The 224519-nt window shown below is 60.9% G+C and carries 224 protein-coding genes, 1 tRNA gene and 7 pseudogenes (2 of these 232 only partly in view); 133 read left to right on the forward strand and 99 right to left on the reverse strand.

Features of this window, described 5'->3' with window-relative positions; translation table 11 throughout:
- A protein-coding gene (locus G8E03_RS09170) for an argininosuccinate synthase (RefSeq protein ID WP_166190903.1) crosses the window boundary here: on the forward strand, window positions 1–114 show its 3' portion. Its footprint begins 1104 nt before the window's first position; 114 of the gene's 1218 nt are visible here — the last part of the coding sequence; the start codon falls outside the window, past its left edge; the stop codon is at window positions 112–114.
- A gap of 17 nt (window positions 115–131) precedes the next feature.
- On the opposite strand, the gene G8E03_RS09175 is transcribed toward G8E03_RS09170, so the two are convergent.
- Together G8E03_RS09175 and G8E03_RS09180 are read right to left on the reverse strand one after the other, a co-directional pair.
- The gene (locus G8E03_RS09175) at window positions 132–1889 is read right to left on the reverse strand and encodes a methyl-accepting chemotaxis protein (RefSeq protein ID WP_166190905.1); all 1758 of its coding nucleotides are present in this window, start codon (window positions 1887–1889) and stop codon (window positions 132–134) included.
- Entirely contained in the window at window positions 1886–2161 is a 276-nt protein-coding gene (locus tag G8E03_RS09180; protein ID WP_166190907.1) for a hypothetical protein, read from the reverse strand. The genes G8E03_RS09175 and G8E03_RS09180 overlap by 4 nt, the downstream gene beginning before the upstream one ends.
- Before the next feature lie 151 nt (window positions 2162–2312).
- On the opposite strand from G8E03_RS09180, the gene msrA reads away from it, so the two are divergent.
- Window positions 2313–2906: a peptide-methionine (S)-S-oxide reductase MsrA gene (gene msrA, locus G8E03_RS09185; protein WP_166190909.1), complete on the forward strand. Its 594-nt coding sequence runs from the start codon at window positions 2313–2315 to the stop codon at window positions 2904–2906.
- Here the strand turns inward: msrA and G8E03_RS09190 are convergent.
- Both G8E03_RS09190 and chrA read right to left on the reverse strand, forming a co-directional pair.
- On the reverse strand, window positions 2899–3465 hold the full coding sequence (locus tag G8E03_RS09190) for a tRNA-specific adenosine deaminase (protein WP_166190911.1): 567 nt from the start codon (window positions 3463–3465) through the stop codon (window positions 2899–2901). The two genes, msrA and G8E03_RS09190, sit on opposite strands and share 8 nt — an antisense overlap.
- 55 nt (window positions 3466–3520) lie before the next feature.
- Complete coding sequence (chrA, locus tag G8E03_RS09195; RefSeq protein WP_166190913.1) at window positions 3521–4738, reverse strand: chromate efflux transporter; 1218 nt, start codon at window positions 4736–4738, stop codon at window positions 3521–3523.
- Window positions 4739–4954: 216 nt separating this feature from the next.
- On the opposite strand from chrA, the gene G8E03_RS09200 reads away from it, so the two are divergent.
- The gene (locus G8E03_RS09200) at window positions 4955–5578 is read left to right on the forward strand and encodes a VOC family protein (RefSeq protein WP_205793047.1); all 624 of its coding nucleotides are present in this window, start codon (window positions 4955–4957) and stop codon (window positions 5576–5578) included.
- Here G8E03_RS09200 and G8E03_RS09205 read toward each other — a convergent pair.
- Window positions 5575–5859, reverse strand: a complete 285-nt coding sequence (locus G8E03_RS09205; RefSeq protein WP_166190917.1) for a YggT family protein — start codon at window positions 5857–5859, stop codon at window positions 5575–5577. The two genes, G8E03_RS09200 and G8E03_RS09205, sit on opposite strands and share 4 nt — an antisense overlap.
- Window positions 5860–5990: 131 nt before the next feature.
- On the opposite strand from G8E03_RS09205, the gene G8E03_RS09210 reads away from it, so the two are divergent.
- The 11 genes from G8E03_RS09210 (at window position 5991) to G8E03_RS09260 (ending at window position 15691) form a co-directional block, all read left to right on the forward strand.
- The gene (locus tag G8E03_RS09210) at window positions 5991–6521 is read left to right on the forward strand and encodes an acyl-CoA thioesterase (protein ID WP_166190919.1); all 531 of its coding nucleotides are present in this window, start codon (window positions 5991–5993) and stop codon (window positions 6519–6521) included.
- Between the two features lie 66 nt (window positions 6522–6587).
- Window positions 6588–7928 (forward strand): MFS transporter, encoded by a 1341-nt coding sequence (locus G8E03_RS09215; protein WP_166190921.1) that lies wholly within the window; start codon window positions 6588–6590, stop codon window positions 7926–7928.
- The gene (gene mepA, locus G8E03_RS09220; RefSeq protein ID WP_166190923.1) at window positions 7921–8781 is read left to right on the forward strand and encodes a penicillin-insensitive murein endopeptidase; all 861 of its coding nucleotides are present in this window, start codon (window positions 7921–7923) and stop codon (window positions 8779–8781) included. Before G8E03_RS09215 ends, mepA begins: the two co-directional genes overlap by 8 nt.
- Entirely contained in the window at window positions 8781–9689 is a 909-nt protein-coding gene (locus G8E03_RS09225; RefSeq protein WP_166190925.1) for an esterase-like activity of phytase family protein, read from the forward strand. The genes mepA and G8E03_RS09225 overlap by 1 nt, the downstream gene beginning before the upstream one ends.
- Before the next feature lie 59 nt (window positions 9690–9748).
- Window positions 9749–10570: a 2,3,4,5-tetrahydropyridine-2,6-dicarboxylate N-succinyltransferase gene (gene dapD, locus G8E03_RS09230; protein WP_166190927.1), complete on the forward strand. Its 822-nt coding sequence runs from the start codon at window positions 9749–9751 to the stop codon at window positions 10568–10570.
- Between the two features lie 33 nt (window positions 10571–10603).
- Window positions 10604–10927, forward strand: coding sequence for a hypothetical protein (locus tag G8E03_RS09235; RefSeq protein WP_166190929.1), 324 nt, complete (start codon window positions 10604–10606; stop codon window positions 10925–10927).
- A gap of 73 nt (window positions 10928–11000) precedes the next feature.
- Window positions 11001–12047: an aldo/keto reductase gene (locus G8E03_RS09240; protein ID WP_166190931.1), complete on the forward strand. Its 1047-nt coding sequence runs from the start codon at window positions 11001–11003 to the stop codon at window positions 12045–12047.
- A gap of 93 nt (window positions 12048–12140) precedes the next feature.
- A complete protein-coding gene (locus tag G8E03_RS09245; protein ID WP_166190933.1) occupies window positions 12141–12800 on the forward strand; it encodes an HAD hydrolase-like protein in 660 nt (219 codons plus the stop codon).
- The gene (locus G8E03_RS09250) at window positions 12797–13255 is read left to right on the forward strand and encodes a hypothetical protein (RefSeq protein ID WP_166190935.1); all 459 of its coding nucleotides are present in this window, start codon (window positions 12797–12799) and stop codon (window positions 13253–13255) included. Before G8E03_RS09245 ends, G8E03_RS09250 begins: the two co-directional genes overlap by 4 nt.
- Window positions 13252–14400, forward strand: a complete 1149-nt coding sequence (gene dapE / locus G8E03_RS09255) for a succinyl-diaminopimelate desuccinylase (protein WP_166190937.1) — start codon at window positions 13252–13254, stop codon at window positions 14398–14400. Before G8E03_RS09250 ends, dapE begins: the two co-directional genes overlap by 4 nt.
- Before the next feature lie 97 nt (window positions 14401–14497).
- Complete coding sequence (locus G8E03_RS09260; protein ID WP_166190939.1) at window positions 14498–15691, forward strand: pyridoxal-phosphate-dependent aminotransferase family protein; 1194 nt, start codon at window positions 14498–14500, stop codon at window positions 15689–15691.
- 2 nt (window positions 15692–15693) lie between these two features.
- On the opposite strand, the gene G8E03_RS09265 is transcribed toward G8E03_RS09260, so the two are convergent.
- Window positions 15694–17493: a 5'-nucleotidase C-terminal domain-containing protein gene (locus G8E03_RS09265; RefSeq protein ID WP_166190941.1), complete on the reverse strand. Its 1800-nt coding sequence runs from the start codon at window positions 17491–17493 to the stop codon at window positions 15694–15696.
- Between the two features lie 128 nt (window positions 17494–17621).
- Between G8E03_RS09265 and G8E03_RS09270 the strand changes: the two genes are divergently transcribed.
- Window positions 17622–18401 carry an alpha/beta fold hydrolase gene (locus G8E03_RS09270; protein ID WP_166190942.1) on the forward strand — a complete coding sequence of 260 codons (780 nt, stop codon included), beginning with the start codon at window positions 17622–17624 and terminating at the stop codon, window positions 18399–18401.
- Between the two features lie 153 nt (window positions 18402–18554).
- Window positions 18555–19043: a GreA/GreB family elongation factor gene (locus G8E03_RS09275; RefSeq protein WP_166190944.1), complete on the forward strand. Its 489-nt coding sequence runs from the start codon at window positions 18555–18557 to the stop codon at window positions 19041–19043.
- A gap of 135 nt (window positions 19044–19178) precedes the next feature.
- Here G8E03_RS09275 and G8E03_RS09280 read toward each other — a convergent pair whose 3' ends face one another.
- From G8E03_RS09280 to G8E03_RS09320, 9 genes are all read right to left on the reverse strand, one after another.
- Entirely contained in the window at window positions 19179–21386 is a 2208-nt protein-coding gene (locus G8E03_RS09280; RefSeq protein WP_166190946.1) for a 3-hydroxyacyl-CoA dehydrogenase NAD-binding domain-containing protein, read from the reverse strand.
- Between the two features lie 41 nt (window positions 21387–21427).
- Window positions 21428–21871, reverse strand: coding sequence for a DUF6841 family protein (locus tag G8E03_RS09285; protein WP_166190948.1), 444 nt, complete (start codon window positions 21869–21871; stop codon window positions 21428–21430).
- A gap of 3 nt (window positions 21872–21874) precedes the next feature.
- Complete coding sequence (locus G8E03_RS09290) at window positions 21875–23086, reverse strand: acetyl-CoA C-acetyltransferase (protein ID WP_166190950.1); 1212 nt, start codon at window positions 23084–23086, stop codon at window positions 21875–21877.
- A 17-nt stretch (window positions 23087–23103) separates the two neighbouring features.
- On the reverse strand, window positions 23104–23445 hold the full coding sequence (locus tag G8E03_RS09295; protein WP_166190952.1) for a hypothetical protein: 342 nt from the start codon (window positions 23443–23445) through the stop codon (window positions 23104–23106).
- A gap of 31 nt (window positions 23446–23476) precedes the next feature.
- Window positions 23477–24115 carry a glutathione S-transferase family protein gene (locus tag G8E03_RS09300; protein ID WP_166190954.1) on the reverse strand — a complete coding sequence of 213 codons (639 nt, stop codon included), beginning with the start codon at window positions 24113–24115 and terminating at the stop codon, window positions 23477–23479.
- Window positions 24116–24451: 336 nt separating this feature from the next.
- On the reverse strand, window positions 24452–26224 hold the full coding sequence (locus G8E03_RS09305) for an acyl-CoA dehydrogenase C-terminal domain-containing protein (RefSeq protein ID WP_166190956.1): 1773 nt from the start codon (window positions 26222–26224) through the stop codon (window positions 24452–24454).
- A 58-nt stretch (window positions 26225–26282) separates the two neighbouring features.
- Complete coding sequence (locus G8E03_RS09310; protein ID WP_166190958.1) at window positions 26283–26681, reverse strand: MerR family transcriptional regulator; 399 nt, start codon at window positions 26679–26681, stop codon at window positions 26283–26285.
- A gap of 161 nt (window positions 26682–26842) precedes the next feature.
- Window positions 26843–27256, reverse strand: a complete 414-nt coding sequence (locus tag G8E03_RS09315; RefSeq protein ID WP_166190960.1) for a DUF7282 domain-containing protein — start codon at window positions 27254–27256, stop codon at window positions 26843–26845.
- Window positions 27257–27331: 75 nt separating this feature from the next.
- Window positions 27332–27478: a hypothetical protein gene (locus G8E03_RS09320; protein ID WP_166190962.1), complete on the reverse strand. Its 147-nt coding sequence runs from the start codon at window positions 27476–27478 to the stop codon at window positions 27332–27334.
- 90 nt (window positions 27479–27568) lie between these two features.
- Between G8E03_RS09320 and G8E03_RS09325 the strand changes: the two genes are divergently transcribed.
- A complete protein-coding gene (locus G8E03_RS09325) occupies window positions 27569–28483 on the forward strand; it encodes a LysR substrate-binding domain-containing protein (RefSeq protein WP_166190964.1) in 915 nt (304 codons plus the stop codon).
- Window positions 28480–29319: a glutamate racemase gene (locus tag G8E03_RS09330; protein WP_166190966.1), complete on the forward strand. Its 840-nt coding sequence runs from the start codon at window positions 28480–28482 to the stop codon at window positions 29317–29319. Before G8E03_RS09325 ends, G8E03_RS09330 begins: the two co-directional genes overlap by 4 nt.
- A 13-nt stretch (window positions 29320–29332) precedes the next feature.
- Here G8E03_RS09330 and G8E03_RS09335 read toward each other — a convergent pair whose 3' ends face one another.
- A complete protein-coding gene (locus G8E03_RS09335; protein WP_166190968.1) occupies window positions 29333–29707 on the reverse strand; it encodes a MerR family transcriptional regulator in 375 nt (124 codons plus the stop codon).
- A gap of 195 nt (window positions 29708–29902) precedes the next feature.
- Here G8E03_RS09335 and G8E03_RS09340 point away from each other — a divergent pair, with 195 nt between their 5' ends.
- The 3 genes from G8E03_RS09340 to G8E03_RS09350 all read left to right on the forward strand — a co-directional run bounded on the left by G8E03_RS09340 (window position 29903) and on the right by G8E03_RS09350 (window position 31847).
- Window positions 29903–30352 carry a PaaI family thioesterase gene (locus tag G8E03_RS09340; protein WP_166190970.1) on the forward strand — a complete coding sequence of 150 codons (450 nt, stop codon included), beginning with the start codon at window positions 29903–29905 and terminating at the stop codon, window positions 30350–30352.
- Complete coding sequence (locus G8E03_RS09345) at window positions 30349–30855, forward strand: PaaI family thioesterase (protein WP_166190972.1); 507 nt, start codon at window positions 30349–30351, stop codon at window positions 30853–30855. The genes G8E03_RS09340 and G8E03_RS09345 overlap by 4 nt, the downstream gene beginning before the upstream one ends.
- Before the next feature lie 86 nt (window positions 30856–30941).
- Window positions 30942–31847, forward strand: coding sequence for a DMT family transporter (locus G8E03_RS09350; protein WP_166190973.1), 906 nt, complete (start codon window positions 30942–30944; stop codon window positions 31845–31847).
- Here the strand turns inward: G8E03_RS09350 and G8E03_RS09355 are convergent.
- The 3 genes from G8E03_RS09355 to G8E03_RS09365 are packed head-to-tail and all read right to left on the reverse strand — an operon-like array spanning window position 31814 to window position 35444.
- Entirely contained in the window at window positions 31814–33121 is a 1308-nt protein-coding gene (locus G8E03_RS09355) for an MATE family efflux transporter (protein WP_166194056.1), read from the reverse strand. The genes G8E03_RS09350 and G8E03_RS09355 overlap by 34 nt on opposite strands.
- A gap of 11 nt (window positions 33122–33132) precedes the next feature.
- Entirely contained in the window at window positions 33133–34041 is a 909-nt protein-coding gene (locus G8E03_RS09360) for a DMT family transporter (protein WP_430693077.1), read from the reverse strand.
- A complete protein-coding gene (locus G8E03_RS09365; protein WP_166190975.1) occupies window positions 34038–35444 on the reverse strand; it encodes an aminotransferase-like domain-containing protein in 1407 nt (468 codons plus the stop codon). Before G8E03_RS09365 ends, G8E03_RS09360 begins: the two co-directional genes overlap by 4 nt.
- A 100-nt stretch (window positions 35445–35544) precedes the next feature.
- Here G8E03_RS09365 and G8E03_RS09370 point away from each other — a divergent pair, with 100 nt between their 5' ends.
- From G8E03_RS09370 to serA, 3 genes are all read left to right on the forward strand, one after another.
- Entirely contained in the window at window positions 35545–35733 is a 189-nt protein-coding gene (locus G8E03_RS09370; protein ID WP_240910316.1) for a DUF1127 domain-containing protein, read from the forward strand.
- 205 nt (window positions 35734–35938) lie between these two features.
- Window positions 35939–37102 carry a phosphoserine transaminase gene (locus tag G8E03_RS09375; protein ID WP_166190979.1) on the forward strand — a complete coding sequence of 388 codons (1164 nt, stop codon included), beginning with the start codon at window positions 35939–35941 and terminating at the stop codon, window positions 37100–37102.
- Window positions 37103–37181: 79 nt separating this feature from the next.
- Window positions 37182–38774: a phosphoglycerate dehydrogenase gene (serA, locus tag G8E03_RS09380; RefSeq protein WP_166190981.1), complete on the forward strand. Its 1593-nt coding sequence runs from the start codon at window positions 37182–37184 to the stop codon at window positions 38772–38774.
- A 366-nt stretch (window positions 38775–39140) separates the two neighbouring features.
- Here serA and G8E03_RS09385 read toward each other — a convergent pair whose 3' ends face one another.
- The gene (locus G8E03_RS09385; protein ID WP_166190983.1) at window positions 39141–39572 is read right to left on the reverse strand and encodes an FKBP-type peptidyl-prolyl cis-trans isomerase; all 432 of its coding nucleotides are present in this window, start codon (window positions 39570–39572) and stop codon (window positions 39141–39143) included.
- A 193-nt stretch (window positions 39573–39765) separates the two neighbouring features.
- Complete coding sequence (locus tag G8E03_RS09390) at window positions 39766–41241, reverse strand: DNA recombination protein RmuC (RefSeq protein ID WP_205793049.1); 1476 nt, start codon at window positions 41239–41241, stop codon at window positions 39766–39768.
- Between the two features lie 115 nt (window positions 41242–41356).
- Here G8E03_RS09390 and G8E03_RS09395 point away from each other — a divergent pair, with 115 nt between their 5' ends.
- Window positions 41357–42649 carry an adenylosuccinate synthase gene (locus tag G8E03_RS09395; RefSeq protein ID WP_166190985.1) on the forward strand — a complete coding sequence of 431 codons (1293 nt, stop codon included), beginning with the start codon at window positions 41357–41359 and terminating at the stop codon, window positions 42647–42649.
- Window positions 42650–42730: 81 nt separating this feature from the next.
- On the opposite strand, the gene G8E03_RS09400 is transcribed toward G8E03_RS09395, so the two are convergent.
- On the reverse strand, window positions 42731–43390 hold the full coding sequence (locus tag G8E03_RS09400; RefSeq protein WP_166190987.1) for a J domain-containing protein: 660 nt from the start codon (window positions 43388–43390) through the stop codon (window positions 42731–42733).
- A 105-nt stretch (window positions 43391–43495) separates the two neighbouring features.
- Here G8E03_RS09400 and G8E03_RS09405 point away from each other — a divergent pair, with 105 nt between their 5' ends.
- The gene (locus tag G8E03_RS09405) at window positions 43496–43750 is read left to right on the forward strand and encodes a BolA family protein (RefSeq protein ID WP_347340514.1); all 255 of its coding nucleotides are present in this window, start codon (window positions 43496–43498) and stop codon (window positions 43748–43750) included.
- 48 nt (window positions 43751–43798) lie between these two features.
- Here the strand turns inward: G8E03_RS09405 and argE are convergent, their stop codons facing one another.
- Window positions 43799–44956, reverse strand: a complete 1158-nt coding sequence (gene argE, locus G8E03_RS09410) for an acetylornithine deacetylase (protein ID WP_166190991.1) — start codon at window positions 44954–44956, stop codon at window positions 43799–43801.
- A gap of 169 nt (window positions 44957–45125) precedes the next feature.
- Here argE and G8E03_RS09415 point away from each other — a divergent pair, with 169 nt between their 5' ends.
- The 6 genes from G8E03_RS09415 to G8E03_RS09440 all read left to right on the forward strand — a co-directional run bounded on the left by G8E03_RS09415 (window position 45126) and on the right by G8E03_RS09440 (window position 51260).
- Window positions 45126–46127, forward strand: coding sequence for an ABC transporter ATP-binding protein (locus G8E03_RS09415; RefSeq protein ID WP_166190993.1), 1002 nt, complete (start codon window positions 45126–45128; stop codon window positions 46125–46127).
- Window positions 46120–47175 carry an ABC transporter ATP-binding protein gene (locus tag G8E03_RS09420; RefSeq protein WP_283811439.1) on the forward strand — a complete coding sequence of 352 codons (1056 nt, stop codon included), beginning with the start codon at window positions 46120–46122 and terminating at the stop codon, window positions 47173–47175. The genes G8E03_RS09415 and G8E03_RS09420 overlap by 8 nt, the downstream gene beginning before the upstream one ends.
- Window positions 47172–48878, forward strand: coding sequence for a peptide ABC transporter substrate-binding protein (locus tag G8E03_RS09425; protein ID WP_166190995.1), 1707 nt, complete (start codon window positions 47172–47174; stop codon window positions 48876–48878). Before G8E03_RS09420 ends, G8E03_RS09425 begins: the two co-directional genes overlap by 4 nt.
- Before the next feature lie 72 nt (window positions 48879–48950).
- Window positions 48951–49961, forward strand: coding sequence for an ABC transporter permease (locus G8E03_RS09430; RefSeq protein WP_166190997.1), 1011 nt, complete (start codon window positions 48951–48953; stop codon window positions 49959–49961).
- Complete coding sequence (locus G8E03_RS09435) at window positions 49954–50886, forward strand: ABC transporter permease (protein WP_240910317.1); 933 nt, start codon at window positions 49954–49956, stop codon at window positions 50884–50886. Before G8E03_RS09430 ends, G8E03_RS09435 begins: the two co-directional genes overlap by 8 nt.
- 44 nt (window positions 50887–50930) lie before the next feature.
- Window positions 50931–51260 carry a hypothetical protein gene (locus G8E03_RS09440; RefSeq protein WP_166191001.1) on the forward strand — a complete coding sequence of 110 codons (330 nt, stop codon included), beginning with the start codon at window positions 50931–50933 and terminating at the stop codon, window positions 51258–51260.
- On the opposite strand, the gene G8E03_RS09445 is transcribed toward G8E03_RS09440, so the two are convergent.
- The 5 genes from G8E03_RS09445 to nadA all read right to left on the reverse strand — a co-directional run bounded on the left by G8E03_RS09445 (window position 51257) and on the right by nadA (window position 57936).
- The gene (locus tag G8E03_RS09445) at window positions 51257–53377 is read right to left on the reverse strand and encodes a TRAP transporter permease (protein WP_166191003.1); all 2121 of its coding nucleotides are present in this window, start codon (window positions 53375–53377) and stop codon (window positions 51257–51259) included. The two genes, G8E03_RS09440 and G8E03_RS09445, sit on opposite strands and share 4 nt — an antisense overlap.
- A gap of 86 nt (window positions 53378–53463) precedes the next feature.
- Entirely contained in the window at window positions 53464–54480 is a 1017-nt protein-coding gene (locus G8E03_RS09450; protein WP_166191005.1) for a TAXI family TRAP transporter solute-binding subunit, read from the reverse strand.
- 123 nt (window positions 54481–54603) lie between these two features.
- A complete protein-coding gene (locus G8E03_RS09455; protein ID WP_166191007.1) occupies window positions 54604–56181 on the reverse strand; it encodes an L-aspartate oxidase in 1578 nt (525 codons plus the stop codon).
- Between the two features lie 22 nt (window positions 56182–56203).
- Window positions 56204–56872: a CAP domain-containing protein gene (locus tag G8E03_RS09460; protein WP_166191009.1), complete on the reverse strand. Its 669-nt coding sequence runs from the start codon at window positions 56870–56872 to the stop codon at window positions 56204–56206.
- An 8-nt stretch (window positions 56873–56880) separates the two neighbouring features.
- Window positions 56881–57936, reverse strand: coding sequence for a quinolinate synthase NadA (nadA, locus tag G8E03_RS09465; protein WP_166191011.1), 1056 nt, complete (start codon window positions 57934–57936; stop codon window positions 56881–56883).
- 258 nt (window positions 57937–58194) lie between these two features.
- Between nadA and G8E03_RS09470 the strand changes: the two genes are divergently transcribed.
- Entirely contained in the window at window positions 58195–59007 is an 813-nt protein-coding gene (locus G8E03_RS09470; protein WP_166191013.1) for a dihydroneopterin aldolase, read from the forward strand.
- 38 nt (window positions 59008–59045) lie between these two features.
- Here G8E03_RS09470 and G8E03_RS09475 read toward each other — a convergent pair whose 3' ends face one another.
- From G8E03_RS09475 to G8E03_RS09500, 6 genes are all read right to left on the reverse strand, one after another.
- The gene (locus tag G8E03_RS09475; protein WP_166191015.1) at window positions 59046–60140 is read right to left on the reverse strand and encodes an ABC transporter ATP-binding protein; all 1095 of its coding nucleotides are present in this window, start codon (window positions 60138–60140) and stop codon (window positions 59046–59048) included.
- A 181-nt stretch (window positions 60141–60321) separates the two neighbouring features.
- Window positions 60322–61101, reverse strand: coding sequence for an SDR family oxidoreductase (locus tag G8E03_RS09480; RefSeq protein ID WP_166191017.1), 780 nt, complete (start codon window positions 61099–61101; stop codon window positions 60322–60324).
- A 21-nt stretch (window positions 61102–61122) separates the two neighbouring features.
- Window positions 61123–62451: a phosphoglucosamine mutase gene (glmM, locus tag G8E03_RS09485; protein WP_166191019.1), complete on the reverse strand. Its 1329-nt coding sequence runs from the start codon at window positions 62449–62451 to the stop codon at window positions 61123–61125.
- Complete coding sequence (gene folP / locus G8E03_RS09490; protein ID WP_166191021.1) at window positions 62448–63503, reverse strand: dihydropteroate synthase; 1056 nt, start codon at window positions 63501–63503, stop codon at window positions 62448–62450. The genes glmM and folP overlap by 4 nt, the downstream gene beginning before the upstream one ends.
- The gene (locus G8E03_RS09495; protein WP_205793051.1) at window positions 63500–64198 is read right to left on the reverse strand and encodes an HAD-IA family hydrolase; all 699 of its coding nucleotides are present in this window, start codon (window positions 64196–64198) and stop codon (window positions 63500–63502) included. Before G8E03_RS09495 ends, folP begins: the two co-directional genes overlap by 4 nt.
- Complete coding sequence (locus G8E03_RS09500) at window positions 64171–64728, reverse strand: thioredoxin family protein (RefSeq protein ID WP_166191025.1); 558 nt, start codon at window positions 64726–64728, stop codon at window positions 64171–64173. Before G8E03_RS09500 ends, G8E03_RS09495 begins: the two co-directional genes overlap by 28 nt.
- Before the next feature lie 214 nt (window positions 64729–64942).
- On the opposite strand from G8E03_RS09500, the gene tatA reads away from it, so the two are divergent.
- Genes tatA through G8E03_RS09520 form a run of 4 tightly spaced genes read left to right on the forward strand, consistent with a single transcriptional unit; the run spans window position 64943 to window position 67439 of the window.
- Window positions 64943–65200: a twin-arginine translocase TatA/TatE family subunit gene (tatA, locus tag G8E03_RS09505; RefSeq protein WP_166191027.1), complete on the forward strand. Its 258-nt coding sequence runs from the start codon at window positions 64943–64945 to the stop codon at window positions 65198–65200.
- A 26-nt stretch (window positions 65201–65226) separates the two neighbouring features.
- Window positions 65227–65766 carry a Sec-independent protein translocase protein TatB gene (gene tatB, locus G8E03_RS09510; RefSeq protein WP_166191029.1) on the forward strand — a complete coding sequence of 180 codons (540 nt, stop codon included), beginning with the start codon at window positions 65227–65229 and terminating at the stop codon, window positions 65764–65766.
- 3 nt (window positions 65767–65769) lie between these two features.
- Window positions 65770–66612 carry a twin-arginine translocase subunit TatC gene (gene tatC, locus G8E03_RS09515; protein ID WP_166191031.1) on the forward strand — a complete coding sequence of 281 codons (843 nt, stop codon included), beginning with the start codon at window positions 65770–65772 and terminating at the stop codon, window positions 66610–66612.
- An 11-nt stretch (window positions 66613–66623) separates the two neighbouring features.
- The gene (locus tag G8E03_RS09520; protein ID WP_430693244.1) at window positions 66624–67439 is read left to right on the forward strand and encodes an ATP-binding protein; all 816 of its coding nucleotides are present in this window, start codon (window positions 66624–66626) and stop codon (window positions 67437–67439) included.
- A gap of 80 nt (window positions 67440–67519) precedes the next feature.
- Here the strand turns inward: G8E03_RS09520 and G8E03_RS09525 are convergent, their stop codons facing one another.
- From G8E03_RS09525 to serS, 6 genes are all read right to left on the reverse strand, one after another.
- Window positions 67520–68713, reverse strand: coding sequence for a M23 family metallopeptidase (locus tag G8E03_RS09525; protein WP_205793053.1), 1194 nt, complete (start codon window positions 68711–68713; stop codon window positions 67520–67522).
- 72 nt (window positions 68714–68785) lie between these two features.
- Window positions 68786–69457: a protein-L-isoaspartate(D-aspartate) O-methyltransferase gene (locus G8E03_RS09530; protein ID WP_205793055.1), complete on the reverse strand. Its 672-nt coding sequence runs from the start codon at window positions 69455–69457 to the stop codon at window positions 68786–68788.
- Complete coding sequence (gene surE, locus G8E03_RS09535) at window positions 69454–70242, reverse strand: 5'/3'-nucleotidase SurE (protein ID WP_166191037.1); 789 nt, start codon at window positions 70240–70242, stop codon at window positions 69454–69456. The genes G8E03_RS09530 and surE overlap by 4 nt, the downstream gene beginning before the upstream one ends.
- 57 nt (window positions 70243–70299) lie before the next feature.
- The gene (locus G8E03_RS09540; protein ID WP_166191039.1) at window positions 70300–70998 is read right to left on the reverse strand and encodes a tryptophan-rich sensory protein; all 699 of its coding nucleotides are present in this window, start codon (window positions 70996–70998) and stop codon (window positions 70300–70302) included.
- 57 nt (window positions 70999–71055) lie between these two features.
- Window positions 71056–71526 carry a DUF1203 domain-containing protein gene (locus G8E03_RS09545; protein WP_166191041.1) on the reverse strand — a complete coding sequence of 157 codons (471 nt, stop codon included), beginning with the start codon at window positions 71524–71526 and terminating at the stop codon, window positions 71056–71058.
- 64 nt (window positions 71527–71590) lie between these two features.
- The gene (gene serS / locus G8E03_RS09550; protein ID WP_166191043.1) at window positions 71591–72880 is read right to left on the reverse strand and encodes a serine--tRNA ligase; all 1290 of its coding nucleotides are present in this window, start codon (window positions 72878–72880) and stop codon (window positions 71591–71593) included.
- Between the two features lie 219 nt (window positions 72881–73099).
- Here serS and G8E03_RS09555 point away from each other — a divergent pair.
- Window positions 73100–74181, forward strand: a protein-coding gene (locus tag G8E03_RS09555) for an IS3 family transposase (RefSeq protein ID WP_166191045.1) whose coding sequence is annotated in 2 segments (ribosomal slippage) — window positions 73100–73355 and window positions 73355–74181 — 1083 coding nt in all. Because the reading frame shifts where the segments join, the coding sequence is not laid out codon by codon here.
- Here the strand turns inward: G8E03_RS09555 and G8E03_RS17700 are convergent.
- Complete coding sequence (locus tag G8E03_RS17700) at window positions 74109–74423, reverse strand: pentapeptide repeat-containing protein (RefSeq protein ID WP_166194071.1); 315 nt, start codon at window positions 74421–74423, stop codon at window positions 74109–74111. The two genes, G8E03_RS09555 and G8E03_RS17700, sit on opposite strands and share 73 nt — an antisense overlap.
- Before the next feature lie 231 nt (window positions 74424–74654).
- On the opposite strand from G8E03_RS17700, the pseudogene G8E03_RS09565 reads away from it, so the two are divergent.
- The 8 genes and pseudogenes from G8E03_RS09565 to rarD form a co-directional block, all read left to right on the forward strand.
- A pseudogene (locus tag G8E03_RS09565) lies at window positions 74655–75620 on the forward strand (IS481 family transposase); the annotation flags it as partial.
- Window positions 75621–76244: 624 nt separating this feature from the next.
- Window positions 76245–76568, forward strand: coding sequence for a preprotein translocase subunit YajC (gene yajC, locus G8E03_RS09570; RefSeq protein ID WP_166191047.1), 324 nt, complete (start codon window positions 76245–76247; stop codon window positions 76566–76568).
- A gap of 5 nt (window positions 76569–76573) precedes the next feature.
- The gene (gene secD, locus G8E03_RS09575; protein WP_166191049.1) at window positions 76574–78205 is read left to right on the forward strand and encodes a protein translocase subunit SecD; all 1632 of its coding nucleotides are present in this window, start codon (window positions 76574–76576) and stop codon (window positions 78203–78205) included.
- Window positions 78206–78213: 8 nt separating this feature from the next.
- On the forward strand, window positions 78214–79212 hold the full coding sequence (gene secF / locus G8E03_RS09580) for a protein translocase subunit SecF (protein WP_166191051.1): 999 nt from the start codon (window positions 78214–78216) through the stop codon (window positions 79210–79212).
- 147 nt (window positions 79213–79359) lie between these two features.
- Window positions 79360–79716, forward strand: a complete 357-nt coding sequence (locus tag G8E03_RS09585; protein ID WP_166191053.1) for an Mth938-like domain-containing protein — start codon at window positions 79360–79362, stop codon at window positions 79714–79716.
- A gap of 196 nt (window positions 79717–79912) precedes the next feature.
- A complete protein-coding gene (locus tag G8E03_RS09590) occupies window positions 79913–80512 on the forward strand; it encodes a superoxide dismutase (RefSeq protein WP_166191055.1) in 600 nt (199 codons plus the stop codon).
- Window positions 80509–81399 carry a metallophosphoesterase gene (locus tag G8E03_RS09595; RefSeq protein ID WP_166191057.1) on the forward strand — a complete coding sequence of 297 codons (891 nt, stop codon included), beginning with the start codon at window positions 80509–80511 and terminating at the stop codon, window positions 81397–81399. The genes G8E03_RS09590 and G8E03_RS09595 overlap by 4 nt, the downstream gene beginning before the upstream one ends.
- 89 nt (window positions 81400–81488) lie before the next feature.
- Window positions 81489–82370, forward strand: a complete 882-nt coding sequence (rarD, locus tag G8E03_RS09600; RefSeq protein WP_166191059.1) for an EamA family transporter RarD — start codon at window positions 81489–81491, stop codon at window positions 82368–82370.
- Here rarD and G8E03_RS09605 read toward each other — a convergent pair.
- Window positions 82334–82894: an LOG family protein gene (locus G8E03_RS09605; RefSeq protein WP_166191061.1), complete on the reverse strand. Its 561-nt coding sequence runs from the start codon at window positions 82892–82894 to the stop codon at window positions 82334–82336. The two genes, rarD and G8E03_RS09605, sit on opposite strands and share 37 nt — an antisense overlap.
- A gap of 137 nt (window positions 82895–83031) precedes the next feature.
- Between G8E03_RS09605 and G8E03_RS09610 the strand changes: the two genes are divergently transcribed.
- From G8E03_RS09610 to G8E03_RS09625, 4 genes are all read left to right on the forward strand, one after another.
- The gene (locus G8E03_RS09610; RefSeq protein ID WP_166191063.1) at window positions 83032–84540 is read left to right on the forward strand and encodes an Ig-like domain-containing protein; all 1509 of its coding nucleotides are present in this window, start codon (window positions 83032–83034) and stop codon (window positions 84538–84540) included.
- Window positions 84541–84593: 53 nt separating this feature from the next.
- Window positions 84594–85151: a sigma-70 family RNA polymerase sigma factor gene (locus G8E03_RS09615; protein ID WP_166191065.1), complete on the forward strand. Its 558-nt coding sequence runs from the start codon at window positions 84594–84596 to the stop codon at window positions 85149–85151.
- Complete coding sequence (locus tag G8E03_RS09620) at window positions 85148–85858, forward strand: anti-sigma factor (RefSeq protein ID WP_166191067.1); 711 nt, start codon at window positions 85148–85150, stop codon at window positions 85856–85858. The genes G8E03_RS09615 and G8E03_RS09620 overlap by 4 nt, the downstream gene beginning before the upstream one ends.
- Window positions 85859–86280: 422 nt before the next feature.
- Window positions 86281–88125, forward strand: coding sequence for an ABCB family ABC transporter ATP-binding protein/permease (locus G8E03_RS09625; protein WP_240910318.1), 1845 nt, complete (start codon window positions 86281–86283; stop codon window positions 88123–88125).
- Between the two features lie 60 nt (window positions 88126–88185).
- On the opposite strand, the gene tyrS is transcribed toward G8E03_RS09625, so the two are convergent.
- A complete protein-coding gene (tyrS, locus tag G8E03_RS09630; RefSeq protein ID WP_166191069.1) occupies window positions 88186–89415 on the reverse strand; it encodes a tyrosine--tRNA ligase in 1230 nt (409 codons plus the stop codon).
- Window positions 89416–89489: 74 nt separating this feature from the next.
- On the opposite strand from tyrS, the gene G8E03_RS09635 reads away from it, so the two are divergent.
- The gene (locus G8E03_RS09635) at window positions 89490–90629 is read left to right on the forward strand and encodes an anhydro-N-acetylmuramic acid kinase (protein WP_166191071.1); all 1140 of its coding nucleotides are present in this window, start codon (window positions 89490–89492) and stop codon (window positions 90627–90629) included.
- Here the strand turns inward: G8E03_RS09635 and G8E03_RS09640 are convergent.
- Both G8E03_RS09640 and G8E03_RS09645 read right to left on the reverse strand, forming a co-directional pair.
- Window positions 90579–91769 (reverse strand): FAD-dependent monooxygenase, encoded by a 1191-nt coding sequence (locus tag G8E03_RS09640; RefSeq protein WP_166191073.1) that lies wholly within the window; start codon window positions 91767–91769, stop codon window positions 90579–90581. The two genes, G8E03_RS09635 and G8E03_RS09640, sit on opposite strands and share 51 nt — an antisense overlap.
- Window positions 91770–91776: 7 nt before the next feature.
- Complete coding sequence (locus tag G8E03_RS09645; RefSeq protein ID WP_166191075.1) at window positions 91777–92424, reverse strand: pyrimidine 5'-nucleotidase; 648 nt, start codon at window positions 92422–92424, stop codon at window positions 91777–91779.
- Between the two features lie 52 nt (window positions 92425–92476).
- Here G8E03_RS09645 and G8E03_RS09650 point away from each other — a divergent pair, with 52 nt between their 5' ends.
- The 4 genes from G8E03_RS09650 (at window position 92477) to lipA (ending at window position 95795) form a co-directional block, all read left to right on the forward strand.
- Window positions 92477–93304 (forward strand): class I SAM-dependent methyltransferase, encoded by an 828-nt coding sequence (locus G8E03_RS09650; protein WP_166191077.1) that lies wholly within the window; start codon window positions 92477–92479, stop codon window positions 93302–93304.
- Window positions 93305–93382: 78 nt separating this feature from the next.
- Window positions 93383–94021, forward strand: a complete 639-nt coding sequence (locus G8E03_RS09655) for a GntR family transcriptional regulator (RefSeq protein ID WP_166191079.1) — start codon at window positions 93383–93385, stop codon at window positions 94019–94021.
- On the forward strand, window positions 94018–94743 hold the full coding sequence (locus tag G8E03_RS09660) for a fumarylacetoacetate hydrolase family protein (protein ID WP_166191081.1): 726 nt from the start codon (window positions 94018–94020) through the stop codon (window positions 94741–94743). The genes G8E03_RS09655 and G8E03_RS09660 overlap by 4 nt, the downstream gene beginning before the upstream one ends.
- 95 nt (window positions 94744–94838) lie before the next feature.
- Window positions 94839–95795 (forward strand): lipoyl synthase, encoded by a 957-nt coding sequence (gene lipA, locus G8E03_RS09665; RefSeq protein ID WP_166191083.1) that lies wholly within the window; start codon window positions 94839–94841, stop codon window positions 95793–95795.
- Here lipA and G8E03_RS09670 read toward each other — a convergent pair.
- Window positions 95792–96319: a CBS domain-containing protein gene (locus G8E03_RS09670; RefSeq protein ID WP_166191085.1), complete on the reverse strand. Its 528-nt coding sequence runs from the start codon at window positions 96317–96319 to the stop codon at window positions 95792–95794. The genes lipA and G8E03_RS09670 overlap by 4 nt on opposite strands.
- Before the next feature lie 58 nt (window positions 96320–96377).
- Window positions 96378–96914 (reverse strand): hypoxanthine phosphoribosyltransferase, encoded by a 537-nt coding sequence (gene hpt, locus G8E03_RS09675; protein WP_166191087.1) that lies wholly within the window; start codon window positions 96912–96914, stop codon window positions 96378–96380.
- 92 nt (window positions 96915–97006) lie between these two features.
- Here hpt and G8E03_RS09680 point away from each other — a divergent pair, with 92 nt between their 5' ends.
- Window positions 97007–97459, forward strand: a complete 453-nt coding sequence (locus G8E03_RS09680; protein WP_166191089.1) for a type II toxin-antitoxin system RatA family toxin — start codon at window positions 97007–97009, stop codon at window positions 97457–97459.
- 114 nt (window positions 97460–97573) lie between these two features.
- Here the strand turns inward: G8E03_RS09680 and G8E03_RS09685 are convergent, their stop codons facing one another.
- A complete protein-coding gene (locus tag G8E03_RS09685; protein ID WP_166191091.1) occupies window positions 97574–100861 on the reverse strand; it encodes a transglutaminase family protein in 3288 nt (1095 codons plus the stop codon).
- A gap of 125 nt (window positions 100862–100986) precedes the next feature.
- On the opposite strand from G8E03_RS09685, the gene G8E03_RS09690 reads away from it, so the two are divergent.
- The 4 genes from G8E03_RS09690 (at window position 100987) to ctaA (ending at window position 105483) form a co-directional block, all read left to right on the forward strand.
- Window positions 100987–102390, forward strand: a complete 1404-nt coding sequence (locus G8E03_RS09690; RefSeq protein ID WP_166191093.1) for a circularly permuted type 2 ATP-grasp protein — start codon at window positions 100987–100989, stop codon at window positions 102388–102390.
- Between the two features lie 13 nt (window positions 102391–102403).
- Window positions 102404–103384: an alpha-E domain-containing protein gene (locus G8E03_RS09695; RefSeq protein WP_166191095.1), complete on the forward strand. Its 981-nt coding sequence runs from the start codon at window positions 102404–102406 to the stop codon at window positions 103382–103384.
- Between the two features lie 63 nt (window positions 103385–103447).
- Window positions 103448–104179 (forward strand): proteasome-type protease, encoded by a 732-nt coding sequence (locus tag G8E03_RS09700; RefSeq protein ID WP_166191097.1) that lies wholly within the window; start codon window positions 103448–103450, stop codon window positions 104177–104179.
- 170 nt (window positions 104180–104349) lie between these two features.
- Window positions 104350–105483, forward strand: a complete 1134-nt coding sequence (gene ctaA / locus G8E03_RS09705; protein WP_166191099.1) for a heme A synthase — start codon at window positions 104350–104352, stop codon at window positions 105481–105483.
- On the opposite strand, the gene G8E03_RS09710 is transcribed toward ctaA, so the two are convergent.
- A complete protein-coding gene (locus tag G8E03_RS09710) occupies window positions 105480–106292 on the reverse strand; it encodes an enoyl-CoA hydratase (protein WP_166191101.1) in 813 nt (270 codons plus the stop codon). The two genes, ctaA and G8E03_RS09710, sit on opposite strands and share 4 nt — an antisense overlap.
- A gap of 51 nt (window positions 106293–106343) precedes the next feature.
- Between G8E03_RS09710 and G8E03_RS09715 the strand changes: the two genes are divergently transcribed.
- The 8 genes from G8E03_RS09715 (at window position 106344) to G8E03_RS09750 (ending at window position 111816) form a co-directional block, all read left to right on the forward strand.
- Complete coding sequence (locus G8E03_RS09715) at window positions 106344–106763, forward strand: PaaI family thioesterase (protein WP_166191103.1); 420 nt, start codon at window positions 106344–106346, stop codon at window positions 106761–106763.
- A 349-nt stretch (window positions 106764–107112) separates the two neighbouring features.
- Window positions 107113–107577 carry a 50S ribosomal protein L13 gene (gene rplM, locus G8E03_RS09720; RefSeq protein WP_166191105.1) on the forward strand — a complete coding sequence of 155 codons (465 nt, stop codon included), beginning with the start codon at window positions 107113–107115 and terminating at the stop codon, window positions 107575–107577.
- 2 nt (window positions 107578–107579) lie between these two features.
- The gene (gene rpsI, locus G8E03_RS09725; RefSeq protein ID WP_166191107.1) at window positions 107580–108101 is read left to right on the forward strand and encodes a 30S ribosomal protein S9; all 522 of its coding nucleotides are present in this window, start codon (window positions 107580–107582) and stop codon (window positions 108099–108101) included.
- 132 nt (window positions 108102–108233) lie between these two features.
- Complete coding sequence (locus tag G8E03_RS09730) at window positions 108234–109100, forward strand: lysophospholipid acyltransferase family protein (protein WP_240910319.1); 867 nt, start codon at window positions 108234–108236, stop codon at window positions 109098–109100.
- A gap of 54 nt (window positions 109101–109154) precedes the next feature.
- A complete protein-coding gene (gene argC / locus G8E03_RS09735) occupies window positions 109155–110180 on the forward strand; it encodes an N-acetyl-gamma-glutamyl-phosphate reductase (protein ID WP_166191111.1) in 1026 nt (341 codons plus the stop codon).
- Window positions 110177–110602, forward strand: coding sequence for a cytochrome c maturation protein CcmE (locus tag G8E03_RS09740; protein WP_240910320.1), 426 nt, complete (start codon window positions 110177–110179; stop codon window positions 110600–110602). Before argC ends, G8E03_RS09740 begins: the two co-directional genes overlap by 4 nt.
- Before the next feature lie 72 nt (window positions 110603–110674).
- Complete coding sequence (locus G8E03_RS09745) at window positions 110675–111289, forward strand: holin-associated N-acetylmuramidase (RefSeq protein ID WP_166191113.1); 615 nt, start codon at window positions 110675–110677, stop codon at window positions 111287–111289.
- Complete coding sequence (locus G8E03_RS09750; protein ID WP_166191115.1) at window positions 111280–111816, forward strand: holin family protein; 537 nt, start codon at window positions 111280–111282, stop codon at window positions 111814–111816. The genes G8E03_RS09745 and G8E03_RS09750 overlap by 10 nt, the downstream gene beginning before the upstream one ends.
- 1 nt (window position 111817) lies before the next feature.
- On the opposite strand, the gene G8E03_RS09755 is transcribed toward G8E03_RS09750, so the two are convergent.
- Window positions 111818–113728 carry a glycosyltransferase gene (locus G8E03_RS09755; protein WP_166191117.1) on the reverse strand — a complete coding sequence of 637 codons (1911 nt, stop codon included), beginning with the start codon at window positions 113726–113728 and terminating at the stop codon, window positions 111818–111820.
- A gap of 65 nt (window positions 113729–113793) precedes the next feature.
- Window positions 113794–114948 (reverse strand): glutamine-hydrolyzing carbamoyl-phosphate synthase small subunit, encoded by a 1155-nt coding sequence (gene carA, locus G8E03_RS09760; protein ID WP_166191119.1) that lies wholly within the window; start codon window positions 114946–114948, stop codon window positions 113794–113796.
- Between the two features lie 195 nt (window positions 114949–115143).
- On the opposite strand from carA, the gene G8E03_RS09765 reads away from it, so the two are divergent.
- Window positions 115144–115599, forward strand: coding sequence for a GatB/YqeY domain-containing protein (locus tag G8E03_RS09765; protein WP_166191121.1), 456 nt, complete (start codon window positions 115144–115146; stop codon window positions 115597–115599).
- Here G8E03_RS09765 and G8E03_RS09770 read toward each other — a convergent pair.
- The 3 genes from G8E03_RS09770 to ctaD form a co-directional block, all read right to left on the reverse strand.
- Entirely contained in the window at window positions 115580–116773 is a 1194-nt protein-coding gene (locus tag G8E03_RS09770; RefSeq protein WP_166191123.1) for an MFS transporter, read from the reverse strand. The two genes, G8E03_RS09765 and G8E03_RS09770, sit on opposite strands and share 20 nt — an antisense overlap.
- Window positions 116766–117236, reverse strand: coding sequence for a DUF2244 domain-containing protein (locus tag G8E03_RS09775; RefSeq protein WP_166191125.1), 471 nt, complete (start codon window positions 117234–117236; stop codon window positions 116766–116768). Before G8E03_RS09775 ends, G8E03_RS09770 begins: the two co-directional genes overlap by 8 nt.
- Before the next feature lie 118 nt (window positions 117237–117354).
- Window positions 117355–119061 (reverse strand): cytochrome c oxidase subunit I, encoded by a 1707-nt coding sequence (gene ctaD / locus G8E03_RS09780; RefSeq protein WP_166191127.1) that lies wholly within the window; start codon window positions 119059–119061, stop codon window positions 117355–117357.
- A gap of 513 nt (window positions 119062–119574) precedes the next feature.
- Between ctaD and G8E03_RS09785 the strand changes: the two genes are divergently transcribed.
- A complete protein-coding gene (locus tag G8E03_RS09785) occupies window positions 119575–119835 on the forward strand; it encodes a hypothetical protein (RefSeq protein ID WP_166191129.1) in 261 nt (86 codons plus the stop codon).
- 83 nt (window positions 119836–119918) lie between these two features.
- Here the strand turns inward: G8E03_RS09785 and lipB are convergent, their stop codons facing one another.
- Window positions 119919–120587: a lipoyl(octanoyl) transferase LipB gene (gene lipB, locus G8E03_RS09790; protein ID WP_166191131.1), complete on the reverse strand. Its 669-nt coding sequence runs from the start codon at window positions 120585–120587 to the stop codon at window positions 119919–119921.
- Between the two features lie 181 nt (window positions 120588–120768).
- Between lipB and G8E03_RS09795 the strand changes: the two genes are divergently transcribed.
- Window positions 120769–120855, forward strand: a tRNA-Leu gene (locus G8E03_RS09795).
- Between the two features lie 223 nt (window positions 120856–121078).
- Window positions 121079–121393, forward strand: coding sequence for a hypothetical protein (locus G8E03_RS09800; RefSeq protein WP_166191133.1), 315 nt, complete (start codon window positions 121079–121081; stop codon window positions 121391–121393).
- 168 nt (window positions 121394–121561) lie between these two features.
- Here G8E03_RS09800 and G8E03_RS09805 read toward each other — a convergent pair.
- The 6 genes and pseudogenes from G8E03_RS09805 to G8E03_RS09830 all read right to left on the reverse strand — a co-directional run bounded on the left by G8E03_RS09805 (window position 121562) and on the right by G8E03_RS09830 (window position 127143).
- Window positions 121562–122902, reverse strand: a pseudogene (locus tag G8E03_RS09805) (IS3 family transposase).
- Window positions 122903–122946: 44 nt separating this feature from the next.
- Entirely contained in the window at window positions 122947–123927 is a 981-nt protein-coding gene (locus tag G8E03_RS09810) for a type IV secretory system conjugative DNA transfer family protein (protein WP_166191135.1), read from the reverse strand.
- A complete protein-coding gene (locus G8E03_RS09815) occupies window positions 123924–124229 on the reverse strand; it encodes a hypothetical protein (protein WP_166191137.1) in 306 nt (101 codons plus the stop codon). Before G8E03_RS09815 ends, G8E03_RS09810 begins: the two co-directional genes overlap by 4 nt.
- A 120-nt stretch (window positions 124230–124349) precedes the next feature.
- The gene (locus G8E03_RS09820) at window positions 124350–125270 is read right to left on the reverse strand and encodes a hypothetical protein (RefSeq protein ID WP_166191139.1); all 921 of its coding nucleotides are present in this window, start codon (window positions 125268–125270) and stop codon (window positions 124350–124352) included.
- A gap of 11 nt (window positions 125271–125281) precedes the next feature.
- Window positions 125282–126562, reverse strand: coding sequence for a hypothetical protein (locus G8E03_RS09825; RefSeq protein WP_166191141.1), 1281 nt, complete (start codon window positions 126560–126562; stop codon window positions 125282–125284).
- Between the two features lie 170 nt (window positions 126563–126732).
- Window positions 126733–127143, reverse strand: coding sequence for a hypothetical protein (locus G8E03_RS09830; RefSeq protein ID WP_166191143.1), 411 nt, complete (start codon window positions 127141–127143; stop codon window positions 126733–126735).
- Between the two features lie 238 nt (window positions 127144–127381).
- On the opposite strand from G8E03_RS09830, the gene G8E03_RS09835 reads away from it, so the two are divergent.
- Window positions 127382–128596, forward strand: a complete 1215-nt coding sequence (locus G8E03_RS09835) for an ankyrin repeat domain-containing protein (RefSeq protein ID WP_166191145.1) — start codon at window positions 127382–127384, stop codon at window positions 128594–128596.
- 156 nt (window positions 128597–128752) lie between these two features.
- On the forward strand, window positions 128753–130201 hold the full coding sequence (locus G8E03_RS09840) for a hypothetical protein (protein WP_166191147.1): 1449 nt from the start codon (window positions 128753–128755) through the stop codon (window positions 130199–130201).
- A gap of 565 nt (window positions 130202–130766) precedes the next feature.
- Here G8E03_RS09840 and G8E03_RS09845 read toward each other — a convergent pair.
- Complete coding sequence (locus tag G8E03_RS09845; RefSeq protein ID WP_166191149.1) at window positions 130767–131630, reverse strand: hypothetical protein; 864 nt, start codon at window positions 131628–131630, stop codon at window positions 130767–130769.
- Between the two features lie 2 nt (window positions 131631–131632).
- Entirely contained in the window at window positions 131633–132880 is a 1248-nt protein-coding gene (locus G8E03_RS09850) for a toll/interleukin-1 receptor domain-containing protein (RefSeq protein WP_166191151.1), read from the reverse strand.
- A 92-nt stretch (window positions 132881–132972) separates the two neighbouring features.
- On the opposite strand from G8E03_RS09850, the gene G8E03_RS09855 reads away from it, so the two are divergent.
- The 4 genes from G8E03_RS09855 to G8E03_RS09870 are packed head-to-tail and all read left to right on the forward strand — an operon-like array spanning window position 132973 to window position 135908.
- Window positions 132973–133449 carry a TIR domain-containing protein gene (locus G8E03_RS09855; RefSeq protein WP_166191153.1) on the forward strand — a complete coding sequence of 159 codons (477 nt, stop codon included), beginning with the start codon at window positions 132973–132975 and terminating at the stop codon, window positions 133447–133449.
- Entirely contained in the window at window positions 133379–134083 is a 705-nt protein-coding gene (locus tag G8E03_RS09860) for an Nmad2 family putative nucleotide modification protein (protein WP_240910321.1), read from the forward strand. Before G8E03_RS09855 ends, G8E03_RS09860 begins: the two co-directional genes overlap by 71 nt.
- Entirely contained in the window at window positions 134080–135234 is a 1155-nt protein-coding gene (locus G8E03_RS09865; RefSeq protein ID WP_166191155.1) for a nucleoside triphosphate pyrophosphohydrolase family protein, read from the forward strand. Before G8E03_RS09860 ends, G8E03_RS09865 begins: the two co-directional genes overlap by 4 nt.
- A complete protein-coding gene (locus G8E03_RS09870; protein ID WP_166191157.1) occupies window positions 135231–135908 on the forward strand; it encodes a uracil-DNA glycosylase in 678 nt (225 codons plus the stop codon). The genes G8E03_RS09865 and G8E03_RS09870 overlap by 4 nt, the downstream gene beginning before the upstream one ends.
- Window positions 135909–135923: 15 nt before the next feature.
- Here the strand turns inward: G8E03_RS09870 and G8E03_RS09875 are convergent, their stop codons facing one another.
- On the reverse strand, window positions 135924–137420 hold the full coding sequence (locus G8E03_RS09875; protein ID WP_166191159.1) for an LA2681 family HEPN domain-containing protein: 1497 nt from the start codon (window positions 137418–137420) through the stop codon (window positions 135924–135926).
- A 653-nt stretch (window positions 137421–138073) separates the two neighbouring features.
- On the opposite strand from G8E03_RS09875, the gene G8E03_RS09880 reads away from it, so the two are divergent.
- Complete coding sequence (locus G8E03_RS09880) at window positions 138074–138580, forward strand: antirestriction protein ArdA (protein ID WP_166191161.1); 507 nt, start codon at window positions 138074–138076, stop codon at window positions 138578–138580.
- Window positions 138581–138632: 52 nt separating this feature from the next.
- On the opposite strand, the gene G8E03_RS09885 is transcribed toward G8E03_RS09880, so the two are convergent.
- Window positions 138633–138812, reverse strand: a complete 180-nt coding sequence (locus G8E03_RS09885) for a hypothetical protein (protein WP_166191163.1) — start codon at window positions 138810–138812, stop codon at window positions 138633–138635.
- Between the two features lie 245 nt (window positions 138813–139057).
- Here G8E03_RS09885 and G8E03_RS09890 point away from each other — a divergent pair, with 245 nt between their 5' ends.
- From G8E03_RS09890 to G8E03_RS09900, 3 genes are all read left to right on the forward strand, one after another.
- Entirely contained in the window at window positions 139058–139225 is a 168-nt protein-coding gene (locus G8E03_RS09890; protein WP_166191165.1) for a hypothetical protein, read from the forward strand.
- A 297-nt stretch (window positions 139226–139522) separates the two neighbouring features.
- Entirely contained in the window at window positions 139523–139987 is a 465-nt protein-coding gene (locus G8E03_RS09895) for a mobile mystery protein A (RefSeq protein ID WP_166194083.1), read from the forward strand.
- On the forward strand, window positions 139984–140586 hold the full coding sequence (locus G8E03_RS09900) for a mobile mystery protein B (protein ID WP_166191167.1): 603 nt from the start codon (window positions 139984–139986) through the stop codon (window positions 140584–140586). Before G8E03_RS09895 ends, G8E03_RS09900 begins: the two co-directional genes overlap by 4 nt.
- A 49-nt stretch (window positions 140587–140635) precedes the next feature.
- Here the strand turns inward: G8E03_RS09900 and G8E03_RS09905 are convergent, their stop codons facing one another.
- Entirely contained in the window at window positions 140636–141922 is a 1287-nt protein-coding gene (locus G8E03_RS09905) for a relaxase/mobilization nuclease domain-containing protein (protein ID WP_166191169.1), read from the reverse strand.
- Window positions 141919–142362 (reverse strand): hypothetical protein, encoded by a 444-nt coding sequence (locus G8E03_RS09910; protein ID WP_240910322.1) that lies wholly within the window; start codon window positions 142360–142362, stop codon window positions 141919–141921. The genes G8E03_RS09905 and G8E03_RS09910 overlap by 4 nt, the downstream gene beginning before the upstream one ends.
- A gap of 397 nt (window positions 142363–142759) precedes the next feature.
- Between G8E03_RS09910 and rnd the strand changes: the two genes are divergently transcribed.
- A complete protein-coding gene (gene rnd / locus G8E03_RS09915) occupies window positions 142760–143932 on the forward strand; it encodes a ribonuclease D (RefSeq protein ID WP_166191171.1) in 1173 nt (390 codons plus the stop codon).
- 39 nt (window positions 143933–143971) lie between these two features.
- Here rnd and G8E03_RS09920 read toward each other — a convergent pair whose 3' ends face one another.
- The gene (locus G8E03_RS09920; RefSeq protein ID WP_166191173.1) at window positions 143972–144397 is read right to left on the reverse strand and encodes a hypothetical protein; all 426 of its coding nucleotides are present in this window, start codon (window positions 144395–144397) and stop codon (window positions 143972–143974) included.
- A 158-nt stretch (window positions 144398–144555) separates the two neighbouring features.
- Between G8E03_RS09920 and G8E03_RS09925 the strand changes: the two genes are divergently transcribed.
- The 6 genes from G8E03_RS09925 (at window position 144556) to G8E03_RS09950 (ending at window position 148165) form a co-directional block, all read left to right on the forward strand.
- Window positions 144556–144966: a SufE family protein gene (locus G8E03_RS09925; protein WP_166191175.1), complete on the forward strand. Its 411-nt coding sequence runs from the start codon at window positions 144556–144558 to the stop codon at window positions 144964–144966.
- A 12-nt stretch (window positions 144967–144978) separates the two neighbouring features.
- Complete coding sequence (bmt, locus tag G8E03_RS09930; RefSeq protein WP_166191177.1) at window positions 144979–145995, forward strand: betaine--homocysteine S-methyltransferase; 1017 nt, start codon at window positions 144979–144981, stop codon at window positions 145993–145995.
- Window positions 145996–146140: 145 nt separating this feature from the next.
- The gene (locus G8E03_RS09935; RefSeq protein WP_166191179.1) at window positions 146141–146842 is read left to right on the forward strand and encodes a corrinoid protein; all 702 of its coding nucleotides are present in this window, start codon (window positions 146141–146143) and stop codon (window positions 146840–146842) included.
- Between the two features lie 102 nt (window positions 146843–146944).
- Complete coding sequence (locus G8E03_RS09940; RefSeq protein ID WP_166191181.1) at window positions 146945–147163, forward strand: hypothetical protein; 219 nt, start codon at window positions 146945–146947, stop codon at window positions 147161–147163.
- Window positions 147144–147479 carry a YbjQ family protein gene (locus tag G8E03_RS09945; RefSeq protein WP_166191183.1) on the forward strand — a complete coding sequence of 112 codons (336 nt, stop codon included), beginning with the start codon at window positions 147144–147146 and terminating at the stop codon, window positions 147477–147479. Before G8E03_RS09940 ends, G8E03_RS09945 begins: the two co-directional genes overlap by 20 nt.
- A 65-nt stretch (window positions 147480–147544) precedes the next feature.
- Window positions 147545–148165: a DUF1638 domain-containing protein gene (locus tag G8E03_RS09950; protein WP_240910459.1), complete on the forward strand. Its 621-nt coding sequence runs from the start codon at window positions 147545–147547 to the stop codon at window positions 148163–148165.
- Here G8E03_RS09950 and msrP read toward each other — a convergent pair.
- Window positions 148162–149121: a protein-methionine-sulfoxide reductase catalytic subunit MsrP gene (gene msrP / locus G8E03_RS09955; protein ID WP_166191187.1), complete on the reverse strand. Its 960-nt coding sequence runs from the start codon at window positions 149119–149121 to the stop codon at window positions 148162–148164. The genes G8E03_RS09950 and msrP overlap by 4 nt on opposite strands.
- A 106-nt stretch (window positions 149122–149227) precedes the next feature.
- On the opposite strand from msrP, the gene G8E03_RS09960 reads away from it, so the two are divergent.
- The 9 genes from G8E03_RS09960 (at window position 149228) to guaB (ending at window position 159396) form a co-directional block, all read left to right on the forward strand.
- Window positions 149228–151000 carry a sensor histidine kinase gene (locus tag G8E03_RS09960; RefSeq protein ID WP_166191189.1) on the forward strand — a complete coding sequence of 591 codons (1773 nt, stop codon included), beginning with the start codon at window positions 149228–149230 and terminating at the stop codon, window positions 150998–151000.
- Window positions 150997–152355 carry a sigma-54-dependent transcriptional regulator gene (locus tag G8E03_RS09965; RefSeq protein ID WP_240910323.1) on the forward strand — a complete coding sequence of 453 codons (1359 nt, stop codon included), beginning with the start codon at window positions 150997–150999 and terminating at the stop codon, window positions 152353–152355. Before G8E03_RS09960 ends, G8E03_RS09965 begins: the two co-directional genes overlap by 4 nt.
- A gap of 104 nt (window positions 152356–152459) precedes the next feature.
- Window positions 152460–153278 (forward strand): sulfite exporter TauE/SafE family protein, encoded by an 819-nt coding sequence (locus G8E03_RS09970; protein WP_166191191.1) that lies wholly within the window; start codon window positions 152460–152462, stop codon window positions 153276–153278.
- Window positions 153279–153309: 31 nt separating this feature from the next.
- The gene (locus G8E03_RS09975; RefSeq protein ID WP_166191193.1) at window positions 153310–153789 is read left to right on the forward strand and encodes a MaoC family dehydratase; all 480 of its coding nucleotides are present in this window, start codon (window positions 153310–153312) and stop codon (window positions 153787–153789) included.
- A 122-nt stretch (window positions 153790–153911) separates the two neighbouring features.
- The gene (locus G8E03_RS09980) at window positions 153912–155144 is read left to right on the forward strand and encodes an acyl-CoA dehydrogenase family protein (RefSeq protein WP_166191195.1); all 1233 of its coding nucleotides are present in this window, start codon (window positions 153912–153914) and stop codon (window positions 155142–155144) included.
- A 3-nt stretch (window positions 155145–155147) separates the two neighbouring features.
- Window positions 155148–155807: a histidine phosphatase family protein gene (locus G8E03_RS09985; RefSeq protein WP_166191197.1), complete on the forward strand. Its 660-nt coding sequence runs from the start codon at window positions 155148–155150 to the stop codon at window positions 155805–155807.
- Window positions 155788–156813, forward strand: coding sequence for a phosphotransferase family protein (locus G8E03_RS09990; RefSeq protein WP_166191199.1), 1026 nt, complete (start codon window positions 155788–155790; stop codon window positions 156811–156813). The genes G8E03_RS09985 and G8E03_RS09990 overlap by 20 nt, the downstream gene beginning before the upstream one ends.
- Window positions 156810–157751 carry an NAD(P)H-dependent flavin oxidoreductase gene (locus G8E03_RS09995; RefSeq protein WP_166191201.1) on the forward strand — a complete coding sequence of 314 codons (942 nt, stop codon included), beginning with the start codon at window positions 156810–156812 and terminating at the stop codon, window positions 157749–157751. The genes G8E03_RS09990 and G8E03_RS09995 overlap by 4 nt, the downstream gene beginning before the upstream one ends.
- A gap of 193 nt (window positions 157752–157944) precedes the next feature.
- The gene (gene guaB / locus G8E03_RS10000) at window positions 157945–159396 is read left to right on the forward strand and encodes an IMP dehydrogenase (RefSeq protein ID WP_166191203.1); all 1452 of its coding nucleotides are present in this window, start codon (window positions 157945–157947) and stop codon (window positions 159394–159396) included.
- Here guaB and G8E03_RS10005 read toward each other — a convergent pair whose 3' ends face one another.
- Window positions 159397–160254, reverse strand: coding sequence for a lytic transglycosylase domain-containing protein (locus G8E03_RS10005; protein WP_240910324.1), 858 nt, complete (start codon window positions 160252–160254; stop codon window positions 159397–159399).
- Between the two features lie 130 nt (window positions 160255–160384).
- On the opposite strand from G8E03_RS10005, the gene G8E03_RS10010 reads away from it, so the two are divergent.
- The 3 genes from G8E03_RS10010 to G8E03_RS10020 all read left to right on the forward strand — a co-directional run bounded on the left by G8E03_RS10010 (window position 160385) and on the right by G8E03_RS10020 (window position 164300).
- Window positions 160385–160810, forward strand: coding sequence for an MAPEG family protein (locus tag G8E03_RS10010; protein ID WP_166191207.1), 426 nt, complete (start codon window positions 160385–160387; stop codon window positions 160808–160810).
- Window positions 160785–161963 (forward strand): RsmB/NOP family class I SAM-dependent RNA methyltransferase, encoded by a 1179-nt coding sequence (locus tag G8E03_RS10015; RefSeq protein ID WP_240910325.1) that lies wholly within the window; start codon window positions 160785–160787, stop codon window positions 161961–161963. Before G8E03_RS10010 ends, G8E03_RS10015 begins: the two co-directional genes overlap by 26 nt.
- A 78-nt stretch (window positions 161964–162041) precedes the next feature.
- Entirely contained in the window at window positions 162042–164300 is a 2259-nt protein-coding gene (locus tag G8E03_RS10020; RefSeq protein ID WP_166191209.1) for an ATP-binding response regulator, read from the forward strand.
- On the opposite strand, the gene G8E03_RS10025 is transcribed toward G8E03_RS10020, so the two are convergent.
- Window positions 164246–164866, reverse strand: a complete 621-nt coding sequence (locus G8E03_RS10025) for a sulfotransferase family protein (protein ID WP_166191211.1) — start codon at window positions 164864–164866, stop codon at window positions 164246–164248. The genes G8E03_RS10020 and G8E03_RS10025 overlap by 55 nt on opposite strands.
- Before the next feature lie 196 nt (window positions 164867–165062).
- Here G8E03_RS10025 and recA point away from each other — a divergent pair, with 196 nt between their 5' ends.
- The 3 genes from recA (at window position 165063) to G8E03_RS10040 (ending at window position 169215) form a co-directional block, all read left to right on the forward strand.
- Window positions 165063–166133: a recombinase RecA gene (gene recA, locus G8E03_RS10030; protein ID WP_166191213.1), complete on the forward strand. Its 1071-nt coding sequence runs from the start codon at window positions 165063–165065 to the stop codon at window positions 166131–166133.
- Window positions 166134–166279: 146 nt separating this feature from the next.
- Window positions 166280–168934, forward strand: coding sequence for an alanine--tRNA ligase (alaS, locus tag G8E03_RS10035; RefSeq protein WP_166191215.1), 2655 nt, complete (start codon window positions 166280–166282; stop codon window positions 168932–168934).
- Window positions 168931–169215, forward strand: coding sequence for a DUF1330 domain-containing protein (locus tag G8E03_RS10040; RefSeq protein WP_166191217.1), 285 nt, complete (start codon window positions 168931–168933; stop codon window positions 169213–169215). Before alaS ends, G8E03_RS10040 begins: the two co-directional genes overlap by 4 nt.
- Window positions 169216–169275: 60 nt before the next feature.
- Here G8E03_RS10040 and G8E03_RS10045 read toward each other — a convergent pair whose 3' ends face one another.
- Entirely contained in the window at window positions 169276–169731 is a 456-nt protein-coding gene (locus G8E03_RS10045) for an Lrp/AsnC family transcriptional regulator (RefSeq protein WP_205793059.1), read from the reverse strand.
- A 119-nt stretch (window positions 169732–169850) separates the two neighbouring features.
- On the opposite strand from G8E03_RS10045, the gene G8E03_RS10050 reads away from it, so the two are divergent.
- Window positions 169851–170057, forward strand: a complete 207-nt coding sequence (locus tag G8E03_RS10050; RefSeq protein ID WP_166191219.1) for a DUF6356 family protein — start codon at window positions 169851–169853, stop codon at window positions 170055–170057.
- Between the two features lie 5 nt (window positions 170058–170062).
- On the opposite strand, the gene G8E03_RS10055 is transcribed toward G8E03_RS10050, so the two are convergent.
- Both G8E03_RS10055 and G8E03_RS10060 read right to left on the reverse strand, forming a co-directional pair.
- Entirely contained in the window at window positions 170063–170596 is a 534-nt protein-coding gene (locus G8E03_RS10055) for a DUF2799 domain-containing protein (RefSeq protein ID WP_166191221.1), read from the reverse strand.
- 77 nt (window positions 170597–170673) lie between these two features.
- A complete protein-coding gene (locus G8E03_RS10060; protein WP_166191223.1) occupies window positions 170674–171885 on the reverse strand; it encodes an NADP-dependent isocitrate dehydrogenase in 1212 nt (403 codons plus the stop codon).
- Between the two features lie 151 nt (window positions 171886–172036).
- Here G8E03_RS10060 and G8E03_RS10065 point away from each other — a divergent pair, with 151 nt between their 5' ends.
- Window positions 172037–172768 carry an RNA methyltransferase gene (locus G8E03_RS10065; protein WP_166191225.1) on the forward strand — a complete coding sequence of 244 codons (732 nt, stop codon included), beginning with the start codon at window positions 172037–172039 and terminating at the stop codon, window positions 172766–172768.
- Window positions 172769–172776: 8 nt separating this feature from the next.
- Here G8E03_RS10065 and G8E03_RS17585 read toward each other — a convergent pair.
- A pseudogene (locus G8E03_RS17585) lies at window positions 172777–174107 on the reverse strand (mechanosensitive ion channel family protein).
- A gap of 332 nt (window positions 174108–174439) precedes the next feature.
- Here G8E03_RS17585 and G8E03_RS10075 point away from each other — a divergent pair.
- The 3 genes from G8E03_RS10075 (at window position 174440) to G8E03_RS10085 (ending at window position 177633) form a co-directional block, all read left to right on the forward strand.
- A complete protein-coding gene (locus G8E03_RS10075) occupies window positions 174440–175024 on the forward strand; it encodes a DUF924 family protein (RefSeq protein ID WP_166191228.1) in 585 nt (194 codons plus the stop codon).
- A 69-nt stretch (window positions 175025–175093) separates the two neighbouring features.
- Window positions 175094–176485, forward strand: coding sequence for a dihydrolipoyl dehydrogenase (gene lpdA / locus G8E03_RS10080; protein WP_166191230.1), 1392 nt, complete (start codon window positions 175094–175096; stop codon window positions 176483–176485).
- Between the two features lie 518 nt (window positions 176486–177003).
- Window positions 177004–177633, forward strand: coding sequence for a hypothetical protein (locus G8E03_RS10085; protein WP_205793061.1), 630 nt, complete (start codon window positions 177004–177006; stop codon window positions 177631–177633).
- Between the two features lie 106 nt (window positions 177634–177739).
- Here the strand turns inward: G8E03_RS10085 and G8E03_RS17460 are convergent, their stop codons facing one another.
- A complete protein-coding gene (locus G8E03_RS17460; protein ID WP_240910326.1) occupies window positions 177740–178561 on the reverse strand; it encodes a methyl-accepting chemotaxis protein in 822 nt (273 codons plus the stop codon).
- 54 nt (window positions 178562–178615) lie between these two features.
- Between G8E03_RS17460 and G8E03_RS10095 the strand changes: the two genes are divergently transcribed.
- The 9 genes from G8E03_RS10095 to G8E03_RS10135 all read left to right on the forward strand — a co-directional run bounded on the left by G8E03_RS10095 (window position 178616) and on the right by G8E03_RS10135 (window position 187481).
- Window positions 178616–180592 carry a heme lyase CcmF/NrfE family subunit gene (locus G8E03_RS10095; RefSeq protein ID WP_166191236.1) on the forward strand — a complete coding sequence of 659 codons (1977 nt, stop codon included), beginning with the start codon at window positions 178616–178618 and terminating at the stop codon, window positions 180590–180592.
- Complete coding sequence (locus G8E03_RS10100; protein WP_166191238.1) at window positions 180589–181035, forward strand: cytochrome c-type biogenesis protein; 447 nt, start codon at window positions 180589–180591, stop codon at window positions 181033–181035. Before G8E03_RS10095 ends, G8E03_RS10100 begins: the two co-directional genes overlap by 4 nt.
- Before the next feature lie 98 nt (window positions 181036–181133).
- Window positions 181134–181907, forward strand: coding sequence for an enoyl-CoA hydratase-related protein (locus tag G8E03_RS10105; RefSeq protein WP_166191240.1), 774 nt, complete (start codon window positions 181134–181136; stop codon window positions 181905–181907).
- Window positions 181904–182383, forward strand: a complete 480-nt coding sequence (locus G8E03_RS10110) for a GNAT family N-acetyltransferase (RefSeq protein ID WP_166191242.1) — start codon at window positions 181904–181906, stop codon at window positions 182381–182383. The genes G8E03_RS10105 and G8E03_RS10110 overlap by 4 nt, the downstream gene beginning before the upstream one ends.
- A 64-nt stretch (window positions 182384–182447) precedes the next feature.
- On the forward strand, window positions 182448–182759 hold the full coding sequence (locus G8E03_RS10115; RefSeq protein WP_166191244.1) for a hypothetical protein: 312 nt from the start codon (window positions 182448–182450) through the stop codon (window positions 182757–182759).
- 51 nt (window positions 182760–182810) lie between these two features.
- Window positions 182811–185537 (forward strand): bifunctional [glutamate--ammonia ligase]-adenylyl-L-tyrosine phosphorylase/[glutamate--ammonia-ligase] adenylyltransferase, encoded by a 2727-nt coding sequence (gene glnE / locus G8E03_RS10120; RefSeq protein WP_166191246.1) that lies wholly within the window; start codon window positions 182811–182813, stop codon window positions 185535–185537.
- A complete protein-coding gene (locus G8E03_RS10125) occupies window positions 185534–186442 on the forward strand; it encodes a histone deacetylase family protein (RefSeq protein ID WP_166191248.1) in 909 nt (302 codons plus the stop codon). Before glnE ends, G8E03_RS10125 begins: the two co-directional genes overlap by 4 nt.
- A 51-nt stretch (window positions 186443–186493) precedes the next feature.
- On the forward strand, window positions 186494–187204 hold the full coding sequence (locus G8E03_RS10130; protein WP_166191250.1) for an HpcH/HpaI aldolase family protein: 711 nt from the start codon (window positions 186494–186496) through the stop codon (window positions 187202–187204).
- 4 nt (window positions 187205–187208) lie between these two features.
- Window positions 187209–187481 carry a hypothetical protein gene (locus tag G8E03_RS10135; RefSeq protein WP_166191252.1) on the forward strand — a complete coding sequence of 91 codons (273 nt, stop codon included), beginning with the start codon at window positions 187209–187211 and terminating at the stop codon, window positions 187479–187481.
- Between the two features lie 89 nt (window positions 187482–187570).
- Here G8E03_RS10135 and bioB read toward each other — a convergent pair whose 3' ends face one another.
- The 7 genes from bioB to G8E03_RS10170 form a co-directional block, all read right to left on the reverse strand.
- Window positions 187571–188557, reverse strand: coding sequence for a biotin synthase BioB (gene bioB, locus G8E03_RS10140; protein ID WP_166191254.1), 987 nt, complete (start codon window positions 188555–188557; stop codon window positions 187571–187573).
- The gene (locus G8E03_RS10145; protein WP_166191256.1) at window positions 188554–189111 is read right to left on the reverse strand and encodes a biotin transporter BioY; all 558 of its coding nucleotides are present in this window, start codon (window positions 189109–189111) and stop codon (window positions 188554–188556) included. Before G8E03_RS10145 ends, bioB begins: the two co-directional genes overlap by 4 nt.
- Before the next feature lie 83 nt (window positions 189112–189194).
- Window positions 189195–189863, reverse strand: a complete 669-nt coding sequence (locus G8E03_RS10150) for a GntR family transcriptional regulator (protein WP_166191258.1) — start codon at window positions 189861–189863, stop codon at window positions 189195–189197.
- 573 nt (window positions 189864–190436) lie between these two features.
- A complete protein-coding gene (locus G8E03_RS10155; RefSeq protein WP_107975435.1) occupies window positions 190437–190646 on the reverse strand; it encodes a KTSC domain-containing protein in 210 nt (69 codons plus the stop codon).
- Window positions 190646–192463: an ATP-binding protein gene (locus G8E03_RS10160; RefSeq protein ID WP_166191260.1), complete on the reverse strand. Its 1818-nt coding sequence runs from the start codon at window positions 192461–192463 to the stop codon at window positions 190646–190648. Before G8E03_RS10160 ends, G8E03_RS10155 begins: the two co-directional genes overlap by 1 nt.
- The gene (locus G8E03_RS10165) at window positions 192460–193704 is read right to left on the reverse strand and encodes an SIR2 family NAD-dependent protein deacylase (protein WP_240910327.1); all 1245 of its coding nucleotides are present in this window, start codon (window positions 193702–193704) and stop codon (window positions 192460–192462) included. Before G8E03_RS10165 ends, G8E03_RS10160 begins: the two co-directional genes overlap by 4 nt.
- Window positions 193705–194029: 325 nt before the next feature.
- Entirely contained in the window at window positions 194030–194965 is a 936-nt protein-coding gene (locus G8E03_RS10170) for a BrxR family transcriptional regulator (protein ID WP_166191262.1), read from the reverse strand.
- Between G8E03_RS10170 and G8E03_RS10175 the strand changes: the two genes are divergently transcribed.
- The 5 genes from G8E03_RS10175 to G8E03_RS10195 all read left to right on the forward strand — a co-directional run bounded on the left by G8E03_RS10175 (window position 194939) and on the right by G8E03_RS10195 (window position 201502).
- Entirely contained in the window at window positions 194939–196030 is a 1092-nt protein-coding gene (locus G8E03_RS10175) for an exonuclease SbcCD subunit D (RefSeq protein WP_240910460.1), read from the forward strand. The two genes, G8E03_RS10170 and G8E03_RS10175, sit on opposite strands and share 27 nt — an antisense overlap.
- The gene (locus G8E03_RS10180) at window positions 196027–199107 is read left to right on the forward strand and encodes an AAA family ATPase (protein WP_166191266.1); all 3081 of its coding nucleotides are present in this window, start codon (window positions 196027–196029) and stop codon (window positions 199105–199107) included. Before G8E03_RS10175 ends, G8E03_RS10180 begins: the two co-directional genes overlap by 4 nt.
- A gap of 394 nt (window positions 199108–199501) precedes the next feature.
- A complete protein-coding gene (locus G8E03_RS10185) occupies window positions 199502–199750 on the forward strand; it encodes a hypothetical protein (protein ID WP_107975429.1) in 249 nt (82 codons plus the stop codon).
- A gap of 110 nt (window positions 199751–199860) precedes the next feature.
- Window positions 199861–200802 carry a toll/interleukin-1 receptor domain-containing protein gene (locus G8E03_RS10190; protein ID WP_166191268.1) on the forward strand — a complete coding sequence of 314 codons (942 nt, stop codon included), beginning with the start codon at window positions 199861–199863 and terminating at the stop codon, window positions 200800–200802.
- A gap of 178 nt (window positions 200803–200980) precedes the next feature.
- Entirely contained in the window at window positions 200981–201502 is a 522-nt protein-coding gene (locus G8E03_RS10195; protein ID WP_166191270.1) for a hypothetical protein, read from the forward strand.
- Window positions 201503–201602: 100 nt separating this feature from the next.
- On the opposite strand, the gene G8E03_RS10200 is transcribed toward G8E03_RS10195, so the two are convergent.
- The 4 genes from G8E03_RS10200 to G8E03_RS10215 form a co-directional block, all read right to left on the reverse strand.
- Window positions 201603–202622, reverse strand: a complete 1020-nt coding sequence (locus G8E03_RS10200) for a nucleotidyl transferase AbiEii/AbiGii toxin family protein (RefSeq protein WP_166191272.1) — start codon at window positions 202620–202622, stop codon at window positions 201603–201605.
- Window positions 202615–203208, reverse strand: a complete 594-nt coding sequence (locus tag G8E03_RS10205; RefSeq protein ID WP_166191274.1) for a DUF6088 family protein — start codon at window positions 203206–203208, stop codon at window positions 202615–202617. The genes G8E03_RS10200 and G8E03_RS10205 overlap by 8 nt, the downstream gene beginning before the upstream one ends.
- A gap of 135 nt (window positions 203209–203343) precedes the next feature.
- Window positions 203344–203607, reverse strand: coding sequence for a pyocin activator PrtN family protein (locus tag G8E03_RS10210; protein ID WP_020043354.1), 264 nt, complete (start codon window positions 203605–203607; stop codon window positions 203344–203346).
- 235 nt (window positions 203608–203842) lie between these two features.
- Window positions 203843–205237: a hypothetical protein gene (locus tag G8E03_RS10215; protein WP_166191276.1), complete on the reverse strand. Its 1395-nt coding sequence runs from the start codon at window positions 205235–205237 to the stop codon at window positions 203843–203845.
- 275 nt (window positions 205238–205512) lie between these two features.
- Here G8E03_RS10215 and G8E03_RS10220 point away from each other — a divergent pair, with 275 nt between their 5' ends.
- The 4 genes and pseudogenes from G8E03_RS10220 to G8E03_RS10235 all read left to right on the forward strand — a co-directional run.
- Entirely contained in the window at window positions 205513–206475 is a 963-nt protein-coding gene (locus G8E03_RS10220) for an ArdC family protein (protein WP_166191278.1), read from the forward strand.
- A complete protein-coding gene (locus G8E03_RS10225) occupies window positions 206472–206867 on the forward strand; it encodes a DUF2958 domain-containing protein (protein WP_166191280.1) in 396 nt (131 codons plus the stop codon). Before G8E03_RS10220 ends, G8E03_RS10225 begins: the two co-directional genes overlap by 4 nt.
- Before the next feature lie 114 nt (window positions 206868–206981).
- Complete coding sequence (locus G8E03_RS10230; protein ID WP_166191282.1) at window positions 206982–207470, forward strand: JAB domain-containing protein; 489 nt, start codon at window positions 206982–206984, stop codon at window positions 207468–207470.
- Between the two features lie 116 nt (window positions 207471–207586).
- Window positions 207587–208306, forward strand: a pseudogene (locus G8E03_RS10235) (ParB/RepB/Spo0J family partition protein); the annotation flags it as partial.
- Between the two features lie 68 nt (window positions 208307–208374).
- On the opposite strand, the pseudogene G8E03_RS10240 reads toward G8E03_RS10235, so the two are convergent.
- Window positions 208375–209715, reverse strand: a pseudogene (locus G8E03_RS10240) (IS3 family transposase).
- 86 nt (window positions 209716–209801) lie between these two features.
- Between G8E03_RS10240 and G8E03_RS10245 the strand changes: the two are divergent.
- Window positions 209802–210899: pseudogene (locus tag G8E03_RS10245) on the forward strand (type IV secretory system conjugative DNA transfer family protein); the annotation flags it as partial.
- Window positions 210900–210901: 2 nt separating this feature from the next.
- Complete coding sequence (locus G8E03_RS10250; protein ID WP_166191284.1) at window positions 210902–211333, forward strand: CopG family transcriptional regulator; 432 nt, start codon at window positions 210902–210904, stop codon at window positions 211331–211333.
- 199 nt (window positions 211334–211532) lie between these two features.
- Here the strand turns inward: G8E03_RS10250 and G8E03_RS10255 are convergent, their stop codons facing one another.
- The 4 genes from G8E03_RS10255 to G8E03_RS10270 all read right to left on the reverse strand — a co-directional run bounded on the left by G8E03_RS10255 (window position 211533) and on the right by G8E03_RS10270 (window position 216515).
- Window positions 211533–212327 (reverse strand): HNH endonuclease signature motif containing protein, encoded by a 795-nt coding sequence (locus G8E03_RS10255; protein WP_166191286.1) that lies wholly within the window; start codon window positions 212325–212327, stop codon window positions 211533–211535.
- A gap of 161 nt (window positions 212328–212488) precedes the next feature.
- Window positions 212489–212833, reverse strand: coding sequence for a hypothetical protein (locus tag G8E03_RS10260; protein WP_166194105.1), 345 nt, complete (start codon window positions 212831–212833; stop codon window positions 212489–212491).
- 586 nt (window positions 212834–213419) lie between these two features.
- Window positions 213420–214661, reverse strand: a complete 1242-nt coding sequence (locus tag G8E03_RS10265) for a competence protein CoiA family protein (protein ID WP_166191288.1) — start codon at window positions 214659–214661, stop codon at window positions 213420–213422.
- Between the two features lie 90 nt (window positions 214662–214751).
- Entirely contained in the window at window positions 214752–216515 is a 1764-nt protein-coding gene (locus G8E03_RS10270) for a UvrD-helicase domain-containing protein (protein WP_166191290.1), read from the reverse strand.
- 134 nt (window positions 216516–216649) lie between these two features.
- Between G8E03_RS10270 and G8E03_RS10275 the strand changes: the two are divergent.
- Together G8E03_RS10275 and dusA are read left to right on the forward strand one after the other, a co-directional pair.
- Window positions 216650–217990, forward strand: a pseudogene (locus tag G8E03_RS10275) (IS3 family transposase).
- Window positions 217991–218274: 284 nt separating this feature from the next.
- Complete coding sequence (dusA, locus tag G8E03_RS10280) at window positions 218275–219255, forward strand: tRNA dihydrouridine(20/20a) synthase DusA (protein ID WP_240910328.1); 981 nt, start codon at window positions 218275–218277, stop codon at window positions 219253–219255.
- Between the two features lie 25 nt (window positions 219256–219280).
- Here dusA and purQ read toward each other — a convergent pair whose 3' ends face one another.
- From purQ to purC, 4 genes are read right to left on the reverse strand one after another with little or no spacing between them, the layout of a single operon-like run.
- Window positions 219281–219946, reverse strand: a complete 666-nt coding sequence (gene purQ, locus G8E03_RS10285; RefSeq protein WP_166191294.1) for a phosphoribosylformylglycinamidine synthase subunit PurQ — start codon at window positions 219944–219946, stop codon at window positions 219281–219283.
- Window positions 219947–220004: 58 nt separating this feature from the next.
- Window positions 220005–220244, reverse strand: a complete 240-nt coding sequence (gene purS, locus G8E03_RS10290; protein WP_166191296.1) for a phosphoribosylformylglycinamidine synthase subunit PurS — start codon at window positions 220242–220244, stop codon at window positions 220005–220007.
- Window positions 220241–220438, reverse strand: a complete 198-nt coding sequence (locus G8E03_RS10295; RefSeq protein ID WP_166191298.1) for a hypothetical protein — start codon at window positions 220436–220438, stop codon at window positions 220241–220243. The genes purS and G8E03_RS10295 overlap by 4 nt, the downstream gene beginning before the upstream one ends.
- Complete coding sequence (gene purC / locus G8E03_RS10300) at window positions 220438–221199, reverse strand: phosphoribosylaminoimidazolesuccinocarboxamide synthase (protein ID WP_166191300.1); 762 nt, start codon at window positions 221197–221199, stop codon at window positions 220438–220440. Before purC ends, G8E03_RS10295 begins: the two co-directional genes overlap by 1 nt.
- Window positions 221200–221357: 158 nt before the next feature.
- Between purC and G8E03_RS10305 the strand changes: the two genes are divergently transcribed.
- A complete protein-coding gene (locus G8E03_RS10305) occupies window positions 221358–221672 on the forward strand; it encodes a DUF1476 domain-containing protein (protein WP_166191302.1) in 315 nt (104 codons plus the stop codon).
- A 51-nt stretch (window positions 221673–221723) separates the two neighbouring features.
- Here the strand turns inward: G8E03_RS10305 and G8E03_RS10310 are convergent, their stop codons facing one another.
- Both G8E03_RS10310 and purB read right to left on the reverse strand, forming a co-directional pair.
- Window positions 221724–222020: a hypothetical protein gene (locus G8E03_RS10310; RefSeq protein ID WP_166191304.1), complete on the reverse strand. Its 297-nt coding sequence runs from the start codon at window positions 222018–222020 to the stop codon at window positions 221724–221726.
- Window positions 222021–222203: 183 nt separating this feature from the next.
- Window positions 222204–223511, reverse strand: a complete 1308-nt coding sequence (gene purB / locus G8E03_RS10315) for an adenylosuccinate lyase (protein ID WP_166191324.1) — start codon at window positions 223509–223511, stop codon at window positions 222204–222206.
- Window positions 223512–223593: 82 nt separating this feature from the next.
- Here purB and G8E03_RS10320 point away from each other — a divergent pair, with 82 nt between their 5' ends.
- The gene (locus G8E03_RS10320; RefSeq protein ID WP_166194108.1) at window positions 223594–224007 is read left to right on the forward strand and encodes a DUF6314 family protein; all 414 of its coding nucleotides are present in this window, start codon (window positions 223594–223596) and stop codon (window positions 224005–224007) included.
- Between the two features lie 63 nt (window positions 224008–224070).
- On the opposite strand, the gene eno is transcribed toward G8E03_RS10320, so the two are convergent.
- Window positions 224071–224519, reverse strand: the 3' portion of a protein-coding gene (gene eno / locus G8E03_RS10325) for a phosphopyruvate hydratase (protein WP_166191326.1). Its footprint extends 829 nt past the window's final position; 449 of the gene's 1278 nt are visible here — the last part of the coding sequence; its start codon lies off the right edge, out of view; it ends in the stop codon at window positions 224071–224073.

Genomic DNA, 224519 nt, shown 5'->3' on the forward strand with positions numbered 1-224519 from the left:
CAGCACGTCACGTTTGAGGAAGATGCCGGTGCCTATGATCAGAAGGACGCCGCCGGTTTCATCAAGATCAACGCGCTTCGGCTGAAATTGCTGGCGGCCCGCGATCGCAAGTGAGCGTCAGGGCGTATTGCTCAAAGCTCGGACCAATCCTCCTCATAGGCCAGCGCAGTGTTGCCTGTGCTAAGGGGCGGGGTTGTGTCCGCCGCCGGTTCGGGAATTTCCTCCTCAACCATCCGCTCGATGCTGAAACTGCGCAGGTTGCGTTCCACCAGCCCGATCTGGTCTGCGAGCTCTCCCATGGATCGGGTTGTTCGCTCCGCAATATTGGCGGTTGACTGAACGCTGCTCTCCATGGCGGTGATCGCGGCGTCAATTTCGCGCAAGCCTATGGTCTGTTCTTCAGCCGTGCGGGTGACCTGGGCGACCTGAGTTGCGACATTGCGTGTCTGCTCGGTGATCTCGGACAGCATCCCGCCGGCGCGTTCGACCATCTCGACCCCGCTTTGCATGTTGCCGTTCGAATCCTCGATAAGGGCGGAGATATCGTTGGCAGCGTCCGCACTGCGTTTGGCCAAGCGTCGCACCTCGGTCGCGACAACGGCGAATCCGCGACCCGCTTCGCCAGCGCGGGCTGCCTCCACCGCTGCGTTGAGCGCCAGAAGGTTCGTCTGGAAGGATATCGCTTCGATCACTCCGAGAATTTCACGCATTTCACCGGAGCCGCGTGCGATTTTGCCGACAGATGCGACGGCGGCGGCGGTCACATCGGCACCCTCGCTCGCATGTTTCGACAGATGCGTTGCCATGGCGCCGACATCGCGCAGCAGAGTTTGCCCGATTTCCAGAGATTCCGTGAATTGCTGTGTCGTAGCGGCGGTTTCCTCAATGGCGGCGGCCTGTTGAGAGGCGCGCTCGGATACGGTATCGGTATCGCATAGAACCTTGGTTACCGTCTCCCGCGTCATGCGTACCGCGCGGTCAGTCTCGCTCAGCACGGCCTCCAGCGCGCTGGTGGCTCCATTCGCGGCAATACCGATATCCGCAAACCGGCCCAACCCGGCCGTATCCATCCGATGCTGCAACCGTCCGTCGGCCAAGGCACGGAATTGCTGCTCCACCTGATCGACACTGAACTCGACGGAGGTGAACAGGTGGTTGAGCTTCGCCGCGATGCGGGAGAAGACCTCGTCTTCGAAATCTTCGGACAGGCGTGCGGAAAAATCGCCTGCCGCGCCCTGAGAAATCAGATCTGCGAACGCCTTGTCGAACTGTTCTATCGTTCTTCGACGCTCACTGCTGGCACGGTCGGTAATCTCCGTCAGCTGCACTTGGGTTTCACGGGCGACCTCCGCGTCACGCTCCGCCTGCACTCGTGCGATATTGCGAAGGTCGGTCAGACGCTTGCGCCATTCGTGGGCCAGAACGAGCGCGATGCATTCCATCACGACAAACAGACCGTGTAGAAAAACCCGCCCGTAACTGCTGCCATCGGGATATACCAGTGCAGGCAGGTAGTAGTTCAGAAACAAATGATGCAACGCCACCGCGGCTCCGGTGGCGATGATCGCCGGGCGGCTGTCGAGCGTTCCGACAATGGCCAGTATGACAAAGAAATACATATGCAGATCGCCCTGCATCGTGTTTCCTTGAAGCAGGGCGAGCAAAATCATCGCTTGCCCGACCAGACCCAGCGCAACCGAGCTGGGCGCGCCGTATTCGCGACGTATGGCCAGTATCATCGCCGGAATTGACAGAGCGGCGGACAACCCCATGCCCAGCAGCATCGGCTTGTCCATGATGAACGCGATCAGACCGATGAGAGGAATGTGGAGGATGGAGAAGGCGCCAGTTATCTGTATGACGCCGACCCGGTTTGCAAAATTTTTCATGCGTACGCTCCACATAGGACGGCCAGAGTTTCGAGATTGAGCAGAACGAACGCGCCCTGGTCGTGCAGGCTTTGCGCGGAGCCGGTAACGATATGCGTGCCCAGCGGCCCCTGCAGGCCCGCCCAGTGCGCGCCCGCCCGTTCAGCGACGGATTGCACGTCCTCACGCGACCAGATCAGCATGGCACCCACGTGACTGTCTGAGGGGACCAGGCTGAACAGTAGCAGGCCGATCAGCGCCATTCCCTGCATGACGATGGCAAACAATGGCATATGATGACCTTTCTCAATTTCAGCTTTGATGCACGCAAAGGTTTAAGACTTTGTTGCCACGCTCACGTTGTCATCACGACTGCGTAGGATCGCTTGCCCAGATGCGGGAGCGGCATCAGTTCACAGCAACACCCCGCATTAGGAGCTGAATATGATCCGACTTTCTCTCGCCGCAGCCGCTCTATTGACTCTCACCGGCCCCGCCATGGCCCAGGACCGGCAGGAGGCCGTGTTCGCCGGTGGTTGTTTCTGGTGTGTGGAGAGCGATTTCGACAAGCTGGACGGCGTGTTGGAGACGACATCAGGTTTTGCGGGCGGCACGGTGGAAAACCCCAGCTACCGTGAGGTCACGGCAGGTGGAACGGGCCACCGGGAGGTCGTCCAAATCGTCTACGATGCGGATATCGTGGATTACGCGACCTTGACCGAATACCTGCTGCGCACGGTGGACGTGCTCGACGACGGGGGGCAGTTCTGTGACCGTGGATACGGCTACACCACTGGTATCTATGCGCAAAATGAGGATCAGCTTGCCATCGCCCGACAGGTTTCCGCCACCTTGTCTGAGGAACTGGGCCAGCAGATCGTAACGGAAATCGTGGATGGCGGAACGTTCTATCCGGCTGAGGATTATCATCAGGATTATTACGAAAAGAACCCTCTGCGCTATCGATTCTACCGCGCACGCTGCGGCCGCGATGCGCGGGTCGAGCAGCTCTGGGGGGAGCATGCCGCGTTCAATTGAGCGGAATTGAATTGCCCGATTTCGTTTTCTGATAGGCGTCCGACAAATCGGCATAGGCGGCTGAAATCCTGTCCGCCTGTGCCGTCAGTTTTGGTGAGCTGTTGAGCATTGGCCTGATTGCGCTGGCCTTGAAAAAAGCATTGTCCCGGCGGTACTCACCTGCATCCAGCCCGTATAATTCCTTCATGATCTTAAGGTCGTGCGGAATGCCGAAGCCGTCCCGGCTGTCCTCGTGACTGAAGAAATAGGCGTAATTGTCGAAGCCCGCCCAGGTGATTGCGGACATGCACATGGTGCAGGGTTCGTGGGTGGACAGAAAGATCAGGTCGTCTGTCGGGGGCGTATCGGGCAGCTCATAGAACTGTTTGAGGGTGTGAACCTCCCCATGCCAGAGCGGGTTTTCCGTCTCGGCATTGGTTCCGGCCAGAACCAGCGACAGGTCGGACTTGCGCAGGATCGCGGCGCCGAACACCTTGTCCCCGCGCGCGACGCCCTTACGCGTTAACGGCAATATATCGTGTTGGATCACGTCGAGCAGGCGGGCGGGCAGGTCAGTCATCAATCTCTCCTGTTTCGGGCAGGATGTCGGATCATCGCTGGTAAGGAAAGCCTGCTCAGATCACCCCCGCCAGATGCAACAGCAATCCGACCAGTGCCCCTGTTCCAATCAGCATGGGCACGGATGGTTTCAACCTCCAGGCGATTCCCGCGAATATGACCAGCAGTGCCAGCTTGATCCAGTCGGGTCCGTGCGCGGGATCGGGCCATAGCGCCGCCCGCCCCAGATAGAGCGCGAGGTTCGCCACCACTCCGACCACGGCGGCGGAAACACCGGCCAGCGCCTGCCGGATCCAGCGCCGCCGCTGGATGCTCTCGACATGCGGTGCCGCGGCGAGGATCAGCATGAAGCTGGGCGCAAATGTATAAAAACAGGCCAGACAGGCGGTTACTACACCCGAGGTTCCGGCGGAATGACCGGCGAAATACCCGGCATAGACGTTGACCAGTATCAGCGGGCCGGGTGTCGCCTCCGCAATGGCCAGCCCGTTGAGCATCTGTTCCGGGGTCAGCCAGCCATGTACCTCCACCGCTTGCTCCGCCACATAGGGCAGCAGGGCGTAGGCGCCGCCGAAACTGACAAACGCGGCGGAGAGGAACAGCTCCGCCACACCGTCGAAGGGCGTCGTACCCAGCGTGAAGCGTACGATGCCATAGACCATCGCCACGCCGAGGATCGAGACCGCGATCAACCGCCCGGTGGCTGCCCGGGCGGGTGCGGTCGGGGGAATATCCGGTTGCGGAACAGGCGGCAGGACGAATCCGATGAGCGCCGCCAGCAGTACCACCAAGGGAAAGCTCAGCCCGAAACCCGACAGCGCTACGAAGGCCGCGATCGCCAGTGCCCAAGACCTCGCACCCTGCAGGGACCGGCCCGACAGTGCCACCATAGCCCGTGCGACGATGACCAAAACCGCCGGTTGGATGCCGTAGAAGATCGCGGCGATCGGGCCGCTGTCAGCTTGCGTCGCCGCGATCCATGCCAGCACGATCATCAAGGCCGTACCGGGCAGGATAAAGGCCAGACCGGCCGCGATCCCCCCCCACAGGCCATGCACCCGCCAGCCCAGCCACGTGGCGAGCTGCTGCGCCTCCGGCCCCGGCAGCAACATCGCGACGTTCAGGCCGCGCTGAAAGGCAGGTGCCGCCACCCAGCCGCGCCGCGTCACCAGTTCCTCATGCATCAGGGCGATCTGCCCCGCAGGCCCGCCGAAGGACAGCAGCCCGATGCGCAGATAGACAGGCAAGGCGTGTGACAGCGGGACGTGGGTCATGCGAACCTCTCAGGCTTCGCGCCGCCACGTGCAGCGGGCCTTCTGAATGACGCTAGGGGCAGTCGGTATCCGATCATGTCTTACGCTCCCATTGCGTAGGGCCGCGCGACGCCCCGGCCTGAAATCCAGCTGGCAGAGGATGAAAGATCGCCATGTCCCGCGTGAGGATGATATGCAAATGTCATCGCCATATGAAGCCATGATGACACGAGGCGAATGATGCAGATCGACCACCTTGTTTTCGCCGCCGACGATCTGGAAACGGGGCGTGCGTGGATGGAACGGACGCTCGGCGTTGCGCCGGGCGGGGCGGGCGTGCATCCGCTTATGGGCACGCACAACGCGCTGTGGTCTCTGGGTGGGTGCTATCTCGAAGTGATCGCGGTGGATCCGACGGCTGAGGTGACGCGCCCGCGCTGGTTCGGGTTGGACGATCCGCAGGTGCGCGCCTCCTTGCGGCAAGGTCCGCGTTTGCTGACCTGGGTCGCACGGGTGGACGATCTGACGCATGCGCTTGGCGCGACGGCGCTGCCGCTGGGTGAGGGCGTGCGTGTCACCCGCACCGGCCTGCACTGGGATCTGAGCGTTCGCCCCGACGGCGCGTTGGTCGAGCAGGGGCGCGCCCCGACCCTTATCGAATGGCCCGCAGATGTCACCACCCCGGAACGAAGCCTGCCGGACAGCGGGATCACACTTGAACGCCTGACAATCGCGGGTGCATCGCTGGACGTGCAGACGCTGGTTCGCGAGATCGAGGCCGTTCAGTGCGTAGCGTCGCCATCCAGCTCACTAAGTGCGACCTTCACCACGCCACGCGGGCCGATCAGCCTGACGTCCTAGATCGTGTAGAGGTTGTTGGTGATGATGATCCGCAGCGCGTAGAGGATAAAGAACACCACCAGCGGCGCGAAATCCAGCCCGCCCATTGCCGGCAGGAAACCCCGGATACGGCTGTAAACCGGTTCGAGCAGCCGGTTCAGGCCCGACCAAAGTTGATAGACGAAGGGCTGCTGCAAGTTCACCACATTGAAGGAGATCAGCCAGCTCATGATCACATGCGCGAGCACGATCCAGAACGCGATCTGAACGGCGTAGAGCAGGATCATCAGAAGGGAGGTCATCGGCAAGGCCTTTCGTGGGGGTGCGGCTTTGAACTATACTGCGCACGAGCATCTGGATCGGGTTCGACAAGAGGTAGTCGCCACGGCGATTTCCTGCAAGAGTGCCTGCCGCAGTTGTCGAAGGAGGACCCATGTATCCGTTCGCAAGACTAGCATGGCACATGCTGTTGTCGAACCGCCAGCAGGACCTGTCCGCAGGTGGCCTGCACGAATCCCGTCATATCTGCTGGCCCTGGGACGTCGATGTGTTCGGAGAGATGAACAACGGGCGTATTCTGACGATCTTCGATCTGGGGCGTATCCCGTGGGGGTTTCGCTGCGGCCTGGCCCGCGCCCTGCGCCGCCGTGGCTGGGGGCTGACCACCGCCGGGGCGAACGTGCAGTACCGCAAGCGCATCCTGCCGTTTCGCCGCTATACCATGCTGTCGCGCGCGCTGGGCTATGACGAACGGTTCATTTATCTGCATCAGAGCATCTGGCGAAAGGACGAATGTCATGTCCATGTGGTGTACCGGATCGCCACCACCGGGGCGCGGCGTATGGTTCCGATAGCCGAAGTGCTGGAGGAAATGCGCGAACCCGACTGGAATCCGCCTCTGCCCGAATGGGTCGAACGCTGGATCGAGGAAGAAGCCGAACGCCCCTGGCCGCCGGAAATCTGATTGCACGCTTGCCATGGCCGGACCGGCACTGTCCTATCGCATCGAGATATGGCGGAGGGGTCATCAATGGCGCAAGTCAGCAAACGCGGTGTGCGGGCCTGGATGCTCGCCGATTGGGCAGGTCAGCCGTTTCATACATTGTGCATCACCTTCGTCTTCGCGCCGTATTTTGTGGAGTTCGGGCTGGGTGGCGGCGATCAGGCGCAGGCGACCTGGGGCTACATGACCGGCACCGCCGCGCTGATCGTCGCGGTGTTGGCCCCGATCCTGGGCGCGATGGCCGATGTGTCCGGCCCGCGCAAGCCGTGGATCGCCGGGCTGTCTGCCCTGCACGTTCTGGCCGTCGCCGCGCTGTGGCTGGGCGTTCCAGGGATGGACGAGCCGATGATCGTGCTGCTGGCCTTCGCGCTGGCGCTGATCACGACCGAACTGGCGTTCATATTCCTCAACGCGATGCTGCCCGATCTGGGATCGGAGAGTGAGATCGGGCGGATTTCCGGCTCCGCCTGGGCGATGGGCTATCTGGGGGGGCTGGTCTCGCTGATTCTGGTGCTGGGGTTGATGGCGGGCGATCCCGAGACCGGACTGACGATGCTGGGCATCGCGCCGATCCTTGGCCTGGACCCCGCGATGGGGGAGGGCAGCCGCGCCGCCGGTCCCTTTTCCGCGATCTGGTACACGGTCTTCATCATTCCGCTGTTTCTGTTCACGCCCGATGTGAAGCGCAAGCCGGTGGCTGTCTCCGCCCGACGGGGATTGCAGGAACTGGCCCGCATGATCGGGCAATTACCCAAGCGCCCCTCGCTGATGACGTTCCTGCTGTCGTCGATGCTCTATCGCGATGCGCTGGCGGCGCTCTATGCCTTTGCCGGTATCTACGCGGCGGGCGTGCTGGGCATCGGGATCATCGAATTGGGCGCATTCGGGATTCTGGCCACCGTGACCGGGGCGCTGGGCGCGTGGGTCGGCGGGCGGTTCGACAGCAGGCTGGGGCCAAAACCGGTCGTGGTGTTCTGTACCGCGTCGCTGGCGCTGTTTTCGCTGACCCTGACGCTGACCACGGCGACCAGCTTCGCGGGCGTCGACCTTGGGCCGGACAGCGGGGTGCCGACGCTCGTTTTCTTCGGTCTGGGTGCGCTCATCGGGGCTGCGGGGGGCGCATTACAGGCGTCCTCCCGGTCCCTGATGGTGCGGCAGGCATCCGATCCGGCGGTGATGACGCAGAGCTTCGGTCTCTACGGTCTGGCGGGCAAGGCGACGGCGTTCCTCGGCCTGTTCCTGATCGGCTTCGTCACCGACGTGACGTCCTCGCAACGGTTGGGTGTCACGCCGGTGGTGGGCTTGTTCGTTCTGGGCCTCGTGTTGCTAATCTGGGTGCGTCCCAAAGGAGATATGTCTCGTGCTTAAACCTGTCCTGATTGCCATTGCCGCCCTGTTGGCGGTTCCCGCTTCGGCCCAGACCGAGGCCCGCCAACTGTTCGGCACAGCCGAGCAAGGCACGCCCGGTTCGCCCGAACCCTACGGCTCCTACGCGCGGGGCTGCGTTGCGGGGGCCGTGCAATTGCCCGAAACCGGCCCGACGTGGCAGGCGATGCGCCTGAGCCGCAATCGCAACTGGGGCCACCCTGACATGATCAGCTTCATCTGGCGGTTGAGCCAGCGTGCAGTGAATGAGGCCGGGTGGAACGGAATTTATGTCGGTGACATCAGCCAGCCGCGCGGCGGCCCGATGCTCAGCGGTCATGCTTCGCACCAGATGGGGCTGGACGCCGATATCTGGATGCTGCCCCCGTCCCGATTGGACCTGACCCGGCAGCAGCGTGAGGACCTCAGCTCGATCTCCGTCCGGACCGAGGATCAGCGCAGCGTCAACGCCAATTGGACACCCGGCCATCAGGCGGTTCTGCGTGCCGCGGCAACGGACCCGGCGGTGGCCCGCATCTTCGTGGCCGCCGCCGTCAAGCAGGAGATGTGCCGCACCGCCGGCCCGGACCGCGACTGGCTGCGCAAGATCCGTCCGTGGTGGGGGCACAACTACCACTTCCACGTGCGGCTCAACTGCCCGGCAGGGGCGAACTGGTGTGAAAATCAGGCTCCGATCCCGGCAGGTGACGGCTGTGACGAAACGCTGGCCTGGTGGACATCGGAGGAGGCGCTGAACCCACCGCCCGCAGATCTCGCTGCGCCACCCCCGGCACCGCGCCGACAGTTGACCATGGCCGACCTGCCGCAACAATGCAGCATGGTGATCGCGAATTGATGCGTATCGCCGTCCCCACCTTTGCGCTGTTCGCGGTTCTGGCCGGTGGCTGTGGCAGCGGCGTCGCAGGCTCGGTCACGGAGCCGGCCCGCCGCAGCGCCCAGATCGAATGGAACGGGCAGGGGGCCGATTTCGGCGGCTTGTCGGGATTGCTGATGGCACCGGACGGCATGTCGCTGATCGCCGTCAGCGACAAGGGCCTGCTGATCGAGGCCGATCTGATCCGCCATGCCGACGGCCGCCTGACCGGAGTGCATGAAAAGGCGCGGCACCGTCTGACCGCGCCCGATGCTACGGTGCTGTTCGACAAGGACGCGGATGCCGAATCCCTTGCCATGCTGGGCGATGACCTGCTGATCTCGCTCGAACGACGCAATGCGATCTGGCGGTATGATGCCATCGGCGCCGTGCCGATGGATGTCGCGGTGCCCGAGGGGATCGCGACGCTGCAAACCAATTCGGGGATCGAGGCGCTGACCACCACCCCGCAGGGCGCGATCCTGGCCATACCGGAACGGTCAGGCGCGCTGGAACGGCCCTTTCCCATCTACCGATTGCGTGATGGCGTCTGGGATACCAATCTGAGCATTCCGCGAGAGCCGCCTTTCCTGCCGACGGATGCGGATGTCGGGCCTGACGGGCGGCTCTACGTGTTGGAGCGGCACTTCACCGGGTTCAGCTTTCGCGTGCAGGTGCGCAGTTTCGCGATGGATCCCGCATTAATGGACGGGCAATTGAGCGACATGCGATACGACGTGCCGCCGGTCAGCGATCTGGACAATGCCGAGGGACTGGACGTCTGGCGCGATGCGCAGGGGCAGCTGCGCCTGACGATGATTTCGGACGACAATTTCATGTTCCTGCAACGCACCCTGATCACGGAATACGTGCTGGTCCCCGGCGACTGATTGCGCGATCCGGCCACCTCGCCTATAGGGCAGGGGACAACCAAGCAAAAGGGACCGCCATGACCGCTCAGCTCGAATCCGCCATCGACGCCGCATGGGAAAACCGCGCCGACATCTCCACCACCACAACGGGTGAGGTGCGTGAGGCGGTGGAGGAGACTCTGGCCGCCCTCGACACCGGCGCATTACGTGTGGCGGAGCCGCGCGACGGGAACTGGCATGTGAACCAATGGGCGAAAAAGGCGGTCCTGCTGTCCTTCCGCCTCAACGACATGGAAACCATTCCTGGCGGCAATGGCGGTGCGACATGGTGGGACAAGGTTCCGTCCAAGTTTCAGGGCTGGGGCGACAACCAGTGGCGCGATGCAGGCTTTCGCGCGGTTCCCGGCTCCATCGTGCGCCGCTCCGCCTATATCGCGAAGGGCGTGGTGCTGATGCCCTCTTTCGTGAACCTCGGGGCCTATGTGGATGAGGGCGCGATGGTCGATGGCTGGGCCACGGTCGGATCGTGCGCACAGATCGGCAAGAACGTGCACCTGTCCGGCGGTGTCGGCATCGGCGGCGTGTTGGAGCCGATGCAGGCGAATCCCACGATCATCGAGGACAACTGCTTTATCGGTGCCCGCTCCGAGGTGGTCGAGGGCTGCATCGTGCGCGAAGGGTCTGTTCTGGGCATGGGCGTCTATATCGGCCAGTCCACCAAGATCGTGGACCGGGAGAGCGGCGAAGTGTTCTACGGTGAGGTTCCGCCCTATTCCGTTGTCGTCGCGGGCTCCATGCCATCGAGCAACGGTGTGCATCTGTACTGCGCCGTGATCGTCAAGCGGGTGGACGAGAAGACCCGGTCCAAAACCTCCGTCAACGAGTTGTTGCGCGACTGAGGCGCCTCCGGCGGGATATTTGGAGACAGAAGAATGGCTAAGAAAGAAAGCCGCCAGCAGGTCTATACCTTGCTGGTGGAAATCGGACGCTCGCCCGAGGACGACTTGCCCAAGAAGGCAACGGGCGGCGCGATGATGCTGTATTCGTCCGGCGTGGATGAGGCCGAGGCCGTGCGTGAGGCGGTCGCTCTGCTGAAACAGGCGGGCCTGTCGCCGCTGGACGTGACCGGCTATGGCACACCTGAGGAGCGGGAGGCCGAGGGCCATGAGATCGACGCGGAGGAACGCGCGTTGATGGACCGGGCCCTGGCGGAGAACGCGGTCGTCATCGCGCAGATGACACCCTATTACGACTGATCGTCTTGCCCACCGGCTTTGACCGCGCCGAGGGTGGCGCTATGTGCCGCCCGGACAGAACAAGGACATTCCCATGAAACGCAATCGCCTCGGCACGTCGGATCTCGACGTCAGTGAAATTTGTCTCGGCTCCATGACATGGGGCAGCCAGAACGACGAGGCACAGGGCCACGCCCAGATCGACCGCGCATTGGAGCGGGGCGTCAACTTCATCGACACGGCGGAGATGTATCCCACGACGCCGGTCAAGGCGGAAACCTGCGGCCAGACCGAGCGTATCATCGGATCATGGCTGAAGAAGACCGAACGCCGTGACGAGGTGATCGTCGCCACGAAAATCGTGGGCGCTGGATTTGCTCATCTGCGTGACGGCGCGCCGATCACCCCTGCATCGCTGACCGATGCCATCGAGGGTTCGCGGAGCCGGTTGAACGTGGACACGATCGACCTCTATCAGACACATTGGCCGAACCGGGGGCATTTCCATTTCCGCAAGCAATGGGCCTATGACCCCTCGGATCAGGACCGACAGGACGTGGACGACGATCTGCGCCGGATGCTGGAGGCGTTGAGCGAACAGGTGGAGCAGGGTCGTATCCGCTGGATCGGCGTGTCCAACGACACCACGTGGGGCATCGCGAGAATGTTGCAGATCGCGCGCGAAGAGGGCTTTCCGCGTGTCGTGAGCGTACAGAACGAATATTCCCTGATGTACCGCCACCATGATCTGGACATGGCGGAACTGTCGCATCACGAACAGGTGGGTCTGCTGGCATATTCGCCTGTTGCCTGCGGTTTGCTGAGCGGGAAATATTCCGGCGATGTCATTCCGAAGGGATCCCGGCGCGATGTCTCGGCCGAGGGGTTGGGCGGGCGCATGAACGACCACACGCTCGACGCGGCGGATGATTACGTGGCCCTTGCCAGATCGCACGATCTGGACCCGGTGCAGATGGCGCTGGCGTTCTGCATCTCTCGTCCGTTCATGGCCTCGACGATCATCGGCGCGACGTCGCTGGCACAACTGGATATCGCGCTGGACGCGGTCAATCTGACATTGAGCGATGCGGTGCTGGACGGGATCGCCGCGTTGCATCGAAAGTGGCCTGTTCCCTACTGAGGCCCTTGCCGATCCCCCGTATTTGCCTGCGACCGAGGCTTGCCCGCGCGCGGCGTGGGGCATAGGTCTGGGGCAGGTTTACGGGAGTACGACATGCAGGCCATCTTTCTCGACCTTGACGGCACATTGGCCGATCCCTCCGACGGGTGGTTCCCTGCGCTGGGGCTGGCGCTGAAATCACAAGGCGTCGATGCGCCGTCGCGGGCGGAACTGGGTTGGACCATCGGCCTGCCGATCTTCGAGGTTCTCGAAGTGTTGTTGGGACCGGGGGCGGATATCGGGGACGCGGTGACGGATTTCTACGCCGCCTACATGGTGGGCGGGGTCAGTGACGTTTTGTTGCAGGACGACGTGGGGGAGATGATTGACCTATTCCGGGATCTGGAGGTGGCGATCTACATCACCTCCGTCCTGCCCACGCCGGTGGCGGAACGGCAGGCGGAGGCGCTCGGCCTCGACGTCCACGTGGATCGCATCTTCGGCTCCGAAATCAGCGGTGAGAATTCCGACAAGACCTCGCTCTACGCCTTTGCGTTGAACGAAACCGGGCATGACCCGGCGCGCTGCATCGTGCTGGGCGACCGTCGGCACGATATCGACGGGGCGCGCAACAACGACATTCCCACCATCGGCGCGCTGTGGGGATTCGCGGAACCGGAGGAATTGCACATGGCTGAGGCGGACGGACTGGCCGGATCGCCCGAGGATGTGGTGGAAATCGCGGCGGACCTGATGGGATTGGAACTGGAATGATACGCAAGACACTCTGCGCGGCATTGCTCGCGTTGGCCCCCGTGACCGTCGCCCATGCGCAGGATGGCATCGACCAGCGCATCGTTGGGGAGTTCACGCCCAGCCGCGACATGACCAGTGCAGCACTGGGGGCGACGGCGGCGTTCTGGGCCGCACTCGACCGGGGCGATCTGGCCATTGCCTACGGACTGGCCACACCCGCGCTGCGCCGGGCCGTGACGTTGGAACAATTTGCCGCTGCCGTCGGTCCCACCGCCGATTTCGGCGCGCCACGCCGGGTGCTGCGTCTGACCTGGTATCATGAGCAGCCGGATTATCCCGGCACTGTCCTGGCTGTCGATTGGCAGGTCAGCGAGGGTGAAACGCTGCTCGGTGGCGGGTATCTGATCTGGCAATTGCAGGCGGACGGCACGTTTGGCCTGCTGCGCCTCGACACGACGGATTTGCGCGAATGAGCGTCGATCCCGTCGCCCTGACGCAACAACTGATCCGCTGCCCCTCCGTCACGCCCGAGGAAGGCGGCGCCATCGAGGTTATGGACCAAGTGTTGAGCGAGGCAGGCTTTGCCACGCAGCGTTGCGATCGCAACGGCATCGCCAACCTCTTCGCTCGCTGGGGCGAGGGGCGCAACGGGCGGACCTTCGGTTTCAACGGTCACACGGATGTGGTGCCGGTGGGCAATCCGGACGACTGGACCTATCCGCCGTTTTCCGCCTGGATCGAGGATGGCATCCTGTACGGGCGCGGTGCCTGCGACATGAAATCGGGAGTCGCGGCCTTTGCCGCCGCTGCCATCGACTTCGTGCGCGACACTCCGCCCGATGGTTCCATCGTCCTAGCCATCACCGGGGATGAGGAGGGCGACGGCGTGGATGGCACGGCTGCCATCCTCGACTGGATGCAGGACAACGGTGAGGCGATGGATCACTGTCTGGTGGGGGAGCCGACCTGCCCCGAACAGATGGGCGAGATGATGAAGATCGGGCGGCGCGGCTCGATGTCCGCATGGATCACCGCGCGCGGCCGTCAGGGGCATTCGGCCTATCCGCACCGGGCGCTGAATCCGCTGCAGCCTCTGGTCAGATATCTCGACCGTCTGGCGAGCCGTGAGTTGGACACCGGGACCGATCATTTCGACCCCTCGACGCTGGCCATCGTGACGGTGGATACCGGCAATCCGGCAAATAACGTGATCCCGGCGCAGGCGACGGCCTGCGTGAACATCCGCTTCAACGATGCCCATCACAGCCGCGATCTGAGCGCGTGGTTGCAGGAGGAGGCGCAGCGGATTGAGGCGGATACCGGCATTACCCTCGACCTGCGGATCAAGGTGTCGGGTGAGAGTTTCGTGACACCACCCGGCGAATTATCCGACCTGATCGGCCAAGCGGTCACGGCGCAGACGGGCCTCAACCCGGTGCTGTCCACCAGCGGCGGCACCTCGGACGCGCGCTTCGTCAGGAGCCATTGCCCTGTCGTCGAATTCGGTCTGGTGGGACAATCCATGCACCAAGTGGATGAACACGTGCGTGTCGAACAGATCGACCAGCTCAAGACGATTTATGGCCGCATCCTGCGCGGTTATTTTGACCGCGGGTGACCGCGTGTGATTGTACCTGATACGAAAAAGGCGCGGTGGCGGACTGGACAGGACCGCCGCGCGGCAGTCTGATCTGCCTATCTATCAGGAGCCCGCCATGACCCTTGCTTTCGGACAACAGATGCTCGCCATTCCCGGCCCCAGCCCGGCACCGGAGCGTGTTTTGCGGGCGATGCATCGCGGCTCTCCCAACATCTACGATGGTGAACTGATCGACATGGTGCCCGGCATTGCCGAGGATCTCAAAACCGTGGCATGCACCCGGCACGATGTGGCCATGTACATCGCGAACGGCCATGGCGGATGGGAGGCCGCGCTCACCAATGTGCTGAGCCGGGGCGATCACGTTCTGGTTCTGGCAACGGGCCGGTTCGCGCAAGGCTGGCGCGGCATGGCTCACAGGCTGGGCGTGACCTCTGACATGATCGATTTCGGAACTGACGTGCCGATCGACCCTGCGCGGGTGGCCGAAGCGTTGCGAGCCGACAATGGCCGTATCAAGGCCGTTCTGTGCGTGCAGACCGACACCGCTACCTCGATCCGCAACGATATCGAGGCGCTGGGTGCCGCGATCCGCCAGACGGGCCACGATGCGCTGTTCATGGTCGATTGCATCGCCAGTATGGGCTGTGAGCCGTTCGAGATGGATAATTGGAACGTGGATGTCGCAATCACAGGCTCGCAAAAGGGGTTGATGACCCCGGCTGGCATGGCCTTCGTGTTCTTTGGACCGCGCGCCGCCCAAGCTTGGCAGAGCGCGGATTGTCGTACCGGCTATTGGGACTGGTCCCTCCGCGCCACGCCGGAGGTGTTCTATAACAGGTTTTGCGGCACCGCCCCGACCCATCACCTGTACGGCCTGCGTGAGGCATTGACCATGCTGGTGCATGAGGAAGGCGTCAGGGCCGCGTGGGCACGGCACCGGGTTCTGGCGCGCGCCGTCTGGGCGGCAGGGGACAAGTGGGCCGAGAGCGGCGTCGTTCGCCCCAACGTTCGTGATGAGGCGAACCGCGCGGTGTCCGTCACGACGTTCCTGATGGAGGGGCATGATGCCGCCCCACTGCGCGATTGGTGTGAGAAGAAGGCTGGCGTTACGCTGGGCATCGGATTGGGTCTCGACATGACGCAGACGCGCGGTGCCGGGATGTTTCGCATCGGCCATATGGGCCACTTGAACGCGCATTCCCTGCTGGGAACCCTCGCCTGTATCGAGGCGGGGATGAAGGCGCTCGACATTCCTCACGGCGATGGCATCACCGCCGCCCTGAATGTGATCGCGCAGGCGGCCTGACGTCAGTCTTCAAGCGGATTCAGGGTGACATCCCAGTCATGCCAGCCATCGGCCGTGATACCCGCACTGACCAGTTGGTGCGGCCGAACGTCCTGCGAAGAGCGACTCGCACCGGTGCGATATGTCGCGCGGACCGTATTGGATGGGCTCAACTGCCACGACGGTGGCGGCACCTCTATTCCGTCGGGACTGGCGCTGATCCAGCGGGTTACCAGATCGCTCATCGTGCCGATCCCATCGTGCAGAATGCGCAAATCGCTCAAGCCGGGGAAGTTTCCGCCGCCGGACACCCGGTAACTGCTAGTGATGACAGCGAAGCGTTGCGCAGGATCCAGCGGTGCGCCATCGTGATGGATATCGACGATGCGGCGCGCGGTCGGGTCGATCAGCGCACCGGAGACGCAGAAACGCGGCGGTTGCGTCGGGTCTATCCGGTATGTCAGCCCCAGCGCCGCATCGAAATTATAGCCCGGCATTTCAGGATTTATCAGCGGTTGCGTCGGCTGGTCGGAATGCAGATGCCCCAGATGCAGGCTCGCCATTTCCAGCCAGTCGATCATCTGCGCCCCTGTCGCCTCGACGGCGATGATCCGGTTGGCGAACGGACACAGGTCGGAAATCGCGCTGTGATACAGGGTTCCCGCAGGCAGAGAGGTATAGGCCTCGGGCCCGGAACGCCCCCCCGTGCGGTAGGGGGAGGATACCGCCAGCAGAGGCAATTCCGTGTCGAGCGCGCGTCGTCCGGCATCCAGATAGGCCGCCTGTACCACGCGAACCGCCCGACTATCCGCCATTGCGGCAAAGACCGTGCACAACGGATATGGCGTGCTGCTGATCGGCTCGGCCAGCCGCGCCCGCGTGCGCGCAACATGCGGGGCCGCGATCGCGGCGATGGCAGGATCACGCTGAGGAGCCGCCCTGCGAAAGCTGGCACGATGGGCGCAGACCGACCAGCACTTGCCATCGTGGGCCAGGCTGAGATCCAGCACCCCGATCCGCTGCCCCGAGGATCCGGCCATGATCGCCGGAGTCCCGTTCAACGTGCCGGCTATCGGATCTATACCATCCACAGAGGGAAAGTCGGGTCCAGGAAAAACTCGATGCTGATGGCCGCACAAAACCACGTCCACACCATCCAGATTGGCGATGGGCAGGGCGGCCTGCTCATCCAGATCGGCGTGATCTATCGGCACGATTCCGCTATGCGCCAGCACAACCACGATATCCGCCCCGGCGGCACGCAGTTCGGGCAGGACGCCGCGTACAGCATCCACGCTGTCGCTGACCCGGGCGCGGGTGCGCAGATGGTGCCCGTTCCAGCGCATGACACGCGGAGGGACAACGCCGGTGATGCCGACGCGCAGGATCGTATCGTTGAAAGGCACCTCCAGAATACGGTATGGGTCGAACAGCGGCTGACCCATCGGGCACAGTAGGTTCGCGCATATCATTGGAATGCGCCCGTCCTTCAACACATGTTCCAGTGCATCCAGTCCGAAATCCAGATCGTGATTCCCGAGTGTTTGCGCGTCGTAGCCCAGCATGTCGAATGCCTGCTGCATGGGATGGGCGGCGTCGGGTTCTAGATCATCCGTCAGTGCGGAGCCTTGAAATGCGTCCCCGATATCGAACAGCAGACTGTGTTTTACCTCGGCCCGGGCCACGGCGATGGCCGGGGCGAGCGCTGCCAGACCGGCATTGTCCACCCCATCCGCCAGCAACCGCGACCCGTCGATCGCCATGTGCAGATCGGTCGTGCAGATTAATCGCAAGCTGCCTTGCGCCGCAAAATTCGTAGTCATGACATCTCTTTTTCAAGCATACTCAATACATGTTTTGGAACTGATTTGGACCTCCGTCCTGCCTAGTGGTGTGGCTGGATCATCGGAAGTAACTTCGTATAAGTGAGCATTTCTCAAAAGGATCAAAAATGGCCTCCATAGAACTAAATCGAATTGTACATCCCGCGCGCGCGAACAGTGGCCAACCACCTCTCGTGATCGCGCACGGTCTGTTCGGTTCTGCCCGTAATTGGGGTGTCATTTCGAAACGTCTTTCAGATCTGCGCGACGTGGTAGCCGTCGATTTGCGCAACCATGGCGGTAGCCCGCATACGTCACCACACAACTATGACGAAATAGCGGCGGATCTGGCGGCAGTGATAGACGATCTCGGGGGGCAGGCGGACCTGCTGGGGCATTCGATGGGGGGAAAGGCCGCGATGATGCTGGCCCTCACCCAACCTGCGAAGGTGCGAAAGCTGATCGTGGCGGATATCGCGCCCGTCGCGTATGCGCATGACCATACCAACCACATAGAAATCATGCGCAATCTGGACCTGACCGGCATTACCCGGCGCTCGGAAGCGGATGCACGCCTGGCCGCTGTCCTGTCCGATCCCGCTTTGCGGGCGTTCTTTCTGCAAAGCCTCGACCTGTCTGACGGACCATCATGGAAGCTCGCCCTGGATATCCTCGAACGGGACATGGACAAGATTATCGGTTGGCCGGACGTGAGCGGGCAGTTCGCCGGCCCAGCACTGTTCGTGGCGGGTGGGGCCTCAGATTACCTGACTGAAGTCCACCACGCCAAGATCACCTCGCATTTCAGTGACGCAACGTTCCATACGATTCCGGGGGCCGGGCACTGGTTGCACGCCGAACAACCGCGTGCCTTCGTTGATGTCATCTCTCAGTTCCTTGCAGACTGATAAGGGGCAGGGGCAGTTCCTGCGTCGGATGCGCTGAGCGAGCAGGACACGGTCGCGCCAAGTGGCGCTGACAACGTCAGGTCCATATCTGGATCCGCTATGCTGACTGGTCGAAACGGGGTGCCGCGCTATCGTTGCGTGCAGGAGGATAGCATGAGCCGAGCATTCGTGAAGGAGGACGACGGGTCGCGGCCCGAGATCTTGCCAGAGCACCCAATCAGCGCCGCACCCAATCTGGTGACGGCGCGCGGTCTGCGCTTGATAGATGCGCGGATCGCGGAATTGCGGGCGCAGATTGCTGCCGGACCGGATGAGGTGCATCTGGCCCGCCATCGCAGGGATCTGCGATACTGGGATGCCCGCCATGCCACGGCGCGCCTGACACACCCGGATACGACGCTGGACACGGTCCAGTTCGCAAGCCGCGTGACCTATGCGACTGAGGACGGCACCGAACATACGATCAAGCTGACGGGTGAGGATGAAGCGAATCCGACCGATGGCTGCGTCGCCTATACCGCCCCCGTCGCGCGCGCCCTGATGGGGCTGAGCGTTGGCGATACCGCTGTCGTGGCGCTGCGAGGAGAGCCGAACGAGATCGAGGTGATTGCCATCGATCTCACGCCGGATGAGGGGTGTTAGAACTCCTACGCCTATCCGACGGCGCGGCATGTTTAAGGACGCGGTTCCCGCGAATCTGATCTCTGCATGACCACATGAAAAGGGGACGGAACCACATGGTTCCGACCCCTTCTGTTTTCCTTAAATATGAACGACTTATGCGGCGGCCTTCGCCTCAGGTCCGAAGCGGCCGTAGAAGGTTTCACCGTTCTGGGACATTTCGCGCAGCAGGGCGGGCGTCTCGAACCGGTCTCCGAACTTCTCGGTCAGATCGTCGCAGATTTCGACGGCTTTTTCCGCGCCCAGAATGTCCAGCCAAGAGAACGGACCACCCGACCACGGCATGAAGCCCCAGCCCAGGATCGCACCGACATCGCCTTCACGGATGTCCATTAGCACGCCTTCCTCCAACGCGCGAACGGCCTCCAGAACCTGGCTCATCGCCAAGCGGTGCTGAACGGTAATCAGATCGGGTTGCTCATCGTTCGGGGCCCACGTGTCGCGCAGGCCGGACCAGAGCATCCCGCGCTTGCCCTTCTCATCATAGTCGTAGAAGCCCGCGTTGGACTTGCGGCCCAGACGATCCCCCTCGTACAGCTTGGTGATGACGTCGTCAGCACCCGATGCGGGATAGGCGTTGCCCATCGCGGCCTTGGTCGCCTTCATGATCTTGTAGCCCAGATCAATCGAGGTCTCGTCGGTCAGTTGCAGCGGGCCCAGCGGCATGCCGAGCTGCTTGGCCGCGTTCTCGACCAGCGCAGGCTCGACACCCTCCGCTACCATGCGCGCACCCTCGTTCACGTAAGGGATAATGCAGCGGTTGGCGTAGAAGAAGCGGGCGTCGTTGACCACGATCGGCGTCTTGCGGATCTGGCGTGCGAAGTCGAGCGACTTGGCCACGGCCCGGTCGCCGGTCTGCTCACCCTTGATGATCTCGACCAGCAACATCTTGTCCACGGGGGAGAAGAAGTGGATGCCGATGAACTGTTCGGGCCGAACAGACGCCTTGGCCAGTTCGGTAATCGGCAGGGTGGAGGTGTTGGTCGCGAAGATGCAATCCTCACCGACAATCGCCTCGACTTCCTTGGTGATCTCGGCCTTGACGCCGACATCCTCGAACACGGCCTCGACGATCAGGTCGGCCCCGGCGAGGGCTTGCAGATCGGTGGTCGCGGTGATCTGTCCCAGCACGGTGTCCTTCTTCTCCTGCGTGACCTTCTTGCGGCTCATGCCCTTGTCCAGCAGTTTTTCGGAGTAGGCCTTGCCCTTGTCCGCGTTCTCCTGTTTCTGGTCGATCAGCACGACCTCGATCCCCGCCATGGCGGAGACATAGGCGATGCCCGCACCCATCATGCCTGCGCCCAGAATGCCGACCTTCTTGACCGTCTGATCATCGACAGCTTCGGGACGGACGGCGCCCTTCTCCAGCGCTTCCTTGTTGAGGAACAGCGAGCGGATCATCGCGGCGGAGGACGGGTTCATCAGCACCTTGGTGAACCAGCGCGCCTCGATCTTCAGCGCGGTGTCAAACGGCACCATGGTCATCTCGTAGGCGGCGGACAGCAATGCCTTGGCCGCGGGGAACGCGCCCTGCGTCTTGCCGTGAACCATCGCGTTCGCGCCCACGAAGGTCTGGAATCCGGCGGGGTGATAGGCGGCACCGCCGGGCATCTTGTAGCCCTTGGCGTCCCACGGTTTGACGATATCCGCGTCGGTCGCGGACTTCACCCACTCCTTCGCACGCGACAGCAGCTCATCCGCCGGCACGACCTCATCGATCACGCCCGCGCTCTTGGATTTCGCGGGGGCCAGCATTTTGCCCTCCAGCAGCAGGGGAGAGGCCGCCATCACGCCCATCATGTGGATCAGGCGCGTGGTTCCGCCCGCACCGGGGAAAATGCCGATGAGGATTTCGGGCAGCCCGATCTTGGCCTTGGGATTGTCCGCCACGAACCGGCGGTGGCAGGCCAGACCGATTTCCAGCCCGATGCCGGCAGCAGTACCGGGTGAGGCCCAGGCGACGGGCTTACCGCCCTTGTTGGTCTTGGCGTCCATGCTGTTGCGCTCGATCTTGCGCAGCAGCTTGTGCATTTCCATCGTGCCCTCGAACAGGCCGCGCGCGGGTTCGTCGCCTGCATCCTCACGCATCTTGGCCAGAATGTTCAGATCCATGCCGCCTGCGAAGTCCTTCTTGGCGGAAGTGATAACGATGCCCTTGACCGCATCGTCACCGATCGCCTTGTCCATCGCATCGTTGAGGTCCGACAGACCTTCGAGGGTCATGACGTTCATGGATTTGCCGGGCAGATCCCAGCTGAGTGTCGCGATCCCGTCTGCATCGACGTCGTAGTTGAATATGGTCATTTACTGTCTCCCGTTGGAGGAAAAAGAGGGGTAGGGGGGCATCAGAAGACGCCCCCGATCAGCAATTCCGGGGCCGAGCTTTCAAGGAAGACCGGGCGGCGAACGATCTCGTTATGCGATATGTGCAGCGCGATCTTGTATCCGCCCGCGCGGCGCCGCAGGCCGTAGGTGCAATCGTGCAGGATCAGTTCCTCGTCCTCGGCCGTGGCATAGCGCCATGTCACCTCGGCCAGGACGATCCCCGGATCGAATCCACGGATGTTCTGGATGGTCAGCGAGACCTTGGCCAGGCCCAGTTTCGCATAGCTGTCGTACACGTTGCGCCCGTAGGGCAGCATTTCCTGCGGGCCATCAATGAGCAGGGTCTGGTGCGGGCGCATCAACACGACAGAGGTGTCGTACAGCACGGCCCATTCCTCGTGCCGCTCAGCCTCGAAGGCTGCGCAGAACGTGTTCAGAACCTCGGTGACGCCCGCATTCTCCATAGCTCAGACCCGCTCGATGATCGTGGCCGCACCCATGCCCGATGCGACGCACAACGTGGCCAGCGCGGTGCCCTTGCCGCTACGCTCCAGCTCATCCAGCGCGGTGCCGATGATCATCGCGCCGGTCGCGCCCAGCGGATGGCCCATGGCGATGGACCCGCCGTTGACGTTGACCTTGTCGTGATCGACGTCGAATGCCTGCATGAAGCGCAGAACGACGGCGGCGAACGCCTCGTTCACCTCGAACAGGTCGATGTCCGAGATGCTCATGCCGGTATCGGCGAGGATCTTCTCCGTCACCGGAACCGGGCCGGTCAGCATGATGGTCGGGTCCGTGCCGATCTTGGCGGTGGCGCGAATGCGCGCGCGCGGCTTCAGCCCATGCTTTTCCCCGAATTCCTTCGTTCCGATCAGCAGACCGGCGGCGCCGTCAACGATGCCCGAGGAGTTGCCCGCATGGTGCACGTGATTGATCTTCTCCAGATGCGGGTACTTGAGCAGGGCCACGGCGTCGAAGCCGGGCATCGTCTCACCCATATCCTTGAACGCCGGTTTCAGCCCGCCCAGCGACTGCATGTCGGTGCCGGGGCGCATGTATTCGTCACGGTCCAGGATCGGCAGGCCGTTCTGGTCGCGCACGGTCATGATGGACTTTTCGAACCGGTTTTCATCCCAGGCCATCGCGGCGCGGCGCTGGCTTTCCATGGCGTAGGCGTCCACGTCGTCGCGGCTGAAACCGTATTCCGTCGCCATGATATCGGCGGAAATGCCCTGCGGCACGAAATATGTCTTCATCGCCACCGACGGATCGACGGCGATCGCTGCCCCGTCCGAGCCCATGGGAACGCGGCCCATCATCTCGACCCCGCCAGCGATATAGGCATGACCCGCGCCACCGCGAACCTGATTGCCGGCCAGATTGACGGCCTCCATGCCCGATGCACAGAACCGGTTGATCGACAAGCCGGGGGCGCGCTCGTTGAAATCAGAGTAGAGGACCGCCGTACGCGCCAGGCAACCACCCTGTTCGCCGACCTGGGTGACATTGCCCCAGATCACATCCTCGATCTCATCCGTTGCCAGATCGTTGCGCCGCTTCAACTCGTTGAGCACTTCGGCTGACAACCGTGCGGAGGTTACCTCATGCAGTGAGCCGTCCTTGCGGCCCTTGCCCCGAGGGGTGCGAACGCTGTCATAGATATAGGCTTCGGTCATAATGATCCGCCCTTTCCTTAACTGATCCAGAAATACCAGAGGCGTGCGGCAGCAAATGTGCCGAACACCGCGATGGCCAGTTGCCATCTATAGAAAACTTTAAGGGCCCCGGTGCGTGGGGCCAGTTTGTAGGCCAGCAACAGCGTGATCGCCGCGATGACCGGCCAGATGATGCCGTGCTGAACCAGCAACAACAAAGTGATGGAGGTGAACGCGATGCCAGCGATGACCTGCGCCGCCGCATGGCTCAAAGGGTTCTCCGGCTCCATGTCGTTCGTGTCGGGTCGGGCCTCCCGCGCGGGCTGGATCACCAGCGACAGCGCGGGCAGGCTCAGTGCGAGCAGCCACCACACGATCATGGCTGTCCTCCGTCTATGTCGCTGCGAACGCTCACGCCTTCCTCGGCATCAGGTCGTAGGGTGCTTTCCAACCGTCCAGCGCCGCGATCCTGTCGAGCCAGGCGGAGATGTTCGGCCAGTCCTCCCGATCGAAGCCGAACGGCTCGGGGTAATAGAGGTAGGAGCAGCACGAAAAATCGGCGATGGTCGGCTTGTCCCCGACCAGCCAGTCCTCGGTTGCCAGATGCTGCTCCAGCACCTGATAGGCCCCGCTCACCCGTCCGCGCAGATATGCGATGACATCGTCGGAGCGTTTCTCCTCGGGCAGGTAGTTGAGCATGAAGCGCAGCACACCGACCTGCGATGACATCTTGTGATTGTCCCACAGGATCCAGCGCAGAACCTCGCGCCGCTCAATGGCGGAGCCTGCGGCGAACTTGCCCGTGATCGTGGACAGGTAGTCCAGGATGACGCCCGATTGCGTCAGCACCACCTCACCCGTGCGGGCGGCGTGGCGCAGCACCGGGGCCTCACCCATCTCGTTGATCTCACGGAATTCGACGGAGCGTGTCTCACCGTTGAAGAAATCCAGAAAGACCGGCGACCAGCTGCAGCCAGACAGCTCCAGCATCAGGGCCGCCTTGTAGGAATGTCCACTTTCGCCAAAACAATGCAGTTCATATTCGGCCATTCGATTTCCTTTTCACGCCCGGTTGCGGGCTAGCGAGGGGTCAGGGAGGGTTCGGCATATCCCGCGCTCTTCACGACGCGGGGTCAACCCCTGCCCGGTAAGAGGTAAGGTGTCACAGGCTGCGAATATCCGATGGGATATCAGGTTCTGAAACATCATCCTGTCGTTTCCCCCTCCCGGTCTTTGCACGGGCGCTGGTGTCCGTCACCTTCCCGAAACCTGCGATATTAACCATCTAAGCAAAAATACGTTATATATCAATGCGCTGCCCATTGTTGCGTTAACCGGTTCCCCGCAGGGAACCGGTCGTTTGATCGCCACAAGATAGTCGAACAGTTAGAAATTCGCCACCGACAGGCCCATGACGTTTTCACCACCTGCCTGCACCTTTTTCAGCAGGAATGCGGTCTCGGGCAGTTTGCGGGTCATGTAATAGCGCCCCGTCACCAGCTTGCTCTCATAGAACTCGGTGTCCGCCGCGCCGGCGTCGAGCGCCTCGAACGAGGCCTTGGCCATCCGCGCCCACATCAGGCCCAGGCAGACATGGCCGAACAGGTGCATGAAATCATGGGCGCCCGACAATGCGTCGTCCGGATTGCCCATGTTCTGCATGAAGTACATGCCTCCCGCCTGAAGGTCCTTCGACGCCGCCTTGAGCGGTGTGATGAACTCCGCCATGCGCTCATCCTCACCGTTCTCCTTGATGAAATCCTTCACCAGATCGAAAAACGCCATGACGTGCTTGCCATTGTCCGTCGCCAGCTTGCGGCCCACCAGATCCAGCGCCTGAATGCCGTTGGTGCCCTCATAGATCAGGGCGATGCGGCAATCGCGCACGAACTGTTCAGCCCCCCATTCGGTGGTGAAGCCCGATCCGCCATAGACCTGCTGCGCCGAAATCGTCGCGTCCAGACCCTTGTCCGTCAGGAACCCTTTGACCACCGGGATCAGCAGAGAAACCAGCCCCTCGGCATCCGCATCGTCGTTCCGGCGCGAACGGTCGATCATCGTCGCGGCCCACAGCATGAACGCGCGGCCCCCTTCGACGAAGGATTTCTGATCCATCAACATGCGGCGCACATCGGGGAAGTGGATGATGCTGTCGGCGGCCTTCTCCGGCTCCTTCACGCCGGTCACGGCGCGGCCCTGAATGCGGTCCTTGGCGAAGGCCAGCGCGTTTTGATAGGCGACTGACGCCTGCGCCAGACCCTGCATACCGACGCCCAGACGCGCCTCGTTCATCATGGTGAACATGGCGCGCAGGCCCTTGTGCTTTTCACCGATCAGATAGCCGGTGGCACCGTCGTAGTTCATCACGCAGGTCGCGTTGCCGTGGATGCCCATCTTCGATTCCAGACCGCCGCACGACACCTCGTTGCGATCGCCGAGCGTGCCATCCTCGTTCACGTGGAACTTGGGCACGATGAACAGGCTGATCCCCTTTACCCCCTCGGGGCCGCCGGGAATCTTCGCCAGAACGAGGTGGATGATGTTTTCGGCCATCCCATGTTCCCCGGCGGAGATCCAGATCTTCTGGCCGGAAATCTTGTATGTGCCGTCGTCCTGCGGTTCCGCCTTGGTGCGGATCAGGCCCAGATCGGTGCCGCATTGCGGCTCCGTCAGGTTCATGGTGCCGCCCCATTTGAAGCTGACCAGATTGGGCAGATACTTCGTCTTCTGCTCATCCGAACCATGCGCGTGGATCGCGGCATATGCGCCATGCGTCAGACCGGGATACATCATCAGCGCCATATTGGCGGAGGAGTGCATCTCTCCCACCGCGACGGACAATGTGTAGGGCATGCCCTGACCGCCATATTCGGGGTCGCAGTCGAAGCCGGTCCACCCACCGTCGCGCAGCACATTCACCGCATCCTCGAACCCGGTCGGCACACGCACGGAGCCGTTCTCCAGCTTGCAACCCTCGTGATCGCCAACGGGGTTGAGGGGGGCCAGCACGTCACGCGCAATCTTGCCCGCTTCCTCCAGCACCGCGCCGGTGAAGTCGCGGTCCATCTCGTTGAAACCGGGGATATCCAGCTCGGACACCTTCAACAGGTCGTGCAGCACGAATTCCATATCTTTGGTGGTCGGCTCGTAAAAGGGCATGTTTCTCTCCGTCGTTTTGGGCTGGCGGCGTTTGCACCGCACATTATGGGCAGCAGGATCAGGCGGCGACGCCGACCCCGCGGGATTTCAGGATGTCACGGGCGAGGGCCATCTGATCCTCCAGATCGAGGATGGCAGCGTCCAGTTCGTCACGCTGCGCCCGCATCGCTTCCAGCCGCTCCAGCGCGACGGAATAGGTCCGCGCGATCTGGGTGCGTTGCTGGTCGCCGATGTCGTACAGGTCGAGAAGCTGGCGGATCTCCTCAAGACTGAAGCCGAAGCGCTTGCCGCGCAGGATCAGCACCAGACGCGCGCGGTCCGAGCGGGTGAACAGGCGGCGCGACCCCTCGCGGCGCGGAAACAGAAGCTCCTTGGACTCGTAAAAACGCAGGGTGCGTGGCGTTACGTCGAACTCCTCACACATCTGTCCGATGGTGCTGTAGGTCTCTTCCGTCATGGCGATGTCCCCCTAATGCTCAGCCAAATCTGGCGTAGGGCGGACGGGTCTTCAACCACGAAGTTGACGTGCGCGTAAGGTGCAACGCAACGTCACGAAAAAGGGCGGCGACCGCATGATCACCGCCCCTTGCATGTTTGCGCCGGATAGCGCCGTGCAGATTATTCGGCCGTTACGACGGTCATGACCAGATCGCCCTCAACGCGGACAGGTCCATCCTCGGACGCGCCCAGCGTGTATTCGAAGATGCCCGTCTCCATGCCGCCATCCTCTGCGTGCAGCATCAGCATCAGCATCTCGCCCGAGGCGACCGGCTCCGTCAGGATCGCGCTGACATCGGTGTTCATACCCTCCTTCAGGGGGGCGTGGCCGACGACGGGGCCGGGCTTCATTTCAGCATCGGTGCGGTGCACGACCAGCCAGCCATTGGCGCCGGCGGTGATGGCATCTGCGGTGACGGTGCCGCCGGATACATCCTGATCCATGGCCTCGACGCCCAGTTCGGAATGTGCGGCCGCGAATGCGGACGTGGCGAAGGTCATGGCCGCGGCGGCGATCATCGTGAGTTTGGTCATTATACTCTCTCCTGTTGTCACCCATTGAGCGGGCTTCGAGGGGAGTTACGCAGCGCCACGATGATTTGTTTCAGATTACCGCAGACAGGCATTCCCCGGCGTCGGCAGGTCGTCGCGCATCCGCTGGTCCATGCGGGCGATGTCCGGATGATCGAAGGGGGCGCAGCGTTCGGTTTTGGGGCGCGAAAGCCGGGTGAAGAAACGCGCAATGGTCATGTTCATATCAGTTTTCCTTTCTATAGCACTCAAGATAGCTCCGCCTGACTGCGGTTTGGAGTGGAGAACGCCGCCGAACCATATTAGAAAAGCTATATGGCGCAGCTTCGTGACATCCCACTTAACGCCCTGCGCGCGGTCGAAACGGTCGCGCGACTGGGCACGCTGCGCGCTGCCGCGACGGCGCTGGGTGTGACGCAGGGCGCCGTAAGCCAGCATTTGCGCCGGGCGGAGGATCGTTTGGGCGCGCAGCTTTTCACGCGCGGCCCGCAGGGGCTGATCCTGACGGAGCTGGGTGAGGCCGTCGTCACCGATCTGAGCCGTGGATTTGCCTTGCTGGAACAGGCCGTCATCACCGCCTCGCGCAGGGATGAAAGCGCATTGACGGTATCCGTGGCCCCGGTCTTCGCCTCGAAATGGCTGGTCTGGCGGATGAACGATTTCGCGCAGGCGCATCCTGACCTGACATTGCGGATCGAGGCGAGCATGTCCCTCATCTCCCCTCGCATGGGGGGTGCGGATGTGGCCATCCGTGTGGGGCCGGGCGGTTGGCGGGACGTCTACGCGCGAAAGCTGGCGGACATGCTGGTGTTCCCGGTGTGCAGTCCCGCACTGGCCGAACGTGTGGCATCAGCGGAAGATCTGCGGGCCCTGCCGGTTCTGCATGATCTGCACGCTGCGGACCTTTGGCCAGACTGGTGGCGCGAACACGCGGGCGGAGGCGCGCCGCCCGCCCGCACCGGACCGGCCTATTCGGATGCCGCATTGTGTCTGGACGCCGCGATTGCGGGGCAGGGCGTGCTGATGGCGTGGCCGACTCTGGCGGGGGACGCGCTGGCGCGGGGCCAGCTGGTTCGCCCGGTCGAGGGGATCCTGTCCAGCGCCAACGCATACTGGCTGATTACGCAGGGACCGCGCATGACGCCCGACATTCGCGCCTTCTTCGACTGGGTGCAGGCGGAACTGGGGCGCAGCTATGCGGCCCTGGATCTGGAATTGGGGGCGGTATGATCGGCGTGTTCGACAGTGGCCACGGCGGGCTGACCACGCTGGCCGCATTGCAGCGCGATCTGTCAGAACAGACGTTCCTCTATCTGGGGGACCATGCCAATGCGCCCTACGGGTCGCGCACGCCGGGTGAGATCACGGCCCTGACCCGCGCCGCATTGCAAAGCCTGTTCGACCGGGGGTGCACTCTGGTCATCATCGCCTGCAATACTGCGGCAGCGGCCGCGCTCCGCGATTTGCAGCAGGGATGGCTGGCACGGGAATATCCTCGGCACCGGGCGCTCGGCGTTTTTGTGCCGGTGATCGAGGCCCTGTCCGGGCGCGGCTGGGCAGATGACAACCCCCCTGACGACGGCGCGGACCAGCGGATCGCGATCTTCGCGACGCAGGCCACCGTGGCCAGCGGGGCCTTTCCGCGCGAAATGGCCTATCGCGCTCGGAATGTCGATATCAGGCAGGTGGCGTGTCCCGGTCTGGTAGAGGCATTGGAGGCGGGGCAGACCGGACAGGCGCGCGCGCTGGCCCGCGATTTCGCGGGCAGGCTGGACGGGTTCGTTCCCGACAAGGTCTTTCTGGGCTGTACGCATTATCCGCTGGTCGCGGATGCCTTCGCTGCGGGGTTGGCACCGGGCACGCCGATCCTGTCGCAACCCGATTGCGTCGCGGCCAGTCTGCGAGATTACCTGACACGCCACCCGCGCCACGGCGATCTGCCGGGCGATACCTCGCGCGAAACGGCTTATCCAACGATAACCTATCTTACGACGGGGGATCCGGCGCAGGTCAGATCCGCCGCACGTGCGCTGACGGGGCACGATTTCGATTTTCGCAGCTTGTAGGGGCTTGTCCGCGTCAGGTGTCCAGGGCGCTTTCCACAACGTCGCGCAGGCGCGTCAGCTCATCTATCGCCTCCTCCAGCTCCCGCTTTCGCGATTCCAGTTCGTCGATCTGACGTGTGCTGATTTCGACCCATTCACGATATTGCGTGGTCTGGTTGTCCTCAATCTCGTACAGGGCGAGCCATTGCCGGATTTCCTCCAGACTGAAACCGAAGCGTCGCCCGCGCAGAATCAAGGTCAGGCGCGCACGTTCGCGCCCACCATACAGCCGCTTGCGACCGTCCCTCTGCGGTGAGAGCAATTCGATATATTCGTAATAGCGCAACGTCCTGGGGGTGATGTCGAACTCTTCGCACATCTGCTGAAGGGTCTGCTTTACTTCCGTCATCCCCTGAACCTCCTGTAAATGTGACCGGTCTGTCTGCCGCCTTCCCTCTAATTTCGGACATACGGCAGGAAAATCAAGGCTTACAAACATTCCGCGATTTCCCGGCCGATCCGCGACGGCTCTTTCAAACCGGTGGAGCGCGACATACTGTCGCCGCGAGCCCGCCTGGGGCAGAATATCGAGGAGCCGCTTGAGATGGACAATGTGGAGCTGCTGGAACTGGCGCGCAAGATGGCGCACGTCATTCCGCATTCGCGTGAACTGGGAATGCATATCGAGGATGTCGGCCCCGGCACGGCGGTGATAAGTGTGCCCTACGATACCAGGCTGATCGGTGATCCGGCGACCGGCGTCTTGCATGGCGGCGTCATTACCGCATTGCTGGACGGGTGCTGCGGCACAGCCGTCATGACCCACCCCAAGGCCCCTGGCGGTACGGCGACGATCGACCTGCGCATCGACTACATGCGCGGGGCGAAACCCGGAAAGACCGTGACCGCCCGTGCTGAATGCTATCGTATCACCCAGTCCGTCGCATTCGTGCGGGCCGTGGCGGATGATGGCGATCCTGCCGATCCCGTGGCGCAGGCCAACGGAGCCTTCACGGTGGAGCCAAACGGAACCAAGATCGGAAAGACACCATGAGCCGGGATCGCAACCAACCCGTACAGGAGGTCAAAGCCCGCCGCGACGCCGCGCTGTCGCGCCTGACGCAGGCGGTGCCTTACATGCAGTTCATGGGCATCAGCTTCGACCGGCGGGGAAACGAGCTGACGGCGGTGATGAAATATTCCGACCACCTGATCGGCAACCCGCTGCTGCAGGCGCTGCATGGCGGGGCGATCGGCGGGTTTCTGGAATCGTCGGCTCTGGTCGAACTGATGTGGTCGCAGGTCTGGGATCAAATGGAGGCAGGCGGCCCGCAGGCCGAGGCGATCGAGGCGGGCGACTTCCCCGAATGGCCGAAGGTCCTGGACATCACTGTCGAGTACCTGCGCAGCGGCTTGCCGCGCGACGCCTATGCCCGCGCGACGGTCTCACGCTCCGGACGGCGCTATGCTTCGGTGCGGGTGGAGGCCTGGCAGGACGACAAGGCCCGCCCCTTTGCCGAGGCGATGGTGCATTTCGTGATGCCCAGAGCCAGATAAGTGCCTCCGGCGGGGATATTTCGGGAAAGTGAACGCGGTGCGGTGAGCCGTCTTCTGCCGGTCATCCGGCATTACGGTGGGAGCGCATGAAAACCCGTCCCGATTACATCTCATACGGTGCCGTGGGCACGCTGGGCATCGTGTGGGGGTCCGCCTTTGCACTGACCGACGTGGCCTTGCGCGGTTTCGGCGCGGTGGAGGTCGTGACGGCCCGCGCGGGACTGGCCGCGATGGTACTGGTGTGCGTGGCTTATCTTTCGGGGCAGGGATTGCCGCGCAGGTGGCGCCACTGGGCATGGTGCGGCGTGTTTGGCATCACGTCGCTGGCGCTGCCGTTCACATTGTTGACCTGGGCGCAACTGAGCATCGATTCTGCGGTGGCGGCCGTGATGATCTCCTCCTCGCCGCTATTTGTTTTGATGTTGGCGAAGGTAATCCTCGGCACCCCGGTCGGACCGCGCAAATGGCTGGGGTTCAGCGTCGGGTTCGCGGGCCTGGCCGTGCTGATTGGACCGGGCATATTTCAGGCCGTGGGCGCGCCGCTGCTGCCCCAGATTGCCTGTCTCGGCACCGCGTTCTGCTATGGATTGTCTGCGGTGCTGGTGCGCAAGATGCCTGAACTGCCCCCGGTTCAGGCGACGGCGGCCAGCCAGCTTTGCGCGGCGGCGGTGCTTGTGCCCTTCGGCGCGGTCGGGTTGAGCGGGGCGCTGACACCCGGCGTGCCTTTGTTCGCGCTGGTTGTTCTGGGCGTGGTGCAGACAGGACTGGCGCAACTGCTGCGATACTGGACGGTCAAACGATCGGGCGCCGTGTTCGCGTCCACGTCCAGCTATCTGATCCCGATCTGGGCTGGATTCGTCGGCATCACTCTGTTGGGAGAGCCGCTGACCTTGCAACTGGTGATCGGCTTCGTTCTGATCGCGGGCGGCCTGATCGTGGCGGGGAACCGGCCCGACATTCATCGGGTGGAGGCAGCCTCCAGCGCGGGATAGCGCCAGCCCAGTGTCAGCCCCCGCAGCACGAAGAACAGCATGAGTGCCGCCCACAGGCCGTGATTGCCAAAGAGCGGCACCAGCGTCCACAATGCTACGAAATATCCGGCGGCGGACAGCAGCATCATGTTGCGCATGTCGCGTGTCCGTGTCGCACCGATGAAAATACCGTCCAGCATGAAGCATGGCAGCCCGACCACAGGGGCCAGCACCATCCATGGCAGATAGACGCGGGCGACGTCCTGCACGTTCTGCGCGGTCGTCATCTGCTCAATGACTGCACCGCCCGCGAACAGGAACATCGCGGACATCAGGCAGACGGCGCCGACGCCCCACAGGCTGGTCAGACGGGCGGCCTGTCGCAGGGCCGCGCGGTTTCGCGCGCCGAACGCGGCACCGACCATGGCCTCCGCCGCGAAGGCGAAACCGTCCAGCGCGTAAGCCGTCAGGTTCAGGAATTGCAGCAGGATCTGGTTCGCGGCCAACGTCACGTCGCTCAACCCAGCCGCCCGGAACGTGACCGACATGAAGCATAGTTGCAGCAGGACCGACCGGATCATGATGTCGGTGTTCACCGCGATCATGGGCTTGAGCATTGCCATATCACCGACCCGCGCAGGGTCGCGCCAGTGCGGTGCGCGAAACACGTCGCGGCACAGGAACAGGCCCACCGCCGCGCCTGCAAGTTCCGCGATCACGGTGGCCAGCGCAACGCCAGCAACCCCCATGTCCATTCCCAGCACGAAGGTCAGGGACAGTACAATGTTCAGGCCGTTCATTGTCATTTGCAGGATCAGAACGCCGCGTGTCCGCTCCACCGCGATCAGCCAGCCGGTCAGAGCATAGACGGCAATGGCAAAGGGCGCGCCCCAGATGCGGATGGCGATGTAGGTCTGGCCGAGGGTTTCGACCTCGTCACTGCCCTTTGCGATCCAGAAGGCAAGGCGGGTGATCGGAACCTGCAGCACGATCAGGGCGAGGCCCGCGACACCGGCGATCAGCAAGGCGCGGCTGAGATGGGCGTCACGTTCCGCCATGTCACCACGCCCGGCGGCCTGCGCGACCATGCCGGTGGTGCCCATGCGCAAAAAACCGAAAATCCAATAGATCGCGCTGAGGATGATCGCACCGATGGCGACCCCTCCGATCGGGGCGGCGGCACCCAGCTGGCCGACGGCATAGGTATCGACCAGCCCCATCAGCGGGATCGTTGCGTTCGACAGAACGATGGGCAGCGCGATCGCCAATACACGGCGATTGGTGACAGGCTTCATCGGCGCAATGTTCACGGGCGCAATCTTTGCGCGGGGCTGCGGCTGACCACCAGACCGGCGATGATCAGGATCAGGGCAAACAGGAACGCGCTGGGCAGGCTTTCACCCAGAAACACGGTGCCCAGAATCACGGCCCAGACCGGAACCTGATAGTTAACCAGACTCAGGAACGAGGGGCCCGCGCTGCGCGTGACGCTGACCAGGATGACCGTCGCCAGCGCCGTGGGCAACAGCCCCAGATAGAGCAACCCGGCCACGGCCTTGACCGGGGGCAGGGCAGGAACGCCCTCGATCAGCAGGGCCGCGGGCACGATCAATATCGCGGCCACCGTCAGGCCCGCGGCGGAATAGGCGATCAGGCCGACCGGCGGGCACAGCCGGGTGTTGATCGAGCCGATGGCATAGCACGCCGACGCGCCGACGCAGGCCAGTCGCGCCAGCCCCGCGCCTTGCCCTTGCGGCAGGCCGATCAGCACGACGACGCCCGCAAAGCCGATGGCGAAGCCCGCAACCTTGCGCAAGCTCATCCTCTCACCCGGGACCATCAGATGCGCCAGCGGCAGCACCATCAATGGCACGATCGCCATGGTGATCCCCGCAAAGCTGGAGGTCACGGATTCCTGAGCCCAGCTGAGCAGGGCGAAGGGAATCGCGTTGGTGAACAGGGCCATCCCCAGGATGTGCCCCCAGATGCGCGGCCCATTCGGCGCAGACCAGCGCGGCAGACCGCCCGCGCGCAGGGCCAATCCCACCAGAATGATTGCCGCCAGACCAATGCGCCCTGCCGCCGTCGTGATCGGGCCGAAGCCGGTCAGCGCCAGTTCCACCCCCAGAAACGAAGCGCCCCAGATCAGGCCGAGCAGACCCAGCATTGCCCAGTCGCGCGGGGTGGCATTCGCGGTCACGGCAACCGTGCTCACGCCATCAACTCCACCGGCGGATGGGCCAGGATGCGGCTGATCCGGCTGAGGCAATCCGCGAAGGTCTCATCGCTCAACCCCATACCCAGGGCGATGCGGATCTTGTTGGGCACGTCCGCGCCGGGTAAAACGTAAGCGCCGGCTGTGGCGATGCGCACGCCTGCCTCGGCACAGGCGCGATCAAAGGCGGCGAGGTGCCATCCCTCGGGCAGGGGCAACCAAGCGAAGTTCGCGCCGATCGCCGTGTGCACGCCCCATGGCGCAAGGTAGGAGCGCAGCAGTGTGGCGCGTTCCTCCAGATGCTTGCGCGCGTTGATGCGAATCTCGTCCGCCGTGCCGCTCTCGATCAATTCGGCCACGGTCTGTCCGATCAGGGAGGACACGCGGTAGTTCATCGCCTGTATGATGCCTTGTCCGATGGCCCCGCGACCGGGGGGCGTGACAAGACAGCCGAACCGCAATCCCGCCGCGACGCATTTCGACAGCGAGGTGGCATACCATGTCCTCTCCGGCGCGAGGGCCGGGAAGGACGGGGGGCGGCTTTCCATCAGCCAGCCATAGACATCGTCCTCTATGATCTGCACGTCGTGGGCGCGGGCCAGTTCGGCAATCTGGATGCGCCGGTTTTCTGGCATCGTGACCAGAGTGGGATTGTGCAGGTTCGGTGTGACCAGCATGGCCTGAGGGCGGGCGGTGCGGCAGGCCTCGGTCAGGGCGTCGATTTGCAGGCCGTGTTCGTCCGACTGTATGGGGTACAATGTGACGCCAGCCAGCTTCGCCGCCTGTTGAAAGCCGGGATAGATCAGGTCGGATACCAGAATAACGGGATGCGGGCCGGAGGTGACAGCCATCATCGCGACAAGCACGGCCTGTTGTGCCCCATAGGTGGGTACAATCGCATCCTTGTCCGCGACGACGCCCCCCTCGGCCAGCCAGCCCGCCAGCGCCTTGCGCGTGGACAGGTCGTTCGTGGCGCGGGTGTAATCGTCCAGCACGACGGAGCCGCGTTGCATCACGCGTTTGATCGCCTCGTTTATGAGGTGTTCCTGTCCCACCATGGGTGAGCGGGAGTTGCGCAGGTCTATCTGACCTTCCAAGGTCTGATTTGTTAATGGATGCAAGGGGATGAATGTTCCGGTCTCCCGGCGGTCCCGCACGAAGGTGCCCTGACCGACGGTGGCGCGCAGGGCGCCTGCCTCCGTTGCTTCACGGTAGGCGCGGGCGACGGTGCCGGGTGTCACGCCGATCTCCCACGCCAGTTCGCGCACCGGGGGCAGCTTCGCGCCCGATGCCAAAGCGCCGCTTCGAATAGCGTCCTCGATCGCGACGGAGAGGGTGCGATATTTCGGGGCCACGCTGTTGGCAAGGTCGGGAACCCAGCTCGTATCGAATCTTGTACCCATGACAAAACTCCGGTGGAAAAGCGTCGGTGGTGTTTGTACCTGTATCGCGTGGCTTTAACAGACACAAACCGCATATTGTATTGGTACAAGGAAGACGATGATGTCCTATCTCACACTTACGTCCCTCTATGGCGGATCCCGTCGTGGTTTCGCGTCGGTTGTGGCGACATGGGCAGGTCGTGCGCGCACCCGCCGCCATTTGAAACGCCTGGATAGTCACCTGCTGCGCGATATCGGGTTGAGCGACCTGGCCGCCCAGCGTGAGGTGCAGCGTCCCTTCTGGGATTGAGCGCATCCTCGCACGTGTTGGCCAACCCTCTTCCCGACGGATGGCTATGACTGGCCCTCGATCTGATCGGGGGCCTTTTTTTGTCCTGCCCATTTGAGAGATTGACGCGGGATGCATTGCACCATATCCGGTTCGTGGGTGCACAGCCGGACTAAGGGCGAGCGGCGGTGTACTCAGGAATTTCGCCCTGACGACGGAGCCGTCCATGAGCTTCCCTACCCAGCCGCAGGTCAAGCCTGCGCGTCCTGAATTCTCCTCCGGTCCCTGTCCCAAGCGCCCCGGCTGGTCTGCCGCCGCGGTTGAGGAACGTGCCTTCCTTGGCCGTTCGCACCGGGCCGCCGGCCCCAAGGCGCAGATCAAGGCCGTCATCGACAAGACCGCCGAGTTGCTGAACGTCCCCTCCGATTACGTGGTCGGCATTGTGCCAGCCTCAGACACCGGCGCCTATGAAATGGCGATGTGGTCCATGCTGGGCGAACGCCCGGTGGATATGCTTGTCTGGGAAAGCTTCGGCAAGGGTTGGGCGACCGATGCCACCAAACAGCTCAAGCTGGACGATTGCCGCGTGATCGAGGCCGCCTATGGCGAACTGCCCGACCTGAATGATGTGCGCAAGGACGCCGATATCTGCTTCACGCAGAACGGCACGACCTCGGGCGCGCGCATTCCGAATTTTGACTGGATCGCCAGTGACCGCAAGGGGCTGACCTTCGTCGATGCGACCTCCGCCGTGTTCGCGCAGCCGGTCGACTGGTCCAAGGTCGATGTGCTGACATTCTCCTGGCAGAAGGTTCTGGGCGGGGAGGGGGCGCACGGCGTTCTGGTCCTGTCGCCGCGCGCTATTGCCCGGCTGGAAAGCTATTCCCCGGACCGTCCGTTGCCCAAGATCTTTCGCCTGACCAAGGGCGGTAAGCTGATCGACGGCATCTTCACCGGTGCGACGATCAACACGCCGTCCATGTGGGCCGTGGCCGATGCCGAGGACGCGCTGGACTGGGTCGCCGGGCTGGGCGCCACAGCGACGATGGAGCGGGCGCAGGACAACTATGCAGCGCTGCAATACTGGGTGGACGACACGCCCTGGATCGAAAACCTAGTGGCGAACCCGCTGAACCGCTCCAACACGTCCGTCTGCCTCAAGATCACCGATCCGGCGGTCGCGGCGCTGGATGAGGACGGGCAGAGGGCCTTCGTCAAGAAGATGGTCAAGTTGCTGGAGACCGAAGAGGTCGCCTATGACATCAACGGCTATCGCGACGCGCCTGCGGGTCTGCGCATCTGGTGCGGCGCGACGGTGGACGCGACCGATATACGTCGGTTGACGCCATGGCTCGACTGGGCGTTCCAGTCCGTCAAAGCCTCCATGTGATTTCGCGCCCCGGCCACGTGCCGGGGGCATTTTCTTTGCGCCGCCTATAGGGCAGGCGACCGTTACAGGACCGTTCAAAATGGCAAAAGTACTCATCTCCGACGCGCTTTCGGAAGCAGCCGTGCAGATTTTCCGCGACAATGGGGTGGAGGTGGATTTCCAGCCCAAGCTGGGCAAGGATCCGGCGAAACTGGCTGAGATCATTGGCGATTACGATGGCCTCGCCATCCGCTCCGCCACAAAGGCGACCGCCGATCTGATCGCCAAAGCCACCAACCTCAAGGCTATTGGCCGCGCCGGGATCGGAGTGGACAATGTCGATATCGCCGCTGCCTCCGCCAAGGGGATTGTGGTAATGAACACGCCGTTCGGCAACTCGATCACCACGGCTGAGCACGCCATCGCGATGATGTTCGCCGTCGCCCGCCAGATCCCCGAGGCCGATGCCTCCACCCGCGCCGGCAAGTGGGAGAAGTCCCGCTTCATGGGCACCGAAATCACGCGCAAGACGCTGGGTCTGATTGGCTGCGGCAATATCGGGTCCATCGTGGCCGACCGCGCGCTGGGTCTGCGGATGAAGGTTGTGGCCTTCGATCCGTTCCTGTCCACCACCCGGGCGGAGAAGCTGGGCGTGACCAAGGTCGAAACCATCGAGGAGCTGCTGCCCCTCGCGGATTTCGTGACGTTGCACCTGCCCAAGACCGAAAAAACCGCCGGTCTGTTGAACGAGGATCGCATCCGGCTGATGAAGAAGGGCGCCTATCTGATCAACTGCGCCCGTGGTGGTCTGGTGGATGAGGCGGCTGTCGCGCAGGCGCTGCACGACGGTCATCTTGCCGGCGCCGCCTTCGACGTCTTTGCTGAAGAGCCTGCCACGGACAACCCGCTGTTCACCGCGCCCAACGTCGTGTGCACGCCGCATCTGGGTGCCGCGACCAGCGAGGCGCAGGAGAATGTGGCGCTGCAGGTGGCCGAGCAGATGTCGGACTATCTGATGAAGGGCGCGATCTCCAACGCGATCAACGCGCCGTCTGTGACCGCCGAGGAAGCGCCGATCCTCAAGCCGTGGATCGACCTCGCTGAAATCCTCGGCGGTTTTGCCGGTCAGGTTACCGAATCCCCGATCAAGGAAATCGAGATCGAGTTTGTCGGCAAGGTCGGTGAGCTGAACCTCAAGCCGCTGACCTCGGCGCTGACCGCCGCGCTGATGAAACCGCTGGTCGGTGAGGGGGGCGTCAACATGGTGTCCGCCCCTATCGTCGCACGCGAGCGTGGTGTGAAAATCGCGGAGACGCGCAAGGACGAGCAGGGCGCATACGGCTCCTACATGCGGTTGATCGTCACGACGGAGAAACAGACCCGCTCGGTCGCCGGTACGGTCTTCTCGGACGGCAAGCCGCGATTCATTCAGATCAAGGGGATCGGGCTGGAGGCGGAGCCGCTCGATTTCATGCTCTACACCACCAATGCCGATACGCCGGGCTATATCGGTGCGCTGGGTACGAAGCTGGGCGATCTGGGCGTGAACATCGCGACATTCGCCCTTGGCCGGTCGGTGAAGGATGGAGAAGCGATCGCATTGGTGGGCGTGGATCAGGAACTGTCCGAGGCGACGCTGACGGAAATCCGCGCCTTGCCGCAGGTCAAGCAGGCCAAAGCCCTGAAGTTCTGATTTGTCGGGATGGCCCTGCGCAGGTGGGGCCATTCAGATCATGATAGTGAGCCTCACCCCCCGTGGAGCGGCTAGACTGATAGTGGCCGCTTTGACAGGGGCGATGTGATCGAGGCCCCCGAAACTGCAAAACCCACTAAGCGAAAGACCCCTGAGAAACCTCAGGGGTCTTAGCGTTTTGTCGGTCCGGACCGGTCGTCCGAACTGCCGTTTTCATCTGCATTGTCACGTGTTGTGACTGCAAAAATTATTAGCGCCGCAGCCGCTATAGCGACCACCGCGAACAAGATACTGTCCATGAACTCGGTCCTGATTTTTTTGGCCTTGGTGCCTTAACGTTACAGGATCGAATTTGGTTCCGATTTTTTAGCGAGCGACCGAAACAAGTTTGAACTCGAATGTCAGGTCCTTGCCAGCCAGGGGGTGATTGGCGTCCAGGGTGACGGTCTCTTCCTCTATCTTGGTCACGACCAGAGGGATCGTGGCACCCTGAGGGGTCTGCGCCTGAAGCTGCAATCCAACCTCCAGCGGGATCTCGTCGGGGATGGTTTCGCGGGGAACCTGTTGTACCTGGTTCGGATCGGCCTGGCCGTATGCCTCATCCGCGGGAATGGTGACGGTCGCCTCTGCGCCCTCATCCATGCCGGTGACGGCGGCGTCCAGACCCTTGATGATCTGGCCGGAGCCGAGGGTGAAGCTCAACGGATCACGCCCCTCGGAGCTGTCAAATTTCGTGCCATCCGTCAAAGTGCCGGTATAGTGAATCGCGACGGTGTCGCCTGCCTGTGCTGTGGTCATATCGGACCTCCTGCTTGTTTGCCGCCCCACCTCGACACGGCGGGGGGCCAGTTGCATCGGTGGTACCTAATGGATGTGAGATGGATGTAAACCGTCCGAAGGGCAGGTTTGATCCCGAAATTCCGGTATTGGGCCGGACTGTCGTGCGACATACGATTTGAGATGCAGTATCGTGGGCCGGGTATTCAGGGATCTAATCGTCCAGATCCGAAAATTTGCGTGCGTCCAATTGCCGTATATCTGACTCAACCAACGGTATCTCGGGAACGCTGTCGCCCTGCGGAGCGATCGACATGCCTTCGAACTGTTTGGCCGTGACCAGCACACGGCTTTCGACCGCGCCGACGATCGTGTTGTAATCGCGCACGGAGTTGGAGATCGAGCGCCCCAGCTTGTCGAGATGTTTGCCCAATGTGGACAGCCTCTTGTAAAGTTCCTGCGCCAGATCGGTTGCGCGTTGCGCGTTCTCGCTCATCCGCTCCTGCTGCCAGCCATAGGCAACGGATTTCAGCAGAGCGATCAGGGTTGTCGGCGTGGCGACGATGACCTTGTTGCGGATCGCATCCTCGAACAGGGTGGGATCCTCGCTCAACGCGGCGGAATAGAATGCTTCACCCGGGATGAACATGACGACGAAATCGGGCGATCCGGCGATGACGTCGAAATAGCTTTTCTTTGCGAGGCCCTGCATCTGCACGCGAAGCTGGCGCGCATGATGGGCGAGGCTGGCGGCTTTCTCAGGCCCGTCATCCATTCCGGCGGCGGTCAGGAATGCGTCGAGCGGGGTTTTCGCGTCGATGACGATCCGCTTGCCTCCGGGCAGATTGACCGTGGCATCGGGGCGCTGACGCTGGCCGTCCACCTCGACCGATTGTTCCATGTGGAAATCCACGTGGTCGATCATTCCGGCCATCTCGACAACCTGACGCAGTTGGAATTCGCCCCAGTTTCCGCGAGTCTTCGGCTCTCGCAATGCGGTGACCAGGCGGTTGGTTTCCTTGGTCAGGCGGCGCTGTTCCTCATGCAGTTTGCCGACCTGTTCGGTGACGGTGCGATAGGCACCTTCGCGGGCCTTTTCGATCTGGCGGGTCTGCTCCTCGAACTTGGTCAGGTTTTCGCGGATCGGGGCGAGCAAGGTCTCGATCCCCTTTTGTCGTGCGCCCAGATCGGCATCGGCGGCCTGTTTGTGTTTCTCGAACCGCTCCGTCACTGAGGTCAGGAATCGTTCGGCGTTGCCGTCCAGAGCCTTGCGCGCCAGTTCGTCGAAGCGTTTTTCCAGCGCCTCTTGTGCACCGCGCAATTCCTCCATCCGCGCGGCGTGGTTGGCGCGTTCGGCCTTTAGCTCGGAGCTCAGACCGGCGATCTGCTGTTCGGCCTCCCGCAGGAGATCGTTCGTCTCATCCAGGCGGTCCTTGTAGTGATCTGCGTGGCCGGCCCGTTCCTGCAACCGGGCACATTCGACATCCAGCGTGGAGCGGGCACGGGCGGCCTCCTCGGCCATGGTCTTGTGCGTTTCCGCCTCGGACCGTAGGGCCGCGACATCGCGCTTCAAGGCCCGTACGCTGGTCAGGTTGCACAGCAGCCAACCCAGAACCGCCGCCGCGATGGCGACGACATACCATTGTTGCAGCCAGGGATATTGTGCGAGAATCTGGTTGATCTGGTCCATGGGTCCTCCTGAATGGGACCGTACAGGGAACATCGGCCGATCGCACCTGCTATTTGCGGTTCCCCCCCGGCGCATCCGACGCTATACCGCCACCGTAACAGCCAAGGAGAATGATATGGCCAATGTCGTCGTCGTAGGCGCCCAATGGGGCGATGAGGGCAAGGGCAAGATCGTCGATTGGCTCAGCGAGCGGGCCGATGTGATCGTGCGCTTTCAGGGCGGGCACAATGCCGGTCACACGCTGGTGATCGACGGCACTGTCTATAAACTGTCGCTGCTGCCCTCCGGCATTCTGCGCGATGGCAAGCTGGGTGTGATCGGAAACGGCGTGGTGCTGGACCCGTGGTCGCTGATGGCCGAGATCGACAAGATCGCGGGGCAGGGCGTCACCGTCGGGCCGCACAATCTGATGATTGCGGAAAATACGCCCCTGATCCTGCCGGTCCATCAGGACCTCGACAAGATGCGTGAGGACGCGGCGGGCAAGGCCAAGATCGGCACCACCGGGCGCGGCATCGGCCCCGCCTATGAGGATAAGGTGGGCCGCCGCTCGATCCGCGTCGCAGATCTCGCGGATGAAAAGACGCTCGACGACCGTCTGGACCGGCTGCTGGCGCATCACGATGCGCTGCGCATCGGGTTGGGAGCGGAGGCGATCGACCGTGCGGAACTGAAGGCTCGCCTGCTGGAAATCGCGCCCAGCATCCTGCAATTTGCCGCCCCCGTCTGGAAGATTCTGGCTGAGAAGCGCAAGGCCGGCAACCGCATCCTGTTCGAGGGGGCGCAGGGCGCGCTGCTCGACGTTGATTTCGGCACCTATCCCTATGTCACCTCATCAAACACCCTGGCGGGCATGGCCGCGACCGGATCGGGCATGGGGCCGGGCGCGGTCGGTTTCGTGCTGGGCATCGTCAAGGCCTACACCACTCGCGTGGGTGAGGGGCCGTTCCCGTGCGAACTGAACGACGAGGTCGGCACCCATCTGGCGACCGTGGGTCGTGAGAAGGGCACCGTCACCGGACGCGACCGCCGCTGCGGCTGGTTCGACGCGGTTCTGGTGCGCCAGACCTGTACGACCAGCGGCGTGAAGGGGATCGCGCTGACGAAACTCGACGTGCTCGACGGATTGGAGGAGTTGAAGATCTGCACCGGCTACAGGCTGGACGGCGAGGTGCTCGACCATCTGCCCACCGCCGCGGCGCAGCAGGCGCGGGTGGAACCGATCTATGAGACGATGCCGGGCTGGAAAGGCTCGACCGGCGGTGCGCGGTCCTGGGCGGACTTGCCTGCCGAGGCGATCAAATATGTGCGCCGCATCGAGGAGCTGATCGGCTGCCCCGTGGCCCTGCTGTCCACCTCACCCGAGCGGGAGGACACCATTCTGGTCACGGATCCGTTCGCGGATTAAGATGGAATTTGGATATTTGAAGACAGAAGAAAGGGGCGTCCATGTGGCGCCCCTTTTTACGTGATGCAGGTTTGCGAAAGGTTATTCGGGGAAGGATCGCGAAACCTTGATCTGGTCCCAGGCCCAGACGACCTCCTGCAACTTATCCTCGTCGTCGCGCTTTCCGCCGTTCATGTCAGGGTGAAGATCCTTGACCATACTCTTGTAAACCTTGCGCAATTCGGATTTGGTCAACGTGTCCTCCGCGCCGAGGATGTCGAGGGCCTTACGCTCCGTCGGGGGCAGCTTGCGCTTGCGGGGGCGGTTGGGGGCGCTGGCGGGATTCATCGTGGCGTTTTCGCCCAGCACCTGCATGGGATCGTCGAAGCCGAAGCGGGCCCAGGCGCGCCCCTCGGTGTGGGAGGCGGTTTTTGCCTTCTCGGCCCCGGTCTTGAACGACCATGTGGGCCGTTCACCTACGCGGTCCTTTTCGAGCTGCTCGTCGAATTCCTCCTCGGTATGATACTCGAAGAAGTTCCATTTCTGATTGTACTCGCGGATATGCTCCTTGCAGAACCAGAAGAATTCTTCGAGCCTTTCGCGGGATTTAGGTGCGCGATACAGGCCCTTTTCCTGACAGCCGGGGCTGTCGCAGGGTTTCGTGGACGTGTTGACGGCGCCCGATTGACCACGCGATTTCGCGCGCCGTCGCTTGTCTGCGCCGACGGAAATGTCAAAATCGAACGGGTTGTTACGGGCCATGCCAAATCTCTCCTGCCGGGACTACTTCCGAGTCGGGAGACGAGAGTTTAGACTTATCCCAGCGGAGGTGAAGAGCCGCAGAGCCCAAGGAGATCAGTTTTGCGTGTGGCAGATCGTATCAGTTTGAAATTGCAGGAAACCTTTGATCCCACCCGGTTGGAGGTCGTGGACGAATCCCATCTTCACGCCGGTCATGCCGGTGCGCCTGATGGCGGGCAGAGCCATTTTCACGTGGTCATGCGCGCCGCTGCGCTCGACGGCTTGAGCAGAGTTGCCGCCCATCGGCGGGTAAATGCCGCGTTGAAGGAGGAACTGGCCGGGCCGATCCATGCGCTGTCCCTCGACGTGGCGGCGCGCTAACTGAGCGGCTGCGCTGCGGTGGATAGAGGCGGCAGCGCGCCCGAAAGGTTAATCCTGCAATTCCGCGATCAGGCGAGCGATGAAACGCTCCCCCTCCGCCAATTGTTCGAGGCTCAGGAACTCATCGGGTTGGTGCGCCTGCTTGATGGAACCGGGGCCGCAGATGACGGTGGAGACGCCGCGCTCCTGAAATTGACCGCCCTCGGTGCCGTAGGAGACCTTCTCGGTGGAATTGTCGCCGGTCAGACGGCGGACCAGCGCCTCCGCCGCGCCGTCGGTTTCGGGCAACAGGCCGGGAACGCGGCCGCGACGCTCGATCTGGATGGATGCTTCGGGGCGGATCTGCTGAATCTCTGCTTCCAGTTCCGCCGCCTTGGCGCGGAAGCGGTCCTCCCATTCATCGACGCTCTCATGCGGAGCGACGCGGATGTCGATCACGAAGGTGCAGTCCTTCGCGGTGATGTTGTGCGCGGTGCCGCCATGGATGATCCCGGCGTGCAGTGTCGTCCACGGCGGCTCGAATCCGGTGTCCGAGGGGGCGGCAGCGCGGTTGGCCTGCATTGTGTCGTGCATCCAGGTGATCAGGCGGGCGGCGGTCATCACGGCGGACACGCCGGTATGGACCAGCGAGGAATGCACCTCGAACCCGTGGACATGCACATTCAACCCGATGGAGCCCTTATGCCCATCCACCAGTTTCATCATCGAGGGTTCGCCCACGATGCAGGCCCGCGCGGCGGGCAGTTCGGCGGTGATCCGGTCAATCATCGGCGGCGCGCCGAGGCAGCCGACCTCCTCATCATAGCTCAGAGCCAACATGATCGGGTGGGTCAGGTTCGCATTCAGCATGTCCGGCACAGCGGCAAGCGCGGTGGCCACAAAACCCTTCATGTCACAGGTGCCGCGCCCGTAAAGCTTTCCGTTGCGCTCCTTCAGGGTGAAGGGATCCGTGGTCCAGTCCTGCCCTTCGACCGGAACGACATCCGTATGGCCAGACAGGATCACGCCGCCCGCGACCGGGGGGCCGATCAGGGCGTGCAGGCTGGCCTTGGTTCCGGTGTCGTCATAGGTGCGATGCGTCTCAACCCCGTGCTGCGTCAGGTAATCGGCCACGAAATCGATCAGCGGCAGGTTGCTGTCACTGCTGATCGTCGGGATCGCGACCAGACGTTCCAGCATCTGCCGTGCGGTGTAATGATCTGCCATCCCTGACCTTTCGGTTGTGTTCCGGTCGGAGATTGATCCGCTGCCGAACCGGCGTCAAGCAGGCGTATCGCCCCTTGCGCCAAAATGGGAATCGTCGTCTAGTTTGATCGACAGGCGATCAAAATCATGCCGTGAGAGTGTGAACAGAACGATCGCAGATGGGGATTACATGCGCGACACCATCGCACCGCTACTGGATGTAGCGCAGCTGAAGACCGTATTTCACACACGATCCGGCGCGGTTCACGCGGTGAATTCGGTCTCGTTCTCGGTCGCGCCGGGTGAACTGGTGGGCGTTGTCGGCGAAAGCGGCTCGGGCAAGTCCGTCACGATGATGAGCCTGATGAACCTGCTGCCCCGCTCGGCTGAGATTGTCGGCGGGGAGGTCCTTTTCCAGGGGCGCGACGTGCGCGCGATGAACCGGGCGGAACTGCTGCGATTGCGCGGGCGTGATGTGGGGTTTGTGTTTCAGGATCCCATGACCTCTCTCAACCCGGTGTTCACCGTTGGTCGCCAGATCACGGAACGTTTGCGCAAGCATATGAACATGAGCAGGGCCGAGGCCAGGGTTCGTGCGGCGGAGTTGTTGAGCCTGGTCGGCATTTCCGATGCCGCCCGGCGGTTGCAGGATTATCCCCACCAGTTTTCCGGCGGTATGCGTCAGCGGGTGGTCATCGCCATTGCTCTGGCGTGTGACCCCAAGTTGTTGATTGCGGATGAACCGACCACGGCGCTGGACGTGACCATTCAGGCGCAGATCATCGCCTTGGTGCGCGATCTGCGACAGAAGCTCGATATGGGGATTGTCTGGATCACCCATGATCTGGGTGTGGTCGCTGGTATCGCGGACCGCGTGATCGTGATGTATGCTGGTCAGATCGTCGAGCAGGGGCCGGTGCGTGAATTGTTTGCCCGCCCGCAGCATCCCTATACCCGCGCTTTGCTGGAAACCTTGCCAAGTGTGACGGGTGCCCGGTCCGAACGATTGCGAACCATCGAGGGGCAGCCGCCCTCGCTAGGGGGGGCGCCGGATCGCTGCCCCTTCGCGCCGCGCTGCGCACATACGTTCGGGCGGTGCCTGACGGAAAACCCCCAGCGGATTGAGGTCGGCGGCGGCCATGATGTCGCTTGCTGGTGGGATCCGCAAACCGGGGAGATGCGCCATGTCTGAGATGGCGCCGATCAAGCCGCTGGTCGAAGTTCGCGACCTGACCATGCATTTCGACATCCACGCCGGTATTCTGCGCCGCAAGGTCGGCGCCGTGAAGGCGGTGGACGGGCTGAGCTTCGATATCATGCAGGGGGAGACTCTGGGCCTGGTCGGGGAAAGCGGCTGCGGCAAGTCCACGACCGGTCGCGCGATCCTGCGGCTTTACGATCCGACGGCGGGATCGGTGCGGATCGGCGGGGTGGACGTGGCATCGCTGGGCAGTGCGGAGCTGCGCCGTGCCCGGCCGCAGATGCAGATGATCTTTCAGGATCCGCAGGCCAGCCTGAACCCGCGCATGACTGTCGGCTCGATCATCGCGGAACCGTTGCGCGAACATAGCGATATGGACCGCGACGCACGTGACGTCCGGGTGCGGGAGTTGATGGACGCGGTCGGCCTGAACCGGGCGTTCGCCAGCCGCTATCCTCACGAGTTCTCGGGCGGTCAGCGGCAGCGGATCGGCATTGCGCGCGCCCTGGCGCTGAACCCCAGGTTCATTGTCTGTGATGAGCCGATCGCGGCGCTGGATGTCTCCATACAGGCGCAGGTGGTCAATCTGCTGGAGGATTTGCAGCGCGATCTGGGCCTGACCTATTTGTTCATCAGCCACGATCTGAGCATGGTTCGTCACCTCGCGAACCGGGTGGCGGTGATGTATCTGGGCAAGATCGTGGAGCTTGCCCCGCGCGATGCGCTGTATTCCGATCCGCGCCATCCCTACACCGAGGCATTACTGAGCGCGGTTCCCGTCGCGGATCCCGTGGTGGAGGCTACGCGCCAACAGATCATTCTGGAGGGCGACGTGCCCAGCCCGGCGAACCCGCCGAAGGGCTGCAACTTCTGCACGCGCTGCCCCAAGGTAATGCCGGTCTGCCATGAGGTGTCGCCAGCATTTGTCGAGCATATGCCGGGGCGGTTTGTCGCATGTCATCTGATGGATGAAGAGCAAGACGCAAGTATATTGCGCGAAAACAAAAATGATAATGTCCAACAAGGAGAGACCCAATGAAAAAGATCGGTTTCCTGATGGCCGCGACCGCGTTGGTCGCCGCCGGTTCCGCCCACGCCGAGTCCCATGAGGGCCGTGCCACGGACGGTCACCTCAACATCATCTACTGGCAGGCGCCCTCTCTGCTGAACCCCTATCTGTCTGGCGGCACGAAGGAGTTGGAGGCCTCCAGCCTCGTGATCGAACCGCTGGCCCGGTATGACGAGACGGGCACAATGGTGCCGTTTCTGGTGGATGAAATTCCCACAGTGGACAATGGCGGCGTGTCCGAGGATCTGACCACGATCACCTGGACGCTGAGCGAGGGCATCAAGTGGTCCGATGGCACGCCATTGACGGCTGCGGACGCGGTGTTCACCTGGCAGTATTGCACCGATCCGGAATCCGGCTGCGCGCAGCTTTCCAATTACAACGATGTGGAAAGCGTCGAGGCGGTGGACGACCGAACGATCAAGATCACCTTCAGCGTGCCCAAGCCGTTCCCCTACGGCCCGTTCGTCGGCGCGCAATCGCCCGTTATCCAAGCGGCGCAATTCGCAGATTGCTTGGGCGCGGCGGCACCGACATGTACGGATGCGAACTTCGCCCCCATCGGCACCGGGCCGTTTGTCGTTACCGATTTCAAGGCGAACGACGTCGCAAGCTTCGTCGCGAATGAGAATTACCGCGACCCGATGAAGCCTGCCTTCGCGACACTGAACCTCAAGGGCGGTGGCGATGCGGCATCGGCGGCGCGGTCCGTTCTGGAAACGGGTGAGTTCGATTACGCCTGGAACCTTCAGGTGGAGCCGGAAATCCTGAACCAGATGGCAGCAGCAGGGCAGGGCACAGTCGTGTCGGCCTTCGGCACTTCGGTGGAGCGGATGCACGTCAATCAGACCGATCCCGACCCTGAACTGGGGGATGAGCGGGCCACGGTGGCGCATCCGCACCCGTTCCTGACAGACCCGAATGTCAGCCGGGCGCTGTCACTGGCCATTGACCGGGAAATTCTGGTCGAGGCGGGCTATGGCTCCTCCGGTCAGCCGACCTGTAACGTGCTGCCCGCGCCGGCGATCTATGCATCCACCAACAACGACTGGTGCCTGAACTACGACCCCGATGAGGCAAACCGCCTGCTGGATGAGGCCGGTTGGGTCATGGGCGATGACGGCGTGCGGACCAAGGACGGCGAGCGTCTGAGCATACTCTACCAGACCTCCACCAACTCCGTCCGCCAAGGCACGCAGGCGCTGGTCAAGCAGATGTGGGAGGAGATCGGGGTCGAGACGGAGCTGCGCAATATCGACGGCTCGGTATTCTTCGGCGGCGATCCTTCCTCACCCGATACGTTCCAGAAGTTCTTTGCCGATATCGAGATGTATACCAACAATTTCGATGGCACCGATCCGGAGCGGTACATGGGCAACTGGGCCTGCGCCGAAATCCCCTCACCCGAAACGCAGTGGCAGGGCTCGAACATGCAGCGCTTCTGTTCCGAGGAATATGACGCGCTGGTCGTCGAGTTCGGCCAGACCGCCGCATTGGAGGATCGCGCGGCACTGGCGATCAAGATGAACGACATGCTGATGAACAGCGGCTCGATCATTCCGCTGGTGCACCGTGGCGGCGTCTCGGCCCATTCCAACTCCTTGGAGGGCGTCCTGATGAACGAGTGGGACAGCGAGTTGTGGAACATCGCGGACTGGACCCGCGCCGAATAAGCGCGAAGCAGGAGCGGCGATGCATCGCCGCTCCACCCCCCTGTTTTTCAAGGCTATCACCCCGAGGCGTCGATGTTCGCATTTACAATCCGCAGACTGCTGTTCGCGATCCCGACGCTTCTGGCCATCAGTTTTATTATCTTCGCGATCCTGGACCTGGCCCCCAGCGATCCGACCGGAAACCTGCCTCTGACCATCTCACCCGAGGTGCGGGCGCAGATCCGGTCCTCACTGGGTTTGGACGAGCCGTTTCCGATCCGCTATCTGCTGTGGCTCAAACAGTTTTTCATCAACGAACCGCTCAATCTGATCGAGGGGTGGACCGGCTGGACCCTAGGCGATGGGGAGCGGATGCGCGTCACCTCATGGGCGACGCGATCCCCGGTGGTCGATCTGATCATCGAGCGGATGCCGCAAACCCTATGGGTCGTCGGCATGAGCCAGGTGATCGCCATCGTGATCGCGGTGCCGATCGGCGTCATCTCCGCATACAAGCAATATTCGTGGTTCGACCAGATAGGCACCTTTGTCAGCATGGTCGGATTCTCGATCCCGACCTTCTTTACCGGGCTGGTGTTCATCGTTCTGTTTTCCGTGCATCTGCAATGGTTTCCGTCGATCTATGACACCAACCACGTGATCGACAGTTGGGACAGTTTCGTGTTTCAGATCAAGCAGATGATCATGCCGACTATGGTTCTGGCACTGGCGACGGCGGCGCAGTTGAGCCGGTATATGCGGGCCTCCATGCTCGACAATCTGCAACAGGATTACGTGCGCACCGCCCGTGCGAAGGGTCTGACGGAGCGGGTGGTGGTCATGATCCATGTTCTGCGCAACTCGATGATCCCGGTGGTTACGGTGATTGCACTGAACATTCCCACGATCTTTGGCGGGGCGATCATAACGGAGCAGATCTTCCGCGTGAACGGCATCGGGCAGCTGTTGATCATCGGTATTCAGGGGGCCGATATTCCGCTGGTGCAGACGCTGACCTTCATCTTTGCGGTGCTGATCGTGCTGTTCAACCTTATCGCCGATGTCCTCTACGGCATTCTGGACCCGAGGATTCGCTATGAGTGATCAGGACCGTATCTTCGCCCAAACTGTGGTCGATGAGGTGGAGGAGCGTCCCCGCACCCTGTTGCGCGACGTGTGGAGCCAGTTTACCGCCCACCGCGGCGCGATGGCGGGGCTGGCAGTGTTTCTGGTGATCGTGCTGGGCGTCAGCTTCGGCCCGTTCATTCATACGATTGATCCGACCTACAGCGATTTTCGGGCTCGCAATCAGGGGATGAGCCTGGCGCATCCGATGGGAACCGACAATCTTGGCCGGGACATGTTCGCGCAGGTGCTGCAAGGCGGGCGGGTCTCGCTGCTCGTCGGAGTCACGGCGATGGCCATTGCGATGTTCTTCGGCACATTGGTGGGCGTGCTTGCCGGGTATTTCCGCAGGCTCGACGGGATATTGATGCGTGTGACAGATTTGTTTCTGGCTTTACCTATCCTGCCGTTATTGCTTGTTATTATCATGCTGTTCCGCGATACGCTGCGCAAAGCCTTCGGGCCGGAGGCGGGGATCTTCCTGCTGATCGTTTTCATTATCGGGATCACGTCGTGGATGCAGACCGCTCGGATCGTGCGCGGCGATGTGTTGGCGCTGAAGGAACGGGAGTTCGTGCTGGCCGCGCGTTCCATCGGCACGCCTGCGCACCGGATCATCCTGCGGCATGTTCTGCCGAATGTTCTGAGCCCGATCATGGTGTCCGCGACGCTGGGCATCGCGACGGCAATCATCACGGAAAGCGCGCTCAGCTTTCTCGGCCTCGGTTTTCCCAGCGATTTTCCGACCTGGGGGCGTCTGTTGTTCGACGGCGCGAACTTCATGACGCTGACGCCCAGCCGGGTGATCTGGCCCGGACTGATGCTGTCGCTGACGGTGTTGTCGGTGAACTATGTCGGAGACGGACTTCGCGACGCGCTCGATCCGCATATCCGGGGGCGCTGATCCTCACGCTGCTGGCTGGCATGGCTGCGGCGCAGGAGATTGGCGTGTCCGTGGTGAATGCCGAACTGCATCGCGGGCCGCAGGGGGCGTGGGATATTCACGGCATCGTCTACAATATCGGCGATGTGCCGATCACCCTGCTGGGTGCCGACGGGCCGGATGGTGAGGACGGATATATCTTCGCCACGCATGACGATATCACCGAGGAGCTTTTCGAGATCGCGCTGCAACCTGGCAATGCGCTGGACCTGATGCACGGGGGCCTGTTCCTGCGGTTCGAGGATCTCGACTCCCCCCCGGTGGGGGAGGTGGCGATCTCGTTCTATTTCGACGGCTTCGTGATGCCGGTGGATGTGCGGGTCATGCGCCCCTAGGCCGCCTTCGCCTTGGCAAAGAAGGGCAGGCCCCGCGCGTTCAACACGATCAATGCGACGACGGCGGCGGCGCCGGCGACGTTCAGAACCACGCCGGTGGGCCATAGGCAGACCAGTCCGGCCACGCCCGCCAGCACCCGCATTCCCAACCCCATGCGCCGTTCCATACAGCCCTGAAGCGCACCGGCCAGCGCGTAGGTGCCCGCCACGCCGAAGCAGAACACGTAGAGCGCATCCACCCAGTTGCCCGAAAGGAACGGCGTATAGGCGAACAGAACCGGCACGATGTAGAGGCCCTTGGCCAGCTTCCAACTCGCTACGCCGGTCGCCATCGGCGGCGATTTGGCGATCGTGGCGGCGGTGAACGCGGCCAGGGCCACGGGCGGCGTGACATTGCTGTCCTGGCTGAGCCAGAAGATGATCATATGCGCTGACAGCAGGGCGGCCAATGCGGCCTCGGCCGGGACGACCAGATCGCGCAGGGGGGCGGCAACCTCCAACGGTAGGGCGCCGACGATCTCACGCGCTTCGGTCACGGGCATCGGCGCGCCGAGCAGGGGCATGATTTCAGGGGCGGAGAGCATGAACAAGGCTTGCGCGCCCATCGGCAACTCGCCGTTTGCGATCAGATCGACCACCACCCGGTCCGAGATCATGCCCGCCAGCGCCGGGGCGGACAGGGTCGCCAACACGATATAGGCCGCCGTCACCGGCAACCCCATGCCCAGCACCAGACTGGCCAGCGCGACCAGCACGATGGCCAGCAACAGGTTGCCCTGCGACCAGTCCGCGATCATCAGGCTGAACGTATTGCCCACGCCCGCCGTGGTGATGACGTTGACCACCAGTCCCACGGCGCACAGCAGAACGGCCGTCATGACCATGGAGCGTGCGCCCATGACCAGCGCCTCGAACACCGCCTTTGGCCCCATCGGATTCCGGGTCAGCCAGCTGGACGCGATCACAGCGCCGATGCCGATCACGGCGGCATAGGTGGGGGTGAAGCCGGAGACAAGCAGGAAGATCAGCACGCCGATGGGGATGATGAACGAGGCACCGCCGCTTTTCACCGCGCTCCACAATGTTGTGCCCTCGGACGGCATGGGGGCCAGATCGTGGCGCTTCGCCTCGATCCGTACGAAGAACGCCACGGTCAGGAAATACAACAGCGCGGGCAGGGCCGCGACGGCGACGATCGTCTCGTACGGAATCTGGGTGAAGCTGGCCATCACGAAGGCCCCCGCGCCCATGATCGGCGGCATCAACTGGCCCCCGGTCGAGGAGGCGGCCTCCACCCCGCCGGCGAATTTGGCGGGAAAGCCTGCGCGCTTCATCAGCGGAATGGTGATAACGCCGGTGGAGGCGGTGTTGGCAATGGCGGAGCCTGAGATGGTGCCGGTCAGGCCCGACGCAATCACGGCGACGAGGCCCGGCCCCCCGACCAGCTTGCCCGCGATGGCGCGGGCCAGGTCGATGACAAACTCGCCCGCGCCCGAGCGGATCAGGAAGCTGCCGAAAATGATGAACAGGAACACATAGGTCGAAGAGATCCGCGCGATGGTCCCGAAGATCGCGTCATCCCCATATATCGAGCGGAACAGCACGGTTTCCCAGCTGAGCCCGCGGAATGAGAAGACGCCCCCCACGATGCTGCCCCACCAGCCGACATAGGTCAGGCTGAGCACGATCAGGATCGGAATCACCAGACCTGAGACGCGGCGCGTCAGTTCCGTGGCAGCCACGATGGTTGCGATGGCTGCGATCCAGTCCATCGGTGCGAAATTGACGCCTCGCGCATAGATCGCATCCTCGGCCAGTGCCATCCACGTGGCCCCGGCAACGGCGATCAGGCCCAGCGTGATGTCGCTGGCGATGGCCGCGCGGCTTTTCTTGAGGCTGTCGCGGGGGATCACCGGATAGAGCAGTGCCGCCAAAAACGCGAAACCCGCGAAGTGGAAGACGTTGCGCTCGAACTCCGAAATCACCGGGAACAGCGCCAGATAAAGGTGCCCCACGGACAGGATCAGGCAAACGGCAACGGCGAGCATGTTGAGCGGGCCGGTCAGTTCCCGTGTCGGGCTGACGGTCACGACTTCGCCGGGGATGCTGTCTGTCATGGATGGGTCCTGTCTGAGGAGGTCTGTGATGGCAGCCACCCCGAATGGTCTCGGGGTGGCCAGCCGTTCAAGTCATGTGCGCGGGATCAGCCCTGCGGACGCAGGCGGTCGGGAATGGTGACGCCGACCTCCTCGTAATACCGGATTGCACCGGGGTGCAGCGGCAGGGGCAGACCCGCAATGGCCTTCTCGATGGACATCACCGAGGTTGCGGGATGGATCGCCTGCAGGAAGGCGAGGTTCTCGTAGATCGTCTTGGTAATCAGGTAGACGTTCTCCTCAGGCAGGGAGGCCTGCGTGGCGAGGAAGTTCGGCTGCGCGATGGTGGTGACAGTCTCCGCCTGACCGGGATATGTGCCGGCCTCGATTACATATTCGGTCCACAACTCACGCTCATCGTCGGCCTGGGCCATCTGTTCGGGCGTGAAGTTCAGCAAGGTCACACCATCACCGGCGGAGGCGAACAGCTGACTGATCGCGCCAACCGGCACGCCCGCGGGGGTGGAGATGCCCACGACCTGACCGTTCTGCAATGCCTCGGCCGACGGGCCGTAGCCGCCCTCGACCAGATCGTAATTCTCATAGATATCGACGCCCAGACCGCCCAGGATGGCGGCGTTCGAGCCGATGGTGCCGGAGTTGCGCGCGCCGAGTGCGACGGACGAGCCGGTCGCATTTACGAGATCGGAAATCGTTCCGGTCTCCGCAATATCGCTGTCCACGACGAAATGTTCGACGTTCTGCCACAGCATGGACACGGCACGCATGTTCGATTGCGGGCCGACTTCCTCCAGCGGGCCGGTGCCGGTCGCCGCGTAGTAACCGTAGAGGCCCTGCATGATCGCGAACTGCGCCTCGTCCTCACGCAGCAGGCGGACGTTCTCACCCGACCCGGCGGAGGAAATGGCCGACATGCCGATGCCCTGACCCGGCTGAAGCTTGACCTTGACCAGCGTCGAGAGGGCGACACCGACCGGATAATAGGTGCCGCCGGTGGAGGCGGTGGCAAGGATGTAGTCCGCTTCCTCCGCCTGAGCGGTGCCGAAGGCGAAGGTTGCAGCGGTCGTCGCCGCGAGGAACAGTTTCATGCTGTGACGCATCATATGTCGTCTCCCTGAGATTTGCTTGGAGCCTTTTGCGGGCCCGTACACCTACACTGCAAGGAACTGGCGTCATTGCAAGGTAGAGTTCGTCCCCACGCGCCGAACAGGCAGGGTAAAACAACCTCAGGCGGCGGCGCGGATCGCCAGGGCCTGCGCCAGAGTGATCAAGGTGCGGTGCGCCTGTGCCGGATCGGTGTCGGGGAAATCGTCGCGGAAATGACCGCCCCGGCTTTCGGTGCGGCGCAGGGCTGCGGCGGCAATCAGGGTGGCGGCAGTGGTCATGTTCAGAAACGCGCGGGAGCCGGGGGCATGCGTTTCCTCCAACTCGGCAATGGTCCGCAGGGCGGTACGCATCCCCTCGGCCGTGCGAACGACGCCCAGATGGCGATCCATGACATCGCGCAGGGTGGCCACGGCCTCATGCGGGTCCTGACGTGGACCGGGGCCGTGCAGCGGAGGCTCCAACGGTATGGCCTGCGTAGCGTCCTGATCGGCGGTCATGGGCAAGGGGGCGATATCCTCCGCGATACGCGCGGCGAAGACGACGGCCTCCAGCAGGGAGTTCGAGGCAAGACGGTTCGCGCCGTGCAGCCCGGTCGCAGTAACCTCGCCACAGGCCCACAGGCCGGGCAGGGAGGATCGCCCGCGTGCATCGGTCAGGATGCCGCCCATGTGATAGTGCTGCGCGGGCCGCACCGGGATCGGTTGCGTGGCCGGGTCGATGCCCGCTTCGACGCAATACTGCGCGACGGTGGGAAACTCCTCGTAGATCGCCGCGCCCACGGCCTGACGTGTATCGAGGAATACAGGTCGGTCGGTGCTGGTGCGGGCATGAATGGCACGGGCAACGATATCGCGCGGCGCAAGCTCCCCCGCCGCGTCTATGTCGAACATGAAACGGTGGCCATTCTCGTCGATCAGGGTTGCACCGTGGCCGCGCAAAGCCTCCGTCGCGAGGGGGCAGGGATCACGGTCCACGGCGATGCCGGTGGGGTGGAACTGCACGAACTCGGTGTCGGCGATGGTCGCCCCGGCCCGCGCCGCCATGCCCAGCCCCTGACCGCGCACCCGGCCGGGATTGGTCGATACGGCGTAGAGCCCGCCGATGCCGCCTGTAGCCAGCACGACCTCCTGCGCGGAAATGTAGATCGGCGCGGCCATCGGATCCGCGATCTGGCGTGCGAAGGCGCCAACCACCTGACCGTCGCGTGTGGCGAGGTCATCGACCACCACCCCCTCCAGCAACGTGATGGACGGCGTATCGCGCGCGGTGCGGATCAGCGCATCCATGATCGCACGGCCCGCCTGATCGCCCGAGACGCGCACCACGCGGTTGGTGGAATGCGCCGCCTCCTTGGATTGCAGCAGGCGCCCCTCACTGTCACGGTCGAACGGAGCGCCGTAGTCGAGCAGGTCGAAAATGCGCGCTGCCCCCTCGGACGTGACGCCGAGGGCGATATCTTCATCCACCAGACCGGCACCGGCCAGCACGGTGTCGCGGGCATGTGCCTCCGCCGTATCGCCCAGACCGACCGCCGCCGCGATGCCGCCCTGCGCCCAGGCGGAGGACGCGCCGACACCGACGGGTTCGGGCGACAGCACCGTGCAAGGACGCGGGCTGAGCTTGAGCGCGGTGAACAGCCCCGCAAGGCCCGCGCCGATGATCAGCGTTCCCGCCGCTTCGAGGACGTTCTGGGTCATGGGCGAGGCTCCACCGTCGGGGCTATTTGATCAGGACCTGCGTGGCGAGGATGCGCCCGCAAAGTGTGTCCGCATCGGTTATCGCGAACCCGGCGCCGTGCCGGGTAAAGGCCGGGTCGAGCATGTTGCGCCGGTGCGGCGGGCTGGCCATCCATCCCGCGACGATTGCCTGCGCCGCACTGTCATAGGTGCGATAGTCCAGAAGTTCCGCACGCCGCCCCACGACGGAGCCGAGCTTGTCCGTGACACCCGAGCCGAAATTATAGGTAAACTCACAGTTCTCAGCATCCACAACGCGGTATTCGCGCCCAGGCTCGTAATCCACCACGAAGGTCTGGCCGAGATTCTCCGCGATCCGGCTGAGCGATACGCCGGTGACTGAAAGGCGATCCGTCAGCGTTTCCCGCCCCTCAACGGGTGAGACATGATCGAAGAAGTCGTATTGCGCCATGTCCCGCGAATGCGCCGCTGCCGCCGCGTTCAGCCCCGGAATCGGCGCGATGGGCGACAAGCCCTCGGCGCAGCGCTCCACATTGACGTGATGCGCCAGCGCCAGACTGAAAAGCGCGGTATCGTGGCTGCCATCGCGCGGCAGATCGGCCTGCGCCCCATCTGGCAAGGGTTGCGCAGGACAGGCCAGCACCGCACCGGGCAGGGCCAGAGCGGCCAGAAGGGTCAGTGTTTTCAACATCGCGCGGCTCAGGAATTCGTGACTTCGATCATGCGCTCGACCGCGCGACGGGCGGGTTCCAGCAGGGCCTCGTCCACGGTGACTTCCTCCGTGCCGGAATGCAGCGACCACAGGATGTTCTCAAGGCTGATCCGCTTCATGTGCGGGCAGATGTTGCAGGGACGTACGAAATCGACCTCGGGCGTTTCGGCGGCGACGTTGTCGGACATGGAGCATTCGGTGACCATCACCACCTTGGGCGGCTTGTTGGTCTTGACCCACTGGATCATGCCGGCGGTGGAGCCTGTGAAGTCCGCCTCCGCCACCACGTCGGGGGGGCATTCGGGATGCGCGATGATCGCAACGCCGGGATAGGAGTCGCGGTAGGCGCGCAGCTCCTCCGCCGTGAATTGTTCGTGAACGATGCACGCGCCCTCCCAATACACCACACGCTTGGAGGACAGGGCCGCGATGTTCTGTGCCAGATAGCCATCGGGTGTCATGATAACGGTATCGCCGGGCTGCGCCTCGACAATGGCCAGCGCGTTGGACGAGGTGCAGCAGATGTCGGACGCGGCCTTCACGGCGGCGGTGGTGTTGACGTAGCTGACGACCTGCGCACCGGGATAATCGGCGCGCATCTTCTCGATATCCGCTGCCGTAATGGATGAGGCCAGCGAACAGCCCGCGCGGCTGTCGGGGATCAGCACGGTTTTCTGCGGGTTCAGGATCTTGGACGTTTCGGCCATGAAGTGCACACCGCACTGGATGATCGTCTGCTGGCGAACCTTCGTCGCCTCGATCGCCAGTTGCAGGCTGTCGCCGGCCACGTCCGCGACCCCGTGGAAGATCTCGGGAGTCATGTAGTTGTGGGCTAGAACGACGGCGTCCGTCTCCTTCTTCAGCGCGTTAATCGCCCGCACATAGGGGGCGAAGCGCATCCAGTCGGGGGCGGGGATCACGTCCTTGACCACCTGATATTGCGCATCGGTGTCGCGCACCGCCGCCTCGGACGGTTCCAGATCGTAATGCGCGGCAAGCTCGGCGCGGGCCGCATCGGCCTTGGTCTGTGCGTTGAGGAACATGGCTGTCTCCCGCTTCTCCATTATACTCATATTGAGTATATAGGGTGTATCAAAAAACGCGCAACAGATGCGCGGTCGGTTCAGAACCTGTCGTCGTGTCACCATATTGTCAAGAAGAACCAGATTGCGCCGCCCCGGTGTCGTTTCCGAACGACAAACCACCCCGAACCGACCTGCATCGCGTCGCGGCAGCGTTAGAGGTTGTGGCAACCCGCCCGACACGGTAGCGGGGGCGCACACATGATGGAGAGCCGTCAGATGACCGATGAGACCGCAATCGCCTTCGAATTGCCGCATGTCCGGGCTGCCGCGACGGCGGGCGATCAACCGCATGACCGTATTTCCGTGCGGGACTACGTGCGTGACGTCGAGATCGGCGCCTTCCTGTCCGAGCGTGGCGTCACCCAGCGCATCCGGTTCAACGTGGTGCTGGAGGTCGCAGCCCATGTCGCGGCGCAGGATGACGACGTGGACAAGGTCATCAGCTATGACACCATCGTTCAGGCCATCGAGCATCAGCTGGGGGCCGAACGTATCAACCTGCTGGAAACCCTGGCGGAGCGGGTGGCGGAGCGGTGCCTGACCGACCGGCGGGCGATCCGCGTCTTTGTCCGGATCGAGAAGCTCGACCGCATTCCCGGTGCCTTGGGCGTGGAAATCGTTCGGATGCGCAAGGGGGTGGCGGCTGTGCCGATACGGGCCCGTGCGCCGCTGCCCGACGATGCACCGATCCCCGCCGTATCGTGCGCCGACGATCGCGCCGCGCTGGATGCGGTGTCCGGTCCCACGGTCCTGTGCGTACCGCCAATGGGTGCGGTGGCGACCGATCCCGCAGGCGAAGCCGCGCGCCGGATCGCCCTTCTGGCCTATGATCAGGGCGCGTGGGCCTTTGCCGCCGATGATTCGCGGTGCACTGTCGTTGCCACGCGAACGGAACTCGACTGGGCCTTGCGCAAGGGGCTGATCTGTATCTGGGCCCCCTCCAAGATCGTGCTGGACACGATGCCCGCGCCCGCAGACCTGCGGCGGGAGACGCTGGCCGCCTGGTTCGAGGCGCTGCTGAACCGTTAAATCCCCGATTTCCCTGCGCCGATTTCATTGTCCGAAGGTCAGGCGGACGTGTTCCATGGATCGTCCACCCGGCTTTGCGTAAGACAGGGAAACACATGTGCATGGTCCCGGCGCAGCGACATGACCAGCGGGGTGCCCACGGGGGGCATGAAGACACCGGGCACCACCGCCTTGAGCAGCGATCCGTCATGGTCCATAGCCAACTCCACTAGGCTCTGATTGCCCATGAACCGGGCGCGGACCACCATGCCGCGCGCCGGAACGCCATGCTCCACCGTCGGACGGACCGGGCTGTTGGGCCGGTCAAAGTCGAGGCGGCAATGCTGCGGGCGGAACACGATTTCGACATCGGCGCCGTCAACCAGCGCGGGGGTCAGGAACGGACCGAAGGGCGTGTCGGTCTGACCTTTGCCGACCACACCGTGAACCACGTTCACATCCGAGAAGAAGGCCGCCGCCTGCCGGTCCACCGGTTTGGTATAGATGGTGTAGGGCGCGCCGAGCTGTACGATCCGCCCCTTGCGCATCAGGGCGATCTTGTCCGCCATGCGCATCGCCTCATCCGGTTCGTGCGTGACCAGCAGCACGGCGGCGCCTTCCTCACGCAGGATCTCAAGCGTCCGGTCGCGGATGCCGTCGCGCAGGCGATTGTCGAGGCCCGAGAACGGCTCATCCATCAGCATGATCGCCGGGCGCGGGGCCAGTGCGCGGGCCAGGGCGACGCGCTGCTGTTCCCCCCCCGACAATTGATGCGGATACTTGTCGCCATATCCCGCCAGCCCGACACGATCGAGCAGTTCGTGCACCCGATCCAGCTTGCCCTGCCGCGATCCGCTCAACCCGAAGGCCACGTTGTGCGTCACGTCCAAATGCGGAAACAGCGCGAAGTCCTGAAACATTAATCCGACGGAGCGTTTTTCAGGTGGAATGCAGAAAGACGCATCTGCGACCAGTTCGCCGTCGATATGAACGGTGCCGTGGGTCGGCCCCTCCACTCCGGCGGCCATGCGCAGGGTCGTGGATTTTCCGCATCCCGACGGGCCCAACAGGCACGTGACCTCCCCCGGTATCAGGCTGAGCGTAAGGTCGCTGACCACCCGCGTGCCATCGTAATCGCGGCTGAGGTCGGTCATTTCCAGTCTCGGCTGCGCGGTGGGCACGGGGTATCCTAGCAAATTCGTCAGGTTCCCACCGCAGATAGCAATGCGTTCAGGTCACGGCAACCCTGCGATAGGATACAGCCCCTGCCGCCCGCCCGCGTAGCGCAGGGGAATATCCCTGCCGGTGGTTGCCGGCAGGGCCTATGCGCCCGCGTCAGATCGTAGCGTTCGTGCCGCCGCCATCATGCAGAATGTTCTGCCCGACGATGAAACCCGCATGGACCGAACACAGGAACGCGCAGGCTGCACCGAATTCCTGCGGCGTGCCATAGCGACGGGCCGGGATGGTGGCCTGACGTTGCTTCTGTGCTTCCTCCATCGTGATGCCCTGCGCCTTGACCACACCGCCGTCCAGCGACTGCGCGCGGTCGGTGGCGTGGATGCCGGGCAGCAGATTGTTGATGGTCACGCCATATTCCGCTACTTGGCGAGAGGTCCCCGCGACGTAGCCGGTCAGACCGGCCCGGGCGGAGTTTGACAGGCCGAGCGCGGGGATCGGTGCCTTGACGCTTTGCGAGGTGATGTTGACCACACGGCCCCAGCCTCGGTCGATCATGTGGGGCAGGGTGTGCTTCATCAGCATGATTGGGGTCAGCATGTTGGCGTGCAGAGCCTTCTCGAAATCGTCGATCTCCCAGTCGGACCACAGGCCGGGGGGCGGGCCACCGGCATTGTTGACCAGAATGTCGGGATCAGGTAGCACGGAGAGCACTTCGGCGCGGCCCTCCTCGGTCGTGATATCGCAGGCGACGGTCTGCACGTTGACGCCATGCGCCGTGCGGATCGCGTCGGCTGTTTCCTCCAGCGTGCTGGCAGTCCGCGCGTTCAAGACCAGATCGACACCTGCGGCGGCGAGGGCCTCTGCGCAGCCACGGCCCAAGCCCTTGGAGCTGGCGCAGACGATGGCCTTCTTACCCTTGAGTCCCAAGTCCATGATGTATCCTCCTGTTTTCGTTCACTTCGTGTTCTTGACGGCGGCGGCGATATCCATGACCACCTCGCGCAGCAATTCGGGGTTCTCATGCTCACCCATGACGCGGATCAGCGGTTCCGTGCCCGACGCGCGGATCACCAGACGGCCCTTGTCGCCAAAGCGGCTCTCACCCTCCGCCATGGCGGAGGTGACGGCCTCGGCCTGCAACGGTTCTGTTCCGGGGGTGAACTTCACGTTCTCCAACAGTTGCGGCACCTTGTCGAAGACGTGCAGCAGCTTGCTGGCAGCCTGCCCGCTTTCCACCAGAGCGGCGAGGATTTGCAGCCCCGCCAGCAGACCATCGCCCGTGGTCACGTGGTCGAGCAGGACGATATGCCCCGATTGCTCCCCGCCCAGCCGGTGGCCCGAGGAGCGCATTTCCTGTACCACATAGCGGTCGCCCACCTTGGTGCGGGTCAGGCCGATGCCGCTCTTGGCCAGATAGCGCTCCAGCCCAAGGTTGGACATGACGGTGCTGACCAGCGAATCGCCGCGCGACAGGCGGCGTTTCGCGATCAGGGCCATGATCTGGTCGCCGTCCGCCACCTCACCCGTTTCGTCCAGCACGATGATGCGATCCGCATCGCCGTCCAGACACAGGCCTATATCCGCGCGGTATTCCACGACCGCCTTTGACGCACGGCGCGTGTCGGTCGAGCCGCAATCGAGGTTGATGTTATAGCCGTCGGGCTGCACGCCCAGCGGAATGACCTCCGCCCCCAGTTCCCACAGCACCTGCGGTGCCACGCGGTAGGCCGCGCCATTGGCACAGTCAAGAACGATGCGCAGGCCGTTCAGGCGCAGATCGCGCGGGATCGTGGTCTTGATGAATTCGGCGTAGCGCCCGACGCCGTCATCCACCCGTTTGGACCGCCCGATATCACGCGGAGGAACCAGCGGCGGCAGGTCGCGGACCAGCGCCTCGATCTCCAACTCCGCCTCATCGGACAGTTTGAACCCGTCAGGGCCGAAGAACTTGATGCCGTTATCTTCAAAAGCGTTGTGACTGGCGGAGATCATCACCCCCAGATCGGCGCGCATGGAGCGGGTCAGCATCCCCACAGCAGGCGTCGGCAGCGGTCCCAGCATCAGCGTGGACATGCCCACCGCCGCGAACCCGGCGGTCATCGCAGTTTCCAGCATGTAGCCGGAGCGGCGTGTGTCCTTGCCGATCACCACGTTGTGCGCATGATCGCCGTTGCGGAAATAGGTGCCGGCGGCCATGCCCAGCCGCATCGCCATCTCGGCCGTCATGTTGCCCTGATTGGCGCGGCCGCGTACACCGTCGGTGCCGAAGAGTTTTCTGGTCATCGCGGATGCCTTTCCGATATTGTAGTGTCGTCCCGATCTGCGGGCAGGTTGAGGGCGGACCAGACGCGCAGCGCCTGAACTGCGCCCTTCGTATCGTGAACGCGCAGGATCTGCGCGCCCTGACGTGCCGCCTCAATCATGACGGCATGGCTGCCGGGATCGCGCCGGGCCGCGATCTGCTCCCCTGTCAGGGTGCCGATGAACCGTTTGCGCGAGGCACCGAACAGGATGGCGCAACCCAGCCCGTGAAACAGGCTCAAGCCCCGGATCAGGGTCAGGTTATGGTCGTGCGTCTTGCCAAAGCCGATGCCGGGATCGACCAGCATCAGCTCGCGGTTGAGGCCGTGCGCCTCCAGCTCGCGGATGCGCCTGTCCAGCCAGTCGTAGACGTCCAGCAGCACGTCGTCGTAGTGCGGGGCCTGCTGCATGGTCTGCGGGTCACCCTGTGCGTGCATCAGGCAGACCGGCACGCCCAGTTCGCGGGCCGCATCGGGGGCCGCGGGATCGTGGGTCAGGGCGGAGACGTCGTTGAACAGGTTCGCGCCCCGTGTTCTGGGGTCGCGGGCCATGGTTTCGCGGGCAATCGCCCCCTTGCGCGTGTCGATGGAGATCGGCAAGTCGATGCCGTCGGCGCGGATCGCATCCAGCGCGGGCAGGACGCGGGCGCGTTCCTCCTCCAGCGTCACAGGCGTGGCACCGGGGCGGGTGCTCTCACCGCCGATGTCCAGAATGTCGGCACAGTGATCGCGCATCTGCCGCGCGTGGATCAGGGCGGCATCCCCCTGATTTCGCCCCCCGTCCGAGAAGCTGTCGGGCGTAACGTTGAGTATTCCCATAATGCGCGGCTGGTTCAGGGCCATCGCGCCGATGGGCGCACGCGGACGCGTCAGGCGGTCGATCAGGTCGTCGGGCAGGGTGGAGGCCGCCGCGAAGCGGGACGGGCCGCCGCGTGTCAGCACCTCGACTTCGCGGAACCACAGCCCCCCTCCGGCCAGCGGCAATGCGTCGGCGGGCATCGGCCCGGACTGAACCAGAGGACGCGCCCGGATCATGTTTGCACCTGTAGGTCGGACTTTGCGTGCAGATCAGACAGCACGGCAGGCAGATCGGCCCAGTCGGAAAAGGTTGCATCCGTCGCGAAGGCGGGCTGTTGTCCGTCAGGCGCGAACAGGACGAACCGCGCCCCCGCATTGGCTGCCGTTTGCGCATCCACGTCCCGATCCCCGACCATCACCACCGGTCCATCGGCCGAAAGCTGCGCTGCCGCATGATGCAACATCGCGGGATCGGGTTTGAGCACGTCCAGCGTTCCGCCCCCGGTCAGACCCTGAATGGGCGGCATCAGGTGCAAACCTTGCAGGATTTGACGGGCCTGTGCCTCGGGCTTTTGCGTGCAGACGGCCATCTGGCAGCCCTGTTCGGCCAGTTTGTGCAGGGTTTCGCTGACACCGGGATAGGCCCCGGTGCCGCGCAGGGGATCGGCCCCGTAGATCGCGATCATGCGGGCCAGATGCGGGCGCAGGTCGCCGCCGGGTACGCCGCCTGTCGCCTCCAGCACACGCTTGACCTGCTGGCGCATTCCGTGGCCGACGAACGACTTGTATCGTGCGGGCTCAACCGGGGCGCGGCCAAGCTCGCCCAACATCACATTCGCCGCAGCCGTCAGGGACGGCACGCTGTCGATCAGGGTTTCGTCCAGGTCGAAGATCAGGCGAAAGTTCACGCGGCCCGCCACTTGATCGAACATCCGACGGAGGGGTGCTGAACCTCGGGGCCGTGGCCGGTCAGGGCGACGTGGTGCATCGCCTCGATCAACTCGGGGCGGGTGTCTGCGTCGGCCGGATCGCGCCCGGCGCTGTCGAGCCTGCCGCGATAGCGCAGTTTCAGCATCGCATCGAAGCCGAAGATGTCCGGCGTGCACACCGCGCCATAGTCGCGTGCCACGCTCTGCTCGGCGTCATGCAGATAGGGAAAGGGAAAACTGTACCGGGCAGCGAACGCGCCCATGTTCTCGAAACTGTCCTGCGGGTAGGCCTGCGCATCGTTGGAGCAGATCGCCGCGACGCCGTAGCCCAGTTCGTGCAGTTGCGCGCCGGTGGTGGCCAGACGTTCCGCCATCGCAACGACATAGGGGCAGTGATTGCTGATGAAGAACAGGGCCAGCCCGCGCACACCGCGCAGATCGCCCAGCGACCACAGCGTTCCGTTCGTGTCGGGCAGGGCGAATTCCGCCGCAGTCCAGCCCGGTTCGTGTTCATTGCCGCGTGCGGTGGTCATCTGGTGCGCTCCCGTTTTGTTTCAGGCCATATAGAAGTCCCACAGGCGCAGGGCAATTGTCACGGTGTTTCCCGGCCCGCCTGTTTGTGCGGGAAATGGATGCGTCAGGCGAAATGGGGGTTTGAACGCTACCCTGAAACCACATACATATCGTTGTAGGATAGTGGCCGGGACTGACCCCGCGCCGGGACAATATTTTGCAGGAGGGGCAATCATGCTCAACAATATCGGCCCCATGGGCCTCATCCTTATCGCTGTTGTCGTGTTGGTCCTGTTCGGACGCGGCAAGATCTCGCAACTGATGGGCGATGTCGGCAAGGGCATCACCTCGTTCAAGAGGGGCATGGCCGATGGTCAGGCCGAGCAGGACGAGGAGGGCAAGATCGAGAGCGCCCGCGATGTGACCCCCCCTGCGGCGAAAGCCCCCGTGCACGATCCGGCCCGCGACTCCGTAAAAGAGGACCGCGCCTGATCCGGCCGGATATGTGAGCCTCCAGCATGTTTGATATCGGTTTTTACGAAATGATGCTGGTGGGTGTCGTCGCACTCATCGTCGTCGGCCCCAAGGATTTGCCCCGTATGTTCCGCACTGTGGGCGAATATGTCGGCAAGGCGCGCGGCATGGCGCGGCAGTTCCAGTCCGCGATGAACGACGCGGCGCGCCAGACGGAATTGCAGGAGGTGAAAAAGGCGATGGACGGGGTCCGCTCCGCCACCGACCCGCTGAACGCGGCCAGCAAATCCGCACGCAATTATGCCAAGTCGATGATGGCGGATATCGACCCTTCGGCAAAGCCGCGCGATCCCGATCAGGCCCGGCGCGATGCCGCCGCCGCAGCCAATGCCGCATCCGAGGCGGGCTTTCCGCATTTCGAGGATGTGGACGATCATTCCATGATGCCCCCGCGTCCCTCCGCCCCCGAGGCGGAAGCGCCTGAGATGGATACGCCCGAAACGGAAGCGCCCGAAACGGCAACCTCCGAAACGCAAGCCGGGCCAATGACTCCGCCAGCGACCCCAGCGCGAAAAGAGACCTGACAGATGGCCCAGACTGAACCCGAAGATCAGGCGGCCATGCCGCTGATCGAGCATCTGGCCGAATTGCGCACCCGTATCATCCGCTCCGTCCTGGCGCTGCTGGTGGGGGTGGTGCTGTGCTTCTTCATCGCGGAACCGACGCTGAACTTCATCGCCGAACCGATTTCGGATGTGCTGCGCGCACGGGGCGAGGATCCTCGGTTGATCTTCACCGCGCCGCAGGAAAAGCTGTTCGTTCTGTTTCGCATCTCGATCCTACTGGGACTGGCCGTCAGCTTTCCGGTGATCGCCTATCAGATGTGGCGGTTCGTGGCGCCCGGGCTCTACACCAATGAGAAGGGCGCGTTCCTGCCCTTCGTCATCGCCTCGCCCCTGATGTTCCTGTTGGGCGCGTCCTTTGCCCATTACGTGGTGACACCGCTAGCGATGGACTTCTTTATCGGGTTTTCGGACGTGGTGCCGGCGCTGGCCAATCTGGTGGGCGGTCAGGACGCGGATCCGGTGGTCGCGCAGAACGAGGAGTTGAAGACGGTTTTCCTCGGCTCCGTTCGCGAAACGCTTGATATCTCACTGAAATTCATCTTCGCCTTCGGCATCTGTTTCCAGTTACCGATCCTGTTGACCTTGATGGGCAAGGCCGGCCTGGTCAGTGCCGATGGATTGAAGGCGATGCGCAAATATGCCGTGGTCGGCATTCTGGTGGTGGCGGCATTGGTCACGCCGCCCGACGTCATCACGCAGGTGATCCTGTTCACCGTGGTCTACGCGCTTTACGAAATCTCGATCTGGCTGGTCTGGTGGGTGGAGCGCAAGCGGGCCGAGGAAGAAGAGGAAGAGTCGCTTTGACCTCTGACGCGATGGAGCGGATCGCCCAGGCGTTGGAGCGGATCAGCCCGCCACCCGCCGCCGCGCCTGACTGGGCGGGCAACGCCTATATCTGGCAAACGGCGCCGGATCGCTTGCAGGTGGTGGAGCAGGTATCGCGCGTGCCGCTGGACCTGCTGGTCGGCATCGGACGCGCCCGCGATACATTGGTCACGAACACGCGACAATTTGCCGTCGGTCTGCCCGCGAACAACGTCCTGCTATGGGGCGCGCGGGGCATGGGCAAGTCCAGTCTGGTAAAGGCAGCCCATGCCGAGGCCGGGCAGGGCACCATTCTGATCGAGATCCTGCGTGAAGATCTGCCCAGTATCGGCCGCTTGCTGCGCCTGCTGCGCGGCACCGACCGCCGTTTCCTGCTGTTTTGCGACGACCTGTCGTTCAACCACGACGATGCACATTACAAATCGCTCAAGGCTGTGCTGGACGGCGGGATCGAGGGCCGGCCCGAAAACGTGATCTTCTACGCCACGTCGAATCGCCGCCACCTGATGCCCCGCGACATGATCGAGAACGAGCGCGGCTCCGCCATCAATCCGGCCGAGGCGGTGGAGGAGAAGGTCAGCCTGTCGGACCGCTTCGGCCTGTGGCTGGGGTTCCATTCCTGCTCTCAGGACGAATATCTGCGGATGATTCGGGGGTATTGCGATCGCTACGGTATCGCAATCGACGATGAAACCTTGCACGCCGAGGCGATCGAATGGCAGCAAACGCGCGGCGCGCGCTCCGGCCGGGTGGCATGGCAATACGTGACCGATCTGGCCGGGCGGCAGGGCGTGGCGCTGGATTGAAACCTTGCCTCCGGCGGGGATATTTCGAGAAAGTGAAAGCAGTCCCGTTGGTCAAGTATCCACGCCGGAGGCAGCTTTCCTTAGAGATATTCCGCCGGGTTCGTATGCTGCATACCGCGACGCACCTGGAACTGGACGGACGGATCTGCCCGCTCCGCCACTGTGCCGAGTTGCTGTCCCTGGGAAATACTGTCGCCCCGTGCGACGTTCACGCCGGTGATGCGACCGTAGACTGTCACCAGATTGTTGGGATGGCGCACCATCACGATGGTGTCCAGATCGCCCACGGAGCGGGAGACGAGGACGACCTCACCATCTGCGGCGGCACGAACCGGCGCTCCAACCGGGGCGGAGAAGTCTATCCCCTCGTTCCGGTCGGCGCCGTTTGGCGAATAGGGGCGCAGAATCGGGCCATCGACAGGCGGCACGAAGATGCCGCTGCCGGAGCGGAACTGGCCCAAATTGGGGCTTTCGGGTGTTTCGACAGCGAGGGTGGTGTCCTCGGGCAAGGGTTGTGCGGCGGATGGCGGCGGGGTCAGCACGGCGGCGACGCCGGGCAGCACGGCCTGCGCATCGGGCTGCACGACGGTGACGGGCGCTTGTGGCAGGCTGGGCGCAACAGGTTGGGTCGTGGTGACGGAACCGAATGGAATCTCAATCCGCTGTCCGGTGCTGAGCGCGAAATCCGCGCCGAGGCCATTCCAGTCGGCCAATGAAGTAACCGGAACGTCGTAGAGCCGCGCGATGGAAAACAGCGTTTCCCCCGGTGCGACGGTATGGGCGAGTGGCGCGGCGGTGTCGGTCTGGGTCGTGGTCGCGGGCGCGCCGATGGCGCCGGTCTGGACCGAGGGCAGGGTCGAGCGGTCAATTGCGGCGGCGGCGATGTCCGGGCTCCACCCGCCTGTGGCGACAGCGGCCCCCGGTGCGTAGCGATCCGCGCGTGGCGGCAGCACCATTTCTTCACCCGCGTTCGGGGTGTAGGCGACAGGCAGGCCATTGTAATTGGCCAGTTCGGCGGGTGAGAGGCCGACCCGCGTGGCCATGTCGATCAGGCTGTCATCCTGCCCGGCCACGATCACCTGATAGCTGCCACGATCCGACACGCCACGGGCGTCCGCAACAGGCGCGGCCACGATGGGTGCGGTTGGGATCGGAGCGGCGGCGACGATGGCGGGTTGATCCGGGGTGGAGCCGCGGAACACGACGGGCGCGGGGGCTTCGTTCTGGGCGGTGCAAGCGCTCAACAGGATCGACCCGCCGAACGCGAGGGACATGGAAATGGACCGGGATGACATGGCGGTACTCTCTTTTGCTCGAAACGGGCCTCGGACGTCTGGTTTTAGGGTCTATCCGTCCGCGATATCTTCGGCCACGCCTTCCAGCAGCGGCACGAAACGAACGTCGCCCAGTTCACTATACTCCAGACCGTCAGCGGTTTTAACGACTTTTATCAGGTGCTGCACGGTATCGCTTTGCCCGACGGGCAGGATCATGATGCCGCCCTCGCGCAGTTGATCGACGAGGATTGCGGGCGGGTCCTCGGCCGCGGCGGTGACGATGATGCGGTCGAAAGGGGCCTGTTCGGGCAGGCCGGAGGTGCCGTCCCCGGTAATGACGGTCACGTTGTCAGCGCCCATTTCGGCCAGCGCCGCGCGGGCCTGTCGCGCCAGCGGGCGATGTCGTTCCACGGTATAGACCCGCCGCGCGAGGTGGCTGAGCACGCCTGCCTGATATCCCGATCCCGCCCCGATTTCGAGCACCTTGCAACGCCGATCCACTTGCAACGCCTGCGTCATCAGGGCCACGACCGAAGGCTGGCTGATCGTTTGCCCGCATGAGATCGGCAGGGGAATATTTTCGTAGGCACGCGCGCGGAATATCCCGTCGAGAAACAGCCCCCGGGGCGTTGCCTCCATCGCGTCGAGCACGGCGCGATCGCGCACCCCCTCCTGTTGCAGAGCGAAGATCAGCGCCCACCGGGCCTCGTCCTGAGGGGAAGGGGCGACGGGTGGTCTCACGACAGGATGTCCTCCAGCCCCGATACCAGATCGCGCGCGGTCAGATCGGCCCGCAGTGGGGTCACGGTAATGTGACCTTCGGATGATTCACGCGCATCGGTGCCGGGGGCGCAGGTGTGATTGCCCAGCCCGTGCTGAATCCACAGATACCGCCGCCCGTTCGGTGCGTCTTGTGGTGAGATGCCGAAGGGGGAGCCGCCGCGTTCCCCCTGTATGGTGGCCTTCACGCCCTTGACCTGATCGGCGGTCACCGGCGGGAAATTGATGTTGTAGAACACGCCGTATCGGCCGCCCTGTTCCCATGTCGCCTTGTTGAGCAATTGTCGCACGACGCGTGCGCCATGTGCGGTTGCGGCCTCGAACCCGTCCGCCATTTCCCGGCTGCCGGGGCCGTAATATTGCGACATGGCGATGGCGCGGACCTTGTGCAGAGCCGCCTCCATCGCGCCGCCGATCGTGCCGGAATATAGCGTATCCTCCGCGACATTGTGGCCCCGGTTCACACCGGACAGCACCAGATCGGGGGGGCAGTCCTTCATCACGTCGAAAAGCCCTGCCATGATGCAATCGGCAGGAGAGCCCGCAACGGCGAAGCGGCGGGGGCCGTGTTGCTCGATCCGCATCGGGGTGACGTAGCTGATGCAATGGCCAACGCCGGATTGCTCCATCGCGGGGGCGATGACCCAGACTTCCCCGTCGGGGCCGGCGATTTCGGCGGCGATAGCCTCGGCTGCTTTCAGACCCGGGGCCATGATGCCGTCGTCATTGGTGATCAGGATGCGCATTCGGTCCTCCGCTTTGCGCAACTGTGTAGGGATCGGTTGCTGTCCGGTCCAGTCGGGTCAGGCCATTTTCCGCCGGTACGTGGCGAGAAGGACACCCCCCAGCACCACGATGCCCATTCCGGCAAGGATCGCCACGTCAGGATGCGGCGATGCCGCCTGCGCCACCACGCCGATCAGCGCCCAGATCACCGCCGCGCCGTAGCCGGGAACAAAGCCGAGGTTCCACTGGATCGCCGCGGCAAACAGGACGGCTGCGGGCAGCAGCACCCGGGCCCAACCTACATCGCCGAAGATAAGACCGTAGCCGGCGGTGAGCAGGCCGAGGCTGACGAAGCTGGCGGCAGTCAGCCATCCAGCATAGAGGCCCAGCGGCAGGTCCATGCGCCACGGCTCATGCGCCTTCAGACCGAAAAACAGCGCCAACAGCGCACCGAACAGCATGATGAGGATCAGCAGCGTCGCCCAGACCGGGCTGTAGCCCGCGACCGGCAGCCAGATCACCCCGATGGCGAGGCTGATGGTGAGAGGGAATTTCTTGTTGCTCCACGCCGGATCGTCGGCCCGCAGGACACCGAAAACGGCGTGAACGATCAGCGCCACGTAGATCACCCCCCAGATCGAGAAAGCCCAACCGGCAGGCTGGATCGCAGGGTCCTCCTGCGGGATGGGGTAAAGGCTTGGCTCGAAGCCATTAAACCGGATGAAGAAGGGCATTGCGGCAAAGGCGACAGCCAGAAACAGGATGAGAAAACGCATCGGTGCACTCCTTTGCGCAAATCACATGGCGCAGGGCACGGAGGCGTCAACGGGCTGTCAGGTGCAACAACGAATTCGTGTGTGGAAACAGTTGTTGCGGGCGGAGCGGACATCGACGAAAGCGACCTCGGGGTCCGTAAGGATCGCCTCGGCCGTGCGGGGGATATCTGCTGTCGCGACGATCGCTCCGGTACCGTAGCGGATGCGATAATCGGCGGTATAGCCCTTGAGCAGATAGGCGGGGCTGCTGAGGAACTGAGGAATTTCCGCCGATGGGCCCGGGGCCTCGCAGGGCCTGGCGCACAGGAAAATCGGGCCAACCTCGGCATAGGGTTGCGCGGTGGGGAACGGACGGTAGGCGGCGATCAGATAGTCCTCACCGGCGGGCACGTGGGCCATGCAGTGACGGCAGGGAATGCCTGAACCGTCGCTGGTGGCACGTTCCGCGCGATTGCCCCAGAAATCGGGGCCGCCTGATTGCAGAGCGCGAACCTCATCGGTGGGCAGGGGGTGGAACTGAATGGTCATGGCGGGCCTCCTCTGGCCCACCATTTTCATCGAATCGCCGGGTCAGGCCACCCGGATCATGCGTTTAGCTAAAGCTGCCATCCGCAGTGATCGTCGTCTTGCCACCCAGATACGGCACCAGCGCGTCCGGCAGCCTGACGGAGCCATCGGCCTGCTGACCGTTTTCCAGCACCGCGATCAGGCAGCGACCGACGGCAAGGCCGGAGCCGTTGAGCGTGTGCACGAATTCCGGCTTGCCGCCCTGCCCGGGGCGAAAGCGGGCATTCATTCGGCGGGCCTGAAAATCGCCGGTCGTCGAGCAGGACGAGATTTCGCGGTAGGTGTTCTGACCGGGCAACCAGACCTCAATGTCATGCGTCCGGCGCGCGCCGAACCCCATGTCGCCGGTGCACAGCACCAGCGTGCGATAGGCCAATCCCAGTCGATCCAGGATGGCCTCGGCGCAACCGGTCATCCGGTCCAGCTCGGCCCGGCTTTCGTCGGGATGGACGATTGAGACCATCTCGACCTTCTCGAACTGATGTTGACGCAACATGCCGGAGGTGTCGCGCCCCGCGCTGCCCGCCTCGGACCGGAAGCAGAGGGTATGGGCGGTCATGCGGCGGGGCAGGGTCGCCTCCTCCAGCACGTCGCCGGACACCGAATAGGTCAGCGTGACTTCCGATGTGGGGATCAGCCACCAGCCGTTGGTGGTCTGATAGCTGTCATCACCGAATTTCGGCAGCTTGTCCGTGCCGGTCATTGCTTCTTCACGCACCAGCACGGGGGTGTTGGTTTCCTCCAGCCCATGCTCGGTCGTGTGCATGTCCAGCATGAACTGCGCCAACGCGCGATGCAGGCGGGCCATTGCGCCGCGCAACACCACAAAGCGAGAACCGGAGAGCTTGCCCCCCGTCTCGAAGTCCAGCCCCTTGGCGGCGGCCAGCTCGAAATGCTCGACCGGGGTGAAGTCGAAGGTCGGCGGGGTGCCCTTGCGGCGCATCTCGACATTATCGGATTCGTCCGCGCCGTCGGGCACATCGGCATCGGGGATGTTGGGCAGGCGCATCAGGCGGTCGTCCAACTCCTCCTGCGCGGCCTTCGCATCGGCTTCGAGGCGGGCGATCTCGTCCTTCTTTTCAGCGACGAGGGCACGCAGGCGGGCGAATTCTTCCTCATCCCCGTTGGCCTTGGCCGCACCGACCTGCTTCGAGGCGGCATTCCGTTCCTGAAGCGCATCCTGCGCCGCCTGGATCGCCTCACGCCGTTTGGCATCGAGCGCGATCAGGTCGGAGGAAACCGGCGCATCCCCACGCCGCGCGAGGGCGGCGTCAAAAGCGGCAGGGTCGTCGCGGATGATGCGGATGTCATGCATGGGATTGCTCCGGGTAGTGGTTTGGTGCGGGGGTTATGGGGGATTAAGTGAGGGGAGGCAAATCTAGATTGGAGCCATCAAGGGTGGCGCTCCAGACATGACTTTCATTGACGACGAACGCGGCACCAGAAAAATCAGTGTCTGTAAGGTGGTAATCCCCCCTATCTTAAGGGGATGCGGAAGTAGAATTTTCTCGGCAGGATGACTGAGGAGATTCCGATGAAGAAGACACCCGAAGCCCGGATCATGGGCGTGCTGCGCCAGATGGAGGGCGGTGTGCCTGCTGTCGAGCTGTGCCGCGAACATGGCATGAGCAGCGCCACGCTATACAAATGGCGGGCGAAGTATGGCGGGATGGACGCCAGCCTCATTAGCGAGATGAAGGCTATGGCGGAGGAGAACCGGCGCCTGAAGCGCATGTTTGCCGACGTCAGCATGCAGAACGACCTGCTCAAGGAGGCTTTGGGAAAAAAATGACACGGCCAGCTCAACGCCGAGAGTTGGCCGGGAAAGCGGTGGCGATGAAGGGCGTCAGCATTGCGCTGGCGTGCCGGGCATTCGACGTCAGCGAGACCTGCTACAGGTACAGTCCCAAGCTGGACGAGGAGAACGAGCAGATCGCCGACCTGCTTCTGGGGCTGACGAAGGCGAAGATGACCTGGGGCTTCGGCCTGTGCTTTCTGTACCTGCGCAATGTCCAAGGCCATGGCTGGAACCACAAGCGCGTCTACCGGATCTACCGCGAGCTGGAGCTGAACCTGCGGATCAAACCGCGCAAGCGCCTGAAGCGGGAAAAGCCCGAGGCGCTGGCGGTTCCGGAGGCTGCGAATGAGGTCTGGTCCATGGATTTTATGGCAGATCGCCTTGGGGACGGTCGCCAGTTCCGGCTGCTGAATGTCCTGGACGACTTCAACCGTGAAGGGCTGGGTATCGAGGTCGACTTCTCGCTACCCGCGGAACGCGTCGTCAGGGCGCTGAACCAGATCATCGAATGGCGCGGTGCGCCTCGAACCATTCGAGTCGACAACGGCCTAGAATATATCAGCGGCACCCTAATGGAATGGGCCGAAAACAAGGGCATCGCCTTGGCCCACATTCAGCCGGGGAAACCGCAGCAGAACGCTTATGTCGAGCGCTACAACCGGACGGTCCGGCACGAATGGCTGGACCTCCACATCTTCGAAAGCATCGACGAGGTGCAGCAGATTGCTACTGAATGGCTCTGGTCTTACAACCATGAACGCCCCAACATGGGCAACGGCGGGATGACCCCCGCCCAGAAACTGAGAATGGCCGCGTAAATTCTACGGCCAAGCCCCCGCAAAAATGGGGGGATTACCAGGTCAGCGCCTCTAAAACTTGCGAATGGCTGAGGGTAGTATCCAAGCATAGCGTTACGGAAGCGCGCTCTTTGAAGGTCAGTAGAGTCAAAAACTGCACCGAAAGCGCAAGCGTCATCGAAAACACTATCATCCGACACAGAGTCTGAGAAGTCAGTGTTAATTAATTGCGCGTTCCGTAAATTTGCGTTTGGGGCTGAAATATTCCTTAAGTAACAGTCGCTTAGGTGATAATTCTTCTACTGCCATCGCTGATGGATTTGTTCGACTTTAAGATTTTTAGGATCTCTGCTCACAACGGCTAAAAATGCGGCTTCTATGTCTACTCTTGGAGATGCTAGGTGTTCCATCCCGGATGATCACATAAGCCCTCGGCGATCGGCGCTTTTCATGGCAAGATCGGTCCTCAGGGAAGTTCGGGACGGGGCGCGACCATGTTGATCCACCTTCACAAGCAAGCCACAACGACGCCGAAGGTTCGGGCCGCGATACAAGCGAGCACGGAGCCTGCGCCAGTACTGGCCGAGCGTTTCGGGGTCACGGAGCAGACGGTCTATAAATGGCGGCACCGGGATAGCGTCGAGGATCGCAGCCACACGCCGCATCGGCTTCAGACAACGTTGACGCCCGCGCAGGAAGCGGTCGCGGTTGCCTTGCGCCGGACGCTTTTGGTTTCGCTCGATGATCTGCTTTCCGTGGTCAGGGAGTTCCTGAACCCGAACGTCTCGCGCTCCGGTTTGGACCGTTGCCTGCGACGGCATGGTGTGGGAAACCTCCGCGATCTCAAGGCTCAGGACCAGAAGCCGAAGCACAGCACCTTCAAGGCCTACGAGCCCGGATACATCCATATCGATGTGAAATACCTGCCGAAAATGGAAGATGAGGTCTCGCGGCGCTATCTCTTCGTGGCAATCGACCGAGCGACCCGCTGGGTCTTCATCCGTGTGTTCAGGGCCAAGACCGCCGCCAACGCGCGTCGCTTCCTACGCGATCTGGAACGCGCTTGCCCCCTGCGTATCCGCACCATTCTTACGGACAACGGCAAGGAGTTCACCGACCGCCTCTTCGGCCTGCGCAAGCGCGCGGCCACGGGCGCGCACGAGTTCGACCAGCTCTGCTCAGCCCTCGACATCGATCATCGCCTGACACCGCCAAAGTCACCCCAGACCAACGGCATGGTCGAGCGGTTCAACGGCCGCATCGAAGAGGTGCTGCAAAGCCACCATTTCCGATCAGGCGAAGAATTGGAGACGACGCTGCACCGGTATGTCTGGCTCTACAACCAGCAGCTCCCGCAATCAGCCTTGGGCAGCAAGACGCCATTGCAGGCGATGAAAGACTGGCACAAAATGAAGCCGGAGCTGTTTAAAAAACAGCCATACTACCTTCTGGGATGTGACAACTACGGCATAGTCTTTAGCATATTCAGTCTGGTTCGAGGCGTTTGCGCGGATGTAAGCGCAGAAAATTTCCATTATGGACAAATAATCATCTAAGTTATCTCGAGACAGTCTCTGAAGAGCGTAAATTGCTCCAAGTCCTACCTCTAAGTTAGGTACACTCTCCTCAATTTGCATTGCAACGATGGCACCACCACTCTCTACGTTTTGGGGTGCTGTCTTAATAATTTTCGTAGATCCTATCTGCTCTATTGCTCTAGTAAAATGATCGGTGAACAGGCCCTGTTCTGCAGTCTGTGATTGGTGTTGAGCAACCCTTGTCCTCCAGATCACGAAGGGGAGGCCGATGAGGGCCACCAGAAAGTACAGATAGCTTCGCAACTCCCCGGTGCCGCCTACCAACGCTTCGAAGCTGCGGAACAGCACCAGTGCCAGCAGGCCAGTGCCGATTAACACGACGACGCTGAACAGCAATGGCCCCAACCAGCGCGCGACCTCGTAGCGGGGTGTCTTGCTCAATCCGATCCATTCGCGAAACGTCATTCCAGCCTCATCGTCTTGCGCCAGGTCCGGCCACGCTATAGGTGTCACCCGACTTCGCACAATCGACCTTCGGAGAAATCTATGTTCGTGACCCCTGCATACGCTCAGGCCGCCGGTGGCGCCGGTGCTGGCATCGCCCAGTTCCTGCCCATCATCCTTATCTTCGGTATCGTCTACCTGTTGATGATCCGTCCTCAGCAAAAGCGGGTGAAGGAGCATAAGGCCATGGTCGAGGCATTGCGCCGTGGCGATATGGTCGTCACCCAGGGCGGCCTGATCGGCAAGGTTTCCAAGGTCAAGGAAGATGACGAAATCGAGGTCGAGCTGGCCGAAAACGTCAAGGTGCGGGTCGTCAAGGCGACCGTGGCGCAGGTGCTCAGCAAGACCGAACCGGCCAAGGACTGATCCAAATGCTCGGCTATCCCCTCTGGAAGAAGATCGGCGTGGTGATCGTTTGCCTCGCCGCGCTTCTGTTTTCCGCGCCCAACCTGTTCTATGCGCAGGTCGAGGCATCAAACGATGCTGTCGCCGCGGGGCAGGAGGGGAACTGGCCGGACTATCTGCCCTCCGATCTGGTGAATCTCGGGCTGGATTTGCGCGGTGGTGCGCATCTGCTGGTCGAGGTGCAGGTCGAGGACGTCTATCAGGACCGTATGGATGGCATCTGGCCCGAGGCGCTGCGCGTTCTGCGTGAGCAGCGTGATGCGGTCGGCACCGTCCGACAGGTCGATACGGAGCGTGGCGAATTGTTGCTGCGCATAGGGGAGGCATCGGGTCAGCAGACGGCGATCGAGGCCTTGCGCGAACTGGCGCAACCGATCACCACGTTGACCGGCATAGGCTCCACCGACATCGAGGTTTCCGCCGAGGGAACCGATCTGATCCGCATCCGCCTGAGCGATGCAGAGAAATCGGCGACGGACGACCGCACCGTCGCCCAATCGGTCGAGATCGTACGCCGCCGGATCGACGAAAGCGGCACCCGAGAGCCGACCATCCAGCGGCAGGGCGACGACCGCATCCTGATCCAGGTGCCGGGCGTCGGTTCCTCGCAGGAGGTGTTGGACCTGATCGGCACCACCGCGAAACTGGGCTTTCACCATGTGGTCAGCGCCACGACGGACGAGAATGCGCGCCCCGGTGCGGGCAACCTGCTGCTGCCTTCGGTGGATGAGCCGAGCAGCTATTACATCGTGGAGCGTCGCGCCATCGTCAGCGGCGATCAACTGGTCGATGCGCAATCGACCTTCGATCAGAACAACAATGCCGCAGTATCCTTCCGGTTCAACGCGCAGGGCGCGCGCATCTTCGGCGATCATACGGCGGAGAATGTCGGAAACCTGTTCGCCATCGTGCTGGATGATGAGGTCGTGTCGGCCCCGCGCATCCAAAGCTATATCCCCGGCGGCTCCGGCATCATAACGGGTCGCTTCACCACGCAGGAGACGGCGAACCTGTCGATCCTGCTGCGGGCGGGTGCCTTGCCCGCGGAACTGGTGGTGCTGGAACAACGGACCATCGGGCCGGAACTGGGGGCCGATTCAATCGAGGCGGGACGTCTGGCCACCATGGTCGCCTTCGTGGCCGTACTGGTCTTCATGGGGCTGAGCTACGGCCTGTTCGGTCTGTTCGCCAATGTCGCGCTGATCTTGAACGTGGCGATGATCTTCGCCATTCTGTCGGTTCTGGGGGCCACGTTGACCCTGCCCGGGATTGCGGGGATCGTGCTGACCGTCGGCATGGCGGTGGATGCGAACGTGTTGATCTTCGAGCGTATCCGTGAGGAACTGAAATCCGGTAAAGGCCCCGCGCGGGCGATCCAGCTGGGTTATGACAAGGCGTTCACGGCCATTCTGGACGCGAACATCACCACCTTTATTGCCGCAGTGATCCTGTTCGTCATCGGATCAGGTCCGGTACGCGGGTTTTCGGTGACATTGGGCGTGGGGATCGTCACGTCGGTCTTTGCCGCTCTGTTGATCACCCGCCTGCTGATCGTGACGTGGTTTGACCTGCGTCGCCCGAAAACCATCGAAGTGTGAGCGGAACCATGCGTCTGAAACTGGTACCCGAAACGACGAAACTGAATTTCTTCAGGTTTCAAAAGGTTACATTCGGTCTGTCCGCGATCGCGGTTGTCGCCTCAATCGTGCTGTTCGCTGTTGTCGGTCTGAACTACGGCATCGACTTTCGCGGCGGCTCCGTCATCATGACGGAAACGCCCGGTCCCGTGGCAACGCAGGAATACCGCGATCTGCTGGGTGAGCTTGAGGTCGGCGATGCCACGGTCAGTGAGCTGCGTGACCCGGCGGCGGAACTGACCGGCGCCGCGCAGTATTCCGCCCTGATCCGCATCGAACAACAGGACGATGAGGACGCGATCCAGAACGACACCGTGCAGATGGTGGTCAACGCCTTGCAGGAACGGTTCGAGGGGCTGACGATCCTGTCCACGGAGAGTGTGGGCGCCAAGGTTTCGGGCGAACTGGTGCAGGACGGCATCCTGGGCGTTTCTCTGGCGGTTGTGGCCGTGCTGTTCTACATCTGGCTGCGGTTCGAATGGCAGTTCGCGCTGGGGGCGGTGGCCGCGCTGGTGCATGACGTGATCCTGACCATCGGCGTGTTCAGCCTGATCGGTCTGGAATTCAACCTCTCGATCATCGCGGCGATTCTGACCATCGTGGGCTATTCCCTGAACGATACTGTTGTCGTGTTCGACCGGGTGCGTGAAAATCTGCGTCGTTACAAGAAGATGGCCCTGAAGGACCTGCTGAACCTGTCGTTGAACGAAACGTTGAGCCGCACAGTGATGACATCCCTGACCACGCTGATCGCGCTGTCGGCGCTCTATGTGCTGGGGGGTGAAGTCATTCGCGGATTTACCTTCGCGATGATCTGGGGCGTGGTCGTCGGCACCTATTCGTCGGTGTTTGTGGCGTCTCCGATTCTGCTGCGCCTCGATGTGAAGCGCGACTGGTCCAAGGAGGGTGACGGCCCGACAGAAGGCCCGCGCAAGGGGAATTCCAAATACGCGCATATCGATGCGTAAGCTGCGCGAATTCGGACGTGAGATCTTGTTTTGCCTCGTTGGCGGATTGATAGCATGGGCCGCAATCGACTACTTCGGCGGCCCTGACATTGCCTCGGAAACCATGGAAGATTATATCGAAGAGTAGCCGGGACGGGGGATTTCGCTATGCAACTCAACGAGATCAGCTATCAGAATGCCCGCCCCGTCGATGGCTACGGGCCGGGGTTTTTCCGTGTGGATGGCAAGGTGATTGAGGGTCCGGTTGCGCTGTTGCCGGACGGGGCCGGTCCGTGGGGTGGCGATGCCGCAACGTTTCTGGCCATTGCGGACAGTATCGACGTCCTGTTTCTGGGCACAGGCGACGAAATCGCCAATGGACCGGAGGATCTGGTTGCGGAGCTGGAATCAGCCGGGATCGGGGTGGAGGTGATGTCCTCCCCCTCTGCCTGTCGCACATATAACGTATTGTTGAGCGAAGGTCGCCGCATCGCCGCAGCCTTGCTGCCCGTCACGGTGACGTGACCCCCGACCGATTCCACCTGTAGCGGTGCATCCCGTGTGCAAGCATCCGTTTGGATCGTGAACCTTTGCGCAATTTCTCCCGTGTTTTCCGGTCGTGATTGCCCGTTTTGCGCCATGGCCCTTTCCACGACGGGATCGAGTGATATGTAAAAGGGCAACCGACCGCGATGTTGCGGTCCAGCACAGGAGAAACCCGATGGCTTTCACGCTTCCCGATCTGCCCTATGCACACGATGCCCTCGCCCCCCACGGGATGAGCGCGGAGACACTCGAATATCACCACGATCTGCACCACAACGCCTATGTGACCAACGGAAACAAGGCGATCGAAGGCACCGAGTGGGAGAACAAATCCCTCGAAGAGATCATCCGTGGCACCTACGATGCCAATGCGGTCGCGCAGAATGGTATCTTCAACAACATTTCGCAGCTGTGGAATCACAACCAGTTCTGGGAAATGATGAGCCCCGGCACCACCGCGATGCCCTCCGAGCTGGAGAGCGCGATCAAGGCAAACTTCGATTCCGTTGAGGAGTTCAAGTCGCAGTTCGCCGCCGCTGGCGCTGGTCAGTTCGGTTCGGGCTGGGCCTGGCTGGTCAAGGATCAGGACGGCTCGCTCAAGGTCACGAAGACCGAGAACGGCGTGAACCCCATCTGCTTCAACCAGACCGCGCTGCTGGGATGTGACGTTTGGGAGCATTCTTATTACATCGACTTCCGCAACAAGCGTCCGGCCTACCTCACCAACTTCCTCGACAACCTGGTGAACTGGGAAAATGTAGCGTCGCGTCTATGACACCTTTCAAGCGCAAGGCACTGCGCGTTTATTCGAAGGGCACCCGCACGGGTGCCCTTCGTCGTTTCCTGAAATGGGGTTTCGATCCATCGCTACGGGTCCAGGTCACACGTTGGAAGATCAGCCCCGCCAAGTGGACGGCAGGCCAGATGCGGATCGTCATACTGTCTGACATCCATGCCAGCGCCCCGTTCATGATGCCCCGACATATCCGGAAATATGTGCGCCGCGCCAATGCGCTGGCCCCGGATCTGATCCTTTTGCCCGGTGACTTCGCCTATGGTGTGCTACCGGGTTTCAAGCGCCCCTCGCGGCAGGCGGTCGTTGATGAATTGACGGCGTTGAATGCTCCATTGGGTGTCTATGCCGTGATGGGAAACCATGATTGGAAAGAGGACGAGGAGATGGAGGATATATCCTCCGGTCCGCCGCAGATCGCGCGCTTGCTCGAAGCGGCCGGTATTCCGGTTCTGGAAAACAAGGCGATCAAGATCTCTCGCGACGACGGCGATTTCTGGCTGGCGGGCCTGGGTGATCAGCGAGCGTTCAAGAAGGACGGGGAGATGATCGGCTCAGACGATCTGCCCGGTACGATGGCACAGATCGGTGACGACGAATGCCCGGCAATCATGATGGCCCATGAGCCGGACGGGTTCGTCGATATGGATGAAAAGATCGCGCTGACGATCTCGGGTCATACGCATGGCGGTCAGATGACGTTCTTCGGCAAGGTGCTGGGCGTGCCCTCCAAGTACGGCACACGCTACGCCTATGGCCACGTGCATGAGGATCAGGGCGATCTGATCGTCACCAGCGGGCTTGGCTGCGCGGTGTTTCCGCTGCGTCTGGGCGTGGTTCCCGAGATCGGCGTCGTCGAACTGAGCTGATTGTCGGCGTACAATCCGGGCCTTCTGCTTTGACAGTCTGGACGATATGCCGGTTGGGGAAGGCCCCTGATCGGCAAAGGTAAGCTGCAATGACCAATGGTATGAAGGGCGTGCTGGCTATGCTGGCCGTGTGCACGACATGGGGCCTGTCGGGTATATATTACGCGCAGGTCACCCATTTGCCGCCGCTCGAAGTGCTGGCGCATCGCACGATCTGGTCTTTTCTGTTCTTCGCCATCGTGATCGCACTCACAGGTCGCGGGGATAAGGTGCGTGAGGCCGCTTCCAGCCGCCGCACCCTCGGCCTGCTGACGGTCAGTGCTCTGCTGATCTCGACCAACTGGTTCGGCTTCATCTTCGCGATCCATTCAGGCCGCGCGATGGAGGCGTCGCTGGGCTACTACATCTTTCCGCTGGTCACGGTCGTGCTGGGATATCTGGTGTTCGGTGAACGGTTCGGACCGTGGCAGGGCATCGGCATCGCGCTGGCCACCGGGGCCGTGCTGACCCTGACGCTGGGTCTGGGCGTCGCGCCGTGGATATCGCTGCTGCTGGCCGGAACGTTCGGCGGCTATGGGCTGGTCAAGAAAGTACTGACCGTGGGCCCTGTGACCAGCACATTTCTGGAGGTTGCGCTGCTGATGCCCCTCGCGCTGGGATATGTCGCCCTCGGGCCGGGTGTGGCGCATCTGGACGCTCATGACTGGGCGCTGCTGGCGATGTCGGGCATCATCACCGGCGGCCCCTTGGTGGGGTTCGCCTATGCCGCGACCCGGTTGCACTACGCAACGCTGGGTCTGACGCAGTACCTGAACCCGACGTTGCAATTCGCGGTCGCGGCGTTCCTGTTCAATGAGCCGTTTACCCGGTGGCACGCCATCGCCTTTCCGATGATCTGGATGGCGCTGGCGCTGTATTCACTGGGTGTTCTGCGTCAGGACAGGCGCGCGCGCAAACTGGCCATGGCCTGATCCGGAGTGGTGACGACGGTCAGGAATTCCTTGAACGAGGGTTCGGCGAAACCGCGTGCGATAATGCCGTCGATCAGATCGATCAGCCCGTCCCAATAGCCGTTGGTGTTGAGCAGGACGATGGGTTTGTCGTGCACGCCCAGTTGGCGCCAGGTCATGACCTCGAACAACTCGTCCAGTGTGCCCGGCCCACCCGGCAGGACGAGGATCGCATCGGAGTTCGCGAACATCACCGTCTTTCGTGTGTGCATGTTGTCCGTCACCACGAAGGCGTCGGAGGAAACGCGCCCGACCTCCACGTCCACCAGGTGTTGCGGGATCACGCCAAACAGCTTGCCCCCCGCGCTCTGCGCGGCCTCCGCGACGGCGCCCATGATGCCGATATCGCCCGCGCCATAGATGACGCGCCAGCCTTCGGCGGCAATGGCCTGCCCGATTGTGGTGGCATCTGCTATAAAGGCAGGGTCATCGCCTGGGCGAGATCCGCAGAATACGCAGATACCATGGGTAAGTGTGCTGGTCATGTGGCCTCCTTGCCGCAACTGGCGGCACGTAACGTTCCTCTGGTCGGCAAATATTTGCCTATCTTCGACACACGTATAACAGTGTCAGGCAGACGGAACCGATACATCACACCGGATGGCGACTGGCGAGGGATATTATGGAACAAACGAAGCGTATTGGACTCTTCCTGGTTCCGGTCGTCGCCGGTCTGCTTGGATTGTGGTGGTATCAGGCGCAGCGGACCGGGGGACAGATTGGCGAGGACCCCGTGGTTCAGAGCGGTGAGGTCGCGCCCGGAACAGGGTCGAGCGGACAAACCGCTGATATGTCACCCACGACGCCAGACACAGTCATCGCACCGGAGCCGGAGGTGCAGGCTCCGCAAATGGAACAGACCGGCGTGGCCGCGCCTGCGGGGGAATTAGACAACGCTGCAACAGAGGCATCGGAACCCGTGGTTGCCGCCGTGCCGTCGCAAATAGCTGAGACCACCATGACTGAGTCGGCAACGACGACGATGCCGGATCCGTCCACCGCCCCGGATTTCGGCGGAGCGGAACAGCAACCGGACGTTGATGAGAAGCCTGTGATTGCTACCCTTTCCCAATCCGGTGAAACTTCCACCGCAGAGGAGGCCGTCCCCGAACCTGAAGGGGATAGCGCGCAGACCTTTGCAGCTGGGACTGCAACCTCCGATATGCCGGACACCACCGATCTCGACCCATCGCAGAGTGCGAGGGTGCCGAACTCCGACACACGATTGGCGGGAACGGATGAACCGGCAACCTCTGCCGTCACTGCTCAGGATCGCGAACCAGAAGCGTCGCAGGTCGCGGATGACGCGACGCCAGTGACCGCCGCCCAGTTCGATCTGGTGCGGGTTGAGAGCGATGGCTCCACCGTGATCGCAGGCCGGGCGGAACCGGGGGCCGAGGTCACGGTAACTGCCGACGGTCAGCCGATCGGCACGGCCACCGCTTCGGACCGGGGGGAGTTCGTGGCGATGGTCGATACGCCGCGCACCGGATTCGCGCAGGAACTGCGGTTGCGCACCGGTTCGGACGGCGACGAGGTCACATCAGACGAGGCGGTCATCATTATCGTGGATGCTCCGGACGAGGCGGAAAGCACCCCGGAAGCCCCGGTCGTCGTCATCTCCTCCCCCACTCAGGTGGAGGTGGTGCAACCCGCATTGTCCCAGCCGGTGGGCCAGATCGTGCTCGATACCATCAGCTATTCGGCGGAGGGCGCCGTGATCCTGAGCGGTCGCGGAACGCCTGCCAGCACGGCGCGGATCTATGCCAACGACGCCCCCATAGCCGAGGCGGACATCCGTGCAGACGGGACGTGGACGGTTGTGGTGGAGGCGCTGCCGATTGGAAACTACACGCTGAGGGTGGATGAAGTGGCCGATGATGGGCGCGTCACCAGCCGTGCGCAAAGCCCGTTTCGCCGCGTCGAACCCGCGTTTGCCATCGCCACGGTGGACCAAGCGGACCCGTTGGAGCAGATCGTCGTGCAGCCCGGAAACAACCTGTGGACCATTGCGCGGGAGCGGTACGGGAAAGGCCCGCTGTTCACGCAAATTTTTACAGCAAATTCCGATCAGATACGCGATCCTGACCTGATATACCCCGGACAGATCTTTTCCCTGCCCGACGAATGAGGTCGCGCAAGGTCGTCTGGCTCCCATGCAATGTCGAATAAGTTGAGGCACCAATGTCCGCAGAACGCATCGAACACCTGATTGGGCGCGTGGTGCTGAAGGACCGTGCCGCATTCATTGATCTCTACGATCAGACATCCGCGAAACTTTTCGGCGTTTGCCTTCGTATACTCAAGAACAGGGCAGAGGCCGAGGAGGCGGTGCAGGAGGTATTCGTCAAGGTCTGGAACAATGCCGACCGCTACAAGTCAGGCGGCTTTTCACCGATCAGCTGGATGGTCGCCATCGCGCGCAACCACTCCATCGACCGCCTGCGCAAACGTCGTGGCAATCACGTGGAGATCGACGAGGCCGTTCAGATCCCCGATTCGGGGCCGGGACCGGAGGAGCAGTTGATCGCCAGCGACACGGGGCGCAGAATATCGTTGTGCCTGCAGGAATTGCCTGAGGATCGGGCGAACGCCGTGCGCGGCGCTTACCTCGAAGGTTACAGTTACGCCGAACTGGCGGAGCGGCATTCGGTGCCGTTGAACACGATGAAGACCTGGCTGCGCCGCAGCCTGCTTGCCCTGCGCGATTGCCTGGGTGGGGGGAAGATGGAAGAAGTATGAGCGATAAAGCACATCAAGACGGAGACGGCAGGAACTGGCTGGCGGCCGAGTTCGCGCTTGGCCTGCTCGACGGTGCCGCGCTTGTTGAGGCGGCGTCGCTGATGCGCACCGACCGTGCTTTCGCCGCTCAGGTCACTGACTGGCAACGAAAACTCTCGGATCTCGATAGCGAGTTTGAGGAGGTCACGGTTCCGGCGGCGGTCCGCAAGCAGTTGACCGCCCGCCTGTTCGGGGCGCAGCCATCTATGTTGTCGCGGCTGTGGAACAGCACCCCGTTGTGGCGCGGTGTTGCCGCGCTGGGTGTTGCGGCGGCTGTTTTCGTCTCGTTCGACGATGCGGTCGCACCGCCCCCGCCCGGCCTGCCGGATGCGGATCTGGTAACGGCCCTGTTCGCACCGGACAGCGATATCTCGTTCATCACGCGATACGATGCCGAACGTGCGGTCCTGCGGGTCAACAGGCTGTCGGGCGAACCCGATCCGGGCCGCGATCTGGAGCTGTGGTTCGCACCCACGCCGACCGCCGCGCCGATGTCGATGGGCGTCGTGCCCGAACAGCAGGTCTACGAAATCGAGCTTTCGCCCGAGGTCGCCGCCCAAATGACCACGAACGCGCATTTCGGCGTCAGTATGGAGCCGGAGGGGGGATCCACCACCGGCGCGCCGAGCGGGCCGGTTCTGGTCGTCGCGGACATTCACGCGATCTAGCCGGACTTTGCTCGTGCACTTCGCGAACGTGACCGGGACGCTGGCGCGTAGCTTTGATGGGTGGGACGGAAACGGCGCGCCGGGGCGGCAATTTCCGCCTCTGTTCACCCGGTGTCGCCAGCAGGTGCGGGATTTGCTGATAGATGGTGAAAACACGGGAAATCAACGTGATGTCATGGAACCTTGTGGCCACCGTATTTGTTCTCCTCACACGAACAGTTTAGTCGGCGCCCCGCGTGGGCGTCGCTTAGTTGAGGTGGCGAAGTTGCGTATTACGCCGCCTCGGCGGCGGGCCAGTTGACAGTTTCATCCCCGACCGGTCCGTCGCCCACATATCGCGCGTCTGCCAGCGGCGGACGCGCGCGGGCTTTGCAATCACCTTCGTGCGCTATATGTGTCGGTCTCACCCCGCTGGAGCCGACATGACCGACGCAACGAACGATGCCGATATTCCGGCGCGCACCTTCCGTGATGACAACACACGCGAACGCTCGGTTCTGACCAAGGTCATTCCGTATCTATGGCCGGAAAATCAGCCGCAATTGCGGTTCAGGGTCGTTTTGTCGATGATCCTGTTGGTGGTGGCAAAGGTCATCACGTTGGCTACGCCGCTGTTCTTCTCGGGTGCGGTCGATGCCCTCGCGCCGGAGGAAGCGGGCCAGAACACCGGGTTCTTGCTCGCCTTGGGTCCGGTCGCGCTGGTTGTCGGGTTCGGACTGGCCCGGGCGGGTCAGGTCGGGTTCAACCAGATGCGCGACGCGGTTTTTGCCCGCGTCGGTCAACGCGCATTGCGCCGTCTGGCGCTGGAGACGTTCGAACATATTCACGCGCTGTCCATGCGCTATCACATCGCACGAAAGACCGGCGGTTTGAGCCGTATCATCGAACGCGGGGTGAAGGGTGTCGATTTCCTTCTGCGCTTCGTTCTGTTCTCCATCGGGCCGTTGATCGTCGAGCTGGCGCTGATGGCCGCGATCTTCTGGTACATGTTCGGGGTCGGCTACATGATCGTCGTTCTGACCACGATCACGCTGTACACCCTGTTCACCTTCAAGGTCACCGAATGGCGTGTGGCGATCCGCAAGCGCATGAACGAGCGTGACACCGACGCCAATCAAAAGGCGATCGACAGCCTGCTGAACTTCGAAACCGTCAAGTATTTCGGGGCGGAGCAGCGCGAGGCGACACGCTACGACGCCTCCATGCGGGGGTATGAGGCGGAGGCGATCAAGACGCAGATCTCGCTCGCCGGTCTGAACTTCGGCCAATCGCTGATCATCACCACGGGGCTGGTGATCGTGCTGGTCATGGCGGCGCTGGACGTACAGGCGGGCAATCTGACGGTGGGGCAGTTCACGGCGGTGAACCTCTACATGATCCAGATCACGATGCCGCTGAACTTTCTGGGAACGGTCTACCGCGAGATTCGACAAGCTCTCGTTGATATGGGTGAGATGTTCGGTCTGCTGGAACAACCGGCGGAGGTCACGGACAAGTCGGATGCCAAGGAGTTGCGGGTTGAGGGCGGACGCATCACGTTGCGGGACGTGCAGTTCGGCTACGACGCGGATCGCGGTATCCTCAAGGGGGTCGATATCGACGTGGCGCCGGGTCAGACGGTGGCGCTGGTCGGGCATTCGGGGTCTGGCAAGTCCACCATCGGACGTCTGCTGTTCCGGTTCTATGATGTCACCGGCGGCGCGATCGAGATCGACGGGCAAGACCTTCGCGATGTGACGCAGGAAAGCTTGCGCGCGGCCATTGGCGTGGTGCCGCAGGACACGGTTCTGTTCAACGATACCGTCGGCTACAATATCGGCTACGGCAAACCGGATGCGTCGCAGGCGCAGATCGAGGAGGCGGCCCGCGCCGCGCGCATCCACGATTTCATCGCCAGCCTGCCCGAAGGATACGAGACAAAGGTCGGCGAACGCGGGTTGAAGCTGTCGGGCGGTGAAAAGCAGCGCGTCGGCATCGCCCGCACCATCCTGAAGAATCCACCGATCCTGCTGCTGGATGAGGCGACCTCCGCTCTCGATTCCGAGACGGAGCAGGGCATCCAGGAAAGTCTGGAGGAGATGGGGGAGGGCCGCACGGTCATCACCATCGCGCACCGCCTGTCCACTGTCGTCCACGCCGACCAGATCGTCGTGCTGGAGGCAGGCACCGTTGTCGAGCGTGGCACCCATGAGGGGCTGCTGGCGAAGCATGGCCGCTATGCCAGCATGTGGGCACGGCAGGCGGCGGAGGAGCAGGAGGAGGCTTGATCCGCTTGCCGGAGGCCCGGATCCGGGCCTCCGATATGGACAGTCGTCCGGTCGGGAAAATCAGCCCGCGCGCACCAGAACATGCCGCTTCTTGCCCGCGCTCAGCTTGAGCGTGTCGGCAACGTCGATCATCTGACCTGCATCGCTCACGACCACGTCGTCGATCTTTGCGCCGCCCTCGGCGATCAGACGCTTGGCCTCCTTGCCCGACGCCGACAAGCCTGCCTTGACGAACAATTGCACGACGCTGACCTGCCCTGCGGGCAGGGTGATTGTCGGCAGGTCGTCACCGATGCCGCCCTTCTCGAACACCTCGCGCGAGGTCTGCTCCGCCGCTGCGGCTGCGTCCGCCCCATGGGCCAGGGTGGTGACCGCGTTGGCAAGCTGGATCTTCGCCTCGTTGATGTCTGCGCCCTGCAGGGCGGCAAACCGCTCGCACTCGTCCAGCGGCAATTCGGTGAACAGCTTGAGGAATTTGCCGACATCCGCGTCCAGCGTGTTGCGCCAGAACTGCCAGAACTCATAAGGCGAAAGACGGTCGGCGTTCAGCCAGATCGCCCCGCTGGCCGACTTGCCCATTTTCGTGCCGTCCGCCTTGGTCAACAGCGGGGTCGTCAGGCCGAACACCTGATTGCGGTTGATCCGCCGGGTCAGGTCGATGCCGTTGACGATATTGCCCCATTGATCCGACCCGCCCATTTGCAAGGCGCAACCATAGCGCTTGTTCAGTTCCATGAAGTCATATGCCTGCAACAGCATGTAGTTGAATTCCAGGAAGGTCAGCGGCTGTTCACGGTCCAGCCGCAGCTTGACACTGTCGAAGCTGAGCATCCGGTTGATGGTGAAGTGGCGCCCGTAATCGCGCAGGAAGGCGACGTAGTTCAACTGGTCCAGCCATTCGGCATTGTCAGGCTGCACCGCATCCTGTGCGCCGTCACCGAAGGTCAGGAATTTCTCGAACACGTCGCGGATGCCGGCCATGTTGGCGTTGATCTGCTCGGTCGTCAGCAACTGACGGGCCTCGTCCTTGCCGGACGGATCGCCGATCTTGGTGGTGCCGCCGCCCATCAGGGTGATGGGTTTGTGTCCGGTCTTTTGCAGCCAGCGCAGCATCATGATCTGGGTGAGGTGCCCGACATGCAGGCTGTCCGCCGTGCAGTCGAAGCCGATATAGCCGGGGACGATCCCCTTCAGCAGCGCCTCGTCGAGGGCTTCCAGATCGGTACAATCCTGCATGAATCCGCGCGCGATCATGGTGCGGAGGAATTCGCTCTTCGGCTGGTAGGTCATCATCTCATCCTTTGCGCCTTAACGAGGCACGCGATATATGCCCCGCTGAGGAACGAAAGAAAAGAGGACGTGCGATGCGGGCGATCGGATTGATGAGCGGCACGTCCATGGATGGCGTGGATGCCGCGTGGATCCAGACGGACGGCCACCGGATCGAGGGGTTCGGTCAGGGGCATTTCACCCCCTACACGGCTGAGGAACGCTCCGTTCTGGTTGTGGCGCAGGGTCTGTGGCCGGGGACAGGCAATGCGTTGGGTGCGACGGCGGAAATCGTGGAGCGTCGCCACCTCGCAGCGGTGCGCGCATTGCCCACGGCGGATGTGGTTGGGTTCCACGGACAGACCCTGGCCCATGATCCGGTCGGACGTCGTACGCATCAGCTTGGCGACGGGGCGGCGCTGGCGGCAAAGCTCGCCATGCCGGTCGTCTGGGATTTTCGCACGGCGGACATGCAGGCAGGGGGAGAGGGCGCGCCGCTGGCCCCGTTCTTTCATCACGCGCTCGCCCGGTGGGCCGGGATGCAGGAACCGGTGGCGTTCCTGAACCTGGGTGGCGTCGGGAATGTCACCTGGGTCGATCCGCGCATTCCGCAACCCGAAGCGCCCGGCGCCCTGCTGGCCTTCGATACCGGGCCCGCGAATGCGTTGCTGGACGATTTCATGCAGGAGCGTACAGGCGTGCCGCAGGATCTGTCAGGCGCACAAGCAAGCCGGGGTGCGCTGTGGCATCGAGCAGATCCCGTATTCGACGATCCGTATTTTGATGTGCCACCGCCGAAATCCTTGGATCGCAATGGTTTCCGTGAAGTTTCGAAAGCAGCGCGTGAGATGGAGACTCGCGATGGCGCTGCGTTTCTGACCGCCTTTACCATCCACGCGGTGCGGCGCGCGCGCGCGCATCTGCCCTCACCCCCGGCGCGCTGGCTGGTCTGTGGTGGCGGTCGGCGCAATGCGACGATGATGGCCTGGTTGGGCACCTCGCTGGATAGTGTCGTCGATCCGGTGGAGGCTGTGGGCCTGGATGGTGACATGCTGGAGGCGCAGGCCTTCGCCTATCTGGCCGTGCGGGTGCTCAAGGGGCTGGCGACATCGGCTCCCGGCACGACGGGTTGCGCCGCGCCGGTATGCGGGGGCCGTATTTCGGGTCAGATTTCAGGCCAAATTTCAGGCCAGTCCCATGCCGCGCCGCAGGGCGGCGGCGCGCACCGGTCCTAGGGTACCGATCAGGTGTAGCCCGGCCCGTCGCAGGTCGCGCAGGGGCTGAACCTCGGTCAGGGCGGCACGGTTCAGCAGCTCCACCCCCCGTTCCCGCAGTGTGATGTCGTGGCGGCGCGCGCGGTTGTAATCATCCAGCATCGCCTCACTGCCCAAACCATGCCGGCCTGCGGCATCCAGTAGAGCGCGGATATCGGCCAGCGATATGTTCAGACCTTGCGCCCCGATCGGCGGCATGACATGCGCGGCCTCCGCAATCAGAGCGGTCCGTGGGCCGGTCAGCGCGGAGGCCTGTTGCGAGATGATCGGCCAGCAGCCCCGCGCCCCCTCGATCTGCAAGGGACCGAGGATGCCGCAGGACCGCTCCGTCGCGGCGGCGCTGAACGGTGCGTCGTCCAGCTTCATCAGCTCCGCGATGTTCGGGCCGGTATCCATCCAGACCACAGCGGAGCGATGAACGCCGTCCTGATCGGGCAGGGGAACCAGCGTGAAGGGCCCGCCGGTGCGGTGCAGTTCGGTACTGACCCCGTTATGCGGCAGCGCGTGACGCACGGCGAAGACGATGCCCTTCTGACCGTACCGCGTGGTGCGCACCGGAATATCGAGCAATTCGCGGATCAGGCTGTCGCGACCATCGGCGGCGATAACCAGCTTCGCCTCGATCCGGGTGCCATCGTCGAGGGTGACACGCGCAGCGCCGGTGCGCGGCAGCAGGTCCCGCACCGCGCGGCCCATCCGCAGGTCGAGCGTGGGGAACGTCTCTGCATGTGCGATCATGGTCTGGCGCAGGGCGCGGTTGGGGATATTCCAGCCAAATCTCTCATGACCGATTTCGGTTGCGGTGAAATCGACCTGTTCGCGGATCTCGTTCTCAACCCCGCCCGCATCGCACAGCCGCATGACCCGCAGTTCCGCGGCATGGGGTGCGAGGCGATCCCACAGCCCGATCTGGCGCATCATCTCCACCGCCGGCATCAAAAACGCGGTGGAGCGCAGATCCGCGCGCATGTCGTTCTGCTCCACGATGGGGGGGGAGGGATCGACGCAGATCACATCGTAGCCGATACTGGCAAAGCTCATCGCCGCCATCAGCCCGGCAACGCCGCCCCCCGCGACCAGAATATCCTTATTATGCAGCATTATACCCTCACCCGTTGATGCGCGACAGGAACTGCGCGAGGTCGTCCGTCACATGATGGACATGATCGGGTTGTGCCACATCCTCCTGCGAGACGAGCACGGTTCGCATTCCCAGCTTATACGGAATAGTCAGGTTGATCGCCATATCCTCGAACATCGCGGAACGCTCCGGCGTCAGCCCTTCGGCCGCAAAAACCCTGTCGAAGGCCTCGGGGCGGGGTTTCGAGACATATTTCGCGTCCTCGATGCCGTAATGCGCGTCGAAGGCACCGGTCAGGCCCAAAGCCTCAGTCACGCGGTCGGCATGGCGTCGCGATCCGTTGGTGAAGACGATCTTGCGCCCCGGCAGCCTGTCGATTTCCGCCCGCAAGTGCAGCGCCGGGGCGATGTTCTTCAGGTCCAGTTCATGCGTGTCGCGCAGGAAATCGTCAGCGTCGATGCCGTGATGTTCGATCAATCCGCCCAGCGTCGTGCCGTATTGCGTCAGATACCCCTCTCTCAGGGCCTGCGCCTCTTGCGGGGGTACGCCGATTTCGCGCGTGATCCAGGCATTCATCCGTGCATCCATCTGATCGAACAGACGGGCGGTCGGGGGGTACAGCGTGTTGTCCAGGTCGAAAACCCAGCTGCGTACATGGTCAAATTGGTCTTTCATTTTTATGCATCTAAGCTGCACATAAGCACGGGTCGAGAGGGAGGTGAGAATAATGAGCGGATTAGAGGATTGGACGGGGCGTGTGGGCCGCGAATGGGCTGACAAGGCGGACGCGATGGACGGTTTGCTGGGCCCGGTGGGGGCTGCGGGGATCGACGCGCTTGGCGATGTGCGCGGGCAGCGCGTGCTCGATCTGGGATGCGGGGCAGGTGACACCGCATTCGCGCTGACTGTTGCGGGCGCGCAGGTCACAGGGCTGGACGTATCCGGCGATCTGCTGGCGGTGGCGCGGGGCCAGGATACGGCGCAGCGGATCGAGTGGGTGCACGACGATGCCGCCCGGCACGAATTCGACGTTCCGTTCGATGCATTGCATTCGCGCTGCGGGGCGATGTTCTTCGATGCGCCGGAACAGGCGTGGGGCCACCTGCACGCGCAGATGAAACCTGGCGGTAAGCTCTCCGTCACCTGTTGGCGTGAGGCCGCGCTGAACGGTTGGGTGACGGTGCCGCTGGTGGCCGCGCGTCCCGTTCTGGGCAAGGACGTGACCCGCCCCCCGTCGTTGAGCGGGCCGGGCCCGTTCGGATGGGCCGATCCGGATTATTTCGCGCCCTTGCTGCGCGATGCGGGATGGCAGGACGTAGAGTGGCAGGCCGTGGATCGACCCGCGCGCATCGCGACCGGAAACGATCCTGATCCCGTCGTGCGGGCCGTTGCCTTCGTAATGCGAATCGGCACTCTGGCCAGCAGGTTGCGTCAGGTCGACCCCGATACGAGGGCCCGTGTGGCCGCCGCCCTGACCGACGCGTTCTCACCCTTGGTGCGCGACGGATATGTCGAGGTGCCGACGGCTGGCTGGTGCATCACTGCAAAGGCGTGAGCGGGCCTTGACCTGTCGGCATACCGACGTGCACAAAAGCCGCTGACGGTATTCATGCTCGCAAATCGAAGGACCGATATGTCCGAGACACATCCGAACGATGCCTATGGCCGTATTCTGAACGCCATCGACCACGGGGATTACCGGCCGAGCGACAGGTTGGTGGAAAGCGAACTGGCCGACCGTCTGGGCATGTCGCGCACCCCCATCCGCGAGGCGTTGCAACGGCTGGAAACGCAAGGCGTGCTGAGCCGCGACGGGCGTAGCCTGATGGTCGCCTCGCTGGATCACGATCAACTGGGGGAGCTCTATACCGTCCGGGCGGAGCTGGAGGGGCTGGCCGCCCGTCTGGCCGCGCAACATGCCGCACCCGAGGAGATCGGCGTGCTCTACGACATGATCGCACAGGATCGGAAGCTGCTGGGCGATCCGCAGGCGTTGAGCCGGGCGAACAAGCGCTTTCACCGTCAGATCCACCTCGCCTCGCACAACCGGTTCCTGATCCGGCAGCTGGAAAGCGTCCGACGCTCCATGGCGTTGCTGACCACGACCTCGTTCGCCGCCAGCGGGCGCAGCGGTGCCGCGCTGGACGAACATCACGTCATCGTCACCGCAATCGAGGCGCGTGACGGGGCCGCAGCGGACGACGCCGCGCGGGCTCACATTTCCGCCGCCTATCAAACCCGCCTTATGGTCGATGCCGGAGAAATCAGATGACCCCGATGAGCCTGGCGATCCAGATCGCAAAGGACCGCGCCGACCGGAGCGATTTCGCGGATTATGACATCCCCGATATTCAGACGGCTTATGCCGTGCAGGACGCGCTCACCGCGTTGGAGGGGCCTGTCGGCGGCTACAAGATCGCCTGGAACCGCCCTGAATTGCTGTCCGGTTTCGGCGTCGAGGCCCCCGCCGGCGCGCGGGTGCTGAAGCGGTCGATCCTGCCGGACGGGGCGGTGCTGTCGGCGCAGGACCATTCCACCCTGATGCTGGAACCCGAAATCGCGGCCGTCCTGGCCGAGGACATTCCCATAGTGGCGCAGGACGCCGACAGCGTTGCGCGCCATGTCGGGTATCTGGTCCCGGCGTTCGAGGTTCTCGACCGTCGGCGTGCCGCGTCCAGGGACGGCCTGAACATCATCGCGCAGGGTGTCTTCAACGCGGGCCTGGTCCTTGGAACGCCGAGCGGCGATCAGATCGGGGCCACGCATGTTCGCATCGGTGATACGGTTCACTGCGACAGCGCGAATGCCGCCCCCGAACCGCCGATGGATGCGCTCGCCTATCTGGCCAATCTGTATGCGGCGCGCGGTGTGCAACTGCGGCAGGGTGATGTTATCCTGTGTGGCGCGCACACACCGCTGCTGCCGGTCGCCGCAGGTGACGATGCGCGCATGGCGATCGCTGGTCTGGGTGAAGTCACGCTGCGCGTCGAATAGGGCACAGTGCCGCCGCACCACGCCCCGAAACGCTTGACGCGGACCATGACAAGGCCGATGTGAAACGGTATGACAGTCCCGCGAAGGAGATCACCATGGCACCACGCGATCTGAAAATCCCGGCCGAGCGTCACCCCGAGAAGGCGCGGCGCCCCGATAACGCCCAGCCGCGCAAGCCCGACTGGATCCGCGTCAAGGCGCCGAACTCCGCCGGATACCGCGAAACCGCGAAGATCATGCGTGAAAATAACCTCGTCACCGTGTGTGAGGAGGCAGGCTGTCCCAATGTCGGCGAATGCTGGTCGCAGGGCCACGCCACCATGATGATCATGGGCGAGGTCTGTACCCGCGCCTGCACGTTCTGCAACATCGCCACCGGCAAACCGCCCGAGGCGCTGGACGTGTTTGAACCGGGCCGCGTCGCCGCCGCGGTTGAGAAGCTGGGCCTGAACCACGTCGTCATCACCTCCGTCGACCGTGACGATATCGACGACGGCGGGGCGGAACATTTTGCCCAGACCATCCGCGCCATCCGCCGCAAGGCCCCTGACACGACGATCGAGATCCTGACCCCGGATTTCATCCGCTCGAAACCCGGATCGCTGGAAATCGTGGTGGAGGCACGCCCCGATGTGTTCAACCACAACCTGGAAACCGTGCCCGGCCTCTACCCGGAGGTACGGCCCGGTGCGCGCTATTTCCACTCGCTGCGCTTGCTGCAACGGGTCAAGGAGATGGACCCGACGATGTTCACGAAATCCGGCATCATGGTCGGATTGGGTGAGGACAAGCAGGCCGTGCATCAGGTGATGGAGGATATGCGCGCCGCCGACATCGATTTCCTGACCATCGGGCAATACCTGCAACCGACGCCGAAGCATCACCGCGTCGACCGCTTCGTGACGCCCGAGGAATTCGCGGGCTACGAAAAGGCCGCCTATGGCAAGGGTTTCCTGATGGTATCCGCCACGCCGTTGACCCGGTCAAGCTATCACGCTGGCGACGATTTCGCGCGTCTGCGTAGCGCGCGGCTCAAGAAACTGGGTGCCTAGCGCGCGGTAAAGATCAGCGCCATCACTATGGTGTATAGCGCCACGACCGCACCGGTGATCGCGATCGGGCGCCACTCCATGGCATGGCGCGCGGTTCCGCCGCCCATGCGCCCATCTGTCAGTTCCGGCCAAGTATAGCTGACGAAATCGCCTTGGGTGAAAACCGCCTCCAACTGTCCTGTCTCATCCACGACGGGCAGGCGGCGAAACCGCTCGTTCGACATGATGCGCAGCCAATCCACCACCTGATCGTCGCGCTGAGCGACACGGGGATTCGCTGTCATGATCTGGCCGACCTGTGTGGTTTCGACGTCGAGGTCACTGTCGATCAGGCGCTTGAGAATATCGCGTTCTGTCATCACGCCTTCGACACACCCCGCATCGTCCACCACGACAACGCAGCCGTAATTGTGCCGGGCCATGCCGCGCACCGCATCGCGTACCATATCGGTCGAACCGGCCGTAAGCGGGCGCGGCTTCTGTGCAAATTCAGGACGTTGCGCGATGGTCCGGCGATCTGTCATCTGTGATCCTCAATGGCTGGACCACAACTAGGACGCCACCACCCCGCGACAAGTCGCCTCAGCTCGGCAGAAAGCGAACCTTGCCGATATGCGGCAGGTTGCGGTTGCGTTGGGCATAGTCGATGCCATAGCCCACGACAAATTCGTCCGGGATTTCGAAACCGGTCCATGTGGCGCGGATATCGACCTCGCGTCGGGAGGGTTTGTCGAGCAGGGCGCAAACCTCCAACCGGGCCGGATTGCGGGCCTCCAACATGCCGCGCACGTGATTCAGGGTCCAGCCAGTATCCACAATATCCTCGACCACCAGCACGTCGCGCCCCTCAATTCCGGATCGCAAGTCCTTGAGAATGCGCACTTCCCGGCTGGATTCCACACCATCGCCATAGCTTGACGCCTCAATGAAATCGACCTCGACCGGCAGGTCCAGTTCGCGAACCAGGTCAGCGATGAAGATGAACGATCCGCGCAAAAGCCCCACGACGACGAGCTTGTCGGTATCCGCGAAATGGTCGGAGATCGTGCGGGCCAGCGCCTCGACCCGGGCGGCAATGGATTTGGCCGAAATCATCTCGTCGATGGCATAGGGTAGCATGAAACTCTCCGCAATAGGGGGAACCCGATGTTGTATGCGCCGCTTGTTTACGGCAAACAGATCACGCCTGAAAGAGCCGTGAGGGGGCAAAGATGACGACCCATACCGATGAGAGGGTGATGCCCTACACCGCGCAGCAGATGTACGATCTGGTCGCGGACGTGAAATCCTATCCGCAGTTCCTGCCCTGGGTCGTGGCCTGCCGCGTGCGTGAAGAGCGCGAGATACCCGAGGGGACTCAGGTGGATGCCGACCTTATCGTCAGTTTCAAGGTGTTCCGTGAGAGCTTCCTCAGCCGCGTGACCATGAAACCTGTGCCGATGACGATCGACGTGGAATATCTTGAGGGACCGTTCAAATACCTCGTCAATAACTGGCGGTTCGAACCGCGCGCGGATGGCGGCTGCACCGTGCATTTCTTCGTCGATTTCGAATTCAAGTCGCGCATCCTGCAGGCGGCCATCGGCGTCGTCTTCAACGAGGCGATGCGCCGGATCGTCGGCGCGTTCGAGGCGCGGGCGGGAGAGCTTTACGGCAAATCCTGACGCCATCGCCGCCGCGCCTGCCCGAACTGCCCTTCCTAAGAAGGAGCTGACCGCCCCCTCCCTTTCACTTTCCCCAAATATCCCCGCCGGAGGCATCCGACGGGGATATTCGTTTCACACCCGACGCAGATCGAGTGTCTTGGGGAAGTCCGGATGCACGCCGAGGAATTTCGGGTGATCCAAGTGCTGCGAGTGCCCGCCCTTCTCGAATCGCGAAATCCGACGGCCCTCGGCCTCCAGCGCGTTGATGGGGCGAACCTCGTGTGCGCGACCGCCGGGGTGGTGGACATGGTAAGTGCATCCGCCGACGGAGCGGCCCGAAAGGTTGTCCCACAGATCGAAGACCAGCGGGCCGTGGGCCGGGATGGTGGGGTGCAATGCGCTCCACGGTTGCCATGAGCGGAAGCGGATGCCCGCGACCTGTTTGCCGCGTACCTCATGCAGGGGCAGAGCGTAGCCGTTGCAGGTCAGTTGGAAGCGCGGATCGGCGTTTTCCATGCCGATCTGCAAACGCTCGACGGAACTGTCCACGAAGCGGGCGGTGCCGCCGGCGGTGCTTTCCTCACCCAGAACCAGCCAAGGCTCGATCGCGGCGCGCAGCTCCAGCCCCACGCCTTCGACCTGATGCGTGCCTAGGATCGGGAAGCGGAAATCGCGTTGTGCGACAAACCAGGCCTCGTCGAACGGGGTGCCGTGCGCGCCGCTGAGATCGGCGAGCACGTCCTGGAAATCGGCCCAGCAATGCGCGGGCAGCAGATATGTGTCGTGCAGATGGGTGCCGCGCGGTTTCAGCGCGCCTTTGTATGGCTCATTCCAGAACCATGCGATCAAACCGCGGATGATCAGCGCCTGCGCCATGCCCATGCGCGGATGCGGTGGCATCTCGAAGCCGCGAAACTCCACTAGACCCAGACGGCCGGTAGGACCGTCGGGCGAGAACAGCTTGTCGATGCAAATCTCCGCCCGGTGGGTGTTGCCGGTCAGATCGGTCAGCAGGTGGCGGAAGATGCGGTCCACCAGCCACAACGGGGGCTCGCCGCCCAGACGCTCGACCTCCTTCAACGCGATCTGCATCTCATACAGGCTGTCGTGGCGGGCCTCATCCAGGCGTGGGGCCTGGCTGGTCGGACCGATAAACATGCCCGAGAACAGATAGCTGAGCGACGGGTGGTTTTGCCAGTAGCGGATGATCGAGCCGAGCAAATCGGGCCGGCGCAGGAACGGGCTGTCGGACGGGGTTTCGCCACCGACGACGATGTGATTGCCGCCACCGGAGCCGGTGGGACGCCCGTCCACCTGGAACGTAAAGCTGTCCAGACCGATCTCACGCGCTTCGTCGTAGAGGACTTCGGTCACTTGGGCGAGCTGGTCCCAGTTCTTGGCCGGGTGGATGTTCACCTCGATCACGCCGGGGTCGGGGGTGACGCCGATCATGTTCATGCGCGGATCGCGGGGCGGCTCATAGCCTTCGACATGCACGGGCTGGTCCAGCGCCTCGGCTGTTTCCTCCACCGCGCTGATCAGGTCGATATATTCCTCGACGGTGCCGGTGGGGGGCAGGAAGACGCAGACACGGCCGTCGCGCGGTTCCACGGTCAGCGCGGTGCGGACCGGTTCCTCGCTTTCGAGGAAGACAGTATGTGCGGCCATCCAGTCATCGGACGGGGTTTGTGAGGGTTCGGACACGACGCGCCCGCCCTCGACCTGCGGCAGGGGACCGGGTTTGACCATCGGATCGCGCTGGAACTGGTGGATGCGCCGCGCCTCGGGCACATGCTCCAGCGAACCGAGGGGCAGGCGGAAGCCTGCGGGGCTGTCGCCGGGCATCAGGAACAGCTTGCCGCGCCGGGTTTTCCATTTCTCGGACCGCCATTTGAAGCGCCGCCGGTCGCCGGACTGTGCCAGTTGCAGCGGCAGGACGAAGGCGGTGGCGTTGCCCAATCCGCGTTCAAACACGCGGGCGAGGCGGGCGCGTTCCTGCGGATCGTCCAGCTTGGAATCCTCCGGGTCCACATTCGCGGGCAGTTCCTGTTCGCGCAGCGAGAAGGCGGCGGGATCCTCGAATGTCGGGGCGGCCAGATCGCGTTCGACCTCCAGCGCATCGCACAGATGCTCCATGAAGGTTTCGGCCTCCTCGATACCGGCGCCCTGCGCGCCCTCCTTGGCGACCAGATCGGGGTTTTTCCACAGCGGCAGACCGTCGCCGCGCCAGTAGAGCGAAAACGCCCAGCGGGGAAGCTGTTCGCCCGGATACCACTTGCCCTGACCGTAATGCAGCATTCCGCCGGGAGCGAAGCGCGTGCGCAGGCGGCGGATCAGCTCGTCGGCCTTCTCCCGCTTGGTGGGCCCCACGGCATCCACGGTCCACTCCTTACCATCCCGGTCATAGGCGGAGACGAATGTCGGCTCCCCGCCCATGGTCAGGCGCACGTCGCCTTCCTCAAGCTTGCGGTCGATCATCCGACCAGTGCGGTCCAGTGCTGCCCAGTTCGCGTCGGAGATGGGGGCGGTGACGCGCGGCGGCTCCTCGATCCGGTCCACACGCATCTCGAAGTCGAATTCCACTTCCGCCTGCTCCAGCGAACCGGAGATCGGCGCGGCGGAGGAGGGCAGCGGCGTGCAGGCCAGCGGAATGTGCCCCTCACCCGCAAAGAGGCCCGATGTCGGGTCGAGACCGACCCATCCCGCGCCGGGCAGATAGACCTCGCACCAGGCGTGCAGATCGGTGAAGTCTTCCTCAGGCCCGTCGGCACCATTGGTCGAGCGCAGGTCCGCCTTGAGCTGCACCAGATAGCCAGACACGAACCGCGCCGCGTAGCCGAATTCGCGCAGCATGTTCACCAGAAGCCACGCCGAATCGCGACATGATCCCAATGCCTTGACGATGGTTTCCTTGGGCGTCTGCACGCCCGGCTCCATCCGCACGGTGTAGTTGATGGTGTTCTGGACGTATTGATTGATCGCCACCAACCAGTCGTTGGTGGAGCCGGAGGGCTGCGGTGCGGCAGCCATGTAGCGGTGGAACGTCTTGGTCTGGCGCGGCTGGCGGCGGAAGATCGACAGCTCCTTGCGCAGGGTGCCCGAATATTGGAACGGCACCTCGGCGGCACCATCCTCGACGAAGAAATCGAACGGGTTGATCGCGATCATGTCCGCGATCAACTGCACCTCGACGCTGAATTCAGTGGTTTTCTCAGGAAAGACCAGACGCGCCTGCCAGTTGGAAAATGCGTCCTGCTGCCAGTTCAGGAAATGATCCTCGGGCGTGATCTTGAGAGAATAGGACAGCACCGGCGTACGGGCATGTGGCGCAGGCCTGAGGCGCACAACATGCGGGTTGAGCTGGATCGGCCGGTCATAGCTGTAGCTGGTCCGGTGAGTCAGTGCGATCTTGATGCTCATAATGTCTCCATGTCGGGCGCGAGTGCCGAAAAAAGTGTCAGCGACCCTTGGCAAGTGTAGAAAAAAGGTCAGACTGTATGGGAGAAGCTGACATAACGGACGGAAATTTCCACCGGAAAGGCGAAATGTTCAACGAAATGTATCGCGGGGACGATATTCGTCCCGAGTACCGACTGATCCAGGACTGGCTGAATGCCAACGGTCCTGACGCTCTCAACGAAAAAAGAGCGGAGGCCGAAGCCCTGTTTCGCAGGGTGGGGATCACCTTCGCGGTATATGGGGAGGGGGGCGACCCGGAACGTCTGATCCCGTTTGACATGGTGCCGCGCATTTTCAGCGCCACCGAATGGGACCGGATAGAGGCCGGATCCATCCAGCGGGCCAAAGCGCTGAACGCCTTTCTGACCGACATCTACACCGAGCGCGCCATCGTGAAGGCGGGCATTGTTCCTGCCGATCTGATCGACGGCAACGATGCGTATGAACCGGTGATGGAGGGGTTCGCCCCCCCCGGCGGCATCTATTCCCACATCTGCGGCGTCGATCTGGTGCAGGTCGGTGAGGGGGAAAGCTACGTGCTGGAGGATAATTGCCGCACGCCCTCCGGTATTTCCTACGTTCTGGAAAACCGTGAGGTGATGTCGCGCATGTTCCCCGAGCTGTTCCGGTCGGGCATCGTGCGGCCCGTGGATCATTACGGCGACATGCTGGCTGAGGCGATGGCCTCCGTCGCGCCGCCGATGTGTGAGGGGGAACCGACCCTGGCCCTGCTGACGCCCGGGCATTTCAACTCCGCCTATTACGAGCATACGTTTCTCGCCGATCTGATGGGCGTGGAACTGGTCGAGGGGCCGGATCTGTTCGTTGAGGACAATCGCGTCTTCATGCGCACCACGCAGGGCGCGCAACGGATCGACGTGCTGTACCGGCGGCTGGACGATGCCTTCCTCGACCCCAGATGTTTCCGCCCGGATTCGATGCTGGGCGTTCCGGGCATCATGGAGGCGTACAAGAACGGCGGCGTCACCATCGTCAACGCGCCGGGCGCGGGCGTGGCGGACGACAAGGCGATCTATATCTACGTCCCCGAAATGGTGAAGTTCTATCTGGGTGAGGAACCGATCCTGCCCAACGTGCCGACTTGGCGCTGCGGAAAGCCCGACGAATACAAATATGTCATGGAAAACCTCGCGGATCTGGTGGTGAAGGAAGTTCACGGCTCCGGCGGCTATGGCATGTTGATCGGCCCCAAGGCCACGAAAGCCGAGATCGAGGAGTACGCCAAGCGGATCGAGGCTGATCCCGCAGGCTTCATCGCGCAACCCACATTGGCGCTGAGCACCGCGCCGACACTGGGCGCTGACGGTCTGGTCGCGCGTCACGTTGATCTGCGCCCCTTCGTGATTTCCGGTCGTGAGACGAAGCTGATCCCCGGCGGTTTGACCCGTGTCGCACTAAAAGAGGGCTCGCTGGTCGTGAACTCATCGCAGGGCGGCGGCGTCAAGGATACGTGGGTTCTGAACAAATGATGGGGGCCACACGATGCTGAGCCGGACCGCAAACGGACTTTTCTGGATGTCACGCTATGTCGAGCGTGCGTCGAACATCGCACGCCTGCTGGATGCGGGCCGCCGGATGGACAACATCCCCAATTCGGATGAGGGGCGGGCCTCGGAATGGGAATCGATCCTGATAGCCAGCGGCAGCCATGAGATCTATGATGGTGATATCAAGAACGCCGACATGGAAAGCGTGGCGCGGCATCTGATCTTCAACGAGGACAACCCGTCCTCGATCCTGTGCTGCATGAAATCCGCACGCGAAAACGCGCGCGCCATGCGCATTGCCGTCACGCGCGAGGTTTGGGATGTGCTCAATTCCAACTGGGCGGAGATGCGCGGCAAGTCGGGCCGTGACATCACCGGCGGGCGACTGGCCGAGTTTCTGGATTGGGTAAAAAATTGCGGTTTCCTTTTCCAGGGCGCGGTCGAGGCTTCGATGCTGCGTGACGAGGGCCGCGATTTCATCACGCTGGGAATGGCGGTGGAACGCTCGGACGCAACCGCCCGTCTGATCGACGTGAAATATCACGTGCTGCTGCCCGACGCGCAGGATGTCGGCGGCGGGTTGGACCACATGCAGTGGGTGCAGTTGCTGCGGGCGACGAATTCGCTGCGCGCGTTCCGCTGGATATATCGTGAGACGGTGACACCTCAATCCGTCGTGCACTTCCTGATTCTCAACAAGAAAAGCCCGCGCAGCATCATCGCCGCGATGTGCGACATCGTGGAACATCTGGAATCCATCGGCGGCGGCACCCCGGACCAGCGTGCCGTTTGTGCACAGGCCCGCGAGATGCTGACTACGCTCGACGCCTTGTCGGTGGAGCAGATCATCGGCAACGGATTGCACGAATGGCTGACCCGGCAGATCGCGGATACGAACGTTCTGGCCGGCGCGATCGCGCACGCATATGGCTTTAATGGACCGGAATTGATAGAAACTCAGTCGCAGTCACAATAATGCTTGATTTCGTGTGGGCGGCGCACAGTTGTTGCCGCTCACAACTCCTCCGAGGAAATCCCAATGACCTATTGCGTCGCAATCAAACTGAACGAAGGTATCGTCTGTCTTTCCGACACGCGCACGAATGCCGGGATCGACACGATCTCGAAGTATAAGAAGATGTTCACCTGGACCGTCCCGGGTGATCGGGTCATGACAATGATGACGGCGGGCAATCTGGCCATTACGCAGGCTGTCATCTCGCTGCTGAATGAAAATATCGAACATACCGAGGACGGTATTGAGACACTGTACACCGCGCCTACCATGTTTCGCGTCGCGGAGATCGTCGGCGATGCAATGCGGATTGTGATGAACCGTTATGGCCCGGGCCTGCAGCAGGCGGGTGAGAGCGCGCTCAGCTCCATCGTTCTGGCCGGACAGCGTGCCGGTGGTGAGATGCGCCTGTTCAATATCTACTCTGCCGGTAACTTCATCGAAGCGACTGAGGATACGCCTTATTTCCAGATTGGTGAGCATAAATACGGCAAGCCCATTCTGGATCGAATCATCACGCCCGAGACTCCGCTGAATGTGGGGATCACCGCGGCTTTCCTTTCGATGGATTCGACGCTGCGTTCGAATCTCAGCGTCGGGATGCCGCTGGATCTGGCGGTCATCAAGAAGGATGATATCGGTTTCGATCAGTTGCGTCGCATCGAGGAAGGTGACGAGAACTGGGCGCTGATGTCCGAGGCATGGTCCGCAGCCCTGCGTGGTGCCTTCGACGAGATGACACAGATCGACGTCTGATCGACCTGCTGATCGCAAATCGTGCCGACCCCGTCACATGACGGGGGCGGCATTTTCATATCTCGATCTCGCAGGACAACCTGTGCCGCGGCAATCCGCGTCGCCCCCGGCTCTTGTGAGCGGGCAGGCGGCGCGGTAAGTCCGAAGGCGAAATTGCGACAGGACGGATCATGGCCAATTCCCGCTCGATTTTTGAGGATGTGACGACCACCACGCCGGCAAACCCCGCTCCACCGCCGCGCCGTCTGGACGATATGCCGGCCCGACGTGCCATCGCCCGTTGGCTGGGCGTGTTGTTCCTGCTGGTTCTGGCGATGATCGTGGTCGGCGGACTGACCCGACTGACCGATAGCGGGCTGTCGATTACCGAATGGAAACCCCTGACCGGCGCGATCCCGCCCTTGTCTGCGGAAATGTGGGCCATCGAGTTCGACAAGTACCGCACAATCCCGGAATATCAGCTTCAAAACCGGGGCATGACGCTGGGCGAATTTCAAACAATCTACTGGTGGGAATGGGGTCACAGGCAACTTGGCCGGGTGATCGGGCTGGTTTGGGCGGTTGGCTTCGTCTGGTTTCTGGCACGACGCAAGATTCCGCGCGGATGGACGCCGCGTCTGCTGGGAATCGGCGCTTTGGGCGGGCTGCAAGGGGCCATCGGCTGGTGGATGGTGTCGAGCGGTCTGGACGGCACGATGCTGGATGTGGCGAGCTACCGCCTCGCCACGCATCTAGGGCTGGCCTTCGTTATTCTGGGACTGATCGCCTGGTACATCTTTCGCCTGAACCGTCGCGAAGCGGAGCTTTTGCAGGCTCGGCGCCAACGTGTCGTGCCGCTTGTGCGTCTGTCGGGCATTCTGGCGGCCTTGGTGTTCGTGCAAATCCTGATGGGGGCGCTGGTCGCGGGCATTGATGCCGGACGCAGCTATACCGATTGGCCGCTGATGGCCGGGCAGGTGTTTCCGCCGGATGCCTTCGTGCTGGAGCCTGCCTGGACGAATTTCCTGCAAAACCCCGGCCTGGTTCAGTTCAATCACCGTATTCTGGCCTATATCGTGGCCGCGTTCGGGCTGTTCGTCTGGCTCAGGGCGCGAAAATCCTCACTGCGCAAGGTGCAGGCGTCGTTCAACATGATGGCGTCAATGCTGGCATTGCAGATCGTCTTGGGCATCGTGACCGTGATCTACGGTGCGCCATGGTATTTCGCGATCCTGCATCAGCTGCTGGCAGTCGGCCTCTGGGTCGGGGTATTGCGGGCGCGATTCTCCGCCGCGTATCCGGTTATGCAGAGCGTGCGCGGCTAGGGAGTCTTCCAACTGGGGTCGCGCTTTTCAAGAAAGGCCGCGATCCCTTCCTCGGTATCGGGTTCCGCCATGTTCAGCGCCATGACCTCACCCGTAAAGGCGTAGGCCTCGTCGATGCCCATTTCCAACTGGCGATAGAACGCCCCCTTGCCATAGCGCATAGCAGTGGGCAATTTCGCCGCGACGCTGCGGGCCAGCGCGTCTGCATGTGCGCCGAGCATGTCCTGCGGCACCACGCGGTTGACAAGGCCCAGTTCCAACGCGCGGTCGGCCGAAATGAACGATCCGGTGGTCAGCATCTCGAACGCCTGTTTGCGCGGAATATTGCGGCTGAGCGCGACCATGGGGGTCGAGCAGAACAGCCCGATATTCACACCATTGACCCCGAAGCGGGTGCCCTGCGCCGCGACGGCCATGTCGCAGGTCGCGACCAGCTGACACCCGGCGGCGGTCGCGATGCCATGAACTTGCGCGATCACCGGCTGGGGCAGGTCGCGGATCGCGGTCATGACGCGGGTGCATGTGGCAAAGAGGTCACGGAAATAGGCGGCTCCACCATCGGGGGATTTGCGTGCCGCTGTCATCTGGCGCAGATCGTGACCCGCGCAGAACGCCTTGCCCGCACCGCGCAGAATCACCGCACGGATGCTGTCATCGGTGGACAGAGCGTCGAGTTGCACGAGCAGCGCCGCCAGCATTTCCTCTGACAGCGGATTGATTTTTTCGGCGTGGTTCAGGGTCAGTGTCGCGATGCCATCTGCATCCTGGCGAAGAAGAAGCGCACTTTCGGAGGTGCTTTGGATCGACATATGAGGACTCCTTTGCCAGTCTGCCGGACAGAATAGCATTTGGAGCACAGAATGGAACTGAAGATGAGCGCGGCCGAGGTCGAGAATTTCCTTGAGGAAGTATATCCTCAAATGGCGGGGAGATTTGCGGTCGAAGAACTGTCTGCGATGCAGGCGCGGGTGCGACTGAAAGTCACCGATGCGGATTTGCGTCCCGGTGGCACCGTGTCCGGCCCGTCTATGTTCACGCTGGCGGATTGCGCGTTTTACATCGCGGTGCTGGGCATGATCGGCAAGCAGGCGATGACCGTGACCACGAATTGCTCCATTGATTTCATGCGCAAGCCGATACCGGGTGATCTGATCGCTGAGGTGGTGCTGCATAAACTGGGCAGGGTGCTGGCGGTGGGCGATGTGCTGATGCGCTCTGAGGGGGTGGAGGCCCCGGTGGCACGGGCCAGCGTGACCTATTCGATACCGCCCGTCAGATAAGATCCATCTACTGCTGATCGCCGGGGCGAACGTCCGCCCCGGATGATGGGCAGCGCGTCGAATTCGCTGGATTGATTCGGCGGCGATCGGTGCCGTGCGAACGATGCTTCCCGTCCGTGCTGGCGCAAAGGACATTTGCGTCACGATGTCGGCATATGTCGGGCGAAATGGTGTTTGGGCCTTCTAAGGTATGGGGTAAGATAATACCATAATTTTAAGGCATTGAAAAACATAAGAATATCGGACGGAAAGTCGATTGACTGTGCCGGCTGAGCGTATAGAACCCTTGCATCCGCCGGGCGATCTGTTCGGCAGTACCCATTCGATACCGAACAACGGAATGCATGAGATGAAAACCTACTCTGCCAAACCGGCCGATATCGAGAAGAAGTGGATCCTGATCGACGCCGAAGGCATCGTTCTGGGTCGCCTCGCCTCGATCGTGGCCATGCGCTTGCGCGGCAAGCACAAGGCGTCCTTCACACCGCACATGGACATGGGCGACAACGTGATCATCGTCAACGCGGACAAGATCCAGCTGACGGGGAACAAGCGCGCCGACAAGAACTATTACTGGCACACAGGCCACCCCGGCGGCATCAAGTCGCGCACGGCGGGCCAGATCCTTGAGGGCAAGTTCCCCGAACGTGTCGTGACCGCAGCCGTCAAGCGCATGCTGCCCGGCGGCCCCCTCTCGCGTCAGCAGATGACCAACCTGCGCGTCTACGCGTCGGCCGATCACCCGCACGAAGCACAGAATCCCGATGTTCTGGACGTGAAGTCCCTGAACAAGAAAAACACCCGGAGCGCATGAAGATGGCTGACGAAATCAAATCGCTCGACGGTCTGAAAGACGCCGTGGCCGCCGATACCTCCGTCCTCGGTGTGGATGAGGGTGAGCAGGTCTCCCACGTTGAGCCCGCAACCCCTGTGGAACCCGTTCGTGACGAACTGGGCCGCTCCTATGCCACCGGCAAGCGTAAGGACGCGATCGCCCGTGTCTGGGTCAAGCCTGGCAAGGGTCAGGTCATCGTGAACGGCAAGCCGATGAACGAATACTTTGCCCGCCCCGTGCTGCAAATGCTTCTGGCGCAGCCGTTCTCCATCGCTGGTGTTGAGGGTGAGTTCGACGTTATGGCCACCGTTAAGGGCGGCGGTCTGTCCGGTCAGGCGGGCGCAGTGCGTCACGGTGTCTCCAAGGCATTGACGCTCTACGAACCTTCGCTGCGTCCCGCGCTGAAGGCCGCAGGCTTCCTGACACGCGACAGCCGCGTGGTGGAGCGGAAGAAGTACGGCAAGCGCAAGGCGCGCCGGAGCTTCCAGTTCTCCAAGCGCTGATCCGCACAATTGCTATCAGAAGGGGGCTGCCTGCGGGCGGCCCCTTTTTCGTTGCGGTGGCAATAGCCAGCACTTGACCAAGCCCACCCCGCACCGCACAAGGACGCACAGGTTACGATAAGGATGTGGCTCATGTCCGGGCGACAGGTCACACGCGAAATTTCCTATGCCGGGTCCGCCAGCACCCGCGCCGGACGTGCGCTGATCCGTACCGTGGAAAACCTGACGGGCCGACCACGGCTGATCCACATGGCGCGAAACTATCAAACGGATATCAGGGCGGGGCGCGATTTCTGGGCTGTGATGGTGGAACGCTACGGTCTGGGTCTGGACGTGATCGCGGGGTCCATCGCCGACATTCCGCAAACCGGCCCGCTGGTGGTGGTGGCCAACCATCCGTTCGGCATCCTCGACGGATTGACGCTGGGACATCTGTTGCAGCAGGCGCGACCGGATTTTCGCATCGTGGCGCATCAGGTCTTTGGTAAGGCAGATGACCTGAATGAGGTGATCCTGCCCATCAGCTTCGATGAGACGAAGGAGGCGCAGCGCTTCAATCTGGCAACCCGGCGCGATGCGATCGGGTATCTGAGGGCGGGGGGCTGCGTCGGGATCTTTCCCGGCGGCACCGTATCCACGGCAACCAGCCCGCGCGGCGTTCCGCTGGACCCACGCTGGCGGAACTTCACGGCCCGGATGATCACGAAAAGCGGTGCGACTGTGGTGCCGATCTATTTCCACGGGGTGAATTCCCGCCGGTTCCAGGTGGCCTCGCACATGCATCAGACATTGCGGATGGCGCTGTTGATTTCGGAATTCAAGGCCCGCGTCGGGGCACATGTGCCCATCGTCATCGGCAAGCCGGTTCCGCCCGATGAAATCGACCGACACCGCCACGATGCAAGCGCGTTGATGGATATGTTGCGCACGCGCACCTATGACCTGTCGCCGGTGCCGGTTGCCGCCGGGGCGTTGGGACATGAGTTCGCGTCGCGCTGATTGATCCGACGCCCGCGATGGCTTAGATCAGCGGCAACGATACGGAGAATTCAGATGACCAAGACCGTCGCGATCATAGGGGCCAGTGGCTATACCGGGGCCGAGTTGATCCGCCTTCTGGCGACGCATCCCGACCTGCGCATCGGTGCGCTGTGCGCCAACGCCAAGGCCGGGCGGCGGATCGCGCAGGTCTTTCCACATCTGCGCCACCTCGATCTGCCTGCTCTGGTCACGGTGGAGGAGGTGGACTGGTCCGGCATCGACCTGGCATTCGCCGCCCTGCCGCATGGCACCTCGCAGGAGATCGTCGCAAGTCTGCCGGAGCATGTGAAATGCATCGATCTGAGCGCGGGTTTCCGGCTGCGCGACCCGGCGGTCTATGAAAAATGGTACGGTGACGCGCATCGGGCGCTGCACTTGCAGGAACGTGCGGTCTATGGCCTCAGCGAGTTTTATCGTGAGCAAATCTCGGCTGCGCATCTGGTCGCGGGCACCGGCTGCAACGCTGCGACGGGAATGTACGCGATCCTGCCTTTGCTCTCCGCCGGTGTGATCGACCCGGATGAGATCATCCTCGACATGATTTGCGGCGTGTCCGGCGCGGGCCGGGCCGCAAAGGAAGGAATGCTGCATTCCGAGGTCAGCGAGGGAACGCACCCTTACGGGCTGCCGGTGCACCGGCATACGTCCGAGTTCGATCAGGAATTTTCCAAGGCAGCGGGGCGCAAGGTTGAGGCCATTTTCACGCCGCATCTGATGCCCGCCAACCGCGGTATCCTCTGCACAGCCCATGTGCGGGGCGATGCCGACGCGATCCACGCCGCGATGGTCGCACGGTATAAGGATGAGCCGTTCGTCGTGGTACTGCCCCAGGGTGAGGCACCGGCGACCCGGCACGTGCGCGGCTCAAACTTCGTGCATATCGGCGTCGTGGCGGATCGCAGGCCGGGCCGTGTGCGGGTGTTCTCGACTCTCGACAATTTGGCCAAGGGGTCATCGGGGCAGGCGGTGCAGAACGCCAATCTGATGCTGGGGCTGGAGGAGACGTCCGGCCTGACCATGGCACCGGTGTTCCCATGAGCATGTCACCGCGCAAGAAGCGTCGCATCACGATGATCGTTCTGGGGCTGTCTCTGCTGGTCGCGGCCTCCGGCCTGATTATCGTCGGGATCGGGCAGGGCGGTCAGTTCTTTCGCCTGCCCAGCGAAATTGCGGAAAACCCGCCGGGCGCACGGACCATACGCCTCGGCGGTCTGGTCAAGGACTGGACGCGCGGTGCGACGCATGAGTTCACCGTCACTGACACACAGACGGACATTCGTGTCCAGTTTACCGGCATCGTGCCCGATCTGTTCGAGGAGGGGGCCGACACCATCGTCACCGGCCACATGGAAGACGGAGTCTTCATCGCGACCGAGGTTCTGGCGAAACATGACGAGGAATATCGTCCCAAGGAACTGACCGACGCATTCGAGGATCGCGGGATCGAGCTGACCAACTGATGCATTAAGATTATCTCAACCGCCATCGGATATGCTCTTCAGCTTTCATTAAGGTCATTGAAGGCATGTTTCATGGATAGAATTGATGAGATGATCGCGGGGATCCTCGCTCGTGAGGGGGGATTCGTAACCGATCCGTCCGATCCGGGGGGGGCGACGAACCACGGCGTTACCATCGGCACGATGCGCCGCCTTGGATTGGACGTGGACGGCGACGGTCAGGTGACGGTCGATGACGTCCGAATGCTGCGGGTGACCGACGCCGCCCGGATTTTCCGTACACAATATTTCGAGGTGCCGCGTCTGGGTCTGCTGCCGGACGATCTGCAACCGGCGGTCTTTGACATGTATGTCAACGCCGGGAACAGGGCCGTGAAGCTTCTGCAACTCGTGCTGATCAAGCTGGGCGCGGAACTGGGCATCGATGGCGCCGTCGGGCCGATCACCGCCGCAGCCGCACACCGGATCGCGGCGGAGGTCGGGGTGCAACTGCTCGTCGATGCCTATGGGGTGGAACGGCGAAACTGGTACTACGACCTCGCCGATCGCCGCCCCGCCAGCCGGCGCTACGCACGGCGGCGCGATGGCGGCAAGGGCGGATGGATCCTCCGGGCCGAGGAATTCATCTCCACCCGCTGGCACCTGACCCTGAAACAACATCGTGAAAGGACAGCATCATGGGGCTGATTTCAGCATTGCCGGGTCTGGGGGCCGCAGCGCGTGGTGTCGGACAGGCCGTTGGCGGCGTGGCCGAGGTTTTCACCATCAACCGCACCAAACAGGCGGCGGCGGATCACGCCGAGCAAATTGCCGCGCTCGATCAGTTCGGAGCGGAGTTCGCGCAGAGCAAACGCACGTGGTTCGATTCCATTATCGACGGTGTGAACCGGCTGCCCCGGCCCGGCATGGCCTTGGCGACGATGGGTTTGTTCGCCTATGCGATGCAGGATCCGTTGGGGTTCTCGCTTCGAATGCAGGGACTGGCTCTGGTGCCTGAGCCGTTGTGGTGGCTTATGGGAGCCGTGGTCTCGTTCTATTTCGGGGCGCGAGAACTGCATCACGTGCGCACCCGCGCGGCCCCGGCGGGGCAGGACGTGGCGCGGGTCATGGCCACTGTCGAGGCATTGGAAAACACACAGGCGAAACGGGACGATGCGCAAGAACAGGTAGAGTCCAATCCCGTTATCGCGCAATGGCAGGCGCGCAACGGCTAATTCATACGCCCCGTTTTCGAGCGGGGCGCGTTCCGACACTTTCTATATTTTCGGGCCGGTGGGCGGTCAGACCGTGTTTAGTCTTGTGCCAGTGATAGGGAGACACGAACAATTCCACGACCGCCTGCCACGCCGCCAAGGCCCCCAGCGGCCAGTATGCCGGCAAGGTCAACGCCCAGGGAAGCCGCTTCATATCGCCCCGTCCGCGCAATGCCAGCATCACCGCGCTGAGCATCACGATCTGACCGATTGGCAAGCTGATAAACAGCGCGCTCCACAACCACCCCGGTATCCCCGAAAGTATATCTGGAGCAGCGCCGGTCACCGCCAGCCCCGTCATCGTCCAGAACAGTGGTATGGCCAAGTAGGCCGTGATCGCCCCCAGGAACATTACGTGAAAGCCTAGAAACCCCCGCAGCCCCAGGTCGCGCAGCAATTCGCGGGGCCTGCGCATATGTGAGGCCCAGGTGATGTAGTATCCCTTGAGCCAACGGGACCGCTGCGAAATCCAGTTGCGGTAATTGGAGTTCGCTTCCTCGAACGTGGTGGAATCGATCATTTCGCAGCGATATCCGAAACGGGTCAGGCGAACCCCCAGTTCGGCATCCTCCGTCACGTTGTGCGCGTCCCATGCGCCGATCTCCTCCAACACAGGACGGCGAAAGAAAACGGACGTGCCTCCCAAGGGCAGCGGCAGACCCAGAAACTGTACGCCGTGCAGCAAAACTCGGAACCAAGTGCCGTATTCCAGCGTAAAGCACCGGGTTAGCCAGTTCTGATCGGGATTGTAGAAATCGAGCCGCGCCTGAACGCAACAGACCTTCCAGCTTGCTGAATGCAGATAGGTCGCCACCTTGCGCAGCTGGTCCGGTTGCGGTGCATCCTCGGCATCGTAGATACCGACGATTGATCCACGGCAGAACGGCAGGGCGTAATTCATCGCCCGGGGCTTGGTCCTGACCGGGCCCGGCGGCACCTCGATCACCCGCATATAGGGGGGCAATTCCAGGCCGCTCAGCGTATTGCGCGTCACATCGTCATCGCTTTCCAGCAGGATGATTATATCAAGCGCGTCAGCAGGATAGTCGAGCCGCTGCATTGCGCGGATCAGTTGCCCGATCACGGCCTCCTCACGGAAAACGGGGAGCAGCAGGGAGATCATCGGCCAGACGCGCGGCTGGATCATTTCGCGCTGCTTGGACAACCCGGTCCAGCGAAAGGTGAAGATCGCGGTCAGACGCAGGCCCAGCGTTGCGGAATTGGCGATCAGAATCCAGACCAACAGGATGGTGATCGCCAGCGTCGGGCTAGCAATCGCGCCGATCAGCAGAGCCGTCATCGCTGCGACGATCACAGTGGGCGACAAGACCTGCCCCCAGTTGCGGCAGCTGTAGCGGGTCGGGCAGGTGGTCAGTGCATCTGCTGCAATCTGCGGTCCGAACGCGGTCGCAATGGCAGTGGTCACATCGTCGGGCGTCGCGAGGATCAGGCCGATCCGATGGTCAGGCCAGATCAGCTTCGCCTCGGCCACGATTTGCGTCATTCGTTCAGCATCGTGCACGGCGAGGACCACGGAATTGCCAAGTCGCTGCCAGGGAATGAAACCAAAGGCCAGACAACGCCGGTATCCTGCCTGCGCACATAAGGCCGCGTCCGGGATCCAGTCTGCAAGGGATATGCCGGCCACGTCCAGATAGCGGCACAGCGCGTCGCGGGCCTGAACCTGTGTGATATGTCCGGCCTGCACCAGTATCCTGTCGATACCGGCGCCGGTCCTCTCCGCCGTCCAGGCCGCCTGTGCAAACTCGGCCTGTTCGCACAGTTGGAGGTCGTTGCACACCAGATCGCGAAAGGATGGTGCCATCAGCGCCCGCTTTTGGCGGTCGCTGAATTCCAGCAATATGTTCTCCATCGCCGCGATCTCCTCCTGTCAGGAGAATGGCGCGGCGATGGTAAACGGAGTGTTAACGAAAGCGATCAGCCTTGCATTGACTGCGCAAAACGCTCAAACAGATAGAAGCTGTCCTGCGGTCCTGGCGAAGCCTCGGGGTGCTGCTGGACGGAGAAGATCGGACGGTCCTTGACCTTCAGCCCGCAATTCGTGCCGTCGAACAGCGAGATATGCGTTTCCTCGACATTGCCGGGCAGGGTGGCGCCATCGACGGCGAATCCGTGGTTCATCGACGTAATCTCTACCTTGCCGGTGTCGATATCCTTGACGGGGTGGTTCACGCCGTGATGACCGTGGTTCATCTTGACCGTGCGCGCGCCGAGCGCCAGCGCCAGCATCTGGTGGCCCAAGCATATGCCGAAGATCGGCAGTTCGGTCTTGTCCATCAACTCGCGGATCATGGGCACCGCATAGGCACCCGTCGCACCGGGATCGCCTGGGCCGTTGGACAGGAACACGCCATCGGGGGCGTGGGCCATCACATCCTCATAGGTGGAGTCAGCCGGCAGGACGGTCACGTCGCACCCGGCGGAGACGAGGCTGCGCAGGATGTTGCGTTTCGCGCCATAGTCGATGGCCACGACCTTGGGTCCACCCTCGACGGCGGCGGCGAAGCCCTCGTTCCAGGCCCAGCGGCCATCCTGCCAGCGATAGGTCTGGGCCGTCGTCACGCCCTTGGCCAGATCGGCACCTGTCAGACCGGGAAACTCACGCGCGGCGGCGCGCAGTGCGTCCAGATCGAAATTGCCATCGGCGCGGTGTTCCAGCGCCACGTGCTGCATACCCTGCTGTCGGATCGTGCGGGTCAGCCGCCGAGTGTCGATGCCGCCGATGCCGATACGGCCGGTGCGTGCCATCCAGTCGGGCAGGGTGCCGGTAGAACGCCAGTTCGACGGCTCCGTTGGATCCCATTTCACGACGATACCGCGGGCATGCGGCTCCGCCGCTTCCTCATCCTCGGGCGTGATGCCGGTATTGCCGATATGCGGAAAGGTGAATGTGACGATCTGATCGGCATAGGAGGGATCGGTCATCACCTCCTGATACCCGGTCATCGCGGTGTTGAAACACAGCTCAGCCACGGTGCGGCCCTCCGCTCCGAACCCTCGGCCATAGAACACCGTACCATCGGCGAGGACGAGACAAGCGGTAGGCTTGGCGGCGGGCGCGTTCGCGGACATGGGACCGGACCTTTCAAGTATGAAATCTGGCGGAAGCTACGGCGTGCAGCACGTGCGGTCAAGTGAACAGTTCGTCTTATATTATCGTTTATCAACAGTAGGTTAGATGACCCGTCGAAGGTTGTAACCATTCGGCGTCGGCACTATAGTCCCCTGAAGCCTGCAAATGGGCAGGCGCGAACGATTGGGATCGCAATGCTCAGAGAGCGCATCAATACCGAGACGAAGGCCGCGATGAAGGCGAAACAGACCCTGCGTCTGACAACCTTGCGCCTTATCAACGCCGCGATCAAGGACAAGGATATCGCCGCGCGCAGCGGCGACAACGTCGATGGCGTGTCCGACGACCAGATCCTCGCCATCCTGTCCAAAATGATCAAGCAACGCCGCGACAGCGCCACCGCCTATGAGGAGGCCAATCGCATGGAGCTGGCCGAGCAGGAGCGTGCCGAGATCGAGGTCATCGAGGAATTTCTGCCCCGAAAGCTGGACGATGATGAGGTCACTGCCGCCATAGATGCCGCCATGAAGAAGGTCGGGGCAAGCTCGATCCGTGATATGGGCAAGGTCATGGCGGAACTGAAATCCAGCCATGCCGGTCAGATGGATTTCGGCAAGGTTGGCGGAATGATCAAGCAGCGGCTGGGCTGAGCGTCCCGCGCCGCAGGGCGAGCGCCAGCAGCGCCGCCCCGCCTATGGACAGCAAAGTGAACGAGATGCTGAGGCCAAATGCCTCACCGCTCAGCCCCATCACCACCGGGCCGAGCAATATGCCGCCATATCCAACCATCGAGACGGCCGCCACGGCCTCACCCGAGCCGGATTCTGCAAGTTGACCGGCACGTGAAAAGCAGATCGGTGCCATCAGCGACAGCCCCATGCCCATCAGGCCCAGACCGGCCAGGGCCACGGCCGGGCTTTGCGTCAGACCCGCCACCAGCGATCCCGCGATGACCAGTGCAGCGCAGCATTGCGCCGCGCGTGCCGCGCCGATCCGTTCGATGATGACGTCCCCGACCAACCGCACCGCCATGACGCCGCCCGACAGGATCAGCAGCGCCAGCGCGCCCTGCTCGACCGAGCCGCCCAGAGTCTCGCGGATGTAGACGCCGCTCCATTCCATTCCCGCGCCTTCCGTCATGAAGGCGATGCCGGTGATGATTGCGACGCCGATCAGCGGCCCGTGGGGCAGGGCGATCAGGGCGGAGCGTTTGCCCGCGCCGCCCGGTTGCCGCCCCGGTGAGACGACCAGCCACCACGCGATGGCGAACGCGGTCAGACCGAATGCCGAACCAAGCACGAAATGCGTCAACACCGGCAGGCGTGCCGCACCCGCATAGGCGATGCCCGCACTCACCGCCATGCCGGTTGACCAGCTACCGTGCAGCAGCGCCATGCGAGAACGTTTCGCTCGTTTCTCAACCTCGGTTCCGTAGGCATTCATCGTCAGGTCCATCGACCCGCCCGCCGCGCCGAAGACGAACAGAGTCGCCGCAAGTGCCACCGCACCGGGCATGACGGCAAGCAGCGGCAAGCTCAACGCCATGGCCAGCCCAAAGGCGAGGGTAACGCGCCCCGCGCCCCAGTGATCGGCGGCGCGGGCGCTCAACCCGAAACTGGTCACGGCGCCGGCCGCGGCGGCCAGCAGGACCATGCCCAGATGCGCCTCGCTCAATCCCAGCACCAGCTTGATGTCGGGAATTCGCACCACCCAGACGCCGAACAACGCCCCGTTGGTCGCGAACAGGATCAGCGCGGCGCGCAGGCCGGTGGGGGAGGTCTTGGCGGAAATGACGGGCGTTTGGCCATTAACGGAATCATGCACGTGCCAGCGCCCTTCGCAATTCTTCGGCAAGCGCCACGCGCTCCTCCGGTGTCAGGAAAGCGCCAAGCTCGATTTCCCGACCCGCGCCCTTCAACGTCAAATACTGTTCGATCGGGGCATCCTCACGGAGGTGAACGCTGACCCAATAGGGATTGGCCTGCCAGTCACGCATCGTCCCGTCGGGGTCGTAGCGTTCCACCCGGATCAGGTCGGGCCAGAGGGTCAGCTCTTCACGCAGGGAGCGGGCCTTGCGATTGCGCCGGATCATGTAGCGGAACAGGGCAAACGCCCCCACGACGAAGGGCAGCAGCCCCCAGAATACAGGTGTGCCGATGAACGGCAGTACGGGAATTGCTAGCCCCAGACCGATGATCCACGACATGATTTCCAGACCCTGCGGCGTCAGCGACTGATGCGGCCACAGGGTCAGGGACAGGATCGGATCACGGGTTTGAACAATCATCGTCAGCTTCCTCAGAATCGGCACCGTAAAGAACAGGGGCCGGAAGATAAAAAGGCCGAAAAACGAAAAAGGCCGGGGCGTTTGCTGCCCCGGCCTTTCGATCTGTCAGGCGAGGCCCCTAGTGGTGACCGCGTCCCTCCATCAGACTCTCATCCCACATCTCACGCGTGGGGAGGGTTTCGAAGGTATGCTCCGGCGGTGGGTTGGGCAGGGTCCATTCCAGCGTCGGGTCCGTGCCCTCACCCCAGTACTTCGGCTCCGTCACGCGGCGCCCGAACAGCAGGGCCTGCGCCATGATGCCGAGGAACAGTAGGAACGACGCGAAGGAGATGAACGCACCGATCGACGACACGAAGTTCCACAACGCGAAGCTCTCATGATAGTCAATATACCGGCGCGGCATGCCCTGACGGCCCAGGAAGTGCTGCGGGAAGAAGGTGATGTTCGCGCCTACGAACATCAGCCAGAAATGCACCTTGGCCCATGTCTCGCTGTATTCCTTGCCCGTCATCTTGGTGAACCAGTAGTAGATACCAGCGAAGATGCCGAAGACCGCGCCGAGGCTCATCACGTAGTGGAAGTGTGCGACCACATAATAGGTGTCGTGATACGCACGGTCGATGGCCGCCTGCGACAGGACGATGCCGGTCACGCCGCCTGCGGTGAACAGGAAGATGAAGCCGAACGCCCAGAGCATCGGTGCCTTGAACTCGACCGAGCCGCCCCACATCGTCGCGATCCAGGAGAAGATCTTGACCCCGGTGGGAACCGCGATGACCATCGTGGCCATCATGAAATAGGCCTGCTGCGAGGTGGACATGCCGACCGTATACATATGGTGCGCCCACACGACGAAGCCGAGCGCCCCGATCGCGATCATCGCCCAGACCATCGGCATGTAGCCGAAGATCGGTTTCTTCGAGAAGGTGGCGACCACGTGGCTGATGATGCCGAATGCAGGCAGGATCACGATGTACACTTCCGGGTGGCCAAAGAACCACAGCAAGTGCTGGTACAGCACCGGATCGCCGCCATATTCCGCCTGGAAGAACGCGGTGCCGAAGTTACGGTCGGTCAGCAGCATGGTGATCGCACCGGCCAGAACCGGCAGAGCCAGCAGGATCAGTACGGCGGTGACGAGGATGGACCACGCGAACAGCGGCACCTTGAACAGGGTCATGCCCGGGGCACGCATGTTCAGGAATGTCGTGATGATGTTGATCGCGCCCAGAATGGAGGAGGCACCCGACAGGTGAACCGCGAAGATCGCGAGGTCCGTCGAGAAGCCGCCCTCACTTGTCGACAGCGGTGCATAGAGCACCCAGCCGATCCCGGAGCCGTTCTGCCCGTTGCCGCCCGGCGAAACCACCGAGGCCAGCGCCAGACAGCCACCAGCGACGAACATCCAGTAGGACAGGTTGTTCAAACGTGGGAATGCCATGTCCGGTGCGCCGATCATCAGCGGCATGAAGTAGTTGCCGAACCCGCCGAACAGGGCGGGAATGGCGACGAAGAACATCATCAGGATACCATGGCCCGTGATCATCACGTTCCAAAGATGCCCGTTCGGAGCGGAGCATTCACCACCCCCCATACCGGAGAAGAAGCGCGCCCCCTCCATTGCCGGATCGCACATGAACTGTACGCCCGGGGCCATCAGCTCCATCCGCATATAGACCGTGAAGGCGACCGAGATGAATCCCAGCAACCCTGCGGTCAGCAGGTAGAGGATACCGATATCCTTGTGATTGGTGGACATGAACCAACGGGTGAAAAACCCCCGCTCGTCATGCTCGCCGGCCGCATGCGAGGCTGCATCTGCCATTGTCGTCTCCTGTCGTCTTAATACGGCGGAAGGACCGACTCGGCACACTTCCGACATTCACTGCTGATCTGGTGCTATACAAAGCTTGCGCGAGGCTCAACCATTTCCGCCCCGCGCGTGGTGCGACCCATCGCCCCCGGTCGCGTGCACTGGCTGATCCCATGCGCTGACTGAGGTTCGCGATCTTCCTAGCACGGTGGTTTACCGGAACTTAGCGAGAAAATGCCCGTATGGCCGCCATCACAGCGTTGCTGTCCCTGCGATAAAAGCATGGTGTCAGATGGTTCAGCGATTGGCTGATCGAAAGGGTTTGATTGGCATCATTCAGGTAAGGCACTGATTTGATTTGTGTAATCTGTGGACATCATGGCTGCCGCGCGTATCTGCTGCATATCACGCTCTAGTGAACGATTTTATATGAAACCAATCCCGCCTTACCCGAGTTACTCAATCACGACGGGGATGCCGGAGATTGTTTCGGACTGTCGTAAACAAAAAAATGGAGATTATCTTATGAAGCGCACTATTATTGCACTCGCCACCGCCGCAACTTTCGCTGCTCCCGCAGCTTTCGCTGAGGCACATGCCGAAATGTCCATGGGCGAAGGCCTCACCATGTTTGAATCGCTGGTTTCCAACGAGCTGGGCCAACTGGGCGTCGAAGCCGACGTTACCACGCTGACGCTGGGCCAGCTGGCACAGATCAAGGACATCGTCGAGGGCGACGAGACCACTTCGGTCAAGAAAGAGAACATCGAAGCGATCATCAACTGATCCTTCTGACTCTCTGACTCTGCGGTCGCAAGACCGATCAGGCGCGGCTCCTTGGGGGCCGCGCTTTTTTCATGCCTTCTTTTTCACGTCGAATGATGACCCGGTTCACCGAAAACCTGTTCGAACGTTTGCTTCAACGCGATATCGACATCGGGCAGGCCCACCGGATGGCCCAGATCGACCAGGGAAGTGACGCCATGATCGCGGATGCCACACGGCACGATGCCGTCGAAGTGGCTCAGGTCCGGCTCCACATTCAGCGATATTCCGTGAAAACTGACCCAGCTGCGCACGCGCAGACCGATTGCGGCGATCTTGTCCTCTCGTATGGTTCCATCGGGCAGGGTGGGGCGGTCCGGCCGTTGCACCCAGACACCGACACGTCCGGGCCGAATCTCACCGGTTACGTTGAACTCGGCCAGGGTGGTGATGACCCACGCTTCCAGCTTCGCAACGAATGCACGGATATCGCGCCCCCGCTTGTTCAGGTCCAGCATGACATAAGCCACCCGCTGTCCCGGCCCATGATAGGTGTATTGCCCGCCGCGCTGCGCCTCATAAACCGGAAAGCGGTCAGGAGTCAGTAGATCGCCAGGCTCGGCACTGGTCCCAGCCGTGTAGAGGGGCGGATGCTCCAACAGCCAAACCTGTTCGGACATATCGCCTGAACGAATGCCCGCGACCTGCCGGTTCATGTGCGCCACTGCATCGGGATAGCTGACCGGGGTGTCTGAAAGCTTCCACTCGACCATTATCGTTCCTTCTGCGCAAATGCTGCACTTTTCATATCGCCGCATCGGACTGATCGCCAGCGTACTGTCGCGATGCTGGCTGATCGGAAACGCGAGGCGGCGGCCTTTTTCACAGCGCATGACTTTTCCGCTTCACATCCCCCCGACGGTTCGCTATGCACCCGACACCAAGCTGGGATATGCGGTCGTGGCGGAATTGGTAGACGCGCAGCGTTGAGGTCGCTGTGGGGTAACACCCGTGGAAGTTCGAGTCTTCTCGACCGCACCATCTCTTGATTTTGGTTGTTGAAACCAGCTAACACCTTGAACGGAAAGGTGGTTTCTGTAGTTCGATAACCGTTTTCCCGGCTATAGCGAAGTGGCTCGGAAAATGCCAATCTCAGCACAGTGCGCTTCACGGCAAGAGAGCCATTTTCGTATATTTCCCAAGGCCTTGACAGGAACACAAGCGAGAGTTCGATAAACTCTTCCAACCTCCCCTTGGGCGGGATATGGTTTTCGACCCTTTCAGCCAGCACAATCTTGTCGCGTTCCAGCCGCTCGATCCGCTTTTCATAGGCCGTTATCACGGACGGGTTTGTCGCTTCTACAATCCGATCCAGCACACCTTCGATCTGAGTCTCGACCTCTTTGAGCTGTTTTACCATTGCCTGCTTGGCGACATGCGCTTCCGCCAAATGCATATCCCAAGCGTCAATGAACATCTGCTTTGCGAGCGCGAAGAAGCGCTTGGACGGTTGCATGTTTTTCAAGATGTCCGAGAAGCCATCTTCGATCCGTGCACGCGGGACCGATTTGCGCTTTGACTCGCACCCTCTCGTGTCACACAGGTAATAGGCGTACCGTTTGCGGCAGCCTTTGCTCCAGGCAGCCGTCATTGGCTTGCCGCAGTCATCACAACTGTCCGTCGTCATATAAAATGGGACATCAGAGCGGCTTGAGCATTGGAGGCTCTGGCTCGTTTGTATGATTGATTATGCTGCTTGTTTTTGATGTTGCAAGCGGCGTTGTCGGATTGTCTGTTTCTTGATCTTTGCCCTTTCCCTTAGAATGGCTTTGTCTCGCCCGAAGTAGACGTCGGCCGGTGTGACGTTGTTTAGGCTCTCGTGGTAGCGTTGGTTGTTGTAGTAATCGACGAAGGCCCCTATTTGGCGTTCGAGATCACCGGGTAGGTAGTAGTTCTCGAGCAGAACCCTGTTCTTCATGGTCTGGTGCCAGCGTTCGATCTTGCCTTGGGTCTGCGGGTGGAATGGCGCGCCGCGGACATGCGTCATTTTCTGATCCTCCAACCACTTGGCCAGATCGGCTGAGATGTAGCATGAGCCGTTGTCGCTGAGCAGACGTGGCTTGTGCCGCACAATGGCCTGGTCGCAGCCTGATGCTGTCAGAGCCAGTTCAATCGTGTCTGTCACATCTTCGGCCCGCATATTTGTGCAGAGCTTCCAGGCGATGATGTAGCGGCTGTAATCGTCCAGGATCGTGCTGAGATAATACCAACCCCAGCCAATGATCTTGAAGTAGGTGAAGTCAGTCTGCCACATCTCGTTGATTGCCGTCGTTTTGTCTGTGAACTCATCAGCGGCCTTGATCACCACGTAGTCCGGTGCGGTGATTAGATCAGCCGCTTTCAAAATACGGTAAGCCGATGACTCAGAGATAAAATACCGCTTCTCATCGGTGTATTTGACGGCAAGTTCCCGTGTGGTCAGGGCCTCATGTTCCAATCAGGTCATCACGACGGACATTAGGAATGCGGTTCCAGACCGATCCTGGGCGTGGGGACCTATCAGCCAGCCCATCCAGGCCAAAGTCGACATAGAGATCATACCATCGATAGAATGTTGTGCGTGGGATACCCAGCATGTCGAGGGTCTGCTTGACTGGCAGATGTGACCCCTCAACGGTGCGGATAATCTCAAGCTTCTCAGATGCAGGGTACCTCATTCCGCGAACTCCCCAGCCCCTGTCATGCTTTTTTTGAGCAGACGGTTTTCAAGGGTCAGATCAGCGACGCATTCTTTCAGGGCCAAAGCCTCAGAACGCAAATCCTTTACCTCAGGCGATGTGGCCTGTCGCGCCGTGTCGCCAGATAACCGGCGCTTGCCAGCTTCGAGAAATTCCTTCGACCAGCTATAATACAGGCTTTCAGCAATACCCTCCCTGCGGCATAGCACCGAGATGCTTTCCTCGCCGCGCAGGCCTGCCAATACAATGCGGATCTTTTCTTCAGATGAATAGGTTTGCCGCGTCTTGCGGCGGATGTTCTTAACCACCTTTTCGGCGGCGTCTTTCGACGTCTGGGGTTTCTTTGTCATCTCGATCTCCTAATCGATAAGATGAACCAGAAATCCTTCCTTATTCAAATCCACAAATCTGTGCCATGGGTGCTGACGTCAGACACCATAGACGCTAGGGGAGAATTCGTAAATTCGTCGGCCAAAATCCGCAAAGCGCCCGCGCCGTTATAAAGAGCATCGCAGAAGGCGAGGATGTGAAGTGCATAATAGGGCCCTAGGCTATTCATGAAGCGCTGCGGTCCCACGAGGAAAATGATGTAACCTTCTCGGATCAAATCCTCATGCGAAATTGATGCATTGATCCCGGCATCGTGCAATCGGGTGCCGGGTGAAAATAGGTCAAGCGACCGCCTTGCTTCGGATACATGCTGAGGCCAACTCTCATGGCTGGCGGCCTCCAATACAGTGCGGGCTAACGCTTGAAGCATCAGATGGCCCTCTGTGGCTTCGATTTCGGCGAAACCTTTGAGCATGGCCGGATCGCACAAGATATCGGACAGAGAACCCGGCGTAGCCAGAGCCGTACTGTTCTTGAGAAGAACCGCGATTCCGAACCGGTTGATGTCCCTTGGAACATCTCGGAACCATTTGTTTTTTGCATCTCCGCCAGCCGGTTCCGGAATGAGTGCGTTGACGATTGTATTGAGGGCAAACACCAAATCGCGCTGATCATGCCGGTATGTCGCAACTGCCGCCCCAAAGGGGTTTAAATTCACGCGTAAGTGGGCAAATTCGGGATGGACGCCCATATCGTCGATGACGGCAACTTTTCTGCCCTGCTTGTCGAGCATGTTGGCGACCTGCGCGGCAATTTCTTCTTTGCTGTCAAACATGAAGATGGCCTTGCGTGGCTCAGAACTCGCCAAAGAAAGCAGGCCAGGGACGCCGATGCATGTGGTTTTGCCTGTGCCATTGGCAGCATAGGTTGAGCTATGCCCCTTCGGGGCGAAAATAGGCTCTCGGTCTTCAAACGTGAAACCGATCAGCCGTCGCCCCTCTGGATCAATGGCGCGGCCTGGGAGTTTTTTAAATGGGAAGCTCATTTGATCAGCCCCTTCGTGCGAAGGTCGTTTTTGCTTGCCAGCTTATCCGCCTTGGGGGCGACCCCTTGCGCCTTGAACTTCGCCCACTTGCGCAGCGCGCGGATGTATTTGAAGGCGTGCCAGGTTCCCTTGAGCGCTGAGATCGCACCGGCCAGCGCGAAGACTCCGGCAATGAAGTGGAGCGGGCTCGGCTCCGATGGGGCCTTTTCCCAAAAAATCCAGGCCACGCCAAAACCAAGGCAGGAACGAAGAAAGTGAGCATTGACCGTCCAGACTGGGCTAGAGTTCGGTTTGCCGATCATAGGCTCCACTCTGATGTGTATGGTTGGTGCACAGGCTGCGCAGACATGTGTGTCCAGCCCCGTCGAGGGCTGGACTTGATAGTGTGAAAAGGGACGGAGTGATTGATCATCGCTGTTCCCTCACTGGCCAGAAACATGGGCGCCCATGCGGAGGCGGATGATTTCGACCGAAGACGCACCCGCATCTTCGAAATAGGCACGGTAGAAATCCGTCAGCTCGTCTTCCGAGCAGAAGGGAAGGTATTCGCCGCCATAGCCACCGCGAATGAGCATGTAGACCGTGACGCGCACGCCGCGCAGTGAATACGGCTTTATCCGGTCGAAATACTCCGTCGCCTTGAAGTGCCCGAAAGACGGCAAATCCCCTTGTCGCACACATGCCTGCATCTCTACCGTTGACTGAAGAAGGTCACTAACGAGGATCAAATGGCGTTCCTGAACATCCTCACGGAATTCAGTCATCCGGGATACGGATTGAATTTGTTCCAGGATCGGGCTTTCCCGCTCCTGACGACGTGCGGCATTCTCGGGGCTTGGATCAAGCACAGCGGTAAGCACCGGTTCAATAACGGTTTCGCGAAAATGCTCTGCTTGCTTTTGGACGAATGCCAGTGTCGCAGATTTCGCGCCAACGCGCACCAGCTCAGTGGGCGTGGTCGCGGGCTGGCAAAAGCTCGCGACGGGATGGGCGACGGCCCCGATCTGGCCCTCTTCCGTTGTGACGATGGAAAGTCGCTCGTTGAAGCGCATACCACCGCTGAGAAGGTTGTCGAACACAGCGCTGAGATCACGCGTTTGAGCCGCGTCCCAACGCGGCTCTGACGAGTCAATCAGAGCCACCGTATGGGCCTGAACGCCAGGGTAGCACCCGTTTGCATCTGCCTGAACATAGCTGGCATCTTTCATGGCCAGAAAGCCAACAGTGCCGACCGTTCCAGCGGTCGCGACGCCAGCGGCTGCGATTTTGAACCAAGTCCTCGAACCATTCCGACTGGCGCGACCGCGTTTGTTCCGGCCTCTGCGCTTTTTGTTGATGCTCATTGTGGCCTCCTTCACCTAAGGGATTGCTGATAGGCAGTATTGACCGCTTCAATGCTCTTGCTGCGCGTAGCGGAAAGTACCGCGACAGCCTGCTTTCGACTATCGGCGGAGCCGGAATTCTGATTGGGCGTATCTTTGGGAATTTCCGGCAACAAAGCAGTCAGCTTTGCGGTATCGATGGGAGCCATATTCACATCAGCTGGTTTTCTGCCGGTGATGGCTTCGTACTGGCTGATTTGTCCGGCGCGAAACGCCAGGAAGTCATCGGCAAGGCCGGAGATCTTGCCGATCAGGTGTTCGCGTTCGTGAACAAGGGCACGCCGTTCTTCACGACGGTCTGCGCGTGCATCGTCAATGTCATCGCCAATTTCTGCGATTTTCTCGATGGCTTCTTCGTAAACGGCATCGATTTCTGAGAGGCCATTGTGATGAAGAAGCTTTGTCTCTTCGGTGGCCGTTGTGACGGCTTTGGATGCGGCGCTGAAGCCCGGATAGGCGTCTGAAAACGCCGTCATCCCCTTTTTCCAGGAGAGGATGGCGAAGCAAGCACCGATTGCCCAAAGCATCAGGGAATGAAAGTTGGTTGCAGCCGCGCCGATGGTTTCCAGAGAAAAACTCAGGTGATCAGTTTCACCGGTTGCGCGCACGATCCCGGACGCGATGAGCAAACCGCCTATCGCGCAAACAGTGAGGATAGCGCCGACACGCGCCGTCCAACGCTTGATTGCCATCGCGGCGTCCGGTTCCCGGCACTTCAGCCCGTAGTTCCAGTACCGCCCGCAAACAAAACCCCCAATGCCCGCAGAGGTCAGGGTGTTCACCCCGCTGATAGTCAGGCCGAGCACCAAGGCTTCGCCTGCACCGGCCACGAAGCCACCACCGAGAAAGAAAGCTGCCGTTGCAATTCCTTCAATAAGGATCGCAAGCAAAAGCAGAATGATGCTGTTTACGATATCCGGCTCTTGCGGCGGGCGCGGTAAATTGTGCTGGAGCTGGAAGGCGGCCTGATACTGTCGTGCTTGGCTGCGTTCCTCTCCTTTTGAGAGAATGTTGGCGGCGGCTGTGTCCGCTTCTGCCGCAATTTCGGCAGCTGCGCGTTCGGCGACATCGGACGCGGAAAGTACCGCCACATCCTCAGCACGGGTGCCAAGATCGTCAACCCGTGCCCTGAGGTCGCTGATCATTTCGGTTAGCTCCTGAGAGCGGGGCCTGATCCACTCCTGCAGCGCACTTTCGATCCCACTGCCAAGCACGGTGTCGGTGGTAGATTTCGTCAGCGTGTCGTTGCCCATACAATGCCTCCATTGGTTGGATGCACGGGGAACCCGTGCACTGGTATGAGGCCTGAGGGCTTGACCGATGGCGGGTGAGAGCGCGGCATTAGGCTGGGCGGAAGTTGTCCGGACACAAAAAAAACCGACCCATTTCTGGGCCGGTTGGGGGGTGACGAAATTTCGATTTGTCACGCGGCTTGGCTTTTCTCTCCCGTCGATTTGGGAACGGAAACGAAGTTTTCATCGACAATTTGGAAGGCCAAATAGATGAACGTCACGCGCGCCACACAGCGCTGCTGAAGCCGCTGCTTCGGGGGCTTGCTTGCCCATTTCTTTGTCGAGTTAATCCAGCGGCGCGGCTCTTCGGAAAAGCATTCGATGATGTCGTCAATGCTTATCTCTTCACCCTTGGTATCGAGCAAGACGCCGCCTTTCGACACAAAGTCGAAGATCGTCCCCAGAACAAAGTCTACGGTTTCGTCACCCGACATGCCAAGATCAACGATCCTGTGTGCAAGGGCCTGCACAAAAGCAGGTGTTTTCATCAGGCGCTCAGGCAGCGCCTGAACAGCAAGTCCTTCGAATAGGTATTCACTCATGCCATGTCTCCACAAGCAGCGTTGTGGAACGCGTTCCCGGGTGAAGCGGCTTGGAACTTCAGACCCGAAGATTTCTGAGGGGATGCCTCAGGTCGACATGGACATGTTATGTGCCGGTGGGACTAAGAAACCTGACGTAAACCTGACGCTCCCGTTTAGCGGTTACGGCAGTTGCCTGTTTGCAGTTGCAGTATTCGTTGTTAGCTTTGGGCCTGATTTGAAATGGAAGAGTGGTTAAATGAAGTATCCAATTTATACGCCTTTTCAAAAATATTTGCTTCGTAGGGAGCTTTTGATGCTTCACGATTTCGGAACAGAGGATTTTCCTCGAAGATTAAGTTGGTCAGAAATTGTTGATCAAATTGCAGCTTATACTGATCTACCGCTGGACGGTGGGGCGTATTCCAGCGCCGATGCGGGAAATGAGGACCGGGAGAAGCATGCGGAAACCCAGAGCCTAAAATTCTATACAAATAAAATTCAGGAATTTGTAAAAAGACCAAACAGGAAATTCCCCAAGAGCGGCATGCCCATCGACTATGTATTGAAGCACTTTGTCGACTATCTTTGTCACCCCGAAATTAAGCGGCTTTCCTACGAGCAGCTGGCCAACCCCCAAATTGGACTGGATGCTGGTGCGCGTTTGGCAGAGTTCGCTTGGGACGGACTTGTAGTTCATGCCCTCACCGAGCAGTTGGATGGTTCAGTTTTCTCTTCTCCTTCAATTGAAGGCGGAAAAAGAGGAATGAGGCATTTATGCTTTGAACATTTTGAAAACTCGTGCCTATACGCGCTTGCTGAAATTGTCACTGCAGGCAAAAAGACGCTCTCGATAGACCATGGTTGGGCGGTTGCGTTGCCAGGCTCCGAGATTCAATTGTTTTTCAAGCGCACATATAGCAATGAATTTGCAAACTACATCGGCACTCAACGCGACTCTCACGTATATATCGTGCCAACGAAGAGCATTGCGGCACCAGATAGCAATATAAATGTTTCAAAAGTAGTTGAGTTTATGTATAATGAAGATGGTTTAATTTATTCACCTAAGAAAAAGCTGCCGCAAAAAATTTCAAGATTTTCAAGCGGCGCAGAAATTAATATATTTATGGATGAAATTACAGGAAAAGACTTAATTGATGCTATCGTAGGCGACGACTTAACAAAATTTGAAGAGCTGGTCGAAGCTGGTGTCGATGTAAATTATCGGGACTCCCAAAATGGTTGGACTGCACTTCATCATATCGCCTGGCTTTCCCGAGTGGAGGAGCTTGAAATCATTTCAAAACGCGATGACCTGGACTATCTAATAAAGGATTTGAAAGGGCGTGATCCTGCCGACTTGGCAGCGGAGAATGGGTGGGGCGATCCGGAAGTTTTGGAGTTCCTTTCCAAACAGCGTTCCGAGCAGTATCACAATTCTGCGGCTGACATTGATTTCCCTGAACCATAAAGCAATTTAGCGCTTTTCGATACTCTTCGCCTTGTCGCGCTGGACATGAACGCTGCGTTGTGTAGCGTTGTGTAGACTTCAGGTTATGGGAATCGGGCGTAGAGATGCACAAGACTGCATGCCTCGTTTGATCGACGTTCAAGAGGGGCGCGCGGTGTGAGCACGGTCGGACTGGTTGAGAATATCCAAGAAGCATCACTTGGGTGGTTGGGTGAAACGCCAGCTGAGTGCTTAGATTTCCTACAAAAAATCAAGAATTATCAGTTAAGAGAAGGTGAGACAAACTATCTGAAACCTGATGCGTCGGAATTTGACGACTACAAATACGCTATGCTTCCTGAAAAGCACCTAATTCAGCCGCGCGAGCTAAGTGAGGAGTTTCTCAGGGGGGGATACACCAAGTATGACAACCCCAATTTTTTCTCGCGATTTGCCAACACAAAAGCATTCGTCCATGACTATTTTTCCGGCGTTTTTGAGGTAGACAAGCGGCGTATTCATCTTACTTCTCTTCCGTTTTTATCTCTGAATGCTGTATGCAGTAAGTTTTCGGATAGTGAGCATATTGTTTTTATCAACCAGGGAATGCTCTCTATACTGCCTTTGATATATAATGAAATACTTCCGACATTCGACCCAAAGACATTTGGACCTTCTAAGCCGGGATTTTTTAATCGACTGATCGATATCTATTGTTCTGCTTATGTTTCTGATAAAGGGGTAGCTCATTTTGGTGGTCAGGTTGAGTTGTTTCACATCGGTGAAAATTGGTATTTCAGACGGCAATTACGCCAGCATCTGGTGAAGAAAACCGTAGCCGCAACAAAGCAACCAGAGCCATGGAAAATTCCACTGAGTTCCGACTCTGCGAAATACTATGCAAACAGAGGTGCAATCACTTTCCTGCTGGCTCATGAGTTTGCGCATGCCTATCTCGATCATGCAGACGCGCGAGCAGCCACCTCAGAAATCCGGCGCTCTCAAAGTGAGATTGAGGCCGCTCGAAAGCTTCTGACAGAGGCCGGTTTTCGTGACGTGCAAATTCAAAGATCGCTGGATCGAAATCATGCATATCTGGTCGAGCAACCGATAGAGAAAGAAGCCGATTTCTGGGCGCTCGGTGCCACCGTTTCACTTTGCGAGAAACTTGAACTTGAAGATGCTGCTGCTCGTTGCTTGATATTCGGGGCACTGGTCATGTTTTATGCGTGGGAAATATATGACAGGGTCATTCTCATGACGCGTGTCGGTTTCGAAGCCGCAGATCGTGAAATTTCTCGGGAGCAAGAATTCAGAAATATTGTGTACGGCTGCACTCATCCCATCTCTTCGTCACGAGTGCATTATCTCGTTGAGGAAGTGAAGAGACGATCAGGCCCGGAGGGGCAAAATTTGGTCGACTTCATCCAATCTGCCGACGATATGATGAAATTCAACTTGGACCAAATGTGGCCGCATCTGGGGCATTATGAGAAGGACATTTCTAAGTATGTTAAAGAGTCCCCCTACATGGAGGACATGCCTGAAGAAGTGTTCGAAGGACTTAATGCAATCGGCGTGTCAGATTTTTGTAGACCGGTGAAATACTGGGCGGAGATGAAATAAACTTCGGGAGCGTTTATTGCTGTGATAAGCCTTTAAAATTCTAGCATCTGCCAATAGCGCTGAACGCAAGATGTGTGTTGTAGTACACAACACCTATCTTGCCAGGGAGACGCTGCGCTCTCCCGTGGACCCTCTAGCCGTGGCTCTTCCAGGGTATCGAACCCATTTCAGAGCCAGTAGACCGTATCGCCGGTCAATCCCTCGCAGGTCTTGGAGAAGTGCCTATCCACCTGCACCGAACCATGCACGAAGCGTCTGGCCGTTCGATCACCAATCAGGGGAGCGTTCCTGCTCCCACCGATACCCCCATGACCATTTCATGGAGACGATTCATCGAGACCAGGAAGGGCGCATGTCATAGCAGCCCTTGCCTTGGAGCCATCCCATCGAGCAAGGGGCGTTCCTACCCCTTGGAACCCTTACCAACCTTGCGCAGATTGGATGAGCGCCAGCGTATCGACGCTGAACCCGATCAAAAGGCTATCGCGCCCTCTGAAACCGCTCATAGAGCCAGAAGATACCGCATTTAATGTTCAGCCTGATGCTTGATAATCTCAGGTTAGAATCAAGCTTTAAAAAGATGGCCCAGGCCTTTACCAACAAGCGCAGCAATTTCACTTGGTCGGTAGGAGGCGGCTAGCAGCTTGTTGTCGTCATCACTCAATGCATTTTCATACCCATCCCATTTTTGCGTTTCAGCCATTGTTTTTAGGGCATCAAGGCCATCAATCAAACGCTGGTCGCGCTGATCTTTGTCTGCTTCAACCGTCGGAAGCCACTCAGCGTAACTCGGACGAAGTGCTCGAACGATATCAATTGTTGCTCCCCCGAAACCGCCTGCAAGATAAAGCGGTTGACGATGTTTTAGAGAAAGTAAGACCTCCTCTACAATGCCGGGCATTGCGCCTTCGAAACCGGCTCGTTTGCCACCAAGAACAATGCGGGCATCAGTATTGTTAGTCATGTAGTTTCTTAAACCAGAGAGCGACTTGGCTCGCTCATCAGCCGTAAATTCTTGTTGGGGCGGATCGTTGCGCGGCCCGTCTAGACGTTTCCCGTCTTCCGATAAAAAAACAATTTCTCCAAAAAGACCCAGAAAGTCTTTTTGCTCTGCTATCTGCTCTGCGGTCATCGAGCGATGTACCGTCCAGGCAAGGCATACTTTTAGAGGGCGGTTTCGACGCCCATAGCGATGCAATTCTTCTATCAAAAAACTCGTGATGCCGTCCGATTGAAGGTGCCCTCCGTAGAACAGGGAGCCGCCGCCAATTATAACAGTACGCGTTAGTTCACCTAACGACATACGAAAATGCGTATCTAGCAAACCCAACCTATGCAGGTCGGGGCTGTCTGAAACTGAAATTCCAAGACGTTTTTCACGAAGCGCGTCGGCAGGGAGCAACTCCGCACGGTGTAGGTCAGTGCTCATAACTACCCGCCTCTGGTCGCCAGTTGACGTGGCGTCATAATATCAACTCCCCGTCCAAGGCGAGTTCCACTAACATATTTTTGCAAAACACTCCTTTCTTCCGGTCCCAATGGCGGATCGGGATGGAGTATTCGAATATCGCCTTCACCGTCCGCCGCGTTTTCAAGATTGTTTTCAATCCAGTGAGATAGTGTGAGGAACTCAGGCGCATGGGGAGCCCACCAAGCGACATCGAGCTCCGGACGGTTCTGAGCGAGCTCTTTTTGGCGTAGCCAAAGTGCCCGCTTTAGACATTCATCAACGAGGAGATTCAAAGCACGATACACATCTCTTTTTTGCCATCGTCCATCGATTTTGCGGACGGCAATCCGTGGAACGTGATCCATTAAGAATGATCCTCGCTCTTCACCATAGCCTATTGCGTCCATCATGATCACAGGCATGCCTTCGGTTTTTGCAATCACGACCTCGCGTTGGCACCATTCTCGGCTGGAATAAAGGTCTGTTCGGATCGCAAGCATGGCGCTTGTACCGGCTTTGCCTCTCAGCTCAGCGTCCCAATCCGTGCCTGGTTGAATGTCGTTGGCATCAAAGAAGTCATTCAGGCGTGTGCTGCCGATTACGTGTCTGACAAGATCAACCAACTCATCTACGTCTTCGCCCTCAGTTTGGCTGTGCCGTTTTGTATGGCTGATGAAGGTTGTCAATCTATCCATTTCATCTGGCGAAACCAGTTGCGCGATGCCTTGGGTTAGATCTCGACAAAGCATGCTTTTGACATCTTCCCCTTCCTTATCAGGCTGGCCTGCTGCTGAAAATTGATAGCCGCCAAGCAATCGACCAAGTTCTGTACCGTCCGTTGCTCCTCTCGAAAGCAGGAACGGGAACACACCGAATTTGTCCGGCTGATTTTCTTGTGCACCTGCTACAGAAGCAATGAAGTGATGCCATGAGGAGTTCGTGTCTTCGACACTAGCTGCCAGTTCAGTTCCTAATAGTGGCACCGCTGCAACGAAATTAGCCGGTGGTATCCCGTTGGGAGCTGGAGCCCCCTCCCAATAGACTGGCCGCGGAGCGCCGTTATCACCTTCCCAAGTGGCGCTTCGCATCGATACTTGGATGCCCCCGCCGATTACGCCTGAAAACGTAGGCCCGTGCATAAAGTGCTTGAAGATGGCTTCGGCTAGAGCTGCTCCCGCCTCATCCTGAGGATGCCAAATCAGAAATATCTCTAGGACAGGAGGAAGCATCTAACCTCTTTCATTCATTGAGTTCTTTGCTCGCATTGCGATTATGTGTAGTGTATCATAATGAAATAGAACACCAAGGGTTGTCTTCAGCTATGACAAAAGAAACAAAAAATGTTTTTATTAGTCACGTCCATAAAGACGACGCGGGTCTTGCTGACCTGAAGAATCTCTTGAAAAACAAAGGCATGGATGCTCGGGACAGCTCGATTAATTCGGGCCGTCCGAACAACGCAACATCGCCCGAATATATCAAATCACAGATATTGGCTCCCCGAATCGATTGGGCCAGCACAATGATTGTTTACATTTCACCGGAAACCAAAAATAGCGATTGGGTCAACTGGGAGATCGAGCGCGCTCATAAGCAAGACAAGACAATCATTGGAGTGTGGGAACGCGGTGCCAACGGCTGCGAAGTTCCAGAAGCGCTGGACGAATACGGTCACGCTCTTGTCGGTTGGAACGCAGACAAAATTATTGACGCGATTAATGGTGATTATGAGCAATTTGAAAACCCTGACGGCACGCGCTGTGGACCTCGGCCTATTCGCCGACATCCCTGCGGGTGAGGTGACTAATGTGCCGACACTTCACAGCTATATTGTAGCCTATGACAGCGGGTTTGCTCCTAACCCATTTAATGGTTTTTGCACACTTGCTACCTGCAAGCCTGACATTAGACAGCGAGCGGCTATAGGTGATTGGATCGTCGGCACCGGTAGCAACAGAGCGGGGGTGCGTCGCGGAGGGTTTCTCGTCTATGCCATGCGTGTCTGCGAGACGCTCACATTTGGTGAATACTGGCACGACCCCCGCTTTTCGAAAAAGAAGCCAAATCTATACGGTAGCTATCGCATGGCTTGTGGCGATAATATTTACTATCCCGTTGAAGGTGGTGGATGGGGGCAGTTAAATTCCTACCATAGCCAAGAAGACGGCACATGTTTTCAAAAGCATATCAACAGAGACACGTCAGTAGACCGTATTTTGATCAGCAATGATTTTGTCTATTTTGGCGCAGAAGGGCCAGAAATACCCGACGATCTTAAAGACGCAGGCCTTGTTCTTTCTGGGCGAGGTCGAAAAAAAATCGAAGACGAAGCGACCATTCAGGCCTTTGTTCAGTGGCTGGAAGGACTCGGTGTCAAAGGTTACCAAGGGCGGCCTTTCGATATGCTTGAAGCGGCGAGGAAACGCATATGACCGAAGCGGGGGCCAGTTCAAACGTATTGCTTTCTGAATACGAGCGATTAGTCGCTCCGACAGACCGTTTCTCCAAGGCCGATGTCATCCCGATCCTGCTTGGACTTTTTGGTGAGGTCGGCAGCGTAATGAGCACGTCCAAGAAATTACACCGAGAGAAAAGTGCTTTTGCCGCTGGTTATATGCGCGATGTTGAGGAAGAGCTTGGAGATACGCTGTGGTATGTAGCAGCTCTTTGCAGGAGATTTGATATAAATCTATCGGATCTATTTTCGGAGGCTCTTGAGGGGCAAGGTTTTTCAATGAGCATAGTCGCAAACGGAAATCCTAGCCTCCCATTTGCGAAAGCCATTAGCTCCGTTGATTTAGCTCCTTTGGATTCAATATTACTGCGCCTTGGTGAGCAGGCCGCTAGGTTACTAAATCTGGAAGCGGATGCAGCAAACACCAAGACAGAATTGGTTGAATTTATTCGAACTTACATCGAGGCAGTGCAAGCATCCAAGGTGTCTTTTGCATCAGTCTTAAACGGCAATATCTCAAAAACCTGTGGCCGATTTATTACGCCGCCTGCTGACACTCTTCCTGATTTTGATGCCGAGTTTCCTGAAGACGAACAAATTCCAAGAGATTTCGAGATTGAAATTACCCAAAAAGCAGATGGTAGGAGTTATCTGCGGTGGCAGGGCGTATTTATCGGGGATCCGTTGTCTGACAACATCGGCGATCCTGACGGTTACCGCTTCCACGACGTGTTCCATTTTGCCAATGCAGCCATACTTCATTGGTCGCCTACTTTCCGTGCTCTAATTAAGCATAAGCGTAAGAGCATTAAAGACGTTGACGAAGCCCAGGATAGCGGTCGCGCAATAGTCATTGATGAAGGGCTTTCCGCCTACATTTTCTCTCATGCTAAGTCACTGAACTTTTTCGAAAATCAAGACACCGTCTCCTTTGACCTTCTCAAAGCAGTTCAAAATTTTGTACGGGGCTATGAAGTGGAGCGCTGCCCCTTAAAACTATGGGAAGACGCAATCCTTCAAGGTTATGAAGTCTTTCGGCAAATGCGAAAAAACGAAGGTGGTATTGTCATCGGCAACAGAAAAGATAGAACGCTGCGCTACAAGCCGCTCAAAAGGAAGGTTTTATGAGTTCGAAGGAAATTCTGAACGCCATTAAACAGATGGATTTCGAAGATACCTTCAATCCGTATTTTGAACGTTGTTCAGTCTACGACTCGGAAGACGCTGCAGAATTGCGCTGCCACTACCTTGTAGAAATGCTGGAACGGGCGGCAGCAAGTGATCTTGACGCCATATGGGTAGGGCGTGATCTCGGCTACCGTGGAGGACGGAGAACCGGACTCGCGTTGACGGACGATGTGCACTTTTCAGATCATCTCGTTCGTTGGGGGCTTGATCCTAAGCGTCCGACGTATGGTGATCCGGTTGCTGAAAGAACTGCAGCGGTTATCTGGGATATTCTGCTTCGTGTGAATGAACCCATTTTCCTATGGAATGTCTTTCCATTACATCCATTTGAGAAGGGAGATCCATTCTCAAATCGTGCTCACAATGCTCGGGAGAGAAAAGCAGGCACGGAAATCTTGGTGAAGATTGTCGAGTATATTAAGCCGCGCCGTATTATTGCGATCGGAAATGACGCGTTCAAAGTTCTGAGTGCAGCCTGCGGCGAAGATCGGGTTAGCAAAGTCAGACACCCGAGCTACGGCGGGCAGACCGAATTCTTATCTACGATGAGAAATCTCTATGAAGGAGAAATTATCGAACGCGAGGTTGACCTATTTTCTCATGCTAAGTCTTGATTGCATGGATGGATGCTAAACTTTCCATTCGTCATCCCACCTGCTGAGCGGCATGCTTGCAACCAATCCATCTTTGTCCGCATGACGCATCTGTTCTTCGCGATAGACGGCCAGGGACAGATAGATCAACGCCGAGCGGGCCAGTTTAAGTACGCGTAATGTCTTAGCCTCGAATTCGTTTCGTGAGATGTGATAGCCGGGACTGCCTTCGAGATGATCTTGGAGACCTCCGGCAAGAGCCCAGGATTCGTGAACCTGAAAATATTTGTGTTCGAGAAAATTCCTGATCTCGGCCAGGGACTCGGCTTCCGGCTCCATCACTTTCTTGAACTCGGGCGCAAAGATGTCCTTTGAGAGCCAGAACAAGCCGCGCAGTGCCAGGTTTTCCCGTCCTTTGAAAATCGGTCGTAGTTCTTTCGTCCGGTCTTTCTTGAACCGGTACCAAACATTCCTGAAATTCACCTTGTCGTCAGCCCAGCCGACTTGCATGTAGTGATTGATGAAGAAAGCGATCTTGTCGAACAGCGAATATCCCATTCGGTAGGCAAGTCGGACTTTCTCAACAGCCAGGGCATATGACGGATAGTCTAGTGTGTTGTAGAGCGCGACATCCTTGTCGGAAAAATGCGCGGTGTCGAAGCCCGAACCCAATTCCGCACCCTCATAGAAAATATATCGGGCTGAAACGAATTCTTGCTTGAGCTGGTTATAAAATCCGATCACAGGCGGTGGGTTCGGCCCTTCGTATTCGTCGAATGCAAACGTCATTGACGGGAGGGTCAGGATATCCTGAGCTGCGATGTTTTTTGCGCCGATATCATTGAGCGGGTTTAGGAACAGACGGTTCCGCAGAACCCATTCTCTGTACGCGCATTCTTTTGGGGTATCTCCGAGGGAGAACTCCGTTGAGTTCAGATTTTCTCGCGCGCTATCCAGATCAAGTTGGGCTGCAATCTGTTCATAGGACTTTTTGAACTGGTCGCTAAGTACTGCGTTGTGAACGGATTCAAAAACGGCTTCCGGTGACGACGCCTCTGCGTATGAATCTGCTGCGGCCAGTTGGAGCATATATGCGTGCCCCTGATCGTAGACGCTTCTTGCATAGTAGGAAAATCCGAGCCCACGGTTTGCAAGTGCCATCGCAAATCGCTTTTCAAGGCAAAGAACACGATCCCATATTTCGATAGCTTCGATCACCCGGCCCACGGAATTGAGTGTGTTGGCGAGGTTCGTCAATATCGAGCAGCGCCAGACTTCCTCAAGTTCTTCAAAGCCCTCGTGCCTTGCCGCTATGCGTAGGTGCAAAATCTGGTTTTGAATCTCCTCAATGTCCCAATCCCAGCTTTGTTTTTTGGCGTTCTCGCGAAGTCTGTTTTCCCAGGCATTAGAGCGGAAATAATGGAGCAATACGCTCTGCTTGGTTGTCAGGTCGCGCTTTTCAAATGCATCCAACAACGTAAAAGCGCGCCTAGTTAGCGCCGCATCACCCTTGTCACTGGCAAAGTCAATCAAGCTCCCGATGAGATCGAGTGCTTCATCGTTGCTTTTTGAATCGATGTTGGCTGCTTCAGTAATCGTCGTTATGCCTTAGTTCAGCTGCCGCACCCGTTTAGTTTAGGCGTGTTTACGGCAATTCAATGTCTAAAATACTTAAGTAGTCTAATGTTGATTGCAGAGTGACCGCAACTCTAGAAACTGTATGCAACGGGGTTTTCTATAAGTTTTAAGTGCATCGCAAGGAGTGCGAACGGGCTGTCGCGAACCGAGCCTGTAGTCTCGACCATGCGGTGTCGATCTTTTGCGCGCGTTGGGCCTGTCGGCACTGAAGTGCCGCCTTTTTTCTGCCGGTTCCCGGCTAGGAACCCAGTATTCCAGCTTAAACCGCCACATCCCGCCTAATCCAATAGCCCTGATCCTGTCTGCCCGCTCCATTCGATCCGGCTGAGCCGTATCTCCCGTGTTGTCAGGACCGCCTTTGGCGTCGCAAGCGACAGGACTTTGGGGCGCGCTGTTTACGGTGCTTCCGTCCTCTTTTTGTCGCCGCCCGCAAACGGATCAGCGGCTTTTCTCTTTGGTTTATTTCGGACGCTCGCCGCTGGGCAAGGGTTCATGCGCGGGGTGAAAGGTTTCTCGCGCTGCTCAAACCCAAACCAAGTGAGGCAGCTATGATTCTACTCTATGCACAACCCTACGATATTTCAGCCTGTGGCTTCTATTTCGAAAGCGCTGAGGACTACGAGACCAAGGCAAAAAACAACAAGAATGATTGTGGACAGGCCGTCGAGGAATACGAATTCCAGTTCATCGATGGCGATGACATCGACTGCGCATTGGCAAAGGCGTGGGGGATCAATCAGGCCGACTTTATGGCATATCTGGAAGCAGTGGACTCTTGGGATGAAAGCGACAAGTACCGCTACATCATCGCCGTGGGCGAGTGCGGTTATTCCCATGATCAGGTAGCGGATGATCCGAGCAGCGTGGATATGACGCTATATGAATTGTCATCAATGCTCGATCTGGCAGAACAGTTTGTAGAAGATGGCCTTTACGGTGAAATCCCCGAAAATCTTCGATTTTACATCGACTATGAGGCTATCGCCCGTGACCTGTCGATGGATTATTCCGAAATCACGATAGCGGGAACCAATTTCATTTTTCATTGCGCGTGATCGCGACCCCAGAAGCCAGCCGTGGCCTTGGGGCTGGCTTCTGGGGTGACTTCTAGCCAAAGGGCGGGCGCAGTGCCAGTTCGGCTTCGATGTTGCGCATCGACGCGAGGGCGTCTTGATGATCTTGCGATCCCGGCAGTGCCAAGGCTTGCGCGTTGAACACTTGGCGGTAGAGGCCCCGCAGTTCTTTCGTTGGCAGCGCTGCGGCTTCAAATCGTGTGACGAGTTTCATGTCTTTTCCTCCTTTTGATCGGAGGCCCCGAACCGTTCAGGGCCTTTCGGCCCTCACGTCATCCTCGGCTAAAGGAAGGCCTGGATGGTTCGGCGGTTGAACGGAAAGACAGAGGAAGAGGAGAAATCCTCAGCACCCTTGAAGAACCGATCAGAATAGGAGTGCACGGACGACGCTCAATCTGTGAGCTTTGGTATCTGGCGCACAAATGTGAGATTATGAAGAAAGAGGGAAAGGAGGCTGCTATGCCCGACATGCACAAGACCAAGTCCGCGAGGCGACCTGAACCGGTCGCGTTTGCAGTTGATGTCAGGGAAGCCCAGTCGATGCTGGTCCAGTCACTTCTGGAAAATGATTATCAGAACCTGAGCGCCGACGACTTCGCAGAAGCTCGACGGGTTGCGTTTGAATAGATGATGTCGGCCTGTTCGTTATGTTGTTTTCATTACCAAATTTTCAGAAAAACCACCGCTGCTCGTGCGCCGTGGTTTGAGGCGGAATGACTGCTGAAGTCGCCGCCTGAGTCAAGGCAACCACGGAGGGGATTCAGCCTCTCTCACCTCTTGAAATTTGCCACATTTAAGTTTTATGGGATATCTATAAATGATCGCATCGCCACGATAAGGGTGTATATAAATACTCCAATTGACATTATTGGGATATCTATATATGATATAATTATGATGACAAGATCATATATGGATAACAAAATGGGCGTGAAGGACACAGCAAGGCGGCAATATATCCGCGTACTCGACAGTGCGGCGCAACAGCTCCCAATGCTTCAGCATCCGCGTGAAGGTTGGATAAGCACCATGCGCAAGGCACTTGGCATGTCTGCGCCTGATTTGGCGCGCCGCATGGGCGTGACAAAACCCGCCATCTATCAGGTTGAACGCAAGGAACTTGACGGCGGCGTCACGCTACAACACATGGAAAAATTGGCGCAAGCAATGGGCGCGCGTTTCGTATATGCCATCGTGCCAGAGACATGTATCGAAGATGTGGTTGAGGATCAGGCTCGTCAAAAAGCAGAAGCGATTGTCCGCCGTGCAAGTGCCCATATGGCGCTGGAAAAGCAATCATTGCTACCGGAGCAAACGGAAAGCGAAATCGAGCGTCTGACACAAGAACTCATGCGCGAACAACCCTCTGATTTCTGGGAGGGGCCATGACGTTTGAAGAGCCGGACGGCGCAACGCCTCTTGACCCCGATGAGATGGAAGGTCTGCGGTTCAAGCATATTTCCACGCGCGGAGAACTGGATGAGTTGGAACAGGCCAATATCACCCAAGGGCTGCGCTGGCTTTCACGTCGGCGCGGCGGCGATATTCTGGCCGATGACTTTGTGCGGAGCCTGCATAAACGCTTGTTTGGTGATGTCTGGAAATGGGCCGGGACTTACCGGCTTCGCGAGAAAAATATAGGCATTGATCCGATGCTCATCTCCGTGCAACTTCGCTATCTTCTCGATGATGCGCGCTATTGGGCTGAACACAGCACCTACGAACCTTTGGAGGCTGCCGCACGGTTCCACCACCGCATGGTGCAGATTCACCCGTTTCCCAATGGCAACGGGCGTCATGCGCGCATCTCTGCCGATATTTATCTGAATGATTATTTCGATCTCTCGCCCATTGCATGGGCATCCGGCTTTAACCTTCAGGCGGACAATGAGCGTCGTAGCCAATATATCATAGCACTTCGGGCGGCAGATGGCGGAGACTTTGAGCCGATAATCAGTTTTGTCGGCGGTGGGCAGGCAAAGGCCTAAAGATGTCTTGTGTGACCGCTCTTATGTCCGGTTAAAGAACCGCTTCACCCTACATCTCCAACTTCGGCCCATGGTCACGCTTGATGTCCTGATCCTGGCGCTTCTGCACGAGTTCGCGTGCTTCTTCGCCCATGGCGAGGTAGTCGATAACATCCCGGCTGAGCCGCGAGAGCATCTTTTGTTCATGCTTGCGGCGCAGGACGATCAGGGCTTGCAGCGCTCGGCGTTCAGAAAGCTGCTTTTCAATGATGGCCTGCCGTTCCTGGCGGTCGCGTTTCTGAGTTTCTGCTACTTCTTTCTCGTTCTGGGCACGGATTTTACGGCTGTTGCCGGTGACCCAACTCCACAGGCCTTTCAGCCCGCGCGGCAGACGGGCGGCACGGCTGCATTCTTCGTTTTGCCAGCGTTCGGTGTGTTTCTGCTTGAGTTCAGCGCGTAGGGCGCGATGCCGGTCCACCATATCCTTGCGCCGGAAGGTGAGCGACAGACCCTGCTTGCGGTATTTTTCTTCCAGCTCACGTACATAAGACTGTACCTGCTTGGTCATTTTTGCGGCGATCCACTGTCGGGTTTCATCGACGGCAAGAAGATCCGGCGCGTCGCCAAGGCGGGTTCTGACGTCTTTGCTCTTCACGCCCGCAAAACGGGACAGGGAGAAGACCTCACCGCGATAATCCAGCACGACAAAGCCGCGCCGGTCGCCGTGCGCTAGAAAATAGCCGTGCTCCAAGAGAGCATTGCGCAGGGAAGAGGCAGAATCCGACTTGGCCCAGCATTCCTGCATGATCTCTTTCAACCGCTTCGGATCATGGCCAAGCCGCTTGGCCTGCTGCCATTCAGCCAGCGTGAAATTGAGCGGGCTGGGAGCTCGTCCCCGTTTGAAGCCCTCCGGCATGTCCCAGCCATGCTCGATATAAAGGTCACGGGCAATGCCGTTCAGCTTGTTTTTATAGTGCGGCAGGTTGATCGCCTTCAGCTCTCGAACATCGATCCGCGACCAAACGACATGCGCATGCCGCCGTCCTTCCTTTTCATGAAAGACGATGGCGCGAGGCTGGCCTTCTAGCCCCAGCCGCTTTTCGATCCGGTTCACCGCAGATTCAAAAATGTCGATGGGCACATTTTCGGTCTCAGGAGGGCTGAGCGAGACGGAGAACAGGAAGTTCTTACACCGCGTCCCCTTGGCGATAGCTTGCACTTCCTGCAAAGCGCTGTGCAGCGTATCGGCGGCAAACCCACTCAGCTCGTGCAGTTCCACATGCTCGTTATCCCTCGTGTTCATCAGATGTCGCGCCAGATTGGCGGCATTCGCTCTTTCGCTGGCTTTGAGGATCATGGCCCCTCGCTTTCCAGCCCAAGGGCAACGATCAGCATTGAGCGCATCGCCGCGATATCCGCGCAGGCAGAGCGCAACTCGCTTTCGGTATCCGGGTTCACCGGCAGGGAGCCGGTATGCACCGCTTTGGCAAGTTGGTTGACGTTGTTGCTGAGCCGGGAAGAACCGAGGGCCGATAAGACCCGCGCCAATTCCCGATGGTCGGCAACCGGGTGCGTGCCGCGCCGCCGGACCTTTTTCAAGTCCTCCTGAAACAGTACCGCCTTAATATAGGTGCCCAGCGGAATCCCGTTGGCAGCGTCAGCCAGCTTGGCACGTTCCTCGAAGGTTAAGCGCAGCGAGAACGGCATTGGCGTCTTGGTCGCAGAATTCCGAGAGCCGCCGGAATGTTGATTGAAATCAAGGTGCTGGTTCGTCATCGCCGCACCCCAGATCGTCAAGATCACAGTCTGCGAGATGGACTTCCCATTCTTCCAGGACTTCGAAGAGAGAGTTCAAGTTCTCTCTCTCCGGCAGCACCAACCAGCCTTTCGTAAGAAAGGCGTCAGCCCTCAAGGTCTGGCAACTGGCGGCAGGTGTTTCGCAGAAACGCCGAGAGCCCACGCGGCTGCGACATGTTCCAAGGTTTGCTAACCAGCCTTTCGCCAGAAAGGCGTCACCCCTCTAGGTCTGGCACCTGGCGGCAGGTGTTTCGCAGAAACACCGAGAGCCTTACCCGGTTCCGACATGTTCTCAAGGTTTGAGGTGCCGCTTTGCCACGCTGCGGCAAATTCGTTTTGCTGGGGCTATGACATCGCCCGCAAGTTCGCTAGGACTACGAAAAAAGCAGGCGGACACATGCGCGAAATCACCACGACGGGCGCCCTCGCAGCGTTCTGCGCCGAGGCGGCGAACCATCCCTATGTTACTGTCGATACAGAATTTCTGCGGGAACGAACCTATTACGCGCAGCTTTGCCTGATCCAGATCGCCTATCCGGGCAGCGGGCCCGAAAGCGCGGCGATCGTTGATGTTTTGGTTGACGGGCTGGACCTTGGACCGCTGTTCGACCTGATGCAGGACACTTCAGTCGTGAAGGTTTTCCATGCCGCGCGCCAGGATCTGGAGATTTTCTGGCAAAAGGCCGGAGCATTGCCCGATCCGTTGTTCGACACGCAGGTCGCCGCGATGGTCTGCGGATATGGTGAGCAGGTCGGATACGAGACTCTGGTCCGCTCGATTTGCAAAGCGGGGCTGGACAAATCCTCCCGCTTTACCGACTGGTCCCGCCGGCCGCTCAGCGACAAGCAGAAGACCTATGCGGTAGGTGATGTGACCTATCTACGCGATATCTATGAGCATTTGTCGGACAAGCTGGCCACGTCGGGGCGTGAACGCTGGGTGCGCGAGGAATTGGCCGTTTTGACCAGCCCGGACACCTATCGCGCCGATCCGGCGGATGCCTGGAAACGGCTGAAGACCCGTTCCTCCGCACCGCGTTTCCTCGCCGTGGCCCGGGCGCTGGCCGAATGGCGCGAGGCCGAGGCGCAGGCGCGCGACATTCCGCGCAGCCGCCTGATGAAGGACGACGCGCTGCTCGAAGTCGCCTCGAACCGGCCCACGAATATCGACGATCTGGGCAAGTCACGATTGCTGCTGCGTGAGGCCCGCAAGGGTCGCACCGCCGAGGCGATACTGGAGGTCGTGCGCCGCGCCATGGCGGTACCGGATTCCGACCTGCCGCGTGGTGAGGAGCGAGCAAACAGCAATGCACAGGCCAGTCCCGCGCTGATGGACCTGCTCAAGGTTCTGCTCAAGGCGCAGTCGGAACGGACGGGCGTCGCGCAAAAGCTGATCGCGACCATCCCCGAGCTGGAGGCCTATGTGCTGAAACAGCCCGAGGGCGATCGCCTGCGATCCGGCTGGCGGCATGAGATCTTCGGCGCGCAGGCCGAGGATCTTATCGAGGGGCGCATCGCGCTCGGCGTGCGCGGAAAAAGCATCGGCATCGTTGAGATCGAGCAGCCCTGACCCCGCCTCGGCTGACCGTCAAGCCCTGCACGGGTGCGGCTATTCCACGATGGCCCGCTGCGGAACCACGACGATGCTGCTGCCGCCCTCGGCCCGGACCTCGATTGTCGTGACGCCCACCAGCTCCGCGTCACGAATGAAAATCGCGGCCACGCCGGTTTGGGATGACAGGTCGCCCAGTCCGGGGGCCAGACGTTCCGTGTCGGTACGAACCAAATCGTAGACCTTGACGCCCGCTTGGCTGTCCACCTCGTCAAAGGTCAGAGCCTCCACCATGCCGCGCTGATCGCGCACATGGGCGGTAACGATCCAGCCGCCGGGGGAGCGTCCGATGTCGAGCCGGTCGATCCGGGCCACGCGCGGATCGACAAAGACGACCTCCGGCTCCTCCACCTCGCGGTTGCAGGCGGGCAGCGCGAATGCCAGCGCGGCGAGTCCACTCAGCAAGATCAGGCGTCCGGTCATCATTCTCTCCCTCACGTTTTTCGCGACAGTAAGGTGCAGGTTCCGTCAGGTCCAGCATACTGATGTGCCGTGCTTTTGCCGGGGGTCTGGACGGCTCGGCCCACAACGCGTACATCCCACGCATCAAAGAGAGTTGCAGGCAAGTATCGGAGTTCGCAATGGCCGCCGCCGCATTCGAAGAGATCGTGGAGACGTTCGAGTTTCTGGACGATTGGGAGGATCGCTACGCCCACGTCATTGATCTGGGCCGCGCCATGCAGCCTCTCGACGAAAGCCTGCGCACCCCCGCGACCAAGGTGGACGGCTGCGCCTCGCAGGTCTGGCTGGTGCCGCAGGTCGAGGGGCAGGTGATTACCTTCGACGGAGACAGCGACGCGATGATCGTGCGCGGGCTGATCGCGATCCTGCGCACGCTGTATTCGGGGCGCACGGCCCGCGAGATCCTCGACATCGACGCCCCGGCGGAGTTCGCCCGCCTCGGCCTCGATTCCCATTTGAGCGCACAACGCTCCAACGGCCTGCGGGCCATGATCGAGCGGGTTCGCCTGTTCGCGGCCTCGGCTGCCTGAAAGGATTCCGACATGACCGACCGTCTTTCCCGCCTGCTGTCCCAGCGTGACTGGTTGCTGGCCGATGGTGCGACGGGCACCAACCTGTTCAACATGGGTCTGATGTCCGGTGACGCGCCCGAATTGTGGAACGTGGATGAACCTGCCAAGATCCGCGCCCTGTATGATGGGGCGGTCAACTCCGGCTCGGACATCTTCCTCACGAATTCCTTCGGTGGCAATGCCTCGCGTTTGAAACTGCACAATGCGCAGCATCGCGTGGGCGAGTTGAACAAGGCCGCCGCCGAGATCGCGCGAGAGGCCGCCGATGCCTCGGGCCGTGATATCGTCGTGGCAGGCTCTCTGGGCCCGACCGGCGAGTTGCTGGTGCCCGTCGGCCCTCTGACGCACGCCTCCGCGGTGGAGATGTTCGAGGAAGCCGGCGCGGCCCTGTTGGCCGGCGGTGCCGACGTTCTGTGGGTTGAGACGATCAGCTCCGAGGAGGAGATGCGCGCCGCAGCCGAGGCTTGCGCGAACCTGAGCGCGCCGTGGTGCGGCACGATGAGCTTCGATACTGCGGGCCGCACGATGATGGGTGTCACCTCCACTGGACTTGCGGCGTTCATGAAGGCGCTGCCGCACGCGCCGCTGGCCTTCGGCGCGAATTGCGGCGTCGGCGCGTCCGACCTGCTGCGGACCATGACCGGCATGGTCGAGGCGGCGGAGGGTGCGAACCTGATCGCCAAGGGCAATGCGGGTATCCCGAAATATGTCGAAGGTCATATTCATTACGACGGCACGCCGGAGTTGATGGGCAAATACGCCTGCCTGGCCCGCGATCTGGGCGCGAAGATCATCGGCGGCTGCTGCGGAACCATGCCGGAGCATCTGGTCGCCATGCGTCGCGCGCTGGAGGAAACGCCGCGCCAGGCCAAACCCTCGCTGCAGCAGATCGAGGAGGTCCTCGGCGGATTTTCCTCGGCCAGCGATGGCACGGGTGAGGCCGCCGCCGATGCCCCCAAACGCGAACGCCGCCGTCGGCGCACCTGACCGGGTGGCGATATGACCATGAGACCCGCGCGGGCGATGTCGCCAAGCGGCGGGACATGGTCGCGATTGAGCCGCTTCCCCCACGGGGCGCGGTCTTATATGCAATGAAGATCAGGCGCGGTGCGCACAACTGGATGGACAACTTATGGCCGATGACGAACAGGACATCATCCTTTCCGAACTGAACGACGAGGAACTGACGCTTCAGATGCACGACGACCTCTATGACGGTCTCAAGGATGAGATCATGGAGGGCGTGAATATCCTGCTGGAGCGTGGCTGGACCCCCTACGACATTCTTACGCGGACATTGGTCGAGGGGATGGGCATTGTCGGGATCGACTTCCGTGATGGCATCCTTTTCGTGCCCGAGGTTCTGCTTGCCGCCAACGCGATGAAATCGGGCATGAGCATCCTCAAGCCGCTGCTGATCGAAACCGGCGCCCCCCGTCTGGGCCGCATGGTGATCGGCACGGTCAAGGGGGACATCCACGATATCGGCAAGAACCTCGTGGCCATGATGATGGAGGGTGCGGGGTTCGAGGTGACGGATCTCGGCATCAACAACGCCGTGGAAAACTACCTTGAGGCGATCGAACGCGATCAGCCCGACATCGTTGGCATGTCCGCCCTGTTGACGACCACCATGCCCTACATGAAGGTCATCATCGACACCCTGGTAGAGAAGGGGATACGCGACGACTATATCGTCATGGTCGGCGGCGCGCCGCTGAACGAGGAATTCGGTAAGGCGATTGGCGCGGATGCCTATTGCCGTGATGCCGCTGTCGCTGTCGAAACGGCCAAGGAGCTTATCGCGCGCAGGCACAACAGCGTTGGGTCCTGATCCTGCGCACTGGCTTTGTGTCGTACTGGCTGCCCTGTATCGTCTGGCCTCGGCTTCCTATATCGTGACCGGGGGTCGTTCCGGCCCGATGGGGAGGATGCAATGCCACTTGACCGTTTCGTTCTGATCGTCGTGGCCGCTATGGCGGCGGCGGGCATCACCGTCTATGTCGGTCTGCTTCTCAGCGCGGCGATCACGATGCCGCCCCTGTTGATCGCCATCGTACCGGTTCTTGCGCTGGTGGCCTATATCTGCGTGAGGGTGATCCGCGACCGCCTCACCAACGTTGAGGACGACTACTATGACCGTATCGAACGCTAATCTTCCCGTTTTGACCATAGACACCGTTCCCGGGCGCGAGGTCGTGGCGGCGCTTGGGCTGGTGCGCGGCTCCACCGTCCGGGCCAAGCATATGGGCTCGGACATTGTGGCATCCCTGCGCAATCTGGTGGGGGGCGAGATCCGCGAATATCAGCAACTGCTCGCCGCCAGCCGGGAACAGGCCATGGACCGGATGATCGCGGAGGCTCGCGCTCTGGGTGCCGATGCAGTGGTCGGCGTACGGATGCAAACCTCCACCATTACGCAGCAGGCGTCCGAAGTGGTGTTCTACGGCACGGCCGTACGGTTGGCGTGACCCGGCGCGGCGGACGCACGGCGCGTTTGCAATCGCGCGCGGCTGCGCCTCTCGCCCGCGGCCCGTTGGACGTGGACACGCTGACCCACCAGCGGACGAATGTCGGTGCGGGGCGTGTCGCACTTATCGCCTGTGGCGCGCTGGCCCGCGAAATCCTCGCCGTGAACCGCGCCAACGGGGCAGAACATTTTGCGCTGCGCTGCCTGCCCGCCATTCTGCACAACCATCCGGAGCAGATCGCACCCGCAGTCGAGCGAGAGATTTATCTCGCCAAATCCGACGGCTACGAGGAGATTTTCATCCTATATGCCGATTGCGGAACCGGGGGTGCACTGGATGAAGTGTGCCGTCGACACGATGTCGCCCGTTTGCCCGGCCCGCATTGCTACGCCTTTTTCGAGGGGGTGGAACAGCAGGCCGCGCGGCAGGAGGTCACCAGCTTCTACCTGACCGATTTTCTGGCCCGGCAATTCGATACCTTCGTCACAAAACCGTTGGGGCTGGCGGCGCATCCCGAACTCAAGGACCTGTATTTCGGCAATTACGAACGGCTGGTTTATCTGGCCCAGACCGATGACGATAGCCTGACCAGAAAGGCCGAAAGCGCCGCCGAAACGCTGGGATTGCGGTTCGAGCGGCGCTTTACCGGTTATGGCGATCTGGCGACCGCCCTGTCAGGGCTTTAACGCCAGAACCGTTCCCCAACGCTTTGCGGCAGGTCGCCATACATCGCCGCCACCTGCTCCTCGTATCCATTGTACAGCCGGGTCGGCACCCGCTCATCGGTGCCAAGAACCAGCTCGTCCGCCTGGCTCCAGCGGGGGTGGGGCACTTCGGGGTTCACGTTTGCCCAGAATCCGTATTCGTTCTCGGCCAGTTCCTCCCAGAAGCTGAGGGGGCGTTCATCGGTGAATTCGATCCGGTCGATGGCCTTGATGGACTTGAAGCCGAATTTCCACGGGGTGTGCAGGCGCATGGGAGCACCGAACTGCTTGTGCAATTCCTTGCCATAGGCGCCGACGACCATGAAGCTCAATTCGTTCATCGCCTCGTCGATTGTCAGACCCTCGGTATAGGGCCAGGGCCACCAGGTCGCGCGCTGTTCGGTGGCCACATCGGGGTCGAGGAAGGTCTGGAACTTCACGTAAGTCGCGCTGGATAGCGGCTTGGCCAATTCGACCAGCTTGGACAGGGGGAAGCCGGTCCAGGGTGCGACCATCGACCAGGCTTCGACGCAACGGTGGCGATAATTGCGATCCTCCAGCGGCATGCGGCCCATCAGATCCTGAAAGTCGATCTCGAACTCTTCCTCGACCAGACCGGCGATCTTGACCTTCCATCCGGTGACGTCGAGTTTCTGCGCCTCATCAGCAATCCGCTTGGAGGAGCCGAATTCGTAATAATTGTTGTAGAATGCAGTTAACGATTCGTCGGTTGCAGGGCGACCGGCATCCGCGAAGGCGGGATTTTGCGGTGCCTCCAAAGGTGAGATTCCAGCCTCCGCCCGCCCACGACCGGGCAGGGCCAGCAGTCCCGCGCCCATTCCCATGCCGGCCAGCAACGCCCGCCGATTCAGAAAGACATGCTCAGGCGTGACGCTGGAATCGGCGATCGCCCAGCTTGGGCGGCGATGATAGTGCATGGAATAATCCTCTCGCGCGTGTGGCTTTCGTCTCTGCGTAGCAAATAGAACGATTTGCACCCAATCAAAGTTGCTTGAGCGCGCAGCCCGACCTACGTTCCGGTCGATGAGACACCGCCCATCGGATCCTTTTACCGCACGCCTGCGTCGTGTGCCACGCGCGCAGGTCGTGCTGGGTGCTTTGGCGTTGGTGTTCTCTGTGGTGCTGCTGTGGGCCAGCTGGCTGGTGCTGACGGATCGGTACATGACCGCGCTCGGCAATCGGGCGTCGGTGCGCTCCACGCTTTATGCAAACGCCATCGAATCGGTGCTCAAGACCTATACCGTCGCGTCCGCCCTGTTGGCGCAGGACCGGCTTTTGCTGTCCGCCCTGACCGGCGCGCCCAGCGAACAGACTTTGCTGACGCTGGGGGGCGTGCAGTCCACGACCGGCGCGCTCAGCATATCGCTTTATACCGCGACCGGAACGCCGGTGGCCGATACGCAGTCCATTGATCGGCAGATCAACCACGGGGTGGCCCCGTATTTTCAGCTTGCCCTCGATCAGGACGTATCGGTTTTTGCCACCGTAGCCGTGTCCGATACGGAGCAGCGGTTCTTCTTTGCCCGGCGCATCCAGCAAAGCGGGACGATCCTGGGCGTCGTGGTGATCGAACTGGATCTGGCCGGGTTGCAGGATGAATGGGTGTCCAGCGCCGATCAGGTTTTCGTCACGAATGCGGAGGATCTGATCCTGCTGTCGTCACGGGCCGAATGGCGCTATCGCTCGCTGTCGCCGTTTCTCGACCCCTTGTCGGTGCAGGGCGCGGGGCGGTTTGGCCTGCTTCCCATGCTGTCGCTGGACCCAAGCAATGCGGGCCCCCAGGTCGCCATCGACGACGAGGTGTTCCTGCGCATAGATCGGGAGGTCGATTTCCGGGGGTGGACGGTCACCTATCTCGCCCCGATTTCCGAGGTTCGCGAACGTGTGACCGGCGTTCTGGCCTTGGAAATCATGGGCATGTCACTGCTGGTTGCGCTCGGCCTTTACGTCATTTCACGGCGCGTCGCGCGAAGATCGCTACAGCTTCAGCGTGAGTCCGAGGAGCTGCGCGCGCTCAACGTTCGCCTCGGATCGGAAATTGAGGAACGTCTGCGCATCGAGCAGAGCTTGCAGGAGGCGGAGGAATCACTCGAACAATCCTCCCGCCTCGCCGCGTTGGGGCAGATGTCCGCCGCTGTCAGTCATGAATTGAACCAGCCGCTGGCCGCGATGAAGACCTATCTGGCGGGCGCGCAACTGCTGATGAAGCGCAACCGGCCGGAGGAGGCAATGACCTCCTTCCAACGTATCGACGATCTGATCACGCGGATGGCCACCATCACCGGCCAGCTCAAGACCTTCGCCCGCAAGGGTACGTCCGAGTTGGGGGAGGTGGACGTGCGCACCTGCGTGTCCGCGGCGCTGGCAATTATGGCGCCTCAGATCGGGCAGAGCCGGATCGAGATCATTCGCAGCATGCCCGACACGCCCGTGATGGTTCGTGCTGATTCCATGCGGCTGGAACAGGTGCTGATCAATCTGCTGCGCAACGCGGCGGATGCGATGCGCTCGGTTCCGGAGCCGGTTATTACCATCGAGGTATTTTCTGGCCCCAACCTTGCGCGGATACAGGTCCGCGACGCGGGGCCGGGGTTCCAGGGTACGGCGGCGAAGCTGTTCGAGCCGTTTTTCACAACCAAGGCACCGGGCGAGGGGGTTGGCCTCGGCCTTGCCATTTCCGCCGGAATCGTGCGCGATCTGGGCGGCAACCTCACCGCACGAAACGCTGTGGATGGCGGTGCGGTGTTCGAGGTAAGCCTACCATTGATCCGTGCAGCAGGGGGGACGGAACCATGAGCGATCCAGACCGGATGCCAGTGACCATCATCGACGATGAGGAGGACATGCGCGCCTCGGTCAGCCAGTGGCTGGACCTGTCGGGCTTTGCTCCACGCACGTTCGATTGCGCGACCGCCGCCCTCGATCAGATCGATGCCGACTATCCGGGTGTCGTGATCTCGGACGTGCGGATGCCCGGAATCGACGGGCTGGAACTGCTCACGCTGTTGCAGAAAAAGGACCGATCGCTGCCGGTCATCCTGATCACAGGCCACGGTGACGTGACCATGGCGGTGGAGGCGATGCGCGCCGGAGCCTACGATTTCGTGGAAAAGCCCTTTGATCCCGAACGGCTGAGCGATCTGGTGCGCCGCGCCGGGGCCGCCCGCCGTCTGACCATCGACAACCGGCTGCTGCGACGCGAGCTGGCCGACGGCACCGTGCTGTTGCGGCAGATCATGGGCGACAGCGCGCCGACCTTGCGCCTGCGCGATGCGATTCTGGACTATGCCCACGCCGACGCCCCGATCCTGATCACGGGGGAGCGTGGCGCGGGGCGCAGTCTGGTCGCGCGTGCGCTGCATGCCGCCGGGCCCCATGCCGGACAACCGTTTCTGACGTTGAATTGCGCGGCGGAGGCCCCGTCCCATTTCGAGGAGAGGGTCTTCTCCCCCGACCGATCCGGCAATCCGCCGCTGCTGATTGCGGCCGGGCAGGGGATGGTGGTGCTGGAAAACGTTGCCGCCTTGCCCGCGCGACTGCAGGCCCGATTGGGCCAGACCCTGACCGACGGCAAGATGTCCGATGGCACGCCGATCCGCGCCCGCATCGCCACCATCGCGGATGACAAAGTGGCGGAGGAGGTCGCCTCCGGCCAGTTTTCACCCGGTCTGTATTATCTGCTGAGCGCGCTGGAGATCACCACCCCCCCGCTGCGCAGCGTGGGGCAGGACGTGATGATGTTGTTCGAGCACTACGTGGATCGCTTCGCACAGGATTACGACACCTCGCGCCCCGATATCGGAGCGGAGGACGCCGCGTCGCTGCTGGCGCATGACTGGCCGGGAAATCACCGGCAGCTTATCAATATCGCTGAACGTTTCGTTTTACGCTCCCGCCATGGTTCCAGCACGGTACGCGCTGTAATGGGGGAGGAAATACCGGATCCGCAGAGGGCCGCGCAGACGCTGGAGGGGGCGTCCCGGCGGCCCCTCAAGGATCATGTAGAGGCGTTCGAGCGGCTTCAGATCGAGGCCGCCCTGCGTCGTCATCACGGCGCCATCACCCCGGTGATGGAGGAACTGGCCCTGCCGCGCCGCACCCTGAATGAGAAAATGGCGAAATACGGCATCAGCCGCGCCGACTTCGTCTGACCTGCGGTGTCGCGACGCTTGCGAAGGAGCGGGCGAGGCCTTAGCCCTTGTCGGGCCTATTTCGTCTGGCCTACTACATCTGGCCCGTTTCAGCGAGGATCCCCATGACAACGCTTCCCGAATTGCTGCCGCTGATTGCTCTGTTGCTGCTCACGGGTGCCGTGGCGGGTGTGGTGGCGGGCCTGTTGGGCGTCGGCGGGGGGATCGTGCTGGTGCCGGTCTTTTTCTATGTCTTCACCATCGCGGGCTATGCCAGTGACGAGTTGATGCGCGTCTGCCTTGCCACTTCGCTGGCTACGATCATCGTGACCTCAGCCCGCTCCGTCGCCTCGCATCACAAGAAGGGCGCGGTTGAATGGGGTATCCTGAAGGCGTGGGCACCGGGTATCGCCATCGGCGCGGTGATCGGCGTCTGGGCCGTGGGCGGGTTGGAAAGCGCGACATTGCAACTGATCTTCGGCGTTCTGGGGGCGCTGATCGCTGGCTATTTTGCCTTCGGCAGGTCGGACTGGACATTGGCGCGGGAAATGCCCAAGGGGATCCTGCGTGCGATCCTGGCACCGGGTATAGGCATCACGTCGGTCCTGATGGGGATCGGCGGCGGCTCGCTGGGCGTGCCGCTGATGACGCTGAGCAACGTGCCGATCCACCGCGCCGTGGCCACCGCTGCCGGGTTCGGCATCCTGATCGCCGTGCCTTCCGTCATTGGCTTCCTGCTGCGAAACCCCGTTGCGACACCGCCGCTGACGGTGGGCTACGTGAATTTGCCTGCATTCCTGATCGTCATCGCCATGACCCTCGTCACCGCCCCACTGGGTGCGCGGCTGGCCCATGCGCTGCCGGTACGGCCGCTGCGGATGATCTTCGCTGTGTTTATCTTCATCATGGCAATGAACATGCTGCGCTCAGGTCTGGGCGGGTGAGCAGTTTTCTTCGCAACGAGAGGCCGGGTATATGAGCCTTCCGCATCGTCACAGCATACCATTGGCCGAATTGCGCCGGATGATCGACCAGCATATCGGCACCTCCAGATGGTTCACCATCGACCAGACACTGATAGACGACTTCGCGCGCATCACGCAGGACGAACAGTTCATTCACGTCGATCCGGTCCGCGCCGCCGAGGCACCGTTCGGCAGCACCATCGCGCACGGATTTCTGACGATGTCCTACCTCGCTCCGATGGCTTACGATGCGGTGCCCCTGGCCGATGGCACGGTGATGGGGGTGAATTACGGCTTCGACAAGGTCCGGTTTCTGACGCCGGTGCCGGCGGGCGCTCGCATCAGGGGGCACTTCACCCTCGATGCGCTGGAGGAGGAGCCCGGGCAGGTGACCTCTCACCACAGCGTAACCGTCGAGATTGAGGACGCCGACCATCCCGCACTGGTCGCAAAATGGATATCGCGCGGGTACTTCACGCCAGATACCTGAGCGTTTTCTTGCGCCGTCGCGGCGCGGTCAGGGCGCAGTTTGCCAAAAAATGCCGTCACGACGCTCTTGCCCCCGGCGGTGCGCCGCGTCACTCTGCCCCCAAAATCATAGGGGAGAGCGACATGGAACTGGGCATTACTTCACGGCTGAAGCCGCTGATCCAAGAGGTTCGGCAGATGGTGCAGACCGAGATCGCACCGCTTTCGCAGGAGTTCCTCGAACTTGTCGGCTCCACCGGAAATCGCTTCGAATATTCCCCCCGCCAGACGGAGATCCTGGAGGGGCTCAAGGATCTGGCAAAGTCCCGTAACCTCTGGAATTTCTGGCTGACCGATTCCGAGCGGGGCTACGGCCTGAGCACCGTCGAATACGCCTATCTGGCGGAGGAAATGGGCAAGGTTCATCTGGCGGCGGAGGTCTTCAACTGCGCCGCGCCCGATACCGGAAACATGGAAGTGTTCGAGCGTTACGGCACGCCCGAGATGAAGGAACGCTGGCTCAAGCCGCTACTGAACGGTGAGATCAGATCAGCCTATGCCATGACCGAACCCGACGTCGCTTCCTCGGACGCGACGAACATGGCGATGACCTGTGTGCGCGACGGGCAGGACTATGTTCTGAATGGTGAAAAGTGGTGGATCAGCGGCGCGGGCGATCCCCGCTGCAAGGTTTATATCGTCATGGTCGCCACCCCGTCGGATGACCGTCCGAAGCATCGCCAGCACTCCATGGTCGTGGTTCCGGCCGACACGCCCGGCATCGAGATCCTGCGCGCGATGGAGGTCTATGGCCACGACGACGCGCCTCACGGGCACATGCACATGCGCTTCACCGACGTGCGCGTTCCCGCCGATGCGATCCTGCTGGGTGAGGGCTGCGGTTTCGAAATTTCGCAAGGTCGTCTGGGACCGGGCCGCATCCATCACTGCATGCGCGCCATTGGACAGGCCGAGGCGGCGCTGGAACTGATGTGCCGTCGATCCACTCAGCGTGAGGCCTTCGGCAAACCCCTCGCCATGCTGGGGGCGAATTTCGACATAATCGCGGAGGCTCGCATGAAGATCGAGCAGGCCCGTCTGCTGTGCCTGAAGGCCGCGTGGATGATGGATCAGGGCGACGCGCGCGCCGCAGCGCCGTGGATCAGCCAGATCAAGGTTGTGGCCCCCCGCGTCGCGCTGGAGGTCCTCGATGAGGCTGTGCAGATGCATGGCGGTGCGGGAATTTCGCAGGATACGCCCTTGGCCGCGGCCTGGACCCATGTGCGCACCTTGCGGCTGGCTGACGGGCCGGATGCGGTACACCGGCGGCAGGTCGCGCGGACGGAGTTGAAGCCCTACACCAATCAGGCGACCTGAACCTTGCACGAATGCGAAATCGTTCTCGTCCGTCATGGGCAGGCGTCGTTCGGAACCGACGATTACGACCGGCTCAGCCCGCTGGGACATGAGCAGGCGCGCTGGCTGGGCAGCTATATGCACACCCATGCCATGCGCGTCGATCGCGTCTCGCGTGGGTCGCTGCGGCGACATCGTGAAACGGCGGAGGGTATCGCACAGACATTCGCCGTGCCCCCCGCAGCCGAGGATCCGCGCCTGAACGAACTGCATTTCGACAGCCTTGCCGCGCAGTACAGGCAAGCCACCGGCAGCGGGCCGGCAGAGTCGCGCGGTGAATTCATCGAGATGTTTCCACGCCTGTTCGATCACTGGGCAAGTGGTAAAATCTCAAATGCCGGTGAGAGTTACGAGGCGTTCTGCACCCGCACCCAGGCCGTTGTCGATGCCGCCGTGGCCCAGGGGGGCAGCACGCTACTGGTGACCTCGGGTGGCGTGATCGGGGTGACCCTGGCGCGGGTGCTCGGCCTCGATCCGCGCACGACAGCGGACCTGCTGATAAACATTCACAATGCCAGCGTGCACCGGTTGATCGTTGAGGATGGGCGTTTGCGCCTGTCCCTGTTCAACGCCAGCCCGCATCTAGACCCGGAGGATCGCCGTCATGCCCGCACCTATATCTGACAGTCAGACCATCTCGAACATTGCCCCCTATCTGGAGGCCCATGTTCCCGGTTTTCGCGGCCCGGTCACGGATGTGCAAAAAACCGCGCAGGGTCAGTCGAATCCGACATATATCGTCACGGCCGCCAGTGGAAAATACGTGATCCGGCGTAAGCCGGACGGCGAGTTGCTTAAATCCGCGCATGCGGTTGACCGCGAATATCGCGTTTTGTCCGCGCTGCGTGATACCGACGTTCCCGTGCCGGATGCCTTGCATCTGTGCGAGGATGAAAGCGTATTGGGAACAATGTTCTATGTGATGTCCTTCGTTCAGGGACAGAACTGGGTCGATCCCCGGCTAAAGGGTGAGAATCGTGACATGCGCGTCGCGGTCTATGACAGCATGAACGCGACGCTGGCGGCGCTGCACTCCGTCGATCCGGCGGAAGTGGGCCTGGGCGATTACGGCCCGCCGGGCAATTATTTCGAGCGGCAGGTCGGGCGCTGGTCCAAGCAATATCGCGCCTGCGAAACCGAGACGATCGCTCCGATGGAGGAGCTGATCGCGTGGCTCGACGCGCAAACCCCGCCCGAGGGTCCGGCCCGCTTGGCCCATGGCGACTGGCGCATCGACAACCTGTTGTTCGACGCTTCCGGTCAGTGCAACGCGGTGCTGGATTGGGAGCTGTCCACGCTGGGGCATCCCTTGGCCGATCTAGGCACACAGATCATGCAATGGCAATTGCCACCGGGGACCGAGGGGCGCGGGCTGATGGGTGTGGACAGGGCGGAGCTGGGCATACCCGAGGACGACGCCTACGCCGAGCTGTACGCGAAGCGCGTCGGTTTGAGCGAAGCACCCGATCTGGACTACCCCGTCGCCTTCGCCTTTTTCCGTATGGCGGCAATCATCCAAGGCGTGAAGAAGCGCGCGTTGGATGGCAACGCTTCGAACCCGGAATCCGGTTTGAAAATGGGCGCTTACGTTCCGATGTTTGCCCAAGCAGCTCTGATGAGGATCAAATGATAGACAACCTTCGCATCCCAGCTGTGGCGGCACCGCTGTTCATCATCTCGAACCCCGCGCTGGTAATTGCCCAGTGCAAGGCCGGCATCGTGGGCAGCTTTCCCGCCCTGAACGCCCGCCCGCAAAGCCAGCTGGATGAGTGGTTGGCCGAAATCACCGAAGCGCTGGCTGCGCATGATCGCGATCATCCCGACCAACCAGCGGCACCCTATGCGGTGAACCAGATCGTGCATCGCTCGAACGACCGGTTGGAACAGGATCTGGAGACTTGCGCAAAATATGCGCCACCGATCACCATCACTTCGCTGGGTGCGCGGGCCGAATTGAACGATGCGGTTCATGCGTGGGGCGGCATCACGCTGCACGATGTCATCAACAACCGCTTCGCGCGCAAGGCGGTGGAAAAGGGCGCGGACGGTCTGATCGCGGTCGCGTGGGGGGCGGGAGGGCATGCCGGTCGCCTCAGCCCATTTGCGCTGGTGCGCGAGATTCGTGCCTGGTTCGATGGCCCGCTGCTGTTGTCAGGGTCCATTGCCAGCGGTGACGGGATCCTCGCCGCGCAGGCGATGGGGGCCGACTATGCCTATATCGGCTCACCCTTTATTGCGACGGATGAGGCCCGCGCTGCCGACGCCTATAAACAGGGGATCGTGGACGGGTCCGCCGACGATATCGTCTATTCCAACCTGTTCACCGGGGTGCACGGCAACTACCTGCGCGCCAGCATCAAGGCGGCGGGCATGGACCCGGACACTCTGCCAGACGGCGACGCAAGCACCATGAGCTTCGGTTCCGAACGTGAAAAGCCGAAGGCCTGGAAGGAGATCTGGGGGGCCGGTCAGGGGATCGGCGCCGTCGATGCGGTGCGTCCAGCGGGTGAACTGGTGGCAAAACTGGCCGAGGAATACGCGGCGGCACGGGCGCGGCTGGCGCTGTGACCCCGCGCGGAACCGCCAAGACCGGGTGGTTGCGCCGGATGCAGAAGGTTGCGGCGGATCGTCAGTCAGGCGGCGACAGGGGCGTTCCTGCATGTGTCGATACAATGGCGCGCGCGCGGGGTCTTTTCTTTTGCAGCGCAGCGTGGAATAGAGCCTGAGGAAACGCCACCCGCCTATCGCGCAGGAGTTTTCGATGGACATCCGCCCCGCATATACTTTCGACGACGTTCTTCTGGTGCCTGCCGCGTCCGAGGTTCAGCCCTCCGACGCGGAGACTCAGACATTCGTCACGCAACGCATCGCGATGAACATACCGCTGTTGTCCAGCGCCATGGACACCGTGACCGAGCGCAAGATGGCCATCGCCATGGCACAGGTCGGCGGCATCGGGGTCTTGCACCGAAATCTGGACGTTGACGAACAGGCCCGGCAGGTTCGCGCGGTCAAGCGGTTCGAGAGCGGCATCGTCTACAACCCCAAGACCCTGACGCCGGACATGACCCTGCGTGAGGCGCGCGCGCTTCAGGAACGCTATCGCATCACAGGCTTCCCGGTGAAAAACCCGGATGGCACGCTGGCGGGCATCCTGACCAATCGCGATATGCATTTTTGCGATGATGAGACCACGCCGGTGCGCGAGTTGATGACGCGCGACAACCTGGCTGTCCTGCGTGAACCTGCGGATCGTGAGCAGGCCAAGGCGCTGATGCGGGATCGGCGGATCGAAAAGGTTCTGATCGTCAATGAGCGGAATGAGCTGACCGGCCTGCTGACCATCAAGGATATCGAGCAGGCGGTGCTGAACCCTCAGGCCTGCAAGGATGAGTTGGGACGTTTGCGCGTCGCTGCGGCCTCGACCGTTGGCGATTCCGGATTCGAGCGCTCGGGGGCGTTGATCGACGCGGGCTGTGACCTGATCGTCATCGACACGGCGCACGGACATTCCGCCGCCGTGCTGGAGGCAGTTCAGCGGGTCAAGCGACTGAACGCAGACGTACAGGTCGTGGCGGGCAACGTCGTTACGGCAGAGGCGACCAAAGCCCTGATCGACGCGGGCGCGGACGCGGTGAAGGTCGGCATCGGGCCGGGCTCGATCTGCACCACCCGCATCGTCGCGGGTGTCGGCGTGCCGCAGCTGACCGCAATTTCCGACTGCACCAAGGCCGCGGGCAAGGTTCCGATCATCGCGGATGGCGGCATCAAGTTCTCCGGCGATTTTGCCAAGGCGATCGCGGCGGGGGCATCCTGCGCCATGGTCGGCTCAATGCTGGCCGGTACGGATGAGGCGCCGGGCGAGGTGATCCTCTATCAGGGGCGGTCGTTCAAGGCCTATCGCGGCATGGGCTCCGTCGGCGCAATGGCGCGCGGATCGGCCGACCGGTATTTTCAGAAAGAGGTCAGCTCTGACAAGCTGGTGCCCGAGGGGATTGAAGGGCAGGTGCCCTATAAGGGGGCGGCAGGAACTGTGCTGCATCAACTGGTGGGCGGATTGCGGGCCGCGATGGGCTATACCGGCAATCGCACGGTTGAGCAGATGCGCTCCAACTGTCAGTTCGTGCAGATCACCAATGCCGGTCTGGGCGAAAGCCATGTGCATGATGTTCAGATCACCCGCGAAAGCCCGAATTACCGCTTGAACGGTTGATCAGTTGCGGATCACCCGGCACGACCCGCCACTGGCGGTCAACCGGTCGCACAATGTGATTGCGGAGGGCCGATCCGGGCGGGTCACCTGTGCGACATAGCGCCGACCGGGCAGACCGGGTGCCTGGCGTCGGGTGACCGTCATCGTTTCGGAGGTCAGCACGCTGTAGCGTCGTTGCAGCGACCCCGCGATTCGTCGGGCCGCCGCGTCGGTGCGGGGGGCCGCGACCATTACGCCCCAGGCCTGCATGGCGGGGCTGTCGTCGAATTCCGGCACATCCAGCGCCTCGCACGCCGCAAAGAAGTCGCGCGCGGGATCGAGGCTGAGGTCGATTTGGTCGGGCGGATCGGCGCGCCAGCTTTCAGCGTCCAAGCCGGTGATGGCGGAAACATAGGCGCGCGTTTCGTAAGGCAGGAAGGGATTGCCGTCCAGAAACTCCGACGCACGCCGTTCCCCCGCATTATACGCCACCGCCGCCAGCCCGAGCGACCCGAAGCGGTCCCGCAATTCCGCCAGATACCGGGCGGAGGTCTGCAACGCTTCGGCCGGATTGTAGGGGTCGGCCAGATCGCGCAGGGCTGCGGTGCCGTCGATGAACTGGGCGATGCCACGCGCGCCAGCCGGGCTGAGGGCATTGGGGTCGAAGCGGCTTTCCCTCCAGATCAGCCGGGTGAAAAAGTCACGGTTCAGCCCAGCTTGCCGCGCGGCCTCGCTCATCGCGAAGCAGGTGTCGGAAAGGTATCGGTCCGGCGCGATGCAGATCGACAGATCGGGCGAACATTCGCGCACACCGGGCTTGCGTGTCTGCACCTCGGCGGACACGGCACCAGCCAGCATGACGAGGGGGATTAGGATCATAGCAAAGCGGAACATGGAACGCACTTAGAACGGATCACCCCCACGCCAAGCCATCTTGCCGCAAGGGCGTCCTTGCCATCATATACGCGCGGCAGCATTGTGCCCACCCGATGTGACACAGGATCGACCCATGACCCCAGCAATGACCCTCGCCCTCCTCGCCGTGTTCGGTCAGGTCGCCCTGACCTTCTGGGCCATTCTGACCATGGGGCGCAAACGGTTGAGCTCGTTGAAGTCACGAGAGACGGATTTCAGCGATATCGCGCTGAATCCGATGAATTTCGCGTCGGACGTGCGGGCATGGCAGAACAATGCGCACAATCAGTTCGAGACGCCGATCCTCCTTTATGGCGGTGTCGCGCTGGCGGCCGCGCTGGGGGCGGTGAACTGGGGTGTGGGCATCGGCGCGGCGCTGTATTTCGTATCGCGGCTCGCCCATCGAATGATTCATGTCGGCAGCAACCATCTGCCCACCCGGTTCAAGATATTTGTCGCCGGGTTGGGTGCGCTGGCGTTGATGTGGGTGTCGCTTGGCGTGGCGCTGGTGGTCGGCTGACATGGTTCCCGCCGCGCGATATGCCGCCGCGATGCAGGTCGTGGACCGGATACGGACAGGCACCCGTGCATCGGTGGCGCTGCGCGACTGGGGGCGGGCGAACCGGTTCGCAGGTTCCGGCGACCGGCGGGCGATCGGGGATATCGTTCACGATGTCCTGCGACATTGGTGGTCGAGCGCGGCGGTCGGCGGCGGTGATGGCGGGCGGTTGCGGGTTCTTGGACTTCTTCGGCTGACCGGCGTCGATCCCGCGTCGATCTTTACCGGTACAGGTCACGCGCCGGATGAACTGAGCGCGGAGGAAGCGGTGCAGTTTCAGGGGGAAATTCCCTCGGACCTGCCATCCCTGGTCGAGGGCGACCTGCGCCAACGGTTCGGCGATGATTTTCCGGGCCTTGTGCAGGCCATGCGGGGGCGTGCACCGCTGGATCTGCGGGTAAATCTGCTGCGTAGCTCTGTGGCAGAGGCTGAGGCGGCGCTGGCGGCGGACGGAATCACGGTGGAACAGGTTCCGCTTTGCAAGACGGCCCTGCGTGCCCCGGCAGGCGATCGACGGCTGGCGCGATCACGGGCCTATCTTGATGGATTGGTGGAATTGCAGGATGCCTCCAGTCAGGCAGCAGTCGCCTTTGCGGAGCCGCGTCCCGGGGAGCGGATTCTGGATTATTGCACCGGCGCGGGGGGCAAGGCGCTGTCCCTCGCCGCGCTGTCGAACGGACCGGTGGATGTGCACGATATCGCGCCGGAGCGGATGCGCGATCTGCCCGAGCGGGCCCGCCGGGCGGGGGCCGCGCTGACGCCGCGTGGGACCTCTGCGTTGCAGGGGCGGCACTGGGATCTGGTCTTCGCGGATGCGCCCTGTTCCGGCAGCGGATCGTGGCGGCGCGATCCGGAGGGGCGGATCCGGCTGACCGCCGAGATGCTGGCGGCGCTGCGCACGGCGCAGGCGCAGGTTCTGGATGTCTGCGCCCCCCTCGTCGCACCGGGCGGACGGCTAGTCTATGCGACCTGTTCCATGTTGTCCGCAGAAAACGAGGATGCCGTAACCGACTTCGTGAACCGTACCGGGAACTGGCGGGTTTGCCGCACGCTCTCGCTCAGCCCGCTGAATGGCGGGGATGGTTTTTTCGCGGCATGGCTTGAGCGGACGTGATCCGTTTGCAATGTTAACGCCTCGTTAACCCACAACTCTTAAACCGATCTCGGGTTCGGACGGAGGATGGAGAAGCCTGTGACCGATCGCCCGCACGAACAGATCCTGCGTATGAGGATCCCCGATCTGGCGGCCTCGGCCATCGGTGCCCTGAGTGCATTCACAGTGGCGCTGCTGATCCTGGAATTCAGTTCCGGGCAGACCGCGCGCGTGGCACTGGCGGTGGGGCTTTGCCTATGTGTCGCGGCGCTGGTGATCGTGGTCCCGCTGTATTTCAGACCCAGCCGTAACGCGCTGATCGCTGATGACGATGGCAATCTGCATGGCGGTGGTAGCCTGACGGTTGCTCAAATGCTGTTCGCGCATGAACCTGATCCCAATGCGCAGTTCTACCGAATGATGCAATCGGTGCTGAACACGGGTGAGGTCGCGCGCCCGGTCCGGCAGCAGGATGGGTCGCATCGGATTGTTCACGCCCAAAGGTCGGGCCGCAATGTCATCTGGCAAGTACTGCCGCCCGTCGAACAGACCGAGAGTCATTCCACCGCCATCACGATGGAGGAGGCCCCCTTCGGTCATCTGCTGCTCCACGCCGGGGACGGCAAAGTGATTGCCATGAACGGCTGGATGCGCAATCGCTGCGGCGACATTACCAATATCGACGACGTGCTGCTGGACCTTCCCCTCTCGCACGGCAAGATCCACAGGCTCCGCGTCAATCCGACGGTGCTGCTGCGGGCCTTTCTGGTCGCGGAGGGGGAGACGCAGTCGCTCTATCTGGTGCCGCTGGGTAAGGATGAGACGGCCGCCTCGAATCCGGATCAGTTCCTGATGCAGTTGCCGATCTCTCTGGCGCGGCTGGACACGGATGGCACGGTCATAATCGCCAACCGTGCCGCAACATCCTTGGTCGGTGAGGCGCTGACACCGGGGGCAAACGTCTCGAACTTGATGGAGGGATTGGCGCAGCCCATGTCCGCGCGCATTCGCGATGTTGCCGAACGTGGACGCTACGCCCGCCCTGAGGTCGCCCGCCTGCATGACGGCGATGTTGAGCGATTTTTGCAAGTATCTCTGTCGCCCATGGTGATCGAGGGGCAATCCTCAATCCTGATGGTGATGAGCGACGCAACCGAGTTGAAAAAGCTGGAAGCGCAATTCGTGCAAAGCCAGAAGATGCAGGCGGTCGGACAGTTGGCGGGGGGCGTGGCACACGATTTCAACAATCTGCTGACCGCCTTGTCCGGTCATTGCGACCTGCTGTTGCTGCGCAACGGTCCGGGCGATCGCGACTATCTGGACCTGATGCAGATCCAGCAGAACGCGAACCGGGCCGCAGCTCTGGTCAGCCAGCTGCTCGCCTTCTCCCGCAAGCAGACCTTGCAGCCGAAAATCATCAATCTGGGCGATGTGCTGGGCGATCTGTCGCATCTGCTCAACCGACTGATCGGCGAAAAGGTCAACCTGCGAATGGACTTCGCCGAGGACCTGCCCGAAATCCGGGCGGACCTGCGTCAGGTGGAGCAGGTGGTGATGAACTTGGTTGTGAACGCCCGCGATGCGATGAAGGATGGTGGCACCGTCTATGTCCGCGCGCGGGTGGAAACGCTGACAGAGGAACTGCACCGCAATCGGGCGATCGTACCGCCCGGTGAATGGGTCATCGTCGATGTGACCGACACCGGCACCGGCATACCCGAGCGTGAGATAGACAAAATCTTCGATCCCTTCTTCACCACCAAGCGTGTGGGGGAGGGGACGGGGCTGGGCCTGTCCACCGCCTATGGCATTGTCAAACAGACCGGGGGTTTCCTGTTTGTTGATTCTGTCGTGAGTGAGGGGACGACCTTCTCGATCCTCATTCCGCGCCATATCCACGGCACCGGCGTAGCCTCCCTGCCGCCCGTATCCGAGTCTGCGGGGGAGCCAGAAGTCGACCTGCTGGGCAGTGGCACAGTCCTGCTGGTCGAGGATGAAGCACCTGTCCGCGCCTTTGCCGTGCGGGCGTTGCAATTGCGGGGCTACACCGTGATCGAGGCCGCATCGGGTGAGGAGGCGCTGGAGGTCCTGAGCGAACGGCCCAAGGTGGACGTTTTCATTTCCGATGTCATCATGCCGGGACTGGACGGTCCCTCATGGGTCCGTCAGGCGCAGAAGGACTACCCCGATGTGGAGGTCATCTTCGTCTCTGGCTATGCCGAGGATATCTTTACCGAGCAGCATGTCAGGCCCGCGCACAGTGCGTTTCTGGCGAAACCGTTCTCGCTCAACGACCTGTCGCTTCAGGTCAAACGGTCAATGGATGCGTCGCGTGAACGGCAGAGCGCACCCTCGTAAAGCGTGTATTCCACTGCCATCCTGTCGATCGTTTCGCGGCGCAGCGCGGGCGACAGCGTCAGTTCCATCGCAGGTGAAACGTTGAGGGTTTCAAACGCGATGGGCCGCCCGAACCGTTGTGCGAGAAATTCCGCCAGCGCGTCGAATGCGTCGTAGCGGAACAGATGGTCGATCCCCAGTGAGGATTGCGGTGGCTCCAGAAACTCGACCGGCCGTCCGACGCGGGCATAGCTTGGCGGATCGTCCTGCAACCACGCCTCCACAAAGGCGTCGAAGCTAAGGTCCGACGTCGAGTTGCGCTGCCCCTGCAACTGTGGGCGTGCGCGATAGCGATACCAACTGCCGAGCCATTCCAGAGGCTCTCGGATCACTGCAACCGTGGCGACATCGCCCGGGGGCAGGATTGGCCGGATCTGACGCTCGAATCTGCGCAACCGCATGTGCTTGAGGTTCGGATGCCCCGACATCACGATATCACACCCGGGTGCGAGCGCAGCTTCGATTGCGGTTGATCCTGTCTTGGGCATAGCGAGATACGCAATGCCCGCCTTCATTGATACCAGCATGTAACCCCCCGTTTTTGCTGATGCCTTCGCATCTTTACCTTTTATTTACCCTGATGCCATCAATCTGTCTGCAATACCACTCCCCCTTGTTCGGGTTATGTTCTGGTGTTATATAATGAACAAGAGGTGAACATCACCCACGCCGCCGCTTCGATTGCCGGGCCGGGGCAAACGTGACATGAAAGAGGGATCGAGCATGGCTGATGCTGTTCTGAAACTGGACGAAAGACGCGAAATGGATAAGCAGAAGGCGCTGGAATCAGCGCTCGCGCAGATTGAGCGGAGCTTTGGCAAAGGCTCTATCATGAAGCTGGGCGCGCGTGAGGCCGTGATGGATATCGAGGCGATTCCGACAGGGTCGCTCGGTCTGGACATCGCGCTTGGGATCGGCGGCCTGCCCAAGGGGCGGATCATCGAAATCTATGGCCCGGAATCCTCGGGCAAGACGACGTTGGCGCTGCACGTGCTGGCCGAACAGCAAAAGCGCGGCGGCGTCTGTGCCTTTGTCGATGCGGAACACGCGCTCGACCCGTCCTATGCGCGCAAGCTGGGCGTGGATGTAGATGAGTTGCTGATCTCGCAGCCTGATGCCGGTGAACAGGCGCTGGAAATCACCGATACGCTGGTGCGTTCTGGCGCGGTTTCAGTCGTCGTGGTCGATTCGGTTGCGGCGTTGACGCCAAGATCCGAGCTTGAGGGTGATATGGGCGACAGTTCCGTCGGCGTGCATGCCCGTTTGATGAGCCAGGCGATGCGCAAGCTGACCGGCTCCATCTCCCGCTCCAAATGCATGGTGATCTTCATCAACCAGATCCGCATGAAGATCGGCGTCATGTTCGGATCGCCCGAAACGACGACGGGTGGCAACGCGCTGAAATTTTACTCCTCCGTCCGCCTCGACATTCGCCGGATCGGCGCGATCAAGGACCGGGATGAGGTCGTGGGCAATCAGACCCGCGTGAAGATCGTCAAGAACAAAGTCGCGCCGCCGTTCAAGCAGGTGGAATTCGATATCATGTACGGCGAAGGCATCTCCAAGAACGGTGAATTGCTTGATCTGGGCGTCAAGGCCGGAGTGGTGGACAAGTCCGGCTCATGGTTCAGCTATGGTGATGAGCGGATTGGGCAGGGTCGTGAGAACGCCAAGAACTACCTACGCGAAAACCGGTCCGTAGCCCTGTCTATCGAGGACAAGATTCGCGCGGCGCACGGTCTCGAATTCGACATGCCCCCCGGCGGGGATGACGGTGACGTGGTCGACGACTGAGCCGGTCTGAAACGATCTGACGGTCGCCCCATGCCGGGCGGCCGATGATGGGTGACCTCGATATTCGCGGAGCATCGGTGGACACCGCCCGGAGGCGCGGATATTGCTGTCAGGCACCGCAATATCCGCGAGAGAGACCGCTCCAAATGGCCAGCCTGAACGATATCCGCTCCACCTTCATCGACTATTTCGCCGGGCAGGGCCATCAGGCGGTGGACAGCTCGCCGCTGGTTCCGCGCAACGACCCGACATTGCTGTTCACCAATGCCGGTATGGTCCAGTTCAAGAACGTCTTCACCGGCGTCGAGAAGCGTGATTATTCCCGCGCCGTGACCTCCCAGAAATGCGTCCGTGCCGGGGGCAAGCACAACGATCTGGACAATGTCGGCTACACCGCCCGGCACCACACGTTTTTCGAAATGCTGGGCAATTTCTCATTCGGCGATTATTTCAAGGAACAGGCCATCGCCTTCGCTTGGGAGCTGGTCACAAAAGAATTTGCGCTCGACGCCTCACGCCTGCTGGTCACGGTCCACAAGTCTGATGAGGAAGCTGCGGTCCTGTGGCGCAAGGTTGCAGGGCTGTCGGACGACCGCATCATCCGCATCGACAATGACGACAACTGGTGGCGCATGGGCGACACAGGCCCGAATGGCCCGTGCACGGAAATTTTCTACGATCACGGCGATCATATCTGGGGCGGCCCTCCGGGCAGTGCCGAGGAAGACGGCGACCGGTTCATCGAAATCTGGAACCTCGTCTTCATGCAGTTCGAGGCGATGGCCGACGGCACAACGAAGCCGTTGCCCAAGCCTTCGGTCGATACCGGGATGGGGCTGGAGCGGATTGGCGCCCTGTTGCAGGGCAAGCATGACAATTACGACACCGACCTGATGCGCGACCTGATCGAAGCCTCGGCGAATGCATCCAATGTCGATGCCGACGGGCCGCAAAACATTCACCACCGGGTGATCGCCGATCACCTGCGCTCAACCTCGTTTCTGATCGCCGACGGGGTCATGCCCTCGAACGAGGGGCGTGGCTATGTGTTGCGCCGGATCATGCGTCGCGCGATGCGTCATGCGCATTTGCTGGGCACCCAGGATCCGCTGATGCACAGGCTTGTGCCCGCGCTGGTGCGCCAGATGGGCGGCCATTTTCCCGAGCTTGGCCGCGCTCAGGCACTGATAACCGAGACGTTGCAGACCGAGGAAACCCGGTTCCGCTCAACGTTGGAGCGCGGGTTGCGGCTGCTCGACGATGAACTGGATCGGTTGCAGGACGGCGCGACTTTGCCCGGAGAGACGGCGTTCAAGCTCTACGACACCTATGGTTTCCCGCTCGATCTGACGCAGGACGCTCTGCGTGAGAAGGGTCGTGCCGTGGACATCGCCGGGTTCGACAGCGCCATGGCGGAGCAAAAGGCCAAGGCGCGCGCTGCGTGGTCCGGCTCCGGTGAGGCGGCGGACGAATCTGTCTGGTTCGATCTGGCCGACAAGCACGGATCAACCGAGTTTCTGGGCTATGACACCGAAACAGCGGAGGGCGAGGTTCTGGCCATTGTACGCGCTGGCACCCCGGTCGAAACCGCAAAACAGGGCGATGCGGTACAGATCGTCGTCAACCAGACGCCGTTCTATGCGGAAAGCGGCGGTCAGGTCGGCGATGCGGGCACCTTGCGGAGCGAGGGCGGCACGGTCGAGATCACCGACACGAAAAAGAAAAACGGCGTTTTCGTCCATATCGGCACAGTGACCGAGGGGAAGATCACGCCGGGTGACGCGGCCGAACTGGTGGTGGATCACGACCGTCGCACGAATATCCGCGCGAACCACTCCGCCACGCATCTGTTGCATGAGGCACTGCGCAACCATCTGGGCGATCACGTCTCCCAGCGCGGATCCTTGAACGCTGCGGATCGGCTTCGCTTCGATTTCAGCCATGGCAAGGCAATGGACACTGCCGAAATCGCCGAGGTGGAGCGTGAGGTGAACGACTTCGTTCGCCAGAATACGCCGGTGACGACCCGCATCATGGCCCCGGACGACGCCCGCGATCTGGGCGCACAGGCCCTGTTCGGTGAGAAATACGGCGATGAAGTGCGCGTCGTTTCCATGGGCCAAGCCGATACGGGCAAGGGCACGGACAAGACGACCTATTCCATCGAGCTGTGCGGCGGCACGCATGTGCGCCAGACCGGCGATATCGGTCTGTTCGTCTTGCTCGGCGAAAGCGCATCTTCCTCCGGCGTGCGGCGGATCGAGGCGTTGACGGGTGAGGCGGCGCGGGCCTACCTCGCCGATCAGGACCGGACCGTCGCGGAGATCGCCGGGCGGATGAAGGCACCGCGCGGTGAGGTGGTCGAACGGGTGCAGGCGCTACTGGACGAACGGCGCGACTTGCAGCGCGAGATCGCGGATTTGCGCAAACAGGTCGCCATGGGCGGCGGTGGTGCAGGTGCCTCCGACGTGCAGGAAATCGACGGGATCAAGTTTCTGGGGCAGGCGCTCACCGGCGTCTCGGCCAAGGATCTGCGCGGACTGATTGACGAGCAAAAGGCGAAGCTGGGATCGGGCGTGGTACTGCTGATCGCGGATACGGGTGGCAAGGCCGCCGTCGCCGCTGGCGTCACAGCGGACCTGACCGACCGGATCAGCGCCGTGGATATCGTCAAGGCGGCGGCGGCAGTGCTTGGCGGGAAGGGCGGGGGCGGGCGTCCCGACATGGCGCAAGCCGGTGGCACCGACCCGTCGAAGGCGGACGAGGCTATTTCCGCCGCGGCGAAGGTGCTGGGCGGATGAGCGTCTATATTCTGGCACGGATCGAGGTGACGGATCCAGAGGCTTATGCCAGCTATGCCTCCCAAACCGTTGCTTTAGCTGAAAAATTCGGCGGTGAGTTTCTGGTGAAGGCCGGTGCCATGACGCAAATCGAGGGTACAGGCCCCGAGCGGCATGTTGTCATCCGCTTCCCGGATCGTGCCGCCGCGGAACGGTTCTATGCGTCCGAGGAGTATGCCGAAATCCTGCCTATCGCCATGGCGGCCTCAAAGCGCGATCTGGTGATCGTGGAGGGTGTCTGAGAGAAGGCTGCCGTTTCTGTCAGGCGAAGATTGATCCGCACCACCGCGCGAAATCGCCTGCTACAGGGGCAGTTCAGTCGTTTCCTTTAATTCCTCCATCACGAAACTGGCTGAGCAGTCGGCCATTTCGACCCTGCGGATCAGCTTTTGATAAAGCGTATCGTAGGCGGCGACATCCGCGACACGAACGCGGACCAGGTAATCCAGATCTCCTGTCATGCGGTAAGCCCCCAAGATTTCCGGAATATCCCGCGTTGCCTTCGCAAACTGGTCGAGCCAGTCCGGCCCGTGCCGATCGGTTCGGATCATCAGGAACACGGTGAGACCGAGACCAACCTGATCGGGGTCGATCAGCACCACGCGCTTTTTGATAAATCCGGCTTGCTCCAACGCGCGAACCCGGCGCCAGCAGGCATTTCGGCTCAAACCCACCTGCGCCCCCAGATCGTCATGTGAAACGCTCGCATCACGTTGCAGAAGTCGGAGGATGCGGCGGTCTATGGGATCAAGTTGCATATTTATATCTTAAGTCGAAACATTGTCTCTTGCGAGGCGGAACTTTGCCGCTCCTTTGGGATCCCGTTCGCCCGCGTCACGATAGGATGAACGGTAGGACAGATAGACAGGAGGTCCACATGATCACTCGCGTATTCCTTGACCATCCGCGCAAGGTGGATGAATCCTATTTCGAGCATTTCGCCTTCGCAATGAGCTTTGCCGGCGCATTGTTGCTTGCAGGCTGCGCGGCGCTGGTCCATGCGCTGATCCCTGTCTTGTTCGAGAAGACAGCCGGAAACATCGTTTTGAAATTGCACGGAAAGATCGTCAATCGCGGGCGCTGAACGGCTCAGCGCCAGGTGGCATATTGCGCCCGGCGCGCGCGCAGTTGCAGGATACGAAATCGCGCGGCGCTGACCGACCCGTTCAAGGATCGGGCGATAACATCGGAGCCGGATGCAGTTCCGTCCAACCTGGATCGTTGCCTTTGGTAGTCGTTGAGGTCGCGTTGCAATTCCGCAATCTCATCGCTGATATGTCGATACGTACGGCCCCGGAAATTGGCGCGGTCGAGTTGTGAAGACATCGCGGCGGGACAGACATTTGCGACGGGTCGGCTCTGACGGCCCAGATCATATGCGCGTTGTGGTGTGCAGTATTGCACCAAGCCGCGTTCGCGGCCGGCCAGGTATTGGTCCAGGTCGGGTGCGATGCCGTATTCGGCGCAAGCCTCCCTATGCTGCGCAATGAACTCGGGCAATCGCCCCTGCGCACCGTCCTCATAGCCGACGAGGCCCCATTCGCCGGCACGGCATTCCGCCTCACTCAGCGTCGCGCAGGAGCCTAGGGTGAGGAGAAGGACGAGGGAGATCAGAATACGCATGCGGCCATCATCCCACTTTGCAGCAAAAAGAAAAGGCCCGCAGGTGCGGGCCTTTCATCGCAATCATGTGAGTGCGGCTAAGCCGTCAATGCGGCGTTCAAATTCTGATCCACCTTTTCTAGGAAGCCCATCGTGGTCAGCCATTTCTGATCCGGTCCGACCAGCAGCGCCAGATCTTTGGTCATGAAACCGCTCTCGACCGTATCGACGACGACTTTCTCCAGTGTTTCTGCGAAATTGGCCAGTTCTGCATTGTCATCCAGCTTTGCCCGATGCTTCAGACCGCCCGTCCAGGCGTAGATCGAGGCGATGGAATTGGTTGAGGTTTCCTTGCCCGCCTGATGCTGCCGATAATGCCGTGTGACCGTGCCGTGTGCGGCCTCCGCCTCGACGATCCGGCCATCCGGGGTCATAAGCTGCGAGGTCATCAACCCCAGCGAGCCGAAGCCCTGGGCGACGGTATCGGACTGCACGTCGCCATCGTAGTTCTTGCACGCCCAGACATAGCCGCCAGACCATTTCATCGCACAGGCGACCATATCGTCGATCAGGCGATGTTCGTAAGTGATGCCTGCGGCCTTGAACTTATCCGCGAACTCGGTCTCGTAGACCTCCTGAAAGAGATCCTTGAACTGACCGTCATAGGCCTTGAGGATCGTGTTCTTGGTGGACAGGTAGACCGGCCAACCACGGTTCAGGCCATAATTCATCGAGGCGCGGGCGAAATCGCGGATCGAATCGTCAAGGTTGTACATCGCCATCGTGACGCCAGAAGATGGTGCGTCGAACACCTCGCGTTCGATCTCCTCACCGTCCTCGCCCACGAATTTGATGGTCAGCTTGCCCTTGCCGGGAAAGCGGAAATCGGTGGCGCGGTATTGATCGCCATAAGCATGACGGCCCACGACGATGGGCTGGGTCCAGCCGGGGACCAACCGCGGCACGTTTTCGCAAATGATCGGCTCACGAAAGATTACGCCGCCCAGGATGTTGCGGATCGTGCCGTTGGGTGAGCGGTACATCCGCTTCAACCCGAACTCCTTCACGCGGTCTTCATCCGGTGTGATTGTGGCGCATTTCACGCCGACGCCATGTGTCTTGATCGCCTCCGCCGCGTCCACGGTGATCTGGTCGTCGGTGCGGTCACGCTCCTCGATCCCCAAATCGTAATATTTCAGGTCGATGTCCAGATAGGGCAGGATCAGCTTGTCCTTGATGAACTGCCAGATGATCCGGGTCATCTCATCACCGTCCAGTTCGACGACCGGGTTTGCGACTTTGATCTTCATGGGGGTCTCCGCATCAGGGTTACGCTTGCCGCAGACATAGCGCAGAGGGGCATGGATGGAAAGGGTCGGTATGCCAAGGTATGCAATTGGTGATTTGCGTCGGAGCACATCTCGGGCTACACCCGCGCCCGATACCTCGGAAGGAGTTTCGATGAACAGTCCTGCGATCATCCTCGTGCGCCCGCAAATGGGTGAGAATATTGGCGCGGCGGCGCGGGCGATGCTCAATTTCGGGCTGGACCACATGCGCATCGTCGATCCGCGCGACGGGTGGCCGAATGAACGTGCCGTAGCGCTGGCCTCGGGGGCGGGGCGTGTGCTCGACACTGCGATGGTGCGCGATACGCTGGGAGAGGTTTGCGCCGATCTCAATTACGTGTTCGCCACCACCGCCCGCAGCCGTGACCTGACCAAACCTGTGATGACGCCGGAACGTGCGATGCAGCACGCCCGTGCATTGTCTGCGCAGGGGCTAAAGGTGGGCGTGATGTTCGGACCGGAACGCGCCGGGTTGGAGAATGAGGACGTCATTCGCGCCGATGCATTGATTACCGTACCCGTGAACCCGGACTTCGCGTCGCTCAACTTGGCGCAATGCGTATTGCTGACGGCTTATGAGTGGCGGCGTCAGGACGCGGACATCCCGCCCGAAGTGCTGGAGTTGGCTGGCGCCAGACTGGCCGAAGGTGGGGAGGTTGAGCACCTGCTGGACCGGCTGGTCAAGGCACTGGATGCCCGCAGGTTCTTTTGGCCGGAGCACAAGGCCGCCTCGATGCAGGCGAGCCTGCGCAACATGTTCCACCGCCTGCCGTTGACCGAAACCGACACACGAACCCTGCACGGCGTGGTCCGGCATCTGGCGGAGAGGACGCCGAAGGACTAGCCTAGCGTTCACTCCTCCGGCTTCGGTGCGGCCTCACTGAACGTTTCGGGCGTGGTGCGGTTCAGCACGGTCACATCGCGGCGGGGGAACGGGATCTCCACATCGTGTTGCTTGAGCGTATCCCAAAGGGCCAGAAACACGTTGCCGCGAATGTTGGTCAGCCCGCCCGATGGATCGTCGATCCAGAACCGAAGCACGAAATCTATGGAACTGTCACCGAAACCGGTAATGTGGCACACCGGGGCAGGGTTGGACTGCACGCGCGCCACAGCGGCGGTCGAGGCGACCGCGATCTTGCGGATCAGGTGTGGATCGCTCTCGTAGGATACGCCGAAATTGATGTCGAGCCGCACGAGGGTGGAGCTGTGCGACCAGTTCACCACTTGCCCGTGATCAGATCTTCGTTTGGGATCAGATATTCCCGGCCGTCACGCGTCACGACGGAGACGTATCGCGCGCCCAGCCCGCTGATCCATCCGAACGTATCACCCAGAGAGATCACATCGCCCGGCTTGATCGACTTGTCCAGCAACAGGATCACGCCGGAAATCAGGTTCGACACGACCTTTTGCAGGCCAAACCCAATACCGATGCCGATCGCGCCGGACAGCACGGTGAAGGTCGTCAGGTCGAAGCCCACAAACTGCAATCCCACGAGCAGCGCGATGCCGTAAAGGATGACGGTAATCAGTTTTTCGCTCAATACTCGCATCGAGGGCGACAGATCCTCGTTGCGCATCAGGCGCGATCGCGCCTCGCCCGACAGCCATGAGGCCAGCATGATTGTGGCGCCGATGCTCAGAACGGCCTGAACGACCAGAAGAACAGAAATGCGCGCCTCACCCAGCCTCAAGGCCGCGCGGTCCGCTAAATCTACCGCTTCATCGAAATACCCGAACATGATCAGGGTGATCGCGATCCAGCCTGCCCAACGCGCGATCTGACGGAAGGGGCGTGACCGGATCAGCCGGGACAAGATCGAAATCGCCACCAGGAACGTCGCAAGCTGAGCAGAAAACAGGACGAGGTAACTGCGCGAAGGCCATGTGATCTCAGCCAAAATAAGTCCGATGGCCCATAGCAACGCGACCATCACGATCCACGTTATCCGATCCCGTACCAGGATCAGGAACCGCGCACGGCGTGTCGTCAATTTCAGGCCACGCATCCATGTGTTGAAATGCGGGGTCAGAAATCTGGCCGTGATCCAACCGACGATCAGGCACAGAGCGATGACCACCAGTTGCCCCACGCGCCATGGCTGCGACATCGAAACGAAGAAGTTTCGCACCACGGGGGCGAGTTCGGACATCAGTTCAGGTAGACCGAAAAAATCCATGCTGTCCTCAGATCAGCCCAAGGCCGCAACGCGATTGTCGGACCCATGCGTTTGCGGCATTTCACATCGCGTGATCACATATGCACACACCCTTCAGAAATGAGGCTAAACGACTGGTTTGCCTTGCGCAATGGGCCTTGATTCGGGCCCAAGGCCCTGCATGTCGCCGGTGCCCGCTGGCTGCGATGCGGCAATCGACCGTTTGCCTAGGGAAACGAACGGGAGGCGGTTTTTCGTGGATTGAGGGTTGTCACGCGCGCCGATCCCATCTTTGCTGGAAGCAACGATCCAAAACGGGCGCCGCGTCATGCGAAAGGTGGAGGTGAAGTGAAATGAACGAAACCATCGAGAGCGTGTTGCAGTACTGGCTGGAGGAAGTCGGTCAAGAAAAGTGGTACGAGCAGGATGCGGCGCTGGATGAGGATATCACCAGCCGGTTCGAGTCGACATGGCAGCAAGCCGCGAACGGAGAGTTGATCCACTGGATGCGCTCGTCCCGCGGCACCCTTGCCCTGTTGATCGTGACGGATCAGTTTTCGCGAAACATGTTCCGGGGGCGGGGCACTTCGTTTGCCACGGACTATCTGGCGCTGTCCGCCGCCAGACATGCGATAACACGCAATGACGACCAGGTTTTCACCGGTCCGGAGCGGCAGTTTTTCTATCTGCCCTATATGCATTCCGAAAGCCTCAGCCATCAGGAACGCGCCGTGCGCCTGTTCATGCTCAAAATGCCGGACAGCAAGGACAACCTTTTTCATGCGCGCGCGCACCGTCAGGTCATTCGTACCTTCGGACGCTTTCCCTACAGGAATGAGGCGCTCGGCCGTGTCTCCACTCCGGCGGAGCGGCGCTACCTCGAAGAGGGGGCGTATGGCTCCACCTTGCGGGCACTTCAGGATGCGGATGCGGCCTAAACAGAATTTGCCCCGACATCCATTTCGAGATAGTTAGGCTTCAAACCATTTTTCAGGCAGGAGTACCAGATGGCCACACAATACGACCTGATCGTTATCGGGGCAGGACCCGGAGGATACGTGGCCGCGATCCGCGCGGCTCAACTGGGCCTCAAGACTGTCATCGTGGAACGCGAGCATATGGGCGGTATCTGTCTGAATTGGGGCTGTATTCCAACAAAGGCGCTGCTGCGCTCGTCCGAAGTGTTCCACCTGATGCACCGCGCCAAGGAATTCGGGCTGAAGGCGGACGGCATCGGCTACGACATAGATGCGGTGGTCAAACGCTCTCGCGGTGTGGCCAAGCAGTTGTCCGGTGGCGTCGCGCATCTGATGAAGAAGAACAAGATCACCACCGTGATGGGCGAGGCAAAGCTGACCGGCAAGGGCAAGGTTTCCGTCAAGACCGACAAGGGCACGGAGGAGCTGACGGCCAAGAACGTCATCGTCGCGACCGGCGCGCGCGCACGTGAACTGCCGGGGCTGGAGGCGGACGGCGATCTGGTCTGGACATACAAGCACGCGTTGGTCCCGCCGCGGATGCCCAAGAAGCTGCTGGTCATCGGCTCCGGCGCGATCGGGATCGAGTTCGCCAGCTTTTACAATACGCTGGGCGCTGACACGACCGTGGTCGAGGTCATGGATCGGGTGCTGCCGGTGGAGGACGCGGAAATCTCTGCCTTCGCCAAGAAGCAGTTCGTCAAGCAGGGCATGAAGATCATGGAGAAATCCACGGTCAAGAAGCTCGACCGTGGCAAGGGCAAGGTCACCGCGCATATCGAGGCGAACGGCAAGGTCGAAAAGCTGGAATTCGATACCGTCATCTCCGCCGTTGGCATCGTCGGGAACGTGGAGGGGCTGGGGCTGGAGGATCTGGGTGTCAAGATCGACCGCACCCATGTCGTAACCGATGAATATTGCGGCACAGGCGTTGAGGGGCTGTACGCGATCGGCGATATCGCGGGCGCCCCCTGGCTGGCGCACAAGGCCAGCCACGAAGGCGTCATGGTGGCGGAGAAGATCGCCGGCAAGCACGTGCATCCGGTCAAGCCCGAGAGCATAGCAGGCTGCACCTATTGCCATCCGCAGGTCGCCTCCGTCGGCTATTCGGAGGCGAAGGCCAAGGAGCTCGGCTTCGACATCAAGGTCGGCCGCTTCCCCTTTATCGGCAACGGCAAGGCAATCGCTTTGGGTGAGCCGGAGGGGATGGTCAAGACCGTGTTCAACGCGAAGACCGGGGAACTGCTGGGCGCGCATATGGTGGGTGCCGAAGTGACAGAACTGATCCAAGGCTACGTTGTCGGCCGTCAGTTGGAGACGACCGAGGAAGACCTGATGCACGCCGTATTCCCACATCCGACGTTGAGCGAAATGATGCATGAAAGCGTGCTGGACGCTTACGATCGGGCAATACACTACTGATACTTATCCAATAGATCGATCTGTGATGGCGTTGGCGGCATACCGTCGGCGCCATTTTTTACAACGGCTAGAGATGGGAATGCACTGTTGCGTGATGTTTCGGCATTCGCAGGCGTGATAGATCGCCTCTCGGCAAACTCTATCTAAGCGTGCGAATTTGCACATCAAAAACCCGAAAATGTGGTATGATGTTAATGCTGATACACATCGAATCGCTTATACTTGGCTGTATATGGCGAATAGTGCATTTTTGGTTTTTAGAAACGCAATTGCCGAATGTCAGACTTATTTTCCCATACATCTTGAATGATATCGTGAAACTAAATTAAGATTATCTTCGTTATTACTTTGCGAATTCAGGCATTTCTCAAGCTGGGAGGTTCGGAATGACTTATTTTGGTAGGCTTCTGTCGACGACCGCGTGCACATTGCTGTTGTCCGCTATCGGGGCTCAGGCTCAGCAGTCGGACGCAATTTGCGATAGCATCAAGGGTCTGAACCCGGCAATCGTCGATGATATGATCGAAGCGCAATGTCTCGCCATGGCGGATGACATGCAGGGCGTGGACGCCGGCACAGTCGTAGCTGGTGCAGGCCCTTCGGGTGAAGGGCCCACTGATACTTCGTCCGGTAACGTCAGCGTCTCCAGCGATGGCCTGGTTGTTATCGATTTTGGGGCGGGCGGCGGCGGCCAGTCCGGTGAGGTGGTCACAACCGCGGTCAGCGTAGCTGATACGGTGGATGTTGCGGCTGATGTCTCGACCTCGGACGGAATCGGGGTGACGAGCGATCTGAACTCCGCAGCTCTGGCCGATGTTCAGATCGGCGGCAATGCCAATACGGACCGCAGTTCGCTTATCGATATCGACGCGCTCGGCCGCGGAACGGATAGCGGCAACGACGTCATCGATGTGAATCTGGGATCGTCGAGAGATACAGGTAACGATTCGATCAGTGTCGATGTTGCCAGCACATCTTCGTCGGACGCTGGGGACTCATCCTCATCAGGTGATGGGGGCGCATCCTCGGGAGGGTCCACATCTTCTAATAATGGCGGGTCAACGTCCTCCGGGGTTTCCGTCTCCGCTTCGCGGTCGGATGGAATTTCCGCCAGTGTAGGGGGGTTGTCGGTTTCCATCGGGAACTGATGAAAGACTAACCTGCGTGCATTTCATGTTTCGTAGGTGACGCAAGGATCAGATACGGAATGTACTGAATTCGCACCTTGCGTACCAAGGCTCATCCGGCCCTCGTTCAGACTTGGGCCGGATGAGTTCCCGTCATCGAACGGGATAGGGAAAGCTCCGTCTTGTGCAGAATGTCGGATGTCTTGCCCCTTTCGGAACCTGTTGCACGGCGTATTGCGGTGGCTGTGCTTTCCGCCCGCGCGGCAAGTCTGTTCATCTCCTGTGCGACGACGCTGAACCCACGTCCGGCATCGCCGGCACGTGCAGCCTCGATCGAAGCATTGATCGACAATACGCTGAGCGATTGCAGCGTTTCGAGCATGTCCGAAGTCGCCTCGACGATCTGGACAGTACGTTCACGCGCCCGTTGGACACGATCCTGCCAATCCTCCTTTTCCTCCATCTGAGATGTCATATCGATGATGACGCCCTCTAGGCTGTGCGGGCGACCATCCGAGTCGTAGACACCACCGCCCATTCCGCGGACCCATGCCTGCTTGCCGTTCCGACAGACGATGCGGAAGTTGCTCTGCCAGTTTTCGTGCGCCTCCATCGCCGCGCTTATTTCGGCGACCACGCGGTCCTGATCGTCGCAATGGATCAATCTGGACCAGGCACCACCCATATTGTTCAACAGATCCGCGTGGCCAAATCCCGTCGTTTCCTTGATCCGTCCCCCGATCCAGATCAGCGGCAGCCCGTTTCGGACGTGGCACCGGAACAGCATACCGGGCAGATGCGAGATCATGGCTTCGAACCGGTCGAGAGTACCATTGCTGGAATGTTCCATTTGCTCGACCATGCGTATCTCCTCTTTTTTCAGAAACTGATCGTCAGCCATGAAGAAACCGTAAACGGGTGTGGCGATATCGCTCACGCGGATGCGCATTGAGGGGAGGGCCTCTGACGGGTATATCGGACGTGAACCGAAGGAGCCGTATACGTGACCGCAGAATTTGGACATTTCGCCTTGGTGCTGGCCTTGATGGTCGCGACACTGCAAATGGTGATACCGCTGATTGGTGCGGCGCGCGGCTGGCGCGGCTGGATGGCCTTCGCGGACAGCGCCGCACAGGTACAGTTCGTCCTGATCGCAGGCGCGTTCGCCATGCTGATGTACGCGTTTATAACGTCGGATTTCTCGCTTGAGGTCGTGACGGCCAACAGCCATTCCGCCAAGCCGATGCTCTACAAGGTCTCGGGAACATGGGGAAACCACGAGGGGTCGTTGCTGCTGTGGGTGATGATCCTGGCCCTGTTCGGCGCCATGGTCGCATGGTTCGGCGGCGCGCTGCCGGATGCGTTGCGCGCGCGGACATTGGCGGTTCAGGCGGCGATCGGGGTGGCATTCCTGACCTTCCTGCTGTTCACGTCGAACCCCTTTGCGCGATTGGATGTCATTCCGGCGGACGGGCGCGACCTGAACCCGTTGTTGCAGGATCCCGGCCTCGCGTTCCATCCGCCGTTCCTCTACCTGGGCTATGTCGGGCTTTCCATGACGTTCAGCTTCGCCATCGCGGCGTTGATCGAGGGCAGGGTAGACGCGGCATGGGCGCGCTGGGTGCGGCCCTGGGCGTTGATGGCGTGGATCATGCTGACCATCGGCATCGCGCTGGGATCGTGGTGGGCCTATTACGAACTGGGCTGGGGCGGCTGGTGGTTCTGGGACCCGGTCGAGAATGCCAGCTTCATGCCGTGGCTGCTTTCCGCCGCATTGCTGCATTCCGCCATTGTGGTGGAAAAGCGTGATACCCTGAAAAGCTGGACGATCCTGCTCGCGATCCTTGCCTTCTCGTTCTCGCTGATCGGCACATTCATCGTCCGCTCCGGCGTGCTGACCAGCGTACATGCCTTTGCCACTGATCCGACGCGGGGTCTGTTCGTGCTGGGCATTCTGTTTGTCGCCATCGGAGGTTCGCTGACATTGTACGCCTTGCGGGCGGAGAGGATGCGGGCGACCACGGCCTTTGCACTGGTCAGCCGGGAATCGGGTCTGGTGCTCAACAATGTGTTGCTCGCGGTGTCCTGCGCGGTGGTCTTCATCGGTACGATGTGGCCCCTGATCGCGGAGGCGGTAACCGGCGAAAAAGTCTCCGTCGGGCCGCCATTCTTCAACATCACCTTCACGCCGTTCATGATCGCGCTGGCGATGGTCTTGCCCGTCGGGGCGATGCTGCCGTGGAAGCGGGCGAAGCTGGGCCGCACGATGAAGCCCCTGTGGGGCATGCTGGCGGCGTCGGTTGCGTTGGGAGCGCTGGTCTGGACGTTGCAAACCGGGGGTCGGATGCTGGCGCCGGTCGGGGCGGCGCTGGCGACATGGGTGATTTTGGGCGTCGTGGCTGATCTGGCGCAGAAGGCCGGGGGCTGGCGGGCGCGACCCGCGACGGCGCGGGCGCGTCTGGCGGGGCTTCCCCGTTCCGAATGGGGCAAGGCCGTTGCACATGCCGGGCTGGGCGTCCTGATCTTCGGCATCGCTGGGCTGACAGCGTGGGAGCAACAGGACATTCGCACCCTTGCCGTAGGCGACAGTTTCGATCTGGGCGGATATACCTTTACGCTCGACGGGGTCGAGGCGGGGCGCGGGCCGAACTACAGCACAAACATGGCGACCGTGACGGTGCGACGTAATGGGGGCGTTGTGGCGGTGCTCAACCCTGAAAAACGCTTTTATCCCGTGCAAAGGATGCCCACGACCGAGGCTGGCATCCAATCACGACCGCTGCGCGATCTCTATGTTTCTCTGGGCGATCAACAGCCTGACGGAACCTGGGCGATGTGGAGCTGGATCAAACCGTTCGCGAACTGGATCTGGTTCGGTGCCTTCATGATGGCTGCGGGGGGGGGGCTCAGCCTCAGCGACCGGCGTTATCGTGTCGGCGCGGCACGGGCGCGGGGCACGCAAGCGGTGCCAGCGCAATGAGGGTGCTGGTGATATTGCTGGCCCTGTTCTGGCCGCTGTCGGCCCAAGCGGTTCAGCCGGATGAGATGCTGTCGGATCCGGTGCTGGAGGCGCGCGCCCAAGCGTTGGATCACGAATTACGCTGTGTTCTGTGCCGGTCCGAGAGCATCGCGTCATCCAACGCGGATTGGGCCGCAGATGCGCGGGTGATCGTGCGCGAATTGCTGAGCGATGGGGCCAGCGACCAGCAGGTGAAGGACTTCTTTGTCGCGCGTTATGGCGATTACGTCCTGATGAAACCGCGTGTTTCGGGCGCGAATATCGCATTGTGGCTGGCAGGTCCGGTGCTGTTCCTGCTGGTTCTGCTGGCACTCGTCCTGCGTGCCAGACGGCGTGGCGTCGCCACTGCCGATCCGTTGAGCGCCGATGAACTGGCCGAGGTCGAGCGGCTGACCCGCGATTAGATCACTCGCAGCCATACTGGCCCGGATGACGCCACGGAAACCTGTTGCGCGCGCCCCTTGGCACGATACCCTTCGGCAAAACTCAGCGGGAGGACGCCATGACATTCGAAACCATCCTTTACGACGTGTCCGAGGGTCTGGCGACCATCACGCTTAACCGGCCCGACGTGATGAACGGCCTGAACACCCGTATGCGGGCGGAGATCCGCACCGCGGTCGAGCTGGCGGGCAAGGAGGCGCGGGCGCTGGTGCTGACCGGATCGGGGCGCGGGTTCTGCTCGGGTCAGGATTTGGCAGACACGGCGGGCAAGATCGTCGATATGGAACAGACCCTGCATGACGAGTATGAGCCGATGCTGCGGGCAATCTATGATTGCCCGATCCCGACATTGGCAGCTGTCAACGGCGCGGCTGCCGGGGCAGGTGCGAACCTCGCGCTGGCCGCAGATATCGTGATCGCCACCGAAAGCGCGTTCTTCCTGCAGGCCTTCGCCCGGATCGGCCTGATCCCGGATGCGGGCGGCACCTACTGGATGCCCCGGCAGATGGGCTTTGCCAAGGCGATGGGCGCGGCCCTGCTGGCGGACAAGATCACGGCAAGGCAGGCCGACGATTGGGGCCTGATCTGGGCCGCCATCCCCGACGATCGGTTTGAGGATCAAATCGCCGCCCGCGCGCGCCAACTGGCCACCGGCCCGACTCAAGCCTATGCGCGGATCAAGCAGGCCCTGCGCGCCAGCTATGACAACGATCTGGATCAGCAACTGAAGCTGGAGGCCCGCCTTCAGGGAGAGGCCGGCAACACCCGCGATTTCGTCGAGGGGGTTACGGCCTTCCTTGAAAAACGTCCCGCCAAATATCAGGGCCGATGAATACCGATACGATCCGCACAATGGTTGAGGGGGACGTGCCCGGCATCGCACGGGTGTTCCACATGGCGGTGACGCAGGGGACGGCGGCACATTACGACCCGGCGCAACGGCTGGCATGGGCCGGTTCCGAACCGGATCCCGTGAAGTGGCAAAATTTGCTGGCGCCCCTCGACGTGATTGTCGCGGTGGATGCGACCTCCGCCATGGTCGGTTTCGCCTCTCTGCGGGGGAGTGACGGCTTGCTCGACCACCTGTTCGTCCTGCCGTCCCGACAACGCACCGGACTTGCCGACCGGCTGTATCGCCGGATCGAGGATATGGCGCGCGATCAGGGATGCGAACGCCTCTGGGCGGAGGCGAGCCTGCTCGCCCGTCCGTTCCTGCAACGGCAAGGCTGGTTCGTGACGAAGGCGCAGGAGGTTCCGGTGCGTGGGCAGGTGATCCGCAATTTCGTCATGGAATATCGTCTGGATTGAGGGCACCCTCCCTCGAAGACGATAAAATACCCCCTATATTCCCCTTTGTACAAAGGGGACCGACATGAACGGCAGACGTGAACCGGGGATGGGACCGGCAGTGCCGCAAGGCACGACTTCAGGTGCGACACGACCGATCAACGTGACGGTTTCGCCCGAGCGTCGGGGCGGTAACACCATCCTTTTCTGGCTGTTGATTGCGGCGATGCTATTGACCGATCTGGCGATCCTGTGGCGCGTGTGGCCCATGCTGCTCGACCTGTGGACCCCGTCCGATCTCTCGGCGGACACGGCACCGCTTGAGGCTTGGCTTCTGACACTGATGACCGCGAACCTTGTCTTTGGCATTCCGGCCCTTTTGTCGCGACCGCGTTGAACCTGCCGTTGGGCGCTTGACGCGCCGGGGCGGCAGTGGCCTTTTGTCGGCATGAGTTTAGCATCACGGATCAAGAAATTTCCCCATGCCGTCGATCAGACCCGGGGGCAGGACGTCGCAGGTTCGTTCAGCGGGCCGCTGGCCCGGCTGATCGCTGGCGCGGCAGGCAGTTCCAATCACCTGGCCCGGCTGGCGCAGGCCGAGGCCGAATGGCTCCATAGCGTAGCCGAGCAGGAACCCGAAGAAACGCTCGACGCGCTGTGCACGCCACCCGAGGGCGATCCGGCAAAGATGTTGCGACAGGCAAAGCAGCGTGTCGCCCTGCTGACGGCGCTTGCCGATCTGGGGGGGATATGGCCGACAATGCAGGTGACGGCGGCGTTGACCCGCTTCGCTGATATGGCGTTGGACCATACGACAAAACACCTGATCGCGGCGGAGAGCGCCCGGGGCAAGCTGCCCGCCACGCCCGCCGATGCCGGATATGTCGTCTTTGCCATGGGCAAGATGGGCGCGGGGGAGCTGAACTATTCCTCCGACATCGATCTGATCTGCATGTTCGATGAGACGCAGCACGCCCCCGAAGATTATGCCGAGGTGCGCGCGACCCTGATCCGCGTCACCAAGAAACTGACTCAGATAATCGGTGCGCAGACCGGGGATGGCTATGTGTTCCGCACCGATCTGCGGTTGCGCCCGGATCCCTCCACCACGCCGGTATGCATGGCAATGGAACCGGCGGAGCGGTATTACGAGAGTCTGGGCCGCACTTGGGAACGCTCCGCCTTCATCAAGGCGCGCCCCTGCGCCGGGGACATCGCTGCCGGGGAAGCGTTTCTGGACAGGTTGCGCCCCTTTGTCTGGCGTCGCTATCTGGACTTCGCCGCGATCCGTGACGTGCGCGACATGATGCACCGTATCCGCGACCACAAGGGCCTGTCCGGCCCGATCGAGGCCGCCGATCACGACGTGAAGCTGGGGCGCGGCGGCATACGTGAGATCGAATTCTACGCCCAGACGCGGCAGTTGATCGCGGGCGGGCGCGATGCCTCGCTGCGGACGCGCGGCACGCTTGATGCGTTGAGCGCGCTGGAGCGGGCAGGGCAGATCCCCCCCGGCACTGCCGAAACCCTGACCGCGCATTACACGGCCCTGCGCGACATCGAACATCGCATCCAGATGCTCGACGATGCGCAGACCCACACGGTTCCCCGCAACACGGACGCGCTGAAACGGCTGGCGGCGCTGTGCGGCTGCGACGACACAGGGGCGTTTTTGAAGGCGCTGACCGAACGGCTGGTCGCGGTGCACGCCATCTGCATGCCGCCCGAGGCGGAGGATGAGCGCCCGCAGGCGCAGTTCGAAACGGATGGTGGCACGCGTCAGATCACCGATGCCTGGCCGAACCTGCCCGCATTGCGTTCCCCCCGGGCCGAGGCGCTGTTTCACCGGCTTGCCCCCGGTATCCTGAAACGTCTATCCGGGGCGGCTGACCCCCATGCGGCATTGGTTCATTTCGACAGCTTCCTCAGGGGCTTGCCCGCAGGGGTTCAGGTGTTCTCTCTGTTCGAGGCACGGCCCGCCCTACAGGATCTTCTGGTCGAGATCTGTGCGACCGCGCCGGCGCTGGCGCGGTATCTGGGGCGGCACGCCAGTGTCCTCGACGCGGTTCTGGACCGCGAATTCTTTGCTGAACTGCCCGAGCTCGACGCCATGGAGCGCTCGCTGATGATGGCGCTGAACGATGCGGACGACTACGAGGCGAAGCTGGACGCGACCCGCCGTTGGCAAAAGGAGGTCCATTTTCGCATCGGTGTGCATCTGCTGCGCGGCATCGCGGATGGCCACTCGGCGGAGAAAGCCTATTCCGACCTCGCCCAGTGCTGCATCGCCGCGCTCTTGCCACTTGTGATCGAGGAGCAGGCCCCCCGCCATGGTGCGCCCCCCGGTTCCGGGGCCGTCGTGCTGGGCATGGGCAAGCTCGGATCGTTCGAGATGACGGCCTCCTCCGATCTGGACCTCATCATGCTCTATGATGCGGATGCCGCTGATATGAGTGATGGCCCCGATCCCCTGGCCGCGCCGCAATATTACGCCAAACTGACCAAACGTCTGATTACCGCCCTGACCGCGCCCACGTCCGAGGGCACGTTGTACGAGGTCGATATGCGTTTGCGGCCCTCCGGCAAACAGGGACCGGTCGCGACTTCACTGGCCGCGTTCCGGCGCTATCAGTCGCGTGAGGCATGGACATGGGAGCATCTGGCCCTGACGCGCGCCCGCCCTGTGGCCGGACCGCCTGATGTGCAGGAAGAGGCCGCGCAGGCCGTCGCGCAGGTCATAGCGTTGCCGCACGACGCGCAGAAGGTGCGCGCCGACACCGCAGATATGCGCCGTCGCCTGATGGAGGCGCACCGCCCCGGAAGCATATGGAAGGTCAAGCAAGGTCCGGGTCGCTTGCTGGACATCGACCTGTTCCTGCAGGCCGGCTGCCTGCTGACCTCGGCGTGCAATGCCGATATCGCGGATCTGGTCCTGCACGACTGGCTGAACCAGGAAGAGGCCGCCTGCATTGCCCAGACCCGAAAGTTGATGAGCACGCTTCAGGCCATCGGACGGGTGGCGCTGGATGATGAATTTGACCCCAATCGCGCAGGCCCGGCCTTGATCGAGGTGCTGCTGGCACAGACAGGGTTTGACGAACTCGACGCGCTGCGCACCGAGTTGGAGAGCAGGATCGACACCGTTTCGGCGTTGATATCCGACCGCCTCGCATGAGCCTGCCAATCGTGTATCACCCTGATTACATGGCGCCCCTGCGGACGGGGCATCGGTTTCCGATGTCGAAATACGGCAATCTGCGGGCGCATCTGGTCAGGCAGGGACTGTTGCCGGAAACGGGCGGCTACCTCGCCCCCGCACCGGCCAGCCTTTCTCAGGTGGCCGCCGCGCAGGGCTGGGACTACGCCGACCGGGCCTTTCGCCTGTCCCTGACGGCCGCGGAGGTGCGTGAGATCGGCCTGCCGCAGAGCGAAGCCGTTCTGCGGCGTGCCCGGCTGGCCAGTGCGGGCACGGCACTGGCGGCGCGGCTGGCGCTGGAACACGGTGTGGCAGTCAATCTGGCGGGTGGGTCGCATCATGCCGGTCCGGGGCGCGGCGCGGGGTTCTGTGTCTTTAACGATGTGGCCATCGCGGCGCGAACCTTGCTGGACGAGGGGCAGGTGAGCCGCATTCTGGTGGTTGATTGCGATGTGCATCAGGGCGACGGCACCGCCGCAATCTTCGTGGAGGAACCCGCCGTGTTTACCCTGTCCCTGCACGCGGAGAAGAACTATCCGGTGCGAAAGCAGACCTCGGACATCGACATCCCCTTGCCCGATGGGCTTAAGGATAAACCTTATCTGGAGGTGCTGCGCGAGGCCCTGACGCCGCTATGGGATCAGGTGCGCCCGGATATCGTGTTCTACAATGCCGGCGTCGATCCGCATGAGGCGGACCGGCTGGGGCGACTGTCGCTCAGCGATGCGGGGCTGGCGGCGCGGGACGACTACGTGCTTGCCTCGGCGCGGATGCGGGGCATTCCAGTCGTCGGAGTGATTGGCGGCGGATACGGACCGGAGCCGGACCGGATCGCGGCCCGACACGCACTGATGGTGGCGGCAGCCGCGCGACATGCGGCATGACTTGTGCGACATGACTTGTGTGGCGGGCGGCAGCAAAAACAGGAGAATTCCATGAACCAACGCTTCGGATGCTGGCTGGACCTGCCCAGCCCCCATGTGGCCGAAATCGTGGCCCAGACCGGGTTCGATTGGGTGCTGATCGACCTTGAGCACGGGCCTATCGGGATAGAGACGGCCAGCCTGATGCTGATGGCGCTGAAATCCACGCCGGCGCGGGGCATCGTACGCATTCCCGAACTGACTGAAGGCTGGATGAAACGCGCCCTCGACATGGGCGCCCATGGCGTGATGGTGCCCAACATCGCGGACGCCGCACAGGCGGAGCAGGCGGCCCAGTGGTTCCACTACGGCCCCCGCGGTCGCCGGGGTGAGGCGCAGAGCATCATTCGCGCCGCCGATTGGGGGCGCAACGCCGCAGGCTATTCCGGCGGGGTCGAACTGATCATCCAGATTGAACACAAGATTGCCCTGTCGCAAGCGGCCGAGATCGCGGCCATCGATGGCGTGCATATGCTGTTCCTCGGCCCGTCCGATTTCGCCGCGGCCTCCGGTCTGGCCAAGGACGCGCCGGAGGTTCTGGACGCCGCCCGGCACGTGGCGCAGGCCGCGAATGCGCGGGGAAAACGCTCCGGCTCGGTCCTGTTCCCCGGCGGGACGGTCGAAGCCTTGCACAGCGCAGGGGTGACCGATATCTCCATCACCAGCGATGTGGCGACGCTGGTTCAGTCGCTGGACGCGACACTTGCCACGGTCAAAGGATAGCGACATGCCCCTGCACAACACCTCCCCCGACGACCCGCGCGGCCTGATCGCCGAAGCGTTCGAGATGGATATCGGAGCACAGGATTGCCGCTCGATCTTTTTCGATTGGGCATTGGCGGAGGCCGGGTCGGATCAGATTGCAAAGCTAGATCGCTTGATTGATCGGTTCAGGGGGACACATTCCGACCACCCCATGTTTGCCGTCCTGATCGAGAGCAAACGTGAGGGTGCCGCGCCCCACAGGCGTGGCGGCCATGCCGCCCGCGCTGTGGGGTAGGGTCGTCCCCAGCGCCGGAATGTCGGCGTTCATAGCCGCGTGTTCGCCCGGGCGGTCGGGATCGCCGCCCGGAGCTAACCAAGCTGAGCCTATTCCGCAGCAACCGGAGGCCGTGCCTGCGCAGGGGCGACACGCATGCCGAGCCGCGTCAGCAGGTCCTGATCCTTCCACGCCGCCGGATTGCCGGTGGTCAGAAGCTGATCGCCCACGAAAATCGAGTTCGCGCCGGCGAGGAAGCAAAGCGCCTGCAATTCGTCGCTCATCCCCGTGCGCCCGGCCGACAGGCGGACCACCGAGGCGGGCATCAGGATGCGAGCCAGCGCAACGATGCGTACCAGCGCGAAGGGATCGACGGCTTTTGCCCGTTCCTGCACTGGGACGCCCTCAATCTCGTTCCACAGGTTCACCGGCACGCTGTCGGGATGGGCGGGCAATGTGGCGAGCGTCACCATCATGGCGATGCGGTCTTCCTCGGCCTCGCCCATGCCGAGGATGCCGCCGCAGCAAACCTTGATACCGCCCTTGCGGACCTGTTCGACGGTGTCGAGGCGGTCCTCCATCGTTCGGGTGCTGGCGATCTTCGCGTAATACTCGGGTGAGGTATCAATGTTGTGGTTATAGAAATCGAGCCCAGCCGCCTTGAGCCGGGTGACCTGATCGGGATTGAGCATTCCCAGCGTCATGCAGGTTTCCAGCCCCAGATCGGAAACGCCCTGCACCATGTCGCAGAGCTTGTCCATGTCGCGGTTCTTGGGACTGCGCCAGGCGGCCCCCATGCAGAAGCGCTGTGCCCCGGCCGCCTTGGCGCGCTTCGCGGTGGCCAGAACCTCATCGGTATCCATCAGCTTCGTCGCCTTGACGCCGGTGTCGTGATGGGCGGATTGCGAGCAATAGCCGCAATCCTCGGGACAACCGCCGGTCTTGATGCTCAAAAGGCTGGCGGTCTCGATCGCGTTGGGGTCGAAATGGGCGCGGTGCAGCGTCTGGGCGCGGTGCATCAGGTCGGCGAAGGGCAGGGCGTGGATCGCCCTAGCCTCCTCCATGGTCCAGTTGGTTCTGAGTTCAGGGCGGATCATAGCGCGCGGTCCTTAAGGTGAGCGAGGCCGGTGATCAAACCTGCGGCGAGGGCCAGCTTCACCAGATCGCCAAGAATGAAGGGCGTGAAGCCTGCCGCAACCACCGATGATACTGGCACGAATGTGGCAAGCCAGGTGAGGCCGAGCGCATAAACCACCACGAGCCCTGCGAGCATAGCAAGAAAACGCCCGATCATTCCGCGCCCCTGCGCCAGCCAGCCGGTCAGACCTGCACCCAGCAGATAGCCCGCAAGGTAGCCGCCCGTCGGTCCCGCCATATAGGCCAGTCCGATGCCGCGTTCCGGAGAGCCGGAGAAGACCGGCATCCCCAGTGCCCCCGCCGTCAGATAGGTGGCCATGGCCGCCAGTCCCAGCCGCGGCCCGAGAGCAGTGGCGAGGAAGAACACCGCCAGCGTGTGCAACGTCATCGGCACCGGCCAAAAGGGGATCTGAACCTTGGCGCCGAGTGTGATCAGCGCCGCGCCGCCAAGTGCCAGTCCAATGCCGCGCCAGAGCGTTGCGGGTCGGGTCAGGGATGGGTCAAGAAATGCCATGGGTATGTCCTTCGCAGATAGGAATCGAATCTATCTATAACTTCGGAGGCGTATCGATTATAGGCAATAATATTTATAGATAATTATCCGGGAATCTCGTAAGTCTCTCTCGGATCGGCATTTTTGACCGACGCCTTGCGCTTACCAATCCAGCCGACATGACGCGCAAGCGTCGTACAGGCGAGATCGGTCTGCCCCTTTCGCAAAGCCTCCAGAATGGTACGGTGATCGTGATCGGTTCGCGCCTCCCAGTTTCGCTGCCAAGCGGCAAAGAGGAATCGGGCGCTGGCCGCTTGCAGATCGTCGATGGTCCGCAATAGCCGTGGCATCCGGCAAGGAGCGAGGATCAACCGGTGGAAGTTCCGGTTCGCCGCCTCCCATTCGCGGACTGTACTTGCACTATCACCGTGTCGCGTAACTTCCTCCGCTTCTTGAAGAACGGCGCGTGTCATGTTGGGCGCAGCATGGCGCAGCGCGAGAGATTCGAGGCTAGAGCGCATCTCCGCCACCTCTCGCAATTCGGCGACGTCGAACTCGGTTACGCGGAAGCCGCGCCGGGGTTCGCTCTCAGCCAGACCTTGCGTCTGCAACTCGCGGAATGCCTCGCGCACGGGCACGTGGCTGGCGCCGAATTCCGCGGCGATGTGATCCTGGCGCAGCCGCGCACCGGGCGGGATCTCGCCCGAGATGATGCGATCAGCGAGAGCGCGGGCGATGCGAGCGGATTGGGTCTGTTCTGGGACATGCTTCATGGATTATAGATAATCCGATTTACAAAGGCTGTCGATGCCTTTGATCGTATACGGTGTCGCGGGGTTTTCCGAATGTCTTGGCCGCAGCAAGTCGAGCGTGTATAGGTTCGCCCTGATCGATCTTGCCCTCACTGCCCGCGCCCAAAGCTCCGCGTCACAGCAATGTAGGAATTGGTGTGCACAGATCGCGCAATGAGTTGATGTTACTGGAAAAACTATGAAATATCAAGCACATAGACTGTCCGTCGCCCCCATGATGGATTGGACGGCTAATTCTTAAATTACTCTATGTAATCAAATGATAAGGTGATCCTCATCTGTACCAAGTACCAAATTCTTACTTGGTGCGGGTCTGATGTGCCTGGAGGATGATCAAGGGATCAGGGCGTGTACCAAGGTCTGGCTGGCCCTTGGTGTCAGCTAGGCGATCAATCACAAACTCCGGCCACGCGTGTCGTTGCCGCTTGAGCAGCTTTGCGCTTGGGTCTGAATGCGGGCCGCCCGTCTCTGAGATGCATTCTAGTAGAGGCCAGGCGCTGCTTGAAGACCTCGACGCGATTTCAATGCAGCGCGCTAGAGCTTTGCTTCAGGGTAGTGCCCCTTAATTTCCGCATTGAAAAAACGACCTAGAGAGTCGGCGGTTATTAGGCGCTCGTACATGAAGGCAGGCACGTTGAAATACTGATAAACCCCGCCATGCCTGAATTGGACTTCGAGCGTCTCTAATTCCGGGTCATAGCCGACCTCTGCCAAGTTGCTGGAAGTTACTGGCTGTCGTTCCATCAATTTCCTCCCTCGTTCTCGCCTTCGTTCTCGCCCACTTCTGGTGGCTTCCACTTTGGATCCTGCGCACGCCATACCGCGACAAGCTCATCATAGTTTTCAGGCCCCCGGGGGCGCTTCCAACTGTCAGCTACAAGCGGGTCTTCGCTGTTTGGGCGACGGTCTTTGGGTGGGAGAGTGACGCGGCAGCGAACTGGAAGTCGCGCAGCCTCGCCGGTTATGATCGCTTCGCCAGTCCTTAGAACCGAGAGGCTATCGGCAATGCCGCTCAGGTTGTCGGGCAACGCGGCTTGTACCTTGCTGCGGTCAGTAGAGTTGGTGAGGCGCAACGCGACAAAGGTCCCACACTGGGAGAGAATGGTGTCGTCAATTTCCGAAGGACGCTGGCTGACGATCATTGCGCCGATACCAAATTTCCGTCCCTCTTTTGCGATTCTCTGAACCATCTCGCGTGCAGGGTTGTCGGATTCTCGACCAAGATACCGGTGAGCTTCCTCCATAACAACGAGTTGAGGCCGCTTTCGGCCGCCCTCATCGCGCTCGCGACCCCAGAAGAGCGCTTCATAGATAATCGACAGAATCGCCCCGATCAAATCTAGAAGAACCGCGCTAGGAATACCCGACAGATCTAGCACCGTTATCGCCTTCTCGTGGCCGATCCAGCTTTCGAGGAGGGATGGAAGGTCATTCGTTACGTGGCCCGTCAGGTTAGGCTCCCATTCACCGGGCTTGAGCAGGAACTCGAACTGACGATCGAGCATACGTGATCGCATTCGGTCGAGCTGCTTGCGGATTCCGAGCACACCGATGTTGTTCTGGTAAGGTGCTGAGTTCGTTGTTGTGTGCGGCTGGTAGGCTGGTTGACGAAGTGTGATCGCATCGCCAGGCTGAATGATCGCCGGCTGTGTCTTGGCCTGATCGAGCCAGGTTTTGACTTCTGGTTCGATCAGCTCGAGCCAGAGGCTACGCAAGCTGTACGGAATAGGGCTGTCGACGGTCATCGAATTCAGATCGACACCAGGCAAATTGTCTGCTTGAGCAATCGCGCTTTTGGCAGCGAAGATCTTGTCGAGTATTGCGGTCGTTGCGCGATCATCCAACTTCCCGCACAGAAAATTGAGTATTTCGGCCGGCCGTAGTGCCCAAAACGGAATGACCAGCTGCTTCTCGCCCACTCCGGGTGTGATCCGAAAAATTTCAGCGTTGTCGGCGAGCGCGCTGGCATATTCGCCGTGGATATCGAGTAAGAGGACGCGCGCGCTCGGAAAGCCTGCTCCGTCAGGCGCCGAGATTGACCGCAACAAGCTAGAGACGGTCGTGGACTTGCCCGACCCGGTCGAGCCGAGCACTGCGCTATGGCGCGTGACTAGCTTGTCTAGGTCCAGGCGGACTGGGATGCTCTCGGCGTTAGCAAGTCGCCCGACTATCACTTGTCCGGAAAACTCTGCACCGTAGATCTTGGCCAGATCCTCTTCTGTGACCAGATGCACTTCATCGTTCACGTTCGGATACTGGCTGATGCCTCGCTCAAACGAGGCCTCGACAATCTCGCCGATAAGCTGAACGGTCAGCCATCGTTCGCCGCGGTCTAGCGCATCGACTAGCGTCACCGGTGTAGCACTTGCTCCGACCTCTGATATGATAGCATAAAGATCATGATAACCCTGTGGTATCCGCACAAAGCTGCCGACCTGACCTACCCGGTAGCTTCGTCCTCCGATGATCGCGATACCCGAAGCGACGCCCTCGAACTGACGCACACTTACGGTCGAACCTGCGACAGAGCCGACATGGCCGAGAAGAGTAGGGGCGTTCATTTGGCCTCCGCCGCGGTGGCGGCTGTCGGTAGTGGCGCCTCTGCTGCCAATGCTGCTAGATCCGGTTGTGTCGGAAATGCTTGAACCGATCGTGATGCCGCGAAGAAGCGAGCAAAGGGCTCTATTGCACCGAGCGTGAAGTTTCCTTTGTCGTCCATGTAGGTCGACCTTATCGGCCCCCAATCCTTGCTCGGAAGTTCGGCCGGAGCTTTCCATGCGCCGCGCGTGCCGTTCACCTTGGCCTGGTCACGTGCATAGACGCTAAAGTTAGGCAGACGGCGCGCGAGGTCGCACGCCGGACCCTCTTCATCTAGAATCTTGTACTGGAATGCGAATACGCTGGCGGATGGATTGGCTGCGAGCGCTTCATCGATCCGGGCCGCGATGTGTGCATCGGCAAAAGAAAATCCGATAGAGATGAGTAGCGTGTCGGGGGTGAGCAGGAACGTACGAAGGCGATCGAGCAACGCTGCGTAGGGCGCTTTCTGTGTTTGATCGTATTTCAGGTGTTCGGGGAAGACGAGGTGACTTGCTGAGCTTTGGCCCGTGCGGATCACTTCGCCCTTCGCGCTTGCACGCCAGCCGAGCGATCCATGGAGCTTCCATAGCCGCGTCCAGCGAGCGGGAAGATCGCTGCGCGACACTGAGACGGGGTCGAAGAATGGTTCGCGACCGCCCGTGAAGCCATCGAAGTACGGCGCTCGTACGGATTCGAAGGCTTCTTCGAACAGCAAGTCGTAGTTCGTGGTGAAAATCTCAACAGGATAGTCACGCGTTGTGCCCGTGATCCAATTCACGAGATCTGCATAAGCTGATCCGGTCTCGGGCAATCGGACGTCCACGATCTTGCCTATCTCGGAGCAGATCGCTTCTCCGAAAGTCGCAAAGCCTGGGCCGTCGAGATCGTGGACTTTCGACGAACCAATCACCTGGCTCAGAGAGCGAATCCTCGAAAGGATCGTCTCGATGTCGTGCTGCGCGAGCTCGGCTTTCAGGCCATCAATTTGTTTTTGATAGGTTGGGGCAAGTGTTGTGAGGACTTGGTCCGTGAGCCCCGCAACTGCTGGGATGAGCGGATAGGTGCCATCGGGCTTGGCCATTCCGGCAGAAGCTCCAGCGCCAACTAACAGCCCGATCCGCTTGCGGCCCTGCGCGACGATCGTCCTAAGCGCCGCCATATACTGATCGGGATTATGAACACTGACAGTCAACTTACGCTCCCTCAACGCTTGCTTCTGCATCCCTGCATCTAGCTTTGGTTCAATATTCCACGCCCGATCTCACCCGTCTATTGTAATCTCTTGAGAAGGCTATGGTTTCCTAGAAGGATTGGATGTGATCGCGGTTGCGAGCGGCGGCATTTATTTTGCATACAAAGGAGGCAAGTCTTGCACATGCTCCGGATCTGGCTGCGCCATGATTTTTTGCTCTGTCGGGTCTCCATTCGAAAGGACGTCTTGTTGTGTGGATTTGACTAATCTAACTCGGAAAACGGATGCTGTATGATTAACTGCTTTTCAAAGCCGGCGCGGCGCTGAGTTTCCAGTGTATTTTCGTAGGGCTAACTCACGAATCCAATTCTTCGATCATATCCAGTTCGAGACGGGCATTATTTTCATTGAGACGCCATCGTCTTACGACGTAGAATGCGAGCGCTCTTCGAGTTTTGACCGTAATATGTGTTTCCTCTTGAAATCCGTATTCCCGACGGACAACGCGCGCCTGTGCATCCGAAAGGCTCGAATGCGGACGTATCCACAAACGCACGTTGCTGTGCCAATCAGTGTCAAAGGGTAGGTGAGAGGGCCTCTCCCGCGTCTCTGCTTCGGATTGTTTAGTTATTCTTATAGGGAGATAATCCCGGTGCGTGTTGTGTTTGTAACTCCACGCACGGAGATGGATCGCCTCTCCATCGAAATGAAACCGCACCGGACTAATCCACTGCGGGTCCGAGAGGCCGGTTGTCATCGAGGTGTAGGTGATCTGGATGTCTCGCTCAGCCATCATTGCGCGGTAGAGCTGCGAGACGACAGTGTGATCCATCACGCGATTGGGAAGCGGGATGCATGCGCTAAGGGATGTTGTCTTACTATCGAGCAATTCGAAAACCTGTTCCGGGCCGGCGTTAGTCAAAGGACTGTGGTTGCTCGTCGAGAAGTAAGCTTTCTCCGCGGTATCGTAGACCGGCGGCGTACCCGTCAGGGAAAGATAGGTTCGAAAGTCTACGGCAGCCTGTGCCATTGAGATATCAAAACGTTCCATCACGTCACGGCGGTTTGCTTGACCTCTCCAGGTCAGACATTGGTCAAGGAACAAAATTCGCTCGCGTTGCGCGTGTTTGAGGTCTTCTAGGCTCATGTGGCGGGTAATACTTGACTCTTGAAGCGAAGTCCATACACTTACTGTACGTATAGAAAGTGGATTGATCTCATGCGGGTACTTCATACGGCAGATCTGCACCTGGGGCGGCAGTTCATGGGGTTGAGCCTTGAGGAGGATCATGAGGTCATCCTTCGCCAGATCCTTGAAACGCTAGTGGTCGAACGGGCCGATGTTCTTGTCATCGCAGGGGACGTTTTTGACCGTGCTTCGCCGCCAAATTCGTCGATTCGGCAGTTCAATCGCTTCCTCAAGCACGTAGCAGAGGAGACCGAAGCCGCTGTGGTGATGATCTCTGGAAACCACGACTCTGGCGACCGGATCGAGGCAATGTCTGTCTTTTCCACTGCGTCGCGGGTGCTGGTGCGTGGGATTGCCGACGCGGTCGAAACTCCGCTTGTGCTGCGAGACGAACATGGCGAGATCGCCTTTTCCGCACTGCCCTTTTCCTATGAATACGCCGCACGCGAGGTGTTCGGGGATGAAAGCATTAATGCGCCGTCGGAAGTCGTCGCCGCCCAGATCGCTGCGGCGAGGGGGCAGGTGCCTGATGGGGCGCGTTGGGTCGTCGTGGCCCATGCTTTCGTCGCGGGGGGGGCGGTCGGCGAGACCGAGCGCGCCCTGACGCGAGTCGGGGGCATCGAAACTGTTCCCTCCGATGTCTTCGATGGGGCGGACTATGTTGCACTAGGGCATTTGCACAAGCCGCAGGAAGTGGGTGCGAGCCATATTCGTTACTCCGGCGCCCCGCTCGCTTTCGGTTTCGACGAGGCGGGAAGCGAAAAATCCATGACTGTCGTCGATCTGAAAGCTGAAGGGGCCGAGATCCGCACCGTACCGTTCCGACCGATCCGACAGGTGCGCTCGCTTACCGGGGCATTCTCTGATCTTCTGGAAGGAACGCCGTCTGACGATTTTATCCAGGCTATACTGACGGATGAGATTCCTCTGATCGATCCGATGAAGCGTTTGCGCGCGACCTATCCCAATGCTTGCCATCTGGCCTACGCCCGGCAGGAGCGCGCGAGAGAGACCAAAGTGCTCGGCAACGGGCGGGCCGCGGTCACGCCGATCGAGATGATTGGCGATTTCATGACGGTTGTGCGCGGCCGGGAACCAAACGCCACTGAAGTCGCGATCGTCGCGGAAAAGCTCCACGCAGCCGCCTCAGGGGAGGAGCAGACGTGAGACCCATTCGCCTATCGCTTCAAGCCTTCGGGCCGTTTGCGACAACCGAGGTGGTCGATTTCCGGTCCGCGCTGGAGACGGGTCTGTTCGGAATTTATGGTCAGACTGGCGCGGGAAAATCGACGCTGTTTTCGGCGATGTCCTTCGCGTTGTTCGGGTCACCAACCAAGACCGATCAGGAACCACGTTCACTACGCTCGGATCACGCAGCGTTGGATCTACCTACCGAAGTCGAATTTGTCTTCGACTTGGGCGCCAAGACCTACCTGATCCGTCGTCGTCCGGCGCAGGAACGTCCAAAGGCACGTGGTGAAGGGACCACTGAGGACGCGGCAGAAGCCTCGTTGTTCGATGTCACAGGGATTCCGGTAGACACTCTTGGTCCGACTAACTCTGGCCGTGTCATTGCCGAAAAGAAGGTCTCGCTAGTGGGGCAGCAGGTCGAGGCGCTGCTTGGCTACGGGGCAGATCAGTTTCGACAGATCGTGCTCTTACCGCAGGGCAAGTTTGAGACGTTCCTGGCCGCAAAAACGGATGCGCGGGTCGAGATATTACGGGATCTCTTCGACGTGAAGATCTATCGCGATCTCGCCGCACGGCTGAAGGAAGAAGCCTCCGAGGCAGAACGAGCGTTGCGCGACCAGCGCGCCCTCTACGTGGCTCGACTCGAGGAACGTGGCTTCGAGAGCGCCGAAGCGCTGGAACTCGGAATTGCCACAGCCGAAGCCAAAGTCGAAGAAAAGCAGGGTATTCAGCGCGGCGCGGAGATGGCTAACGAAGCCGCGCGCAAAGCTCTGACCGAAGGCGAGCAAATCGAAAAAGCATTTTCTGCTGTCGATACGGCACAGCACGCTGTCGATGATCTAGAAAAGAAAACGGGCGAGGTCGAAGAACTGGCCAAGCGGATTGAGGCTGTCCGGAATGCCTTGCAGGCCCGTGATCTTGAGACGGCTTGGCGGGATGCGGAGCAGGAAAGCCGGAATGCGGTGGAGGCTGTCACGAAGGCCGAGGCGGAACTCAACATCGCCACTGGCGCGAAGGAGTTGGCGGAAAAAAAACTTGTTGAGGCACAGTCGGGCGAGGACCGGCGGCAACAAGTTCAAGCTGACCTGACAAGGTTGGAGGCGATCGAGAAGCAGGTCGGGCAGGCAGCGGATCTAAGAAGCGCGTTTGACGACGCTGCGAAAGACGAAGCTTCAGCGAAGAAGGCTCTAACCGAGGTCATAGATGCCCGAGAGAAGCTGAAGTCTCAGCGCGATGTGACCGATCTGGCGCTTGATCAAGCGCGAAAGACCGAAACGGTGCGAGGCCAGCTGAACCGTGAGCTGGCCGAGGTCAACCGAGAAAGAGCCAAGGCAGCGGCGCAAGCTAAGGCGCAAGAAGCTGTCGCGGATGCTCAACGAAATGTCGAAGTGGCATCGAACGAACTGGCGACAAGAACCGATGCGGCGCGAGCCGCTGACGCGGCCTTACTTGATGCCGAGGCACGGCTTTCGCGCACGCAAGCGATCATTCTGGCGGAAAAGTTGACCGAAGGGGCGCCATGCCCTGTATGTGGTTCCCATGATCATCCTGCGCCTGCCCATGGTACGCCCGAACAATCTGGTTTGACCGAAGCGTTTCGGAGCGCGCAGGTTCTGGCGAGAACCGCCTCCGAAGCCAGAGTTCGGGCCGAAAGTGAACTCGGCAATTTCCGAAGGCGGCTCGACGAAAAGAAGCAGGCGCTGGAGGAACAGGAACGTCCTGAGCGCACGTTGGCGGAACTCGAGGCTGAAATTGCACGGCTTGAAGGCGACGTCGCCGGGCTTGGAGAGGCGGTCGATCTGGACGCGATGGCGGAGCGGTTGGCCGAATTCAAGCGGAAGGTGATTGAGGCAGAAACCGCCGAGGCTACGGCGCGCACCGCTGCGGGGAAGGCCGAGACCGCTCTTGCCGGCGCGCGCGCCAAGCTGGACACAGTGATCGAGGCCCTGCCGGAAGGTCTGCGCATGCCCGAGGCGGTGGTCGCGCGAAGGGAGGCTTTGCAGAGAGAGCAAAGGCAACTCTCCGAGGCGCTGGAAGTGGCGACGCAACAGGACCGAGCCGCCAGTGAAGCGCTCACCCGTGCGCAAGAGCAGCTTGAAGCAGCAAAGCGGGCGCGCGACGGGCAGCAGCGGCGCGTGAAAAAGGCGCAAGGCGATTTTGGCGCTCGGCTAGCCGAGGTCGGGCTGGACAAAGCGGGATATGATGCTTGCAAGGCGCATTTTCCGACCCTCGATGCCGACAAGAAGACGGTATCCGATCATCGTGAAGGCCTGATCGCGGCGCGCACGACACTGCAGAACGCCACAGCCGCTTGCGCAGATCGTGAACGCCCGGACCTTGCCCTGCTTCAGCTGGCGTTGGCAGACGCCACCCAGACCTTGAACGCGGCCAACGCTGCACTCGCCACAGCGAGAACGAATCTATCGTCACTGACCAAATTCAAGGAATCGCTTGCCGCGGCTCTGACCGAAACCGAGCGGCTAGAAACCGAGACCGGTCCGCTTCGGGGGCTGGCTGATCTGGCTAACGGCAAGAACGATTTCAAGATGACACTCGAGACCTTCGCGATCGGAGCAATGTTCGACCAGGTTCTCGAGGCGGCGAATATGAGGGTTGACCCTATGACACGTGGTCGCTACCGGCTGACGCGCGGGCTCGAGGCATCTGGCGGTCGCGGCAAGCGTGGGCTCGAAATCGAGGTCTTCGACATCAACACCGGCAAGGCGCGCCCGACAGCAACACTGTCAGGCGGCGAGACCTTTATCGCGGCATTGGCCCTCGCGCTCGGGTTAGCTGATGTGGTCGAGAGCCTTTCGGGCAAGATCCGGATGGACACAATCTTCATCGACGAGGGCTTCGGGAGCCTCGACACCGAAAATGGGGCGGGCACTCTGGATCAAGTGATCCAAGTTCTTGCCGCGCTGACAGAGGGCAGTCGTGCCGTGGGCCTGATTTCCCATGTGGGGCTGGTGCAAGAGGCTATTCCACAAGGCTTCTATGTGCGTTCGACCCCAAGCGGCAGCCGGGTCGAGGAAAGGAAGGGGCTGGGATGAAGGACCGTTGGTATTACCGGAAGGCACACACCCGCCGTCTGTCGACTGGGCGCACGGTATCCGTTCGCGGCGGTTGGGCAGTTCGAGGCGATCGTGAAAGCAAGAAGGGCGCATCCTTCAGGCGGACTTGTCCAATATGCGGGGCGCTGATCGTAAGCGTGGGCATGCCCAGAGGAGGGTGGGTCCATTTTGAGGGCGGCAAAGGCCTGACACGTATTAAACATCCGTGCCTGCATCTTGGTGAAGGCCTGAGCAGGCGGCGCGACGAAGACACGCCAGACCTTTTTGAGTCGAGGCTGCCATTTTGAAATGTCACTGAAGAAGCTTGCGAAAAGTCGGCTCCAATCCCACATCTAGTATCCATAAGTAAACCAAACACCACATGGAGAATAATATGGCGGTAAATCGTAAAGGAACTTCGACCAAGGTTGCCTCGCTTGCAGCAGACACCCTTTTCAAACCTGGCTCTTCACAGATTGCCCGCAAGCTTGCTGGTTCGGCGTTGTCCCAGTCAAAGACCAATCGGCAAACCGGAGCGAAAATGGAGGACCTCGCGTCAAAGGTACTTCGCAGCGACCGTTATTCTGAAAAGACAAAGACACTTGCCGCTTCGGTGTTGTCCCAGTCGAACAAGAAGCGCTGACTGTAGACATTAGAACAATGGTTTCGGGCTCAAGCGCTACAGGCAGTGTCTCACGCAGGTAGCGCTTTGGGTATATCATGAACAAACATTAAACATTTTGAGTTGAGCGGATGCGGGTATTTATTTCTTATTCTCATAACGACAAGGCCGCGCTTGATCGGCTGCACGTCCACCTCAAGAACCTTACAAGGGAAGGGCGTATTGAGACCTGGTATGATCGCAACATCTTGGCTGGTGGCGAACTGGACGCTGAGATTGAACGGGAACTAGAGGCTTCCGACCTGTTCCTGCTTCTAGTGAGCCCCGACTTCATCGCATCAGACTACTGTGTCGAGCGCGAAATGAGACGCGCGCTTGAACGCCACGCCGCAGGGACCGCCCGTGTAGTGCCGATCATCGTGGAGGAATGCGATTGGAAAGCGATGAGGGAGTTGCGCCAACTGAAGGCCGTGCCAACGGACGGCAAGGCGATCAGCGCATGGGCCAATCCAAACACCGCTTACCTAAATGTCGTGCAGGAGCTTCGACGCATCATCGAAGCTGAAGCCGTACCAGCAGCTGCGGCGAAAGTAGCCTATGAGCCGTCGGCCACACGCCCCTCGATGGCACGCTACCGCGCAAAGCGGCAGTTCGACCACATCGACAAGGGTGATTTCCGCGATGCTGCCTTCGCCACCTTCAAGGATTACTTCCGACGAGCGATCATCGAAATCGACTCAATCGATGGATTTCGCGGACGTTTCGTTGACAGAAGTGCGACCTCTTTTGGGGCAACAGTTGTCAACAGCGGACATCGAAGTGGTACGGCCCATATCTCAGTGCACTGCCGTAGCTCGCAGGTCGCTCTGGGCGATATTTACTACTCGTTCAGCGAAAACGCCGGTGACAACACAGCGAATGGCGGCTTCAACATTTCGGCCGATGATTACGAACAATTCCTGATTCAAACCATGAACGTCTTCGGCAAAGCTGACGAACGGCTGACTCCAGAGCGAGCGGCTGAGGTGCTCTGGAATGAGTTTATTGGTAACGCAGGTATCAGCTATGACTGAGCGTGTTCATTTCCGCTGCAACAATTGTGGGCACCGTTTCGAAGTCGAAGTGCTTGACGAGTACGAACGTCGCGAGGCTCGACGTGAAAAGCGGCCGACTAGCGCGGTGCATTGTCCCGAATGTCACCGTACCGATATTCGGCGGGGCTGGGATTGATCGATCTTAGGGGGGCTGTACATGCGAAGCACGTTGAACGCCAGATCAGCGATAATCGCCGAGGAGCCGAAAGGTGCCTTGTTTCTCCTCAGGAGATACGGTCACCAGGCGATCTTTGGCATTAAGCTTTCTGAACCATTGGAGCAGCCTAACAGCAAGCCGACAGTTCTGCTTTTGAATCCAGACTTCGGGCGCGCGGGCGAAGCCGACTGGCATCGGGTATTCCAGTGGGAAGCGGATGAGTGGTGTGTTTCATTCGGGACGGACTGGATAATCCAGCCCGATTTCGCGACATCTGCGCTGTCTGAGATAAACGACCCGCAGCCAGGGGCATGTCTGACGATCGGCCCCCCGGGCATTCATTTCCGTGCGGCACCTGGCGAAGGATTCCGAGCCAGCTATCGCCATTTCATCCACGTGGATACGTTGGATCTGGTCAAAGATCTCGGCAATTCATCCTTCCATCTTACAGGATACAGAATTTTCCTGAATCGAGAGGATTGGGATAATGGGCGTGCCCCAATCTATCAGCATGGCGTTTAGGTGTGGCTGCCGTTTGCTTTGGTTAGTCAGAGGGCCCTGACAACGACCTTTTGATAAGGCTAGGTATTTCAGCTGGCTCTTATTTTCCGCGTTAAATGCCTTAATGAGGCGCTCGGCACTTTGCGCGCTCGGCAATGGATGCGCAACGTTCGATGAGGTCGTCGAAACGCTCGGCGTCTTCAAGCAGGAGACCGTCGTGGACCATATGCGCGTAATCGGCCGCGAGCGCGGTGCGAGCCTCTCCGTTTGGAGCCAGTTGCAGATTGCCGTGAACCGCGGCTTCATAGTCCACGGGTGTTCCGCCGGCCGTCTTCTCCGGGAAGAACATACGCTTGTGCCGCGCGACTGCTGAGGCGAGGTCTCGGTCGGAAATAGCCACATCCGCGATGCCTGCATCGTCGAGGCGTACCAGGTCATGCCAATGGCGCGCGAAGCGCTCCCCGCGGAGCCGTCCCTGGACGCAGAAGACATGGATCGCCGTGGCTTTCTCCCAAAATGTCCGCTCGGCATGCATTACGCGCGGTGTCGCGGTCGGAAAGGTCACGCCCTCAATCAGCTCGTTTGCGTCGCAGGAGACGTCACGCAGGCTCGCCGGTTCGCCCGTCGACCTCGCACCGAATTCCAGCATGACGCTGGGGGCGACGTAACCGGAGCCAGAAGAGGCGGCCTCGTAATCGATGAATAACTTGTCGCCATCTGCCCGTGTCGAGGCCGATAGCCCTTGCGCTGCAATGGCGTCCTGGATCAAGGGCTGCGTCGTCTCGACGACCCATTTCGGCAATCGATCCCTGACAGCTTTCGACCAGCGCTTTTCCTCACTGCGTGTGATTGGCAGGGCTTCGGCGCGTTCGCCTACCAGATCAGGCGCGATTGCCCGAATGTCATAGGTCAGATCAACATCTTCAGAGAAGCGCTGGATCACCCCATAGGCTTTGGAAAGGGATGTTCCGCCTTTGAAGACGAGGTGCTCACCGAGCTTGGAACTGAAGAGGGTCTGAAGGGCCCAGACAACCCAGACGTCCTTTTCGAGCAAGTGCGCGGGCCGCCCGGAGCGATCTGCAGCTACGGCTAGGGCTTCCTTGCGGTCTGCAGGCGGCAAAGACAGGAAGGGTTCAGACATGCGCCGCCTTTCCGACACTGCGTGCAAGCCAAGTCGGGAACTGCGGTGCTGCGGTTACCAATTCGTCAAACGCCGCTGCCGGCAGTTTCTGCTTCAGCGATCTAAGAGCTGTCTCTGCCTGTTCCGGCCCAAGCCAGGCCAGGGCGCGAACAGCACTGCCTGCCGGCCTTTTCCCAAGGGCGAGTTGCCATCTGGGGGCGTGGCGCAGTTCCACGAGTTGTTTGCCCAAGGAGAGCGTGCGGCTGCGACCCGAGGTCAGGTACACGGATCGAACAGGCACTTGCGTGGTCAGCCCGAGCGCATTCGCTTCGGCGGCGCCGGTTGGAACGATGACTTCGCCACGTTGCGCCGCGAGGGCCTCGACAGCCTGTTCCACGGACGGCGCGCGCGTTCCAAACCGGCTTTTGATTGGTCGCAGGTAAACCCCGCGCCCGGCACGGATCAGCTGGCCGCGCTCGGCAAGGCGCGACAAGGCCTGATCCACACCGGCGCGGCTGCCGAGGTGCAGCAGGCCCTTTGCGGCAAGTGGCGCTCCTTCCGGAAGTCCCTCTGCATGGGTCAATATCTGTTCGGCAAGGTGCTGCATGATCGTTCTCCTGTCAGAAATATACGCAGTTATCTGACAGAATTCAATCCGTGCTGTTGAGCGAGGTGAAGAGGGTGGTGGCTTCGTGCCATGGGCAGCAGGCTGGCCTTCGGCGATTTTCAGATGGGAACACGCTTACCGAAGGCCCTGCAGTTGCAGGCATTCCTTGACGGCTGCAGCCCGCCTCTTGTCCAGGTACTCGGCCAGATCGTCGATATGGACGCCTTTGGCGCATTTCTGCGACGCTTCCATGCGGACGAGAGGAAGGGCGATGGAACCGGCCGAGACTTTGCGGATGAACTTGTCGGTACTCAGACCGAAAAAATCCCTGGCGACATCCTCCGCAGGAATGATCGGTCGCCCGGAATACATTGCTATCAAGAGAAACGCCGTGTTCATGATCCCGGAGTGAAACACGATCGCATAGATGGTAGAAGGGCGCGCAGCCGGTTGTCGGGGAGTCGGATAGCATAGAGCGCAGATCGGATGGGTACGTTGGGTCGGGGGATCATCTGAAGCGCGTGAAGGGGCAGGAGCTCATGCCCAGGTGGTCGTGCGCAAGGCGTACCTCGGGTCACAAACATCCTCAGGTGATCGAAAGCGAGCATCTTCGGTGCATTCGGCATGATGCCTTTCACGCCTTTGGACTCTTCGACATCAGTTGCTCCAGAGTTGGCGGTGGGTCCGTGTCGTTCTGGATCAGTGTCTGGGACCAAAGGATCGAGGTCTCGTAGAAACTCCGACACACGGTCTCACCGTCCTGGTCGAACCAGTGTGTTGCCTCCGGCAGAAGTTCAAATGGCAAGGGGTGGTGCGCGAACGGATTGTGAAAGACCTCGATTTCAGCCGACCACGGCTCACTCCCTATCGGCCAAAGGTTGCGATATTCATCGCTGGTCACATCCAGGCAGAAAGGGATGCCCCTGAGAGCGCCCGGCGTCCTGTCAAAAAAGTTGCCAATTCGCGTGTATCGCAGTCCACGCGGTGCGCCCTGACCCGATACCGCAACGCGGTTGAGCTTGGCCATCGAACACGCGTTCGAAAAGATAACTGCGGAGAGCTCGGCATGGCCCGCATCGGCAAACAGGCCGGCGGCAAATCTCGCCTTGCCCTTGAGGTGGGATGCCTTCGTCGGACGCGCAAACATGCGCCCGTCGATTTCAACCTCTTCCGCGCCCTCGCCATAGAGATATCCAATCAGTCCTTCCCGGCTCCAGATCATCGATGCCGGTGCCTGAAAGTCCGCAATCGCCAGGGCGAAGGGCTGACCCTTTACATGCGGCAACTGATCGTAGTTGCGAGCAAGCTTGTTGCCGATCGTTTTGGCAAAGCGCAAAGCTCCGGCGCCGAAAAACGCCTCCTCCCGGTCGGCTGGCAAGGCGCTCGGCGGCGCGTTCACATGGTTGTAAGGATCTGCCGGATTGGCCGTCACGGCTTCCACCCATGCCGAACCGCCAAGCCTGTTCTCGATGCGGAAATCCGGGGACTCAAATGGTTGGGTCACGAGCAATCCCTGCTCACGAAACATCGCCAGCAGCTGCGCCTCCCACAACCGCGTGTGAAAGTTGTTCGTCTGGCAATCTCCTGCCCAGTTTCGATCTGGCCTTGGAAGCGCGAGATAGAGCTGGTTGAGCGTCCATGCCGCGGGGCGATGGGACGGCAGCGTCAACGTCGCGAACACGTCGCTCGCCGTCCTTCCTTCCAGATCATAGAGCGCGGGCCGCTGCATGACGCCCGAGGAAACAGGTTCCGGAGGCTCTCCGTCTCTCAGGAGAGGCGGCAACTGGGCGAGGGCTTCCTTTTCAGCGGCATAGCCTTCACGCTCAGCCGTCACCGTCCAGACTTGGTCGGTTCGCCGCCGCATGACCAGCACCCCATAGGAGCGATCGTTCAGATCATGCCTGAGAATGCCACATGAGAGACCGTCTTCGCTGAGCCATGCGCCAACAGGGGGCCGGTTTCCGAACCCATGCCCCTTGGGGAGGGACAGCGCATAGATGCTGAATTCCCATTGCGGTAGCGCTCTCAAAACTTCGTTCCGTCAACTCAATTGGGGGACGCTGATTGGGCGTTTCAAGCCTGCTCTCACGACGTCCCGAGATATCCAGTTTTAGTCTTTAAAATCCCTGGTGAATAGCCGGGAGGGGAAAGCCTTCCCCCTGGTCGGCACGGGTGTTGCCGACGCACCCCCATCAGCGGGGAGACCCCGCAACGCCCCCTGAGAGTGAAAGTGCGGGCGGGTTTTCCGTGACGGGTTGAGGGCTGGAGGAGAGGCCTCCGGCGCCCGTCGCGGAGATCATCCCGATGACCAGAGAGCATCGCGCGGCCCGCAAGAGCGGTCCGCGCACGAACCTATATGATGACATCACCGACAAGATCATTGCCGAACTCGAGGAGGGCCGGCTGCCCTGGGTCCAGCCCTGGGGGACGGCGGCGGCGCAGGCGCCGCTCGCCATGCCGCGCAACGCCAGCACGGGTCGGCAATATTCCGGGATCAATGTCCTGATCCTCTGGGGCGCCGTCATTCAGCAGGGCTATCCAACCCAGCATTGGCTGACCTTCCGCCAGGCGCTGTCGCTCGGCGGTAATGTCTGCAAGGGCGAGCGGGGCACAACCGTCGTCTATGCTGACCGATTCACGCCTGAAGACGAGAAGCGCCGCGCCCGGGAGACCGGAGAGGACGCAAACAGCATCCCGTTCCTGAAGCGCTTCACCGTGTTTAACGCGGCGCAATGCGAGGGTCTGCCCGACGATATCGCCATCGAAGCGCCGCCACCGCCGCCTGGGCTGATCGAGCCGCGGGTCGAGGCATTGATCGCGGCGACCGGTATCGACTTCCGGATCGGCGGCAACCGCGCCTTCTATGTTCCCGCGCTCGATTATGTGCAGGTGCCACCTCCGCAGGCCTATTTCGAGCCGATCAACTGGCACAGGACCGCCCTTCACGAGATGGGGCACGCGACAGGACATTCCTCACGGTTGGGGCGGGACTTCTCGGGGAGTTTCGGCACGAAGACATACGCTTTCGAGGAACTGATCGCCGAGATTTCGAGCGCGTTTTGTTGCGCCTCGCTCGGGATCGTGCCGACCGTGCGCCACGCAGATTACATCGGTTCGTGGCTGGAGGTGATGCGCGAGGATTCGCGGGCCATCGTGCGTGCAGCCTCGCAGGCCAGCAAGGCCGCCGACTGGCTGCTGGCCCATCTGCCTGACGACAGCACCGATGTTGATCGGCAAACCTCGACGCAAGGGAGGGCCGTGGCATGATCCTCCTGACTGCGTCACAACGCGCGCAGCTTTTGGCCAATGGTCGCCAGACTGATACCGACCACATCCCGGTTGTGAAGTTCTTCAATCCCTTTGGCGCCGGTGTCTGGCTTGCGACCGAGCTCGACGAGGACGGCGACATCATGTTTGGCCTGGCCGACATTGGCTACCCCGAGCTTGGCTCCTGGAGCCTCAACGAACTGCGCTCCATTCGGCTGCCCTTCGACATGGGGATCGAGCGGGATCTGCTGTTCACGGGGGACTTCCCGATCTCCGTCTGGGCCGAGGCCGCCCGCGAAACCGGCAGCATTCGCGATGCCGAGCGCCTGCTTTATCGCTCGGGCCGCCTGTCAGGCGGGACACTCCCCGATGCGGGGCCCCGGCGTTCCTGAGATCCACGCTCTTCAGCTTCTGCGCCGCTCTCTTCGCAGGAAGAGGGCGGCGCTTCTTTCCGTGACGCGGTGAAAGTTCGGCGCCCGGCCGGCTGCCCGTTGGAGAACAGGACCATGACACGAAGCACGAGAACATCCGCCATCGAAGCACAGCCGCTCCGGTTCTCCGCCCAGGAGCAGGCCGTGGTCTACGAGGCCCGGCAGATCCTGCTGCGCCACCTTAATCAGAACCCTGTCCTGACGTCCTGGCAGGCGGTGCTCGACTATTGCGCCCTCACCATCAGGGGCGATGTGGAGCGCTTCCATGTCCTCTATCTCGACCGCAGGAACCGGCTAATCTCAGACGAGTGCCTCGCCACCGGCACAGTCGATCATGTCCCGGTCTATCCCCGGGAGGTGCTGCGGCGATGCCTGGCGCTCAATGCCTCGGCGCTGATCATCGTCCACAATCATCCGGCCGGCGATCCCGAGCCCTCATCCGCCGACCTCGCGATGACCAAGGAAGTCCGAAACGCCTGTGTGTCCCTGGGGGTGATACTTCACGACCACATCATCACCGGGGCTGGCCGGGAGACCAGTCTGCGTGCCCGCGGTGAACTCTGATGGGTATGCGCGTTCATCCGCGGCTCGGCCATGAGAGGGAAAGGAGGGTGGGGGTTTCGTGACGGGCTGGTTGCCGGAGAGAGAGGCTCCCCGGCGTCCGTCATGGAGACCCTGACATGGCCACTGCCACGCAGAAAATCACCCTGTCGTCCTCGCGCGACATCCCCTTCAACAAGCTGGTGCTCAGCCAGTCCAACGTCCGGCGGGTGAAGGCCGGCATCTCGGTCCAGGAACTGGCCGAGTCCATCGCCCGCCGCGGGCTGATCCAGTCCCTGCATGTCCGGCCCGAGCTCGACGCCGAGGGGCAGGAAACCGGCCTCTTCGAAGTGCCGGCTGGCGGCCGCCGCTATCGTGCGCTGGAGCTTTTGGTCAAACAGAAGCGCCTCAACAAGACCACGCCGGTGCCCTGTATCGTCTCGGACGCCGGAGACGACATCCTGATCGACGAGGTCTCGCTGGCCGAGAATATCGAGCGCGCGCCGCTGCATCCGCTCGACCAGTTCCGCGCCTTCCAGGTCCTTCGTGAGAAGGGCATGAGCGAGGAGGAAATCGCCGCCGCCTTCTTCGTCGACGCCAGGGTCGTGAAGCAGCGTCTGCGTCTGGTCTCGGTCTCGCCGGCGCTGCTCGGGACCTATGCCGAGGACGGCATGACGCTGGAACAGCTCATGGCCTTCACAATCTCCGACGACCATGCCCGGCAGGAACAGGTCTGGGCGGCGATCAAGGACAGCTGGCAGAAGGAGCCTTACACGATCCGGCGTATGCTGACCGAGACCACGGTGCGGGCCTCCGACAAGCGGGTGCTCTTCGTCGGCATCGAGGCCTATGAGGTGTCCGTCGTCATATAAAATGGGACATCAGAGCGGCTTGAGCATTGGAGGCTCTGGCTCGTTTGTATGATTGATTATGCTGCTTGTTTTTGATGTTGCAAGCGGCGTTGTCGGATTGTCTGTTTCTTGATCTTTGCCCTTTCCCTTAGAATGGCTTTGTCTCGCCCGAAGTAGACGTCGGCCGGTGTGACGTTGTTTAGGCTCTCGTGGTAGCGTTGGTTGTTGTAGTAATCGACGAAGGCCCCTATTTGGCGTTCGAGATCACCGGGTAGGTAGTAGTTCTCGAGCAGAACCCTGTTCTTCATGGTCTGGTGCCAGCGTTCGATCTTGCCTTGGGTCTGCGGGTGGAATGGCGCGCCGCGGACATGCGTCATTTTCTGATCCTCCAACCACTTGGCCAGATCGGCTGAGATGTAGCATGAGCCGTTGTCGCTGAGCAGACGTGGCTTGTGCCGCACAATGGCCTGGTCGCAGCCTGATGCTGTCAGAGCCAGTTCAATCGTGTCTGTCACATCTTCGGCCCGCATATTTGTGCAGAGCTTCCAGGCGATGATGTAGCGGCTGTAATCGTCCAGGATCGTGCTGAGATAATACCAACCCCAGCCAATGATCTTGAAGTAGGTGAAGTCAGTCTGCCACATCTCGTTGATTGCCGTCGTTTTGTCTGTGAACTCATCAGCGGCCTTGATCACCACGTAGTCCGGTGCGGTGATTAGATCAGCCGCTTTCAAAATACGGTAAGCCGATGACTCAGAGATAAAATACCGCTTCTCATCGGTGTATTTGACGGCAAGTTCCCGTGTGGTCAGGGCCTCATGTTCCAATCAGGTCATCACGACGGACATTAGGAATGCGGTTCCAGACCGATCCTGGGCGTGGGGACCTATCAGCCAGCCCATCCAGGCCAAAGTCGACATAGAGATCATACCATCGATAGAATGTTGTGCGTGGGATACCCAGCATGTCGAGGGTCTGCTTGACTGGCAGATGTGACCCCTCAACGGTGCGGATAATCTCAAGCTTCTCAGATGCAGGGTACCTCATTCCGCGAACTCCCCAGCCCCTGTCATGCTTTTTTTGAGCAGACGGTTTTCAAGGGTCAGATCAGCGACGCATTCTTTCAGGGCCAAAGCCTCAGAACGCAAATCCTTTACCTCAGGCGATGTGGCCTGTCGCGCCGTGTCGCCAGATAACCGGCGCTTGCCAGCTTCGAGAAATTCCTTCGACCAGCTATAATACAGGCTTTCAGCAATACCCTCCCTGCGGCATAGCACCGAGATGCTTTCCTCGCCGCGCAGGCCTGCCAATACAATGCGGATCTTTTCTTCAGATGAATAGGTTTGCCGCGTCTTGCGGCGGATGTTCTTAACCACCTTTTCGGCGGCGTCTTTCGACGTCTGGGGTTTCTTTGTCATCTCGATCTCCTAATCGATAAGATGAACCAGAAATCCTTCCTTATTCAAATCCACAAATCTGTGCCATGGGTGCTGACGTCAGACAGGGCGGGGCGGGGCCGCATCCCGTGGTCGCCAGTGCTGCCCGCGAGTTGCTCAACAAATCCGAGAATGAACGCTCGGGTGTGCTGTCGACGGCGATGTCTTTCCTTGGGCTCTATCGCGACCCTGTCGTCGCTCAGGTCACGCGCCGCTGCGACTGGCGGATCGGTGACATTGTCGGGGGAGTGCACCCCGTCACGCTGTATCTCGTGGTGCCGCCATCTGACATCAATCGCACCAAGCCGCTCATCCGCCTGATCCTCAACCAAATCGGCCGACGCCTGACCGAAGACCTGCAGGGCAAGGATGATCGGCATCGGCTGCTTTTGATGCTCGACGAGTTCCCGGCGCTTGGCCGGTTGGATTTCTTCGAGAGCGCGCTGGCCTTCATGGCGGGCTACGGGCTGAAGAGCTTCCTCATCGCCCAGTCGCTGAACCAGATCGAGAAGGCCTACGGCCCGAATAATTCGATCCTCGACAATTGCCACGTCCGGGTGAGCTTCGCGACCAATGATGAGCGCACGGCCAAGCGGGTATCCGACGCTCTCGGCACGGCCACCGAGATGAAGGCGATGAAGAACTATGCCGGTCACCGTCTGGCGCCCTGGCTCAGCCATCTCATGGTGTCCCGATCGGAGACCGCGCGGGCGTTGCTCACCCCCGGCGAAATCATGCAACTGCCGCCTTCAGAAGAGATCGTCATGGCGGCCGGCACACCACCGATCCGCGCGACAAAAGCACGGTATTACGAAGATGAGCGGTTCATCGAGCGGGTCTTGCCGCCACCCGACTTGGTGGATGTGGGCGCCTCAGGGGAGGATGACTGGAGCAGTCTGGCAGTTCCAGTGCAGGACGACGAGCAAGAGCGAGTATCCGAGATGGGAGCGAGGGACGAGGACCCGACCGCGTCGGAGCGCCGTCTTCAGCCGGAGCTGGCGCAGCCTCAGCCGATCGACAGGCAGTCCCCCTTTGAGAACGAGTTTGAATTCGACCCACCCGACGATGAAGAAGATGGCGCCATCCGCAATCGCCGCATCCAGCAGCAGATGCGCGGTGTCGCGCGGCAGGTCTCCCTCAACCCCGATGACGGCATGGAGCTTTGACTATGACATCGAGCCGCAAGAAGACCAAGATCTCGGTCTATCTCGATCCTGAGGTCATGCAGATGCTGGCGGAGTTTGCCGCCCGGCGCGACAGATCCCAATCGATGGTGGCCGAGGCCGCGATCGCATCCTTCCTGTCCCCGGATGACGCAGAGCGCCGCGAGGCGGTTCTGGCCCGACGCCTGGATCAGATCGACAGACGGATCACCCGGCTGGAGCGCGATGTCGGCATCTCCGTCGAAAGCCTGGCTGTGTTCATCCGTTTCTGGCTTGCGACCACGCCGGCTTTGCCGGAACCCGCAGCCAAGGCGGCGCGGGCAAAGGCTGGGGACCGCTACGAGGCGTTTATCTCAGCTCTCGGTCGGCGCCTCGCCCAGGGGCCGAAGCTGCGGCAGGAGGTGTCGGAGGATGTGGATGGGGGGGCAGGTGGCTGAAAAGATGTCACCTGTCTCAGCCGCAGACGTCGGAACTGTAGCCGTGATCACCGTGTCCGGGTTGATCGGCCCTGAGCGGCTGGTCGGCCTCGACCTATGCTGCATGGCCGCATCCCCGGAAGCCGACATTCGACTGGTGCCGCAGCGAAGCCCCGGCCATGATGGACACTCGACGTTGGGCGGACCCGTTGATGCATAATCACCTTTCCATTCGCGATTGCATTTCTTGCGTATACTTGGTGAAGCTTGAGTACGAGGAGTGCCCATTGGATTTGTTCAGCTTGGCGAAGCGCGTCTTGTCGATCCGGGTCTGTAGATAGGTACAAAGATCAGCGAAAGCCGACATCGGAAGCAGCTTCCACTGCGCTCCGAATTTATGCTCAATGTTCTTGGATATCGCGCCATAGCTGAACTTGGATGCTCGTGTGGGTTCTTTGGAGGCGAACTCGTTGTAGCGGCTGATCAGGTGCTGAATGTAGCGGCTGGCATTCTGATCGGCACCGATTGTACCCGCCGCGGGATGAACGTGAACAGCTTTGCGAGATGTACTTACATTTATCGTTCTGCCCACGATGGCCCCAGGACTATCAACCACGATATTCCCGCTGTTGTTGGTGATCTCAACCACACGTTTCGCGTTCAGCAGCAGCTTCGCAAATATGGCGTCGCTTGCCTGCTCGGGCCGGCCAAATCGCGTTTCCTGAACCGCCTTCATTTCCTCGAGCACCTCGACCGAGTAGATGTCTGGCTCTGTGTCGATAATCTTGTGGTGCCGTCGGCATAGGAGGATCAGGTTTTCAAAAGCATGCCTCTCCTGTTCTGTCTGGGATGCCCCATATCTCGGACCGCCTTTGCTTTGCGCCCGCACATGGCAGATTTCGCCAGTGATTGTGCCCTCCGTCTCGACAATCGGTGACGGGCAATCGGGAAACGCGCATGCATTTCCCGATAGAGCAAACAATCTGCGAACTGTCTTTTCCGATGGTCCCGACAATTTCCCTCCTGAGCCCCTATGCGCCGGGCCTAGTCAGTTACAGTTGTAATGTGGCAGCGCTCGCAATGATCTGGGACATTCCCAGGAATGAAACCCATCACCGCATATCAAGCCGAGGACTGCAACCGGCTGCGCGCCTCTGGATTGCCGAGGGCGTTTTACTACTCGGGGTGACGCCTCGATGAAATCGGGAAATCGGGGTTCTCGGCGTCATACCAGTCTCGGATCGCTCGAGTGATATTTGATAGTGCGAAGCCACGACTGATCCTGAAATCCAGGCATGCAAACTCCTCGGTGATCGTTGCAGCATCCTCGCCCTGAGGGGTGAACTCATAGCGTCCGTCCTCTTTCCCGTATTCGGCATTCGGGTCGTAATCAGTCACCTGCCATCGACCGATCAGTTCACCGTCTCTGGTGACCACCTCGCCCGCCGCTAAGTTGAGATCGTAGCCGCTGTCTGACCACTCGTCGTGGCCAATGAAGTTTATGGGGAATATCAGGTTCATGCACAGCATGATGCAGGCCACTCCGTTTCACGCAAGAAAAATCATGAGGCGATTACATGGTCCTGAACATCGATACACTGACCCTCGGCCGCATGTGTCGGACAAAAGGCGTCACTCTACATGTCCGCGTCTCGCTCAGTTGCGCCATCCGCACCCGCATCGCCTGCTGGCGGATCGGTCTGGTCGGGCGCGTGATCAATACTCTGCGGGATAGAGATCCGGCGCTAAGGGCGCCGAGTGTCATCGGTGAACGGAAGAGTTGCTTTTGACGTGACCCCGGCCGGGCTGGTGCACGACCCTAGTCCCGCACTCAAGCTGCCAGGATCTGAGCCAGGACACCGGCTCGTCCATGCGCGGCGGGGTACCCCGTCCGCCTCGCAAGCGAGCTAGCCATCGTCGAGTTGGGCATGGTCCGATCAGCATTCCGAGCAACGTGCCGTAGCATAACAAACGACCGTTCGATGGTCTCGTTTAAATTGAACCCTAGCCTGGCGAGGTCGGCCCATTTCAAAGATGCAGCTCCCAAACAGCCACAGAGCCCTAAAGGCAACGACTGCATGCTGCCTGCTGAAATCAAATGGCTGGCTCACGTAGCCCAGTCTGGCAGGATGTCAGTTCGTATCGGATCTCCTCGGAGGTCCGCTCGATAGACCTCGGGAAAGTAGGACATCGCTTCTGAAATGGTCGGGTCTACGACACTGAGCTGGGGATGCCTCAAAGCATCTCTCATTTTATCCCAGACTGTTGCGCGTATTTGGCCGAATGCACGAGTTCGCGTCAGCATGTCATTGATAATCTGTGCGCGGCACTGACCGTCTTGAGAGTTCAGGTAGGCGTTTAAGAGTCCCGAGATGTTCTCCTGCCTGTTCAAAAAGTTCACCCACCTGCCGTCTGCCTCTGCCCATATCGAGAACATAACTCGCAGAAGCCGGTCGAAATCGCTGTCACGCTCGCCGGTCACAGGGTGAACTATAGCGGACGACCAGTTGCTCTTGGTCCTGATCAGCTCACCGATCAGGCTTTCTCGTCTCAGTGACGCCTCTCGGAACACCGCAGGTGTTGCCACGTCCTTAAATAGGGGATGGCGGTCTGAACGATATTCAAGATCGTCGAGGCTAATAAGCCTTCGCTCCATCCCAGTGTCTGCTTGCCAAACCGCCCAAAGGCAGAGTGTTTGGCGTTCCAGTGAGGCCGCCACTGCGCTGTCGTCGAGGACGAAAAGATTCCCCCCTGCCTCTTGTGCGATGTCAGCGGTAAATGCACGAGTGACACGATCGAACGTATACCACGGAACTAACCAAATAAGGTGAATGCCCTGGGAGAGATAATACTTGCTACGGGCGACCACCTCCGTCGCCAAACTCGGTGCGAGCTGCACCTCGACAGCAAATTTCCCTAGATCGTCGAGGTTGAACCTCACATCTGGCCATCTGCCCCTGCCTCCGCCGTTGGGAGGAAGGTAGCCATCGACTACACCGGATCCTAGCTCATATCGAGGATCTAGGCTGATCAGTTCCAACACCTGATTGCACATGCTCTTGTGGAGAGGTGATTCCTGATTCCCGGCGTAGATTGATGCCCTTACATCGTCCGGATTACGGCCCCCATCTTCGCCCCACGGGCAGGACAGACCACCTCCCTTGTAATGAGCGAAGTGTGGGATACGCTCAGTAGATGTGGCAGCCTTGACATGCGCCGGTTCATTGCATCCAAGGCAAAATGCCAATGGCTCAGGCTTGGCGTGATTGATCCTGGTTCGAATGTCTTGCCAGTCTTGGCTCTGCAGGCCCGCCTGCCTGACCTCGTCGTAAACGCCAAGTCCGAGCACACGCGCTTTCCTAACTGGCATTTTCTTCCCTCCATCAATGCCGTAAGAGAGTTCAACAGAGGAGCTCAGCCTACTGCAAGGACTACGTGATTATCCAAGGCCGGCCTCCGCGATGAAGGGGGTTGGCTTATTTCTCCAGTGAGACTGATCAGACGCAACGACGAGGACGCGTTTAGCCCGGGTTAGTCCAACATAAAACAGCCGCCGTGCTTCGTCATAGGCATCTTGCGTCGATGTCGAGAAATGCGGGATACTGCCGTTGTTCATACAAATCAGAGCGACACCGTCAAATTCGCGTCCCTTGGAATTATGTAGCGTTATTAATTTGAGCGCATGTTCGGGATTGGCGAATAGGCCCATGTCGGAGATGAGTAGGTTCGCTAGATCGACTTTGTTGGCATGCATATCTGAAAGCATCTCTTCCGCAGAATCGATCAACGGCTGTTTGGCAGCACGAGGCAGCCATTCTTCTCGTTCGAGATAGTTTCCGGCCGAGAGAGCGACGGCGCGCAGCCAAGCGACACCGCCAGGGTGACGTTCGGCGAGTTCGCGAGCGAGGTAGATCAGACCAAGCGCGAGCCGGCGACCCTGATAACTGAACATGTCGTAACGCGAGTTTCCAGTGAGATCACCGATCAGGCGAAACAGCGCCCGCTCAACACCTGGCAGTCCGAGGTAGTTGCCAGCTTCGGCGCATGCCCCAAGCTGCTCGGCAAGTCCAGCGAGCAGCCGGCGTCGTCTATAAGGTCGAGCGCCCGGGCCAAACACCGGCACATCGAATTCGCGAAGGGCACGGGCTACAGGTATGAGATGCGTCCACCATGGCGCAAGGATTGCGGCCTTTCCCAGAGGAATGCCGGCGTTCTGCAGGCTGGGCAAGAAGTGTTCTGTGATGGCATCGATCGGCCGACCGACATTGACATAGTTCACCTGCGCAGGGAACTGAGCCGCATCGCCCGCCGACTGCATCCTTGGAACAGTCGGGATGAGAGTCGCTGCCGTGGTGACGATCGCCGGCCCGCATCGGAAATTGCCGGTCAGCGCTATATCGCGGTGCGCATTGATCTGGTCTCCGAACTGCTCTGCCAGTTCGGGGCGGGCGCCGGTAAAGCGCATGATCGACTGGTTCTGGTCACCGACAAGGAAGAAGCGGGTGTGGAGAAAACGCTGGAGTGCCCCGAAGATGGCGATCTGAATATCAGTGGTGTCCTGAAATTCGTCGACTAGCAGCCACCCGAAGCGGCTCGATATGCCGCGTCCCACGAACGGGTGCTGCTCGAGTATTTTCCACGAGTAGTAGAGGATCATCGCAAAATCGAGATAGCCGTGGGCGCGCACCCTCTCCCAATATAGAAGGGCAGAATTGGTAGTGACGATCCCAATCTCGATTCCTTGGCCGCAAGGATGGCCATTCACATCGATACGCAGTGATTCATAGTCATCGAAAACCTGGCCCGCAGGCTTGCGCCCGAAGGTGTCCTCAACGGCCGTGATGATTTGCTCGAACAGACTGTTCTCGCGGGAGAGCACTTGGAAGCGGGTCGGCACCTCGGGAATAAGCCAGCCGTAGGGACGCAGGATGAACTGCAGGCAGAAGACGTGGATCGTAGATATTTCGCAGCGATCAGAGATCGCGCTGTTGCCATATTTGCGCAGCCGGGCTTCGATCTCGTCGACCGCAGCGTTGGTATAGGTGATGCATCCGATGAACTGTGGCGTGCCGACTAGTTGATCCGCCAATGTCAGCAGCTTTGCGAGGATGACGCGTGTCTTGCCACTACCAGGACAGGCAGTCAGTAGAAGATTATCGTCATGCTCGACCGCTTCGCGTTGTTCTGGTGTCAATGGGATCATTCGGTAAGCCACTCGTAGGCATGCTCAATGTAGACAGGCAGGTCGGTAGTGTCTGACGTCAGCACCCATGGCACAGATTTGTGGATTTGAATAAGGAAGGATTTCTGGTTCATCTTATCGATTAGGAGATCGAGATGACAAAGAAACCCCAGACGTCGAAAGACGCCGCCGAAAAGGTGGTTAAGAACATCCGCCGCAAGACGCGGCAAACCTATTCATCTGAAGAAAAGATCCGCATTGTATTGGCAGGCCTGCGCGGCGAGGAAAGCATCTCGGTGCTATGCCGCAGGGAGGGTATTGCTGAAAGCCTGTATTATAGCTGGTCGAAGGAATTTCTCGAAGCTGGCAAGCGCCGGTTATCTGGCGACACGGCGCGACAGGCCACATCGCCTGAGGTAAAGGATTTGCGTTCTGAGGCTTTGGCCCTGAAAGAATGCGTCGCTGATCTGACCCTTGAAAACCGTCTGCTCAAAAAAAGCATGACAGGGGCTGGGGAGTTCGCGGAATGAGGTACCCTGCATCTGAGAAGCTTGAGATTATCCGCACCGTTGAGGGGTCACATCTGCCAGTCAAGCAGACCCTCGACATGCTGGGTATCCCACGCACAACATTCTATCGATGGTATGATCTCTATGTCGACTTTGGCCTGGATGGGCTGGCTGATAGGTCCCCACGCCCAGGATCGGTCTGGAACCGCATTCCTAATGTCCGTCGTGATGACCTGATTGGAACATGAGGCCCTGACCACACGGGAACTTGCCGTCAAATACACCGATGAGAAGCGGTATTTTATCTCTGAGTCATCGGCTTACCGTATTTTGAAAGCGGCTGATCTAATCACCGCACCGGACTACGTGGTGATCAAGGCCGCTGATGAGTTCACAGACAAAACGACGGCAATCAACGAGATGTGGCAGACTGACTTCACCTACTTCAAGATCATTGGCTGGGGTTGGTATTATCTCAGCACGATCCTGGACGATTACAGCCGCTACATCATCGCCTGGAAGCTCTGCACAAATATGCGGGCCGAAGATGTGACAGACACGATTGAACTGGCTCTGACAGCATCAGGCTGCGACCAGGCCATTGTGCGGCACAAGCCACGTCTGCTCAGCGACAACGGCTCATGCTACATCTCAGCCGATCTGGCCAAGTGGTTGGAGGATCAGAAAATGACGCATGTCCGCGGCGCGCCATTCCACCCGCAGACCCAAGGCAAGATCGAACGCTGGCACCAGACCATGAAGAACAGGGTTCTGCTCGAGAACTACTACCTACCCGGTGATCTCGAACGCCAAATAGGGGCCTTCGTCGATTACTACAACAACCAACGCTACCACGAGAGCCTAAACAACGTCACACCGGCCGACGTCTACTTCGGGCGAGACAAAGCCATTCTAAGGGAAAGGGCAAAGATCAAGAAACAGACAATCCGACAACGCCGCTTGCAACATCAAAAACAAGCAGCATAATCAATCATACAAACGAGCCAGAGCCTCCAATGCTCAAGCCGCTCTGATGTCCCATTTTATATGACGACGGACAACACGTGCCCTGTAACTGTGACTTCCATCCTTGCGTTTGCGTGTGGTGATCGAGCCCATGATGGTCTCCCCATTTGGTCCACGAAATTGTATTTGGTCCACGGGACCAAATCCAGTGTCAAAATCGACGAATTTGGTCCATAATGAGCGGAAACGAGACGAACTGTAGGTGCCTGCAAGTGACGGAAAAGAATAAAAAACTAGATATTTCAATGGCCTCTCGCCTGTCCGTTGCGCCGATGATGGAGTGGACGGATCGCCATTGTCGGCTGTTCCATCGCCAGTTCAGCTCCCACGCCCTGTTGTACACCGAGATGGTCACTGCCCGCGCGTTGACACATGGGGACCCCGAGCGGTTGATCGGCAAGTCCGAGGCCGAGGGCCACGTCGCGCTGCAATTGGGTGGATCCGAGCCGGAGGTGCTGGCAAAGGCCGTGAAGATTGCGGAGCCGTTCGGTTATTCGGAAATCAACCTGAACTGTGGCTGCCCGTCTGACCGGGTGCAGTCCGGTGCCTTCGGCGCGTGCCTGATGCGCGATCCGGGGCTGGTTGCGGATTGCGTTTCTGCCATGAAGGACGCGGCACAGTCTTCTGAAATCACTGTCAAATGTCGGATCGGCGTGGATGAACAGGAACCGCGCGAGATTCTGCCGGACTTTCTGTCGCGCGTCTCGGCTTCCGGGGTCGATCACTTCATCATCCATGCTCGCAAGGCGTGGTTGCAGGGGCTCAGTCCCAAGGAAAACCGCGATATCCCGCCGCTGGATCACGCTCTGGTGGTCGAAATGAAGGGCTTGTTTCCTGCTTTAGAAATCGTCGTGAACGGCGGGATCATGTCGCTGGAGGAAGCGCTGCCGCATCTCGATGCGGGACTGGATGGAGTGATGATCGGACGCGCCGCCTATCATGATCCTTGCGCCGTGCTAGCCGATGCGGATGCAAGAGTTTTCGGCATGGACAGCCCGCGCACCGATCCGTCAGACGCTGTGCGGGCGATGTATCCGCATATCGAGGCGGAACTGACCCGTGGCACCCGCCTGAATCAGATCACACGGCATATGCTTGGTGCCTTTACCGGGCAGCCCGGTGCGCGGGCGTGGCGTCGCGTGCTCAGCGAGGGGGCGCACCTGCCGGCTGCCGGTCCCGACCTGATCGAGCAGGCGTTGAGCCATGTGGAGCGCCGCGCCGCCTGACCGAACCCTCACGTTCGAAGGAAGATCAGGCGGTTTCCAGCGAGCTGACCAGTCCGGCGAAGAACGCGGCGCCATCCGTGCCGCCCAATGCGGGATCGTTCAGACGCTCGGGATGCGGCATCATGCCCAGAACACGGCGGTTCTCGCTCAAAATTCCGGCAATATCGTTGAGCGATCCGTTGGGATTTCCCTCATAGGTGAACGCAACGCGATCCTCGCCGGTCAGGCGGTCCAGCGTTTGCGCATCGGCGATGAAGTTGCCGTCGTGGTGGGCGATTGTATAGGTCGCGGTTTCTCCCAAAGCCGCGGTAAAGGCGCTGTCATGGGTCGCGACCCGCAGGGCCTGCGGCTTGCAGATATATTTCAGCCCGGAATTGCGCATCAGCGCCCCTGGCAGCAGGCCCGCCTCGATCAGGATTTGGAAGCCGTTGCACACGCCCAGCACCAGCCCACCGCGCAGCGCGAAATCCACGACCGCGTTCATCACCGGCGCCCGTGCCGCAATGGCCCCACAGCGCAGGTAATCCCCGAAGGAGAAGCCGCCCGGCACGACGACCAGGTCCAGTCCGTCGGGCAGGGTGGTGTCCTTGTGCCAAACGCCGAGTGGTGCCTGACCTGTCGCCTGCTGCAGCGCCACGTGCATGTCACGGTCGCAATTCGATCCGGGAAAGGTGATGACAGCGGCTTTCATGGCAGTTCCTCAACTCGTGAAATCGGTGATGACGGTAGCGGACGTGGCAGTGCGCATCTCAGATCACCGTGACGGTAAAGTTTTCGATGACCTGATTGGACAGCAGCTTCTCCGCCATCTGGGCGGCCTGAGTTTTCGCCAGATCGGCATCTTCCGTGGCCAGATCCAGCTCGATCACCTTGCCCTGCCGCACGCCCTGAACTCCGTCGAAGCCCAGAGCACCCAGCGCGTGCCGAACCGCCTCACCCTGAGGGTCCAGAACGCCGGGTTTCAGCGTGATGTCTACGCGAACTTTCATGTGTTTTCAGCCCTGTCCAAGAGTTTCTTGCCTGTTACGATCACGATGCCGCCGCCGATCCACAGCAACGATCCGATCACGACCGGCGCCGGCATCATGCCGAAGAACGTCCAGGCGAAGCTGATGCACATCAGGTACAGTCCGGCCAGAAGGGCCGTTGCCGGATGTGACAGGATCGCCAGGACGCGTGCCATCAATGCACCAATTTCGGTCCCGAGGAGGACCCGTTCTGGCGTGGCATCACGCCCAGACGTTTGGCGACCTCGGTATAGGCTTCGCTCAGATCGCCCAGACCCCGCCGGAACACGTCCTTGTCCAGTTTCTGCCCGGATTCCACATCCCACAGGCGGCACGAATCTGGGCTGATCTCATCAGCGACGATCAGACGCTGGAAATCGCCCTCGAACACGCGGCCGATCTCGATCTTGAAATCCACCAGCTTGATCCCGACGCCCATCATCATGCCGGACATGAAATCGTTGACCCGCAGGCCCAGCGAAACCATGTCGTCCAGATCCTGTTGGGTGGCCCAGCCGAAGGCGATGATATGTTCCTCAGACACGATCGGATCGTTCAGCTCGTCGTTCTTGAGGTAGAACTCGATGATCGGGCGTGGCAGCTGCGTGCCCTCCTCGATGCCGAGGCGCTTGCTCATGGAGCCTGCGGCGACGTTGCGTACAACGACCTCCAGCGGGATCATCTCGACCGCGCGGACCAGTTGTTCGCGCATGTTGAGCCGCTTGATGAAGTGGGTCGGCACGCCGATGCTCGCCAGACCAGTCATGAAATGTTCGGACAGGCGGTTGTTCAGCACGCCCTTGCCCTCGATCAGTTCATGCTTTTCACCGTTTCCAGCAGTTGTATCGTCCTTGAAGAACTGGATCAGGGTCCCCGGCTCCGGTCCTTCGTAGAGGATCTTAGCCTTGCCTTCGTAAATCATTCTGCGGCGCGCCATAACACTCTCCGAACCAGTTTCGAGGCGGTGATCCGCCTATGTCGGCGGGTCTTAGCGCCGTTGGGCGCAATGGGCAAGGATTCGAGCGGAAACCCTTGCCGGATAACCACCCGATCGCCACCTATCGTGCATACGCAACACATCCCGGAGTCACGAAGATGACAAGTTTCGAAGAGCGCCGCGCCACGTTCGAGGCCAAGTTCGCCCATGACAGCGAAATGAAGTTCAAGGCCGAGATGCGCCGCAATCGCCTGTTGGCTGAGTGGGCCGGGCAAAAGCTGGGCTATGATGCGGAGCGGACCGCCACCTATGTTAAGGAGGTCATCAAGGCCGATTTCACCGAAGCCGGTGATGATGATGTCTATCGCAAGCTGCACGCCGATCTGGGCGACCGCGTCAGTGAGGCGGAGCTGCGCGCCCGTATGGTACAGGCGGATGCCGAGGCAAAGGTCCAGTTGCTGGACGAGGCCTGATCCACCGCCTGCGAATGAGGGCGTCAGACGGCGGTTACCGCCATGACGCCCTCAGCGGGAGAGACGCTTCGCGTTTGCGCTGGTCTTGGCCGCGACGGGTTTCAGGGCAGCCTCCATCATGGCGGAGGGACCGTGCCCCCTCGCCATTGCCACGGCCGCTCCCTGAAGCCCCGTAACCATCGCGACGGGCTTTTCCATGATCATGGCGGTCGCTTCGACCTGCGTCAGATTTCCCTGCATGAACAAGGCCATGCGGCTTGCGATTGTCTGCGCGGCGGATATGCCGATCTTGTGTTGAAGGTGTGCAAGTCGTGCGTAGCCCCAAGGGTCGAAGGCAGGGGTTCTCATGATCGTAATCCTTATGTTGCAGTGCATGATATATGCTGAGCGTGCAAAGAGTCGATCTTATTATGTTTCCGGGATCCTGCCCTGGCCGGCGAAAAGCGGATAAGTCGAATCGCTATCTGGTCTGATGCCAAGAGGCAAAGTTTGCAGGGCAGCCCGGTGGCCGCCCCGCGATGTTGCTAAAGGTTATTCGTCGCCGAAGACGCGCGCGAAGATCGTATCGACATGTTTCGTATGATAGCCGATATCGAATTTCTCTTCGATTTCCTCAGCGCTCAACGCGGCCAGAACGTCCGAGTCGCCCAGCAATTCGGTTTTGAAATCAGCGCCTTGCTCCCAGACTTTCATCGCGTTGCGCTGAACCAGCTTATAGGAATCCTCACGGCTGACCCCGGCCTGCGTCAGGGCCAGCAGCACACGCTGGCTCATCACCAGACCGCGGAACTGGTTCATGTTGCGTAGCATATTTTCCGGATATACGACAAGCTTATCAATAACTTGCGTTAAACGGGCAAGGGCGAAGTCCAGCGTCACCGTGGTGTCCGGCCCGATGTTGCGCTCAACGGAGGAGTGGGAAATATCCCGCTCATGCCACAGGGCGACATTCTCCATCGCGGGGACCACAGCCATGCGAACCAGACGCGCCAGACCGGTCAGGTTTTCCGTCAGTACCGGATTACGCTTGTGCGGCATCGCGGAGGAGCCCTTTTGACCGGGGGAGAAATATTCCTCCACCTCAAGCACTTCGGTCCGCTGCAAGTGCCGGATTTCCGTCGCGATCCGCTCGATTGAGGACCCCACAACGCCCAGTGCGGCAAAGAACGCAGCATGACGGTCGCGCGGGATGACCTGCGTCGAAACCGGCTCAGGGCGCAATCCCAGCTTTTCGGTAACGAATTCTTCAACATATGGATCAATATTGGCGAAGGTTCCGACAGCGCCCGAAATAGCGCCGGTCGCGATCTCATCACGGGCCGTCAACAGTCGAATGCGGTTGCGGTCCATCTCCGCATAGGCCTGCGCCATTTTCAGGCCGAAGGTCACAGGCTCGGCATGAATGCCGTGACTGCGACCGATACAGACTGTCATCTTGTGCTCCAGCGCCCGGCGCTTCAGCGCTTCGAGCAGTTTTTCCGTTTGCGCGATCAACAGATCCGCCGCGCGCACCAGCTGCACGTTGAAGCAGGTGTCCAACACGTCCGACGAGGTCATGCCCTGATGCACGAAACGCGCCTCGTCAGCGCCCACATGCTCCGCCAGATGGGTCAGGAACGCGATGACGTCGTGCTTGGTAACGGCCTCGATTTCATCAATGCGGGCAACGTCGAACTCGACATCCTTCGCCTTCCAGACCGCGTCCGCGTTCTCCTGCGGGATCACGCCCAATTGCGCTTGCGCGTCGCAGGCATAGGCCTCGATCTCGTACCAGATGCGGAATTTCGACTCCGCGGACCAGATGGCGACCATTTCGGGGCGGGAATAGCGAGAGATCATGCGGCGGAACCCTTGTTTGAAGACGTTGCGCGGGTGATAGACCCATGACGCCCCGCAAACAAGGGAGAGGCCCGTGACCGACATGCCCGATCAGCTCGAACCCTTCATCGGGCGCTGGACGATCCGCCGCGATATCTTCGATCTGGACAGCAACTGGACCGGCAGGTTCGAGGGCGTCGGCCTGTTCGAGCCGCGTGGCACTGGCCTGTCCTATATCGAAGAGGGCGAGTTGCGCTTCGCCGGTCTGCCATCCTTCAAGGCGACCCGCGCCTATCACTGGTACGCCGAAGAACCTTACATCATCGTCGAGTTCGAGGACGGCCGGTTCTTTCACCGCTTCGACCCGCGACAATCCACCACGCAAGCCTCGCATTTTTGCGATCCGGATACCTATGACGTCCGCTATGTGTTCGATCTGCCGAAAAGCTGGCGCGCGGAATGGCGGGTCGAGGGGCCGCGCAAGGATTACCGCATGGTCACGAATTACACACGATAAAGGCGCGAGCCGTTTCCGGGTCGCGCCTTACTGGTCGCTCACATCTGCTCACCAGTGGTGAGGTTAGCGCTTCAGGATCGCCCGTCCGGCATAGCGCGCGGTCGTTCCCAGTTCCTGCTCGATGCGGATCAGTTGGTTGTATTTCGCCAGCCGGTCAGAGCGGGACAGCGATCCGGTCTTGATCTGGCCGCAGTTCAGCGCCACGGCGAGGTCTGCGATGGTCGCGTCCTCCGTTTCACCCGAACGGTGCGACATGACCGAGGTCATGCGAGCGCGGTGTGCCATGTCCACCGCGTCGATGGTTTCGCTCAGCGAGCCGATCTGGTTCACCTTGACCAGGATGGAATTGCCGGCCTTGTCCGCGATCCCGCGGCTCAGACGCTTGGAGTTGGTGACGAACAGGTCGTCGCCTACCAGTTGCACCTTGTCACCGATCAGTGCCGTCAGGGCGGTCCAACCCTCCCAATCATCCTCGGCCATGCCATCCTCGATCGAGATGATCGGATAGGCGT

Origin of the sequence: Pontivivens nitratireducens (genome assembly GCF_011290545.1) — a bacterium.
GTDB classification, from domain to species: domain Bacteria; phylum Pseudomonadota; class Alphaproteobacteria; order Rhodobacterales; family Rhodobacteraceae; genus Pontivivens; species Pontivivens nitratireducens.

Excerpts from the sequence above, each read along its gene's own strand:
- G8E03_RS09175 (WP_166190905.1), bottom strand. The coding sequence starts at position 1,889 with ATGAAAAATTTTGCAAACCGGGTCGGCGTCATACAGATAACTGGCGCC.
- G8E03_RS09180 (WP_166190907.1), bottom strand. The coding sequence starts at position 2,161 with ATGCCATTGTTTGCCATCGTCATGCAGGGAATGGCGCTGATCGGCCTG.
- msrA (WP_166190909.1), top strand. The coding sequence starts at position 2,313 with ATGATCCGACTTTCTCTCGCCGCAGCCGCTCTATTGACTCTCACCGGC.
- G8E03_RS09190 (WP_166190911.1), bottom strand. The coding sequence starts at position 3,465 with ATGACTGACCTGCCCGCCCGCCTGCTCGACGTGATCCAACACGATATA.
- chrA (WP_166190913.1), bottom strand. The coding sequence starts at position 4,738 with ATGACCCACGTCCCGCTGTCACACGCCTTGCCTGTCTATCTGCGCATC.
- G8E03_RS09200 (WP_205793047.1), top strand. The coding sequence starts at position 4,955 with ATGATGCAGATCGACCACCTTGTTTTCGCCGCCGACGATCTGGAAACG.
- G8E03_RS09205 (WP_166190917.1), bottom strand. The coding sequence starts at position 5,859 with ATGACCTCCCTTCTGATGATCCTGCTCTACGCCGTTCAGATCGCGTTC.
- G8E03_RS09210 (WP_166190919.1), top strand. The coding sequence starts at position 5,991 with ATGTATCCGTTCGCAAGACTAGCATGGCACATGCTGTTGTCGAACCGC.
- G8E03_RS09215 (WP_166190921.1), top strand. The coding sequence starts at position 6,588 with ATGGCGCAAGTCAGCAAACGCGGTGTGCGGGCCTGGATGCTCGCCGAT.
- G8E03_RS09225 (WP_166190925.1), top strand. The coding sequence starts at position 8,781 with ATGCGTATCGCCGTCCCCACCTTTGCGCTGTTCGCGGTTCTGGCCGGT.
- dapD (WP_166190927.1), top strand. The coding sequence starts at position 9,749 with ATGACCGCTCAGCTCGAATCCGCCATCGACGCCGCATGGGAAAACCGC.
- G8E03_RS09235 (WP_166190929.1), top strand. The coding sequence starts at position 10,604 with ATGGCTAAGAAAGAAAGCCGCCAGCAGGTCTATACCTTGCTGGTGGAA.
- G8E03_RS09240 (WP_166190931.1), top strand. The coding sequence starts at position 11,001 with ATGAAACGCAATCGCCTCGGCACGTCGGATCTCGACGTCAGTGAAATT.
- G8E03_RS09245 (WP_166190933.1), top strand. The coding sequence starts at position 12,141 with ATGCAGGCCATCTTTCTCGACCTTGACGGCACATTGGCCGATCCCTCC.
- G8E03_RS09250 (WP_166190935.1), top strand. The coding sequence starts at position 12,797 with ATGATACGCAAGACACTCTGCGCGGCATTGCTCGCGTTGGCCCCCGTG.
- dapE (WP_166190937.1), top strand. The coding sequence starts at position 13,252 with ATGAGCGTCGATCCCGTCGCCCTGACGCAACAACTGATCCGCTGCCCC.
- G8E03_RS09260 (WP_166190939.1), top strand. The coding sequence starts at position 14,498 with ATGACCCTTGCTTTCGGACAACAGATGCTCGCCATTCCCGGCCCCAGC.
- G8E03_RS09265 (WP_166190941.1), bottom strand. The coding sequence starts at position 17,493 with ATGACTACGAATTTTGCGGCGCAAGGCAGCTTGCGATTAATCTGCACG.
- G8E03_RS09270 (WP_166190942.1), top strand. The coding sequence starts at position 17,622 with ATGGCCTCCATAGAACTAAATCGAATTGTACATCCCGCGCGCGCGAAC.
- G8E03_RS09275 (WP_166190944.1), top strand. The coding sequence starts at position 18,555 with ATGAGCCGAGCATTCGTGAAGGAGGACGACGGGTCGCGGCCCGAGATC.
- G8E03_RS09280 (WP_166190946.1), bottom strand. The coding sequence starts at position 21,386 with ATGACCATATTCAACTACGACGTCGATGCAGACGGGATCGCGACACTC.
- G8E03_RS09285 (WP_166190948.1), bottom strand. The coding sequence starts at position 21,871 with ATGGAGAATGCGGGCGTCACCGAGGTTCTGAACACGTTCTGCGCAGCC.
- G8E03_RS09290 (WP_166190950.1), bottom strand. The coding sequence starts at position 23,086 with ATGACCGAAGCCTATATCTATGACAGCGTTCGCACCCCTCGGGGCAAG.
- G8E03_RS09295 (WP_166190952.1), bottom strand. The coding sequence starts at position 23,445 with ATGATCGTGTGGTGGCTGCTCGCACTGAGCCTGCCCGCGCTGTCGCTG.
- G8E03_RS09300 (WP_166190954.1), bottom strand. The coding sequence starts at position 24,115 with ATGGCCGAATATGAACTGCATTGTTTTGGCGAAAGTGGACATTCCTAC.
- G8E03_RS09305 (WP_166190956.1), bottom strand. The coding sequence starts at position 26,224 with ATGCCCTTTTACGAGCCGACCACCAAAGATATGGAATTCGTGCTGCAC.
- G8E03_RS09310 (WP_166190958.1), bottom strand. The coding sequence starts at position 26,681 with ATGACGGAAGAGACCTACAGCACCATCGGACAGATGTGTGAGGAGTTC.
- G8E03_RS09315 (WP_166190960.1), bottom strand. The coding sequence starts at position 27,256 with ATGACCAAACTCACGATGATCGCCGCCGCGGCCATGACCTTCGCCACG.
- G8E03_RS09320 (WP_166190962.1), bottom strand. The coding sequence starts at position 27,478 with ATGAACATGACCATTGCGCGTTTCTTCACCCGGCTTTCGCGCCCCAAA.
- G8E03_RS09325 (WP_166190964.1), top strand. The coding sequence starts at position 27,569 with ATGGCGCAGCTTCGTGACATCCCACTTAACGCCCTGCGCGCGGTCGAA.
- G8E03_RS09330 (WP_166190966.1), top strand. The coding sequence starts at position 28,480 with ATGATCGGCGTGTTCGACAGTGGCCACGGCGGGCTGACCACGCTGGCC.
- G8E03_RS09335 (WP_166190968.1), bottom strand. The coding sequence starts at position 29,707 with ATGACGGAAGTAAAGCAGACCCTTCAGCAGATGTGCGAAGAGTTCGAC.
- G8E03_RS09340 (WP_166190970.1), top strand. The coding sequence starts at position 29,903 with ATGGACAATGTGGAGCTGCTGGAACTGGCGCGCAAGATGGCGCACGTC.
- G8E03_RS09345 (WP_166190972.1), top strand. The coding sequence starts at position 30,349 with ATGAGCCGGGATCGCAACCAACCCGTACAGGAGGTCAAAGCCCGCCGC.
- G8E03_RS09350 (WP_166190973.1), top strand. The coding sequence starts at position 30,942 with ATGAAAACCCGTCCCGATTACATCTCATACGGTGCCGTGGGCACGCTG.
- G8E03_RS09355 (WP_166194056.1), bottom strand. The coding sequence starts at position 33,121 with ATGAAGCCTGTCACCAATCGCCGTGTATTGGCGATCGCGCTGCCCATC.
- G8E03_RS09365 (WP_166190975.1), bottom strand. The coding sequence starts at position 35,444 with ATGGGTACAAGATTCGATACGAGCTGGGTTCCCGACCTTGCCAACAGC.
- G8E03_RS09370 (WP_240910316.1), top strand. The coding sequence starts at position 35,545 with ATGTCCTATCTCACACTTACGTCCCTCTATGGCGGATCCCGTCGTGGT.
- G8E03_RS09375 (WP_166190979.1), top strand. The coding sequence starts at position 35,939 with ATGAGCTTCCCTACCCAGCCGCAGGTCAAGCCTGCGCGTCCTGAATTC.
- serA (WP_166190981.1), top strand. The coding sequence starts at position 37,182 with ATGGCAAAAGTACTCATCTCCGACGCGCTTTCGGAAGCAGCCGTGCAG.
- G8E03_RS09385 (WP_166190983.1), bottom strand. The coding sequence starts at position 39,572 with ATGACCACAGCACAGGCAGGCGACACCGTCGCGATTCACTATACCGGC.
- G8E03_RS09390 (WP_205793049.1), bottom strand. The coding sequence starts at position 41,241 with ATGGACCAGATCAACCAGATTCTCGCACAATATCCCTGGCTGCAACAA.
- G8E03_RS09395 (WP_166190985.1), top strand. The coding sequence starts at position 41,357 with ATGGCCAATGTCGTCGTCGTAGGCGCCCAATGGGGCGATGAGGGCAAG.
- G8E03_RS09400 (WP_166190987.1), bottom strand. The coding sequence starts at position 43,390 with ATGGCCCGTAACAACCCGTTCGATTTTGACATTTCCGTCGGCGCAGAC.
- argE (WP_166190991.1), bottom strand. The coding sequence starts at position 44,956 with ATGGCAGATCATTACACCGCACGGCAGATGCTGGAACGTCTGGTCGCG.
- G8E03_RS09415 (WP_166190993.1), top strand. The coding sequence starts at position 45,126 with ATGCGCGACACCATCGCACCGCTACTGGATGTAGCGCAGCTGAAGACC.
- G8E03_RS09420 (WP_283811439.1), top strand. The coding sequence starts at position 46,120 with ATGTCTGAGATGGCGCCGATCAAGCCGCTGGTCGAAGTTCGCGACCTG.
- G8E03_RS09425 (WP_166190995.1), top strand. The coding sequence starts at position 47,172 with ATGAAAAAGATCGGTTTCCTGATGGCCGCGACCGCGTTGGTCGCCGCC.
- G8E03_RS09430 (WP_166190997.1), top strand. The coding sequence starts at position 48,951 with ATGTTCGCATTTACAATCCGCAGACTGCTGTTCGCGATCCCGACGCTT.
- G8E03_RS09435 (WP_240910317.1), top strand. The coding sequence starts at position 49,954 with ATGAGTGATCAGGACCGTATCTTCGCCCAAACTGTGGTCGATGAGGTG.
- G8E03_RS09445 (WP_166191003.1), bottom strand. The coding sequence starts at position 53,377 with ATGACAGACAGCATCCCCGGCGAAGTCGTGACCGTCAGCCCGACACGG.
- G8E03_RS09450 (WP_166191005.1), bottom strand. The coding sequence starts at position 54,480 with ATGATGCGTCACAGCATGAAACTGTTCCTCGCGGCGACGACCGCTGCA.
- G8E03_RS09455 (WP_166191007.1), bottom strand. The coding sequence starts at position 56,181 with ATGACCCAGAACGTCCTCGAAGCGGCGGGAACGCTGATCATCGGCGCG.
- G8E03_RS09460 (WP_166191009.1), bottom strand. The coding sequence starts at position 56,872 with ATGTTGAAAACACTGACCCTTCTGGCCGCTCTGGCCCTGCCCGGTGCG.
- nadA (WP_166191011.1), bottom strand. The coding sequence starts at position 57,936 with ATGTTCCTCAACGCACAGACCAAGGCCGATGCGGCCCGCGCCGAGCTT.
- G8E03_RS09470 (WP_166191013.1), top strand. The coding sequence starts at position 58,195 with ATGACCGATGAGACCGCAATCGCCTTCGAATTGCCGCATGTCCGGGCT.
- G8E03_RS09475 (WP_166191015.1), bottom strand. The coding sequence starts at position 60,140 with ATGACCGACCTCAGCCGCGATTACGATGGCACGCGGGTGGTCAGCGAC.
- G8E03_RS09480 (WP_166191017.1), bottom strand. The coding sequence starts at position 61,101 with ATGGACTTGGGACTCAAGGGTAAGAAGGCCATCGTCTGCGCCAGCTCC.
- glmM (WP_166191019.1), bottom strand. The coding sequence starts at position 62,451 with ATGACCAGAAAACTCTTCGGCACCGACGGTGTACGCGGCCGCGCCAAT.
- folP (WP_166191021.1), bottom strand. The coding sequence starts at position 63,503 with ATGATCCGGGCGCGTCCTCTGGTTCAGTCCGGGCCGATGCCCGCCGAC.
- G8E03_RS09495 (WP_205793051.1), bottom strand. The coding sequence starts at position 64,198 with ATGTTCGATCAAGTGGCGGGCCGCGTGAACTTTCGCCTGATCTTCGAC.
- G8E03_RS09500 (WP_166191025.1), bottom strand. The coding sequence starts at position 64,728 with ATGACCACCGCACGCGGCAATGAACACGAACCGGGCTGGACTGCGGCG.
- tatA (WP_166191027.1), top strand. The coding sequence starts at position 64,943 with ATGCTCAACAATATCGGCCCCATGGGCCTCATCCTTATCGCTGTTGTC.
- tatB (WP_166191029.1), top strand. The coding sequence starts at position 65,227 with ATGTTTGATATCGGTTTTTACGAAATGATGCTGGTGGGTGTCGTCGCA.
- tatC (WP_166191031.1), top strand. The coding sequence starts at position 65,770 with ATGGCCCAGACTGAACCCGAAGATCAGGCGGCCATGCCGCTGATCGAG.
- G8E03_RS09520 (WP_430693244.1), top strand. The coding sequence starts at position 66,624 with ATGGAGCGGATCGCCCAGGCGTTGGAGCGGATCAGCCCGCCACCCGCC.
- G8E03_RS09525 (WP_205793053.1), bottom strand. The coding sequence starts at position 68,713 with ATGTCCCTCGCGTTCGGCGGGTCGATCCTGTTGAGCGCTTGCACCGCC.
- surE (WP_166191037.1), bottom strand. The coding sequence starts at position 70,242 with ATGCGCATCCTGATCACCAATGACGACGGCATCATGGCCCCGGGTCTG.
- G8E03_RS09540 (WP_166191039.1), bottom strand. The coding sequence starts at position 70,998 with ATGCGTTTTCTCATCCTGTTTCTGGCTGTCGCCTTTGCCGCAATGCCC.
- G8E03_RS09545 (WP_166191041.1), bottom strand. The coding sequence starts at position 71,526 with ATGACCATTCAGTTCCACCCCCTGCCCACCGATGAGGTTCGCGCTCTG.
- serS (WP_166191043.1), bottom strand. The coding sequence starts at position 72,880 with ATGCATGACATCCGCATCATCCGCGACGACCCTGCCGCTTTTGACGCC.
- yajC (WP_166191047.1), top strand. The coding sequence starts at position 76,245 with ATGTTCGTGACCCCTGCATACGCTCAGGCCGCCGGTGGCGCCGGTGCT.
- secD (WP_166191049.1), top strand. The coding sequence starts at position 76,574 with ATGCTCGGCTATCCCCTCTGGAAGAAGATCGGCGTGGTGATCGTTTGC.
- secF (WP_166191051.1), top strand. The coding sequence starts at position 78,214 with ATGCGTCTGAAACTGGTACCCGAAACGACGAAACTGAATTTCTTCAGG.
- G8E03_RS09585 (WP_166191053.1), top strand. The coding sequence starts at position 79,360 with ATGCAACTCAACGAGATCAGCTATCAGAATGCCCGCCCCGTCGATGGC.
- G8E03_RS09590 (WP_166191055.1), top strand. The coding sequence starts at position 79,913 with ATGGCTTTCACGCTTCCCGATCTGCCCTATGCACACGATGCCCTCGCC.
- G8E03_RS09595 (WP_166191057.1), top strand. The coding sequence starts at position 80,509 with ATGACACCTTTCAAGCGCAAGGCACTGCGCGTTTATTCGAAGGGCACC.
- rarD (WP_166191059.1), top strand. The coding sequence starts at position 81,489 with ATGACCAATGGTATGAAGGGCGTGCTGGCTATGCTGGCCGTGTGCACG.
- G8E03_RS09605 (WP_166191061.1), bottom strand. The coding sequence starts at position 82,894 with ATGACCAGCACACTTACCCATGGTATCTGCGTATTCTGCGGATCTCGC.
- G8E03_RS09610 (WP_166191063.1), top strand. The coding sequence starts at position 83,032 with ATGGAACAAACGAAGCGTATTGGACTCTTCCTGGTTCCGGTCGTCGCC.
- G8E03_RS09615 (WP_166191065.1), top strand. The coding sequence starts at position 84,594 with ATGTCCGCAGAACGCATCGAACACCTGATTGGGCGCGTGGTGCTGAAG.
- G8E03_RS09620 (WP_166191067.1), top strand. The coding sequence starts at position 85,148 with ATGAGCGATAAAGCACATCAAGACGGAGACGGCAGGAACTGGCTGGCG.
- G8E03_RS09625 (WP_240910318.1), top strand. The coding sequence starts at position 86,281 with ATGACCGACGCAACGAACGATGCCGATATTCCGGCGCGCACCTTCCGT.
- tyrS (WP_166191069.1), bottom strand. The coding sequence starts at position 89,415 with ATGACCTACCAGCCGAAGAGCGAATTCCTCCGCACCATGATCGCGCGC.
- G8E03_RS09635 (WP_166191071.1), top strand. The coding sequence starts at position 89,490 with ATGCGGGCGATCGGATTGATGAGCGGCACGTCCATGGATGGCGTGGAT.
- G8E03_RS09640 (WP_166191073.1), bottom strand. The coding sequence starts at position 91,769 with ATGCTGCATAATAAGGATATTCTGGTCGCGGGGGGCGGCGTTGCCGGG.
- G8E03_RS09645 (WP_166191075.1), bottom strand. The coding sequence starts at position 92,424 with ATGAAAGACCAATTTGACCATGTACGCAGCTGGGTTTTCGACCTGGAC.
- G8E03_RS09650 (WP_166191077.1), top strand. The coding sequence starts at position 92,477 with ATGAGCGGATTAGAGGATTGGACGGGGCGTGTGGGCCGCGAATGGGCT.
- G8E03_RS09655 (WP_166191079.1), top strand. The coding sequence starts at position 93,383 with ATGTCCGAGACACATCCGAACGATGCCTATGGCCGTATTCTGAACGCC.
- G8E03_RS09660 (WP_166191081.1), top strand. The coding sequence starts at position 94,018 with ATGACCCCGATGAGCCTGGCGATCCAGATCGCAAAGGACCGCGCCGAC.
- lipA (WP_166191083.1), top strand. The coding sequence starts at position 94,839 with ATGGCACCACGCGATCTGAAAATCCCGGCCGAGCGTCACCCCGAGAAG.
- G8E03_RS09670 (WP_166191085.1), bottom strand. The coding sequence starts at position 96,319 with ATGACAGATCGCCGGACCATCGCGCAACGTCCTGAATTTGCACAGAAG.
- hpt (WP_166191087.1), bottom strand. The coding sequence starts at position 96,914 with ATGCTACCCTATGCCATCGACGAGATGATTTCGGCCAAATCCATTGCC.
- G8E03_RS09680 (WP_166191089.1), top strand. The coding sequence starts at position 97,007 with ATGACGACCCATACCGATGAGAGGGTGATGCCCTACACCGCGCAGCAG.
- G8E03_RS09685 (WP_166191091.1), bottom strand. The coding sequence starts at position 100,861 with ATGAGCATCAAGATCGCACTGACTCACCGGACCAGCTACAGCTATGAC.
- G8E03_RS09690 (WP_166191093.1), top strand. The coding sequence starts at position 100,987 with ATGTTCAACGAAATGTATCGCGGGGACGATATTCGTCCCGAGTACCGA.
- G8E03_RS09695 (WP_166191095.1), top strand. The coding sequence starts at position 102,404 with ATGCTGAGCCGGACCGCAAACGGACTTTTCTGGATGTCACGCTATGTC.
- G8E03_RS09700 (WP_166191097.1), top strand. The coding sequence starts at position 103,448 with ATGACCTATTGCGTCGCAATCAAACTGAACGAAGGTATCGTCTGTCTT.
- ctaA (WP_166191099.1), top strand. The coding sequence starts at position 104,350 with ATGGCCAATTCCCGCTCGATTTTTGAGGATGTGACGACCACCACGCCG.
- G8E03_RS09710 (WP_166191101.1), bottom strand. The coding sequence starts at position 106,292 with ATGTCGATCCAAAGCACCTCCGAAAGTGCGCTTCTTCTTCGCCAGGAT.
- G8E03_RS09715 (WP_166191103.1), top strand. The coding sequence starts at position 106,344 with ATGGAACTGAAGATGAGCGCGGCCGAGGTCGAGAATTTCCTTGAGGAA.
- rplM (WP_166191105.1), top strand. The coding sequence starts at position 107,113 with ATGAAAACCTACTCTGCCAAACCGGCCGATATCGAGAAGAAGTGGATC.
- rpsI (WP_166191107.1), top strand. The coding sequence starts at position 107,580 with ATGGCTGACGAAATCAAATCGCTCGACGGTCTGAAAGACGCCGTGGCC.
- G8E03_RS09730 (WP_240910319.1), top strand. The coding sequence starts at position 108,234 with ATGTCCGGGCGACAGGTCACACGCGAAATTTCCTATGCCGGGTCCGCC.
- argC (WP_166191111.1), top strand. The coding sequence starts at position 109,155 with ATGACCAAGACCGTCGCGATCATAGGGGCCAGTGGCTATACCGGGGCC.
- G8E03_RS09740 (WP_240910320.1), top strand. The coding sequence starts at position 110,177 with ATGAGCATGTCACCGCGCAAGAAGCGTCGCATCACGATGATCGTTCTG.
- G8E03_RS09745 (WP_166191113.1), top strand. The coding sequence starts at position 110,675 with ATGGATAGAATTGATGAGATGATCGCGGGGATCCTCGCTCGTGAGGGG.
- G8E03_RS09750 (WP_166191115.1), top strand. The coding sequence starts at position 111,280 with ATGGGGCTGATTTCAGCATTGCCGGGTCTGGGGGCCGCAGCGCGTGGT.
- G8E03_RS09755 (WP_166191117.1), bottom strand. The coding sequence starts at position 113,728 with ATGGAGAACATATTGCTGGAATTCAGCGACCGCCAAAAGCGGGCGCTG.
- carA (WP_166191119.1), bottom strand. The coding sequence starts at position 114,948 with ATGTCCGCGAACGCGCCCGCCGCCAAGCCTACCGCTTGTCTCGTCCTC.
- G8E03_RS09765 (WP_166191121.1), top strand. The coding sequence starts at position 115,144 with ATGCTCAGAGAGCGCATCAATACCGAGACGAAGGCCGCGATGAAGGCG.
- G8E03_RS09775 (WP_166191125.1), bottom strand. The coding sequence starts at position 117,236 with ATGATTGTTCAAACCCGTGATCCGATCCTGTCCCTGACCCTGTGGCCG.
- ctaD (WP_166191127.1), bottom strand. The coding sequence starts at position 119,061 with ATGGCAGATGCAGCCTCGCATGCGGCCGGCGAGCATGACGAGCGGGGG.
- G8E03_RS09785 (WP_166191129.1), top strand. The coding sequence starts at position 119,575 with ATGAAGCGCACTATTATTGCACTCGCCACCGCCGCAACTTTCGCTGCT.
- lipB (WP_166191131.1), bottom strand. The coding sequence starts at position 120,587 with ATGGTCGAGTGGAAGCTTTCAGACACCCCGGTCAGCTATCCCGATGCA.
- G8E03_RS09800 (WP_166191133.1), top strand. The coding sequence starts at position 121,079 with ATGGTTTTCGACCCTTTCAGCCAGCACAATCTTGTCGCGTTCCAGCCG.
- G8E03_RS09810 (WP_166191135.1), bottom strand. The coding sequence starts at position 123,927 with ATGAGCTTCCCATTTAAAAAACTCCCAGGCCGCGCCATTGATCCAGAG.
- G8E03_RS09815 (WP_166191137.1), bottom strand. The coding sequence starts at position 124,229 with ATGATCGGCAAACCGAACTCTAGCCCAGTCTGGACGGTCAATGCTCAC.
- G8E03_RS09820 (WP_166191139.1), bottom strand. The coding sequence starts at position 125,270 with ATGAGCATCAACAAAAAGCGCAGAGGCCGGAACAAACGCGGTCGCGCC.
- G8E03_RS09825 (WP_166191141.1), bottom strand. The coding sequence starts at position 126,562 with ATGGGCAACGACACGCTGACGAAATCTACCACCGACACCGTGCTTGGC.
- G8E03_RS09830 (WP_166191143.1), bottom strand. The coding sequence starts at position 127,143 with ATGAGTGAATACCTATTCGAAGGACTTGCTGTTCAGGCGCTGCCTGAG.
- G8E03_RS09835 (WP_166191145.1), top strand. The coding sequence starts at position 127,382 with ATGAAGTATCCAATTTATACGCCTTTTCAAAAATATTTGCTTCGTAGG.
- G8E03_RS09845 (WP_166191149.1), bottom strand. The coding sequence starts at position 131,630 with ATGAGCACTGACCTACACCGTGCGGAGTTGCTCCCTGCCGACGCGCTT.
- G8E03_RS09850 (WP_166191151.1), bottom strand. The coding sequence starts at position 132,880 with ATGCTTCCTCCTGTCCTAGAGATATTTCTGATTTGGCATCCTCAGGAT.
- G8E03_RS09855 (WP_166191153.1), top strand. The coding sequence starts at position 132,973 with ATGACAAAAGAAACAAAAAATGTTTTTATTAGTCACGTCCATAAAGAC.
- G8E03_RS09860 (WP_240910321.1), top strand. The coding sequence starts at position 133,379 with ATGAGCAATTTGAAAACCCTGACGGCACGCGCTGTGGACCTCGGCCTA.
- G8E03_RS09865 (WP_166191155.1), top strand. The coding sequence starts at position 134,080 with ATGACCGAAGCGGGGGCCAGTTCAAACGTATTGCTTTCTGAATACGAG.
- G8E03_RS09870 (WP_166191157.1), top strand. The coding sequence starts at position 135,231 with ATGAGTTCGAAGGAAATTCTGAACGCCATTAAACAGATGGATTTCGAA.
- G8E03_RS09880 (WP_166191161.1), top strand. The coding sequence starts at position 138,074 with ATGATTCTACTCTATGCACAACCCTACGATATTTCAGCCTGTGGCTTC.
- G8E03_RS09885 (WP_166191163.1), bottom strand. The coding sequence starts at position 138,812 with ATGAAACTCGTCACACGATTTGAAGCCGCAGCGCTGCCAACGAAAGAA.
- G8E03_RS09890 (WP_166191165.1), top strand. The coding sequence starts at position 139,058 with ATGCCCGACATGCACAAGACCAAGTCCGCGAGGCGACCTGAACCGGTC.
- G8E03_RS09895 (WP_166194083.1), top strand. The coding sequence starts at position 139,523 with ATGGGCGTGAAGGACACAGCAAGGCGGCAATATATCCGCGTACTCGAC.
- G8E03_RS09900 (WP_166191167.1), top strand. The coding sequence starts at position 139,984 with ATGACGTTTGAAGAGCCGGACGGCGCAACGCCTCTTGACCCCGATGAG.
- G8E03_RS09905 (WP_166191169.1), bottom strand. The coding sequence starts at position 141,922 with ATGATCCTCAAAGCCAGCGAAAGAGCGAATGCCGCCAATCTGGCGCGA.
- rnd (WP_166191171.1), top strand. The coding sequence starts at position 142,760 with ATGCGCGAAATCACCACGACGGGCGCCCTCGCAGCGTTCTGCGCCGAG.
- G8E03_RS09920 (WP_166191173.1), bottom strand. The coding sequence starts at position 144,397 with ATGACCGGACGCCTGATCTTGCTGAGTGGACTCGCCGCGCTGGCATTC.
- G8E03_RS09925 (WP_166191175.1), top strand. The coding sequence starts at position 144,556 with ATGGCCGCCGCCGCATTCGAAGAGATCGTGGAGACGTTCGAGTTTCTG.
- bmt (WP_166191177.1), top strand. The coding sequence starts at position 144,979 with ATGACCGACCGTCTTTCCCGCCTGCTGTCCCAGCGTGACTGGTTGCTG.
- G8E03_RS09935 (WP_166191179.1), top strand. The coding sequence starts at position 146,141 with ATGGCCGATGACGAACAGGACATCATCCTTTCCGAACTGAACGACGAG.
- G8E03_RS09940 (WP_166191181.1), top strand. The coding sequence starts at position 146,945 with ATGCCACTTGACCGTTTCGTTCTGATCGTCGTGGCCGCTATGGCGGCG.
- G8E03_RS09945 (WP_166191183.1), top strand. The coding sequence starts at position 147,144 with ATGACCGTATCGAACGCTAATCTTCCCGTTTTGACCATAGACACCGTT.
- msrP (WP_166191187.1), bottom strand. The coding sequence starts at position 149,121 with ATGCACTATCATCGCCGCCCAAGCTGGGCGATCGCCGATTCCAGCGTC.
- G8E03_RS09960 (WP_166191189.1), top strand. The coding sequence starts at position 149,228 with ATGAGACACCGCCCATCGGATCCTTTTACCGCACGCCTGCGTCGTGTG.
- G8E03_RS09965 (WP_240910323.1), top strand. The coding sequence starts at position 150,997 with ATGAGCGATCCAGACCGGATGCCAGTGACCATCATCGACGATGAGGAG.
- G8E03_RS09970 (WP_166191191.1), top strand. The coding sequence starts at position 152,460 with ATGACAACGCTTCCCGAATTGCTGCCGCTGATTGCTCTGTTGCTGCTC.
- G8E03_RS09975 (WP_166191193.1), top strand. The coding sequence starts at position 153,310 with ATGAGCCTTCCGCATCGTCACAGCATACCATTGGCCGAATTGCGCCGG.
- G8E03_RS09980 (WP_166191195.1), top strand. The coding sequence starts at position 153,912 with ATGGAACTGGGCATTACTTCACGGCTGAAGCCGCTGATCCAAGAGGTT.
- G8E03_RS09990 (WP_166191199.1), top strand. The coding sequence starts at position 155,788 with ATGCCCGCACCTATATCTGACAGTCAGACCATCTCGAACATTGCCCCC.
- G8E03_RS09995 (WP_166191201.1), top strand. The coding sequence starts at position 156,810 with ATGATAGACAACCTTCGCATCCCAGCTGTGGCGGCACCGCTGTTCATC.
- guaB (WP_166191203.1), top strand. The coding sequence starts at position 157,945 with ATGGACATCCGCCCCGCATATACTTTCGACGACGTTCTTCTGGTGCCT.
- G8E03_RS10005 (WP_240910324.1), bottom strand. The coding sequence starts at position 160,254 with ATGATCCTAATCCCCCTCGTCATGCTGGCTGGTGCCGTGTCCGCCGAG.
- G8E03_RS10010 (WP_166191207.1), top strand. The coding sequence starts at position 160,385 with ATGACCCCAGCAATGACCCTCGCCCTCCTCGCCGTGTTCGGTCAGGTC.
- G8E03_RS10025 (WP_166191211.1), bottom strand. The coding sequence starts at position 164,866 with ATGCTGGTATCAATGAAGGCGGGCATTGCGTATCTCGCTATGCCCAAG.
- recA (WP_166191213.1), top strand. The coding sequence starts at position 165,063 with ATGGCTGATGCTGTTCTGAAACTGGACGAAAGACGCGAAATGGATAAG.
- alaS (WP_166191215.1), top strand. The coding sequence starts at position 166,280 with ATGGCCAGCCTGAACGATATCCGCTCCACCTTCATCGACTATTTCGCC.
- G8E03_RS10040 (WP_166191217.1), top strand. The coding sequence starts at position 168,931 with ATGAGCGTCTATATTCTGGCACGGATCGAGGTGACGGATCCAGAGGCT.
- G8E03_RS10045 (WP_205793059.1), bottom strand. The coding sequence starts at position 169,731 with ATGCAACTTGATCCCATAGACCGCCGCATCCTCCGACTTCTGCAACGT.
- G8E03_RS10050 (WP_166191219.1), top strand. The coding sequence starts at position 169,851 with ATGATCACTCGCGTATTCCTTGACCATCCGCGCAAGGTGGATGAATCC.
- G8E03_RS10055 (WP_166191221.1), bottom strand. The coding sequence starts at position 170,596 with ATGCGTATTCTGATCTCCCTCGTCCTTCTCCTCACCCTAGGCTCCTGC.
- G8E03_RS10060 (WP_166191223.1), bottom strand. The coding sequence starts at position 171,885 with ATGAAGATCAAAGTCGCAAACCCGGTCGTCGAACTGGACGGTGATGAG.
- G8E03_RS10065 (WP_166191225.1), top strand. The coding sequence starts at position 172,037 with ATGAACAGTCCTGCGATCATCCTCGTGCGCCCGCAAATGGGTGAGAAT.
- G8E03_RS10075 (WP_166191228.1), top strand. The coding sequence starts at position 174,440 with ATGAACGAAACCATCGAGAGCGTGTTGCAGTACTGGCTGGAGGAAGTC.
- lpdA (WP_166191230.1), top strand. The coding sequence starts at position 175,094 with ATGGCCACACAATACGACCTGATCGTTATCGGGGCAGGACCCGGAGGA.
- G8E03_RS10085 (WP_205793061.1), top strand. The coding sequence starts at position 177,004 with ATGATCGAAGCGCAATGTCTCGCCATGGCGGATGACATGCAGGGCGTG.
- G8E03_RS17460 (WP_240910326.1), bottom strand. The coding sequence starts at position 178,561 with ATGCGCATCCGCGTGAGCGATATCGCCACACCCGTTTACGGTTTCTTC.
- G8E03_RS10100 (WP_166191238.1), top strand. The coding sequence starts at position 180,589 with ATGAGGGTGCTGGTGATATTGCTGGCCCTGTTCTGGCCGCTGTCGGCC.
- G8E03_RS10105 (WP_166191240.1), top strand. The coding sequence starts at position 181,134 with ATGACATTCGAAACCATCCTTTACGACGTGTCCGAGGGTCTGGCGACC.
- G8E03_RS10110 (WP_166191242.1), top strand. The coding sequence starts at position 181,904 with ATGAATACCGATACGATCCGCACAATGGTTGAGGGGGACGTGCCCGGC.
- G8E03_RS10115 (WP_166191244.1), top strand. The coding sequence starts at position 182,448 with ATGAACGGCAGACGTGAACCGGGGATGGGACCGGCAGTGCCGCAAGGC.
- glnE (WP_166191246.1), top strand. The coding sequence starts at position 182,811 with ATGAGTTTAGCATCACGGATCAAGAAATTTCCCCATGCCGTCGATCAG.
- G8E03_RS10125 (WP_166191248.1), top strand. The coding sequence starts at position 185,534 with ATGAGCCTGCCAATCGTGTATCACCCTGATTACATGGCGCCCCTGCGG.
- G8E03_RS10130 (WP_166191250.1), top strand. The coding sequence starts at position 186,494 with ATGAACCAACGCTTCGGATGCTGGCTGGACCTGCCCAGCCCCCATGTG.
- G8E03_RS10135 (WP_166191252.1), top strand. The coding sequence starts at position 187,209 with ATGCCCCTGCACAACACCTCCCCCGACGACCCGCGCGGCCTGATCGCC.
- bioB (WP_166191254.1), bottom strand. The coding sequence starts at position 188,557 with ATGATCCGCCCTGAACTCAGAACCAACTGGACCATGGAGGAGGCTAGG.
- G8E03_RS10145 (WP_166191256.1), bottom strand. The coding sequence starts at position 189,111 with ATGGCATTTCTTGACCCATCCCTGACCCGACCCGCAACGCTCTGGCGC.
- G8E03_RS10150 (WP_166191258.1), bottom strand. The coding sequence starts at position 189,863 with ATGAAGCATGTCCCAGAACAGACCCAATCCGCTCGCATCGCCCGCGCT.
- G8E03_RS10155 (WP_107975435.1), bottom strand. The coding sequence starts at position 190,646 with ATGGAACGACAGCCAGTAACTTCCAGCAACTTGGCAGAGGTCGGCTAT.
- G8E03_RS10160 (WP_166191260.1), bottom strand. The coding sequence starts at position 192,463 with ATGAACGCCCCTACTCTTCTCGGCCATGTCGGCTCTGTCGCAGGTTCG.
- G8E03_RS10165 (WP_240910327.1), bottom strand. The coding sequence starts at position 193,704 with ATGCAGAAGCAAGCGTTGAGGGAGCGTAAGTTGACTGTCAGTGTTCAT.
- G8E03_RS10175 (WP_240910460.1), top strand. The coding sequence starts at position 194,939 with ATGGGGTTGAGCCTTGAGGAGGATCATGAGGTCATCCTTCGCCAGATC.
- G8E03_RS10170 (WP_166191262.1), bottom strand. The coding sequence starts at position 194,965 with ATGATCCTCCTCAAGGCTCAACCCCATGAACTGCCGCCCCAGGTGCAG.
- G8E03_RS10185 (WP_107975429.1), top strand. The coding sequence starts at position 199,502 with ATGGCGGTAAATCGTAAAGGAACTTCGACCAAGGTTGCCTCGCTTGCA.
- G8E03_RS10190 (WP_166191268.1), top strand. The coding sequence starts at position 199,861 with ATGCGGGTATTTATTTCTTATTCTCATAACGACAAGGCCGCGCTTGAT.
- G8E03_RS10195 (WP_166191270.1), top strand. The coding sequence starts at position 200,981 with ATGCGAAGCACGTTGAACGCCAGATCAGCGATAATCGCCGAGGAGCCG.
- G8E03_RS10200 (WP_166191272.1), bottom strand. The coding sequence starts at position 202,622 with ATGTCTGAACCCTTCCTGTCTTTGCCGCCTGCAGACCGCAAGGAAGCC.
- G8E03_RS10205 (WP_166191274.1), bottom strand. The coding sequence starts at position 203,208 with ATGCAGCACCTTGCCGAACAGATATTGACCCATGCAGAGGGACTTCCG.
- G8E03_RS10210 (WP_020043354.1), bottom strand. The coding sequence starts at position 203,607 with ATGAACACGGCGTTTCTCTTGATAGCAATGTATTCCGGGCGACCGATC.
- G8E03_RS10220 (WP_166191278.1), top strand. The coding sequence starts at position 205,513 with ATGACCAGAGAGCATCGCGCGGCCCGCAAGAGCGGTCCGCGCACGAAC.
- G8E03_RS10225 (WP_166191280.1), top strand. The coding sequence starts at position 206,472 with ATGATCCTCCTGACTGCGTCACAACGCGCGCAGCTTTTGGCCAATGGT.
- G8E03_RS10230 (WP_166191282.1), top strand. The coding sequence starts at position 206,982 with ATGACACGAAGCACGAGAACATCCGCCATCGAAGCACAGCCGCTCCGG.
- G8E03_RS10250 (WP_166191284.1), top strand. The coding sequence starts at position 210,902 with ATGACATCGAGCCGCAAGAAGACCAAGATCTCGGTCTATCTCGATCCT.
- G8E03_RS10260 (WP_166194105.1), bottom strand. The coding sequence starts at position 212,833 with ATGAACCTGATATTCCCCATAAACTTCATTGGCCACGACGAGTGGTCA.
- G8E03_RS10270 (WP_166191290.1), bottom strand. The coding sequence starts at position 216,515 with ATGATCCCATTGACACCAGAACAACGCGAAGCGGTCGAGCATGACGAT.
- dusA (WP_240910328.1), top strand. The coding sequence starts at position 218,275 with ATGGCCTCTCGCCTGTCCGTTGCGCCGATGATGGAGTGGACGGATCGC.
- purQ (WP_166191294.1), bottom strand. The coding sequence starts at position 219,946 with ATGAAAGCCGCTGTCATCACCTTTCCCGGATCGAATTGCGACCGTGAC.
- purS (WP_166191296.1), bottom strand. The coding sequence starts at position 220,244 with ATGAAAGTTCGCGTAGACATCACGCTGAAACCCGGCGTTCTGGACCCT.
- G8E03_RS10295 (WP_166191298.1), bottom strand. The coding sequence starts at position 220,438 with ATGGCACGCGTCCTGGCGATCCTGTCACATCCGGCAACGGCCCTTCTG.
- purC (WP_166191300.1), bottom strand. The coding sequence starts at position 221,199 with ATGGCGCGCCGCAGAATGATTTACGAAGGCAAGGCTAAGATCCTCTAC.
- G8E03_RS10305 (WP_166191302.1), top strand. The coding sequence starts at position 221,358 with ATGACAAGTTTCGAAGAGCGCCGCGCCACGTTCGAGGCCAAGTTCGCC.
- G8E03_RS10310 (WP_166191304.1), bottom strand. The coding sequence starts at position 222,020 with ATGAGAACCCCTGCCTTCGACCCTTGGGGCTACGCACGACTTGCACAC.
- purB (WP_166191324.1), bottom strand. The coding sequence starts at position 223,511 with ATGATCTCTCGCTATTCCCGCCCCGAAATGGTCGCCATCTGGTCCGCG.
- G8E03_RS10320 (WP_166194108.1), top strand. The coding sequence starts at position 223,594 with ATGCCCGATCAGCTCGAACCCTTCATCGGGCGCTGGACGATCCGCCGC.